Origin of the sequence: Arthrobacter sp. A5 (assembly GCF_051131705.1) — a bacterium.
Classification (GTDB): domain Bacteria; phylum Actinomycetota; class Actinomycetes; order Actinomycetales; family Micrococcaceae; genus Arthrobacter_M.
The window spans coordinates 1775276-2002016 of record NZ_CP180316.1 but is presented as its reverse complement, the minus strand read 5'-3'; the positions used below and the strand labels follow the sequence as shown (position 1 = coordinate 2002016).

The following is a 226741-nucleotide window of genomic DNA, read 5'->3' as shown; positions in this document are numbered from 1 at the left end:
ACGCCCACCGCAACGGCAACAACTTAAATTCAGGAGAAAGAACCCGATGACCGAGTTACCGACTGTTTCGCCATCCGTGGCAGCAGCGAATAAACGCAACATCCTGCTCGTCTTTGCCGGGCTGATGGTGACGATGCTGCTGGCATCATTGGACCAGACAATCTTCAGCACCGCCCTGCCCACCATCGTCGGCGAGCTGAACGGCGTTGACCACATGCTGTGGGTCACGACGGCCTACATCCTGGCGTCGACGATCATGCTGCCGATTTACGGCAAGCTCGGGGATCTCATCGGACGCAAGGGCTTATTCCTCGGGGCCATCGCCCTCTTCATCATCGGTTCAATCGTCGGCGGTCTGTCCCAGGATATGACCTGGCTCATCATCGGGCGCAGCGTCCAGGGCCTCGGTGGCGGCGGTCTGATGATCCTCTCCCAAGCCATCATCGCCGACGTCGTGCCGGCCCGCGAACGCGGCAAGTACATGGGCATCATGGGCGGCGTCTTTGCCCTCTCCTCCGTCGCCGGACCGCTGCTCGGTGGCTGGTTCACCGAAGGAATCGGCTGGCGCTGGGCCTTCTGGATGAACATTCCGCTGGGCCTTCTTGCCATCGCTTCCGCGATGTTCTTCCTCCGCTTGCCCGAGGTTGCGAAAGGGAAGCCGCGCCTGGACGTTGGCGGCATGATGCTTCTGGCGATCGCGTCGACCTGCCTCGTGCTGGTCACCACCTGGGGCGGAACAACCTATGACTGGAATTCTCCGGTCATCATCGCGTTGATCGTCGGCACCGTTCTCACAGCCGTGGCCTTTGTGCTGGTGGAGCGGCGCGCCGCCGAGCCGATCATGCCGCTGCACCTTTTCAAGGACGGAAACTTCAACCTCACCACCGGGGCCGGCCTGATCATCGGAATCGCAATGTTCGGTGCCCTGGCCTACCTGCCGACCTACCTGCAGATGGTGACAGGAGCCAATGCCACCGAGGCCGGTTTCCTGATGATCCCCCTGATGGCGGCGCTGCTGGTCACCTCCCTCATCTCCGGGCAACTGGTGAGTAAGACGGGTCGCTATAAGTGGCTGCCGCTGGTGGGTACGTTCATTGTCGCGGTTGCCCTTGTTCTGCTCTCCACGATGACCTCGACGCTGGCCTTGTGGGTGCTCTGCAGCTACCTGGCCGTGATGGGCGTCGGCCTCGGCATGAGCATGCAGATCCTTATCCTCATCGTGCAGAACTCGTTCCCGATCTCCCAGGTCGGTACGGCAACCGCGTCCAACAACTACTTCCGGCAGATCGGCGCCTCGCTGGGATCCGCCGTTGTCGGAAGCCTCTTCGTTGCCAAGCTGACGCAGCTGCTCAGCGACCGCATGCCCGGTGCGGCGTCCGGTGCGGCAAGCGCCAGCAACTCCTTCACGCCGGCTATTGTCAGGGACCTGCCCGCGGCGGTCCGGGACGTAATTGTCGGCGCGTACAACGATGCGTTGACCCCGGTGTTCCTCTATATGGTCCCGCTCGTTCTCATCGCCGTCGTCCTGCTGTGTTTCGTCAAGGAAATCCCGTTGGCCACCACGATCGAACGTGACATCCTGCCGGAATCGCTGGAAATTGACGGGATGACCAACAACCGCCTGGACGACCCGGCCGAACGGGGTGCAGGACCGGAGGCACTCTCCGGCAGCCACGGCCGCTGAACGGCCTGGCCGGAAGGAACGGACGGGATATTACGCGACCGTGCCGGGGGGGCGCCTGATCCCCATGCCGACCCGACGTCAGCCCGGCTCATCGCCCGGGCGCGGAGCCGGTGTTCACGCGCTCCCGTCGTCGGTCGGCGCAGCGGCGCATGCCTCTCGCCACAATTCGGCCATGATCTGTTCGGCCGGCTCGGCACGGCAGGCGGCGAATCCCACGCCCGCCCAGAGCGCCAGGCCGTCCGCGTCCCCTACCGCCGCCGCGGCCGCACGAAGGGGACGTGTCAACTGGTTGACCTCGGGATACGCCGCGGGCGCCTGGCCATCGTGCGCCCGGATGAAGCGGTTGGTGAGTCCGCGGGCAAAGCGGCCGGAGAAAGCCCGGGTCAGCGTGGTGCCGGTGTACCGTCCGGAGACGAGAGCGTCCTTGTGGGTTTGCTGGGCCCCGGACTCGGGGCTGCGCAGCAGCAGGGTGCCTAGCTGGACGGCCGCCGCCCCCTGTCCCAGCAGTCCGGTGATGTTCGCCGCGGACCGCACACCGCCGGCGGCAATCAGCGGCAAGGTGGTGAGCCGGCGGAGGTCCGTCAGCAGGGCGCCAAGATTGTCGCTGCCCGGCGATTCCTCCGCTGTGTGGGTGCCCCGGTGCCCGCCGCCATCGGGGCCCTGGACGCAGAGGCTGTCCGCCCCGCAACGCACCGCGGCGCGGGCCTCGGCAGCGTCCGTCACCGTCACCGTCACGTGCATCCCCACTCGGTGCAGGCGTTCGACGACATCCGGTTCCGGGGTGCCAAAGGTGAAACTGACCAGGGGTAGCGGGTGCGCGACGACGTAATCGACTTTCGCGGCATAGGCATCGGTGTCCGACGGATCCGGCTCCGGCAGGGAGACGCCGTACCGGTCCGCTTCCTCCTGCAGGATGCGGCGGTAGCCGGCCACGAGCGCGGCCCGATCCGATGAGGAACCGTTGCCAACCGGCCCTGGCGGCGCCGGGACGAAGAGGTTGATTCCTAGCCGGTTGTCCGATAGCCCACGGGTAATTTCGAGCTCCTCTGCCATCGCGGGGACCGTTTTGTAGCCCGCGGCGAGGATGCCGAGGCCCCCCGCCGCGGCGGCCGCTGCAACGAGCCCGGGAGTCGATGGCCCGCCGGCCATGGGGGCGGCGATCAGAGGCATCCGCAGATCGGAGTACATAAACATATGACTTCCTTACGTCGTGGTTTCGGACGGACGAGCACCCTTAGAGCAGGGCCGCCAACCCCAGCCCTCCAGCCCCTGCTGCCACGGCCAGCGCCATTGTGCCCAGTCCGTTGACGACGGCGAACCAGATGCGACCGCCCTGGATCAGCCGCACGGTCTCGAAGCTGGCGGTGCTGAATGTCGTGTATCCGCCCAGGAATCCGGTGCCGGCGATGAGCTGAAAATCCGTTGGCGCCTGATGGCCCAGGACCAGTCCGGCCACCAAGCCCAGGGCCAGCGAACCGGTCAGATTGATGGCGATGGTGCCCATCGGAATGGCGGTACGGAAGCGGGAGCGGATCAGTCCGTCCAGCAGGAACCGGGTGCCGGCGCCGAGGCCACCGGCGAGGGCAAGCAGCACGACCGTCACGTCGGACCGCCGCCCGCGCTCCGGTGCAACAGCGCGCCGGCCCAGATTCCGGCGGTCGTGGCGGCCAGCCCGCCGACCAGGCTCAGGCCCAGATAGAGAGCCGCACCGGAGATCCTGCCGTTGGAGAGCAGCACATTGGCATCCAGGACCAGCGAACTGTAGGTGGTGAAGGCGCCCATGCATCCGGTGCCCACCAGCAGCCGGATGATCCGCAGCGCGCCCTGGTCCGGTCCGCGCCGCACCAGGTTTTCCAGCAGCAGTCCCAGCAATAAGGCACCGCAAAGGTTGATCAGCAGCGTCGGCAGCGGCCACCCCGCCGGCGCCGGAAGCACGGTCCCCAGACCGTACCGTGCCAGTGTCCCACCGATCCCGCCGGCGATTACCAGCAGAATATGGCCAAGGTGCAGATGAACCGGGCGCGCAGGACGCGCCGCAACGGCCTCCGGATCCTCAATCCAAGGCTGCAGCGCCGGAGGCGTATGCGCCGGTTCCGTCACCGCTCTCGCCTCGCCCCGCCGGGCGCCAGCGGAACCACCAGCACCGGGCAATGCTGGCGGTGCGTCAAATGTACGGCCACGGACCCGGTCAGGAGGTCCTCCAGTCGCGCGCCGATGCCGTGCTCCCGGGTGCCGACGACGATCATGGTTGCCTGCAGACTGGCTGCCAGCACGCCCAGTGCCCGTGCCGGGTCCCCGGAAAGCAGCTGCAGTGACCACACGACCGGGCTGGACGCCAGCACCTGGCCCAGGCGATCGGTCAACTCCGCCGGAATTTCCACGCCGCCGTCGTCAATAGTGTCTGGATCGATGGGCCTGACACCGGCCGGTGCTCCCCCGCGGCCGGTCACGGGGTAGGAGGCCACATCCACGTAAGCGCAGACCAATTCAACACCGAGCCGGACGGCAAGTGCCGCAGCGTTAAGGATGACGGCGGCCGGCTGGCCGGGCATCGTGCCCACCAATACCGGCCCGGCCCCTCCGGTGACACCCGACGTGTCGGACAGCTCTGCGGACCGATGGGCCCAATGATGGCGGGGCTGTTGGTCGCTCACACCCACGACTCACCCACCTCTGTTGATCAAGGCAGGAACCATCAGCCAACCGGCGGTTCGAACCGGGCACGCCGGCTCCGGCGGGATCCATCACCGGATCACGACTTTACCGCCAAGCCCCAGCCTGCGCCAGCGCCGGATTTGCGCTGTCAGCGCCAGCACCGGATTTGCGCTGCTGGCGGTGGGCGGGGATCCTGCCCCTTCCCGGCAGCACCGGTGGACGGAGCCCTGCCCGTAGGCATGTTCCCGGCAGCACCGGTGGACGGAGCCCTGCCCGTAGGCATGTTCCCAGCAACACAAGACAGGACTACGCTGGCGCCATGACGGAAAATCCAGACCCCCGCGCCCCGGACGGCAGCGAACAGGAACCCAGCGAGCACGCCCGGGCCCGGGATTCGCCCGCCGTCGACTTCTCCCGATCGATTGATCCGGACATCGTGGAACCTGACGAGGATGCAGCGCCCGACAGCTAAGACCGGGACCCCGACAGCCGATAGAAGTCCGGGGGTCGACACCCCGCGGGCATCCATCCGCAACTGGATAGCTGGGCGAAAAAAATATAGCAAGCACCCTTGCCAATTTGGGGTGCTGCCGGTTTAAGCTAGGAACTGGCAGGTTTCTCTACGGAACCTTTCGCTGCAGCAAGCCATCGGGAGAATTCATGCTGGACTTCCTCACATCCAGGCCGGTGACGGCATGGCGCGCTTTCTCGGGGCCAGTGTTTCGGATGCCCGTGTTCTTGAGGTACGCGCTCGTCAGCTCCGCTGCCCTTCCCGCGTCGAGCGCGGCAGACGTCGTCGTCGTCCTTCATCCACTGGATTGCCAGCAGCACCGGCAAGGCGGCCGAAAATACGCGAACGTTCCCACCGGTACGCCCATCGGCGTCCTCGGCCGCGGACGGGGGCCGGATCTGTTGCGCACAATTCATCAGCACCATCAATGGAAAGCGAGAACATCATGATCAGCACAGAAAATCTCACCGGTCTGGCCGAAAGCGGCGGCGACGTCCTCACCTCCAACGGGGACAAAATTGGATCCATCGGGCAAATCTATGTCGACGACGAAACAGGACAGCCGAACTGGGTCACCGCCAAGACCGGGCTCTTCGGCACTTCCGAATCCTTCGTGCCACTGGACGACGCCTCTGCCCGGGGGAACGACATTGTGGTGCCGTACAGCAAGGACAAGGTCAAGGATGCTCCCCGGGTCGATCCCGACGGACACCTGTCCGAGGAAGAGCAGGACGAGCTGTACAGATATTATGAGCTGGCAGCCGGCGGATCGGGTTACGTCGAGGGGACCGGGACCGGGACCGGCGCCGCTGGACGCGACACATCCGGTCCTAATACGGACGACGCCATGACCCGATCCGAGGAGCAGCTTCGGGTCGGCACGGAACAACGGGAGACCGGCCGCGCCAGGCTCCGCAAGTACATCGTCACCGAAAACGTCACCAAAACCGTGCCCGTCAGCCGTGAAGAGGTCAGGATCGAGAGGGAGCCCATAACCGAGGCCAACCGCGGCGATGCTCTAGGCGGTCCCGACCTTACCGAAGACGAGCATCAGGTCACGTTGCACGAGGAGCGTCCGGTGGTGGAGAAGGAAACAGTCCCCGTCGAACGCGTGCGTCTGGGCACGGAAACCGTCTCCGGCGAAGAGACCGTCAATGAGGAAGTCCGCAAGGAAAAGATCGAGACTGAAGGTGTCGATGATGCGGGCTCGGGCGGCCGGAACCGGCCGTGAGCAGCAGCATCAATGCCGGGGACGAGGCCTCGGACCGCTCCCGCGGTCCGGGGCCGCGGAACCGTCCGTCGGAGGCGGACCGGTCCCAGGCCCGTGGCACCGGCCGGGATGACCGCACGGGCCGGGGCGATCGGCTCGGACGGGACGGCGTCGTCGGCCGGAGCGACGCCGTAAGCCGGGAAGGTGCCGTGGCCCGCGAAAAGGAGCGTTATGGCGGGATCAAGGTCGGATCGGCGTTTTTCGGCTGGCTGACGGCAACCGGAACGGCGGTGTTATTGACGGCGTTGGCCGCCGCAGCGGGCACCGCCGTCGGCGTGGCGACGAATTCCGACGCATCCCAGGCACTCGACAAGGCGTCGAAGAATCCGCAAACCGTCGGGATCGTCGGCATCATCATATTGCTGGCCATCCTATTCGTCGCGTACTACTGCGGCGGCTACGTGGCCGGCCGAATGGCCCGGTTCAACGGCCCAAAGCAGGGACTGATGGTCTGGATCTGGGCGGTGATTATCGCCGTCGTGGTGGCCATCCTGGGACTCGTTGCAGGGAACCAGTTCAATATCCTGGCCAGCCTCAACAGCTTCCCGCGGATCCCGGTTGACGAAGGGCAGCTCACGGGCGCCGGCATTATCGCGCTGGTGGTCGTCGCCGTCGTCAGCCTTGGTGCCGCCATGCTGGGAGGGCTTGCGGGAATGCATTTTCACCGCAAGGTAGACAAGGCCGGCTTCGCCCCGCTGGAACACTAACCAACATAACCCCAACATAACCGCAAAAACGCACACCACCGCAAGAACCTATCGGCTTTTGGAAAGGACGGCTGGCGCATGAGCACTTACCACCCGGAAAAGGACCCGGCGAACCCGGACAAACCGGGAACGGAACATCCGGCCGCGCAGAAGAATGGAGACCCGGGTGCCTCGGCAAACCCCGATCCGGTCAACGGCCATATCACCGGCCTGGAGCCCGGCGGCGGGGTCCCGCCGGGCGAGACGCCGCCGGCGGCAGACCAAATGAGCATGGATCAGGGCCACGACGAATAGAGCGATTCTGCTTCCCCAGGCACACTAGTGCCGCCCTGCCAGCAGCTCCCACCCTGCACGCCGTGTGGGTGGGAGTTGCCGGCAGGAACGGGACGCCGTGGTCCACAGCCGTGGTCTACATCTGCATGTCGATCAGCTCGAATATCTCCAGGCGGTACCTGCCGTTGCCCTCGGCGAGGAACGGATGGTCCTGGGTGAAGTTCTTGGCAGCTTCGAGGCTCTCCGCCTCGACAATGCTGTATCCCGTCACATCAGACGACGGGGCCGCCGTGGAGCCGTCGTCGACGACGGCGGCGCCGTCGGCGAACGGATTTCCGGCGTCCACCAAGGCCGGACCGACGCGGCTCATCCATGCTCCCCAGGCCTCCGTCTGCGCGGCAGACTGTTCCGGGGTGAACTGATCCATGGGTGTGGCCGGACCCTTGTACAGGTAAATGAACTTGCTCATGACATTCCCTTCCGATTGTTTGATTCCAAGGTGGTTGATTCCAAGATGGTCTTGAGTTGCTTCGGGTCCTTCTGCATGGCTAAACGCATCATCAAGGCCAGGAAGGGGGCAAGGATGCGTGAAAACCCCCTCGGCTCCCCCTTATTGCGCAGGGTCATCCGTGTTGTGCGGTCATCCAAGTCCGTCCACGTGTAGGTGGTCCGCATCGGAAAAGGGCCCTGCGCCGTACGCATCACCAGCTTTTCCCCAGGGACCAGCTCGGTGATGCGGTAAACGTAATCCAGGTCCCGGCCCAGGAATCTAGCTGTGAAGGCAACTTCGGAACCCACCTGCAGTTGTTTCGCCGTCCGCCATTGCGCCGAGGCAATGTTCTTGTACCACCGCGGAGCGTTGTCCGGGTCCGCGGCGTAGCCCGCCACCTCGGGGCACGGCCGGTCAATCACGGTTTCGGACTGGACATCAACCACTGCGCGCTCCGTACGAGGCCGAAACCTGCCGGCCGGTGAAGGCGATCAGGCGGTCCAGGCTGGCGGCGGACTCGTCAACGACGGTGGCCTCGGAGAAGCTACCGCTGGCACGCTGCTGGGGGCTGATGGTGATCCGGGCCAGGCCCAGCACATAGTCGGAGAGCACGGGCGCCACGTCGATGGTCTGACCGGTGGCGACGGCCAGGTCCCAGGCGTGAACCAGGAATTCAATGTTCAGGATGCTGGCCACGATAGTCGCGGGCAGCTCGGCGAAGCCCATCTCGATGGTGCCCTGCAGACCACGGCGGGTGAAGGCTTCCAGCGTGACCTGCGCGGCGTCGGCGATCCGCACCTCCGCCGACGACGGCCTGTTGGCTGCTCCTGCCGATGTCCCGTTTGCCGCGGCCGACGACGGCGCTGCTCCTTCAGCGACAGCGGCGCCGAGGGCGCGACCAATGCCGGCGACAGAACCGAACAGATGGTCCACCAGTCCCGCAACCGTAAAGTCGCTGCACGGGGTCGGCTTGGACAGATCCGCCTCCGTCAACGAGTGCAGCGCCCGCTGCACGATGGCCAGCGCTGCCTCGGCGCTATTGAGTTCGTTGAGCGGGTCGGGTGCCGCAGACCACTCGTCCGCGCCGGCGTCGCCGGTGGTTCCGAATGCGACCAGCCGGCCCAGGAAATGGTTCCAGCCCTCGGCATGGTCGGCGGCCTGCTCACCCGTGAGACCGTCATGGACCAGCCTGAGGTTAGTGCCGCCGTCGGCCGCGTCCAGCGTGATCGAGACGGTGGACGCTCCCGGCGGCAGGTCCGCCGAACCCTCCCAGCCCCAGCTGAAGACGATGTGCCGGCCGGGTTCGATCTCCGAGACGTGCCCGCGGCCGAGTGGCCGGGCACGATGGTCCAGCGGTACTCCCCGGCGACCCGCAGGTCCAGACGCGCACTGACCGTCTTCCAGCGGCGGAGGCGTTCCGGCTGGGTGATGAGATCGAAGACGGCGTCGGGGTCCAGGGGCAGGAATACGGTCTTATCGAAGGCCATCGGAATCTCCTTGCAGCGTTTGTTGATGGAAGTGGGCCGCGTCGTCGACGAGCTGGTCGAGCTCGGTGGTCCAGAACTGGTCGATGACACGCCGGAGCCGACTCATCCCGCCCTCCTCCAGCCGGTAGAGCCTGTTGCGGCCGTCCTTTCTGGCCGTCACCAGGCCTGCCTCCGCCAGCAGCAGCAGGTGCTGCGAGATGGCCGAGCGGCTCACGGGAAACGCAGCGCTCAGCTGGGTCACGGTCTGTTCGCCGCGGGCCAGCAGTTGGAGCAATCGTCGTCTGTTCGGTTCGGCTGCCACCTCCAGCAGGTCAAGCATATGGAATAGGTTAGCAGCCACTAACGCATTCGGCAAGGGCGCGCGACTTATCGGCCATTGGCGCTGCGAATGTGCGATGTCTGCGAATGTGCGATGTATTGTTCATTGGGCCGATCGAGTGCACTCTTAATACACCGACTCAGCATCACGCCTCGGCGGCGCCAAGCCGATGCCGCCGGACTCTCTACCAAGAGGAAAAAGGGAAGATATGGCTGGCTCCCAGGAACAGATTGTGTCCCGCCCAGGACAGATGATCGTCGCGAGGTTGGAGCGCCTCGACGTCTGGTCACTGTCCTACCTGTTCATTGGAATCATCGGGCTGGGCTTCCTGTTCACGTTCTACGACATTTTCGATATCAACGTCTCGTTCATCCAGACCTGTATCGCCCTCAGACCCGGCTGCACCCCGCAGAACGCATTGGATGCGTTGCCGCTGCCCGTGGTGCTCAACCTGGCCGGTTACGTGGTGGGAACACTGATCCTTAGCCCCATTGCGGATAAAATCGGGCGGCGCAACATGCTGCTCATCACCACGCTGATTACCGGCCTGGGCTCGCTCTACAACGCCCTGGCACCCGGGTATGTCAATTTCAACGTCGCCCGCATCATCACGGGAATGGGCATCGGTGCGGATCTGGCCATTGTCAACACGTACATCAATGAGGTTGCCCCCGCGACGGGCCAGGGCGAAATTTACGACCATCATCTTCGTCATGTCCTCGTTGGGTGCGCTGCTCGGGATCTGGCTCGGACTGATCCTGACCACGGAGCCTACCGCCTGGCCGCTCGGACTCCCATTCGCGGTGGCCGGGCCCGGCTTCGATAACGGATGGCGCTGGATGTACGGCCTTGGCGCCCTCCTGGCCGTGAATGGAGGAAGCGGACAAAGTTGTCCGGCAGATGGAGCTGAGGGCCGAGCGGCACGGGCCGCTGTCCGAACCCGTCGTCGAGGATGCGGCCCGGAGGATCACGCCGCCCTCAAAGGTGCCGTACCGGGATCTGTTCTCCAGCCCGCTGTACCGGCGCCGGCTGTTGCTGCTCTTCCTTATGTGGTTCATCGGCTACATCACCGTCTACGCCTACGCCTCCGGATTCACGAGCGTCCTGACCTCTCTGGAGTACCCGCCGCCCGAGGCGGGCGTGATCGCCGCCGTGGGCACCTTCGGGTTCGTGGCGGAGGCAGTCATCATGTCATTTTACGTGGAACGGCTCGAACGCCGGTACTGGCTGCCCATTGCTGCGGTGGTGACCCTGATCGGGGCATTCCTCATCGCGCTGGCCGGGACAAGCATTGTGGTCTCGTTCGTTGAGGCGATACTGATTTTCGCCGGCTTCAACCTGTGGGTGTCACCCACTTACGCGTTGACCGCTGAAAGCTTCCCGACCCGGGCACGGACCACGGGCTTCGCTCTGGTGGACGGAGCGGGCCACATCGGCGGCGGAATCGGCGTCCTGGTCATAGCCCCGTTTCTGCCGCATATGTCCATTCTTGCGGCGTTGCTGTTGATTTCCGTGTTCCTGGGTATCGCCGCCATCCTGGTTCAGTTCACTCCTCATACCCGGAACCGTCCGCTGGACCAAATTTCGCCATAGCCCCAGTGCTGACACCGACGCACCCCGCAGGGACTGAATTTAACCACCCAGTGATTCGGCACCGACCTCTTTGGGTACCCCATCCATTCGCTAGGAGCCCGCGGTGCTGACCTTGCGAAGGCCTGCGGCCCCCGGTGTTGGTTAGCCCTGAGCACCGGGCCGTCGCCGACTCCGGTGCTGCCGGCAGGCCCTTCCTGTGGTGGCCCCGACCTTCGTGATGCCCAACTGGGCCGTCGAGGCTCGGCGTTTTGAACGCCGATCTTCAGCCAGTTCGCCAGCTTCCTGGGCAACGCCGCCGAGCGTCTGGACGCCGCCGGCATCGAATACTCCTATCTGGACGGCAAGTATCTGGACGGCAGGATGCGGCGCCGCGGCCAGGTGATCGAGGACTTCAAATCCAGCACGCAGGTGTTCCTGTGCAGCGTCAAGGCCGGCGGCTTCGGGCTAAACCTGACCGAGGCGGACTCCAGGATGTCCGCGGCCTGCTCGACAGCTGATGGCCCAGAATGTCCATGTGGCCTGTTCGACAGCTGAAGTCCGCGTTCCCGCCTTTGTTGCAGACTGCTTTGTGCATATACTGCCGTTTATCCGTCCTGAACGGACGGAGCATCCGTCCCGCGGGCCGGATGCGTATCGGCAGAGGAGGCACGATCGTGCTGCTTCTGGACCAAATCGAGATGGACACTCTCACGCTTGCGCTCGAATTCAATTCCGACTTCGGGACCTCCTGGTGGCTTGACCCCGAGACCGGCGAAATTCTCTTGTACCCCGAGGACGGTGCGGCAGAGGCCGACGAATCCGCGGCCGACCTTGACGAGCGCGGGGCCATCAAGATTGAGGCCGTCAGCTCACGGGAAGGGTACCAGTACATGGAAACGTTCATTTCGGACCTTGACGACGGACGCGCCAAGGACCGCCTGTGGCACGCGATCAACGGCAGCCGGCCCTTCCGGCACTTCAAGGACACGCTGATGGATTTCCCGGCGCTGAGCGAGCAGTGGTACGCCTTCCATGACGAGGCGGTGCGGCGTTACGCCATCGAGTGGCTCGTCGACGTGGGCGCCGTGGACAAATCCGAGGCGGAGAAGGCTCTCAAGGAGTGAGTTTGCCGCAGACTAACCAGCGTGGAAGCTCCTGAACGACCCGGAGGCGGGAGAGATTGACGACGCCACGTCCTCCACCTTCCCCGGTGGCCCCTCTGACCTCAACCATGCCAGTAGTTCCGCTGCCGCGGATTGCGGTCCTTCGGCAATAATCTCCACGGATCCGTCATTCCGGTTCGTGGCCGTACCCGTCAATTCCAGCTCCTCGGCCCGCCTGGCCGTCAGGTACCGGAAACCGACTCCCTGCACCACGCCGCTGACCAGGACTGTCAGACGGACTTCGTCTGGCCGGGATGTGGCATCTCGTTTTCCCATGCTCTTAACTTAGTCTCCCGGCTGCAGCACTACTCACCCGATTGCCCGGCGGCCGCCGAAACGGAGTACCGCCTCACCCTGTCGCCGTGGCCGGACCGAGCGTATCCTGTTACCACCGAGGGGAGATTCTCATGAATTCGAGGGGAACCACAGGGTCGATGAATCCGGGGCTGCCGGGTCAGAATATGGTTATCTCTCCTTGGGCAACGCCACTTGAGAGTCTCGTCCCGGTGTGCCGGGCCTGCACGCATTCCCGAGGCGCGTGATGACGATTCCCCAGCAAACGCAGTTCGTTCCCGGTGGTCAGCGTTCGGTGTTTCTGTCCTATGCGCGCGCGGACAAGGCGGCTTTGCGCGTGCTGACGGAAGGAATCGATGCTCTGCATTACCGCGTCTGGATCGACGGCAAACTCGATGGCGGCCAGGCGTGGTGGGACGAAATCCTGGGAAACATACGGAACTGTGACGTCATGGTCGTTGCGGTTTCCCCCGCACTGCTTGAGTCGGAAGCGGCCGCGAGCGAAAGGGACTATGCGCGGCGGCTTGGCAAACCACTGATACCGGTGATTATCGCTCCGGTGATGAGCGACCTTCTACCGCCGGATATTGCTTCTCTCCAGTTTATTGACTTCACGAACGTCGGACCCATGACAGGCTTTTATCTGGCAAGTGCCCTGTCTGCATTGCGTCCGACGCCCCCGCTGCCCGATCCCCTGCCTCCACCGCCACGCGTACCGGTCACGTATATGGCGGGCATCGCCGACAAACTTCGAGCCGCATCTCTGTCCCTGGACGAGCAGCGCGTCCTAGTTGCCCAGCTGCGGGACTCCCTGGCCAGACCCAGGCAACGTGATGCAGCCGTCGAGTTGCTGCACACACTGGCGGATCGCCACGACCTCTTCCACGCGACCGGACAGGAGATCGACCGCCTGCTTCAGATCGACTGGAGTCGAGCTCAGACAGCGCCGGGGCCTGCCATGGGCACAACCCCCGGGTTCACCATGGGCACCGGTCGCGCGAGCCAGGCGCTTTCGAGCCGGCCCGCGGCCAGGGAGGCGCCTGGCCCGTGGCCGCAAACCTATGCCGCAGCATCCGGGCCAAAAACATTCGAGGCCCAGACGCTCCCGGCTCCGGCGCGCCCTCGTGCGCACTGGCCGCTTTCGATCGTCGCGTTGTTGTTATTCTTCCCCCTTGGCGGGTTTGGGCTCTATTTTTCTTCGCAAGTCACCGGCCGGTGGAACACCGGCAATGCAGCCGGCGCTCGTAGTGCTTCCAAAACTGCCCTCATCGTCGACTGGATCGGGATAGCCATCTGGCTGCTTATTTTGTTCTCGGTTCTAGCAAATACCAGCAGTTCCGGCTACTAAAAGGCCCCCAGCCAGGGACAAGTCCTCCCTGCCAGGGGATTGGGAGACAGGAGGATGCCGTTGATCTTGGTGTTTGCGGGTAACCGGACAGACGGTCCGGGGCGCGTGCCGTCGCGCTTTCCGCTGACCAACTCCGCGTGGGTCGGCCAGCGGCTGGACCGGTTGATGTCGGCACTCCGACCAACGATGGTCGTCGGCTCCGCCGCCGCCGGGGCCGATATTCTGCTCCTTGAGGGAGCGGCAAAGCTCCAGATTCCGGCACATATCGTGCTGCCGTTCCCGGTTCAGACGTTTCGGGAACTGTCGGTGGCGGATCGCGGCTCCGTGTGGGGGGATCGGTTTGACCGGCTGTTAGATGATCTGCCGCCAAACCAGCTGCAGGTGGCTGACGGCGACCCGGAGGATGAACGGGTCTATTCGGACGCAAATCGGACCATCCTGAAAAGTGCAGAAAACATAGCCGCTGGCGACGTCATCGTAGCTGTGGCCGTGCGACCCCGGCTCCGGGACGCAACGTCCAGCGTCACAGATGACTTCATCGCCCGCGCCGAGGCGCTGGGGATCCTGGTACTTGGGCTCGACCCTGGATTGCGCCGCTGTGATATGCGCACCGCGTTTGTCGTCATGCCTTATGGGGTAAAGGCCGATCGGAACGGAAACCAAATCGACTGCGAATCGACGTTCTCGAAGGTCGTGGTTCCGACTTTAGAAAGTGCCGATCTCGATTGGACACGAGCGGACCAGCAACTCGACGCCGGAATTGTCCACGTCGGCATGCTCGACCGCCTCGCGCGGTCCGACGTAGTCGTGGTCGACATGGCCACGGAGAACGCGAACGCCTTCTACGAACTCGGAGCACGACATGTTCTGCGCCCGAAGACCACCCTACTCATCGGACCCGAGGGATCACGCCCGGTCTTTAACGTGAATATGCTGCGCCGGGTGAGCTACCGAATAACCGATTCCAGGGTCATTGATACCGATGCGGTCGATACGATCCGCAGACTTCTCCCGTTACTGCACATGACAATTCAGGAATCCGCTGTGCCGGACAGCCCGGTATATCAACTCTTCGCCGTCAGTCCTCCGGTATTTGAGGACTGCTGTTCGGATGCGTCCCCCGCCGTTGATCTGCATCGTCGAATTGATCTGTCGACCGACGTGGCAGGCCTGGAATCGATTGCCGACGACCTCGACGAAACGGAACTGCCAAGGATTCAGCGGACGGAGCTGATGCTGCGGATCGGGGTCCGCCTCCGCGAACGCGGGGCATACGAGGAATCGGTCCATCGGCTCGAAAATCTTGGCGTATCCCGCGACCAATCGCTGCTGTACGGCTGGTGGTGCCAGCAGCTGGCGCTGACGGAGCGTCGCCTGGGTGAACACCTCCTCCGTCTCGGCAAGTCTCCGGAAGAATATTGGAACCGGGCCGACCGCCGTCTGTCGCAATCCATGGAGTTCCTGGGAGACGATGCCGAAACATGCGGGATCGCAGGGGGCTTGGCAAAGAGACGGGCCCTGCGCATCCTACGGTCGGACAGCACTGAGGTCGGGGCCATCCGGGCCGCAGCATTCCTCGATCGGGCCCTCGACTATTACGGGCGCGGTTTCGACAAGCAGCCCTCCGCCTACTACACGGGGATTAACCTACTCACCGTGGGCCGCATTCGAGCGGCGCAAGGCGTGCCTCCGGCCGGCCGCAACCTGGATACAGTCGCGGCCGTCACAGCGTTCTATTCCGGGCAAGGCAGCGGGGACGATTTCTGGCGGGCAGCCACCGGGGCTGAGCTGAAGCTGGATGAGCACCTTCGTTCGCAGCAGAGCACATCCTTTGCAGCAGTGCTGACCGCTTATGCTGCAGCACTGGCGATTGCGCACGCTGAAGACAACATCGGGCCGATCCGCGATCAGCTGGACCTCATTAGACTGTCAGGTGTTGAAACCGGTGGCGTGGTTGGGGCTGTCCTCGCTCTCCCGGAGTTCAATGCCTGACTAAGCTCCGTGCAGGACCTAGGCTTCGTGCAGGAACCCGGCAAAGTGGGCCCGGCTCACTTGATGCGCCAGCTTCACACCGGTTCGCCGGAGCTCGCCGATGTAGTCGACGGAATCCAGGCGCTGCACATGTTCCGGCCGAATGTCGGACAGCCCCAAGGCGTCCAGCCCCTCTCGGGATACGTCAGCATCGTACCGGAGGTAGGTGAACAGCCGTGGGTCGAGGATCCCGGGACCGGATTGCATATCGCCCAGTTCCCTGTCGAGTGCGGCTCCGTAACGACATCGGCCGAAGATCCTGCACAGCAGGTCCTGCTCAGTTGCCGCCGCGTGCATGAGGGCCCCCGGGATGGATGACACGTTGTAAACGAGGTTCATGTCCCCCGGCTGAAGGTACGCGTTGGCGGCAGACGCCGATCCCGTGCCTATTGAAACGAGCAGCAGGTTCTGCTCTCCGACTTGCCAATCAAGGCGGTACGCCCCGTGCGTCGCCATCAGGAAAAGCTGGAAGGACGGGTTGTTGTACACGGTCAGACCGCCGTCGACGAAGATGAAGTCCTTCGGACCGACGGTGACAACTTCCGGCGGGAAGTAGACGGGCGCGGCGGTGCTGGCGCGAACAAGCTGCCAGAGGGGCAGTTGCAGGTTGTTGTCCGCCCGCATCGGATCATTGTATTTCGCCCGCGGATTGCTGCTCAGCGGCCACGGTGAGTCTGTGGTGGCATTGCGAAGCACCATCATCAAGAGTGTGCGCAGCTGCGCGCCGCCGAGCAGGGTAGTGGCTCCGAATTCCCGCTTTAGCATGGCCGACAACCGGGAGCTGTCGTACTTATACCGGTACCGGTGGACAATGAAAGCTTTGTCAAACATGTCTTTGCCGTTAGTGGCGTATAGTGCGCGCAGCCGCTCAACCGGCCACCCTAAGGCCAGGCCCGCGGCAATTATCGCTCCCGTGCTCGTGCCCGCGATGTAGTCGAAATAGTCCGCCAGCACGAAGTCGTCGTTATGGCCTAATTCTTTCCGCAACATCCGCTCGATCTCGCTGAGCACCTCCAGGGTGATGACTCCGCGGATTCCTCCCCCATCCAAGGCCAACAACTTCTTAGGACCGGGCCCGACAACCGTTTCGCGATAAGACACACCCGTGCCTCCCCTCTGGTGGCCACAGCCTACTCCCGACAGCGGCGCCCGTATACGGACCGAGGGAGACTGCCGTGCACGCCCCAGAGCATTCAAAAAAGTTAAGGCCCGCACTCTCCCAGTCGGCCGGTCGGAGAATGACGGGTACGACAACGGCGTCACCACGGCGATGCCGCTCCAGAGCGCGCCTCAGCTCGACCCGGTCGATGAATTCTGACCCCATGAACTTTGACGTGATAAGGAGCAGAATGAGATCGGCCGAATCCAGTCCTCGGATGATCTCTGGTTTCGAGTAGGCGAACGGGCCAGTCGAGAGGCTCGCCGGCCCGTCCCTGTCTGCTGGTCGGACTCTACTCGAGTCGGCGCAACTGCAGGTAGCGGCCGATTCTTCCCGGACGACAGCGAACGCGCCGGACAACGGCGGGGGTGCGATAACGTATCTGCCGATTCACCACAATGGACGAAATATACTGGACAGCGCCCGATGCTGAGTCCCAGAATAGGACCTCACGACAGTGGGGGGCCCATGACCGCCAGTGTAGATTCGGTACCCTGGGAGGCGCGCCTGCAGCTTCTCGGGCGCTGGAACCTGTCGGTCGTCGATGGCGACCTGGCGGTACCGGCAGAGACCACCCAAAAGCTGATGGCGCTCTTGGCCCTGCGGGGTACCCTGTCCAGATCACAAATTTGGGGAACATTGTGGCCTGATGCCACCACCGTCCACGCCTCCGGCCGGCTCCGGACTGCGATGTGGAGACTCGCCGGTGGCCGATTGCTTTTGCTCAACGAGGATCATGGACAGCTGAATCTGCCGCACGGTGTACGCGTGGATGTATGGGATTTGTACAGTGCCGCCGCCGCGTTGGCCCGCGGTGACAGCTCCGCCGCGGCTCGCCCCGAGATGGCCCTGTTCAGCTCGGATCTGCTGCCGGACTGGGGCGACGATTGGCTTGTCGTTGACCGCGAGCGGATCAGGCAAATGCGGTTGCATTCCCTGGAGTCATTGTCCACGCTGTTGCTGCAGGAACGCCGTTTCGGTGCGGCCGTTGAGGCTGCCTTAGCCGCTGTCAGCGTTGACCCCCTGCGCGAGAGCGCTCACCGGGCCGTTATTTGCGCGCATCTGGCCGAAGGGAACGCTGCCGAGGCGCTGCGCCAGTTCGATATCTGCCGGAGGCTCTATGCGGAGCAGCTGAACGCTGTCCCCAGCCGCGCCCTGTTTTCGTTGGTCTCAGACTTCGCTGGTCTCAGGCCTCACCGCTGGTAGGCCTCAGCAGGACTGACCCGCACCGGTTCGGTCCTTTCGATGAGGCTGCGGATTCTGGCACCCGGCAAAACACCGAGCTCTTGGGCCACCATAGATACATAAGCCTTGTAGATCCGGCGCGCTTCAACGATATTACCCTCGGCCAGATGGGCTTCCACCAGCGCCCGTTGGGCGCTTTCCCGCAATGGGTCAATGTCGACGGCGTCCATGGCGACTTCCACGGCCTCCGCGTACCGCTCCAAGTGGATCAGCTGACAGCAGAGTGCTTCGAGGCCATGGAGCAGGCGCTGGCGGAGGCGTTCGCGCTCAAAGATCACCCAATCGTCGTACCAGCCGGGGAGAAGATCGAGCGCCTCAAGGTTCCATGCGGGTAGCGCCAGGTCCGTGATCTGCGCTGTGCCGCCGATCACGCGGCCTGCCCAATCACGCAGGGCATAGATGTCTATGCTGGTTTCGCCCCGCAATTCGATGAACACCTTGTCCGCCTCCAGTACGACTATGCCAGCTCCCTTCAACCGCCAAAGTGCGGATCTGAGGTTTCCCGACGCGCGGTCATCGGAGACGTAGGGCCACAGCGTTCCGGCCGCGTGACGTCTATCGACGCGCCCGTCATGGAGCGCGACAAAGACAAGAAGCTTTTTGCTGCCTTCCGGCACTGCAATACGCTTCCCTGCCTGGATCACGTAGGGGCCGCCAAGGAGGCAAATTGCGAGTTGATCGAGCCGGGCAGGCTGACTGAGCTGGGTGCTGACCATCGCATCTAGACCCTCCTTATGAGATGAACGGGTAGGAGGACTGTAGTGTGACAAGCGTCACCACAGCGTCACATCGGAATCATTGCCGACTTCGGCGCTACAGGCCCTGGGAGGCCCTAACCCTCGCGCCCCCCATGCCGGTCATACCAACTCTGACCCCCATTGCGTTCGCGCCCCTCACGCCGCTCTTCGCGTTCCTCGCGCTCCTCCCGCCGCTCTTCCCGTTCTTCCCGTTCCTCCCGCCGTTCCTCGCGTTCCTCGCGTTCCTCGCGTTCCTCGCGTTCCTCGCGTTCCTCCCGGGAATCACGGCCCTCATGCCCTTCCTGATGCCCGTGCCTTTCCCCGTCAGCATCACAGGGCCGCTCGTCAGCACAGAGCTTGTCATAGATGACGATGATTTCGTCGACGGTGTTGGATTGCAGCCTGGCGCAATGATCCTGTTCCGCTTTCCGCCGGCAGTCCCGTACGGCCTTCGTTCCGAGCAGTTTCGAAACCGCCCCGCCGCCGTTGGTCCAACACTTCAGGGCGCAGCACAGGCACTCAACAAATTCATTGACATCGCCAAAGCCGTTCCAGACCCGGTTCACGTCGCGCTCCGCCACCAACGCCTGGGCATAGACCATTTTCAGATCCGTTTTAGCCGGATCCTCAAGCAAGGCCGCGTTGATCTTGTCGACGTCGTCCTTGCGGGCCGCCACCCGCAGCTCCAGGGCCGCCGGTTCACCCACGAGAGTCGTGAAGCACTGTTGGGCCGCATCGGTCCGCGCCTGATACTTATCGATCCGCTTTACCAGCTCGTCGTACGGGAGGCCTTGGCAGTCCAGATCAAAGTGGCAGTCGGCCTCTGAACAGCAGCACCCGATCTCCGGCTGACACTTGGTGAGTTGATCCACCACCTGTGCAAATGCCTTGTCTAGGTTCCGGACAACCCGTTCCTGCTCAATCTTGCAGCGGATCCGCTCGGTGAGTTGTTTCACGGCATGCTGCAGATCCTGGACCTTGAGCTGGGCATCGTGTCTTTTTTGGCGGTAGTCCTTGCGCGTCAGATCGTAGTCCATCTTGGCCTTGTCCAGCAGAACCGTGAACGGGCCGTTGTACTCCGCTTGTTTGGCGATCCCCATCATCCTGCACTGCAGATCGTCAATGTGTTTCGGGTCGCAGCCGGCATCCTCGGCCGATGCGATTTCGGAACCGTTCTCTGCCGGCTCCTCCATGTCCTTCTCGGTGTTCATCGTCGGTTTCCTTCATCCCGGTCCACTGGTACGTCGCCAGCCGCGTTCCTAAGTTTCCGGCCGCGGTGTCACCGAGGGGTCACGGCGGCGTTCGGCTTATTCCGGGGGCCACCGGTGCGACGGTCCAGTGACGCCGGACCGGCAATGCTGGGCCCATGGCTGGATATCAGGCCCTCGCTGCCGCCGGTTTGAGCATCGTGGCATTGCTCAACAGGCGCTTCCACGCGGTGCCCGGGGCGGCTGCCTTGGACGCTTTCCTGGCCAGCACCAATGAGCTCAAGACGATGAAGACCAATTCGGGGCAGCTTGTCCATCAGCCGGCCATTTCCGTGTACTGCTACAGGGTCAGCGTGGACCGCGAGACCCGGGCCGGCTGGTCGGCCGTGGGAAGTATCGACGGGATCCCCCGGCTCCCGCTGCGCATGCACTTTCTCATTGCGGCGTGGGCGCCCAACGTCGAGGATGAATTGCGGTTTCTTGGCTTGGCGGCCCAAACGTTGGAGAGCGAGAGCATCCTCACTGGTCCGCTACTCGATTCGAGCGGGGAGTGGGCGGCCGGCGACGCGGTGCAGATAGTCTCCGATGATCTGGCCTTGGACTCCATGAGCGAGGCCTTTCAGGCGCTGAGTACCGATTACCGGTTGTCGCTTCCATACCTCGCGCGCGTGATCTGTATCGAGGGACGGCAGGAGCCCGACGGCGAACGGGTCGCCACAGTCGCGGCGCGCACCAAGGCGGGGATGCCGTGATGATCGACGGCGTGATCGATACCGTAATCGGCAAGGCGACCGTGCTGCACCAGCTGGCGCTGGGCGTCGAGTGCTTCGACGCCATCACCGGGACCTCAATCGCCACAGGGGTCCGGGTTGGCCGCGAGGTGACCGCTCCTAAGCGTCGAATCCATTCCCAGGCGGCATGGCCGTGCTCGGACCTTGACGGGTCCGGGATGGGTCGGTTCAAGCTCCGGTATGGCCCGCTCGTCCCAGCTGCATTTGTGGTCAGGATCGACGATCCGGACCGGCGCTACGCACCCCGCCGGTTTTCGGTCCACCTGTGGCCGCTCGCCGCCGTCGCAGCTGGGGCCGCGGGGCCGTATATTCCTGTCGCCTCGCGGCTGCTTCGCGTGTGGCTCTGGCCGGGTTCCGCCTATGCATTCCCCCGCGGCAGCACGCTCGTCCGCGGCCGGGTGGGCGACAACGGACTCCCAGTCCGTTGGGCGCGCGTCACGGCGACCGGGCTAAACGGTGCGATCGCAGGACGCGCGCACGCCGACGAACGCGGCGAATTCCTGCTGGTCGTATCCAACCCGGACCAAAATCCACTGCAGGACTCCGTGGCCCTTGACCTGGTGGCCTCGGCGCCGAAATCGCCAAGTCCGGCCGACGGAACCGACCGTTGCTCGGACCTCGTCATCGAGGACGTTCCTCGCTCCTGGGCACCGCCACTCCCGCAGGATCTGGATAACTCAGTGCTCCGCGGCGTCAGTCCGCCGCCCGGTTATGTCCCCTCCCGTCAGCCGGCGCAGCACGAGGTACCAATCGGTACCGGGCTCGTCCTGCACGACGATGTCTCATTCAACCCTTAAGCGTGACCTAGGAGGTCAACATGCCTGAATACCTAACGCCTGGTGTATACCTCGAGGAGACCAGCTTCCGGTCCAAATCCATCGAAGGGGTGGCCACATCCACCTTCGGCATGGCCGGACTCACCCGCTACGGCCCCACCCCGTATGACATCACCCCGCCGGGCTCTAACCCAATGGCGATGACGCCGCAGCCCACGCTGGTCACCAGCTACACGGAGTTTGAGCGCGCCTTCGGCGGCCTCGACGGCGTCGGCCTGGCGACCGACCAGCGAAATTACTTGGCCTTTGCCGCCAGGGCGTTCTTCGGCAACGGCGGCCGGCGTCTATACGTGTCCCGCGTGTTTCCTTTCGCGCTGGACGCGAACGAAGCCATTGACCTGACGAAAAACTTCGCCACACTGCCCATCCCAGTCCCGCCCGACGGGCCACCTCCCGTGCCTCCCGCGGGGGCACCGGCAGCAATGTGGCGTACGCGCTGGCCCGGCGGCGCGGGCAACGAGTTCAACATCAGGGTCAGCCTGCAACGCAGCAAAAATGTCCTCATCGGCTCAACCGCAGGGGCCGCCCCGCCAGGGGCTACCCCAAAACCCGGCGTGCTGCAGGGTCTGGGCTCTGACGCCGTCGTGGAAATGTACGCCGGTGACGCTAAGATTCCTCCCGGGACCGACCCCAAGAGCGGCAATCCGAATCCTCCCGCCGCCGGCAGCCTGCGGATCGTCGGCAACGACGGCAAGGGGAACCAGACGCTGATCGACCCCGCAACCGGTGCGTCCACACCCGTCCCCGCTGCCGGCGCGCTGGCCAGCCATCTGACACTCACCGTGACCGTCAACTGGGGACGCCGGACCGATGTGTACCCGGGACTGGAACTGAACCCGGCGCATCCGCGGTCCATCGCCAATATTCTGCAGGCGGCCGACCCCAACGACGAAGCCTGCCTGGTCTGGCTGGACATCCCCGGCAGTCCGGCGGCGGGACCGGGACCAGCGCCGGTGTCCGATCAACTGACTCCCCTGCTGACGGCCCTGCTGACGCTGAGCCAGCCGAAATATCTCACCGGCGGCACGGAAGGAGCGGCCCTGAGCCCGGACGCCATCAAGGGCGAAAAAGCCGACCCGGATAACGTGAACAAGGCCGCCACCGGCCTTGAAGCCCTGCTGGAAGTGGAAGATATTGCCATCGTCGCCTCGCCCAACGCCATCGGCTTTTCGACCGAGGCCGAGCGCAAGACGGCGGTGGATGACCTCATCGCGCACTGCGAATCGCCGCGCGCCTACCGGATCGGCATCATCGATCCGCCGGCAAACGCGTCGCTGTCGGAGGTGCGCACCTTCCGTTCCCAGTTCGATTCCACCTACGCGGCCCTTTACTACCCCTGGGTGGAGATCGTAGATCCGACGGTCAGGGTCGATCCCAGTGCGGCACCGGCACGACTGGACCTGCCGCCGTCGGGCTTCACCGCGGGCATCTACGCCCGCAACGACGTGCAGCGCGGCGTCCACAAGGCGCCCGCCAATGAGGTGATCCTGGGGATCACCAAGTTCGTCCAGAACGTCACCTATGACCGGCAGGCCGTGCTGAATCCCGAGGGCATCAACGCGCTGCGGTTCTTCGAGGGCCGCGCCAACCGGGTCTGGGGGGCGCGGACCATCAGCTCCGACCCGGAGTGGAAGTACGTCAACGTGCGCCGGCTGTTCGTCTACCTGGAGCATTCCATCGATAAGTCCACCCAGTGGGCGGTCTTCGAGCCGAACAACGAACGGCTCTGGGCATCGATCCGGCAGTCCATCGAGGATTTCCTCCTGGTGGTCTGGCGTACCGGCGCGCTAATGGGCACCAAACCGGAGGAAGCGTTCTTTGTGCGCTGCGACCGGACGACCATGGCGCAGAACGACCTGGACAACGGCCGGCTGATCTGCCTCATCGGGGTGGCCCCAACCTATCCCGCAGAATTCGTGATCTTCCGTATCGGTCAGTGGACCGCTGACGCCCAGCAGGCTTGAGGTGAAATGAATCATGGCAATTCGAAATAATCCGTATGGAGCGTTCAACTTCATGGTCAAGCTCGGTGATGCCGGCGGTGAAGAACTGATTGCCGGCGGTTTCTCCGATGTGAGCGGCCTCGGCAACGAAATCAAGTACTCCGAATACCGCAACGGCAATGATGCGGACAACCACGTCCGCAAGGTGCCCAATGTCAACAGTGTCGATGATGTGACCCTCAAGCGCGGAGTGATCGGCGATCTGCGCCTGTTCAGCTGGCTTCAGGCCACCAGCAGGGGTGAAATCCAGCACCGGACTGTCACCATCACGCTGCTGGACGAGCGCCGCACCGCCGTCTGCAGCTGGATCCTGCGCGATGCGCAGCCCAAGAAATGGGTGGGCCCCAGCCTGACCGGCAAGGGAGGCGGTGAGGTAGCCATGGAGGAGCTGCATCTGGTCGCCGAAAGCATTGACTACCAGTCCACATGACCGCCGGACTGCAGCTGGGCCGCCCGGGCATATACCCGTTCGGTGACAGCAACAGCCGCCCGGAGTCGGGCTTCGAACCGGTGCGCCTGGACGAGACCGGCTTCGTGGGCGTCGCCCTCCGAGGTCCCGTGGACAGGCCCATCATGGTGGCGAGCTGGTCTGACTATGTCCGAAACTTCGGCGCCTTCGAACGGGAGTCACAGGCGCCGGACCGGCTGCTGCCCTATGCCGTGCAGGCCTTCTTCGCCCAGGGCGGGGAGCGTGCATGGGTGCTGCGCGTCGCTCCCCCGCCGGATTGGACGGGCGATGACGCCGAAGCGGCGACGGCACGGTTCCGGATCGGTGCGGGGACATCCGACGCAAGCGGGTTGAACTCGGCCGCCCCCGGGCTGACCGCCGCCAGTGAAGGAACATGGGGCACCGGATTGCGGGTCCGCCTCGGCTTCGAGGTGCTGCAGTCCTTTGACGGAAGCCTTGACGACGACGGCGGAATCAAGCTTCCAGCGGGAGCAGTCCTGGCGCCGTGGTCCCTGCTGCGGTTGCTGCCGCTGGACCCGCCGGGTCTCCCCCGTCTGGGCTGGGTGGCCGGCGAACGCCGGACGGACCCGCGCGCCGGCGGGCGGTCCGCCGTGCTGGAGACCCCGATACCTGTTCCCGCCGTTGGGTTTCTTCGAGTGGACGTGGTCACGGCCGTGCTGGACGCCGCCGAATCGGGTGCCGCCCAGCGCGAACGGCTCAGCGGGATGGGCCTGCGACCGGGGCACCCCCGGTTCCTTCCGGACGTCCTTGTCAGCGAGTCAGTGCTCCTGCGGGCCACGGGTGACTGGGGCGGGACCGAGCCGCTGCCGGATCCGCGGCTTGACGACGTCCCGGTGCTGCCGGTTCATCCGGGTAAGGACCGCAGCCCGGGGATAGATTTTCACAGCTTCTACGACGACGGGCCGGCGGACCAGGATCCGCTCGATGAAGCGTGCCATCGGGGTGTGGACGCTTTGGGCCGCGAATCCCGCATCGGCCTGCTGTGCGTGCCTGACCTGTACTGGCGCGCGGCTCCGGCTGCCGAGGTGCCGGCGCCCGCTCCGGTCCGGCACGCCGCCGCCTGCTGCTGCGGCTGCCTGGACCCGCGCGGGACCCCGGGCACCTGCGGCTGCCAGGCTTCCTGTGGTTGCCGGGCCCGCGGCGGCTGCCGGGATACAGTGCAGCAGGACCCCGACTACGCCCCCGCCGCCGACGTGCCGCCGACGCTTGACGCCCGCGACCCCGGGGACCTGGCCGAGATCGTCCGGCGGCAGCTGCGCCTGGTGGAGGTGGCGGAGCTGCGGCACCGCTTCGTGGCGTTGCTGGACGTACCGGCGGGGTTGTCGCAGCGCCAGATCCATGACTGGCGCACCGGGTTCGGCGGCAGCTACGCAGCCGCCTACTTTCCCTGGCTCGGCGTGCCCCGCATCGGGCCGGGACGGCCCGCCATCGTCCAACTGCCGCCGTCGTCCTTTGCAGCGGGCATCATCGCCGCGCGCGAGCGCCGGCTCGGCCTCTCCTGGGGGCCGGCCAACGCCCTGGCGGTCGGCGCCGTGCTCAGCGCCGACGTCGTCAGCGATGCCACGCACGACGTGCTGCATCTGCAGGGCATCAACGTCTACCGCCAGGACCGGGACGGCATCCGGCTCAGCGCCGCCAGCACCCTGTCCACCGATCCGGAATACGTCCAGCTCAGCGTCCGCCGGCTGATGACCATGCTGGCCCTTACCTTGGAACGCCAGGCGCAGTGGCTGGTCTTCGAACCTAACACGCCCCAGCTCCGGACCACGCTGACCCGGATGCTGACGGCGTTCCTCCGGGACCAGCACCGGCGCGGGGCGTTTGCCGGCGGCACCGAGGCCGAGTCCTTCTTTGTGCAGTGCGACGACGGCCTCAACCCGCCTCAGCCTCAGGGCCTGGGGCGGCTGGTCGCCGAAGTCGGCGTGGCCCCCGCGTTCCCGTTGGAGTATCTGGTACTGCGGATTTCGCAGGACGTGGACGGCTCGGTGCTCGTGGCCGGCCCGGGGCAGGAGGGCGGCAATGCCTGAGCTGCTTCAGACCTTCAGGTTCCACGTAACGCTAACGCCCAGCGCGCCGGGTACGAAAGTTCCGGGCATCTGCGTGGACGGTGGCTTCGCCGAATGCAGCGGGCTGGTGCTAGAGGCGGACGTGCGCGAATATCTGGAAGGCGGCCGGAACGACGGCGTGATCCGTCGGGTGGGGCGCGTCAAGCTTTCGCCGCTGGTCCTCAAGCGCGGCATGCTCGCCGGCGGCAGCGGAGAGGTCAACAACGAGTTGTGGCACTGGCTGACGTCCATGGTCAGTGGTGCCCTGCCGGTGGCCCGCTATGACGGCGAAATCAGGGTGGATGATCCGAGCGGCAACCAACCGCTGGCCCGTTGGATCTTCGAACGGGGCCTGCCGCTGAAGGTCGCGGGGCCCACGCTGAACGCCAAGACCGGCGAGATAGCCGTGGAGGAACTTCAGATTGCCCATCAGGGCCTGCGGCTGGGACTGACGCCGTGAGCGCCCAGCTGTCCAAGGCAAGCCTGATCCGGCTGAAGAAAACGGAGGGCAAGGGGCCGAACGCGCACTCCACAGTCGCACCGGAGGATGGAGCGTCTTCCTTTGAAGTGCAGTTCAATCCCACCTCGCTGAAAATCTCGCGGCAGAACAATGTGGACAAGGGCGGCTCCACCACCCGCACTCAGGCGCGGCAGAACCCCTCAACGCAGTCAGCGACCCTGACGTTCGATCTGGAATATGACACGGCCGAGGGCGATGCAGCCGGCCATGCCGTGGACGTCCGCACCAAGACGCTGCAGATCCGCCAGTTCGTGGAACCGAATCCGGATGACCCCAAGCAGCCTCCCCCGCCCATCCGGTTCATCTGGGGCACCTTCCATTTCAGCGGCGTTGTCACCGCGGTCACCGAGGATCTGGACTATTTCTCCCCCGAGGGCCGGCCCCTGCGGGCCAAGGTCTCCGTCACCATCACCGAACAGGACCCCCGGTGGGAGGCCAACTTCACCGGCCCCGGGGTCCGTGACGCCAAGACGGCCACACCCCCCGGGGGCGGCAACGCCGCCACTGGCCCGGGCGCACCGCCGGCGCCGAATCCCACCAGCGCCGCCGTCGCCCAGGGCGGCGAAAGCCTGCAGCAGCTGCTCGCCCGGCAGGGTGCGGACCCGGCCACCTGGCGCGCGGCCATGGAAGGGCTGGACAGCCCACTGTCGCTGGCGGCCGGTGCTCAGATCCAGCTCAGCGCCGGGCTCTCGGTTGGCGCCGGCATTGGCATGTCCGCCGGTTTTGCCGCCGGTGTCCAGCTGGGTGGCACCGCCTCCTTGGGCGCGGCGCTGGGCCTGAGTGCCAGTGCGGGCATCGGAATCGGCGCGTCGGAGGAGACAGCTGCCGGTTTTGCCTTGACTGCTGGCGGCGGCGTGTCCGCATCCTTGAATACCGTCCTATCCGCCCTAACTGCTCTCCAGGTCGCATCAGCCAAGGCGGCATTCGACGTCCCCGGCGTCACGGGGCTGGGGTCGGTCAGCACCTCTTTTTCCGCCGCAACGGGCGTTTCGGCGTCCGCCCGCGTTTCGGCGTCCGCCCGCGTTTCCGCCTCGTCCGGTCCGCGTCCGGTCGATCCCAGGACACAGACCTATGGCACGTCCATCCCGCTGCGCGCCCGTGCAAGCGCCATCACCACCGCGGCTGCAACCGGACTGGCCGGCGGATTGTCCGGCGTCGTCGAAGCCCACACAAGTTTGAGCGAACTGGCCGTGGGCACCACGGCCGGCACCGCCCCCTGGGCACAATTGCCCGGTGCCGCACCGGAACGGTCCTTCGCCGACGGTCAGCAACGCCGCCGTGACGCTGGCGGGGGCACGATGAGGTGGAGACCCGGGAGGTGAGGGGACGTGGGAGTACACATTGGCGAAGTGCATACGGACATCGCCGCCGCATCAGGCTCCGGGGCGCAGGCCACGGCGACCCCGCAGGTTTCCCCCGCTGCGGCGCAGGAGCGCTGGGGCGAACTCAGGCGCACCGCTGAGGTGCTGGGATCGCGCACGGCTTCCGAGGGCTTCGATGACTGATCCGCTGCTGGCCGTAGTCTCCCCTGTGTTTACCGTCAACGGTGAACTGGCGGGAAGTCTCGCCCGCGACTGCGTCAGGCTGGAGGTAGCAGAGGGCTGCGAGGGGTTGCGCACGCTGCAGGCGCACTTTGTCGCCGTCGGGCCTGGGGCTACCGGACCGCCGTCGAACATGCTGTACCTGGACGGTCAGACGGTGGACTTCGGGAAGTCCATTGAGGTCAGTCTGGGACCGTCGAGTGCGCAGCGGACCGTCTTCGAGGGCACCATCTCCTGCATCGAAGCCGCCTATCCGGACAGCGAGCCGCCACGGGTGGTGGTGTACGCGGAAGACGCGCTGATGCGGCTTCGCATGACCCGGCGGATGCGCACCTATAAGGACGTCACGGATGCGGACATCGCCGGGCAGATCGCGACCGAGCACGGGCTCCAGAGCGAGATCGCCGCGGAAGGGCCGCGCTACGACGTGGTCCAGCAGGTCAACCAGAGCGATCTGGCGTTCCTGCGCGAACGTGCCCGCCTGCTGCACGCTGAAGTCTGGTGTACGGGGCGGAAACTGCACTTCACCTCCCGGCCGCGGCGCCAGGGCACGGCGCTGACGCTGGTCCAAGGCAACGAGCTCCTCTCGGTGCGGCTGCGCGCGGATCTCGCCCACCAGCGCAGCGAGGTGGTGGTCACCGGGTACGACGCCTCCACCCGCGCCGTCATCGACGAACGCGCCGGCGTCGACGTCGTCGAGGGCGAAGCGGCCAGCGGTCTGACCGGACCACGGGTTCTGGAGAAAGCCCTTGGGGCCAGCGTTTCCATGCGGGTCCGCGAAACTGCGCTCAACGCCGGTGAGGCCACGGCGTGGGCCAAGGCGGAGATGCTGCGGCGCGGCCGCGGTTTTGTCACCGCCGTCGGCACCACCCGGGGCTCGCCGGACATGGTGGTGGGCAGCAATCTGTCCCTGCAGTCCGTAGGGCCGCCGTTCGACGGGACAGGCTACTACGTGACCTGGGTACACCATATCTTCGAGCACGAGCACGGGCTGCGGACCGGGTTCGAGGCCGAACGCTCAACGGTAAACGAGGTCTCCGCATGACGCTGCCCAACCCCGTGGACGGCTCCGCGCCCGGCTACTACGGTGTCTACCCCGCGCTGGTCACGGACATCGTGGATAAGGAAAAGCTCGGACGCATTGAGATCCGGTTTCCCACCCTCGGCACCCAGGGCGACCGCGACGTCAGGGCTTGGGCCACGCTCTGCACGCCCTACGCGGACAAGAATCAGGGGCTCGCCATCCTGCCGGAAGTCGGCAGCGAGGTGGTGGCCGCCTTCGAGGCGGGCAACTGGCGCCGGCCCTACATTGTCGGCTCCGCCTGGAACGGCCAGGCCGCGCTGCCGCATGCCCCGGAAGCCGCCAACAACATCCGGATGCTCCGCTCCCGCGGGGACAGCAGGCTGGAATTCGATGACACCGCCGGGGCCCTGAAGCTGAGCATCACCATGAGCGCCGGTCACCGGGTGGTGCTCGACGACGGCGCCCAGGAGGTCACGATCCAGCACACCAACGGTTGTCTGCTGCGCATGACGGCGGACGGTTCGATCGAGATCCATGCCAACAACTCGGTGGACATCACCGCCCCCTCCGTCGATGTCACCACACCCACGGCGACATTCAGCCAAAACATCATCTGCCAAAGCCTGCTCGCCCAGGTCTCCGTGGTTTCGCCGATGTACACGGTGGGAGTGGGCAATCTGTTATGAGTGGCCACGATGATTTTGTGCTGCGCGCCCCCTGGTATGTCCGCGAACGCCAGCCGGCTTTCGGTCTGCGTGACCGCAGGGCGCTCCGGCCGCAGATCCAGATGTACGACAATGCGCAATTCGTGAAGAACAGGCTGCTGCCAGACCCACGCGACTCACTTAAGGCGACCCAGGACGACTTCTGGAGCTACCCGGTTCCGAATACCCCGTCCCTGTCGGCGAAGGGGCGAGAACGGCTGGCGACCAGCCGGCTGCTGCACACCAAGCTGCGCAAGCTCTATCAGCCCACGCACGAGCGGTTCTACGCCGTCGTCGTCGAGGTGTTCTGTGATGCCCCCGGCCTGCCGCGCGCCGGCTCGCACACCGACATCGAGGTCCGGATGGTGATGCGCCGCCAGCACACCTCCGTGACCGGCCAGCGCAAGCCGGTGCGCCGGCTGGCCCGCAACCTGCTGGTGGAGATGGCGAAGGCCGAAGATGTCAGCTTCGATGCCGATCAGGAGCCCGACGCCGACTTCCGCGACGTATGGTGGGCCGACGCCGCGTGGCACCGGCGCTTTGAGGAAGACAACGCTGAACTGCTGGCTGAGGTCGGCGGCCATACGGATGCGCAGGCCTGGATGGTCGACGGCGCCGGCAGCGGTCAGTGGCGGACGCTCGGCACACCGCCCGCCAAGGGCCGGTCCCCCGACACGGAGGAAGAGTTCCCGATGTGGCGGCTGCCGCCGCGAGGGGAAAACTGTGCGGAAGCCCGAACCCGCTCCCTCTGGTTCGGCATCATCCCCACGTTCTCGGGAGCCCATTGGGCGGACGAGGACAAGAAGGTTCAGCCCAAGCTGGACGACCACGGAATCTACGAACTGCAGTGCTTCGTCCGGCAGCCCGCGCCGCGGGGCAAGGAACAGTGCCCGCCGAAAATCTGCTGGGGTGAACCCAGCGAACCATTCCGGCTGGCCGCCCCCTTCGACCCCGACGGGACCAAGAATCACGCGGTCTCCATCACCCTCCCGGACCTGCGCCGGCTCGCCGCCCGCGCCGGCCAGCCACAGGGACCCGGCGGCGCCCGCATGATCACCCCGCCGCAGTCGCAGTTCGTCTTCAACCCGTTCAACGGCATCCCGAAGTCCGGAACGGGAAAGATCGGCGCCGGCGGCGGGATCTGCACCTTCGCCTTTGAACTGTTCTTTATGGTTGCTTTCTTCCTCTTCCTGATGTTCCTGCCGATCGTGATCTTTGCGTTCCAGCTGTGGTGGATGCTCGCCTTGCGGTTCTGCATCCCGCCGTCGATCTCCTTCTCCTTGATGGCAACCTTCTTCGCTCAGGGCAAGCTGCTCGCCGCCGTCGAAGCCGATGCCCAACTCTCGCTGAAGTTTGACGCCGCCTTCGGCACGGACAGCGCCGTCCTGGAGTCCGCGGACCAATCGCCGGGCTGGGCGAAGCAGCTCGATGACGTCAAGGCCCCCGTCAGCGGGGCCAAAATCTTCAGCAACGATGCGGCACTGACGGGTGCCATGGTCGCCGCGAACGATCCGGCCGACGCCGTGAAGCCGGCACCGCCACCGGTGGAGACCAAGCCGGACGACCCGCTCTGCCCCTCGCCCTGAAGGCACCGCCATGACAAGCTTCGCCGTGAGCCGACCGCAGGACGCTAAGGAACGGGAAGCTGGGAAGGCAGCCGATCGGTTGCTGCATCCATCCCTCGGAGCGGGATGGGGGGCGGTCGCACCGCAGGAGACTGAAGATCACGCTGCCGCGGCTCGAAACCCGACGGCGCTTGGGAACCTTCAGCTGTCCGCCAGCCAATCGTTGGGCCCCTCCACGCGCGAACTTATGGAGCCCAAGTTCGGCGCGGATTTCCGTGGGGTTCGGGTCCACACCGACCGGAACGCGATCGGTGCAGCCAATGCGTTGGGAGCAAATGCCTTCACTGCAGGGTCGGACATCGGCTTCGCGGCCGGCCGCTACGCCCCGGACTCCCCCACCGGCCGGCGCCTGCTGGCCCACGAGCTGGCCCACGTCGTGCAGAATGCCGGGAATGTGTCCCCGTCGACCGTCTACCGGGACCCGGTCGACCCGGGTGCGCCTTTCGCCGGGGGTGGCGGCGGACATTCCGGAGGCGGCGGCGCGAGCGGATCATTCGATGCACCGGCCACGGGCACGACGGGCTTACCGGCCGGCTCGTCGGCAGGCACCGGACCTCCCGGAGGCACGGTACCGGAGGTCATCGAGCTGAAGGGCAAACCGCTGTTGGCCCCGTCGCCCGAGCTGGCGCAGGCACTCAAGGACAAAGCGGGCGGCGCGCTCCTGGTCCGTGTCCGCTTTGGTGAGCTTGCCGAAGGGTTCCTCCCCATCGTGTGGAGCGATACCGGCTTCCTGACCCCGCCCCCGGCGAAGAATTTCCCGGCATGGGGCATTCCCATGACCCATCCGGCGTTTCCCGTCGCCGGACTGGCGAAACCAACATTGTGGATCGAGGTCCGCGACTCGGTGGTCGGCGGGGCAATGGGCTGGATCACCGCTGCCGCATGGGCTAACGATCCGTCCCAGTTCAAGTCCCATGTGCCGTTGGAAATGCTGTTCGGCGGCCTGTCAGCTTTCACAAACCTGGTCCTGGATGCACCCGTCACGGACACTCTTTGGAACGGCCGCTTCGTCTACGAAGCACCTCATCTCACCTTCGACTCCGGACCTTTCTCCGGCAGCGGCCGGATCAGGGTCGACGACGGGACCTACGGCTTCGACGCCACCATCGAGGTACCGCTGACAGGGCTGCCGAAGGGAGCGAAAGTTCCGGTTAAGCGTCCGTCGGGAAGCCTGGAGAACGTCATCTTCGGCAGCAAGACGTGGCGCTACGAGCGCACGCTGGGCGGGAAGAGCGGCTCGAAAATCTCCGGAGAACTGACCGCCACGCTGGGCAACGGATCGTTCGACGTTCGCGGTACCGCCGGCTACAGCCGCTCGAACCCGCGGATCCGCGGGACGGTGACCATCGTCGTCGGCAGCCTTGAGACGGCCCGGCAGGCGGTCACCGACCGGCTCGGACCTGATGCACCAGCCAGCATTGAACCAGCCGCGCCGGGAGAGGGCATCGCCATCGCGGGTTTCGGCCAACTGGACTTCGAACTCTCCGACTGGATGACCGGCAACGCCGAGGTGATCGTGCACCCGGAGGGCTGGGTCACCGCCCGGGGGGAAATCCTGCCCACGAAGATCATCCCGCTCTTCCGGAAGCAGGCGAAGGAACGCGAGATCCCCGGCGTCGGCGGGTCCTTCACCGACGTCCTCGCGGGCGTACCGCTGATCGGAGACGTTCGGGTCGAAGCCGATGCCCAGCTCTACGCGTACGGTTGGTTCGGCCCCGGAACATTGCATGACATCCGCGTTACCGGGCTGATCTCCAACCATCCCGCCATTGTGAACCGTTTCGAACTGGCCGGAACCATCAGTTCACCGGCGGCCGCCGGACTTCGACTCGAAGCAAACATCGGCCTGTCCGCATATGCCGTCCACCTGAAGAAGGTCGCCGAGGCGAAACTCACCGGGCAGGGCACGCTGGAGCTGCAAATGTACGCCGAGGCGACAGCGGCTGCGGGACGCCGGGCCTCAAAGGCTCATCCGAACGAGGCGGAGCACTACCTGCAGGGAAGCCTGGCCGCCGCCGCGGCACTCATTCTCGATCTCCAGCTCAAACTTCGCGGCGACGTCCTCGGATTCTGGCGACCCAACATCCACCTCATCGACCAGACCTACACACTGGGCCAGGCCGGCGCCAAGTTGAACTTTGAGTACGTTTTCGGGAAGAACCGGGACAGCACAATCGAGGTCAGCTTCGACAAGATCAGCTTCGACGCCGGCTCTTTCGCCGCCGCCGTAGTGCGCGGCGAAACGGTGACCCAGAAGGGGTACGAAGGCAAGACGCCGGTTGCCGCCGACACCACGAGCGACGTGGTCAACCCGGACGCTCCGCCACCGGGCCCGGTGGCCTCCGGTGCGCACACCCCCGCTCAGTTGGAAGAACCCTTCAGCATGTACTGGGCGCCGCATACGCTGCGGCTATCGCTGCTGGAACCCCCGGATCTTCAGATGGAGAGCGCCGGGCCCGAGCGGCTGTTGAACAGGATTTCACGGGCACGAAAGAATGTCCGCCAGGACGCCGCCCTTTCCGTGCTGGAGCGGGACACGCGGCTGTCGGATCTGGACAAGATCGCCGCCCAAGCCCGGCAGGTGTTGGACGCAGCCGAGAAGGTCGAGAAGGGATCCAGGTATCTGACCCCCTCCGTGCCGGGCTTCGCCAATCTTGCGCAGCTCATTGCGGACTACGGCACCCGCTACCGGACGACGGATCTCGCCGCCGGGCTCGCGTCGGTCAGTGTGGATCCGACGAATCCCAAGACGGTGCTGAACAAGTTCCCGAAACTTGCCGACGACGCCCTCATCACCGCGCGCGTCGGGCGGATCCTGGACATGGGCGTCTCCGCCACAGTGTTGCGCAGAATCGTGGACAACCATCCGCCCAGCGCCGAAGGCCAGGTCGTCGACCTGCTTGAATACATCGAGACCATGATCCTTGCCCGGACCGTTAACTGGGAGGCGGTGCTGACAGACCTGAAGACCGGCGGCAACAAGCTCAAGGGGGCCACCTTCGTGCTGCGCTACATTGCCACCTACGGCGACTGGTCGGACCTGACCTTTGAAGCCAAAGACGAGGATGCAGGGCAGCCGGACAACCGCCGCTGGGACACGCTGATGTCCGGCACACTCTACGAGTTCAAGGCCTGGTACGTCTGGAAACCGATCTCCTCACAGACGTTTCTCAAGCAGATCCTGCAGGACTACCTTAACAACGGTGTCGGCGAGACCATGCCGCTCAAATGGGTCTTCGGCCCGTCTCCCCTGAGCCGGGTCGAAATTCTGGCCAACATGGGCGCCGCGTTGGACGAGGTGAAGGCGGACCTCCTCGCTGGCAAATCGTCCCGGGTTCCGGGCTACTACTCGCCGGCCATGTGCGACACGATCAAGAGCCGGCTCAACTCCGTGGTTGTCAAGGTCACCTGACCTCTGGTGGGTGAGCTTGTCGAATCCAGTACAGGAAAGTGATGGGCTCCCACCGAACGCCCAATTCAGCTCTTTGCTAGGCAGTCGGCCCGACTGTTGACGTAATCCGGATCAGCCGGGAGGCGGGACCGAATGTTTGCGGTATGCCGCCGCGCGTGGCGGTGCTCGCCTGCCGATCATCGCCGTCATGCCCGCGGCTTTCATCGCCTCCTCACCAGTCACCGTCATCTTCACCGGCCAGTCCGTTTCCCCGGACGCCCCGAAGAGGGCCAATGCGTTTGCCGATGCTGCGGAGGAAAACCGCGATCCGTAGATCAGGATGTCGGCAGGAAGTGAACGAAGCACGCGTGCCTCCCTCAACCAGCGGCGAGGCTGTTGGGCGGGAGGCCGAGGACGGCGCAGATTTCGTCCGGGGTCGTTGCGCCTTTGATATCGCTGAGGGTTGACGAGTCTGCCAGGGTGGGCAGCTGGAGCCAGCCAAGTTGCTCGGAGCCGCGGAGCATCAGGACGGTGAACTCGCCCGGATCCGCCCGCCGCTGCAGGTAATAGACCGTCGCGCGGGGCAGGGCTTCGGCGATGACCCACGGCACTGATCCCAGCAAGCCGTCGTCAGCTGTTACGACTACGCCGATGAATCCTTGCGCGATGTGGAGCCAGGGCTCGTCCGCCGTCTCCCCCAACGCGGCCAGCACGTCGGCCACCGAAGCTCCTTCGACCACCACGGCGGTGCGTGCCTGCCTTGGGCCCGCCGGTCTCCGCACCTCGAAACCAAGCGACGCTGCCAGGTCAAACGGGTCCCGTTCCTGGTACGAGACCTCATCCCCGTTCATCCATTCGAAAATCGACTGCCGGTCCAGATCGAACCAGAGCGTGTACACCTTCTTTCCCGCAGCAAGTCGGGAGAGCGTTTCAGCGAATGGGCGGTCAGTGCCTTCATTGCCCGGGGAGTCACAGACCAGCGCGTTGTAGTCGCCCCCACCGCGGACCACGTGCCAAGGCGGCGGGTCAACTCGGACATGGGGAAAACGCTGGTTCCATTCAGAAACGATGGCCTGCTGCAGCTCCGCGGCTGAAACCGGTGCCAGCACGGCCCAGCAAAGGGACTGATTGAGCATACTCATGATTCTGGCTCCAGCATCGTCTTGGGCCCGGTCATGGTCGCGGCACCCCCAGCGGGGCTCCGATGGTCCCTGCGGCAGCTTCCTTGATCGCGGCCTCGGACAATGGCACAAACCTTGTGCCGGGAAGACCGTTGGCGTCGAGGATGCGGCGGAGCCGAGCCTGCGCCTCGGCCGGGAGCGCGTCGGTGAATGCGAGGTACGGGACTTGCCCCGTGGCGGCCTTCGCGTTCTGCAGTTGGGTGAGCATGGTGTCAATCTTCTCCACCGCTTCCTTCTGCGCCTCGGTCAATCCCTTTTTGTTCAGCCGCTGGATCCCGGCTTCAAGGGCGTCGGCCCAGGTGTCGGCGCCCCACCCCTTGACCTCGAAGCCGTGCCGCTTCCCGGCCACGACCATGTCGAAATCGATCTCGCTCTTTCCCATCTTCACCTGTCGGCGGACGTTGGTTCCAATTGATTGGGCCACCGGCTCGGCCACCATCTCCGCGCCGGCTCCGCGCGCCGCGGTTCGGAAGGCCTTCATCACTCCTTTGGCGGCCGGGTCAGTGGCCGCTCGCCGGTACAGGTCCCACGGAGTGCGCCGATCGCGGCCGAGGAAATCCAGCGACGAGTCGGTAATGGAGGTTCGGTTCAGCCAGCGCAGGTCCAGGGTTTCCAGGCCTTCGCGCGCCTTCCGGCCGAGGACCAGCAGCGCCTCATCGGACACACCCGGACGGCTGACCAGAGTCTGGACCTCGAGGATGAGCGAATTGGGCAGCCGCGACTGGGCAGCGGCGATCAACAGGTCGGTGAGGGACGCGAGCGAATTGGGGCGGACGGCGACGACCTTCTCGACGGCCTGCAGGAAGGCTGCCCGCGCCTCCGGGCGCAGCTGTGAGGCCCGCTGGGCGATGGCGAACCGGGCGTCCGCCGCACTCTCCGCCCGGCGCGTCGCTGCCTTGGCCTCCGCCGTGTCGGCCGTCTTGCCGGCGGCGGCCGCCGCCTCACCCTCGCTTCGGCTCACCAGGCTTCCCAGCCGGTCCAGTACCCGTTTACCCATGGCCTCCGATGTCGTGCCGGCGAGCTTGCCGAGCAGCTGCTCGGCGGCGACTTGTCCACGGCTGACTCGTAGCATCGCAAAGAAGCCGGGGCCCGTCTCACGGCCGGCGGCCATCATGGCGCCCTCGCGGGTGACCGCCGCCAGGGCTTCGGCCTCCGTGCCGTACCTGACAATCGCGCGGCGCAGCGCCTCGGCCTCGGCGCGCAGCGGCATCACCGCGTCGCGGAGCACCCCGGGCAGCGCCATCACTCGGTCGGCCGCGGACACGAGCTTCGGAATCAGTCCGGAGGTGATCAGACGGGCCAGATCGTGGGCGATCCAGATCGTCATGGTGACGTCGAAAAGCGCCAGGAATGCCCGTCCCTCGGCCGTCTTCTCCAACCCGGACCGGTGTTCGTCCACCAGGGCCATGGCACCGATGAGCACCGAGTTCACGATGGCGGCGCGGCCGACGGCGGTACCGGCGGCCGCCGCGACTCCCTCACCGATCACCGTGGCATCGCCCCCGCTGGCCAGGCCGCGGGCGAGAGCCGGCCCGAAGGCGGTGGCCAAACCGGTGGCTGCCATCAGCCACATGCCGCCCTGCATTTGGGTCTTGATCATCCGGTTGAGAATTTCTTGGTCCGGCAAGTCCAGCAGCCCCACCGCCTCAACCAGGGACACAATCCGGCTCTGCGGGTTGGCGCCGATGGACGTGACCCGCACCAGTTGTGTGGGCAGATACGGCCCCTGCTCGGCACCGTCGTTGACGATCAACTCCTTCATCATGGCCCGGTACATGTTGGCGGCCATGCCGGTCAGCCCGGAACTGCCCAAGCGGAAGATCATGGGCTGAATGTTAGCCACGGTGCGCGTGATCGGACCGGCGGCCTCGCCCGGCGCTGCCCGCTCCTGGCCCCGCCGGACAGCGCCGCCAACGGGGAAATCGGCTGGCGGGAGCAGCCGCGAACCCGCTGTGGCCGTCTTCCGCACTGCCCAGTGGTAGAAGCCGTCGGCGTCAAAGCCGAACTTGAACTCCGGCAGACTCTGCAGATTTTCGCTCGGTACCTGCATGGAGGCAATGGCCTTGACCGTGAAGATCCGCCCGATCATGGCCAGTGCACCGCTCTCCGCCTGCATGTTGATCAGACGGGTCATCGTCCCGTTGCCGGAAAGCCGATGCTCCAGGACCGCAAACTGCTCCGCCGGCGTCGAATACAACACCCGGGCGACCAAGCTCGCGTCGCCGCTGTTCCCCGTGCCGACGGCGAGGCCGAGGACCGTTACCCGCTGATCGAGGGTGAGGAGCGAGAGGACGTCGAAGTCCAGTCCGCGCAGGGAGGTGATTCCAGCGGCCAGCCCTTTAGTGAGGATCTCGGCGCGCTGGCTGGCCTCCGCAGCGGTGCCCTTGCCGAACTCCGGTTGGAAGCTGCCGCCGGGGATGAAGACAGTGCCCGGGTAATGCCACCAGAAGCGTTCAAGCCGGGCATCCTCCGGGCGCCCTGAGGAGACGTAGCCCTCGTTCCAGAACCCCGGAGAGGCAATGGTGTAGCCGTAGAAGCGTCCGTTCCCGCCAGGGATCATCACCCGCGGACCCGTGCGCGGCGAATTGCGCAGCGCTGTTTCCGCGCGCGTCGCCGTCGATTCGTCCAGGATCAGCTCGCCGACCTGGATGCTGCCGATACTGTGCTTCTCGGAAGAGATTCCGGTGCGGTTTTCGCCGCTGAAGTAGCTGTAGCCGCCCACCGCCTTCGGAACCTCCTGATAGGGCGTAGGTGCCGCGGTGATCGGCCCGGTCACCTTGCCGAAGTCGGAGGGTTGGCTCCCCGCTGGATAGGCTGGCCCGGGCCGCGAGGACCGGCGTCCCAGCAGCGGAAGGATCGCCCATTTCTTCTCCTCCGCCTCGGTCACCAGCCATTGCGAGGCCGGCTTCTTCGTGTTGGAGAGCAGACCCCATTCCTCCAGTTGGTGGCTGTCGAGCAAATCGAGATAAGCGTCGAAATAGGAGCGCTTGGTCGCGGCCGTCAGGTCCCCGCGGCTGGCCCAGTCCACGGTGATCTTAAGCAGCTGCCACTCCGCGGCGTCATTGATCAGCCGTTGCTTGAGCAGTCCGACGACGGCGTCCACGTCGGTGCGCAGCCGCGGATCCAAGGCGGCGCGGACCGAGGTGACGACGTCGGCTGCTACGCCGTCGAGGGTCCGCAAGCGAACGTGCTTTTCGCCAATGACATCAAACCCGCCAACATGGTCCGGGTCCCCGAACAGCCGCTGCGCCACCTGCTCCCGGCTCGTTCCGGGCGGCGTCCAAAAGGTCGCCGGATCAAAGGTGTCGATCAGCGGCGTCCAGTCATCCAGTGGTTCCAGCGTGACGTCTTTGGCCGCCGCCGGCGGCGACGGAACAGTAGGATGGTCAGGATCGTCCTCCTGCCGGGCAATCCTGGCATGCGGGGCGGCCCGGAGCGCCGGAGCAGTGCGGCCCGCGGCGAAGGCCGCCGCCACCGACTCCGCTTCACGCTCGGAGGCGTCACCGCGATCACTGAGCTCCCTCGACGGCGCACCGGTACTGCCCCTGGTCTGGAGCACATGGGTGAGTTCGTGCGCCAACAGTTTGCCGCCGTCGCCCGCCGCCGACGGCGACGACGATCCGGCCCCGAAAGAGATGTGCTGACCGGATGAGAATGCCGCAGCGTTCAACCGGGCAGCGGCCTGCGCGCTTCCAGCGTCGGCCTGCACCCGGACGGCACCCAAGTCCTGGCCGAACCACAGTTCGAAGGCGGCACGCTCGGCGGCGCCCAGCCGTTCACCGGCTGAGGGAGCGGGTTCCTGACCCCGTTGTGATGGCATCGCAGTCCTGACGCTTCAACAGTCCCCTGCACCCTACGTCCGGCGCCGTCACGACGTCGTCGCCCACAATCACAAGGGCATAAGGCCACCGTGACGGGGACCGTTGACTATGGCCTTCATGGCTGACATCGCGGGCTTTTGGACCGGACGAGGACCGCACCTCCCGCTGGGGTGCCATCTCCCGCTCGAGCAGCCAGAGCGCCGTCATGAGGTTTGGGAGCGCGGCTAAGTGGGTCCCCGCGTCCGGCATGTAGTACGGGGCACGTCGGAGCAGGAGGCCAGCGACATCGCGTCCCGCCTGCCCGCAGACGCGCGTGCCGGCGCGTTCGAGGAGGTCGCTGGCACCCGTGAGGATCCGTTGACCGACGTCCGTTTGCACCGCGATGCCGGGGCCGCCGGGCTCACGGAAGCGCTCGGTGCCCAGGCCGTCACTTTCGGGGAACGCGTGTACCTCTCACCCCACGCGCCCGCGTCGTACAGCGCATCGGGTCGCCGACTGCTGGTCCACGAGCTTACCCACGTCGTCCAGCAGCGCGCCCACGGACCGCGACTTCAGCCGGTTCGCAACAACCGAGCGGTCCTTGATAGCCAAAGACCTGGCCGCGATGATGATCGTTGTCGAGGCGATCGTAAACGCCAGCAGCGAGGACGACTCGATTCAGATGGGAGCTCTGGTACTACGGTCAGGCGCCCACACTGCGGGGGCGGCACTGCCTGGGAAGCTCAAGTCGGCTGACCCCAAGGGTATGTCGATGCTCACCCTTCGCTACCTGATGACACGTCGCTGCGGACTTCTCGACATGCGCCATTTCATTCAGCTCCTGTACATCTCGTGGTTCGGGAACATGGGCAGCGCCGAGATGGCGAACCGAGGTGCGACCGGGCGCGGCATCGAGCACGAAATGATCGCCGAAGCCGCGTCCCATTTCGGTCCCGAAGACCTCACCTCCAATGCGCTCGGCGCCTGGACCGCGACGCAACTGGCAGGCTTTCCCCAACAGCGTGACCTGATAGCCCGCATCCGGGAGACCCTCATTCGGTGCGAGCCCATCGACTTCGACGCACTTTCACCGGCGAGCCAAAGCAGCCTAGTTACCTTCTATGCTGCACAGAGCGGAGCCGGCGAGCCGTTAAACCAGAACAGGACCGCGGTTGCCCTAAGCCCTTCAGTGCCAGAACTCGCGGGGCAGGACCGGTCTTTCCCATTCCAACTCGACGAGGACGACCCATATCAGGCGACGATCTCCAGCACGGCGTTCGACCGCGGCACGATTGGATTGACCGGCGACACCGAAATCCGGTCCTTCGTCGACGTCCAGCGTGACGAAATCCTCCGCGCAATCCCGGCCTCCGAGCGGGGCCGAATAGGTCAGCGGCTACTTGAGGGATGGGTGTCAGACGAGGACCTAGATGCTTTCGAGAAACTCTTCCGATTAGGGGATGCCGACGGCAAGAAAGTCTTGCGTCGCGCGGCCGCCAGCGCCTCGTTGAATAGCGTGGGTCAGCGAAGCCGCCTCAGAGTTCTGCTCGCGGGGAGTCCCTAACCGCGTTCTGATGCGCAGATGGAATTCACCTACCCGGACCCACGAACTGGGAAACGCGGCCGTGACGCCCCCACCGCACCATAGACCCATGACGGACATCGCGGACCAGTGGACCGGAGTGGGACTTCGCTTCCCGCTGCGCCCCTCACAGGAGACCGGAGGCCTCGAGTACCTCGGCAGCATGGAACTCATCCGCCAGTCCATTGCCACCATCCTGGACACGCAACCCGGCGAGCGCATCATGCTCCCCTCGTTCGGATGTTGGCTGCTGCGGTACCTGATGGAACCGAACACGCTGAGCACCCGCACGTCCATGGAACAGGACATCATCGCGTCGCTCTCGCAGTGGGAGCCGCGGATACGGCTGGTGAACGTTGCGGTGACGCCCGGGGAGGATCCTTCCTTGGTGTGGATAGAAATCGCCTACGTCCGTCTGGCCGATCTGCGGCCGGACAACCTGGTTTACCCGTTCTATTTGAAGTAGCGACCCGATGGCACTGATCAGCCCGATCCTGGACAACCGCTCATACGAGCAGTTGCGCGATGAGCTGATCCGGCGCATCCCGGTCTACGCGCCGGAGTGGACCAACCACAACGAGAGCGATCCGGGCATCGCGCTGGTGGAGCTTTTCGCGTATCTGGGCGAGTCGCTGCTGTACCGGTTCAACCAGATTCCCGACGCCACCCGGATCGAGTTCCTGCGCATGCTGGGTGTGCGGCCGCGCCCGGCGCAAACGGCGTTGACGTTGCTGGCGGTGTCCACGGAGCGTGCGGACGGGGTGCAGATCGTCCGGGGTGCGGAGGCCGCCGCCGGCGCGGTGTCCTTCCAGACGCAGGACGAGGTCTATGCCTGGCCGTTGGATGTCGTGGCGGCGGGCAAGACGCCGCAGGATCCTGCGGACACAAAAGCCGGTCATGACAGCAGCGCGGACGCGCTGTCACGGGCCAGGGCACAGAAGGAGACAGCCCAGTTCTACCGCACGACCCTGGTGTCCGCGGATCCCCTCGCGGCGGATGCCGTTTCGGTGGATGTCAGCGCTCAGGTGGACCGGTCCCTGTGGATCGCGTTGCTGCGCAAGGACACAACGGACGTGGAGAAACTCGCCGGCCGGACCCTTTTCGTCGGGGTCGCGTTCGATGAAGCCCTTACGGCACCGCTACTGCTGGAGGCCCTGAACGACGAAGGCGCCAGGGCCTTCCGCTCGGACGGGCTCACTTCCAGCCCTCCCCCGATGCTCTGGCGCCTCTGGAACGGGCCGACGAAGGCACCCGCGGCGGCCACGGGCGGCGAGGCAAAGCCCGCTTTCCAGGAGCTTGCGGTCCTGGCGGACACCACCAAGGGGCTGGTGACCACCGGCGTCGTAAAGCTGGAAATGCCGCCGGAACTGCCGACCATCACCGGCGCATCGTCGGGCGGCGAGGATAACCCGCCGCCGCTGGACGATGGCAAACTCGCTCAAAACGTGATTGCGTGGATCCAGGTCTGCCGTCCGCAAAACGCCAACGCTAATGATTCCATCCATCGGGTCCGCTGGGTCGGCATCAACGCCGTCCAGGCCATTGCATCGCGAACCGCCGCGGCGGAACTGTTGGGCAACGGGACGGGCGACGACGACCAGCGGCTGCCGTTGAATCATCACCCGGTGGTGCCGGGCAGCATGGTGCTGGAGGTTGAGGAACCCGCCGGCTGGACCGGCTGGCAGGAAGTGGAGAACTTCTCCGGCAGCGGCGCCGGGGACAGGCATTACATCGTGGACAGCGACCACGGCTCGGTGTCCTTCGGACGTGCCCGGGTACCGCAGATCGGGGAGCGCATACGGGTGCTGTCCTACCAGTACGGCGGCGGGTCCGCCGGCAATGTCGCCGCCGGTGCGGTGTCCTCGCTGCCCGGCACGGCGGGCGTGAAGGTCGCCAATCCGCTGCCGGCCGTGGGCGGCGCCGAGGGCGTCGGCATCGCCGAGGCGATGGACGCGATTCCCGCCGAGGTGCACCGCCACGACCGCGCGGTGATTGGGAAGGATTTCCGGGAACTGGCTCTGCAGGTGTCCGGCGTGCAGCGGGCGGAGACACTGCCCCTGCTGCACCCGGACAATCCGACCGTGCCCGCGGCGGGGGTGGTGAGCGTGATGGTCTTCCCGGAATTTGACCTGCGGAACCCGGCGGCGCCGATGCCTGATCTGGGCCTGCTGCGCCGGGTGGCCGGCTATCTGGACGCCCGGCGGCTGGTCACCACGGAACTGTACGTGATTCCGCCGGAGTACGTGCAGATCAGCGTTTCCGTCGGTGTCCAGGTCCGCGCCGGCTACCAGGTGGATGCGGTACGCCGCTGGGTGGAGCTGATCCTGCGCCAATACCTCGCGCCGCTGCCGCCGTTCGGTCCTGATGGCGGCGGTTGGCCGCTGGGCCGGACCATCCGCCGGGCGGAGCTTGAGGCCGTCGCGGTGCAGGTGGAAGGTGTCGAATACCTGGAGGACCTGCTGCTGGCCTCCCCAACCGCCCCGGGCGCGGGACAACCGCGCATTGACCTGAAACCCTGGCAGGTGCCGGAACTGGCGGCCATCACCGTCGTGTCCGGCGCGCCACTGCCCGTGGGCACCGAGTACGCACCCGCGCCGGGACCAAAAGTCCCGGTGCCCCTCCCGCCGGATGTGTGCTGATGTACGGGGACCGTTCGCTCAGTCTGCTGGTCCAACCGGACCAGTGGTCCCGCTGCGCCCACACCAACACGGCGCTGCTGCCCGGTGGCGGCGTCCTCTTGGACTGGAAGGAGGCACCGCGGCAGTCCAAGGATTACTGCCCGCCCGCAGTCCCGGCGACACGGGGCGGCCCATCCGATTGCCGGCAATCCGAGCGAGTACCAGCCGGACCAGCAGCCTGCGAACCAGCAGCAGCCGGACCAGAAGCATCCGAACCAGCAGCAGCCGAACCCGCCGGACTCGCTTTTGACCGCTGGTGTCGTGCCTACCGCTCTTGGCCAGCCAAGGGAAAAGTTGACATCTACGATCCGGACAGGGCACCGGAGCCTTCCGTAGGGGCGGGCGTGCTGGGACACCCTGCGGGTCTGGCCGTGGACCGGGCGCAGCGGCTGTACGTGGCGGAACCTGCCACCCGCTCGGTGCTGGTGGTGGATCTCTGGGCACAGCGGCTGCTGCGGCGGGTACCGCTCGGACGCGGCCGGCCGGTCGATGTTGCACCGGACTGCGGTCGGGTCGCGGTGCTGCAGCACCGGCCGGATGCCCTGGTCTTCCTGGACGGCAGGCGCTCCCCTCGCCCGGGACCGGCCCTGATCAATCCGCACTGTCGCCCTGGCCTGCTTCCGGACAGGCTTGCCGCCGGCCCGCTGGTGCTGTGGCGCGGCGGCGGCTACGGCGTCATAACCTCCCCGGACGGCACGGTGCAGCTGGAGGTGGACGGCGCCGTTGACATCGCCACGACGTCAGACGGGCTGTTGGTGGTCGCCCGGATGCCCGGCCAGCCTTTCCGGCGCTTCCAGCACGACGACGACGGCTGGCTGGAGCTTGAACCGGCCTCGGCTCCGGATTTCGACGGCGGCGCGGTGGCCGTCTCGCCGGCGGGGCGCATCGTCTTTACCACCGCGGCGGGTTTCGCCAGCACCGCAGGTTCTGCGGCGCGGCACGAACCCGAGGGCACCGTGGTGACCTACCGGCTGGACAGCGGCCGGTACCGCACCCGCTGGGGTCGTGTGTTCCTGGATGCCTGCCTGCCAGTCGGCACCGACGTGACCCTGCGCTTTGTGACCAGCGACGCCGAGGACGTGCTTGATCCCCTGGACGCAACGCCACCGGGCCGCGGCGCCCGCACCGTACCCCACCCGGGCCTGACGCCGCCTCTGCCGTCGGAGAGTCTGCTGACTGCGGTGGAACAGGACGCCACGCTTTTCAGGCGGCCGATGGGCCGCGAACAGCCGTGGCAGCAGATCTCCCCTGAGGATGGCTTCGAAACCTACGAATCCCAAGTCAACGCCGCACCGGGCCGGTATTTGTGGCTGCGAATGCACCTGACAGGCACCGCACAGACCAGCCCGAGGATCCGTGCCGTCCGGATCGAACGGCCGGGCCACCAGCTCCTGAGCAGCCTGCCCCGTGCCTGGTCCCGGGACGACGGAGACGCGGACTTCCTCCACCGTTTCCTGGCCCCACTGGAGGGGACCCTGTACGAGCTCGACTGGCGGGCCGCCGAGCGTGCCATCCTGCTGGATCCGCGCACCACCCCGCAGGAGGCCCTGCCCTGGCTGGCCGGCTTCGCCGGGCTGGTCCTGGACCGCCGTTGGCCGGAGCCGGCCCGCCGCACCCTGATTGCCGAGGCCTACCGCCTGTTCGCCCGGCGCGGCACCCGTGCCGCTCTGATTCGGATCCTTGAGCTCTATCTGGGCCGCGCCCCGGTGATCATCGAGGCGTGGCAACTGCGCGGTCTCGGCGGCATGGTGCTGGGCAATCCCCCGGCAGGGCCGGCCGCACCCGCGGTCGGCGGCAACGCCCGGGCTACCGGTACGCTGGGCCGCTTCTCGATCGGCGGGTCCGCTCCGGCGGCATCCACTGGTCCCGCAGCCTCCGCCGGCTCCGCTGCCTTCGCCACTTCCGCCGGCTCCGCTGCCTCGGCCACTTCCGCCGCACCCTCCATCACCTCCGCCGGCACTGTGTCCTCGTCATCCGCACCCGCTGCCCCTCAGGATTCCTTCCAGCTCGCCGCGCACCGCTTCACGCTGCTCATCCCCGGCGACCTTACCCCTGAGCAGCGCCAGGTGGTGCGCGGCATCGTCGATGTCCACCGCCCCGCCCACACAATGTATGAGCTCTGCGTACTCGGGGCCGGCATGCGGGTGGGGCAGCGGCTGCACGTGAGCCTGACCTCCTTCGTCGGTCCGGACGCGGGGTGGGGGCCCGCGGTGCTGGGGCGGTTCCGTGTGGGCGGCGACGGCGTCGTCGGCACGCCCGCCCCGGGCTCACGGCTGGGCGAGACCTCGGTAGCAGGGCAGGTGAGAGTCGGATGACTGAGTTGTTTATCGGCACGCTGAGCGCTACCGCAGCGGCAGAGAACCACGACGGCGACGGCGTCTCCCTTGCGGGCACCGGAAACCTGCCACCGCGGGTGCAGAACATGCTGGCCCATCTCGCGGACCACCGGCTGGAGGAGGTGCTGGCGGCGGCGGAGATTCCCGCTGGCGAGTGGTGTCTGCGCCGTCTGGACCTCCGCCTCGCGCTGAACCCCGAGCGGCCCGGCCCGGCGCTGGAAACCCAGTGGGCCCACGCCGTGGTGCAGGAACTGCGGCAACGGATCGATTCCCCCTCGGATGAGGTGCTGCACTTCCCGCGGATCTCCGACGCGCTCAATGATCTGGCGGCGTCACTGGCCGCTGGCCGGACAGACCACGCCTGGGCCTGGCGGCAGCTCGGGCTGCTGACGCCCGAGGACCCGGATCCGGCCGGTGCGCCGGCGCCGGTGCTCCTGGCTGTGCTCCGGCGTTGGCCGGAACAGGCCTTGGCCTCCATAGTCTCTGCGGTGCAGGCGCACGGTGCCGCACCGCTGCTTCGGCTGCTCGCAGGACCCGACTGGATCGAGCTGGCGGCCATCGTCGCAGCTGCGGCCGGAGCTTCCCGGGCCGCCGTCACGATTGGATCATTTTCCCTCGCCGCGACCCGCACCTCCGGCCAAAACGCCAGCCGCGGAAAGGCACCTGACGGAAACGCAACTCTAGGCAATGGAATCCCGGGAAGTGCCGCCAACGGGAATGGTACTGACTGGCATGACACCAACGGAAATGCCAGCCGCATCAGCGTCGGCGGTCCCGGCCCTGACGACGCCGCTGGCGCAAATCGTCATTCTGACCACGGAGGGGCAGGAGCACCCTCCGCTGCCGGCCATCTGGCTCCGCCCGCGACGCCAGGACCCCTTCATGTGGTGGACGCACAGGTGGTGGACGAACAGATGGCGGGCGTACTGACTCTGGACCTAACCCGCCGTTCGCGGCTGGCCGGGGCGCTTCTCCGCAGCGGGCTCCGCCCCGACGTCTCCACCGCCACTGCTTGGGCACTGCTTGCCGCGGCCGAGGCGGATGCCGGTCTCCTGCGTCGACCGGACGCACCCGGTATCCTCCGGTCACTGGCCTCCCGGTTCCTCGCACTCAATACCTCGGGGGCCAGCCTCCGTGACGCCTCCCGGATGGGTTCCGCGGCCCAGCCCGCCGCCGGATATCCCGGAGCCGGGCCGACCGCCCTCGACGGCACCGACGGCAGGGCCGCCGCCGAAGGAACGCGGGCCTTCGATGCCGGCGATAAAAGGCCGGATGACAGGCACGGCCGTGACGTTCCCGATGCGGAAGCCGACAATGATGGCCTCCCGGCCAACGCCGGTCCGGCCTGCTCCGACGCCCCGGCGTGCGGCATGGAGCCTGCCGGGGCCCCGGAACCAGGTACAGAACCTGCGGAGGGCCCGGCACGCGGTGCAGACCCTGCCGACGCCGGTCAGGATGCAGCACGCGAGGACTCGAAGGGTATCCCGGAGGAAACCGCCGTGCCCACCCTCTGGGCCGGGTTACCGTTCCTGCTCGCAACCGCCGGGGATGCCGGGATCCCTGATCTGCTCCTGACCGATCCCGCCCTGGCCGCCCGGCCGTTGCGATGGATCATTCACCGGCTCGGACAGCTCTTGGTCCCGGTGGCACCGGATGACCCGGCGGTCATGGCACTGGCCGGGCTGTCATCTGCCGCTGAACCGCCGGACGGCGGCAGACCCGCGCCAGGAAACGGCACCACAGCAGACGGCACCGCAGGGAACGGCACCACAGCAGACGGCACCGCAGGGAACGGCACCCCAAGATACGACACCTCAGGAGACAGCACCCCGGAAGAACGGACCGCGCTGGAGCAGCATGCCGCCCGCTGGGCAACAGCCACCGCCGGCAGGCTGGGGCGCCCGCACCTTGAACCCTTCGGCGTCGTTGGGGAGATTGCGTTCCGCCGTGGCGCGGTCCTCGCGCAGACCGGCTGGATCGAAGTGCACCTTAGTCTGCGGGATGTCGACGTGGATGTGCGCCGGGCCGGGCTGGACATTGACCCGGGCTGGGTCCCGTGGCTGGCAGTGGTGGTGCGCTTTGTCTATGAATGAGCTGACCGTGTCACCAGCTGCAGTGGCACCAGCCGCAGTGGCACCAGCTGCCGTGGCACCAGCTGCCGTGGCACCATGGACGGCTGTCAGTGCGGATCTGACCGCACGCACCGCACGGATCGCGCGGGAGGTCGCTGCCGTGCTGGAGCTGCATGGCAGCGCGGGCTCCGGCGCTGCCGAGGCGGCGGATTTCTTCCGCAGCTGGGCGGACGGCACCTCGGCGCGGCAGGACCCGGTGGATGCCCCACTCGATGCTCTCGCTGCACGGTTCGCGCTCACGCCGCCGGAGGTGGACCTGCTGCTCCTGGCGGGCCTGCCGGAGGAACACGAAGGCATTGCTGCAACCTTCCGCGGCCTGCACCCGCAAAGTGAACCCCATCCCACCGCTGGACTGGCGGCCCTCATCCTGAACAACACCTTGGTTGCCGCCGATGCTGTGGATGCCCGGCCAGCGCTGCGCAGACTGCTCGCCAGCGGGAAGGCTGTCCGCCATGGGCTGCTCCGGCTGACCGGCAGCGGTACCCTCTTTGAACGCTCACTCATGGCCGCCGATGGTCTTTGGGAGGCCCTGCACGGCCACGATGCCTGGCCTGAACGTCTGCCGCGCGTCAGCACGGGCACTGTACCGCCCGGACTGGAGGGCTGGCTGGTCGGCAGTGGTGCCCGCCGCGCCGTGACTGCGCTGGAGAGGGACACCGTGTGCAGCATCCTGGTGGCCGGAGGCAATGAAAGCATAGCGATCAGCCGCTGTCTCGCCGTCGCCGGGGCCGCGGGCCGACCGATTGTCGCTGCGAGGGTCCGACCGGGAGACACCACGGGCATCGCCCTGCTGGCCGTGCATGCTGCCCTGCGCGGTGCGGTACCTCTGTTGGTTCTCGCGGCCGTCGAACAACCTGACCAGGACCTGCTGGCCGTCGGGGACATTCCCGGGCCTGTGCTGATCTGTTCCGTCAGCACCACGGTTCGTGCCGCCGGCACCCGTCCGGTGCTGGCGCTGGACGCCGCTCCGGTGGGCGTCCCCGACCAGCGGGCGGCCTGGGCTGCCGCCATGCCGCATCTGTCCAGCCAGGCCGCCGGCGTCGCCGCCCGGCATCCGCTGGACCCGGCGCTGATCGCCGAACTCGCCGTCGACATCCTTGCCCAAGGCGGGGAACCCGGGGTGGCGGACGTCACCGCCCTTATCCGTGCGCGGGCTGGCCTCACTCTGCCGCCGGGGGTGCAGCTGCTCAGCCCCACGGTGCCGTGGAATCATCTGGTGCTGCCCGCGGAAGGGGCGTGGCAGCTCCGTGATGCCGTCTCACGGCTGGATTATCAATCCGTGGTGCTCGATGACTGGGAGCTGCGGGACCGGGCACATGCCACACGCGGAACGCGGATGCTGTTCACGGGACCGCCGGGCACCGGAAAGTCCCTCGCGGCCCACGCCGTGGCCACTGCCGCCGTCACGGATCTGCTGCTCGTGGACGTTTCCCGGCTGGTGTCCAAATGGCTCGGCGAAACCGAAAAGAATCTCGCCGCCGCCTTTGACGCCGCGGAGCGGACACAGGCGGTACTGCTGCTCGATGAGGCGGACGCGCTCTTCGGCACGCGCACCGAGATCTCGGACGCCAATGACCGGTACGCCAATCTGGAGACCGCGTATCTGCTGCAGCGCCTGGACAGTTTTGACGGGCTGGTCATCCTCACCACTAACCTGCGCTCCAATATTGATGCAGCCTTCATCCGCCGGATGGACTTTGTGGTGGAATTCCCGGTCCCGGACGCGGACGGCCGCGCGGACCTGTGGGCCCGGCATCTGCCCACGGCTGCGATGAATGGGGACATCGACCTACTGGCCCTCGCCCGGCTTTACCCGGTGCCCGGGGGCTGGATCCGCAACGCGGCCATCGCCGCCGCATACGTGGCGGCCGCCCGGGCCCATCCGATCAGCCAGGAGCATCTGGTGGCTGCCATGAAGCGGGAATACGCGAAGGCGGCGCTTCGCTTTCCCGGCGAACCTCCGAGGAGACGAAATGATTAAGACAGAGTCCACCCGGACCGACGGCTCCACCTGTGGCTGCGATTCCTGCGCGGGAGCGGAGCTTCCGGCCAATCCCTTCGTTGCCCTGCGCGTTGCATACGGAATGCTGCTGGGCGAAGACGACTTCCATGCTCTGATGGCCAACCCCCGCGGCAAGCTGATGCTGCACCAGGCCTGGCTGCACGGGACCGGCGTGGTCCAGGGCCTCGACGTCCGGCGGGACGGCACCCGGAACCTGAAGATCCTTCCCGGGCTGGCCGTGGACGGCGCCGGCCGCGAGCTGTACCAAGGGTGCACCGCCACCTTGGACGTCCGCCTGCTGCTCGACAGGGCCGGGTTGAAGGATCCCCAAGACTGCTCGACGGAGATCATCGATGCCTATTTGGTCGCGTCCTTCGATGCCTGTCCTTCATCCGCCGTCCCGGTATTGGCGGACCCGTGCGATGTCACCCGCAAACACGACGAGTTTTCCCGGATCAACGAACAAGTGACCTACAGCCTGCGCACCAAGCCAGGTCCCGCGGCGGCGGACGGTTACCATCGGGTCCGGGTGCTGCTTGGCCTGGATCCGGTGAAGCATGACGACGACGCCGGACGTGAGGCGCTCGCCGCCCGGAAGCGGGCCGCAGCCGTGCCGCCGGAGGAACGCGCCGGGGCGTTACTGCGCGAGTTCCGCCGGCTGGCGGCCCAGGATGAAATCGAACTGGAGCCGGCACGGAAGGCCGGTGACAGCTATCCCACCCTTTTCCCCGCGGAGGTGGACGAAGCAGGCGTGGTGCTGGCCGCCGTCGTCGTTAACATCCGCGACACCGGCGGCACAGCTGATATCACCGTGGACGTTCCGGACACGTCCGTGCGCAACGTGCTGCTGCCCTCCAACGCCATCCAGGAACTCGTGTGCGGACTGGCCCCGGCGCTGATCGGCGGCACCGCGGCCGTCGACGGCGGCGGCCCACGCGTCACCGGCGACGCCGAGCTGAGGGACAATGAGCAGGGGCAGGGACGCCGCCTGAGCTTCGCTGTCACCGCCGACGTCCTCCCCGCATCGTTGCGCCGGGCCATCGTCATCACCTCGCTGTCCGAACGCGGCTGGGTTGAGGAGGACATTGACAGCGTCCGATATGAGCCGAAGGAACGCCGCGTCATCGTTGAGCTGGCAGACCGGCCGATCAACGATCTGGTCCGGTTAATTGTCCGCGGTACCGGCCCCACCCCCGTCTATGGAGACGATCCGCGGGTGCCCCTGGCCGGCAGGGCGGGCGATCCGCCCGGCACGGCGGAGAACGGGCACGACGCCGTGCTGACCCTTCGCAATCCACTGGCTAACAGGAGGGCCGGCTCATGACTGGCATGGTTGACGAACCCGGCAGCACGCCCGGGCCCACCGTCCCCGGGGACATCACCCGGCTGAACCCGGTGGACGGGCTGTTCCTGCGCGGTGAGCACCTCGACGCCATTCAGGACTACGCCCGCGAGCTGGTCCGCGCGATTGGAACCGGTGCGGGCAGCGGCGTGGTCTACGGGTACACCGCCACCTTGGACGGAGACAATCTGCGGGTGGGACCGGGCCTGGCGACCGACCCGCAGGGCCGGCCGCTGCGCTCGAACACCGAGGCGGTGCTGCAACTGAAGGACCCCCCGGCCCTGGACAGCAGCGGGAACGGTTTCCTGGTGGTGGAGGTGGGGCCCGCCGAGTGGCCTTCCGGGCACGAGAAGGTCTACGGCGAGGTCTGCGGGGACGGCTGCTCCGGTTCCGGTTCCACGATTCAGCCATGGATCGGCGAGGGCATCACCGTTGAACTGGTGGCGCGCAGCATCGAAGGCCTCAATACGGCCGGCTCGGCCCTGCGGCGCAACCGGCTGGCATCCCTGTATTTCGACCAGGAGCGCAGAAACGGCCACCCCTGGCTCCAGCCGGACGGTGAACAGCCGGTAATCCCGGTCACCGGCTGGAACTGGAACGCCGGGGCGCCTGCGGCGAAGGCAGCTCATGTGCCGATCGCGGCCTTGCTGGCGGTGGACGGCAAATGGGTCCTGGATGTCTGGACCGCCCGGCGGGACGTCGATGGTCCGCCGGCCAAAAACGTCTGGCAAAACCGACTGTCGATGCGGCCGTGGAGCACCTTTATGGCCCAGGTCCTGCAGTTCCAGGCGCAGCTGGCCGCCCACGCGTCCGAGCTGGCCCAGTTGGACTTCGATGCCGAAGCCTTCACATCGTTTGAACCACTGAGGGAACTTTCCCTGCGCCTCAAGCTGACCCGTGCCCAGGAGGCGGCCCTCGGAAAGGACTTCCTGGAAAAGGTGGCCAAGGCCGCCAAGGCCCTCCCGCTGACCCCGGTCAAGACCGGCAAATCCCTGCGCGCCATGGGCTTCGAAGAGCTTCCGCCGGCCGGCTACCTGCCCATCCCCAAGGCGGCTGCCAACGTCGAGTCCGCCGTCCGGCTGTTGTTGGGTAACCGGCTGGACTATCGGTTCCTTTCCTGCAGCGCCGACTACGTGACCCTGTCCGTCGATGAATCCCAGCACCGCGACCGGATCCCGCTGACGGACACCAAACACCAGCCGGAGGTCGATATCCTCATCCCCGGGCCGCCGGCAGATGGGCCGGCCTACGGCTGGGTCGCGTTCGTGCACCGGAGCTGCTGCGAGATCAAGGAAACACCGCCGGCCGCCGAACCCGTGGACGTCTACTTCCGGACGTTCGAGGGTGGTGCAGATGAACTGCAGAAGATTTACGGTGACCAGCCGAAGATCGAAGGCAACCAAGCGGCGGAACTGTTGTACCCGCCGTCGGACTGGTCCTATCCCGGCAACAGTTACAAGGTGGCAGTGGCCTTTACAGACTTCCTGAAGAACGAGGGACTGGAAATGCGGGGCTGCGACGTCTATCTGGTCGGCCTGGCCTCCGAAAGCCGGCTTCCGCTCATCGCCGTGCGGGCGTCCATGCTGGCGGCCTCCCTCGATTCCGGCCTGATGGCCCCGGTATTCAGCTTTTCACCAGCCGCAGGCCAGCGGGAGGCGATCATCATCGCCGTCGAACCTAGGCGTTGACCGCAGTGTACGGTCAGGGACCACCCTTGAAAACGGGGGTGTGCATCGTCCGGGTGGAAACGCAATCAGAGAACCTGCTCATTGCCGTCTCTGCCCGGCGGGACATCGACCGCAGCCTTCACTCCGCGTTCGAGGAGCGGCCACGGTACTTCACGGAACCGGACGACGCTCTGGCGGCCATTACGCAGTTCCTGTATTCCTTTCGGGGAACCGACCCGACGGAGGGAAAGCCCGCTGACAGGCACGTCGGACAGTGAGTTGACCGGCATGTACCGGCCGGACATTTCGGTGGGTAACGGGGGCGCCCGGGCATCCGGGAATTGACAATCCGCAGGCATGGGAAGATAATGGCGCCGTACCTGGCCACCGGCCGAGCCGAGCCAGCGGCAGGCGTTCCCAAGGAGTTCCCATGCCTGTGATCGAAGAGAGCGTATTCATCGCCCGGCCGCAGCAGGAGGTCTTCGACTATATTGCTGCAACCAAAAACATCCCCGTGTGGGACTCCTCCGTCGCTCAAGCGGCCCAGATCGGGAGCGACCCGATGGGCATGGGGGTTCGTTCCAGCGGCACCAGCAAGATCATGGGCCGTTCCTTTGAGTGGACTACCGAAGTGACCGAATTCGAAGCGCCCCGTCGGGTCGTCAACCGGTCCGTTGAAGGTAAACTTTCCTTCACGGTCACCAACTCCTTCGAGGCGGTGGAGGGCGGTACCCGGTTCACCTACCGCATCGACGCGGCGTCGGGCCTGGGTGGGGTCTTCGGTCGGCTGGCAGACCCCTTTGTGCAGCGGGCCCAGGCACGGACCGTCCGGGCAAATCTGGAATCGCTGGCGGAACTGCTGACGGAACATCCCGGGGCATAATGCCCAGCCAGTCATCGTGGGTTCGGGCGGTCACCGTCTGAATCCGCACCGCCGCTTTGCCAGGGCGACGGTACGGGGCGGCCCCTGGCCCGTCGGGGCGCAGCGGCGCAAGTTCGGACAAACGCCACAGCTGCCAAGCGGCACGGATCCGGCGGTCAGCTGTCGGCGGCCCGATCGGCTTGAGCCGTGCCGCCGTCGTCGTTTGACTCGTCCGCCTTCTCTTCAGCCTCCTGCAGGTGGCGCTCGAGCTTTTCCTCGGCGTCATGGCGCCGCTGCGCCACGGCCCGCAATTCCTGCGTGGATAACGAGCGCTGCTCCGTGCCCGCCCGCTCCCCAGAAGCCGTCCGGCGTGGATGTTGTTCTTTGCTCATGCAGCATGTTCCCATAGTCCGGAAGATGAGGAAAGGGTTTTCTGGGGGTTTTGGCGTCAGAAGGGGTTCATGGCTTCCTCGTTGGCCTCGCCGCAACGAATAATTGAACGGGGCGCGGCCGTCGGTTGCCAGCGGTCACCTTCAACTCGTCCCGGGAGGGTTGGCAGTAGAAGTCATCTTCGCCGTCCGGATCCATCGGCGCACAGGCGGGGGCGACCGGATTCATGGGTCTGAAACTGGTGCGTTATGACGACGTCACGAGCCCAAGGGACTGATGCCAGTCCCGCGATGACCAACCAGCGGAGCGGCCGCTGCGCGGTTCGGGAGGGGTCGTCAGCCGTCGGTCTTCAGCGACCGGATGCCTGCGGACACAGCGAACGCCCAACCCAGAATTCCGGCAAGCGCAGTCCGCTCCACAAGTCCGAGAAATGCCGGAGGAAGCGGCCGGTGAGGCCAGTGAGACCACGCCAGGAGCTGTGAGCCCGGCAAATAGGCTGCCCGCCCGGGAAATCCGCCGCAACCTCGGGCGGCGCCGGAGCCATGCCGTCAGCACGGTTATGCCCGCCAGGGCAGCCAGAAAGCCAACCCCCGCCACCACCAGATGCACGCTGCCGCCGCGGGTCACCACCGATATGCCCAAGCCACCGGTTCCCGGGCCGGCTCCGGAATCGGCTGGGTGAGTCCCGGCGGGCGGGATATCAGGGGTCTGGATGTCGGAAGGGAAGAAGGCCGGGACCCCTGAGCATAGTCCGCCTATCCCCAGTAGGACCGCGCCTCAGTCCGGAAGTGGGGCCGGTCCCTAGTTCGGCACGCACCACGCAAAGAGTCGTGGCGGCGCGGCCAAGGCAATTCAGATTCATGGTCCAGCCGAACGGACCTGCCACCAGATTGCTTTCCGCCTCACGGATCTTACTGCAGTGCGGCGGCAGCCGTTGAAGCACGATGTCGACGCCAACATAGGCGGCGCCGCCTGCCACCGCTGCCGTGCAGTACCGTCGCCGTGCGCGAATAGCGGCGTCCGGCTGCAGCGGACGTGAAGCACCTCCATGGGCTCTCGCATTGACACCTCGGGTTGAAACTACGACCGTGGAAAAGGTGCTCCCCACCATACCGTTCCCCAGGGACAACCCTATGGATAACCGGACCCCGACGGTCTCGAGGTCAATGTCGGCCACCGACGCGACCTCCAACCAAGGTGATGCCATCCCACGCGGCAGCCCAAGAATGCCCATGACAGTTTAAGAATGCACGACTGTGGCCCCGCCCCTTGCCTCGCGCACGGAACAGGAGCATCCTGAGTTGACCAACCGGAGGGGGCCCACGATGGCACCAAGATTAATTGAAGTCCGTCAGCCGCGTCAGAATGACCTGATCGGGCAGGAATTCGTGATCGCCGGCTTCGGCACCGGTTTTGAGGCGGTGGTCCTCTGGCGCGTCCTCGACGACAACGGACAGCCGCTCGGCAACGGCAACATCCAGGGCGCCGGTTCCATGGGCGTCATCCACGACTTCGGCAACACGGTCGCGCTGGGAAATACCCCCGCCCGGGGCACACATGTGACACTGCAGGTTTTCGGCGACGACCCATCCGGCATCCACCCGCCCGGACCCGACCTGAATATCATCCCGGTCACGCTGTTCACCTCTCTGCAGGGTTTCAAGCTGTATGAAATCAAGAGCGGCGACAACCTGACTAAGATCGCCCAGCAGGAGGGCCAGAACACCACGGCCGACGACATCTTCGAGGCAAATCGGGACCGCATCACCAACCCAAATCTGATCTTTCCCGGGCAGGTTTTCCGGATCCCGCTGCTCGCCTGAAAGCGGACTTCAGCGCATCATAATTCCTAACACCCGTGGAAGGGGAACCTCATGTTAAGAAATCTGTGCCGCCCATGCTGCAGTATTGCTCCACCGGATCTGCTGGCCCGGCTGGCGATCGAGGGGGACGCGACCCAGCGGGAAGCCGCGGTCCGCGCCTTGGCCACTTCTGCGGCCATCCGCTCGCAGCGGGCGGTGATGGGCCGGCTCAACCGCCAGCTCAACCTGAACATCGGGCAGATGATCGGCTTCAGCATCACGCCGGACCGCCGGCTGACCGTTTACGACAACCAGAAGAACGGCAGGTCGTTTCTCCCGGGTGTCCGGGTACGGGATTGGGGGCAGCCGCCTGTCAAGGACCAGGCGGTGAATCAGGCCTACGATGGCAGCTCGGCAACCTATGAGTTCTACCGCGATGTCCTGCAACGCAATTCCCTGGACGGAGCCGGGATGGAGCTCGTGTCCTCCGTCCACTACGGGGTTGCTTTCGACAACGCGTTCTGGGATGGCGGCCAGATGGTCTATGGTGACGGGAGCGGCCGGATCTTCCAGGTCGGTGGCCTGACCCGTGCTTTGGATGTCATCGCCCACGAACTGACCCATGGAGTCACGGAACTCACCGCCGGGCTCGTCTACAGTAAGCAGTCGGGGGCGCTTAATGAGTCTTTTTCGGACGTCTTCGGCTCGCTCGTCAAGCAGTACAGTTTGAAGCAGACCGCAGCCAACGCCGACTGGCTGATCGGGGAGGGGATCCTGGTCCCCCAGCTCGGCAAGGCACTCCGATCGATGAGCCATCCGGGCACGGCCTATTCAGGCGACCGGCAGCCCGGGCACATGGACGACTACGTGGACCTGCCGGATGACAATGACCCGCGGAACGACAATGGTGGGGTACATATCAACTCGGGAATCCCCAACCACGCCTTTTACCTGGCGGCCACGGCGCTTGGCGGTTCCGCCTGGGAGAAAGCGGGAAAAATCTGGTACACGGCGCTTACCACCCGGCTGCGGCCCAACACACAATTCAACGAGGCTGCACAAGCCACCGTCGACGTCGCTGGCAGCCTGTTCAGTGCTACGGAGCAAACCGCTGTCAGGAATGCCTGGCAGGAGGTCGGGGTCCTTTCATGAAACTGACAGTCCGACGGGGAGGCGGCATCGCCGGTATTACAGCACGGACCGAGCTTGATGCGGACGCGTTGCCGCCCGCCGCTGCGGAGGCCTTCGCGGGCGAGATCAGCCATGCGGGAATGCGGGAGCTGAACGATCCCCCCACCCGTCAACGTCCGGATTCCCAACTCTACGAAATTTCCTTGGAGGAGGCCGGCCAACCCTTCAGCGTCCATTACACCGACGAGTCCTTGCCCGAGGATGTACGCCGGCTCTTGGCTTGGGTCGACGGACGCCCGGAACGCGTTGAATCAATCGAACGGTAGATACGTCAACGGGTTTGACGTGTAACTCTGACGCGCGCGCCAGCAGGAATATCTGCAGACCATGCTGCCGCCAGCTTCTTAGGCCGACAGATTTTCATGCAGGCAGAGAATGTTGCCGTCCGGATCACTGAACCAGGCCGCCTTTTCCGATCCGAGAACACAAACGTGATCGGTGGTTTTCAGATCCGGCAGATCGTAGTCCTCGAACGCCACTCCGCGCGTGCCGAGGTCACGGATTGCGGCGGTAATGTCTTGGACCTCGAAGCTGATAGCCGTGTGCCCGGAAGGCTTCGCGGCAGGATCTTCCAGAAGTGCCAACGTTGCGGATCCTTCCAGTCCGAAATCAGGTTCCCATCGGCGGCTTTCCCGCGAAACTCCAGACCGAGGGATTCCTCGTAATATTTCCGGGCGCGGTCCCCGTCCGCGATCGGAAGGATGGTTGTTGCCGGGCTTGATGAAAGGGACATTGCAGCCACCGCCGTAGGAGGAAAGGAACCATAATTATACGTTTGCCCGCAACAAAAAGGAATCGTGGGACAGGCAAATGCAACAGCGGGCAATGGGGGCTACCCCCGCAGTAACCACTGCCGCCCGAACCATCCCGCGCGTCGTCGTCGGCTTTCTTTTCGCTGCACGGTTGGCAGAAATTCAACGAATGGACCATTGCCGGCACCAGACGTCTTCGGCCAGATGGGCGTTCCCGCGGCGGCATCACCGCCCCCCGTGATTGCCACCCTGGAGTTGGTTGGCGGCGTCGCACTGGTCATCGGCCTGCTGGCCCGTCTGATCGCGGTCCTGCTCACCCTGGACATGATCGGTGCACTGGTGTTGGTGCACGCCGGATCCGGCGTCTTTGCGGCCACCGGCGGCTTTGACCTCGTCCTGCTGTTGGGCGCAGCAGCACTGGGACAATTGCATTGCTGGGCGCCGTGCGTTTCTCCGCTGACCATGCCCTGTTCGCCAGCAGGAGCCGGAAACTCAGCGCTCGCATAATCGTGCCGGTCCTGCGGCGCAGATGTTCGGTGCAGCTGAGGGCGGCTCTTCTCTTTGAGGGAGGGTCCGCCCTCGCTGCGCCGGGTGGTTCAGCTCTCCGGTATCCAGATAGCCGCAGCGACCCCGGCCCCGGTAAGATCACCGCAACGCACCAGTTGGGTACCGATCCTCGTCAGCGGGCAATTCGGGCCAACCAGCGCCGGCGCCGGTCCGGCCGGTGTGCCGGGGTCCAGCTGAGCGGATGCCGGGGCCGGTACGACGGCGGCAAACACCAGGAGGGACAGGGCAAGTCCGGTCCAGCGTGGCGCTTGATGTGAAACATACATGATCGTGCCTTCCATTCGATGTGGTCCTGATATCTCTACGTTCCTCCCGGTGCCGGCACCGGGGCATCGGGAATTCCTCCTCAGAAATTCGCCGAAAACCCTCAAATTCCGAGCGGCACGGCTGTAGCGGTGCGAAACTTATGACGTGACCGAACACGTAGACGCGAAGGGCCCGGATCTCGTTGGGAGGGCGGCGGAGCTGGGTGCAATAGGCGCGTTCCTGGACCGCGCCGCTGCCGGCGCCGCCGGCACCCTCGTCGTCTCCGGCGATGCGGGCGTCGGGAAAACCGCCCTCGTGCAGCACGCCTGCGCGGCCGCCGGAACTGCGGTCCGGACCTTCGCCGGTGCATGCCTGCCCTTGACTTCGATGACGGTCCCGTTTCTGGGGCTGCGGTCGGTTTTCCGCGGCGCACCCCGGATCGAGGGCATCGCGCATCCCGCACTGCGCGTATCCGCCGACGGTCCCTACGATGTTCCGGTCATGATTGACGGCTGGCTCGACGAGCTCTGCCTGCTTCGTCCGGTGGTGCTGGTGATCGACGACCTGCAGTGGGCGGACCAAAGCACCCTGGATGTGCTGATGTACCTCATTGCGGGGCCGGACGACCGGCGCCTGGCAGTCATCGCCACCCTGCGCAGCGGCGAGGTCGGCGAACGCCACCCGCTGCAGCGCTGGCTCGCCGACATCCGGCGCCTGCCCCGGATCGCCTGGCTAACGCTCGGCCCGCTGGACCGGCTGGACACCGAGGCCCAGATCGCGGGTCTGCTGGGCGCTCCCCCGCACCGGTCCCTCGTGCACGACGTCTTCACCCATACGGCAGGCAATGCATACCTCAATCGCCTTGTCGTTGCGGGTCTTCCGCCGAATGCACGCCACCTGCCTCCGAAGCTTCCGCCGGATTTGAAGGCCGCCGCGCTCCGGCCGTGGAGCGGGCTGTCCCCGGAAACACGTGAGCTCACGCAGATCATGGCGGTCGGGGGAAGGCCAATCCGCGCGCAGGACCTTGACGCCGTCGCTCCCCACTTCAGGACGCCCTCCGGCGTCCCGACCTTGCTGCGCGAGGCAGTCGATGCCGGCATCGTGGACATCTCTCCGGAAGGAATCTACTGGTTTCACCATCCGCTGATCGCTGAGGCCCTCGAACAAGGACTACTCCGGGACGAGCGGCAGCGCTGGCATGCGGCCTTTGCCGACCACTACGAGCAGCAGCTGGCGGACGGGGCGGCAGCGGATTTCGAGTCGATGGTGGCGGTAGCGGACCACCACCACTACGCCGGTCAGACGGGCCAGGCCTACCGGTGGGCACTGGAAGCGTCCGCGTCGGCAGGTGCGGTGGGCGGGGCAACCGAGATGCTGCGTTTGCTTCGGCGGGCCGTGGAGTTGCGCGGCAGTCTGCCGGCTGCGGCTGAGAACCCGGAGGACTTGCGGTCCAGGCTGCGGACTGCGGCCGAAGAGACCGGGTCGCATGAGGAAGAATTGGAAGCCGTCGAGGCCTTGCTCTCCGGACTCGACGATGCTGAACAGCCCCTGGCGGCAGCGGAACTGCTCGTGCGGCGCGTGCTCCTGCGCTTTTCCACCGGACGTTCATTCATGGCGGCCGGTGACCTGCGTGAGGCAGTCCGGCTCTCCGCCGTCGAACCCGAAAGCTGGCAGCACGCGCTCGCGCTCGCTGAACTCGCCCACGCCGGCCTATGGCAGAACGATTCCGAGGCGGAAAGCCATGCCGTGCATGCGCTCAGCCTGGCCCGGGCGGCCGGTAACGCGCGGGCGCTGTCCTATGCATTGTCCGCGAACGCCATGGCCGCGGTCATCGGCCAGCGCGCGGAGGAGGGCCGGGTCCTCGCCACGGAGGCGCTGGCGACGGCGGTTCAGGCCCGCGATTACTGGGCCTTCGTCCACGCCACGATGTGGCGCGCAAATGCCCGCGAAACATGGGCGAGCGAGCTGTATGCCAGTGAGTTGCGCGCGGGCAGGCAGCAACTCGCGGCCCTCGGAGCGCCGCACGGGTATATCGCGAAACTGGCAGCCGATGAGGCGGGCTGTTACCTTGTCATCGGCCGTTGGCGGGAGTGTCTGCAGGCGCTTCGGGTAGCGCTGGGCTCCGATCCAGGGACAATGGGCGACGTCGGCGCGCGGCTGACTGCGGCCCGTCTCGCCGCGTGGCAAGGCCGGCAGCCCGAGGCGGAAGCGCACCTCGCGCGCGCTGAGGAGCTGTATGCACAAAATTCCCGGTTCCTTAACCTCGATTTCGACGCCATCCGCGCCGAGGTCTACCTTGCTGCCGGCGACCCGGTGGCGGCTTATGAATCGGCGATGGCAGGGGCTACCTCCACCGGTCTGTCCGTCACCATGTGCGAATGGCTGCTGCCGCTCGCGGCGCGTTCCGTCGCGGACCAGGTCCAGCTGGCCAAAGATGCCGGCAATCCCACCTCTGTGCTCATGGCGCGCGTCGACGATTTGGTGGAACAGTTCCCGGCTGCGCTCCGGGACTCCGGCGGTTGCACCGAACTGTACGATCTGCAGATGGCCGCCTTCAACCTTCTGTACGCCGCCGAGGTGGGCCGCGCCCGTCAGAGTGCTGACAACGGATCCGTCTGGGTCCATACGGCCGACGCCTGCCGGACGGCGTCGCTCCGCTGGGAAGAAGCCTACGCGTGCTGGCGCGCAGCGGAATCATTGCTTCTGCATGGACACGGGCAGCGAGGGCCGGCCACAGCCGTGCTCCGCCGCGGGCTGTCACTCGCCGGCGAACTGCAGGCCGGACCGATCCAGGCACAGCTGAGTGAACTGGCTGCCCGGGCCCGGATTCCTCCCGCGCGGTTGTCCGCCGGAGCCCCGCAGGCCACCAACAACCTGCCGGGGCTGACGCCGCGGGAGCGGGAGATCCTTGAATACGTCATCGCCGGCCGCACCTACGGCGAGATTGCCCGGGCCCTGGTCATCAGCGAGAAGACCGTCAGCTCGCACATCTCGAATCTGCTGCGAAAAACCGGCGCCTCCAACCGCCTGGATCTGTCCCGGCTCGCGACCCAACGGCCAGACGGTTCATAGCTGTCGTTTCAGCGAGACCGACAGAGCCGGCGGCGCCGCGAGTGTCTGGAAGACGACACAGTACCGCTCGGTCAGACGCGTCAGGGCAGCCATCTTCTCCTCGTCGGCATCGGACACCAGATCAAAGCGCAGCCTGATCTCACGGAAACCGACCGGCGCCGTTTTGTCGACTGCCAGCGTGCCGCGGAAATCCAGGTCACCCTCGGCGTGCACCGTCCCCGAGACGTCGATGCCCAATGACGACGCAACTGCGCCGAGAGTCACCCCTGCGCAGGCAACGAGAGCCTGCAGCAGCATGTCCCCGGAGCATATCGACAGGCCGTCGCCGCCGGTCGCCGGGTGCAGGCCTGCTTTCACCAAAGCCTGTCCCGTCTGCACCGAACAACTCACACCCATGCCGAGATCACCGTCGGCCCGGAGAGTCACCAGCGCCGAAGCCGGGTCGGCCCTGTAGCGGTGCTTGAGCGGTTCCTGGACCGTACGCAAATCATTTAATGTCATGACCTCAATCTCTCCTCACACTGTCGGTTGCCGTGCTGCGGGCACAGCAATGAAAGACAATTGGATGCTACCCCGCGGCACGGTCCCACAGCCCGTGATCCAATGCGAAAAGCGTGGCTCCGACGCGGTTTCCCGCGCCGATCTTCAGGTAGATATGTTCGACATGGTTACGGGCCGTTTTCGGCGCAATGTACAGCGTGTCAGCGATTTCACGGTTGTTCAGTCCATGGCAGAGGAGCCTGAGTACCTCCGCCTCGCGGTCGGTCAGGCCGCAAGGCAAGAGCCGCCGTCGTCGTGCCGTCTGCCCTGCGGCAACAAGGACGGCGTCCGCCGCCTGCCCCTCCAGCCGGCCCGCGCCCGCCTCTGCGCGAAGCCGTGTTCCTGCCTCCAGCGGCGTCAGCGCCGGGCGGTGCGGCCGGGGTTCCAGATAGGTCTGATAGGCATCCGCGGCGGCAAGGATCCGCTGGCTCGAATCGAGGTCGGTGCCCCCGCGGCCGCGAGGATAGCCGGAGCCATCGACTCGTTCGCGGTGCGCCCCGGCCACATAGGCGACGCGCCTCATGCCGGGCACACGTCCGAGAATCCGTTCACTCAAATACGGGTACATCTGAAGCCGCTCCCGGTCCACATAGGACAGGGGGGACTTCTTGTCCCAGACACCGTTGGAAACGCCCATCCGGCCCAGATCGTGAACCCAGCCCGCACGGCGGAGAACTTCGATCTCGCCGGCCTGCAGGCCGTACTCCCGCGCCGTGTCAGCTGGCAGGGCGGCCACGGCCCGGGAATGGCCGACCGTAAAGGGGGATTTGAGGTCAGCGAAATCACCGATGGCACGCAGGACCGAGTCCAGCTCCTGCCCGGACAACACCGCGTCATCGGGGGCAGCGGCCAGTGCCGCCGGCCACGGATCAATGTTCAGCAGGTCCGCCGTCAGCTCCCGCGCCTGCGCGCAGAAGAGGTCTGCCAGTTCCGGGTCAAACTGCGTACCGCGGCGTTTCCTGACAGTAGCCACCGCCGCGTCCACGCCGCCGGTCCGCAGAAAGACCTCGGCCGTATCCGCCAGCTGCGTAATACGCATCTCCAGCGGGATTTCGACGCCGGCCCTGCCCGCCGGAAGCCCCCTGCCGTCCCAGCGTTCGAAGGTATTACTGAGGATCCCGGACATACTCTCATCCAAGCCGACCTTGTTGGCCAGCTGGCCGGCCGAGGTGCAATGGGAACGGATCAATGTCCGGACCGCCGTGTTCGCCGTTACCGCGAAGCGGGATCTGCGTCCGGCGCGCTGCAAGGGCGGCAAGCCCGAACCCGTGCGGCGCAGCATCAGGGACAACATCGGCAGCCCGTGGGCATCGATCATGTAATAGTCGGCCCGGAAGCCGATGTCGTCGCTGAAGAGGGCGGCCAACTCAAAGGAGTCAGCGTGGCAGCCGATCCAGGCCAACAGGTTTGCATAGTAGATTCTCCCCCGGGCCGCCGGGCCAACGCCGGCCCGGTCACCGATCCGCAGCCCCAACAAAGACGCCCGCAGCATGTGCTCCATTGGCTGGCCGAGCCCCAGATCGATGGCCAGGGACAACGCCGCCAGTATTTCGGAGCGACGCGGGGCTGCCGCATGGTCCCATGGGACCGATCCCGCGGACCAAGCGGCCTTGAGGCTCCGGCCCTCGCGGCCTGACCCTAACGGTGGTTCCGTCACAGCTCCCAGTATATGACTGGGCCGGCCACGCGGTCCCGCATGCAGGGCCACGAAATCAGCAGGCGACGGCGTCGTTATGTCCGAGAGGTTCGAGCAAGGCGTCGTGGAGGACCTGACTGAGACCGGGCGGGAGGTCCACATCAACGGCCAGTGCCTGCAGCACCCGGCTGAGGTAGTTACGGGCCGCGGCGGCAAGGGCGATGTCAACGATCTCCCTGTCGCCGAAGCCAACGTCGCGCAGGCGCAGACTGTCGGCGTCGGTCATGGCTACGGAGTCGGTGCTGAGTTTCTGGGCGAAGTCCATCATCGCGACTTCGGCCTCGGAAAGACCGGCGTCGCGGTAGTCGCGTGCGATCCGCACCAATTCCTCTTCGCCGATGAATTTCAGCGACTCATTGCCGTGTGCCAGCCGGCAGTGCCTGGATCCGATGCCAAGGGCCGCGGCGAGAGTCACCAGCTCGAAGCGGCGCATGCCCATTGATCCGGCGATGGTGCTCTGCAGGGCCTTCCACGCGGCCAGGGCTTCGGGATGCACGCTCAAAACCCTGGTGTGGCTCGGAACGTAGCCCAGGACTTGCCTGTCCTCTGCGTAAATCTCCGCTGTCCTACCCGTGGCTTCAGCCTCGGTGGAGGTCTGGATGATGCTCATGACGGTCTGCCTTTGCTCTACGAAAACGGTGCACTTTTCACATGACAAGAAAGCGCGGTGGATTGTTCGGGTCAGTAACTAAAGGTGACCGCCGCGTCCTCACCAATCCAGTCCCACAGCTGGACGGTACCGCCGGCCTCGGCATGGGCCATAAAGCCCGACCTGTCCATCTTGCGCGAATCCAGACAGATGGGACAGACCAGATACCTGCCACCGGCCTTTTCGTACCGCTCCATAAGGGCCGTCAGGGGCGGGCATCCATCGCACGCCACGACGTGTGCAAACCCCTGAAGCACCAGCCGCACGGCTTCCTTGGTGAGGAACATCTGAGTCTCCCTGCCCTGTTCGGCAGCCCCCACAGCCACCAAAAACGCGACTGTGACACGCTCTGGATCTTCCAACCCGGTTGTCAGGCTGATCACTGCCTTGTTCATATTGCTATTCATGATGCTCTCTCTTCCGTCTCACATACCGACAGCTGAACCGCGCCGGTGCCGGCCGTCGCCGTGGATGGGAATCTGACGCCAAGGTCGGCGACGAACAGGCCGCGTTGCGGGAGCCAGAAGTCGCCCAGGTGTTCCTGCTGAGGCAAGGGGCCCGGCCTGCCCGCGTCAGCGCCATCAATGGTTGCGGTTGTGGACCGGACGATCCACAACCGCAACGGCTGCGCCTGGAAGGATTGACCATTGGGGACGACACCGGAAAATTTCATTTTCCCTGCATGCAGTAACGGACCCGCCACCAATCCCATACTTCGGAGCACACGCTCGTTCCGCCAGAGCCGTGCGGGTATCCGCTGGGCCAAGGCGCTAACGACACTGGAGGTCCGCGAACCTGCCATCTCGATCCGCCAATCCAGGACGTCGGGAATCCGGATTGTGGCGATACCCGGACTGTTCCAGCTGACCGTGATCTCGGCGGATATCGCCGCGTTGAGGGCGGATCCGAAATACCGGGCGCAGCTCAGATGCGGGGGTACGTCGGCGTAGACCACCCATTGGCCGTCGGGTCTGCGCAGCCAGACCGCGCGGTAGCCCGGGCCGATCGAGCTGGCGGGAAAATGCCGGAAGGCAAGATAGAAGCCGGAGCTAAAGGGCATTCCCAGAACGGCATACCCGGCGAACCGTTCTGCGGTGTCGGCGGGCAATTCTGCACAGGATTCTGCCTTCTCGGCGTATGTCTGCGGCTGCTGTGTAGTCATTTCGTTCTCCTTACGCTGTGCAGAGATCGTATGTCCGCAGTCACACGAACGGCATGGGGCGAATGCCCCATTTTCCGTTGCGGATTTCGGCTGCCGAGTCGGGCCAGGCCCCGCGGCGGGGAATGACTGCCTCTGCACCGTATGGCATCGGCAGTAAGGGTCCCTCGGGTTGGACGGTGCGGCATGCCAGATGAAAGGTGACACTCGTTTCCGGCTCGCGGAAATGGGCGGTTACAGTTGGGCACGAACCGATTGTGGCTACAGTACCAAGACCGGTCGACCGGAGCGTTGTTGATCGGGTGTCCACTCCTGATCGCCGCCGTGGTCGCTATTCGCTCCGAGGTCCCCGTGTCGCGACGGGGTAGACACACGACGGTAGGAGGCAGGCGTCGAATAGCCTGCGCCAGCCTTAGCCTGCCGCTGGATGTTGACTGGACCCGGGAGATTGTGCTTAACAGCGTAGGAGCCCTCAAGAAATCCGAGCTCATGGCCGGGAGCGGGACACACCTCTGGTCCATCATGACAATCCCACGCTCGTCACCCATGGCAATCCGCTTCGACATCCGAGGAGAAGGACATCAGTCCACCCTGGACGGGCTGTGCTTTCCCGTGGATAATCGGGTCTGCTCGTCGTCGAGGACCGCTGCCAATGCCTCCTCCGTGTCCTTGATGAAATTGGGGACCAGGCATCCGCATCGATGTCCCTGGGGACGCGATAACGGTCAGGCCGTGCCGAACGTCCCGCTGTTAGTCGTTCCTGCGCACTCTAGTGTTCCGTGTTAATGGTTTGTTTGCGTTTCATCTTGCCCAGGAGATACTCCGCTGACTTGGTCCAGGTGAATGGTTTGGCGTCCTGGTTGTAGTTCTCGATGTAGCGTTCCATGGTTTCCTCCAGCTCTTTCACGGAGCTGAATGCTCCGCGTTTGAGGCACTGGCGGGTGATGATCCCGAAGAAGATCTCCACCATGTTCAGCCAGGAACAGCTGGTCGGGGTGAAATGCAGGCTCACGCGCGGGTTTTCGGCCAGCCAGTCCTTCACGTTCTGGTGCTTATGGGTCGCATAGTTGTCGCAGATGACATGCAGCTCAACCCCGGGGTGGGCGTGGGCGACCCGGCCCAGGAAATCGACGAACTCGATGTTGGTGTGCTTTGGGTAGAAGGCGTTCGCGCTGAGTTTGCCGGTGAGAACCTCCAAGGCGGCGAACAAGGTGGTGGTGCCGTTGCGCTTGTAGTCGTGCGTCTGCTGCAGCGGGTGGGTCGGGGACAGCGGCTGGTCCGGGCCGGTGCGGGACAGTGCCTGGATTTGGGTCTTCTCATCAATGCTCACCACCACCGCGTTTTCCGGCGGGGACATGTACAGGCCCACCACGTCCCGGAGCTTGGACTCCAGGGCCGGGTCGGTGGAGAATTTAAACGTCTCGATCCGATGCGGCTGGATCTTCCAACGGCGCCAGATTCGGGCCACGGACGAAAAAGAGATTCCGTGGCGTTCGGCCATGATGCGCGCGGACCAGTGCGAGATCCCCAGCTCCGCCGGCGGGTTCCCGTCATTGGTCAGGGTGTCGGCAATCAGGGCGAGTTCGTCGATCTCCCGCTCCCGGCCCGGGCGCTGGACATCGGACAGGGCCTCGATCCCGCCCTCGGCATAGCGGTTGCGCCACTTCAAAACCGTGGGCGCCGAAAACCCGGTGATCTTCTCAATCTGGACATTCGGCATCCCGTCAGCAGCCAACAAAACCGTGCGCGCCCGCAACGCCAACGTCGCAGTGGAAGAATTCCCACGAGTCAACGCTTCCAGGGCGCCACGGTCCCCGTCGCGCAACTGAAGTGCCTCTGCCAGATAAACCATGGATCAAGTCTGACAAACAATCAGACCCAAAGGAATCAACGACACGCTACACTAGTGCCGCCATACCTGCGGACTGCACTGCCCTGCTAGGCCCCGAACTGCCCGGTAAGGCGCTGGTGAAAGGCCAAGCTGTGCTCGTCGAGTCCACGGAAGGCGACCATTGCTCCATGGGCACGGTACTTCGCTTCAATCGAATCGAGGGCCGCAACGGTGGACGCGTCCCAAATCTGCCCGTGCGTGAGATCGACGGTCACATGTGCCGGATCGAGCGCGTAAGAGAACTGATCAACGAGGTCATTGCTGCTACCGAAGAACAGCGGTCCGCGGACCTCGTACGTCACTGACGTCCTGTCGTCGGCCGGAATTCGGTCGACACGAATCACGTGCGCGATTCTGCGCGCAAACAACACCATGGCCAGGACGACGCCCACGAGGACGCCGACAGCGAGGTTGCCGGTCACCACGACGACGATCACCGTCACGCTCATGACGATAGTTTCCGGGACCGGCATGCGTTTTACAGTCGATGGTTTGACACTGTGCCAGTCGACGGTGGTGACGGCGACAATCATCATGACTGCGGCCAGGGCCATCATGGGAATTTGTCCCATGATCGAACTCAGGCCCGTCACGAGGGCCAGCAGGAACAGTCCGGCGACAAGGGATGAAATGCGCGTACGGGCTCGGCCGATCTTCACGTTGACGATCGTCTGACCAATCATCGCGCAGCCGGCCATGCCGCCGTAGAAGCCTGCAGCAATGTTGGCCACTCCCAGGGCCCAGGATTCGCGGCCCTTGTGCGACCGGGTGTCCGTCAAATCGTCGACCAGCTTGGCGGTCAGCAGCGTTTCCATCAGGCCGACAAACGCCACGCTCAGTGCGGTTGGCCAGATAATCTGCAGTGTGTGGAGGTTCAGCGGAACGACGAATGAGGTGAGACCGGGAAGTCCGCCGGTGAGTGGACCTTCATCGGCAACGTTCGGAACGGTGAGGCCGGCGAAGATGACGATCGCTGTGACGGCGACGATCGCGACAAGCGGTGCCGGCACCGCCTTTGTGAACCGCGGCAGCACCAGGATAATCACGACGGTCAGGGCGAACAACGGATAGACCAGCCACGGGACGTCGATCAGATGACGCACCTGCGCCATGAAAATGAGAACACCCAAGGCATTGACGAAGCCGATCATCACCGAGCGCGGAATGAAGCGCATCAGCCGCGCCAATCCCAACGTACCGAACAGGATCTGGACGACGCCGGCGAGGATCACCGCCGGCAAGATGTATTCGACACCGTGCGCCTTCACCAGCGGCGCGACGACGAGAGCGACGGAGCCGGCAGCAGCAGTGATCATCGCCGGCCTGCCGCCCAGGATCGACATGGTGATCGCCAGAACTATCGACGCCATGAGGCTGACGATTGGGTCCACGCCAGCGATGACTGAGAACGAGATGACTTCCGGCACCAGCGCAAGCGTGGTGACGATCCCGGCCAGCACTTCCCTGCTCAGGAGCTCCGGCCTCCGCAGCACTGTGAGGACACTCATAGAGGCTTGTGTGCGTGATACTTGTTCGGCCATGACCGGGATGACTCCGAAGACGGGGCTCTCGTGGGAGAACCGGTGGGCGAGATAGGTGGGCGCCGGTTGCGCGATCAGGACTCCAACATTATCCCAGGGCCGTCCGAGTGGACCCTGCGTCCAGTGGGCTGCTGCACGATAGCGGGGCGGGGCCTCGCAGATATTCAACCCTCGGATGATTTCTGTGTCATCTCTGCGTCATCGGCTTGTTCATCGCGGCCGGACGGGAAACCGTATCTATAGTTCGCGGGCGGTGATGATGGTTCGGGCGAGGTTTCGGGCGTCTTTGAGGTCGTCGAAGTACGTGTTGCGGGTCCAGTTGTTGGCTGTGCCGGCGCGGTATGGCCGCAGGCCGGCGCGGATAACGGCGTTGGGTCCGTAGCGGACGTAGGGGATGCCGTCGATCATGGTTGCTTCGAGGATGCCGGCGTGGAAGAGGGAATGGTCCGCCGGGCACGCTGGTGCCAGATTGATGACGTCGGTGGGGCCACCGTTGGTGAACCAGATTATGTGGTGGATATCACACCAGCTGGGTGGACGATTGCAGCCGGGTCTGATGCAGCCGCCGTCGCGGATCGATACCGCTCGGCGCTGGGCCGGTGAGGCGAGGCGGACCGCCGTGCCGAGGTCCAGGAAGGCGCCCTTGGCGTCCAGGACGGCGCGTTCGAAGGTCGCGCCGCAGACCAGCCGGGCCAACATGCCGGGGGTGATGCTGCCGAGTTGGTCGCACCAGGAGTGTGTGGGATCCAGGGGTGTGTTAGGCCCTCTGCCGCAGGTACAGACTGGACTGGAACCGGGGAGGTAGATTCCGGAGCCGGCCTGTTCCCAGCCGGTCCCGGGGGCAGTCGGGTTACTGTCGGGCCATCCGTTGTTGGTGGTGGTGCTGGCCGGGCCGATGCCGCCGGGCCAGCCGTTGCCGGGATCGGATTCTGCGGATTCCTGCGGCCAGCCGTTGCCTGTAGCGGTGGGATCGGGCCGTTTCCATTCCCGGTCCGTGACCTGGAGCCATTCGCGGGCAGGAGTACCGGTCCCGGTGGCGGGGGTCCGACCCGGTGGTTCCGGTGGTTCCGGTGGTTCCGGTGGTTCCGGTCGTTCCAGTGGTTCCGGTGGTTCCGGCGGTTCCGGCGGTTCCGGTCGTTCCAGTGGTTCCGGTGGTTCCGGCGGTTCCGGTGATTCCGGTGATTCATCATCAGCGACCGGTGGTTCCGGTGGTTTGACGCCCGCGCCGGCGGGTGGGGGCACGTCGACTCTGGCTGGGTTATCTCTGGTTGCGTCGGGTCCGGCTGGGTCGCGTCTGGGTGCGTCATCCCTGAGGGCTGCCACCATATCTTCCGGGTAGCTGCGGAGCTGGTCAAAGGTGGTGGTAATGGTAATCCTGGCCGGACGCCGGCCTGGCCGGAGCCGTGCGGCCCGGCCTGGATTACAGTGGGTGGTGCCGGCAATGGGGGTGAGGCCGAAGAGGTCCCGCGCCTGCGCTGCCGCGGCAGCTTCCCGGTCCTGCTCATCCGACGCCGGGACCACCCAAGCATCCGCCTCGCCCGACTTACCCGCCTCGCCGGTGCCCGCTGTGCCGTTGGGGCCGCCGGCGTCAGCGCTGCCGCCAGTCGGCGGCGGTGGCGGGTCGGCCGGGGAAGCCCAAGTAGGCGGTCGCGGCTCGGGTGATGTCCGTCAACGCGTCGGCCCGGCGCTGATCCGGCGTCCTTTCATCGGTGACGTTGAACGCCCCGTCAGGCGCCTGCTGGTCCGGGGTCGGCGCAGACAAAGGATCCAGCAGGGCCCTGAATTCGGCTCCGGCGGCCGGATCGAGCTGGTACGAGCCGTACACCATGCCGGTGATATCCACAGCCATGGTGAGCCTCCGACGTAGGAACGCCTGGGGATCGTAGTGGTCGTTGATGTTCGTTTCGCAGGTCGTTATCAGGAAGGCGGCGAGCTTACGGAACTGCTCACGTTGATGAGTGGGCGCCTGCCGGGCCAGGAACGCCCCGATCGCGGCGGTGGTCGTCCCAGTCAGCAGCCGGGTGGGAAGATTCTCCAGCACTTTCACGCCGGTGTGGATGTGCGCGGCGGTGATCTCCCCGCTCTCCAGACCTGGGCCCATCGCGGCCAGCGGTCCGGCATTCAGTGTTGCTTCGCGCGTCAGAAGGCTCCGGCCGACGGAACTGGTATGCAGGGCCCGAGCGGCCTCAACATCGGCTTTCGCCCGGCCCGGTTCGATTCCGGCCCCGTGATTGAGGTAGTCCTGCACGTTGCGGGTGCCGAGCCCGGAGAAAGCCGCCGCACCGGTCTGGTCTGCGGCGGCGACGCTGCGCAGGTACACGGCGTCCAAGCGCCGGTGCAGGACCTCAAGCGTATCGAGGATCGGCAGCCAGGACGCGGGCGATACGGCTCGCGGGTCCGTCGCTAAAATCCCCGCGAGCTGCGCATCGATTATACCCAGCCGCACTTCGATACCGCCGGCAGGACCAGCAGGAATGACGACGCCGCCGGGAACGGCTGACCCCGCAATATCGTGTGCCGATCCGGCAGCGTCTGGTTCGGCTGATCCGGCAGTATCTGGTTGCTTGGAATTTTCACCGCTCGCGGGAGATCCGGCCGAGCGGGCACGGCCCGGGTATTTCGCGGCGACGGCGGCCAGCACCTGAGCGACGTTATCTAGACTAATCTCCATCCGCTCCCACCGCCTCTATCCGGGCCGGTCATCCTCACCAGCGAAGACTTCGATTTGTTACTGACTTCAGACTAAGAGACCCCACCGACAAAATAAGAGCGAAGCAGGACAAATACGGCCCCCGGGCAAAAAATCTTCAAAAACTTATTCCGACAGCCCAACAGGACCGAACCGCCGCAGAAACCCAGGCCATGTTGACGTGTTCGGGCCGTGCCCTTTGCACACGAAGAGCGATCTGCCCAGGACGCGGCAGCCTCTCGATACCGGGGAAGCCCGCTGGGCGGCACGACGGCGGCGGACGGCCGCCGCCGTCGGCCGCCTTTCGGCAACCGTGCGCCGTCGTGCTTGGCCTGAAAAGCGGCGCTACTTCGCCAGGACCTTGATAGCTTCCTTCGCCACGTCTTCGGAGGACTGGGGTCTTGATCGGTGATGAGGTTACCGTCGCGGGCGACGAAGGAAACCCAGTCAGTCCCGGTCTCGACGATGACGCTCCGTTCCCTCAAGGCCGTCTCCACGAACTCATCTCGCCCAAACAAATCCATGCCGAGCCCGTGCACATCAGCACCCGCGCACCGATCTGCGTGGACCAGCACCTGGAAAAGACCGGCAAAAACCCGGCAGCCTGCCCGGATCGGCAAACACGCGAAGCGTCTCATGAACGGTCCTTCATGGACGGTGTTTCCAGGCGACGACGCAGGCGAGGAGGCGAATGTCATGGTCGCTGAGACTCGCTTGCTAAGACAGGTTTCCTCCAGCAGAGCAGCGCAGGTCTCGCCGTTTAGAACATCATCAGAATGAACCCTGCTAGGGTGCACACGATCCCGACCGCGGTCAGGATCCATCCAACGGTCATAACGGTGTTATCGTGCCGGTGGGGGACGAGGCCCCACCGGCCCGGGTGGCACGCGTCGAAATGGAGCACGACTTCGCTGCCGGGCTCCAGCCCTCGGGTTTCCTCCGCGGTGTGTAGGGAAAGGTGAGGGGCGTTCTCCCCGTCGGACCACCGGAAACCCTTGTACCCGCCAGCTTCGAAGACCTCAGCGGTAGTGCTGGTCCAGGGGCAGCGGCGTTTGGCCACCACCCAACCGGCGACCAGCAGCGGAATGCCGGGTACGAAGCCCACCCACGTCATCAGTTCCAGGATTGGGCCAAGAGCATCTGCGGGTCCGGGCATGGTTTGATCATATCCGCCGGTCCGCGCTGTTGGCAGAGACTGCAAGCTGGGCCCCCAGCCGAAGCGTGGGTAGGATGGAAGGGTTAGCCGCTGGCGGTCTGCCGGCGGGAGCCGACCGTAGGGAGAAACACCATGGGTTTGGATGACAAGATCGGTAACGCCGCTGAGAAGCTTGGCGGCAAGGGCAAAGAGGCCGCCGGCAAAGCAACAGGTGATGAGAGCCTCAAGGCAGAAGGCCAAGGCGATCAGGCCAAGTCGGATTTGAAGCAGGCGGGCGAGAAGGTCAAGGACGCTTTCAAGAATGACTGACTCCCGAATCTAAGAAAGGGTGCGGCTCCCGCGGAGCCGCACCTTTTTTGTGGCGTTTTCGGAGGAACCCACCGCCCAGGTTAGGGCGCTCGTGGCGTCCTGCACTTCACCGACCAGTTCTTTGCTGATGTCCTCCAGAAGGGCACGCCGGTGGTGTTGCCGTCGTTGGTGAGGATGTACCTGGGATAGCCGTGCTTGGCGACTCCCGGATGGATCTCTGCCGGGGTGGATGACTGCGGCAGGAGCACCATCCCGCCGACGGGAACCTCAACGTCTGTCACGGTTTGACCGTGAACTCGAACGCCGCGGTGAGAGTGCCGCTGGCGTCCGTCAGCATCCCGTCCCGAGTGGACTGTTCCACGATGTTCGCGACGTCATCCAGGTCTGGGCGGCCGTTCGCGTGTGGTTGGGCTAGCCGACACATCCGGGCCGGGGGCGCCCGCGCTGGTCTTCCCCGGCTGGTTTGGTACTTGTAAGCTGTAGATCGGAGAGCCGCGAAGCCTGGTCGGCCCGCGCGCGAAAAGCCCGCGGAACGCCCTTGGCGGTCGCCTTGGGCGTGCGCGCTGCGACCAAGGAACGGAACGACCATGCACACAGGATCACCTCCCGTCATTGAAACCACCCGGCTGGCGAAGAATTTCGGCCGGACCACCGCACTGGCCGGTCTCGATCTCAGCGTCAGGACCGGCGAGGTCCACGGCTTCTTGGGACCCAACGGCGCCGGCAAGTCAACCACTCTCCGGATACTCCTGGGCCTCATTCGTCCCACCTCAGGCACCGCCCGCGTCTTCAACCTGGACCCTTGGATGAACCCTGCCCGGGCGCACCGCGATGTCGCCTATGTTCCCGGCGACGTGAGTCTGTGGCCTAATCTTTCCGGCGGGGAAGTCATCGATCTGCTCACGGGTCTGCGCGGTGGGGCGGATGAACGGCTGCGCCGCGAGCTCGTCGACGAGTTCGATTTCGACCCGCGGCGGACGGCCCGGACCTATTCCAAGGGCAACCGGCAGAAGGCGGCACTCATCGCCGCGTTCGCCCGCCCGGCCCGCCTGTACCTTCTGGATGAACCAAGCGCGGGCCTGGATCCGGTCATGGACTCCGTTTTCCGGCGCCAGGTCCAGCGTGTCAGGCGCGACGGGGCGACGGTGCTGCTCTCCAGCCATATCCTCAGCGAGGTCGAGCAGCTCTGTGACAGGGTCACCATCATCCGCTCCGGGACAGCCGTTGAATCGGGAACCCTGGCCGAGCTCCGGCACCTGACACGGACCCGTTTCCGATTCACGGCCGCGACGGATCCGGCAGTATTGGCGGCGCTGCCTGGCGTGCACGACCTGCACAGCGACGGAACCGAAACCGAGTTCAATGCCGACGCCGCTGACCTAGGCCCCGTCCTGGAAGGTCTCGCGGCGGCCGGCGTCACCGACATTACCGCGGCCCCGCCCTCGCTGGAGGAGTTGTTCATGCGCCATTACACGGAATCGGACCACGGTGTGCCGAACGGGGAGGTACGCTGATGGGCGCCGTGGTCCGGCTGGCCATGGTCCAGGCACGCCGGGACCGCTGGATCCTTGCCGTGTGGATCCTGGGCATCGCCGGGCTGGGCTTTGTCACTTCCATCGCGGTGGCCGGCCAGTTCGGAAACGAGGACGAACGGGCTGCGATCATTTCCGTTGCCGCGGCAAGCCCTGCGTTTCTTTTCCTCCGCGGGCTGCCCGATGGCACCGGTATCGGGGCGGTGGTGTTCTTCCAGGTCTACTCGTCTACCGCGGTCCTGGCCGGTCTGATGAGCACCTTCCTTGTCGTGCGGCACACGCGTGCCGATGAAGAGCTCGGACGCTCCGAACTCATAGGCTCCGCCCCGGTCCCGCGCGTCGCCCCCTTGGCGGCGACGCTCCTGGTCGGTGCCTGCGCGAACCTGGTCCTGGCCGGGTCGGTCACGGCCGGTTTCGCAGCCGCTGGTCTGCCGGCTTCCGGGTCGCTCGTGGCAGGGGCAGCGGTGGGTGCGGTGGGTTTGTTCTTCGTGGCCGCTGCCGCGGTGGTTGCGCAGGTTATGCCGTCCGGGCGCAGCGCGAACGGGGTCGCCGCAGGCCTGATCGGTGCCGCTTATCTTGTCCGGGGCATCGGGGCCGCCCTCGGCACCCCGGATGCTGACCTGATGCACGTCAAAGCGGCGTGGCCATCGCTGTTCTCACCCATTGGCTGGGGCCAACGGTCCCGACCGTTCTCGTCGGCCGATCCCGTGCCGCTTCTGGTTCTGGCCGCGGCCGCGCTGGTTTTGGCCGCGGCAGCGGTACTGGTCAGGAACCGCAGGGATCTTGGCGCCAGCGTCCTGCACGATCGCTATGGGAAGGAGCGGGCCGGCGCCGGAGGCGCCTCGTTCGTGGGCCTTGCGTGGCGTCTTCAACGCTCCACACTGGCCGGCTGGTGCCTCGCCGCCGCAACAATCGGCGCCGTGGCAGGCGGCCTCGCTCCCCTGGTCAGGGACGCGCTGGCAGGCAACCCGTCCCTTAAGGAACTGATTGGCCGCCTCGTGCCGGGCGGCCAGGCCGACGTCGTCGATCTCCTTACCACTGCCCTGCTGGGCATCGCAGGTGTCCTCGCTGCTGCCGCCGGAATCCAGGCGGTGCTTCGACTTCGGGCCGAAGAGGCCGAGGGCCGGGCCGAACTGCTCCTCGCGGTCCCTGCGTCCCGTGCCCGATGGCTGGCGGGGACCCTGGCTATAGCCGCTTTGTCCGTGACAGCGGTGGCTACAACCGCTGGTACTGCGGCGGCCGTCGGGCTGGGTCTGTCGGGGGCAGGCAACAGCCAGGGAGGATTGATCGTGGCCGCCGCGCTGGCGCACGTCCCTGCCGCAGCTGTCTTCCCGGCTGTAACTTCACTGGCCTTCGCTGTCGTTCCCCGGTTGAGCAGCGCGCTGGCTTGGGGATTCCTGGCCGTCGGGCTGATCCTGGGCCAGTTCGGGGAGCTGCTCGGCCTTCCGTTGTGGTTGCAGGATATGAGCCCGTTCCGTCACTCCTCCGCCATGCCAGCTGAACCCTTCGACCCCGACGGAGCCCTGACCCTGACCGTCAGCGCCCTCGCCGGAGCCGCACTTGCGGCTTTCCTGATCCGGCGGCGGGACCTCACCGCATGACGGCAGCCGGTACTGAGCGGTCCGCTACCGACTCAGTTGTTGCGACGACTCCATGAACTCAAGCAGTTCGACCCGAAGCGCTGGTGGTGATGGGTGCGCCACCCTGAATTGTGCATTGATGCTACGGACAGGCCACCTAACCCTGCGATTAGACTGCCATTTCTAGTCAAAGGTCACAGCCCATCGACCGCCGCAGATTTACTATTCCTGCGACATTCTCCGGTCCCTCGTGGGCGCCGGTCATCCGTGGGCGCCGGCCCGCATCCCGTTCCTGGCAGCAACGCGCCGCAGGTACACGAGCCCAGCGAGACCGAAGAGCGCGCCGAGTCCCTCAGCGATGGCGCTGATGGTTTTTTCCAGGTACCAAACCGGTTCATACATGGAGGGTATCGGGCCGATCGGCGGAAGGTCGACGTAGCGGTACAGGAGCACGGCAGCCAATCCGCCCGCTGCTACGACGAGGGCCAGCAAAAATGCGGGCCGGCTTCCCCGGATCAAGACATAGAGCGCCGCCAGGATGGCAGCCGCTGATTCCAGATAAAACAGGTTGCCCTGTCCAATGCCGTCCGGGGCGGCAAGCTGGTATCCCGGTGCCAACCGTACGTGGATCACCGCGTCCACGGCCAGGCCTGCGGCCGTCAGCACCCGAAGGGTCAGACCGACGGCCCTACTGTCGGCCCGGCGGTTGCGGCTCATTTGACGACCAGCGTCCCATGCATATTGCCGTGGTACGTGCAGTGATACTTGTATGTTCCCGGGGCAGTGGGGGCTGTGAAGGTGACGCTTTCCCCGGGTTTCACGGTCACATCGAATGCGGAGCCCTCATCGGCTGTCACAGTATGGGCTGCGCTGTCCATATTCATCACGGTCACCATGGCGCCGGAGGCGACGCTGTCCGGTCCCTGGTAAGCGAAACCTTTGATGTGAATCGTATCGGACGCAGTGGCCGGCGTAGCCGAGGCAGAGGAACCACCGGCTGGGGCGGTTGCCGTGCCGGGCGAAGCGGTCATAGCCATGGACGACGTGCCGCCCGCAGCGCTACTGCTCCCGGTGCCCGTGCCCGCGCTCGTGCCCGCTGATGAGCAGCCGCTCACAGCCAGCAGCAGAGCCGCTGCCGGGACGATGAAGAAACTCCTATTATTAATAGCCATGACATTCCCTCGATTGAATAACAATGGATCGGTTCTGGTTCCGGTTCGGCTCCCGGATGGGCATCCGACTCAGGACCGGGCAAACCCAAGGCTGACACTATGTAGTTCGCTGTGAACGGCAGCACGGATGGTCACAGATTCATGAATCCTTCACTTCCTGCCGAGGCCAGGTCCCGTACTCGATACCGGGCGCCATGGGCAGCGGCAGATTCATTTCAACGACAAGCGAGACGGCAGTGGACTTTTATCCAGCAGAGAAGGCATTCTTCCGCAGAACGGTTGCAAGGTGCCCCGCATGCCGGGCAGCCACGGCGGTGGCCGATGCCACTTTCTCCGGGACTTCCTCAAGACCTTTGAAATCAGTGGTCTGCATTGCTCCACCCACCCAGTACGTCATGCCTTGGGCGGGGATGGCGAAACCGATGTCATTCAGGCCCTGAAACATGTCAGCGCTGACCTTATGGGCGCCGTCCCCATTTCCGACAACGGCCGCCACCGCGGATGTACATCCCAGTCCACGACCCGCAGGACCGAACCGGATACGCCGTGATTCTTAAGGTGCTCAAGGATCTGCCGCGCCAGCAGTTCGCTGCTGGAGGGCTCCGGTGAAGGCGTCAGTGCACAGACGAGGGCAACGGCGCTCAGATTCATCTCATTCATGGCCCCATTGTTCACGACTCCACACTCATGCACCACCCCTCGCGCCGACGGACATTAGGGCCGGGGAAAGGGGTGCCGATGCGGTTCAGCCACGCGGTCTGCAGTCCGGCACGCGTTGCTCCGTGAATATCCCAGGGATGGACGGCGACAAGGATCATTTGCGCTGCGTCGACCCCGCATGCACCCACGGCATAGTCGAACGCACCCCTGACAGGCTTCCAAGCGGGTGCGTCCTCAACGGAGAGAAGCTGTTCGAACTCTTCGCGGATCCCGGCTTGGGTAAGCAATTTCTCGGCGATCAAGGTGGAGCCGTTGGTCAGGGTCACCAGACGGAAACCTGCCGCGGACAGTGCCCGGACACCGGCAACGACATCGGGTGGGGGCGCAGGCCCGCCAACCCCAGCATGATGTGCTCCACCGCGTCCGCCAGGTCCCGGTTCAGTGTGACAACGTGAAGGAGCCCGCGTAGTGCTTCGGCGGCGATCTCGGCGAATGTTGCCTGCCACCGGCCGCCGCGAGGGCAAAACCGTCGCGCAGCAGACTCGCAAACCACGCCTTGGCCAGATATTCCGGGGCGCCGACCTCGCCGAAGCAGACCCCAATGGGTGACATATCAGAAAGGGTTTCGTTAACATCAAAAGCAATTACCGACGCTTTCACTCCCACTGCAGCCTCCATCTATCGATTCCCGCCTATCGTTGCCGGACACCGAACCCGGTATTGATGACGGGGTTGCGCCGAGAGAGCCGGTCCAGCCGAGAGAGCCGGCCCCTTATCCATGGTGCCCCCGGGTTGGCGCCGACAGGGACCCGGGATGCAGAGTGGGTCATTCGTCCTCTGCGGTGCGGTGGAGGTCCCGCCGGGCTTTACGCACACGCAACATAATGAGGGTGGCGACTGCCAAGAGTGCGATGACCAGGGCAATATCCCGGCCCACGGCTTTGGCTACTGCCTCATAAGAGTTCCCGGCCAGGAACCCAAGGAGGACGAACCCGGTTCCCCAGACGAGGCCTCCGGCGGCGTTGAAGGCCAAAAACCGAGGGTAGGGCATTTGCGAGATGCCCGCGAGGGCGGGCATGACCGCGCGGAAAAAGGCGACAAACCGACCCAGGAACACGGCCGCGCCCCCGCGCCGGCGCAGGAAGTCCTGTGCATCGTCGAGGCGGGCGCGGCGTTTGTTGAGGATCCGCAGTTCGAGCAATCGGGGGCCGAGGCGCCTTCCGACCTCATACCCGACGGAGTCCCCGATGATCGCGGCCAGGACCACGAGAACCAAAATCAGCCAGAGTTGGACATGCCCCCGGCTGGCGACCACCCCGCCCAGAACAGCCGCGGTCTCACCCGGCAGGACGAAGCCCACGAACAGTGCGTCTTCGGCGAAGACCAACGAGGACACGATGACGCAGACCAGTACGGCATTGACGTTCACGATGCTGTCTACGATTCCAGCCATAGGAACCTGCCTCTCTGTCCGGACGGACGGTCCAGCTTGAGTGAATGCTTATATTTGCTGCACTCGGGCATAAACTAGGTCAGCATATTCTTCCAACCGGGCGCTGCATTCGCGCAAACGCGCCAACGCATCTACCCCGGCAGGCACAACGAAAACATCGCGTTTCTTCAGATCGTGGTGCCAGCGGCGTAACCTTTCCAGGCTCTGTTCTTCCTCCTCAAGTTCGGCCATGGTGAGTTTGTCCTGGTTAATCTCTTTGCTGATTTCGGTCTCAAATTTCTTGCAATCGGCCAGGAATTCCGACCACTCTTCCTCCCGGGCGGTAGTGAACAGAGCCAGCATCTTCTCGGCATCCGCATCCGACTGCCCCCGGGTGTCCAGCACAATAATTTCGCCCTCACCCTGCGCCACCAGATCCATGACCCGGCTCACCCCGTCCACAAAGGCAGGGACATTTGGCACCGTCCACACGCCTTGGCCGACGGGGACGGCTCCGATCCTGCGCAGCGCGCGCCACACGGCGACGCGATGGCGTGAAGGAGCAGCCGGCACCTTCACGATTAGCACAATCCATGCGCTGCCGGGCCTACTCCTGCTATCCGCTGTCGTCTCAATGCTCATGGTCCGAGCGTAACACTCGTTACATTTAGAGATGTTTTGATTGCGTCCATAGAAGGACAAATTCCGCGGAGAGGTGTCGTTTTTTGTCCGAGTCGACGGCTGTGGAATCATCGTTCCCTGTCGGCACTGGAGCGGGATACCTGTCAGTGGCGCGTTGCTGATTTTTAGAGTTCGGGGTACGGGTTGATCCCCCAGGACGCGGTGTGGCTTTCCCAGGGCTCCAGCGTGATGAGTCCCTCCCCCGAATTGAAGGCATTCGGTGCGCATGTCATAGGTTCAACCCCCAGTCCGGTCCGGCGGCGACCCGGCTCCGGCAGAGTGTCGCCGGTGAAAATTTCCAGGTACGGATAGGACTCATCCACCCATAACTCCACCCCCGCGGCGCGGTCCGGCGCCACAAGCCTGACCCGGGCCCGCCCGTCGGCCCCGCGGTGCAGATCTGTGTAGGCAACATCAATCTCCCGGGCGCCGAGTTCTTCTTCGGTGCGCAGGTCATAATGAGTGCCGTCCACCGGCTTCCGACCCGTCGGAATTCCCAGCTCGTCCACGGGGAGGTAGACCGAACCGGGCGCCTGCGCGGACGCCCCGTCGATGATGGGCGTGCCAACGCTGAGATAGGGGTGGGCACCGGTGCCATACGGGCATGCCGTAGTCCCGACGTTGGTCCCGCTGGTGCGCACCGTTAAACCGTACTCGTCCAGGGAATAGTCCAGCCGGCACCGCAGGACGGAGGGCCAGCCGGGGCACGCATGCAGAACGTAGGTGAAGCTGACCCTAGCCGGCCCGTGATCAGTCACGGTCCAGTTGGCCCAACGGGTCAGACCATGGATCGCGCCATGCTTGTCGGGCTCGGTAAGATCCAGCTGCCGGCTACTGCCGCGCCAGCCGTAATGACCACGGGAAATCCTGTTGGGCCAGGGAATCAGGGATTGCCCGCGGGCGCCCGTGCAGTGCTCATCCTCCGCGTAGTCGTCCAGCACGGAACGCCCTTTTACCGTGTAGGCCCGCAGGGCCGCCCCCACTTCGGTGAGGACTACCGTCTGATCCCCGGAGCGGATCTCGTATTGGCTGCCCGAAGGCGGCACGAGTGTCCGATCGGGGGTGATGTTGTCCGGTGTTTCATGGGTTTTCATCGCGGGGCCTTCCTTACGCGTTCGGCAAAGGTGATTCACACTCTGGCACGGCCACCCCAGGATGGAAAGCATCCGCGGGGCAATCAATCGCGGGTCGGGCGCCCCGTCGCCGAGGGCCCGAATGGCCCGTCAGTGCCCGTCACGGCTGTGCCGCCGCGGCACCCGTCCCGCCGGCTGGGTGGGCCGGGGTCCGGCAGCGGGCGCGTCCGGAATGGGGCAGACCAGCGGTTCACCATTGGTGACCGTCACCGGCTGGCCATGATGCAGGATTTCCATCGGTTTACCGTTCCGCAGAACGTAGGAGGCCGCGAGAGGCGTGATCTCCAGCCGCAGTGTCCGGCCGCCCACCAGCACGCCGAACGCCAGCCGGCTCAGCCCCGGGGGAAGCCGCGGTGCAAAACTGAGTACTGCGCCGCCGTCGGGCATCCCGGTGTCCCGCATGCCGCCGTACCCGGCGGTCAGCGCGGTCCACACTCCGGCCAGGGACGCAATGTGCAGGCCGTTCTCCGTGTTGTGTTCCAGATCATCCAGGTCCATCAGCGCGGTCTCGGCCAGGTAGTCATCGGCCAGGCCGAGCTGCCCGACCTCGGCCGCGAGCACCATCTGCACGCACGCGGACAGGGAAGAATCGCGGACGGTCAGCGCCTCGTAATAGGCGAAGTTGCGCGCCTTCTGCTCCTGGCTGAAGGCATCCGGGCGCAGCTGCATGGCCAGCACCAGATCCGCCTGCTTGACCACCTGTTTGCGGTACAGGTCGAAGTAGGGAAAGTGCAGCAGCAGCGGATACTCGGCATCGGTGGTGGCGGCAAAGTCCCACACCTTGTGCCCGGTGAATCCTTCCGCCTGCGGATGCACGCCCAAGGCATCGTCGTACGGGATGAACATGGCCGCGGCCGCATCGCGCCAGCTGGCGATCTCCTCCGCGTCGACGCCGAGTTTCCCTGCTCCTTCGTGATGCCGGGTCGCGGAGTCCGCGGCGGCGCCGAGGTTTTGCTGCGCCATCAGATTGGTGTAGACGTTGTTGTCCGCCACGGCGCTGTATTCGTCCGGGCCGGTCACTCCGTCAATCCGGAACCGGCCGCGCCCGTCGTGGTGGCCCAGCGAACGCCACAACCGTGCGGTGTGCACGAGCAGGTCCAGCCCCACGGTCCGCTCAAACGCAAGGTCGCCGGTGGCACGGACATAACGGACGACGGCGGCGGCAATGTCGGCATTGATGTGGAAGGCCGCTGCCCCGGCCGGCCAATACGCCGAACATTCCTCGCCGCGGATGGTGCGCCACGGAAACGCGGCCCCCTGCAGTCCCAGCTGTTCGGCCCGGTCCAGCGCGAGCGGCAACGTGGTGTGCCGCCAGCGCAGTGCATGCGCGGCGGCGTCCGGAGAGGTGTAGGTCAGCACCGGCAGCACAAAGGTCTCCGTGTCCCAGAAGGTGTGTCCGTCATAGCCGGGCCCGGTCAGGCCCTTAGCCGGAATCGCCCGTCCCTCAACCCGGGCCCCGGCCTGCAGAACCTGGAACAGGGCAAAGCGGGCCGCCTGCTGAATCCGGGTATCGCCGTCGAGCTCCACATCCGCGCACGCCCAAAACTTATCCAAAAACGCCCGCTGTTCCGCGCACAGCTCGTCCCAGCCGGTATGCATTGCCCCCGCGAGCGCCGCGTCCGCCTGGTCCCAGACCGCCGGCAGGGAGCGTGAGCCGGACCAGCCGTAGCCCACCATCTTGATCAGCCGCAGTCGTTGACCGGGCTCAAGCGTAACGGTGATGGTGGTGCGCCCCAGGTCCGGAAAGCTTACCGCCTCCACGCTGGTCCCGGGCGGCCCGTCCACCACATGATCCATCACCGCGGCAACGATCTGCGCGGACCCCGCCACGGTGTGCACCAGACCCGCGCCGGCCCCATGGGCAGCATTCTCGGCGTGGACCAGCGGGGATTCCAGCACTGCGGCGACCCGCGGATCCCCGCTCGGCCGAGGAAGCTGCTCATTGGCGATGATCTCAGACTGAACAACTATCCGAACCGGTCCGCTCAGAGGCTCCACCTCATAACAGATCGCGGCGATGGAGCGCTGGACCAGTGAGACCATCCGTGTGGAGGTGACCCGCACGTCCCGGCCGGCCGGTGAGACCCATTCCGCCGTGCGGTGCAGCAGTCCGGTGCGGAAGTCCAGGCGACGCTCATGCGAGGTCAGCTCCCCGTAGCGGACATCGAACGGCTCATCATCGACCAGCAGCCGGATCGGTTTGCCGTTGGTGACGTTGATGACCGTCTGCCCCGATTCCGGATAGCCGTAGCCCGCCTCCGCATAGGGCAGCGGACGCAGCTCAAAGACCCCGTTCAGATAGGAACCAGGCAGAGCGTGCGGTTCCCCCTCGTCCAGATTGGCCCGCCAGCCGATGTGCCCGTTGGACAGCGCAAAGACGGACTCCGTCTGCGCCAGCCGGTTCAGGTCCAAGGCCGTTTCGCGCAGGCACCACGGCTCGGTGGGAAAGTTGGGGTGTTCGATCATGGCTGCTCCCTCACGACGCGGTCCAGCAGGTCAGCAGGATCGGAAACGACGACGTCGGCACCCGAGTCCCCCAGTGCCTGCGCCTGCCCGGCGCGGTCCACGCCCACGACCCGCGCGAAGCCGCCGGCCCGGCCGGCCGCGACGCCGGCGAGTGCATCCTCGAAAACGGCGCACTGCTCCGGCTCCATTCCCAGCGCGCGGGCGGCGGCCAGGAACATGTCCGGCGCCGGTTTTCCCTTCAGCTTCTGCGCCTGGGCCGTGATGCCGTCCACGCGTTCATCGAAAAGACTCTGTATTCCCGCCGCGGCCAGCACCGTTTGGCAGTTCGCGCTGGAGGACACCACGGCGCAGCGCAGCCCCGCGGATCGGACGGCGTGCACGTACCGCAGCGAGCCGTCATAGACCTCTACGCCGTTTTCCTTCATCAGGCCCAGCACAATGCGGTTCTTGCGGTCGCCGAGGCTCTCGACGGTTTCAGAGCCGCCGACGCTGCTCTCCCGCGCGGCCGCGGCGCTGTCCACGGAGCCGCCGGCGCTGCTCTCCCCTTTTTCCTCCTCCCATTGCCCTTCGGTCTCATCCTTCGGGCTGCCTTCCGGCAGGACGATGCCGCGGGCGGCCAGGAAGGCGCGGGTGCCGTCGGCCCGGGACTTCCCGTCCACATATTGGTCGTAGTCCACCACCGGATCGAAAGGCACAAACGCCGTACCCCCGCGCGCGGCCGAGGCGCGCAGGTAGCCGTCGAACATCTCCTTCCAGGCCGCGGCGTGGACCAGGGCCGTCTTGGTGAGCACGCCGTCCAGGTCGAACAGGCACGCCCGGACGCCGTCCGGTAAGCCCACCGAAGCGGCGCCGGTGCGGACTGAGTCCTTGTTCATATCCATGGTCCTCTCGGGAGTCGTGCGGTCGGCGAGTTGGCTGGCCTTAGCCGCGCATTACCTTGGCCAGCACGGCGGCCTCGCTGATGTCGGCGTTCTTGGTGGCGGTGAGCAAGGTCAGGCGCTGCTCGGTCGCCATCCCTTTCAGATGTTCCAGCGCGTCATCCCGCGGCGGCTCCTCGAGCTCCTTCCGGTAACGTCTGGCGAATTCGTCGAACTTGTCCGGGTCATGGGCGTACCACGTGCGCAGCTCAGTAGAGGGCGAGATGTCCTTGCACCACTCGTCCAGTTCGGCCCTGCCCTTGGACACCCCGCGCGGCCAGATACGGTCCACCAAGACCCGGGCACCGTCGTCGTCCTTGGCTTCCTCGTAAATCCTGCGGACCTGCACGTCCCGCTTGGCCGCCATGTCCGTGCCTCCTTCGCGCGTAGCCTTCAGCTTGGTCTCATTATGCTCCCCAGACAACGAACGTCCACGGCAGCGATATGCGGGACGGGCAGCGATCTCCATATCGGCGGCATCCGGCAGTCCACGAACTTCGGAGCCAGGTGCCCTCGCGGCGGGTACGTACGGCTGAGCCTGCGCGGCCATTGACACCGATAAGGGGCGGTCGAATACTGGGATTACGGTCGGCGGGATTACGGCCGGCGGGATCGGGTCCCGCGAAAACCCGTGACGGTCCGTTCTCGTCGTGGCCGCCGCTGAAGTAACGGGCGGCTCGTCCCGTCGCTGCCGCGGATGCTTTTTTCGAAGTAACGTCGGGAACGCGAGGAGACTGACATGAGCATACGGTTGCGCGACGCCTGGGGAGGGCAGCTCGGAGAACTGCGGCACGAGCCCGTAGCCAAACGAGTGCGCGCCCGGTTGGCGGGCGGGACCGTCGTCGACAGCAACCGCGCGGTGCTGGTGTGGGAGCCCCGCCGCGTCGTTCCCACCTATGCAGTGCCGGTGGAGGATATCGCGGCACAGCTGGTCGGCTCGGCCGCGGACCCGGTCAAGGAAACGGGCGCTGCGGTGGGCTTCGCGGTCCCGGACGTAACGGATCTGCCGGTGCTCGATCCGAGAATTCCCTTCGGTGTGCGCAGCATCGCGGGGCAGTCCGTAGAAATCCGGGTACCGGGGAGTGGGCGCTCGGCGCTAGGCTTCCGCCCCAGTGATGAGGACCTGTCCGGTTACGTGATCCTCGATTTCGCCGGATTCGATCGGTGGCTCGAGGAGGACGACGAAATCATCAGCCATCCACACGATCCCTTTCACCGGATCGACATCCGCAGTTCGTCGCGGCATGTGCAGGTCATGCTCGGCGGCGAGGTCCTCGCCGATACCGTGCGCCCCCTATTGCTCTTCGAGACCATGCTGCCGGTGCGGTATTACATTCCGCGGGACGAGGTCACTGCGGCTCTGGAACCTAGCCGGACGACGACCTACTGCGCATATAAGGGAGAAGCAGCGTATTGGTCGGTGCGCGCCGGCGGGGATATCGTGGCAGATCTGATCTGGCATTACGAGAACCCGCTGCTGGATGCCCAACCCGTGCGGGGACATCTCGCGTTTTTCGACGAAAAGACCGACCTGGTGATTGACGGCACACCCCGACCCCGCCCGATCACGCCGTGGTCCTGACCGAGGGCGCAGAAACTGATGAACTGCTGCTCGGCGATCTCACCAATAATGCGCGACGTCGATCACCAGCCTTGAGGCGCCACCGGGGCCGTCAAGGGTGAAGACCTCGAACGGCAGCCGTGCACGCACGCCCAGTCCGAAGGTGGTGCGGTTCTCCAGGCTGCCCGCATAGACCACCTCGCGGAACGTCTGGTAGCCGGCGACAGTCACCACGTCGTTCCCGACTATGCCGGAACCAGGCGCAGCTGCCGTCACACTGAGAAACGCGCCCCCCTTCAGCGGAACAACCCGGCCGGAGCCCTGCGCGTAAACCGCGTCAACATAGCGCACGTTGTAGCCGGCGCCCTTACCCCCGATGTCGATGACCAGACGATCGTAGCAGTCGTGCTGACCGGCCCGGACAGCAGCGATTGGCGCGCTCGTCATCAGGGAGTTGGACTTGTCAAGCGAGCCCCAGGTAATCCCGCAGTAGGGGGCGGCCGTCGCGGGGCCCGGTACCACGAGCCCCAACCCGGCCGCCAGCACGATCGCCGCCAGCCAGGCATAAATTTTTTGCATGTTGCATCGCCTTCTCGATTGCATAATGAGTAAAAGTATGATAATCCCGGTTTGCCCGTCGGTCCATGCTCCCGTGCGTGACTGTCGAACCTGCCGCATAATATAGGAGACGACAGCGCAGGTGACGCGGCTCACATCAATCCGAACTGGCCTCCGGCGTTGCCACCGCGTGGAATGGACCACCCACCAATCAACCCAAGGAGCATTTCCATGAATACCAAACTCAATCCGTACCTTGGCTTTCGTGACACGGCCAGGCAGGCGATGGAATTTTACCAATCGGTATTCGGCGGCGAACTGACACTGAGCACGTTCGGCGATTCCCATGCCAGCGAAGATCCGGCCGAGCAGGACAAGATTATGCACGGGATGCTGGTCACTGAAAGCGGCCTGACACTCATGGGCGCCGACACCCCCGGCAGTATGAGCTACACGCCAGGAGACAACTATTCCGTTTCCCTCAGCGGCGACGACGAAGCCGAACTGCGTCGCTTCTGGGAAGGCCTTTCGGCCGGGGGGACGGTCACGATGCAACTCGAGGCCGCGCCCTGGGGAGATATCTTCGGCATGTGCACCGACAAGTTCGGCGTCAGCTGGCTGATCAACATCGCGGGCAGCACGCCCTAAGACATCCGCCACCCGGAAGCCGGCGACCGGCTTGGCCGAACGACTCTCAGCTGCGTTTTATTGTCGATATACAAACAAATTCCTGCAGATCCGTGGCTCGAAAGCCGACAGATCAACGGAGGAGACGAGCACTTGAACCGATCCGCGGTCCACGACCCCCGCTCGGTGCGGTCCTGGATCTCCGTCAAGTCCAAGGGGTTGCCGTCAGGGTGAGGCAGGCGGCGGCACCCAGTAGTTTCTTGCCTGTGTCGGTCAGTGGGACGGTGGGTGGACTGTCGTTGTCCCGGGTGCCGGTGCGCCAATCCACGGTATTGGCCAGTTGCTCCTGGCCGGCGATCCGGCCGTAGAGTTCGCTGTTCCACTGCCACCGGACGCCGGGCAGCCCGTCGCTATCGCGTGGCCCAACGTCCAGGATCAGTGTGTCCTCCCAATCCCCAACCTGTTCCAGATGGTCCCAGAACCCGAGGATGCCGCCGTTCTCGTCCAGCGAAGTCACGCTGATATCCAACGCGTAACGGCACCCTTTGGCCGCCTCTGGCTCCAGAAAGAGCGTGACCAGCGGCACCGGAGAATCCGGCGTGGAAAGCTGCTTGGCCTCGGCATTGATGTCGACGGGACAGTAATGCGCAGCGGTCTGTTCGTGCAACAGCACCGGGATGCCGCGCACCGCCAGCCGCACATCGGCCTGCCAGACGCGGTCCTCCAGGTCCGCCGGTACCAGGCCGCGCAGCCCGACTTCCAGCCGCAGGCCGCCGAAGAAGAAGCACTTCAAATTCTGATAGGTTTCCTCGGAATTGACCAGGCCGTACCGGCCGCTGTGCGAACGGTGAACGTAGGCACGGGCCGAACCGACGACATAGGCGTTACGGATGGCCACCAGACCGTCGCTTTGTACTCCCATGACCGCCGAGGAGAGTCCATTGGCGACGGCATAATCCCCCGCATCCGTTCCGACGATGCTCAGCACCCGCGCCGCCGGGAATGGACCCACCATCCGTCGGGGGTCCCACTGCCCGGTGCGCGGATCGACGCCATCATCTTCTCCGGCACCCGCCGGCAGCATGTATTCGCGCATATGATCGGGGCTGAAAATGTTCGATCCGTCGGGCCCGAATTTATCCATCAACCAGCCGCCAACTCCGCCGCCGAGTTGTGGATCGATCCCGCCATGCGGGGTGCCGGCGGTGCACAGTTTGGATACGATCTGTTGCGGGTCCGCCATCAGCCGCTGAAGCGCCGTCCGGCAGATCAGGCCACCCATCGAATGCGCCACGAGGTTGACCCGGGGGTACCCCTGCGTCTTGGACCGCACCAAGGAGATGAAGGCCACCAGTCCCTGTGCCGAGGTTCCGATGTCGTACGGTTTGGGGTCATTGCCGAACGATCCGGATTCCTCGTCGTAGAACCGGTAGATCCACACCGAATCCGGGGGAAGTTCGCCCGGGCCCGTGGAGAGCAGAACCTGCTGCTGGCTGCCGGCAACCCAGACGTGATAGCCCTGCTCATTGAGCAACCGCAGCAGCGGCCCTTCGAACTGATACAACCGGGGCTTGCCCTCCGCTCCGACGCGGATATGCGTCGAGCCCTCATTGAATCCGTAAAACGGGTCGTCCACCGCGACGTCGATGGCGCCCTGGCCCCCCGCGAAGCCACGCACAAAAATGATGGGAAGCCGCTCGTTCAACTGTACTCACCGTCCCGCATCGCCCTCACGTTACGTCATCAGTGTGGCACCGGGCGGCGAAAACGTATAGCAGTTCATGCCTATCCGGCTAGCTCAGCCGGTGCCAACGATTATGGGCACCGTTGAAGTTTGACCATTGTCAGCCGGAGTCCCTGCCGAAACTCGGCGTGTCTCCTAAACGTTTGCCTAACCGGGTAGGCATGCAACAGTTTATGGACTTCCAAACGTTTCCCACTGCGGGTCGTTGACAACCGCCCGGCGGCGGGCCAGCATGGGCGCACACGGGCAGGATGTCCGGAACGGCACGAGGCGGGGTGGGTGGGAGTCATGACGATTCAGGTGCAGGGAACCTCTGCGCGGCTGGTCTACCAATGGGACGACACCATTAACGGCTCCCAGCAGCGCGCGGCAGCCCTGCAAAGTTCCTGTGAGCAGGACTTGACAAGGCTCGAGGAGCTGTTCGACGAGCACAATGGATTCGACTCGGGCAACCGGGCGACGATTTTGGTTGGGGATCCGGGCGGCGGTCTTGCATCTAATTTTGGCTACCACAATGACGGCAGCACCCTCATTACGATTACGGCGTGGTCCGGAGTGAATCCTGCAGCGACGGCCGACACCGGCGTCCGGTTGGAATTCGTGGCCGAGATGTGCGAGGTTATGATGTCCCTGCGCAATTCCCGCAAGGGCGCCAGCTGGAACCCGGGCGGTTCGAACGGTGAGGGACTCTCGCAGTACCTGGCCGAGTTGTTTTACCGGGCCGGCTACTATGACAGCCAGCTGCGGCACGGACCGGGCCGGGTCACCGCCTGGCTTAACGATCCGACTAGGCCGGATTGGGTTACCAGGACCGATCCCGAAGACCAGCAGGCCGGACGATACGGCTGCGCCTTCCTTTTCCTGCACTTCCTGCACACGCAGAAGGGATTCGCCGTCAAGGACATCATCACCAAGGGCGGCCCCACCCTCGAAGACACCTACCGGAACCTCACGGGATCATCGGGCGGCTGGAACGAATTCAGCAATCTGGTCAACCGGTTCTTCCCACCCTTCTTCCCGGCGACCGGTCCAAGCCGAAGACAGATCACCTACGCGCCGAAACGGTGCAATCTGTTTCCCTTGTTCGACGATTACCGCCGCACGTCCCCCATCGGCACCGAGGAGATTGCCGGGTTTGAATCCTCGTCCGCTGGCGGTGTCGTTGTCATCACTCCTGGTTTGCTGTGCCCAAAGGCTGAGTACTCCTGGAACTGGGTTGATCCGAACTCGTATCTGGTGTGCACCGTGCGGCCGACGGGCTTCGGCAATCCCGTCGTTTCGTGGGTGATCGACGGTACGGACGTTGCCGGCGGCGGATCTTTGACCGTTTCCGGACCGGTTGACCTCGACCGGGCGGACCTGCCGGGCCAGCCGGACAGGTCCGTCGGGACCATGACCTTCTCTACTTCGGTCTCCGACGTTTCCGACTTTACGGGTGCGGCGCTGCGGCTCACGCTGTATCAAACCAATCATCCCGGCACCGAGCAGCTGACGGTCGAGACGCGCATCAGCGAACAATACGCCCCCGATGTCCCGCAGTTCGGCAGCGTCAGCTGGACCACCCTGCACAGTCATGGCGTCCGCTACGAGCCGCGGTTCTACGCGGACCGCGATGCCTGCAGAAAGCGTTGGGACGACTTCACCAAAAAGTACATACGGGTCAGGGACATAAACATCCTGCTCACGCTCCCCGACCCCGGACCGGACGAACTCCGCCGGGCAGCCTATATTATTCAGGAGCTGCAGGGCGAGCTCCGCCGCCTGCAGGACGAAGACGCGGAAATGGCCGGTAAGCTCGGCGCCGAGCTGGCGCGCATACTCAATGTCCCGCCGTCGACCCTGCAGGTGCGTGAGGTACCTGAGGTGCGGGAGCAGAACCGCCCGACTGAATAACGCGGCGTCAGGTGGAACTGTGAATGACGTTCCCTTGCGTGCACCTGAAATGCGTGCAGCTGAAGTGCGTGCAGCTGAATCAGATGTTCTACAGGGCGGTTGACGAACACGTATTTTCCGCCGGTCCGCCATCGGTTCTCGCCGCCTACTGGCCGGGCAAAGGTCCGTCACCGCCGGCAGTCGCCGTAGGTATGCGCAAGCTGAAGCGGCACCCGTCCCCCGCGTTTTCCACCTCAATGGCGCCGTGATGAGCCCGAACTATCCCGGCCACCAGGCTGAGCCCCACGCCCGCCCCGCTGAAGGAGTTCCTGCCGCGGCCGCTGCACCTTCGCCATCCTGTGGTGAACAGTTTCGGCAGGTCCTCAGCGGGGATCCCGCCGCATGCGTCCTCCACCACCACCGTGGCCCAGCCGGGCTCCGTGTTCACCGCGATGTACACCGTGCTGCCATGCCTGGTGTACATCAAGGCATTCATCATCACGTTCCGCACGGCCCGACCCAGCGAGGCACCATCGACCGCAGCGAGAGTGGACTGCACGCCGTCCCCGTTGACTTCGATGTTCCGCCGTTCAGCCAGCGGCGCCAGATCCGCGATGGCGTCACTGACCAAGTCGTACAGATCCATGGTCTCCCTCGTGACCACCATTGTTCCCGCTTGGAACTTGGAGAGCTCCAGCAGATCGTTGACCAGCACCGCCATTTCGTCCACCTGGGCAATGATTTTGTGGTGATAAGCGGAAACGTCGGTCGCCATGCCGTCCTCCAGAGCCTCCGCCATGGCGCGCATGCTGGCCAGCGGTGTGCGCAGGTCGTGCGAGACCCAGGCGACCAGTTCCCGGCGCGCGGCTTCGGCGGCTGTTACCCGGCGGCGGGATTCCTCCAGCTTTTCGCTGGTGGATTTCATCTCCGAGGCCAGGGCGGTCAGCTCGGAGCTGACGTTACGCGTTGGCGCCACGGTTTCGCCGCGTCCGATGCTCCGGGCGGCGCTGACCAGTGATCGGGTGTTGCGGGCAACCCCCAGTCCCAGAACGACGGCGACCGCGACGGCCGCGACCGACGCGATGCCCACGATGTACCACATCACCTCAAGGTCGTGGGCGGAAATAAACATCGCGTTAAATGCACCGATCATTCCCGCCACCATGATGCCTACGGCGGACACCACCACCAGACAGATCTGGACAACGATGGAGGAGCGGCGCAACAACCATTGAAGGAACACCGTGACGGCACCGATTGTGACTGCCCACAGCACAACCAGACGCACAATGGTCACCAGATCGTCAGCTGACATCAGGGGCACTCGCTGCCGCCGTGGAGGGGTCAGCCACGCCGGCGTCGAACCGGTACCCGACTCCCCATACTGTTTTGAGCAACTCCGGTTTTGTTGGGTCTCTTTCGATTTTCTCACGGACCCTGCGCACGTGCACTGTCACCGTGGAGAGGTCCCCAAAATCCCAGCCCCAGACTCCGCGGATCAGCTGTTCCCTGCTGAAAACCTGATGGGGACGGCGCAGGAAAAATGCCAGCAGATCGAATTCCCGCACCGTCAGAACCAACGGCCGGCCGTCAGAGGTGATGATTCGGGCCGACGGATTCAGGGCGAAACCGGCCAGTTCCACCGGCGGCTCCGGGCTGAATTCCTTGATGCTTCGCCGCATTACGGACTTGACCCTCAGGACGAGCTCGCGTGGTGAGAAGGGCTTGGTGACGTAATCGTCGGCCCCCATTTCGAGGCCCAGAATGCGGTCATCCTCCGTCGCCAGCGCGGTGAGCAGAATGATGGGCGTGTCCATGGTTTCGCGGATTCGTCTGCAGACTTCCGCCCCGTCCAAGCCGGGTAGCATCCTGTCGAGAATGATCAGGTCGGGGGAATGCGTCTTGGCCAGATGCAGCGCCGTGAAGCCGTCCGCCGCTATGTCCACCAGAAAGCCGGCCTGAGCCAAATAACCGCGGACCACACTGGCGATCATCTCCTCATCCTCCACCAGGAGAATACGGCGCCCGCCAAGATCGCCCGGGGTGGCGGAATACTGTGTGGTGTTCACTCGTCCAGCATATGTTCGCGGACCCTTGCTGAGCTGGGTCCAGGAGCCTGTACCCGGATTCGTCCCGGTTTCGTAAGGAATTCGATGGGCACCGGGACCGAGCATTCTTCTAGGGTCAAGGGGTGAGCAACTTGTTGATTCCGCCGGTCGCTGCCGGCTCCCCGGGGACCGCGACCGTTCCGGCGGTTCGGGCATGAAGCTCACCGTTGCCGTGATCGCCAAAGCGTGTGTCCCCGGCAAAGTCAAGACCAGGCTGACGCCGCCGCTGGCGGCCGGGCAGGCCGCCGTGCTGGCGCAGATCAGTCTCAGCCAGACGCTGCATACCGTGCGGGGCGTGCCCGCCGGACGCCGTCTGTTGGTCATGGACGGGACGCCGCTGAGCCACGACGCTGCCGGCTTCGACGTCGTTGCGCAGGGCTCCGGCGGACTGGATGAACGGCTCGCGGCCATCTGCGACATGGCCGACGGCCCGCTGCTGATTCTGGGCATGGACACGCCGCAATTGACGCTGGCTCTGCTGTCGCCGCTGCTCGAAGACTGGAGCCGGGCCCGGCCCCACCATCACGCCTGGCTGGGACCGGCGAATGATGGCGGCTTCTGGGCCCTGGCCTTGTACGTTCCCGTCGGTAATCTGATCCGGGGCGTGCAAATGTCCACCCGCCACACCGGCCGGGACCAGCTGGCCCGGCTGCGCCACGCCGGCCTCGACGTGGGCCAGTTGTGCGCCCTGAGCGATGTCGACACCTTTCCCACCGCCCTCGAAGCCGCGGCGGATTGTCCCGGGACTCCGTTTGCCGCCGCCGTGCTGGACGCGGCGGGCGCGGTCCTTCGGGATCACCGAATTTTCCCGCGTGATGATGCTTTCCGGGAGGACATAGCATGAACGCAGTCACCAGCCGGGCCGGAACTTCCGCCCAATACCGTAACCGGCAACTTTTCGGCCAGGGTGCCCACGAACCGTATGCCTGGGCGCTGCGCCACGGGCTGGGCACGCTGACGTTGCGCCCGCAGATGGAAGGCTCAGGCATCGGGCCCGTCCATTTCAAGGTGCAGGACTGGTGCGCGCCGGCCAGCAGCGGCGAAGTGGCGCTGCTCCGTGCCTCCCGCGGGCCCGTCCTTGACGCGGGCTGTGGCCCGGGGCGGATGCTGGCGGCTGCCTCTGCCCTCGGCCTGATAGCCGTGGGTGTGGATACCAGTATCGAGGCCGTCACTCGGGCCCGGTCCCGGGGCGCCGTGGCACTCAACCTCTCTATCTTCGATCCGTTGCCGTACGAGGGCTTCTGGGGCACGGCATTACTGCTGGATGGAAACATCGGGATTGGCGGCGACGTTCCTTCCCTGCTGCGGCGGGTGGCGCAACTGGTGCGCGCCGACGGCAGCGTCCTGGTCGAGGTCGATCCACTGGAGACCCTGGATATCAGCTATCCGGCCGTACTGCACGGAGCCGGCAGTCGCCCCAGCGATGCCTTCCCGTGGTCGCGCGTCGGTTCAACGGCCTTGGCGTGCCACGCGGCCGCGGCTGGCTGGCGAATCGTGAAGATTAGCGTCATTGATTCGACCAGCCGCCCTGGCGCAAACGTCAGCTGTCCAACCGGCAGGAAAGCCTCAACCGGTAGCGCCGGTGCACCCACCACCGTGGTTGAGGACCGGCTGGTGTGCCGGTTGGTGCGCCGGGCATAACGGTCGACGGCGGCAGCCGGCTGCAGCCGTCAGCACCTCGAGCGCCGGCAACGGCTCAGTGGCAGCGTTGCCGCCTCGGCAACGCTGCACGTCGTATTGGAAGGCCCTAATCGTTGATCAGGTGAGCGGAGCCGGTGACCGGCTCACAGCCGATGTGAAACTGCGCACCCAACAATTTCGGCAGACGGGACCGCAGGCCAAACCTGTTCAAACTGGAAAATCCGCTATTCGATGCCGTGGGACGGGTAATCTGGCGCATTGACGCCGCTACGTCACCGGAGGGTCCGCCGTCTGCCAGCTGATGTAGCTGACCTGTGCGACCGTCGCGGCGCCGTAGCGGCACCGTCGTCGGTGAAATGATAGGGCGGTGGAGCAAACAACCCTGTTGAATCTCGGCCCGGTGAGCTGGATCCTGCTGGCAGTACTGCTGGTTTGCGCCGCAGCCATCTGGCGCTTTGCCCTGCACCGGCAGTTCCATGACGTGCTGCTGGCCGGGCTCAGAGCCTTGCTGCAGCTTGCTGTGGTGGCGCTGCTGATCTCCCAGTTGTCCAGACAACCGGCCCTCGCGCTCCTGTTCGTTGCGCTGATGTTCCTGGTGGCTGCGTGGACGTCCGGGCATCGAATCGCGCCCGCAGGGCGTTGGTGGCTTGCCTGCATACCCATTGCCGCCGGCGTGCTGCCAACGGGAGCCCTCATGGTCCTTTCCGGAGTGCTGCCGTGGAATGCGTTGGCGCTGATAGCCGTGTTCGGACAGCAGATCGGTGGGGCCATGTCCACCACGACGCTGGCAGGCCGCAGGATCGAAGCCGAGTTGACGGGCCGCCGCGGTGAGGTCGAAGCCGCTGTGGCCCTTGGCTTCACGTGGCCCGCGGCCAGGCTGCTGATGGCCCAGCCGATCGCCGGTGAGGCCGTCGTGCCCAGCCTGGATCAGACTCGGACGGCGGGGGCGGTCACCCTTCCCGGCGCCTTTGTTGGCCTCATCCTCGGTGGTGCCAACCCCCTCGACGCCGGACTGATCCAACTTCTGGTGCTTATTTCGCTGCTCGCCGTGAACACGTCGGCGGCATGGCTCACGCTCGCCCTGAGCAGCCGAGGAGCCTGGCATCCGGAACCGTCCGAGCCTCTCGGGGCGGGCGTGGGTGCTGAATCGTGAGTGCCGACGCTAAAGGACCTGCGTCCGGTTGGCTACGGTTTTGCCCGGGCGAAACGAATGTGCGCGACGGATTCGGACCCGACGAACTCGACGCATTCATAGCCCCTAGGGCCGCCGTCGAGGTTTTCAAACAACCTCTCGCCGCTGCCCAGGAGAAGGGGCACCAGGACCAGATGCATTTCGTCGATCAGGGCGGCACGCAGGTACTCCTGAACGGTGGCAGCGCCGCCGCCGAGTCTTACGTCCCCACCATTGGCGGAGTTACACGCCCTCTCAAGCACCGCTTCGATTCCGTCGTCAACGAAGTGAAACACCGTCCCGCCCCGCATGTCGATTGATGGGCGCGGATGATGCGTGAGGACAAATACCGGGTGGTGGTACGGCGGCTCGTCCCCCCACCAGCCGGTCCACTCATTGCTGTTCCAGGAGCCACAATCATGGGACCGAACATGTTCCGTCCCATGATTGTGGCACCGATTCCCTTATCACCTTCTGCCAGGAACCCGTCGTCGATGCCCGTGGTACCGCCGTCGAGGCCCTGCATTTGACGGCCGTAGCGGGTTGCGAACACCCACTCATGCAGCCCGGCACCACCCGCACCCAAGGGATTCTCCAGGTCTTGAGCCGGGCCGGCAGCATACCCGTCCAGCGAGATGGCAAAGTTATGCACACGCAGTTTCGGTACAGTGCCTCCCCTATCCACAGTGCCTCCCCTATCCATGGCGACCACCGCCGGCTGACCCCGGCGCGGAGGATTGATCGGTTCCTACAGGAGGACCCTACGCCCGGCGCGGGCCAATCTACAGGGCCTGGACCAAAAACAAGCGGCTTAACCCGCGGAACGGTCCACATCCTTGCGGGTAAGCGCGAGGTATCCGACCAGGACGAGGATCACCGCCGACAAGCCAAGACTCACAGGTCCGGCACCCCAGTTGAGCCCACCCCGCTGCTGCGATACGGCCATCCAATCCGCAAAGGAAGCGCCGAGCGGTCGGGTCACGATGTAGGCGGACCAAAAGGCCAGGATGGGATTCAGCCGGAATCGACGGTGCGCCACGGCGGGGACCGCGATCACGATGGTGAACATCATCCCCGAGCCGAGGTACCCGAGGTTCAGCGACATCGCGGTCATGTCCCCCACGGCGGTGCCCAGCGCGAAGGTGATCAGAATGGACGCCCAGTAGTAGCCTTCGCGGCGTCGGGTGTGGATGCTGTGGATCGAGAGCGTCTTCTCGCTGCGGTGCCAGAGCAGGAAGACAGCCAGCAGCGCGATCGAAAAGAAAACGGTGGAGGCAACGTAGGGAATGTCCAACCCGATGTGCAGGACATCGGCAGCCATGGTGCCGAAAACGCTGACCATGACGACTGCGGGCCAGTAGATCCACGCGACATAGCGCCGCACCGCGAACTGCAGGACCAGTGCGGCGGCAAACGCGGCGCCTCCGATGGCCACCGCCGCCAGGGGTGGAAGCTGGTGCACCAGGTAATCCGATGTCGTCTCCCCCATGCCCGTCGTCAGGACTTTGATCAGCCAGAAGTAGACTGTCACGTCCGGTACTTTGCTGGCGGCCCGTCGATATTTGGGTTCACATGAGACCGCGGTGGCCTCCGTCTGTCCCCGTAGCAGCGATTCACCCATGTGCGGGTCCTTCCGGTCTGGCGTAGGCGGCGTCAGTTCGGCCGCAGGGAGTTCCCTTCGGATCTTCCAGCATTGCAGTATTGTCCTGAGGCCATCCTGAGAGACCGTTTGTGCATTTGCCGCCCCTATGCACATTCTTGAGTCATGAATCCGTCCCGCTCCGCGCGCTTTTCCGGTTTCCGCGCGGGCGGCACGAGGTGGGGCGTGCGGAAACGCGCGACGGCGGCGGCCGTCGTCGCCGTCGCCCTGGCCTTGCTTGTCGGCGGGATCACGCTGCTGGTGCTGCTGCAGACATCGCTGATCGCCTCCACCGAAGCCGCCTCCCGGAGCACGGCCGCAGACCTGACAGCGCGGATCAGGGACAACGGCCTGCGCGACGCTGTGCAGTCGCTCCCCGAGCTGGCGCGCAGCGGCGAATATGTGCAGATCATCGGTCCCTCCGATACCGTCGTCGGCTCTTCGGAGACCGCCTCCAGCACCATACCGCTGACCTCCCTGCGTCCGGCAGCCGGCCAGACGCTGACCCAGGACGTCTCCAGTCTGCAAAGCCTGGGGGACCCGGATGATTTCCTGCTGGTCGCGACCGGCGTCCGGCTGAGCGGCGGCGTGTACACCATAGTAGTGGCGGCCACGGTCCAGGTGCAGGTGGACACGGTGACCACGGTCGGCTGGTTTATGCTCGGCGCAACACCGCTGTTGCTGATCATCGTCGGCGTTTCCGTCTGGGTTTTGGTGGGCCGTTCCCTGCGCCAGGTCGAACGGATCCGCGGCCAGGTGGCACTCATCGACGGGCGCCGGCTCGATGAGCGGCTGGACGTTCCGCCGACCAACGACGAGATCCAGGCACTGGCTACGACGATGAACACGATGCTTGATCGGCTGCAGACCTCGGACCGGAAACAGCGCCGGTTCGTTTCCGACGCCAGTCACGAACTGCGCAGTCCGCTGGCCACGCTCAGCGCCAGCGTCGAAATAGCCTCGGCGGATCCCTCCGGCTCTGCCTGGCTGCAGATGCAGGATGTGTTATCCGGAGAGACGGCGCGGATGCGCTACCTGGTGGACGATTTACTGACGCTGGCCAAGGCCGACGACGGCGGACTCCGGACCGCCGCCGAAGACGTGGATCTCGATGACATTCTCGACACCGAGGTCCGCCGCCTGCGCTCCACCAGCGGCCATCACATCATCGTCGACGCAGTGCCGGCCCGAATCACCGGCGACGCGCAGCGGCTCGGGCAAGTGCTGCGCAATGTCTTGGACAATGCGGACCGGCATGCCCGCGCCGGCATCAGCATCAAGCTGATCACCACGCCGGACGCGACGGTTGTGCAGATCGACAACGACGGCGATCCGGTGCCGGCGGCAGACCGGCTGCGGATCTTTGAACGGTTCGTTCGTCTGGATGAAAGCCGGTCCCGCGAAAGCGGAGGCAGCGGGCTGGGGCTGGCCATTGCGGCCGGGATCATGGCCGCCCATCACGGCACGATTACCGCCAAGGAAACCAACACCGGGCACTGCCGGTTTGAACTGGTTCTTCCGCCGCCAGCTCTGCCGTAGCCGCGCTTCCCGCAGGCGCGCGCGGTCCAGAATCCAAGCCGCCGGTCTTCTCAGCCTTTACTCAGCCCGGATCCCTCACACTGTCAGTAAGTGGAACGCCGCGCCGTCACTTCCACCCGTGAGGTGCATCTCTCCTCGTGCCGGGCATGTCTCCACGCGACCGGCATGTCAACGCGCGACCGGCATTTCAACGTGCGACCGGCATTTCAACGTACGACACAGTCAGGAAACTACACATGCATGGCTCCCCGCACCGCGCCTACCCGCTGACACCCCGCTTCCGGTCCTGGTGGTGGCTGGTCCTTGCCGCCGCCGTCGCCGTTCTGACGCTGATCGCCGGACTGATCGCCAAATCCTATGGAAGGACGACTCCGGAAATCGGCGTCGACGTCGCGCTCAGCCACGGCCGCAACGGTGCCCTGACCGGACTCAGCCAGGACATCAATGTCGGGATCGGACCGGTCGGGGCTGTCATCCTGCTGGTCGCCATCTGTCTGCTGCTGCTGATTCTGCGGCGCCGACTGTGGCCGGCCGTGGCCTTCGGTTTGATCGTCAGCGTTGGATGGCTGAGCACGGAGATCGGCAAAATCATGGTGGGCCGGCTCCGGCCACCGGTTGATCTGGTGCATTCACTGGCCCCCGAAACGGGATCCGACAGCTTCCCTTCCGGTCACACAGCCTTTGCCGTTGCACTCGTCTGGGCCTTCGTCGTCGTCGTCGGGCGGACGCAGACGCAAAAGGCCGCGATGCTGGCAGCGGGAATCATATTCGTTGCGCTGGTGGCCTTTTCCCGCCTCTACCTCGGCGTCCACTACCTCAGTGACGTGATTGGATCGGTGTTCATCAGCAGCGCTGCGATTCTCGCCCTGTTGACCCTGTGGACCAACCTTTTGATGCCCCGGAAGACCGCTGCCGCCGAACGCGGTGCGCTGGCTGCCGCACCGGACTGAAGCCTACGGAACGGTCGACCCGCGCCCCGCGGCCAACATTTTGTTCCCATCCCGACCTCTGGAAGTTCCGTCCCGAGGGTGGTAATTTCGGAGCTAAGGAACCAACTGCAGATGGGTTCCACCCGGGATCGGCGTCCCGACGCCGCGCTGCAGGCTGTACCCGATCCGCGTCCGGCGGACGATCAGTTCTTTAGCGAATGATTGAGGGATCCCGATGTTGCTGAGCATGCAAGAGCGCGAGCGGCTGATGATCTATACCGCCGCGAAACTGGCCATGGAGCGCAAGGACCGGGGTCTGAGGCTCAATCTCCCCGAGGCCACCGCGATCATCACCTCCTATTTGCTCGAGGGCGCCCGAAACGGGGACACCGTCGCCGACCTGATGGAGTCCGGCCGCAATGTGCTGCGTCGGAACGAGGTAATGGAGGGGATTCCGGAAATGCTGGGGCAGGTCCAGGTGGAGGCGACCTTTCCCGATGGCACCAAACTGGTGACAGTGACGGGCCCGATCCCGTGAAAAACCCTCAGAACCCCTTCGGTCGGCCAAGCAACCGCCCCGAGCCTGAAGAACAGAACCCGGCCCATCCCAGCGACGACCCCGGCTATGAAAGCAGCACTGCGGGCCTGGACGAAAAAAATAAGCATCCCCATTCGGGGGCAGGCGGTCCCAGCCAGCCGCGGAGGCCCGGCACCGGAGAGCGGCAGGCCCAGCGGCGCAGCGCGGAAGAGAGAATCAGCGCCTACGAACCGGTGGTGCCCGGTGAGGTGCTCTACCAGGAGGAGCCGGTGGAAATCAACGCCGGAGCGGAGGTCACCGTGCTGCGGGTGGAGAACACCGCAGACCGTCCGGTGCAGGTCGGTTCGCACTACCACTTCGCGGAAGTCAACGCCGGCCTGACCTTTGACAGGAAGGCCGCCTGGGGAAAGCGGCTGAACGTTCTGTCCGGCGGTTCAATGCGCTTTGAACCCGGGGCAGCGGAAGAAGTTGAGCTGATTCCCATCGGCGGCAAGCGCATCGTGCTCGGGCTGCGCGGGCTGTGTGGAGGGAAACTCGATGACTAAGATCCCCCGCTCCGAATATGTCGCTTCCTTCGGGCCCACCACCGGAGACCGCATCCGGCTGGCCGACACCAACATTTTCATCGAAGTGGAAGAAGACCGCTGCGTCGGCGGGGATGAGGTGGTATTTGGCGGCGGCAAGTCGGTACGCGAGTCCATGGGGCAGTCCGCCGCCACCCGTGCCGAAGGCACACCGGACCTGGTCATCACGGGCGTCGTCGTGCTGGATCACTGGGGTGTAATTAAGGCCGACGTCGGCGTGCGGGACGGGCGCATTGTGGCCCTGGGCAAGGCCGGCAATCCGGACACCATGGACGGCGTGCACCCCGATCTGGTGATCGGGCCGTCCACCGAGATCACGTCGGGCAATGGCATGATCCTGACCGCCGGCACCATTGACACGCATGTGCACTTTGTTGGTCCCGACATGTTCGCCGTAGCGCTGCAGTCGGGCACCACCACTGTCGTCGGCGGCGGCACCGGACCCACGGAGGGTTCCAAAGCCACACTCGCCACTCCCGGAGCCTGGTGGCTGCAGCGCATGCTGGAGAGCATGGATCCGTGGCCGGTAAATGTGCTTTTTCTTGCCCGCGGGAACACCATGTCCCACGAGGCGATGTGGGAGCAGCTGCGCGGGGGTGCCGGCGGGTTCAAGGTGCACGAGGACTGGGGCGCCACGCCGGCCGTCATCGATGCGGCCCTGCAGGTGGCTGACGCGGCGGGCGTTCAGGTTGCGGTGCACAGCGACACGCTCAACGAGGCTGGTTTCGTGGAGGATCTGCTCAAGGCTGTCAACGGCCGCACCTTCCATTCGTTCCATACCGAAGGAGCCGGCGGCGGGCACGCCCCGGACATTATCCGCATTGCCAGCGAGCCTTACGTCCTACCGGCGTCGACCAACCCGACGCGGCCGTTCACCCGCAATACCATCGACGAACACCTGGATATGGTCATGGTGGCCCACCACCTAAACCCGCAAGTTCCCAACGATCTGGCGTTCGCCGAAAGCCGCATCCGAGCGGGGACCATCGCGGCCGAGGACGTTCTGCAGGATATGGGTGCCCTGTCCATCATGTCCTCGGATGCGCAGGCCATGGGCAGGATCGGCGAAGTTGTGATCCGCACTTGGCAGACAGCCCACCGGATGAAACAGCTGCGCGGATCCTTGCCGGGAGACGGCCGCTCGGACAACCACCGGGCTCGGCGGTACGTCGCCAAATACACCATTTGTCCTGCCATCGCCCATGGGCTTGAGAAGGAAATCGGTTCCATCGAACCCGGCAAAATGGCCGATTTGGTTTTGTGGCAGCCGGCCCTGTTCGGTATCCGCCCCACCATTGTCTTCAAAGGCGGGATGGCTGCAGCTGCCGCGCTGGGCGATCCGAACGCCTCCATCCCCACCCCGCAACCGGTGATGGAGCGGCTGGGTTTCAACGCCTTCTCACCGGCAGCCGCGTCGACCTCCATCGCCTTCGTCGCACCGGCAGCGATCGAGGACGGCCTGGCCGGCCGACTTTCCATCCGCCGTCGGCTGGTGGCGGTGGAGAACGTGCGCGGACGGAAGAAAACAGACCTGCCCGAAAACACGGCCATGCCGCGCATTGAAGTGAACCCGAACACCTACGCCGTGAAGGTGGACGGCGAGCTCATTGAGCACGAACCGGCAATGGAGCTACCCATGACCCAGAAATATTTCCTCTTTTGACCGGCCAGCAGACGGTTTCTGTCTCCGCCTACGGCGCGGCCGAGGGCTCTCTTTCCGCCCTGCTGCTGCTGGCCGACGGCCGATTCCCCACCGGAGGACACGCGCACTCGGGGGGCTTCGAACCAGCTGCAGGAGTGGACGGCCTGAACGACGTCGCCTCCTTGGAGGCCTTTCTGCGCGGGCGGTTGGGTACGGTCGGGCTGGTGTCCGCAGCGTTCTCGGCCGCCTCCTGCCGCATTTTTGGAGCCGAAGTCGTCCCCGTGGTGGATCCGAACTCCGACGGCAGCACCGCCGCCCAGCTGGCCCGTCTTGATGCCGAATATGACGCCCGCACCCCCTCCCCTGTGCTGCGGACGGCCTCACGGCGGCTCGGCCGATCGCTGCTGCGCGCCGGCCGGTCCGTGTGGCCACATCCTGGCCTGGACCGGATGGTTTCGCTGCCCGGCAAGGGCCCGCACCAGCCGATCGCCTTTGGCGCCGTCGCCGCTGCGGCGGGCCAGCCGCCGCGACACGCAGCCTTGGCCGCTGCCCACGAGGCGGTGGCCGGCCCCGCTACCGCCGCCATCCGCCTGCTGGGCTTGGATCCCTTTGATGTCAACGCGGCGCTGGCACGGCTGGCCCCCGCCGTCGCCGATGTGGCCGGCCAGGCCGCCTCCTGCGCCCATGCTCCGCCGGCCGATCTACCCGCCACTGCCGGCTACCTTCTTGATATTTTCGCCGAACTGCACGCCACCTGGGAGGTGCGTCTCTTTGCCAGCTGATGAATCCACCGGCCACCATCACGGACACAACGGACACGGACGCGATTATGATCACGGACCTGATTACGCGCACGGCCACGGACCCGATCAGGCCGGCGGTCCTCATCGCGGCCACGGGCCTGGTACCGGATTGGAAGACAGCCGGGAAGGGGCCACGACGCTGCGAGCCACTCCGGAGCACATCCACGTCGATGAAGAGGAACCTCTTTCGCGCCACGCGCATCCCCGGCGCGGGCTGCGGATCGGCATCGGCGGACCAGTCGGGTCGGGCAAGACGGCGCTCGTGGCGGCGCTCTGCCGGACCCTGAGCTCCGAGTTGGAGCTGGCGGTCGTCACCAACGACATCTACACCACCGAAGACGCGGATTTCCTGCTGCGCAACGGCGTGCTGCCGGCCGAAAGAGTCACCGCCGTCGAAACGGGCGCCTGCCCGCACACCGCCATCCGGGACGATATTTCGACCAACCTCGAGGCGATCGAAGAACTGGAGGATAAACTGCCCCCGCTGGATCTGATCCTGGTCGAAAGCGGTGGCGACAACCTCACCGCCACGTTCAGCCGGGGCCTGGTCCACTACCAGATCTTTGTCATTGACGTCGCCGGCGGAGACAAAGTTCCGCGCAAGGGCGGTCCTGGAGTCAGCACGTCGGATCTGTTGGTGATCAATAAGACCGATCTAGCCTCAAGGGTGGGAGCCGACCTTAGCGTCATGAACCGGGATGCGCGGGCCAAACGGGGAGATCTGCCCGTCCTTTTCACGTCTCTGACGGAGGATCCGACCGCCCGGACGGTGGCTGACTGGGTCCGGGACCGGCTCGCGGAACACCGGGATTAGTGCGTGCCCACGCCGCTGTGGCGGCAGAGCGCGTCTATACTGCTGAGGGCATGGCGCGCACGCGGCTGGTCAGGTTGCGTTCCCAGGCTCCCCTATCCCTGCACCCAAATCTCCTGGCGCTGCCCCTCCGGCTGCGGCATTGGCTCCGGGATCCGCGCTCCGGTGTGAGCGTGAGCCTTGCGGCCGGTGCCGCCGGACCGCTGGGCGGGGACCGGCTGCGACTTGATATCGACGTGGCGGAGGGTGCAACCCTGATGCTCAGTGCCGTTGCGGCGACGGTTTTGCTCCCCGGTCCACACGCTGAGGAGTCGCGCAGCATCGTCAACATCCGCGTCGCCGCCGGAGCTGCGCTGCTGTGGTTTCCCGGTATGCAGATTGCTGCCGAAGGCTGCCGCCATAGCACCGTCACCCGGGTGGAGCTCGCACCGGACGCCCGACTACATATGAGGGAAGGGCTGATTCTGGGCCGGCACGGGGAACGGCCCGGCGAATTCCGGCAGCGCCTGCGGATCACTCAAGGTGACGTCCCGCTTTATGACCAAGAACTTGCCGTCGGGGCAGGTACCCCCGGCTGGGAAGGATCCGCCGTAACGGGGGGACGCCGGGCCCTAGGGGCCGTGATCACGGTGGACCGCGACGAAGACCGGATGACATCCTTCGGCACCGCGGTGTCTCCCGCATTCCCCGACACTGCCGTGCTCCGGGTCAGCGAACGTTGTGTCGTCATCACCAGCGTGGCCCCGGACGCCCTTGCACTGCGCCAGCGGCTGGATGCGGCCCTTTGGCAGACAGACAACTGCGCCCGCACTGCCCAGGACGAACGGAACGAGACCGCAGTTGCGGCGCCCGTCGGATAGCGGCTTTCCCACCTGCCCGGCGCTGGTAGCCGGATGGCGCCGTCGTCCGACACCACATGGTCCCAAGGATTCGTGAGACCATGCTGAAATAGAAGCATGCGTACTGAAATCAGGCGAACGGATGCCTCGGCCCGCGACTACTACCGGCTCCTGACCGCATTGGTCGTGCCGCGACCCATTGCCTGGGTTTCCTCCACCTCGGCGGAGGGCATCGACAACATCGCCCCCCATTCGTTCTACACGGTTGCCTCCGTCGAGCCGCCGGTAATCCAGTTCACCTCGGTCGGCGCCAAAGATACGCTGCGGAACGTCGAAGAGATCGGTGAGTTCGTCGTTCATCTGGCCTCGGAGGACCTGTTCGAGCAAGTGAACGCTACCGGCACCAACTTTCCTCCCGAGATCAGCGAATTCGACGCCGTCGGCCTGACCAGAGAGCCGAGCCTGACCGTGCGGCCGCCGAGAATCCGCGAAGCGGCGGCCGCCCTGGAATGCAGGCTGCACCGGATCATCCCGGTGGGCGACTGCCATCTCATTCTGGGCGAGGTCATGCATGCCGCCATTGCGCCCGGCATGTTGGACGGGAGCCATCCGGTCTTGGCGCGGCTCAAGCCCTTGTCCCGTCTGGGCCTGAATGAGTGGGGCACCACCGGCCAGGTACTGAACCGGAAGCGGATCCGGTGGCAGGACTGGCCGGGGGATTTTGCCGGCGACGCCACTGCCAATCCTGGCCGGTGACGCCGGCACTGTTGGTCCAGCGGCAGCGTTGGTCCAGCACAGCGTTGGTCCAGCAGCAGTGTCGGTCCAGCGGCGGCGTTGGTCCAGCGGCGGCGTTGGTTCAACAGCAGTGTCGGTCCAGCAGCTCAGCGGCCGCTGACCGGCGTCGGGCTGAAGTTGTCTTCCCAGATGGCCCGGGAACCCGCCTCCCCGATCAGCGCCGGATCCGCCACGACGAAAAGCGCCACCACCCAGGGCAGAAGCGTGCCGGCGAGGTCCGCGTCTGCCCGAATCAGCACCGTCCACAGGGCGGACAGCGGCACAAGAACCACCACGGCATGGTCGAGCAAAATATGCACCGGCAGGCCGTTGATTTCATAATCCATTTCCGCCGCTCCTTCGTGTGGGCGCAGCACGGCGGGCCGCCGGGCGGCCCTCCGGCACGGCCTCCCGTCCGCGGCTGCGGGCTTGACCGCCCGGCACCGCGGTGACGCGGGACCGTCAACAGGACGCTGCTAGCCCTCGAAACGGAATAGCGGTGTAATTGGTTCACACCCCAAATGAACCGCGGGGGCGCCGGCATCGTCATCAGGGCAGGAGGTTGTGATGCCCGCGGAACCGTCGGAACTGTTGCACTCATTGCATGATGCGCACGCGCCTGCGCTCTGGCGCTTCGTCGTGCACCTGACCAATGACCGGGCCTTGGCCGACGACGTCGTGCAGGAAACCCTGCTGCGCGCCTGGCAGCGGCCCGAGGTGATGGCGCGGCCGGAGCCCGCGCTGCGGGCCTGGCTTTTCACGGTGGCCCGGCATCTGGTCATTGATGACCGGCGCAGCGCCCGGCAACGGCATGAATTCGGAATGGACCGGCCGCCGGAAACAGGAATGGCCGATCAGACGGACAAGGTGCTGGACGCCTGGCTGATCGCCGATGCGCTGGCCGGGCTGTCCAAGGAACATCGGGAGGTCCTGCTGCACTCGTATTATCAGCGCGAATCGACGGCCGAGATGGCCCTGAAACTGCAGATTCCCGAAGGGACGGTTAAGTCCAGGCTGCACTACGCCCTGCGCGCCATGCGGCTTTCCCTGCAGGAGAGCGGGGTGACCCGGTGATCCCCGTCGAGCCCGACAAATACCGCGAATGGGACGCCGCCTACGTCCTGGGCTCCCTGGTTCCCGCCGAGCGGGCGGCATACGAACGCCATCTGGCGGGGTGCACCCAGTGCCGCACGGCCGTCGCCGAACTCGCCGGGCTGCCCGGGCTGCTGGCCGAAGTGGCACCGGCGGACGCGCTGGCCAGCGTGCCGCGGGAGGGTGCGGAGGTTCCGCAGAACTTATTGACCGGTCTGGCCGGAAAAATACGACGGCGGCGCTTCCGGACAAGGGTGGGCATGGCAGCGCTGGCGGTCGGCATCAGCACCGCCTCGGTGGGCGTGACACTGGCCGTCACCCCGCCGCCGTCGGCCGTGGTGGTGCAGACCCAGGCTGCCGCCGTCACGCTTGACTTTGCGTCCGTCGTCGCCGGCCCGATCAACGCCGTGGGTACACTCACCTCCCAACCGTGGGGAACCCGCCTCGACTGGACCTGCACCTACTCGCTTGCATCCGGGCCCACGTCCAGGCACTATGCGTCACCGTCCGGGCTATCGAAAGCGTCCGGGCTCCCCGAACCGTCCGGGCTCCCGGACGCCGTCGCCCCGGTTTATGGATATACCCTGATGGTGATCGACCGCCGTGGAGCCGAAGTTCAGGTGGCCAGCTGGACTGCGGGCCCGGGCACCCGGGTCACGCCCACGGCGACCACCAGCATCGTGGCCGCGGACATTGCCCGGGTGGAGATCCGTTCGGCCGGCGGGGAAATCCTGCTCGCAGCCGAGCCGTAGCCTAGCGCCCCCGCCAGCGCGAGGTCGTGCCGGGCTCATCCGGGCCCGGCACGCCCCGTGCGGCTCAGTACCCGGATGACCCGGTCTGCGCCGGCGCCACCTTCGACCCCTCCGGTGTCACCGCCCACCAGATTCCGCCGACGCCCTGACCCTTCACATCGCCGGCAGCGCTGTCTTCGGCGTAGGTGTAGACCGGCAACCCGTTGATGGTCACCTGCAAAGTCCCGTCGCTGCGGGTGATGGTGCCGACCTTCCCCTGCACACCGGTGACCACCGGGGCCGCCGAAGCTGCCGATACCGCCGGCCACGCGGCGAGGCAGCCGGCGCTGCAGGCACTCTTGCCGGTGTTAGGCGTGTCCTTGTCAAAGAAATAGACGGTCATGCCTTTCCCATCCACGACAACGGTGCCAAGGGACGTGCTTGCGGTCTTAAGGTCAGAGGCTGTGGACACTCCCGCCGACGACGACGGCGGCATGCTGGCGCTTGCTCCGGCACTGGTTTCTGCGGATGGCGCAGCGATGGACTGGCTGGTGGACGGCGACCCGGCAGGCGGGGACGACGTCGCCCCGCACCCGGTCAGCGCGGCCAGCCCTACGGCAGCGACAACACACACCAATCCTGTTTTCCTGTACATGACCGATTCCTGACTCCTCGTGGCCCGTGACCGGGATTTACCGGTCACGCCTTCCACGTTGCAGGGTGCTGAGAGGTTCATTCCCCCGGCCGTGTCACTCCTACCACCGACCCGCGGCCCCCCATCCAGTCGGCTCCTCGCCGGATGGATTTGTCAACGCTACGAAGAGCGCCTGTAACGTGACGCGTTCACTGCCCCGTCCTGGCAGCCCTGCAGGCCTACGGCAGACCGACCGTGGCGTATTGCATGTTGTGGTCGGAGGGGAAGACGCCGATATAGTTGCCGTTCGTGTCGATATTGGCCACGTTTTCGTATCTTTGAACCCGCATTTTTGAAGTGAAGATGTAGTCGATGTACGTTCCAAGCTGACCTGTGGGGAAGGCCCGGGCCAAGCGCTGGTAACCGTTCCAGCTGTTGATGTTGGCGTTGATCACCGTTTCCGCCGTCGCGTCGCCGCTGGGGTAGAAGCTCTTGTACGTGTTGCCGAGCGGGTCTATCAGACCGGTGCCGACAAAGACGTCATAGGCGGAATTGGTGGGTTCAAGCCATTTGCTGGAATTCATGTCGCCGACCATGATGACCGGCAGGTTCGCCGCGTTCTGCTCGTGGATGACGTCCATGATGGCCTGGGCCTGTTGCGCCCGCAGTTCGTTGTAGCCGTCGGCCTTGGTCACTTCCAGGTGGGTAGTGCCATAGAAGAAATGCTTGCCGGAAGAAAGCTGAATGACCTCAGCCCATGCCACATATCTCTCATTTTTTGCCGGATCCAGGAAGGGCAGCTGCTGGGACCCGGACCGGACGATTTTCACTTTATTCGGGTTGTAGAAGATGCGATCCCCTTGGGAGGCGCCCTGGTCCATGTACACGCAATCGGTAGGTGTTTGGGGATCCACGCAGTTATTGCGCTTGTCATTGGTCAGCTCATACGGCGCCCCCGCCGCGTTCAGCCTCTGCTTCAGGTCCTCGAACTGGGAAAGACCGCCAGGAGGGGAGTCTGCGAGCCATCCCTGGGATGCCTCCTGAATGCCGATGATGTCGGGCATCTTCGATGTGATGGTCGCCACCACAGCGTCCCTGCGGACCACCCATGGGTTGACGTCGGGGTTTAGTTCGTTATCGCCGATGCAGTTCGCGCACATGATGTTGTATGAGGCCACGGTCAGCGGGTTGTTCACTGCCGCCAGGACAGGGGCAAGACCGGTTGTCACCTTGAGGATCGGTGAGTACGAGGTAATCGTGCTTCCGTCCAAGTTAATGGCCCGCACCTGGACGTAATAGGTGGAGGCCGCGCTCAGTCCCCGGACTTCAGCAGACGTCACGGTGTAGCGGGTGTAGGCGGCGGAACTCATATCAGCGCTCTTGCTGAAAGACAGGCGGTACTCGGGAGCGTTCGGGACAGCGCCCCACGTAAACGAAAGGGTCGTGGGGCTTTGCTTGGTGACCTTTAGACCAACCGGAGGTGCAGGCGGTGCCACGGCTGTTTTAGCCGACACCGCAGGGGAGTAATCAGTGATTCCGTCGCCGTTGGCGTTTGTCGCGCGGATCTGGACGTAATACGTCGTTTCGGGTGTTAGCCCGCCAAAGCTTCCCGTGAGACTGCCGGTGATATTCCGGTATGAAGGAGTACTCATATCGGTATGCGACGAGTACATCAACCGGTACCCGGCGGCGCCTGTCACCGCGTTCCAGGCCATCGTCAGCGAAGTGGGATACTGCGCTGAAGAGGCCAGGCCCGTGGGCGGCAGTGGTTGAATCGGGCCCGTTTTAGCGCTGACAGCGTCCGCGTACCCCGTAAGGTTGGCGCCGTCCGCGGTCAGCGCACGGACCTTGACGTAGTACACCGCCTGAGCGGCCAGCCCACCGATGGAGACACTTGGCCCCGTGGACCGCTTGAACACGGCGTTACTCATATCCGCGTTCGTGGAGTAATACAGACGGTAACCCCCAGCCCCAGCGACGGCATCCCAGGAAACATCGATCCCGTTATACACCTGCCCCGTCGCCTTCAGGCCCGTGGGCGGCAGTGGTTGAATCGGGCCCGTTTTAGCGCTGACAGCGTCCGCGTACCCCGTAAGGTTGGCGCCGTCCGCGGTCAGCGCACGGACCTTGACGTAGTACACCGCCTGAGCGGCCAGCCCACCGATGGAGACACTTGGCCCCGTGGACCGCTTGAACACGGCGTTACTCATATCCGCGTTCGTAGAGTAATACAGACGGTAACCCCCAGCCCCCGCCACGGCATCCCAGGAAACATCGATCCCGTTATACACCTGCCCCGTCGCCTTCAGGCCCGTGGGCGGCAGTGGTTGAATCGGGCCCGTTTTAGCGCTGACAGCGTCCGCGTACCCCGTAAGGTTGGCGCCGTCCGCGGTCAGCGCACGGACCTTGACGTAGTACACCGCCTGAGCGGCCAGCCCACCGATGGAGACACTTGGCCCCGTGGACCGCTTGAACACGGCGTTACTCATATCCGCGTTCGTGGAGTAATACAGACGGTAACCCCCAGCCCCAGCGACGGCATCCCAGGAAACATCGATCCCGTTATACACCTGCCCCGTCGCCTTCAGGCCCGTGGGCGGGGGTGTGCTGACGGTGGTCACCGGTACATTCGCCGCCGACGCGGTTGCTGTCGCCGCCCCGGCACTGGGACCGGTGATCCCCAGGACCAATGAGAGCACGGCGAGCACGACCACTACGGTCCTGTTGCCTGCTCGGCGAGACTTTAGACACTTTGACATATGAGACCCTCGCTTGCCATCGACCGTCAGCCATACCGCATCACTTGCTCAGCAATGGCAGGGAGCTGATTTTTAGGTGCCCAGTACCGAAAGCGCTGACGTTTCCGCTCCCGACAGCTCCAGACATCACCAATCGCGGTTGGAGCCCCCGACCCCATCAACCCCTGCATAGTTACCATCGGCACCATTCGTCCATCCGTTAGCAATGGGAGGGTCCCTTTTCCGGACACAGCGTCGAATAGGATCGGAGCAGTGCCCCTCGCGAAAGGCGGAGTCAGAGATTGAGCGTTCACATTGGTACTTCGGGCTGGAGCTACGACCATTGGAACAACGTTCTCTACCCGCCCGGGACCGCCGCGCGTGACCGGCTCGGATACTACTTCGGGAGGTTCGGAACGGTCGAACTGAACGCCAGCTTCTACCGCTGGCCCCGGGAATCAACCTTCGCTGGCTGGCGCCGCCGCTTGCCGGAAGGGTTTCTACTTTCGGTCAAAGCTCCCCGCGGCCTGACGCACGGCAAAAAGCTCTATGCCCCGGAGGTCTGGATTGACCGGATCGCCCGGTCGTGGCACGAGCTGGGCGATAAGCGAGCCGTCCTGCTGGTCCAACTGCCGCCGGACTTGGAGCGCGATGATGCGCGGCTGGGCTACTTTCTGACCCTGCTCCCGACCTGGGTCCAGGTCGCCGTCGAATTCCGCCACCACAGCTGGAACGACGACGCGGTCTACGCCCTTCTCGAACACCATCAGGCAGCTTATTGCGTCATGAGCGGGGCGAATCTCCCCTGCGTTCTGCAGGCCACGGCACCTTTCGTTTATGTCCGGATGCACGGTCCCGACACCGACTACCTCTACGGTGGTTCTTACTCAGAGCAGGACCTGCGGTGGTGGGCCGAGAGAATCCGACAATGGCAGGGCGCTGGAAAGGACGTGTACGTCTACTTCAATAACGACGGCGGCGGGAACGCGGTCCGCAACGCTGACACGCTCCGAGCCATTCTCGGTGAGGGCTAAAAAAGCCACCGACGGTGAGCCCATGCCGGAGGTCCCGCGCCCGGCGCAGCCCTGTTGCCTCACGTCAATACCTCCGGCAAGCCGGCCGCTGGATTCCCGGTCAACGCCGGCCTACGATTGAACAACTTCATCGTTACTCCGCCTCGGCGGTCCAGCGTTCGGGCACCAACGATCCTCCCCTGGAGGTCTACCAACAAGCGACTACATCCGTCCCTCTCGCAGAGCCTGAAGCAGCAAGAAGAGGGTCGCACGGAGGACTTCGAAGCCACCTTCCGCCAGATGGTCCTTTTCGACTTGGCCAGCGACATGGAGTTCGGCTTTTTCCTGGCCTATTACCGGAATTTCGCCATTCCTTCCGGCGCGCGGACGCTCGTGGCCAACGGGGAAATTCCGGCCCACCCGATGAAACGCTCCATCGACACCGGCGTCGTCATCTACGAACTCATCGCCGGCGGGCTGGACAGTGACCGCGGCCGGCAGATGACGGCACTGCTCAACCGCGTCCACGAGCATGTTCCCGCCAGCGGCGAGGACTTCCTCTACGTGCTCCTTTCCCTCCTCATTGTTCCGATCCGCTGGACTCAAAACCACGGCTGGCGGCCACCGACACAGCTGGAAATAGCCGCAGCCACGCGCTTTTTTGGCGACCTAGGTGCGCGCATGCACATCCCTGACTTCCCTCCCACCTTCGAGGCGGCCGCGGCATTCTTCGATGACTACGAACAACGGAGGGTCGGCCCGAGCGCAGCCGGCAGGACCCTCATCAACGCAACCGTGCAGGTTCTGCAAGGCACCCAACCCCGCTTCCTTCACCCGCTGACGCGTCGGATGATCGCCACCATGCTCGACGACGACAGGATCAACAACGCCCTCGGCTTGCCCTGCAGCCGATGGTGGTCCCGGGCCGCGCTCAATACAGGTCTGGCAGCCCGCAATGCTATCCACCGCCGCCGTCCTGCTGGACCGAGCCCGCGCTTCACCCCCGGCCAGCCCATGGGCGAGATCCACCCCAACGGATATGTCCTGGCCAACATCGGACCGGAAATAGTCATGGAGGCGGGGGCCCGGACCCGGCCTCCAGACGCCGAACTGCACTGATCCGGCTAATTCCCGCCATGATGACGGCGCCGATGCCGACCTGAATAGTGGCCACCACCACGGCGGGCAGGCCGCGTGGTGAGACAAATCGCCGGAGGTAGACGAAAGCCGTGCCGTAACGGGCAGTGGCAAGCACACAGGCCCCTTGTGCGCGAAGCGAGCCGCCGCCGAGGCCGCACCACGGTCCCATCACCACCATCACCCCGACAAAACCGAGAATCAAGCCGCCGATCCGCAAAGTGCGATTGCTGATGCCCGCGGACTGCGGCTTTGGCAGTGCCGCCAACCTGTGCTCCCACTTCCGGCGCAAACGCCGCGAACGACGCCGCCACATCCCCGATTCAACGTCGCTCTATTATGGCAATCATGAAGAAGTTCATCCGGCAGCATCCCTACCTGTATGTGCTGTTTTCCCTGGTCCTGTTATGGGTGGTTGCGTCACTGCTCTTGAGGCTTTTTGGCAGTGAGTGGTCCGAAGCTCTCTCACGGCCCGCTGGCTGGATGATCGTGTACGTCATTTTCTCCGCAACGACGATACGCCAGAGGCAAAGGAGGGATGCCAAACTCAAAGCTGAGGGCAAGACGCTGGCTTACATTCGATACCCGAATGCACTGCTTGGATCATTGAGCAGCACGTGGAACCGGGGAACAGCCGTCCTCAAGCCCGGAAAGATAGAATTCCAAGCAGCAGTCTACGAGTCGCTGGAACCATCTGGGCGACCCACCACGTTCACCGTCATGGACGCAGTCACGGAGACTAAGAAACTACAACTGCGTCAGGCCAAATACATCACCGAAACCGGCCTTCAGACAATGACCTTGAAGACCACCACCACGGACATCGAGATAGCCGCATACCCCAAAACCATTCAGGAAATTCTTCAGGTAGTCCTCGACGGGGCCGAAGAATCCTCCTAGCTGGATGAGAACGCATCCAGTAAACCGGCCACGGCCACTGTGATCATTAAGGCAGGGATGCCGGCTGAGTTCCGGTGTTGTGTTCGCTCATGATGTGGAACGCGGAGACCCGGTCCCTTGCTTCCAGGGCGTAGGCCATGCGGACGTAAAGGTCCATGCGCTCCTCGAGCAAGTCCATTGTGGGTTGGTTGGTTGACGGTCGCAACGCAACGGCGTGCTGTTCCAGAATGTCCAGCAGGCTGAGGAAGACCGTGCGCAGCATGGCATTCGGTGAAACATGGGCCACGCAAGCCTGAAAGCGCCAATTTCCACGCAGGAGTCCGCGCACAACACCGGCCTTCATGGCTGCCCGCATCCGCGCGATCTCTTCACGCATTTTCGCGATATCGGCTGCCGACGAAAACATCACGGCGTCCTCAATCGTCAATGGATCCAACGCGCTGCGCATACGCAACGCGCCGGCGACAACACTTTCCTTTCCGTCCAGCGCCAGCATCTGGTTTCCCAGCCGCACCAAGGGGATTGCCCGGCCGCAAAAATACCCCCGGAACGACGCGCCGCAGAACCGGGGCAGCTTCGTCATCACGTTCTGCATGGCCGGTGTTCCCCTTGGTGGCACCCTCGCTGCCGTCTTCGGAATCTTCCTGATGCCGTTGCGGGGATGGCGATCCATGTTCTGGCTCCCAGCTCTTCCAGGGGCGGGGCTGGATCCTTGTCATCTTCGTCGCACTCGGCGCCGTCACCAACATGGTGACCTGGCTCGGCCTCAATGTTTGGCTGGTGGAGTCCATGAGAACCCTGGGCTTCAGTCTCACCCAGGCACTGATCTTCGCCTTTGTGCTGACTGGTACGGCAGTGGTCTACGCGAAGACCGGTGTCGGCACGCGGATCGGGGAAGGCAAACCGCACGAGACTTTCGACGGCGAACTGTACGTCCGGGAACGCACCATTGTCGCGGACCTGGCGCTGGTGCATGCCCACACGGCTGACTCGGACGGCCACCTTATCTACCGTTACACCGCTCGAAACTTCAACCCCGTCGTCGCCACCGCCGGGCACGTGAGCATCGCTCAAGCCGAGATGATCGTCGCGTCCGGACACCTGGACCCGAACCACATCGTGACACCCGGGGTGTATGTGAAGCGGCTGGTGCACGCCGGCAACCGCCTCAAAGACATCGAACAGCGCACCGTCCGGCCCCGCGCCCCCATCGGCGTTTGATTCCACTTTAGGAGAAGAACTCATGCCCTAGACACGCGACCAAATGGCGGCCATCGCCGCTACTGAACCAAATCACGGCGACTGCGTCAATCTCTGCATCGGAATCCCCACGTTGGTGACGAACAACCTGCCCATCGGTGTGCGGGTCACCCTGCAAAGCGAAAACGGCCTCTTGGGCATGGGCCCGTTTCCGTACGAAGGTGACGAGGACGCGGACCTGATCAATGCGGGAAAGCAGACCGTAACCATCCTACCGGACGGCTCAATCTTCGACTCAGCCACCAGCTGCGCCATGATCCGCGGCGGTCACGTGTTCTGGCCGGCAAACGGCATAGTGGAAGACGGGTCTGGGCCACCTGTTGTTGCCTTAGGATGCGACGGTGTCGATCCGCTCCTGCCGGACCTCTTCATTGATGGTCCGTTCGCCGGTGATGATCTGTTTGCGGATTCTTATCCGCTCGACGGGAACGGTTTCCAGGTGGATCACCGGGCGCTCGGCGTACAGAACCACCTCGTAGTCCTCCTCGCTCAGAACGACACCGTCGACTCTCTGATCGCGGTTTGCGTCGACGATGGGTTCACGCTCAAGACGGAATTCTTCGTGGCTGACCGGCACGGTCAGAGTGACCTCTTCGGTGACGATGTATTTACGCAGCCAAACCTTTTCGGTTTCGTGTGTTTGCGTGCGGACACGCAATTGCTCTTCGGAGCGGGTCGTGGCGCCATCGGGGGTCGGCGAAAATATCTTCTGCTCGTCGGTGGTCACTGGCGGTGTGCCTGCGGCACGGTGGCTGGAATACGTGGCGCTGGGGTTGTATTAGCTGTAGAGCCGGGCCTGTTCCTCCGGGCTGATGCCGCCCTCTGCGTCCATGGGCGGTGCGTCCTTGACCTGGTCTTTGCTGTAGGGCACATGCAGGTCATTGCCTTCCATGGTCGCCTCCACGAGGGGGACGAAGGATTCCGATGTGATCGAGATGCCTGTGCTGACTCGCACCAGGGACGGTTCCCCGGTCTTATCGTCGAGATAGACCTGTCGCACGGAGCCAATTTCGTCTCCGTTGGTTGAATACATGACGCCGCCGCCAACGATGATGGTCTCAATGTCCTGCGTAGTGATCATGGAGCCCTCCTCACGATGGATCCTTCCCTATTGGACCACGGTGCCGGTGGAGTGCACGACGGTTCCGGTGCTTTGCGTGCGCCCGCTGATGTCGATCTGCACTCTGCTGCGCTGCAGTGGTGCCTCCAACGCGCTGGACAGGTCCGGCAAAGTGGACGTCTCGAAGCGTCGGATGAGGTCCCGGACGTCGGCCCTGTCGTTGACCGTCACCTTCAGGGTCAGGTCGGCAGCTTTGGCCGTTCCTCGCAGTAGAGCGGAGGAAGTGACGACGCCGGGTAGGGTATTGACGTGGTTTTCCACGGCCGTGGCCAGCACGGACGGTTCACAGACGGTGAAACCTTCACCGCCGTCATCATGCAGGCGGTAGGCGCCTGCGGTGTTCTTCCTTGGGATCTGGGCGATGACCCACAACAGCCCCAACACACCGATGATGACACCGACGACCAGCATGATGACCACCACCCAGGACGCTGCAAAGACCGCATGCAGATCACCGGTCACGACACGGTCTCCGGACGGAGCCGTGTTGGCGAGGACATGCATTTGTCCGCTGGACTGCAGGAGCAGGGCGACCCCCGCAGCTAGGGCAAGGATGCCCAGAATCGTCAGCCAAATGCGGTTCAGGGTTCCAGCTGTCTGTCTCATCGGAAGCCTTCCTTCAAGGGAGGGGAGATAGTAGCGGACACAATGTCAGCCCTTGGATCGGATCGTGGCGGTCACGCGCGGGACCGGATTCAGCCCCGTTGCTTCCAGTCGGTTCCGGACACTGTCTGTGACCCTGCTGCGCAGATCGCCGGTATCGTGCAGCGGGGTTTGGACGCTCAGATGCACACGCTTGGTGGTCGCCGTCGCCGACGCGCTGCCGACGCCGTCGATCTGCCGGCACTGCGCTTTGGCCAGATGCGCCACCGCGCGGCGGGTCATCACGATTTCCTGCTCCTGCACCCGCCCGGCTTTTTCTTCCCGGCTACCGCCTGCGTCGTTGAGCATCAAGGCGCTGAAACCGCCCGGGACGATGGCGCACAGCAACAGAATCACCCCTATCACCACCGCGGCTATCCCGATCCACCACGCACCCGAGCCGTTCCACGCCAGGGAGGTGAGCCAGTCACGTGGTCCCTGCAGGACATTGGGCCACGTGCCATTGACCAGCCGTGCAACGGTCAGCCACACCAGCGCGACTTCAGCGACCAACAGCAGGATGCCCACGATCAGCGCCGGAACGGCCCTGCTGGGCCGGTGCCGTAGACGTGTTGAACGTCCATCATGGCGGCTCATAGCAGTCTCCTTCGCCCGTTGGTCTCAGCGCCGGTGGTCAGCCACGAAACCTTGATATCGACCTGGCGCACTTCAACCCCGGTCAGCTCCGTCACCGCCCTAATCCGCTGGCGCAGCGCCTCGGTGGCCTGGCGCAACGGAACCGGATACAGCATCCCCACTTCCACGCTCAGAGTGGCGATGTTGCCGGTAAGTTCCACGGACGCTTTGGGCCGGGCTGACAAGTCCGCATGGGCGCCGATTCCGAAAAACCCTCCAGAGGAACCGCCAGCAGATGACGCGTCACCGGCGACCTGGCCGGCGATTTTTTCAATCACCTTGTCCGCCACCACGGTGTGCCCCCTCGAACCCATCTCCACATCGCCCCCACTGCCATCGCTGCCGCCAACGTCACGGCCGCCAGGCCGGTCAAACGGCAGTTTGTGGGCGCCCTGGGGGTTCATCGGCTCGATGCTTTACCGAACAGGGCCGCCATATCGAGTTTCCCCTCCGCGACCCGCCCGACAATCAGACCGATGAAGCCAAGAACCACCGCGGCCACCAGCGCCCACCAGCCGCCGAACCCCAAAACGATTCCCAGTACCAGACCTATCGTCAGGCACCAACGTGTAGTAGACATAGCCATCCTCTTCTCACCGGCCTTTTCCTCACCGGGCGGGGAATCCCGCCCGACGTCATTACTGAAGATCGGTCTTTTGATCCTTCTGGTCCTGCTGGTCATCATCGGGCAGGTGCACATCGGTGACGTTGACGTTCACTTCCAGCACCTCCAAACCGGTGGCGTGTTCCACCGACTGGATGACGTTACGGCGGATCCCCTGGCTGACGTCCACTATCGAGATCCCGTACTCCACAACGATGGAGACGTCAATGGCCGTCTGGCGTTCGCCCTTTTCCACGCTGACGCCGCCGCTGACATTGGTTTGCGAACCGGGAATCCGTTCGGTCAGGGCGCTGAATGCACGCCGACCTGCACTTCCCATGGCGTAAACGCCGGGAACCTCACGCGTGGCCATGCCGGCGAGCTTCTGGACTACCGTTTCCTCGATCGTGGTGTCCCCGCGGTCCGTATGCAGTGCGTCGTTCTTTTTCGGCTGCTCCTGAGGAGCGCTGTGCTTCTGCTCCTCGGGGGTGACCATAACGCCGCTGGAGCTTCCGGGGATCTTCGCTGCCTCTGACATGGGAAACGTCTCCTTCTCGGGAATAGTAATCGTGCTTACAGATATAAAGACGAAGCCCACCGGCAAACGTCATGCAGCAATGCAGACTTTCTGAAATCTTTGCCGGAATCGCCCGGATCAGATCCAGCCTGCGGCCGGGTTATGACATATTGGGGGCTAGCGCCGGTACGTCGCCGGACGGAACGGACAGCCCATGGAGGATCGCGGAACCGGCTTCGAATCGGAACCGGAACTGGATGAGGGAAGCATCGTTGCCCGCGCCCAAGACGGCGATCTGGCCGCCTTCGAGCAGTTGGTGGTCGTCTACCAGGACAGGCTCTTCCGTTTGGCATACCGGATGCTCAGCGACCGCGGCGAAGCCGAAGACGTGGTGCAGGACGCCCTGACGGCGACCTGGCGGGGGCTGCCGATGCTCCAGGACGTCCGGGCCTTCGGCGGCTGGGCCTACCGGTTGGCAACCAACAGATGTCTGGACCTGCTCCGCAAACGCTCCGCTCATCCCGAGACGATCACCGATTTGGAGGATCTTCGTTCCGCCACAGAATTTCGTGCCACGTATGGACCTGCGGGATCAGACCCGGCATACGAAGCCGAAACGGCCGCTCGGCAGGACAGTCTGACCACACTCCTGAACACCCTGCCCCCCGAACAGCGTGCCTGCTGGCTGCTGCGGGAAATGCACGGACGCAGTTATGCCGAAATCGGTGCCACACTGAAGATAAGCCAGTCCGCGGTTCGCGGCCGGCTTGCCCGGGCACGGCACGAGATAGCGGAGGGGATGAGCGAATGGCGGTAGAAGACGTCCCCCGTCTGGGCTGCGGACGCAGCATCGACCGGATCTGGGCCACAATTGACCAGCCACCCGATCCGCACGAAGAAAAGTGTGAACAATGCCAATCGGCCAGGGTAAGACTGAAAAAGCTCAATGAGGCTACCCGTTCCCTGCGGGAAAGCGACCTTCACAACACCTCACTAAAACCGCGCCTCAGTGTCAAAAACGCCATCATGAATGTTGCCCGCGCAGAGATCCGCCGCAGCAGGAGAATTGCCCTGCACGGCAAAGAGAACGGAACAACTGAGATCAGCGAACAGGCGCTGAGTTCCGTCATCCGGTTCGCAGCGACGGCGATCCCCGGCATTCATGCACGACGCTGCCACATCGAAATACGCTCCGGCGGCAACGACCCCTCCGGCGAGGATCGCCCCTCCGGAAACACGGCTACCGCGGCTAACGAGGGTGCCCACCTCATTATCAATCTTCGGGTTGCTGCCGCCCCGAGCGTCGAAATCCCCCGAACCGTCGACTCCCTACGGCAGAGAATCAGCAACGCCATCACGGCATGTGTCGGCATCAGCGCCGGAACCATCAACATCACAGTGGAGGATCTCTACGATGTCTGAACAACCCGTGCAGGGCCAAGTCATCACCAGTCAACTGATCGCCTCTTTGGCTGCCCGGACCGCACTGGAAACGCCCGGCGTGCTCAGGCTCGAACCCACCATCCAAGGGTTTCTGGCCAGGCTCGGTCCCGCCGCCCTTCAAAACCTCCGCAACCCCGGCAGCCAAAACGGTACCTACCGGCACGACGGGGTGACGGCTACCATCAGCGACGGAACTGCCCGCGTCCATCTCGACATCGCCACCGACATCGCCTACACGGCGCTCAACGTCGCCGAAATAGTACAGCACCGCGTCCGCGAGAGCATTAGCCACACCGGCCTGACCCCAGGCAGGGTCGACATCAGCATCCTTGCGATAGAACCACAACCACGAACAAAACTAAGCTAGCGCGGGTGCCAAGTTCTGAATAGGTAAGACCGCCTTAATATGCAAGCGCTACAACTTCGCGCTGCACAGCGGTCAACGCACCCATACACTTGCCCACCGCTTCCACTTCGAGCCGCCCACTGATGGTCTCAACAACCTCGTCGAATTCCATACGGGGGCTCATTGCACCGTGATGTGACTCGCGGTTTTTCGCACCTTGAGACTGCGTGGCTTTGTCCACTGCTCGTCTGTGCGTCAACATCAACAGCCACGCCAAGGGGCTGCCAGCCACCGGATCGAAGTTACTAGACGACTGCCAAACCTGCAGTTACACCTCCTGCATGATGTCTTCGCTTAATTCCGGGTCCCGAATCACCCGCCTCGCTATGCCATACGCGCGCCCGCTCGTGAGGGCATAAAACTGTCCAAATGCAGACTCGTCCCCCTGCGCAATCATGTGGAGCAGCGTTGACAGTTGGTCGCGCTCTCCCGTCACAGAAGAGGCAATTCTCGCCCCGCCTTGCTCGCTCGCAAAGTCATCAAGAGTCGTCTTGGAGGTGTCCATTAAGGCTAAGCATAAAGTGCTGAAGTCTGAACGCGAATTGATCCCCTAGCCACACCTACTAATCTTGTTGGGATTGCAATCTTGTTGGGATGGCAAAAAGTGCCGATCGTTCCCCCTTTGGACTCACTGTCGGCTTCCGAGCGATTACCGGTCAGGAGGCGGAAATGCAGGAGGCCTCGTAGTTACCAAAATCCTCATGAGGTGCCCTTCCAGCAGGTGACACCCAGTGCTAGGCGAATTTTGACTGCCTTCTGCTGACTCGAATTTCCTGCAGTGATTCGTCCTGGAGGCTGCGTTGAAGGTTCGTGAGGACGCGGGACAGCAGGCGGGACACCTGCATTTGCGTCATTGCCAGATGTTTGCCGATCTCTTCCTGGGTTTCTTCCTGAAAGTACCGCCGATACAGCAGCTGCTGTTCCTGTGCAGGGAGCCTGCGGATGGCACCACGGAGCATTAGAATTTCCTCGATCCTGTCGGGCCGGCTGTCTTTGGCCGTAATGATCTCTGACAAGGTGACCGCGGTCTCGTCCATCGGCGCCTCCAGAGATTCCGGGTGGAGACTGCTTTGACAGTTCAGGGCTTCGGCAATGTCCTGCTCGTCATAGCCGAGTTCGATTGCGAGTTCGCACAGGGTTGGTTCCCTGCCGAGCTGCTGGGCCAATGCCGGCTGTGTTTTGGAAACGGTAGTGCGCAGGTCCTGTAGATGCCGGGGCGGCCGCACCATCCAACTGCTGTCGCGCAGATAGCGCTTCAACTCCCCTCTGACCGTCGGCACGGCGTAGGCCAGAAAACTCGTTCCCCTGTCCGGATCGAAGCCGCGCACCGCCTTAATAAGACCCAGCGAAGCAATCTGCTTCAGATCATCCAGATCCCGTCCCGCTATGACATACGCACGGGCCGCCGTGTCGGCGATGTCCAGGTGGCCAAGAACCAGCTCATCCTCGATGGCCCGCCGCAGTGAGCCCTCGGACCGTCGTGCCTTGCGGAAAGACTCCAGGGCTTGGCGGTGGCCCATGACTGGGGACATGATGATCTCCGCTCCATTTAGTGGACGGCCGCTTGGGCTTCCTCCCAGAGAATCAGAAGCATGCTTCCAATACAACAGGTTTCCAAAAAACTCGTGCGGTAAACTTCTACTCCCGCGAAGCAGAAGGTACAAGCCGGTCTCCCCGAAGATGTTTGGTGGCCAAATCCCTGATGTGTCAGCGCTCCGGGAAATTATCAAGCATACTTATCATAAGATAGGGCCATGATCCGCGGCCCTTAGGTCAGGAGAGCAGCCATGAAGTTTCCCTCAGCCCGCGGCCCGGTCAGCATTTTCCTGTTTGACCTCCTCCACGCCGGGCCGGAAGGTACCGCCGACCAGACGCACGTCTTACGGACGCTGGCGGCACGGAGTGTGGCGTCGACGGAGAATGTCATCAACGATGAGGATCTTCAGCTGGCCATGTTCTGCCTGTACGAGCTTCACTACGGTGGGCTGGCCGGGGCGGATGAGCGGTGGGAATGGAATCCCGGTCTTATCGCCGTCCGGCAGGAGATCGAGGAGGGTTTTGAGCGCGCCCTGCGCGCCGCCGTCGAACTTCCTGCTCTCGATGCTGCAGACGGCGACAGCGTGGCCAGCGTCCTCTTCGGCCTTGCAGCCGCGGATAACGGCCCGTCCATGTCGCGCTACGTCGCCAAGGAAGCGTCCCTGGAACAGCTGCGGGAGTTCCTGATCCACAAATCCATCTACCAGCTCAAGGAAGCCGATCCGCACACGTGGGCGATTCCCAGGCTGAGCGGCCGCCCTAAGGCTGCGATGGTTGAAATCCAGGCCGACGAGTACGGCGGAGGGCGCCCGCAGCGCATGCATTCCGCCCTTTTCGCCCGGACCATGCGCGGACTCGAACTCGACGATGTCTATGGCGAATACGTCGACGCCGTACCGGCACTCACCCTCGCATCCACCAACATGATGTCCATGTTCGGGTTGAACCGACGGCTGCGCGGCGCCATCGTGGGGCATCTGGCGGCCTACGAGATGACGTCGTCCCAGCCCAACCGGCTATACGGCAACGGATTCCGCCGCCATGGCTTCAACGAAGATGTCACCTGGTACTTCGACGAGCATGTCGAAGCCGACGCCGTACACGAGCAGATCGCCGGCCGGGACCTGGCCGGGGGACTCGTCGAGGCCGAGCCTGCGCTCCTGGAAGACGTGTACTTTGGCGCCGCCGCGGCCTTGGCCGTCGACGCGTTGCTGTCCGCCCAGACCATGGCGGCATGGAAAACCGGGACGTCCTCGCTGCGGATTCCGCTGCCGGCCGGCGCGTAACCGGGGGTGGAGTCCGCCGGCCTGTTACAGGGTGCGAGCTACATTCTGCCGCTGCGCTGGGACGCGGATGAGGGGCTGGAAGAACTGGCCGGATACCTGCTGCGGCTCAGCGGCTGGCTGTCGGTGATCGTGGTGGACGGTTCGCCCGACGCACTGTTCTCCTGCCATGCACTGGCGTTTCCGCCTAAGGTCCGTCATGTTGCCCCGCAGCCGCGGCAGGGCGCGAACGGCAAGGTGGCCGGTATCATGACGGGAATTGCGCTGGCCGAGGACGAGCTGCTGGTGCTGGCCGACGACGACGTCAGGTACGACCGCGCGACGCTGCAGCAGGTGCTCGGCCTGCTCGAGGACGCAGACGTGGTCCGCCCGCAGAATTACTTTCTGGCACTACCGTGGCACGCCCGATGGGATACCGCCAGAACACTCGTGAACCGGGCCTTCTCGGCGGACTACCCCGGCACGCTGGCGGTCCGACGGTCGGCGCTGCTGGCCACCGGAGGCTATGACGGCGACGTCTTGTTTGAAAACCTCGAACTCCTGCGGACCATCCGGGCGGCCGGCGGACGGGAGCTGCGTGCCAAGGATGTATTTGTGGGACGGATTCCTCCGCGGACCGGACACTTCCTGCGCCAACGCGTCCGGCAGGCCTACGACGACTTTGCCCAACCGGCTCGCCTGGCCGTTGAGCTGTCGGTATTGCCGCTGATCCTGGCCACCGGCTACCAGGCGGTCCGCCGCGGGTCGGCCCATCACGGGGCTGGCCACTACCTGGCCGCCCACCACAGGGCCGGCACCCGCCGTCGTCCCGTGGCAGCTCTGACGATCCTCGCCGCGGTTGCCGTCGCCGCGGCCGAAACCGGACGCAGGAAAGACGGCGGCCAGCACTTTTTTGGTCCATCCGCCGCGCTCTGGGCCCCGCTGTGGCTGCTGGAGCGCTCCGTCTGCATTTGGGCCGCCGTCGCCCTTCGCTGTACGGGAGGTGTCCGGTACGCCGGGACCCGTCTTCGCCTCGCCGCCAGCTCCCCGGCAACACTGCGTGAACGGCACGCCGGAAAAATCAGCACATCGCGAACAGAAAAGAGTGACCATGTCTGACGAATTGTCCCCCCTACACCGGGACCGGGAACCGAAGGATGCTATCGTCGTCTGCCCGGACGGACCACTGCTGGTGCGTGGAGACTTCGAGATCGTCTCCACCACGGGCGAAAAGCTCCCCCGCCAGCGCAGGACCGTCGCCTTGTGCCGGTGTGGTGCTTCCGGCATCAAGCCATACTGTGATGGCACCCATAAGCTGATCGGCTTCCGCACCGATTTCCCGGACCGCAAGGCAACGTAGCGTTCGCCGGCCGTCGGCAGGACATCCATCTACTGTCGACGGGATTCCCGCTGTCTGATGGTGAAACATCCCCTACGTGCTGCCGTGAAAGGCGTCACTGCCGGTCTTCGCCGGCGCCGCCGGGGAAGTCGATGCCCAGCACGCCGGCTTCATCGCCGTGCTTCGTCGACTGGACACTCGTAGGCTTCCCATCGTTTTGCTCCAGCTGCCGGGCGTTGATCCAAATACCGGTCTGGTCACCCTCGCCGTCGGCGGCATTGACGCCGACTCCAACGATGTCTTCGCCGCTTGTGCACCCGATCCGACGTCCGTCGCATGCACAGATGCCCTGAACGTGAGCCAGGCGCGGATAGTCGAACTGCCCGCGAAACTCCTGAGGACCTACGCCGCGGTGGCGGTCGCAGTGCCCCGCGCCCGTATCGCGATGCTCGGCTACCCACGTCTTTTCAACGCGGGAAACCCCTTTGGCGGCAAGATCAACCAAGGCACAGATGTCCTTAATCAAGTCATCTCCGGTGCTGTAGCCACTGCCGCAGCCACGAACAGTCCCAGAATCCGCTTCGTTGATGTCAGTCAGGAATTCCTGAACCACGGCTTCGGCGCTGCCGTCCCCTACATCAACTACAACCCGGCAGACCCGATGGCACCGGCCAACTTCCACCCCAACGCCTTGGGTAACCTGCTCGGCTACTACCAGGCTCTGCGCAACGACGACGTGCTTGCCGGCCACCCGCTCGTGCACTCCACCCTCTAACCCAACCCGTCCGGTCGGACACAGCAGGCAACAGCGGTCAGCAACGTCCAGCGACGTCCGGCAACTTGTGAGGCTGCAGGAGACGGTCATCGCTTCAATGCCGCATACCGTTCCTGCCGATGGCAGCCGCAACGGCGGCGGAGCGGGATTCCACGTCCAGCTTCGCGTAAATGTGGGCCAGATGAGTCTTTACCGTGGCTTCGCTGATCAGCAGACGCTTACTCAGTTCCCGGTTGCTGAGCCCCTGGGTCAGCAGTGCCAGGAGTTCCGCCTCGCGCGCGGTCAGCGTCTCCTCGGGGTGCTGCATCTGATGGAACAGTCGGGACGCAACCGGCGGTGACATCACACTGAGGCCGGCCACCGCGCCCCGGATAGCAGCGAAGATTTCCTCCGGCACCGAGTCTTTGAGCAAATAGCCCATGGCTCCGGCATCCACGGCGCGCACCAGGTCAGAGTCCGAGTCGTAGGTGGTGAATACCAGCACCGCTTGCGCCGGCCGCACCCGGCGGATCTGCGCGATCGCGGCAATCCCGTCCATCCCGGCGCCCAGGGCCAGATCCATCATCACCACATCGGGCCCATGCAGCTGCGCCGCCTCGACGCCGAGCTCCCCGGTTGCAGCCTCTGCAACGACCCGCAGATCGGGCTGGGAGTCCAGCAGCGACTTCAGACCCGCCCGAACCACCAAGTGATCGTCGACCAGCAGCACCGAAATCATGGCATCACGTCTCTGCTTGGATCGTCCGCTGCGCCAATGCCGCGGCGGAAGCTGGGCCGCGATAATGCAGCCTTCGCCCGGTGTGCTTTCCACGAACAGCACACCGCCCAATTGCTCCACCCGCTGACGCATCGCGCGCAGGCCGTAACCCCCGGCGGCCGTGGGCTCCGGGACTGCCGCCGGGTCGAAGCCGGCGCCGTCGTCGAAAATGTCAAGCGATACAGAGTCCGGCAGATAGCTAACGGTCACGCTGACCGTCAGTGCATGTGCATGGAGCTTGATGTTCGCTGCGGCGCTTTGAGCGACGCGCAGCAGAACGTGCCGGATATCGGGCGGCAACGGCCGCGGCGTTCCATTACTGAAGAACCGGGCGTCCGGAAGATACAGCAGGACCGCTTGCTGCAGTGCCTCCCCGAGCGGCAGCGCGTCCGCCGGAGAGGACAGAGTGTGTACCAGGTTCCGGGTTTCGGACAAATTGCTGCGCAGCAGAACGGTCGCCGCCGCCAGATTTCTGCGCGCTACCCCGTCAGGCTGTTCCCAGGACTGCTCCGCTGCTTCCAGATGCAGCAGGCTGCTGGTCAATCCCTGCGTCACGGTATCGTGGAGCTCACCCGCCAGCCGCTCCCGCTCGGCGATGATTTTCGCGTCGTGCTCATGCCCGGCCAGCTGAGCCTGAGCCGCAGACACCTCATGCAGTAGCCGAGTGCGGGTTCTGGCATCGCGCTCGATCCGTTCGTAGACCAGCAACAGCAGGACGCCGGCGGCCAGCGGCCCGAGCAGCATCGCGTAGTCCGTTCCACCACCGAGCAGAAACAGCCCCAGGGCCGCGGGAACGACGACTCCTGCCACGCCCACGTATCCGGCCCGGCCGGAGAGCGTACTGCGGCAGACGAAAAACAGGGAAAAAGCACACCATGCGAAACTCGGGGCGTTCAGGACCAGCCCGGCCCACAACAGCACCAGCAGCCACACCCAGCCCGCGGTTTTGTCGTGCCGCGGAGCCGCGGCAATAACCCCATAGACCCCGGCCAGCGCGAGGCTGAGCACCAGCACCAGCTGCCAGCGCTGATCCAGTCCATGATGGGTCAGATAGCGGACCGCCGAAGCACCGAGCAGGAGCAGGAAACTCAGATGCACCACCAGCCCTGCGCGCCCCGGAAGCCCGGCCAAGTCCGCAGGCATGGCGGGTTTCTTACCCGGCGCCGCTGTGTTCATATCGCCTGTCCGTCCACCGAAAATCGTCCCGCCAGTTTATCCGACCAGCGGTCCGGGCAGCTCATCCCATTGGCGCAGGCTCCGCGGCAAAAGGATGAGCTACCCGGGAACCAACGGTCGATGCGCAGCGGGACAGACGCTGCCAGCATGGAAGTGCGGGACGCTGACCACTGGCATGCGTTCCGTTCGCTCCGGACGGAACCGTCCCGCAGCGTTCCGTCAAATAAGGAAGTCCCATGAAAATCACCCGCCCGATACTTTTCTCCGCCGTTCTGGCGTCCGGCGCGCTGGCCCTGTCCGCGTGCGGCGCCCCGCAGTCCGCACCGTCCTCGCCTCCCTCGGAGGGAATTGCGTTAGCCGCGGCCGTGGGCGCCGTCAACGGCCAGCCCGTCGGCGGTCAGACCATCGGCACCGTACCCGTTGAGAACACCGTGCAGCAGAACAGGATTTCTGACGAAAAGTCCGCCGCAGCCGTGCTGGCCGCACTGCAACAGTGCAAGTCGGACCAACTGCCGTTCGTGTCTGTTGCCCTGGTGGACCGCTTCGGCACCGTGCAGGCCCTGCTGCACGGTGACAACGCAGCCCAGCACACCATCGAGTCCGCTAAGCAGAAGGCCTACACCGCGGCTGCCTTCGGGTCCCCCACCAGCGAACTCGCCAAGCGGATCAGCGGCAACGGCCCGGGAATCGACGATCTGCCCGGAACGCTGTTCCTGGCCGGCGGCGTCCCCCTGAAGGTCGACGGGGTGTCCGTAGCAGGCATCGGCGTCGGCGGCGCGCCCGATGGAGCCCTGGATGAGAAATGCGCCGCGGCCGGAGCCACCGCTCTCAGCCAAGCCGTGGCCAAGTAGAGCCCGACGGCGGGATCAGGAGGGAACGCAGCGTGCCCACCGGCTCAGCAGATGCCCGTGCAAAAATATGGACAGGCGCCCTGACAGGGGCGCTGATGGCCCTCGCTTTGGTGTCCTGCGCAACGCCGTGGCCCGCCGGAGCTCCGGTCGTCGGCACCGGAGCCTCCGCCTCATCACCTGGCCCTGCTGCACCCAGCGTGGTGCCGCCGTCGTCGTCCCCAACCACGTCCCTTCCAGCCGTCACACCGCCCGGCATCCCATCCGGCGCCGCGCTTGGCACTCCCCGCCCGGCCGGGGAGCTGGCCGGGCTCAATGCGCGCCTGCTGCAGGCATCCGCCGCCAACGATGCCGCCGAAGTCACAGCTCTGCTGGACCGCGGGGCGGAGCTGGAGGTCCGCAATGCGGACGGCCGGACACCTCTGATCGCCGCCACCAAAACCAACGGTGTGGGCGCCGCCCGTGTACTGATCGCCGCTGGGGCCGATGTCAATGCCAAGGACGTGATGGCCGACTCAGCGTTTCTCTACGCAGGCGGCGAGGGGCTCGATAAGATTCTGCAATTGACCCTCAGCCATGGCGCGGACGTGGCCAGTATCAACCGCTACGGCGGAACCGCACTGATCCCGGCCAGTGAACACGCCCACGTACGGACCGTGCAGATCCTGATCACGGCGGGAGTGCCGGTAAACCACGTGAACAATCTCGGTTACACCGCTCTGCTGGAGGCCGTCATGTTCGGCACCGGCAGCACCGATTACCAAGCGACCATCGGGCAGTTGATCGCTGCCGGAGCGGAAGTTGACCGGGCGGACAACGCCGGCGTGACAGCGCTCCGGCACGCCGAGCTTTTACGGCAGAGCGGCGTTGCCCGGATCCTGCGCGACGCCGGGGCACGCTGACGGCCGGTCCATCGTCATGCCAGCAGACGGCCTCAGCGCGGGTCGAGACCGGCCGCTCCGGTCATGGCCAGGCACTGCCACAACGTGACGGCAACCGAGTCGAGCACGGCGGCATCCGATTGTTGCTCCACCTGCTGCACCACGGGTGCTCCATAGAGGTTGGTGCAAAGGTAGATCAACGCTTGCGGCCGGCTGTTCCCCGACCCGTCCGCCAACTCGGCCGAAGGTGCCAGAAGCTCTGAAGGTTCCACCCGGGCGAAGGATTCGTTGATGCTAAGACCAAGATGGCGTTCTCCGGTGATCGTCATTCCTTCGGTGCGGTAGCTGCGGATGATGGCGTCGTTCACGTCTTGGGTATACGGGCTGACTAAACCGACCCGCGAGATCCCGAAGGCTTTGAAGGCGTCCAGGTAGGCCAGCGTCGAGGTCGTGGCCGGGATTCCGGTCGCCGCAGTGATCTGGCTGACCATGTCCCGGTCGTGATCGGCTCCAAGCCAGGAACCCGCGGTGCCGTTCTAGTTCAGCAATCGCAGAGTGCCCTCGACCGTCACGACACCGAGGCGGCAAATGCGGCCAATGCGGCGTTCCACGACGAGATCATCGACTTTTCCGGGAATCTGGCACTCCGACACCCCTCATGGGCCGGCTGCACTGGCTCTTCGGCCAGATTTCGGATTTCGATCAAGTGTGCCGGGAGCATGCCGTCCTGTGTGCCGCGATCGAATCCGGTGACCCCGTGCTGGCGGCTAAGGAAGCCCAGAAGCACGTACTTTCATACCGAAAACAGACCCTTTAGTACCTTTTCGAGAAAACTACCTAGTCCCGCGGGACAAGGGGTGTGACTCTACGCAGGAATCCCCGCCGGCGTACGTCACCGGCGGGGATTCTTTGCTGCTTGTGGTGGCCTGCCGGCGTGCATCGCCGGCGGGGCGCCGTGCTACTTGGTGCCTCCGGCCCACAGATCGTCGAAGGCGACGGTCAGTGGGGTCGGTGTGCCGGTGGTGCTGAGGTAGCTGTACAGGCCGATCGCGCCGGCTGCCTGCAGACCGGCGGTGGAGTCGGTGGTGGTCAGCTGCCAGTTCGCCGGTTCGGCGGTGCCGACCTTCCAGACCTTGGCCTGGACGGTGGTCGGTGAGGTCCCGGTCACCTGCAGCCGGAGCTGGAGCTTGTCGCCGGAGTTGAAAGTCAACCCGGAGATCGTGGCGGCCTTCAGGATCGTATCGGTGTTGCGCTGCAGGTTCAGTTGTACCGATCCGGTGGAACTGACCACGACGCGGGCACCATAGCTGGCAGTACCGACGCGGCGCCCGATCAGACCCGCATAGATGCTGCTCGCCGTCGGCCGGTTGAAGCCGATACTTGCCCGCACCTCCGTATCACTGGAGGAGACGCCGTTGAGGTAGGCGTAACGGTTGGATTTGGCCGGGCTGGCGACGGTGGCGGCGCTGCCGTTGACCGCGAAATCGGCGACGGCGCCGGAGATCGTCCAGGCCCCGCCGGTTTCGGTCGTTCCCAGGCCGCCGCCGACCGTGCGGGTGAATGTGTCCTGCGCCAAGGCTGTCCCGGCTGGCGGCGTTGTACTGGTCACGGTGACTGGATGATTCACCGTTCCCGTGGCGCCGCCGTTGTCCGTCACGGTCAGGGTGACCGTGTAGGTTCCGGCGGTGGCATAGGTGTGATTCGCGCTCACGCCGGTTCCCGTACCGCCGTCTCCGAAGTTCCAGGCGTACGACGATATCGTGCCGTCGGGGTCCTTGGAACCCGAGGCGTTCACGCTCGCCGCCAACCCGTTCACACTGCTCGTAAACGCGGCCGTCGGAGCCACATTCGGCGGCGGGGTTGTGCTGACGGTGACCGGATGGTTCACCGTTCCCGTGGCGCCGCCGTTGTCCGTCGCGGTCAGGGTGACCGTGTAGGTTCCGGCGGTGGCATAGGTGTGATTCGCGCTCGCGCCGGTTCCCGTGCCACCGTCTCCGAAGTTCCACGCGTACGACGAGATCGTGCCGTCCGGGTCCTTGGAACCCGAGGCGTCCACGCTCGCCGCCAACCCGTTCACACTGCTCGTAAACGCGGCCGTCGGCGCCACGTTCGGCGGCGGCGTCGTGTCGACGGTGTTCGTCAGACCGGGTGTGCCGCCCGTCGTCGACGTCGCCCTCCAGTTCGCCGCCACGGCATTGTCCGCCGTCGGCGATACCAGCTCGAGCGACGGCCCCGTGCCGTCAGCTGCAGCCGGCCACGGCGCCTGGTTTGTGTACGTCACCGAGTCGACCACCCCGCTGGTGTTGCGGAGCACAACCGCCTCACCGGCGTCGTCGAGGGACCCGGTGAACTGGCCTCCCACCAGCCGGTTTGCGCCGGTGTAGGCCTGCCGGAATGCCTTGTCGTTCGCCACAAACACGACCCGGCCACCGGCCGGGATCACCGTACCGGCCTGGATCGTCAAGCCAACGGCGTCGATCGTCCAGCCGGAGATGTCCACCGCGGTGCTGCCGGGGTTCGACAGCTCAATGTATTCCCCGCCGGCACCGGCCGGATGGTACTGAATCTCGTTGATGACGACGCTCGCGTCCGCCGCCTGCGTGGTCGGCACCGGCTTCCCGGCACCAGTGTTGTTGTTGATAGCGTTGCGGCGGTCCGTCAGTCCGTTGACGAAGGCGCTCCGGGCGTAGGCGGGCGTGTAGCCGCGCCACTTCGCATAATTCAGGTTCCAATCGGGCGTTGTCTTGGCCGAGATGGCGTCCCACTGCGCCTCGAACTGGCCGGCCGGCAGGAACTGGTCAGCAAGCGTGCGCAGCCGGCGGTAGAACATTTCCTTGATCTCGGGGTAGGCGAGCATGGCCTGCGTGAAGTGGTTCGATGTGTCCGGAGTCAGGAAGAGTCCCTTGCCGTCAGAGGCCGCGGTCGTGAAGATCCAGTTGAGATCCCACTGCCACATTTCCCAGCGACCGGTTCCGTCGGTGTCTCGTGACAGCCACCAGTTGTACCAGCCGCTGTCCTGATGCCGGATGATCGAGTTGATCGCCATGTAGTTGACGAGTTCCGGAACGTTCACGTTCTGATAGATCCAGGCCTGCTGCGCGGCCGACGGCGCCGCGTCGACCGTGTTGGACAAGGTCCAGACGTCGCTGAAATCCTCGGTCTTTCGGGTCTTCTTCTCGAGCCAGCCCGACGCAGCGAGGGTGGTCGCCGACGTCGACTTGCCGACGCTGCCGCCGGCGCCCTTGTAGATCGCCCAATCCTTCACGCCCTGGTCGGCCCGCCAGGAACCGTCCTCGGTCTCCATGATGCGGCCGAGGCTCCAAAAGTCCGCGTTGCGCTGCGTGCGCACCGGAACAATGTTCAGCGCCCGGTTGCCGGCGGCCTTCACGGTCGCCCAGCCAACATCCGCGAAGTTGTCAGAGTAGTTCTGTAGCGCGAATTCGTCGAGGGGGTAGGGCAGCTGGCCGCCGAGGTCGAAGGTGTAGCCCTTAGGGAGCTCGACCTTCCAGTTCACCTTCGCGTCGGTGCGGGAGGAGTTGCCGCGGACACTCATCAGGGCGCCGTCGATGACCTGGCCGTTGTAGGACCACACAGCCGCACCTTGGACGTCGTCCTGGCGGTGATTGGCGAGGATGTCATTGAAGACGGCGTCGTCCATGAACCACTCGATGACCGGAAGCTGGCTGCCGACAGCGGTGTTCACCACGACCACGCCCCGGTAACGCACGGAATCGCCCGCCGCGGGCTCGGAGTATGTTGTGCCGCCGGACGTCGCATCGACCCGATAGCGGATCAGCTTGCCCGCACTCTGGCCGGGAATCGAACCGGAATACACGCCGTCGCCCGCGCCGCCCGGGCTGGCTGCGTCGTCGAGGAACGGCACCACAGCGTCCGCGCCGAACATTACCTTGTACGTAAGCTGAGCGGTGGAGCCGGGCTGAAGCCGGGCCGAGACCACCATCGCCTCATTGACGGCGGGACGGGCTGGATTCGCCGCCAGGCTTCCGACGACCGGGGCGCCCCCAGCGCCGTCGATCGAGTTCCTCGCGCCGGGCGTGCCACCGGCGGCCAGGCTGGCACCCCAACTGCCGGGCAGCGTCTTGTCGGACATGAGGTCACGGAGTTCCAGCGAGGGACCCGTTCCGTCGGGCGTCGTCGGCCAGGGGGCGACGTCGGCGTAGGTGACAGTGTCGATCGTGGCGAGCGCGCCATCGACCACCGTGACGGTCTCGCCGCCGTTGCTGAGGTTCCCGCCATAGACAGCGTTCGGCGCGAAACCGTAGGTGATCTGGAACTGGGCCGCGTCCTTTGCGACCACAAAGTAGCCATGGGCAGAAACGACGGTGCCGGCGGCGAACGTTCCCGTTACGCCGGCACTGAACGACCATCCCGAGATGTCGAGTGGAGCGGCCGACGTGTTCGTCAGCTCCAGGAAATCATCCGCGTCGAGGTCTGACCCCGCGTGGTAGTTCAGCTCCGAGATCACGAGGCCGCCCGCCGCTGCGCTCGCCGGCCCCGCCGCGGAAACCACCAACATCCCGGCCATCATCGATGTTAACGCAACAGCTGATGCTGCGTGCCATGCTCTTCCAACTGTCATTGCAGGGTCCCCTCAACGAAGATTTGGGCGCCCGAGGTGCGAAGCCGGTCGCCCACGCCGCACTGTCATGCGGTGTCATGCGGTGTCATGCGGTGTCACGCATGAGTATGGATGACAGCCCGGTAATTGTCGACGCGTATTGCAGACGGTTTTTGCGGGTACACGCCAGGTGCGCCAGCGGCCGGCAGCGATGCGCGTTCGCGGCCCGACGTCCGAACCCAAAGGGTTCCGGTATGAAAAGTCTTCCAACCGCCGTTGCCGATCCTGCCAGACGTTCCCGCCGCGGGCGGATGGTCCACCAGTCCCCCGCGGGGTATGACGGAACGGCCGCCACCCGGTGGTGGATGGTGGCGATGTCCAGCGTTCCACTGTGGATCTTCTGGCCGGTAACTTCCGCCCCCTGCTGGGATACACCGGCAATAGCCTGGTTCCAGACCACAGGCCGAGCGCCGTTGGCACCAGCTGACTCGAAGTGTCAGACGGTTCCTGGCGACATGAGGGTCACGTTGGAGCGGGCGATGATCCTCTCCGCCCTCTGCCAGGCAGCGTCCGCGGCGAAACGCCGACTTAGCGACATGGAGCAGGGGTCTGAGGAGGATCGGTACGGAAATTCACGTTTAGGGCGCATCGGTGTTGATTTCGGCGTTGGATAACGAAATTTTTCGGATCACTAAACGGTGGTGTCGCCGGCGCGTTTGATGGCGCGGTAGGCGGTTGAACGGGCTACAGCGAAGAGTTCGGGAAGTTCCACCGTCGCGTGCGTCCCTGCTCGGTGAACGGAGACCAGGTGCGCTTACTGTGTTTTTGGGAAAGCTTTGGCTGTTTCCCTCGGAGGCGGACCTTTGCCTTTGCGACCGCCATGCCGTCACGAGTCCGCGCTCGGATCAGGTCAGCTTCGAATTCGGCGACCACGGCCAGGACGTTGAAGAGAAGCCTGCCTACGGGATCGGTTGGATCGTGGAGGGAGCCGGCGATGCTGAGCTTGACTTCGCGGCCAGTGAGTTCGTCGACAATGTCCTTTGCATCGCGCAGTGGCCGGGCCGGTCGGTCGAGTTTTGTCACGACCGGGGTGTCCCCGGCCCGGCAGGCTGGCAGCGCTTCCCTGAGTCCCGGTCGTGCCCGGTTGGTGGCGGTGAGGCCTTGGTCTGTGAATGTCTTCTTCGCGTCACCCCAAGAGTGACCAGGGCGTTTTTCTGAGCGGTGAGGTTTTGGTCGTTGGTGGATACGCGCGTATCCGATGAGGAGTCCGGTCATGGTTCTGAATGTACCGTTTAGCCTCCGCCGTCACCGGGCAGGCAGCCACCCAGGTTGATCCGGTGCCCGGCAAGGGCGGTTTCGGTCAATCAGGTGCCTCCGATTGACGCCTCCGGGAGATCGACCCGTTATCGAACGTCACTGGACCGGCCGTGCCCCTGTAAACGCTTTCGGCGGCATCTCAGCGCCCGGTCACTCCCGGGGTGGTTATGTCCGAGCCGGTGGCATTCCTCAGGGCGGCCGCAAGCCGGGCGACGATGTGTAATGGTGCGGTGGGGGCGAGTCCGGCTGTGAGATCGAGCATGCGCCGTACCTGGGCGACGTACCCATTGCAGTGGTGGCAGGCTGCTAGGTGTTCCTGGACGCGGTCTCGCAGCCCGGTGTCGAGCGTGCCCTCAAGGTAATCGTTCACCAGCTCGACGAGCTGGCGGCATACCACTGGTTCACGGGAGCCGGGACGAGCCGGGCGTCGTTGCACCGCTGGCTCGCTCATCCGTGCCCTGCTCGGTTCCGCCGCTGCCGGGTCCGGTCGGCCGGTGCTTGTCGCTGCGTAGTGTTCGACGGCGGCCCGGACCTTGCTCCGGCCCCGGTGCAGAAGTACCCGCTGATTGCCGTCGCCGAGCATGTACAGGGTGCCAACCTCTTCTCCGGAGAGTCCCAGCACGTCCCGGGCGATCATGACGGCCCGTTGCCGCTGGGGAAGCGCGGTCAGGGCGGTGTCGATGACGGTTCGCAGCTCAGCGGCGGTCAACTGTTCCTCTGGCAGCAGGTCCCAGCGCAATGGTGACGACACCCAGTGACCGGTCTGCGGATGAAACCGCCCTGGGGCGACCGCCGGATCCCACTCGTCCCCACGGTCGGCCCACCCGGTTGCCGAGAATGGAAGGGTGCGGTGCTCGCGCGCTCCGGCGCGGCGGGCAGTGTTGATGACGATCCCCATCACCCATGTACGAAGCGTGCTGCGGCCCTCGAAGCGCTCGATCCCGGTGAGCACCGTGACCCAGGCGTCTTGGACGGCGTCCTCGGCGGTGGCGTCACTGACAGTGTGTGCGCGTGCCAATCGCAGCATGCCGGGAGTCCACGCCGCCACCAGCTGCCTGACCCTGGCCTCGTCGCGAGACCGCAGGGCGGCGATGGCGGCGGGGTCATCGAATGCGACGTCCACCGGGTCAGTCTAACCGATGCCGCGAGGTTTGCGGGCACTACGCAGGTTCGGGCAGCGGCGGCATGAACTACACCACCGAATCGTGTAACGAACGCGGCGCTGGCGGGACTAACCCCTGATGAAGCGATCCTGGTGCCGCTCGGTACCCGTCGGATGAATCCGTTTCTTGAGGAGCAGCAGCATGCGTACCACGTCGATCCCGGTCCTTCTCACCGCAGCCGGTGCCAGCGTTGGGCATCTCCCTGACAACGCAGGCAGTGGCTGCGCCCGTCAGCGCGCCTGCGGCACACGCTCACCAAGCCCATCCTCGGGTCGTGACGCGTCACGGATCACCCCTGTCGCCCTAAACGAGGGTGCTCAGGCAGGGACACGAGCATGAAAACACGACACGACGCCACCCATGCTCTTCAGTCGATCGGAACCTCGACTCTGCGCTCCGCGCTGGCGATGAACCTCCTATGGATCGGTGCACTGAAGTTTGAGGACTACGAGGTGGAGAACATCCACCCCCTGGTCTCCTCGAGCCCGCTGTTTGCTCCGGTCCTCAAGAAGCTCGGCGAGAAGAAGACGGCAAGGATCGTGGGGATGACCGAGATCGCGTTGGCATCATTGATCGCCGCGAGGCCACTCGCGCCCCGGCTCTCCGTGCTCGGCGGGCTTGGAGCAGTCGGGATGTTCGCCACAACCCTGAGTTTTCTGTTCACGACACCAGGAGCCTGGCAGGAGGGCCACGGCGCCCCGAAGCTATCCATGGTGGGGCAGTTCTTGGTCAAGGACAGCGTGTTTCTCGGCGCTTCTCTCCTGGTCACCGCCGAGTCGTTGCGCGCCGCGCGGCGACGTTGATGGAGGTTCCGGCCCGCGGAGGCCGCCAACGTTCGACGTCCCGCGTGGCGAGCCAGGGTCCGCGACACGGGAGGCGATCGTGAGGACCGAGATCCGGCGTCTGCCGAGTATCGCTTCGTTTGCCGCTCTCGGTCATCGTCGGGGGTGGGCGGGTGAGTGACGTCCCCCTCGGTGAGCACGCCCTGCTGTCTGACTGCGGCACGGGTGCGTTGGTGACGGCCGGGGGTTCAGTGGACTGGTTGTGCCTTCCCCGTTTCGACAGCCCGCCGGTGCTGGGGCGGCTGCTTGATGCGCAAGCGGGGCATTTCCTGCTGGCGCCGGCCGCACGGGGCTTCGTGGCCACCTGGCGGTACCGGTCGCCGGGACTCGTGCTGGAGACCACCTGATCCAGGCCTGGGGGTGAGTTGGTGGTGCTCGACGCGTTGGCGTTGGGCGCGGGTGAGCGGGGCCATGATCTGGGCCGGTCTGCACCGGGCGTCCTACTGCGCCTGGCGAGGTGCACCCGCGGGACGGTGCCGGTGCGGGTGGAGTACGCGCCCCGCCCTGAGTACGGGTTGGTTCATCCCCGGCTGGCCCGCACCGGCGGGTCGATCGTCTCCCGCGGCGGTGCCACGGTCTCGGTGCTCAGCACCGAGGTGGACATGGACCTCGCGGACGCGACGGCGTCGGCCACCGTTTCACTGGCCGAGGGTGAGGAGCTAGCGTTCGCGGTAGCGCAGTGCGACCCATGGGGACAGATACCGCCACCGTGGAGCAGGCACCAAGTCCGCCGCAGATTGAAGGCCACCGAGGCGGGCTGGCGCAGCTGGTCGGCGCTGCATCAGCACTACGACGGGCCGCTGCGCGAGCTGGTGCACCACAGTGGGGTTGTGCTCCAAGGTCTGACCTACGCACGCAGCGGTGCTCTCATCGCCGCGCCCACCACGAGTCTGCCCGAAGGAGTCGGCAGCGGCCGTACCTGGGACTACCGCTTCACCTGGCTACGGGATGCGAGCATGACGATGCAGGGCTTGTTCATTGCCGCCTGCCCCGAGGAAGCCGGACGCTTCTTCTCCTTCCTGTCCCGGGCTGCGGGCACCCAACTGGACCGCGGCCTGGATCTGCAGATCGTGTTCGGCGTCGGTGGCGAGCGGGACCTCAGCGAGCGAGAAATCCCACGCCTGTCGGGGTGGCGGGACAGCGGTCCCGTGCGGGTGGGCAACCAGGCATGGGAACAGCGGCAGCTCGACGTGTACGGCGCCGTCCTGGACGCCGCGTACACCTTCCGCGCCCATCTGGCGGACATGTCCGAGGGGACGCGGGTGTTTCTGATCGCCGCTGTCGAGGCGGCGTTCACCCGCTGGCGCCAGGATGACCAGGGAATCTGGGAGGTACGCGGGCAACCGCGGCCCTATCTGCACAGCAAGCTGATGTGCTGGGTGGCCCTGGACCGAGGTATAGCCATGGCCGAGCTGCTCCACGCCAGTGACCGCGCCGCCCGGTGGTCCGCCGAGCGCACGGAACTGCGAGAGACCATTCTGCGTCGCGGTTGGAACGCCGACGTTGGAGCGTTCACCCAGTACTTCGGGTCTGACACCCTGGATGCGTCAATCCTGCTGATGGCGACCGTAGGATTCCTCCCACCCGTCGAGCCCCGCCTCCTGGCCACCATCGACGCCATCGAAGCGGGCCTGGCAGACCAGAGCGGGCTGCTGTACCGCTATCGCGGAGGCGACGGGCTCAAGGGCGGGGAAGGCAGCTTCCTGCTGTGCACCTTCTGGTTGGCCCACGCCCTGGCCGTCACCGGTCAGGTAGGGCGCGCCCGGAAGGCTCTGGAACGCGCCGCCGGGTTCGCCAGCAACCTCGGGCTGTTCTCCGAACAGATCGACACCACCAGCGGCGAGCTGTTGGGCAACTTCCCCCAGGCCTTTAGCCATCTTGGTCTGGTCACCGCCGCCCAGGCACTCGCCGACGCTGAGCGTGCCCAATTCACCAATAGCCACACCGTCACGACGTCATCCTGACGAGGATCGGACTCCGTCATGACGGCTCATCGCAATTGACGGGGCTGAGGCGCCCGCCAGGTGTCGGATAGTCGTCCCAACCTAGGATGGGGTCAGGCTGGCCAGGTTCTCCTGCACCACGCCCATCCGGTCCGCGCCAGGCAGAGCTCGCAGCCGGGCGATCATCGCGTCGCTGGCTTCGATGCCATCCACGGACACCCAGGCACGGGCCAGCGGAATGGCCAGCCGCCGGCGCCCAGTACGGACCTCCCAGCTTCGCCTCGGCACTGCCCTGGTCAGTCCAAGCGGTGCCGCGGGCCAGAAATGCCGACAAATCCGCAACCTCGTCTAGCCCTCGGGGAAGAGATGGGTCGAAAGCGTGACGGTGCCACCGGCGCGCAGGGCGGCTGTGACCATCAGCACATTGCTAACCACGGGAAGTACACCTCGAGGTGACGCTGGAGCCCAAGACGACACCCGCAGCAGCATGCCAACGGGCGATGCGTCCTTCCCGATATTAGGCTGGGTATGGCATCCTGAAATGCCCCCTCGGGGGGTAACGGGGGTCGAACCGCGAAAGGCGACCCGATCGGACGAATGGTTGGGACCAGCGAACGCACGGGGTGAAGGTACCGGACCGGATCCAGAATCGCTCCGGGACAGCCTCAGGCGGCTCCCCGGGCCGGGTATTCGCTCTTCTGGGCAAACTGCAGGCGGCGAGCACGTCGTCGATAGCTGGCCGACCGAACGGCATCGAGGACACGCTGCTCCAGAACAGGGTTCCATCGGCGTCCAGGACGAACATTCCAGGCTCGTTGAACACCGGGTCCTCGCCGTCCTTGATCGCAGTGGAAATGAACGAGCCCCACTCCCGCGCGGAGGCCTCGGTGAGGCCACATGCCACCGGCAGGTTTCGCAGGTGCCACTGCTCGACCAGTTGAGCGCTGCGCTCGGGTGTCTCCATGCTGACTGCAAGAACCCGGCCCACGCCGGCGTCGTTCAGGTCAACGAGACGTCGATCGAGTTCACCGAGCTGCTTACGGCATACCGGACAGTGCAGCCCTCGGAAGAACACCACGAGGGAGAACCGTCCGTCGGCACCACTTCCCAACGCCAGTTCATCGGTGCTCCCGCCTCCAGTGAGCGGTAGCGACAGGGTGGGTGCGGTCTGGGTGGGATGGAGAGTCATGACGGATTCAACAAAGACCCCACCAAAAAGTATTCCGGATCGGTGGTTGATCGTAACAAGCGGACCGTCCGCGCAGCCCAGCCGCAATTTAAACCATGGCAATGCGGCCAAGAGGAAAAACGCGAGCTTCTGTTGCGCACCCCAACAGTGTCTCCGAGGTCGTTCTAGGCGCCATCGGCGAATACCTCCATGCCAGCTGACGAGTTCCAGCCCGCCGTTCCCCTGCCGGGACGGCGGGCTGGAACGAATTCTCTGAACTTGAGAGCGGCTCTGGAGAAGCGACTGACTTAGTCAATTCGTTTCGTTTCGGGCAGTCAGTATCGTGCAATTAGGTGTTCGCGGCCTGGCGGAGGTTCGTATGGCTCGGGCCAGAATGCGGTGAAAGCGCCGCTGCGTCGTGGTCCACGAGGAAGAACGTCAGCGCGGGAACGGTGTCGGCAAGGGTCGATCCGAACCGGGGCCAATCGCGGTCTTCCAAGCTGTCCCAGAACTCTCTGAAGATGGTCATTGGCCCAGACTATAGAAGTCGCACGCGCTCTTTGGATGAAACTCCGACAGCACCGGGGGTCGTAAGCAGCGGGCACCCCTCTGCGTCGCGTTTTCCCGTGCATTGAAGTATGGGCTTTGGCTTTTCGCCACCTGCGAGGACGGCCCAGGACGCACCCGAGGAAGAGAGCTCGACAAAGTGCTTGCCCGACAGCCGGATATGGGAGTCGGTCCGTTCGGCGTTCACCATACGGACTGAAGTTCTGTACCAGCGGGCAGCAGGCGGACAGTTCAAATGCGTCCGTTGCACATCCGCTTAAGTGTGCCAACAACGAGTGGAATGGCATCGAATGAGCGAACGAGAGGCGTGATGCCTCTGTTACCAACATCCGCGAGAGGATTCACCACATGTGTTTCGGTGCCGGACAAATCATGGCTGTCCAGAACGTGCATGGACCCTGTAGCGTTTGGACGTACATCCGATGCTGACAGGAGTACTGACATGCATGCGACAAGCATCATGGCGAACCTTAGAGTGGCTAACGTCGAGGCAGCGAAGGGGTTCTATACCGACTTCCTCGGGCTCAGTACCGAGGAGTTCAACATGGGCTGGGTGGCCCGCTACACCTCGCCCGCCACACCAGCGAACGTCCAGCTCGTCGTTCGGGACGCAACCGCACCCGAAGACGCGGTCATCTCCGTTTTGACGGATGACATCGAGGGGGCTTATGCACAAGCGCAGCAGCTCGGCTACGAGATCGTGCATCCGCTAACGACAGAGCCATGGGGCCACCGCCGCTTCTTTGTCCGAGCGCCGGACGGAAACGTACTCAACGTCGGCTACCACCGGGACTGAAACAACGGCGGGCGGCAAACAACCAACCGCGATTCTGACGGACGCGGCTTTCACGGCGGCCGATGGCCGATGGCCGATCGGCTCGAGAGCGATTTGAACCGCCCTGCAACCAGTGGCAACGGGCAGCCCCGCGCGAACCCGTGAGCCTGCCGCCTCGGTGACCCGGGAAGTGCCGGCCTCGTATCGGCATTCACGAAAAGTCGCGCCCCTGGCAGCGAAACGGAAAGCCCATTTCATACTTTGTCCGAGTACTTGGGCCTTGACAACGCCACGAGGCGCGGATAGGCAGCCGATCCAGATTCTGGCCGACGTAAAACAGGTGCTCGCGGGAGTGGAACCACATCCTGCAGGACCAGCTATTGGTCAGTGACGACGAATACTGGGTATGCGTCGACGGCGGCATGCGTCGACGGCGGCGTCCGTCCGGAGCGCGGGGCCGACCAGCTCCGGCCCCAGCCGTTCCTTTGGCGCTGATCTGGCAACTGACGCGCGCCGTTGGCTTGGACGAGCAGGTCGTTGCTGGGTTGACGAAGGAGCAAGCCGTCCAGGCTAGCAACGACTACTGGAAGTCCCAGGCGGAGAGCCCTGTCCGGTCAACAGCCGGTCAGTAGCGGCATCGGGCAGGCCCTCAAAGTATTGGTTCAGAACTTGTTGGAACACCGGTTCTTCCGGCGCTGCCCGCAGGAACAACGTCACGGAAGAGTGCAGCTTCTGCGCGTCAATTCCGCCCATGATCTGCTGGGCCGTTCGGCCCTTAATCTCGGCAACGGTATGGGCGCTTTTCCTCAGCCGCGGGCCAAGCACGCGGTGGTCCAGATAAGCCCGTGCCTCCGCCAAGGAGCGGATGGCGTACATCTTTGATGTTGGGCTGTGGCCCAGTCCGGCGACCTGCGGGAAAACAAACCACATCCAGTGACTCATTTTCCGCCCGGCACGAAGCTCGCTGATGGCACCGAGATACGTGCCGCTGCTGTCCTGGGCAGTGACGAAGCGCTGCAGTTCGTAGGGATCTTCCATATCGTCCTCCCGGGATGCCTCCGCTCGCCCATCAGACTATCGGTCGCCCCGGTACGGCGCGCCTTGGCCGGCCTATCCCCCACCAGGCCGGCCGCCGTCGTCGTACCGAACGTCCCTGAAACCCGCCATGAAAATGTTGACCGGCGCTTCGTTGGCGTCACCCGCCGTTCACTGCGGCGACGAGGTCCGGCAGCAATTCCGCGGCATTCGGGGTCCCAAGCCCGGTTACCGGATCCCAGCCGGTAGTAGCCGGATAACCGGCGATCGACGGGTCAGCGGTGTTGTTGCCGGTGGTCACGTCGTACAGATCGGCCGCGTACTGCGTGGGATCCGAAGCAAGCCGGTACAGCGCGGGGTTGATAAGGCCGAGGCCACCGCCGTTTATCTGGCCGGCAATGGCGATCAGCCCGGCCCATTGCGGACAGGATAGAGAGGTGCCGCCGATGTCGTACCACCCCGTACTGCAGGGCGCGGACGAACCGTCCGGCTGCCCGCACTCCAGGCCGCTCAAGCCGTCCGGCGGGAGCGAGAGGTAGATGAGCGCACCGGTGCCCGCACTCGCCTGTAAACCGATGTCCGGGACACCGCGCATCGACCCGATCGGGGTACTCCCGGCCGGCAGCGTGGCCTGATAGTCCGGCCGCGGGAACACATGGCTGAAGCCGCCACCGGAGAACGTCCACCCGACCTCGGCGACGCCGGGGTTGGCCTGGCACTTGGCCGGCGGGCTCGTGCTGTCCACGGTGCGCTGGGACGTCGCGTTGGGGTCGGTGCATAGGTACGTGCCGCCGACCCCGGTGACGAGCGGATCAGACGCAGGCCACTCCACCTTCGGGTAAGGGAAGAGCTTCCCCGCGTTCGGGCCACCCACCGGAGCCTTGCCGGCGTTCGCGGTGCCGCCGTCGCCGGAGGACCCCAGCACGGTGACCCCATTCTGCGCCGCCGAAACGAACGCGTGGCGCAGGTTCTGCAGTGCATGCGGACTGCCAAAGGCATCCTCAGCGGAGGCGAAGCTCTGCGAGATGACCTGCGCCAGGTGATGGTCCACGACGTACTGCTCCGCCGCCATCATCTGGGGGAAGCCTTGGACTCCCAGGGTTTCAGCGGTCGGAGTGGTCACCAAGAGAATATTGGCCCCGGGGGCCATGGCGTGCGCGGACTCGACGTCGAGTGCGACTTCCAGCGCCCACGCGGATTTGTTTTCCTGCCCGGTGCCCTTGCTCTTGGCCGGCGGAGCCTTCGTGGCCGGGGAGCCCTGCAGCTGCAGCTGGCTGAATGTCGGCATCCCGGCTGTGCAGGTTACCGCCTCCTCACCGCACATGGGAGCAAGCCCGAAGGCCTGGTTATAGACGTGCAGGTCGTGGGCCATGGTGTCGCTGCCGTAGGAATCGACTATGGCGATGGTGATCCCGTGTCCGTCCAGCCCGGCCGCATAAAGCGGACCGACGTTGTAGGCGGCGCGCGTTGACTGCGGTGTGAAGCAGCGGCGGCCCACCGAGGCGCACTGCGCCTGGGTGGGTGGCGTCGCAGAACTTGTCAGCTGGACGAAATCTGACACCGACGGGTGGACCGCGGGCAATTGGGCCGCAGGTGGGGATGCGGACACCGTGCCGGTCAGGCACGTGGACGCTGTGAGCGCCACTCCACCCGCCAACACCAGGAGCCGGACTCCGAGATGAGATGACATATTGACCTCCAGGCTGCGCGGTTACTAAACCCTCGCAGCCGGGTCGCTTCCCGGCCTGGCTGCCTCAATCCGACTGAGGGCTGCCCTTGGTCTACGCGCAGCCGCTCCTCCTGTCAAGTGGCCGTGCGGACGCGACAGGCCGCATGGGGCGGCATTTCTACACCTCGATAGCTCACACAGCTGCTCGTTCACTTGGGAGAACAGGCCGCGTCCCGGGTCAACCCTCCCCGCGGACGCGGAGCCTGCCGAGCAGCGCCGCTGTCACCAGGCCCGCGGTGAGCTCCAGTCCCACGATGCCCAGCATCGCCGACATGCCCGGCTGCGGACCGGCCCGGGTGGGCATCCCCGCGCCCGTCCCCAGGTGGACGTGACCGCCCGTGGAACGGGAGAATAGCAGCGCCGCGTGCACAGCCGCCATGGCCAGGGCGGTCCCCATCAGCATCCGGGCCGCCGACGCGCTGCCTCGCCGCGCTGGTTGGTTTCCTGATCGTGGGCTGGCTTGGGGTCAACAAGGTCGATCTCTCGGTCAAAGCCGTTGCCCTGCTGGTGGGCTGAAATTTTTGGCGCCGCACTGGCTTTCAGCATCGGGGCCTTCATGGGAGTTGAATCGGCTGCGATCTACAGCGAGGAGGCCAAGGACCCGAAACGCTCCGCCGCATTGGGCCTGGTCCTGCTGCTGGTGCTGAATTCCCTGGCAGTGATTGGATGCTTCTGCAAACACACCGGCGAGTACGGCGTGTGGACGCGGCTGGTCGCCCCGGCGGTTTCGGCCGTCTCGCTGGGACTGATCGTCATCCTGATCCTGACGAATTTCAATGTCCTGATCGGCAGCGAGGGCGCCTCCCCCCTGTCTTGGATTCTACCCGTCATCGCACTGCTCCGGGCGTGCTGGGCACGCTCGGGGGTCTGCGGCTGAAGGCCAAACGACCGGAGGTTTACCGCTGGATCGGGTTCGGCGGTAATCAGGGCTGAGCCGGTCAGGCGGTCCACCGCAAGAGACAACGGGCGACGGCGGCACTCACCCGAGTGCCGCCGTCGCCCTTCGGTCCGCCGTCGTCCCTGCTGCAAACCGTCGTTAATCCGTACCCGATCCCGGCTGCGGGGACTCCAGCCCGCTCCCGAATTCCACGCTCACGTTTTCCTGCCGGCCGTCTGCCTGCCCGGCCCACGGTTGCGTCTCGTCCAGGCGCATGGTGAAGGTGCCGGACGGACCCGATGCCGGGAAACAGGCGGGACGGCAATCCTGCACGCCCGGTTCCGGCCCGAGGCCGCTTCGAGTCGCGGATCCAAGTGGAGGACCACCGGCGCCTGGGCCCATGCCCGCCGCCGGCCGGTACAGCCACGTCCGGGGAGCTGCCGGCTGGTGCCAGGAAATCGTCGGGGCGGACGCATGGAATCCCATGAGCTGTCCCAGACTGATCAACGTTTCCGGTCGGCCGCGCCGCCCCGTGCCGAAGCGGGTCTCCTCGCCCACCAGCACCGCGCAGGCGTGCAGGGCCTTAACTATCCGGTTAACTCAGCTTATGTGAGGATTCTGGCTCGTCCTGATTTTCCGCTGTCGATTGCGGAGTTTCGGCACCCATTCCGCAACGGGCAGGACCGGAACGCGGTCACGGGATCGCTTGGGGATGTTGTCAAAGTTTGACCATGTTTGGCGGCCAAATCTGGGCGAGTTTGGAGACACGCCGCCTTTTCGCCAGCGAAACTGCCTGAATGTGTCAAACCTTGACGGTGCCCGTATGAACCTGTCCCAATTGTGCAAGCAGCCTGCAGAAGTTGACCTTTGCGGGGTACTGGTGATCGCGGCTGGACCGCCCACTCCACAGAGCTGAGTTAACCGGATCGGCGTGGTGCAGGGCTTTGTCGTGTTCCGTCGCCCTGTGTTCCATTGCACTGTGCTCGATTGCCAATTGTTCGACTCTAGGACACATCGTGCTGACGTTCAGCTTTCGCGTCTTTGATGGAGCTTTTGCAAGCCTTTTTTGTGACCTGTGCCATGGTGCAGGCCAATGTGGGGTGTATTGCCGAACAAATCCGGGCACTGAAATCCGGTCACAGTGCTGGAACGGGTCAGTCCCGTGGCCATGGGGCGTTCGAGGCAAACTCGGTCATCGCCTGCGCCCGGTCCGTTAAACGGAAATCCTTGGGCCAGATCATTTTGACCGACAGCGGATTAACGGCTGGGTTCAACGTTTTGGCAATCAGGCCAAGACCCTCATAGGTGGTGTCCGTCGCTGGCCGCTGGATCAGAATTGAATACCCCAGGTTGCGCCCCACCAGGGAGCGTGTGACTTCGAAATCGGTGGTCCGGTGCCGGACGTTGGGTTCGACACCTGCCTGCTCGAACAGCGACATGGTGTGTCGGCTGCTGGGCGGAGCATCCAGCAAGACCATTGGATCCTCGGCCAGCTCCGCCAGCGAGACGTCCCCCTGCTGCGCCAGCCGGTGGCCTTCCGGCAGCAGCACGTACGCCGGCGCCTGATAGAGCTCAACGCCCGCAAGTCCGGGCAGCAGGTCGGTGTCATAGACGACGACGAGGTCCAGACCGCCCGCGAACAGGCGTTCCTGCAGCCCATCCTGGCTTCCCTCGACGAACTCCAGCCGGACCTGCGGGTGGAGAGCCGCGAACCCGCTCAGCAACAGCGGCAGAACTGTCGGTGCAAGAGTCAGATAACAACCGATGACCAGGGGCCCTGCCAGCTCGCGTCCACCGCTGGCGGCACTCAGCTCCAGTTCTTCCGCTTCGGCAAGGAGGACGATGGCGCGCGAATAGAGATGCTTCCCTGCCGGTGTCAGGGTCACGCCGTGCGCCTTTCGGCGCACCATCAGCTGGATCCGGAATATCCGCTCCAGCTCCGACACCGCTGCGGCAACGGCTCCCTGGGAAAGGTGAACCTTTTGCGCGGCCGCGGAGATCGCTCCGGATTCCGCCACCGCCACGAAGTGAGCGAGTTGCCGCAGAGTGTACCTCGCCATGAATTTGATCATCCTCAATATTTTTACGGTTATTGCAGACTTTTCTGCACTTTACCTAAGGATATGGCGCGTGGCACATTGGAGGGAATCCAGCCACCGACATGCGGAGCCAAAGATGACACCTCCAAGCACCAGCACCAGCACCGCCCGCGAAGCCCCTACCGCCGATTGGGTCGCCCTCGCCGATCTGCACCGGAATCCCTTTCCGATCTACCGGCAGATGCGCGAGGAGGCACCCGTCCACTGGGTGCCGTCCGTCAACCGGTACATGGTCACCAGCTATGAGGCCTGCCACCTCATCGAAAACGATCAGGAAACCTTTTCGGCGAACGAAACCGGTTCGCTGATGAAACGGGCCATGGGTCATTCGATGCTGCGCAAGGACGACCGGGCGCACGATGTTGACCGCAAATCCTATGGCTCGGTGCTTCGCCCAAAGGCGATCAAGGAGACGTGGAACCAGATCTTCGAACAGAACAGCCGAACGTACCTCGACCGGTTCAAAGCTGCGGGCCCCGGCGCGGATCTGATCCGGGAGTACGCGGCCCCATACGCCGCGGAAAATTTGCGTCTTATCATGGGCTTCCACAATGCCAGTCAGGAAGATATGCAGCGCTGGTCCCAGACCATGATCAACGGAACCGGCAACTATGCCGATAATCCGGAGGTCTGGGCCGCATCGGAGAAGTCGTACAACGAAGTGGACGACGCCATCGACGAGGTCCTGCCCTACCTGCGCAGGAACCCGGACACCAGCCTGCTCTCCGGTATGACGGCAATGCCCATTCCACTCGAAGCCATCCGCGCCAACATGAAAATGACCATCGGCGGCGGGCTGAACGAGCCCCGGGACGTGCTCGGAGTCGCGGTCTGGGCTCTGCTCACTCATCCGCAGCAGCTGGCTGCGGTCCTGTCCGATCCGGCGCTGTTTCCCCTGGTCTTTGAAGAGGCCGTGCGCTGGGTTGCCCCGATCGGCATGTACCCCCGCGAAACCACGAAGGCCACGGTATTGGAAGGCATTCAACTGCCCCGGGGGGCGCGCCTGGGCGTCGTCATCGGCGCAGCAAACCGGGACCCCAGGGTTTTTGCAGATCCCGAATCCTTCAATATCAACCGGGAGAAGAAGCCCCATCTGGCCTTCGGGGGCGGCAACCATTTTTGCGCCGGCACCTGGGTCGCCCGGGCATCCGTGGCCGGCGTCGCCCTGCCTGGCGTGTTCAGGGAACTGCCGGCTCTCCGTCTCGATCCCGGCCGCGCGGCCGTCGATGCCGGCTGGGTCTTCCGCGGCATGACGGACCTTCCGGTGACGTGGGCGGCCCCGACCTCGACCTCGACCTCGACCAACCAGACTTTCTAAGGATTCATCATTATGGCAAAACTCAGTTTTCACCACACGGACGGCGCCGTGGATGTCCTCGAGGTGGACACCGGAACGTCGGTTATGCGGGCCGCCGTAACCAATGGCGTCCGCGGTATTGTCGGCGAATGCGGTGGCCAGGCCATGTGCGCAACCTGCCATGTGTATGTCCGGCCCGGCTACCTTGACGACCTCCCTGGAATCGGTGACGACGAGGAGGAAATGCTTGACTGCACTGCGGATCCGCGTGACGCGGACCGTAGCCGCCTTGGCTGCCAGCTAAAACTCGGTTCCGGGCTTGATGAGCTCGAAGTCGATATTCCGGGCAGCCAGGTCTAGGCGCCGTGGGCAACCCGATGAGCAGCTCCATGAACAGCCCCCTTAGCCGCATCGTCGTCGTCGGCAACGGCCAGGCCGGAATCCAGCTTGTCGATTCGCTGCGCGCCGAGGGCCACACCGGCGGGATTACCGTTCTGGGTGATGAAACGCATCTCCCCTACCAACGGCCTCCACTGTCCAAGGACTACATGGTCGACGGAAGTGCAGCCCAAGCGCTGCCGCTGCGGGCGGAGAAATTCTTTACCGAAAACGACATCGATTCCCGGCTTGGGGTCCGGGTGACGGCTATCGACCGTGCTGCACGGACGGTAACCGTCGACGACGGTACCAAGGTGCCGTACGCAACGCTGGTGCTCGCCACCGGCGCGGCCAACCGCGGCCTCAGTGTCCCTGGGAGCAATCTGGCGGGCATCTACGGGCTGCGGACCCTCTCCGACGCCGAGGCTATTCACGCCCGACTGGGCGATGTCGGAGCCGTCGTCGTTATTGGCGCCGGCTTCATCGGTCTTGAGTTCGCCGCCGCGGCCCGGCAGCGCGGCATCGATGTGACGGTACTGGAATTTGCGGACCGCCCGATGGGCCGCGCCCTGTCCCCCGCCCTGTCCCGGTATTTCGTCGGCGCGCATGAGCGCATGGGTGTCACCCTGCGCCTCGGTGAGGGCATTGCTTCCTTTACCGGGAGCGCCGGCCGGGTGACGAGTGTCGAGAGCACCACCGGTGCGTCCTACCCGGCCGATCTGGTGCTGGTGGGGATCGGCGTGGTCCCACGGGCGGACCTGGCCGCCGCCTCCGGGCTGGCCGTTGAGAACGGGATCACGGTGGACAGCAGCCTGCGGACCGCGGACCCGAATGTCTTCGCCATCGGTGATTGTGCAAACTACCCCAGCCACCATGCCGGTACCCGAACGCGGCTGGAGTCCGTGCAGAACGCCACGGACCAGGCCCGGCACGCTGCCAAAGCTATTGTGGGCCGCAGCGGGAGCTACGCGCAACTACCCTGGTTCTGGTCCCAGCAGGGTCCGCTGAAGCTGCAGATCGCGGGTTTGGTGCAGCAGAGTGACACAACGGTGCTGCGCGGAGATCCGGCGACGGATAAGTTCTCGCTCTTCAGCTTCCGCGGAGGCCATCTCGCCGCCGTCGAATCCGTCAACAGACCCGGCGATCACATGGCGGCACGCCGGCTTCTGGAGCAGGGCCGTTCGGCGTCCCCGGAGCAGGCCGCAGACCTCGAGTTCGACGTCAAGTCCTACTCCAAGGCCCGGTAGGCGGAGACCCGCGTCACAGAGTGACATGACCTGCGTCATATTTGCACCTGGTGATCGTATATGATTTCATACATCATCAGCGGTTGCCGACAACGTTCGCCTCCGGCCACGGTGACGTGGCCACAATACTAAGGAAAACCAATGAGCACCCTGCCCCTCGCGCAGCGCAGACCGGCCCGGGAAAACCGCCGGGTAGCGTTCGCCACCATCGTCGGGACCACGATCGAGTGGTACGACTTTTTCATCTACGCCAACGCCGCCGGTTTGGTCTTCGCCAAGCTCTTCTTTGAGCCGGCGGGAAGTGACATAGGAATCCTGATCTCCTTCGCCTCAGTCGGCCTGAGCTTCCTGTTCCGTCCGCTGGGCGCGTTCCTCGCCGGACATTTCGGTGACAGGATCGGACGGCGGGCCATGTTGGTGATCACCCTGATCATGATGGGCGCGGCCACGACATTGATCGGCGTGCTCCCCACCTATGAATCAGCCGGAATCGTCGCCCCGATCCTCCTGCTGATGCTTCGCATCCTGCAGGGTATTTCCGCCGGGGGCGAGTGGGGCGGTGCCGTCCTGATGGCCGTCGAGCACGCTCCCCGGACCAGGCGCGGTCTGTTCGGTTCGTTCCCACAGCTGGGTGTTCCGCTGGGCATGCTGCTCGCCTCCGGCGTCCTGGCGCTTATGTCCGGAGTCATCTCCCCCGGCCAGGCCTTCATTGAGTGGGGCTGGCGCGTTCCGTTCCTGCTGAGCTTCGTTCTGATCATCGTCGGATACATCGTGCGGCGCAGCGTTGACGAGAGCCCGGTCTTCGAGGAAATCGCCAGGAAGAAGAAACAGACACGTGTGCCGATCGTTGAGCTGTTCAAGAAGCATTGGCTGCTGGTCATCATTGCCGCCCTGGTTTTCGCGGGAAACAACGCCGCCGGCTACATGACGACCGGCGGGTACATCCTGAATTACTCCACCCACCCCAAGGGTCTGCACATGGACCGCACCGAGGTCCTCCTTGCCGTCACCGGCTCTGCCGTTCTCTGGTTCATTTTCACCCTCGTGTCGGGATACCTCGCTGACTGGATCGGCCGTAAGAAGACCTACCTGATCGGCTACTCCTGCCTGGTGGTTACCGTCTTCCCGCTCTTCTGGCTGGTCAATACGGGCAACATCTGGTCACTCTTCCTGGGACTCGCCATGTTCACCGTGGGCCTTGGACTCACCTATGGTCCGCAGGCCGCCCTGTACAGCGAACTGTTCCCGGCATCCATCCGCTTCTCCGGAGTTGCGATCTCCTATGCCCTCGGCGCCATACTCGGCGGTGCCTTTGCGCCGACCATCGCCACTGCGCTGGTCCAGGCCACCGGAACCACCGTTTCGGTATCCGTTTACCTGCTGATCCTTGCGCTGATCTCCACGGGTGCCGTCCTGCTCGTCCGTGAACGCAAGGGTATTGACCTGAGCATCGATAACCAGGCAGAGCAGGAAGTTGGCGGCCTCGTGCTCGACCAGCGGCGCGGCGTTTCGACCGACGATGCCGTCAGGACAACGGCCTAGTGGGCATTTTCGTCAGTTCGTCGGGGGTTCGGATCCAAGCGGTTGGGTCAGCGCGGTAGTGCCCGCATGCGGTTGCGAGGGCGTCTTCTGCGCTACCGGCGGTATCACCGGGGGCAGGTAGGGATCCTGGTAGCCCTGGTGGCTGGCCCGGGGCGATGCTGCCGCGCGGTGCCGACGCTCAAGGTGACGCGCAATATGAGACCGGAACGTGGCCGGATATGTGCGGACCCTGACGATGCCGCACCCGTTATGGACCGGCACATGGGGTCTAGCAGCTGCGCTGATTTTTGCTGGTGCGCCCGGAGCCACCGAATGCTGAATCGGGTGCGCTGGTCCAGAACGGGTGCCGTCGCGATGACCGGGTGCCGCAGCGGGGCCCTGGTCCAGCACGGGCCGGGCTTCGCGTCCGCTGAAGCGCACCATGCCACGTATTGCCGGCCAAATGGAAGGATGCCGTGGAAATTTCCACGGCAACCGTCCATTTAACCGGCATGTTGAGTAACCGGCATGTTGAGTAACTGGCATGTTGAGTAACTGGCAAGTTGAGTAGCCGGCAATTGGGTAACCGGCAATGGAGCGGCTGAACCGGGCATCTGCCCCACCACGGCAAGGAACCTCCGGAGCAGGCGCCGGCTACGTCCGCACGGGCAGAGCCGCCGGCCGGAAGGCCGACCGCGTCGCTTCGAAACGCGGTGATGTCCGCTTCGTGGCGCAGCGTCAGCCCGATATCACCCAGGCCCTCCAGCAACCGCCAGCGCGTGCAGTCGTCGATGGCAAACCACGCAGTCACGGAACCGCAGTGCGCGGTCCTGGAAATACACCCGCAGGGACCTCAACAACAACCTGCAACGCATAAGCAAACACGAACAAGGACCGCAGCATAACCCCCGCCGAACCAACGAAAGTACCCACTAGCCCACAGCAATATGGGGCCGCGCCTGGATCCCGTCGGCTTGGCCAATCGCAAGACGACCGCCGCGACGCTCGACAATACGAGTGGTGATGCCGGGGAACTGTGAGAGTTGGGCGGCGGTGATCATGCCCGCCGGTCCCGAGCCGACAATGAGCACGTCCACCTCGTCGGGAAGCTCCTCGGGGCGGTCAATGCCGGTCCCCGCCGCCGATTGAATGCGCGGATCACCGGATACGCATCCGTGGTGGTGGAACTGCACAAGATCTCCTCACGACACTGTTGGCGGCTCGTTCACCACCATTATCCAACGTTCATTATTTGCGCATACAGTTCGAATAGTGCACAATACGCGTAGATATGCACATCGTCACGCGCAACTCTGCGACGAAGCTCATGGAACCTCCTGCTCAGACTGATTCTCGATGCCCCAGTCGATGCCCTTGCCGTCGCGGATCACGGACACGGCCCCGATGGTCAGCAGAGTCAACACCAGCACGTAGACATTGGGGCCAATCACCTCAACGGCCTTTGCCACGTACCCGGTGATTCCGGCGGTGGTGTGCAGTATGTGCGTGGCGATGACGTCGTTGGGATCCGGGGAGGCCCCCTGTTGGTCATGACGCTCATCGGTCTGGCCGCGGTCATCATCCTCCGCGACCGTCCCGGGATCGACCTCAGCGTCAACAACCAGGCGGAACAGGAAGTTGGCGCCACCATCTTCGACCACCGCCTGCCCGCCGCTGCCGGCGACTTGACCCGCGCGTTACCTCGTTCTTTACGCGCACGACACCGGGACCCGATTTTGGGGGGTGCCGCCGTCGTCCGTTTCACCCCGTTGAGGGGGCACTCAACCACGCCTTGACGGCCGCGAAGGGTGGTTGAGTGCCCCCTCAAGGGTGAGTCCACCGAGTCATTCCGCACCGCAAGTACGCGCCCGGCGCATCACCCATGCCGCCAGCACGGCGACCCCCAGCTCAAGGGCAATGACCCCCAACATGGCCGCCGAGTGGGAATTCGAACCCATCATTGGCATGGACATGGAAGTCGTTCCCCCGTGCTGGTGACCGGCCATGGAGACCGGCGCCAAAAGCAGGGCCGCATGCACAGCGACCATGATCAAGGCCATGGCGAAGAGGACCTGCACGCCCCTGTCATGCGTGTTGCGCCACACGGCCAATGCACAGGGGAGGCAGCCGGCGGCCATGAGCAGCATCAGCCCGCTTTCCCACGGCATCGACCGGCGCTCCCAGCCCATCCACAGGTGCGCGATGACCGAGGCAAGCGCGACGGCGGCGCACAGGCGCACGCGAAGCCTGCCTCGGACGCCGACCCCTACTTCGGGACGGGTGTCAGCAACGGCAGTGGTCGTCACCGTCGGGTCCGCTCTCATGCCGGGCCGGGCCGCTGGCAGGCACGTCAAGCACCGGGCTGCGGTCAAAGAACCCTTCCGGTCGCAGTTTGAAGCCGACGGAGTCAACGGGCATGATCGGCCAGTCCTCCACCCGCGGGAAATGTGTCAGCCCGAACGTGTGCCAGAGAACGATGTCCTGGCCGTCAATGTCGCGGTCTGCGGCGATGTAGGCGGGCAGACCGGCCCCACCACTGTGCTGGTTGACGAAGTCGCCGGTCGGGTAGCGCTCACCCTCCGCGAACCGGGTCACCCAAAGATCCTTCGTCGCAAACGCGGCCCGCTTGGCCACCGACGACTCCGGGTCCGCCAACAGCATGGGCTGGCCCTGGGGATGAAGCTTATAGGCCACCGCGTCCCCGAGCCGGTTCAGCGACGTCGGGTTGGATATCACCCACATCCGGCCGCTGCGTATTTCCGCCTCCCGGACGGCCTGGGACTCCGTGGCCAGCACCGTGCGCTTGCGGCTGAAGGCGTTGCCGCGTTCATTTCCCTCGCCCATGGGCACGCGCACCACGTCCTCCTCCTCCACCCGGTTCGCCAGTCCATCTACGGCCATGTCGAGGCGCGCCCCGAACAGGTGCTGGTGGTACGGCGCGCCAAGCCCGGGCGCCAGCTCGGAAGCGTACGGGTAACCCTTCCCGGGGTAGGCGCTGGTGAAGACGATCCCGGTGGCCTTGGCCTCGAACTCGATGGTTCCGTCCAGGTAGAGGTACCAGTAGAAGCCGTAGTCATAGTTCCCGATGGTGGTGAAGAAGGAGATCACCAGTCGGCGGTTGCGGCGGGTGTAGTCGATCCCGCTCCACAGGTCCGAGTGCTTGGACAGGATCGACCAGTCCTCTTCATGCATGCAGATGCCGTTGTGGATCTCGCGGGGGTTGCCGAAGGCGTCGCTTATCACCGGGCTCAGGTAGGTGATCTCACCCAGGCAGTCGCACCCGAGCTCCAGGGAATTTGCGTACTGGCCGACCAGGTATTCACCCGTGTCGAAGTAGTTTTGCCAGGACCGCACCGGAGACGGGTCGCCATAGGGGACAACCATTTCAGCAATGGAGGCGCGATTGATGATGGAGCGTTTCCGGCCGCCGTCGGCAAACGAAAGGTTGTGCAGGATGACGCCTTCGCGGGCGTCGAAGCCGACGTCCAGGCTCCATTTCTCCCATTCGACGTGGTTGCCGCCGGTGACGGTAAAGCTGGGACCCTCCGGCTGGGTGATGTTGATTGGCTTTTGTGTCTCCCGCACCGGGCCCGTCAGCCCGCGGTCGGTGTAGTTGCCGTGCTCCGCAGGAACAGGAACCACGCCATAGTCCAGCACCGCATCAACCGACTTGTTGACGACGTCGACGTACGCGACGAGGCCGTCGACGGGGTGGGCCCAGGCACTGTCCTGCGGAAAGTCCTGAACAAAGGCGAGCCCGCGCAGGATGCGCCGGCCCTTTTCCGCCGGGTATTCAAAGACGCCTGCGGACAGCGGCGCCACGCGCACCTTGGCAACGTCCAGGTTACGGGCCGCGAGCGCCTTGAGCCATTCGGGGTTGGTCGAGAGTATCGCCTCGACCACCTCGAATTCCTCTTCCAGGACCGGAAGCTCCCCCATCACCGCGGTGTCAACCTCGACGGCGGATTCGACGGCGCCCCGGGCCACCGAGACCACCACGTCCTTGGTTGCGGCCCCGGCAACGTCATGCAGGAACGCGCGGTACCGGCGGTCAAACGGAGCCGCCGCGGAGTGTCCCCGCGGCGGATCGAGCAGTCCCAGGTAGGCAAATCGCACCGCGTCTCCCAGCAGGCCGGCGGTGAGCAGAATGTCCCGAACTGCGGTGATTTCGGCGGCGGAGACCAGTGAATAGGCGGAGACTTCGACGTCCGTGGCGGCAGTCATGGCTACCCTTTCTGTGGGTCCGCGGCCAGGGCAGGCCTTGGAAAGTTTTATTCTATGAATGTAGAGAATACCCACACGTAAGATGCACCACAAGGGGTCAGCCCACAATAGTTCGCCGCTTCGGCCTGTCAGGAGAATCTGAGTGCCAAAGATTGTCAACCACGACCAGCGTCGACTGGAGCTGGCGGATGCCACATGGCGCATCATTGCCCGGCATGGGATCGAGGGCGCAACCATGCGTGAGATCGCCACCGAGGCCGGCTTTGCCAACGGGGCCCTGAAGCCGTATTTCCCCACCAAGGACGACCTCATCACATTTGCGTTCGGGCACGTGTTCAACAGAACGAATGAGCGCATTGCTGACATGTCGGCCGGCCTGGTCGGGTTGGCGGCCCTGCGCGCGTTTTGCCAAGAGGTCCTGCCCCTGGACGAGGACCGCATCAACGAAGCCCGCATCGTCATCCCGTTCTGGCAAAAGGCCCTGACGGACCCAGCCAAGGCCCGACTGCATGAAACGTCAATGAACCAGTGGCGCTCCGCGCTGGAGGAACATCTGCGCCTGGCACGGGATCGAGGCGAGGTCACCGTGGCGACATCCGATGACGACATTGTCAACCAACTGATGAGCATGCTGCTGGGGGCCCAGATCGTCGCCGCCATGTCACCGGACGAACACCTGCCGGCCCAATTGAGCGCACAGCTGGACGCCTACCTCCTGCTGTTGGACCCCGCGGATGCATCAGCTACTCGGTAAAAAGCTAGTTTTTATTCGCCGATCGTCGAAAATAAGTGACAATGGCCACACAAGTCACTAGAGTGATGGAAAAGTGTTGTCCGCCACAGTTCCGCCAGGATGCCGCCCCGGCGTTGGGCACCGGCGGCCAGCACATTCCCGCCCCAAGGGCACTCGCACCACTAGGGGATTTTCGAATGACCGCCGCTCTCGAAACCGCCGACGCCGTCCAAACCGCCGTCGCCCATTCCTTCTCCGCGTGGCATGACTTAATCTCCAAATCCTTCGTGCCGCTGCATGTCCGCTCCAGCGACCCCGACCATTTTCAAGGCCGGCTGCGCTCCCGGCTCCTGGATGAGCTGTCCATCATCGAGGTCACGGCCACTGGCCACAGCGTGCACCGCACCCCGTCGCTCATTGCCCGTTCGGACCGTCTCTATTTCAAGCTCAACCTGCAGCTGGCCGGCACCGGTATCCTGGTCCAGGACAACCGCGAGGCCGTCCTCCACCCCGGCGACCTGGCCGTGTATGACACCCACCGCCCCTACACATTGGCTTACGAGTCCGACTTCCGCACGCTGGTGCTCATGTTCCCCCACGATGCCCTTGACCTGCCGGCCGGTTCAGTCGGCCGGCTGACGGCCACGCGGATGGCCGCCGACAAGGGGCTCGGTCGGATGATCAGCCCCTTCATGACCCAGCTGGCGGAAAATCTCGACGTATTCTCGGGCCCCAGCGGGCATCGGCTGGCGCACAACGCCGTGGACCTGCTCAGCACCATGTTCGCGGCGGAGCTGGACCAGGCAGTGGACGGCCCCGAGCGCCCGCACGACGAGCTCCTGGGCAGGATCCGCCGTTTCATCGAGGCAAACCTGGCCGATCCGGAGCTGTCCCCGGCCAGCATCGCCGCCGCGCATTTCATCTCCACGCGGCACCTGCACAATGTTTTCCAGGAGGCGGGAACCACGGTGGCCCACTGGATCCGCACACGGCGGCTGGAGAATTGCCGGCGCGAGCTGCGCGACCCGCTGCTGGCGCACCGGCCGGTCAGTGGCATTGCCGCCCGGTGGGGCCTCGTCGACGCGGCACATTTCAGCCGCATCTTCCGATCCGCCTTCGGCGAGCCACCCAGCGCCTACCGGCGCCCCGCTGGCCGCGCCGCAGCCTGAAGGCGTGGCCGCCGCCGTTAAATAGACCCCTAAAATCCGCCCTGTTCCTTCCGAAGTCAACACACTCGCGACAATGTTTGTTCGCCTTGGGTCAACAGCCCTTCGCGGATCGGCAAGACAGAAGCTGGGTGACCAACAACACTTGACGTATCGCGGCATCGCCCCACCGGGACTTGCACCTACCGACTTGAAGTGGAGTATTCATGGAAACGCACACTGACCTCCTAACGGCCATTACACCAATCTCCGGCAACACCCGAACCCTGCTGGACCCCGCCACGGGGGAAGCTGTGGGCGAGGCACCGGTTCACGATGTTGAGGATCTGGAGCGTGCCGTGGCTGCCGCCGCTGCCGCCCAGCCAGCGTGGGCTGCGCTCGGCCATGAGGCGCGAAGCGAAGCACTGCTCAAGGCAGCCGACGCCGTCGGGCGCTCCGCTGAAGAACTCGCCCGGCTGCTCTCCCGCGAGCAGGGCAAGCCGCTGAACGGCCCCAACGCGCGCTTCGAGGTCGGCGCCTGTTCCGCATGGCTGCGCGCCGCCGCCGCAACCGAGCTGACTGCGGAGACCGTGGTCGACGACGGCGAGACGCATGCCGAAATCCACTACCGAGCCATCGGCGTCGTCGGCGCGATCGGCCCGTGGAACTGGCCCATGATGATCGCGGTCTGGCAGATCGCCCCGGCCCTGCGCATGGGCAATGCCGTGGTCGTCAAGCCGTCCGAGTACACCCCTCTTAGCGTCCTCGCACTGGTCCAGGTGCTGAACCAGGAGCTTCCCGAGGGCCTGCTCTCGGTAGTCTGCGGCGGCAGGGAGGTCGGCGCCCGTTTGGCCGAACACCCCGCGATCGGCAAGATCATGTTCACCGGTTCCACGGCAACGGGGAAGGCCATCATCAAATCCTCGGCCGACACCGTCAAGCGCCTGACCCTTGAACTCGGCGGCAACGACGCCGGGATCGTTCTCCCCGACGCCGATCCGCAAGCCATCGCTGAAGACCTGTTCTGGGGTGCGTTCATCAACACCGGCCAGACCTGTGCGGCCCTGAAGCGCCTCTATGTGCACGAGGACATCTATGACGAGGTCTGCGAAGCACTTACGGCCGTCGCCGCCGCAGTGCCGATGGGCGTGGGGCTGGACGAGGCGAACGTGCTCGGACCGCTGCAGAACAAGCAGCAATACGACATCGTGTCCCGGCTCGTGGAAGCTGCCAGGGACTCCGGCGCCCGGGTGCTGCTGGGCGGGAACCCGGACCTGGAGCAGCCCGGCTACTTCTACCCGACCACACTCGTGGCGGACATCGACAACAACAACCCGCTGGTGGCCGAGGAACAATTCGGGCCAGCCCTGCCCATCATCCGGTACAGCACCGTCGACGAGGCGGTGGCCATGGCCAACGGCCTTGACGTCGGACTCGGGGCCTCCGTCTGGTCGTCCGACCCGGCCAAGGCCCGCAGCGTGGCGGCGCGCATCCAGGCCGGCACCGTGTGGATCAACAAACACGGCGCCGTGGACCCCCGCATTCCGTTCGGCGGGGCCAAGCAGTCCGGCTACGGGCTCGAATTCGGGATTGAGGGACTGAAATCCCTCGGCGTCCCGCAAGTGATCAACGGTTAAGGTCTGCAGCGGACCAATCCCCCAACGAGGGGCCGTCGTCACGTCATGTGGCGGCGGCCCCTCGCGTTGTCATACCAAAACCTGCCGACCTACGGCACCACGGAAGTCCTGCACCGTAAGTCAACGACGGTGCCGCGAACAACAAACCATACAGTGTGACAGGTGCCACACTCAAATCATCCTTATTCTCCCAATGGAGGTTTTAATGTCACCCGAACAAACCATGCCGATGACGGGCCTGTCGGCCGGCACCGGATCGAGCAAGGGCCTGAGCAAGCGCACGCTCGGCGTGCCTGCCCTCGTCTTCATGATCATTGCAGCCTCCGCCCCCTTGACGGTGGTGGCAGGCGGAATTCCCAGCAACTTTGCCGTCACGGAAAATGTCGGCATCCCCCTGTCGTTCATCGTGCTCGGCGTCTGCCTCGTGCTCTTCGCTGTTGGATATGCGGCCATGAGCGCGCACATCCGCAATGCGGGCGCATTTTATGCCTATATTGCCCAAGGCATCGGGCGCGCCACCGGGGTGGGCGCCGCATGGGTGGCGTTGATCTCCTACAACGCGATGCAGATCGGGATCTACGGCCTTTTCGGATTTGCCTCCGCGTCCTTCGTCAACGGCAAGTTTGGCCTCAATGTCCCGTGGTGGGTGACGGCCTTGGTTGGCTTCGTCATCGTTGGCTGGTTGGGGATCAATAAGGTTGACTTGTCGGCTAAGATCATCGGCGTGCTCGTGGCGCTCGAATTCGTTGCGGTCATCGTTTTCGACGTTGTGTCCTTCGCCGTCAGCCCGGAAGGTATGAGCGGTGCGGGATTGGCGCCGTCGAGCTTGTTCACCGCCGGTGTCGGGGCGGCCCTGGCATTCAGCATGGCTGCATTCATGGGCTTCGAATCGGCCGCGATTTACAGCGAAGAGGCCAAGGATCCGACCCGCTCCATCGCCCGTGCGACATATATCGCCGTCGGCGTCATTTCGCTCTTCTACGCCTTCTCCGGCTGGGCCATGACCGTCGGCACGGGCCCCGGCCAGATCGTCGCGGAGTCGCAGAAATTTGGCCCGGACCTGCTGTTCGTTTTCCTCTCCGGACACGGCGCGGCCATCGTTTCCGACATCGCCCAGGTTCTGTTCATCACCAGTCTCCTGGCAGCCTTGATTGCCTTCCACAACGCGGTGGCCCGGTATGTCTTCTCGCTGGGGCGAGAAAGCGTGCTGCCCCGCGGGTTCGCCCGCGTCAACGCCCGGCATGCACCGGTTGCCGGATCCCTGACCCAGTCCACGCTGGCCCTGGTCATGCTCGCGGTGTTCGCCGTCGCCGGAATCAGTTCCGCCATGGGAGAGCTGTACCCCGTGCTGACCTTCTTCACCTGGCTGACCAACACGGCAGCCTTTGGCCTGGTGTTGCTCCTGGTCTTGATTTCCGTGGCAGTCATCGGCTACTTCCGCAAGCACAGTGCGGGGTATTCGCTGTGGACACGGCTGATCGCACCGGGGCTGGCCACGCTCACGCTTGGCACCGTTTTCGTGCTGATCGTGGTCAACTTCAATGTGTTGATCGGCTCGGACGGGTTCTCTCCCCTGTCCTGGATCCTGCCCGCACTGGTGGTTGTTCCGGGCATAGCTGGACTGTTGTGGGGCCTGCGGCTGAAGAAGAACCGGCCCGAAATTTACCGGGGCATTGGCTTTGGCGGGGCGCCGGATCCGGCCAGCATCGACTGAGAGCCTCACCAACACGACTCTTGAGTTCCCAACACTCGCAAGCTCGACGCCGACACTCCCCTTGGGCGTGAAGGTCACCAACGCGTAGGCGGATGAAGAATACGCCTGTGATGGAAAAATTTAACCGTTCAAGGGTTTGACGTGACGGAAGTTACAGGGCAGAGTAGATCGTATACGATTTTGTACTTGATAACGGCAGCCAGTCACCAAGGCCGCAGCAAGCCAACCATTTTCAGCCCAGGAGAGTTCCGTGGAACAAGTCACCGCAGCCACCGTCAAGCAGGCCGGCAAGGTCGTTGCCGTCCATCTGGCGTACCAGTCGCGGGCCGACCAGCGCGGGCGCACCCCGGCCAAGCCGTCCTACTTCCTCAAGGCGTCGTCGTCACTGAGCCTGACCGGTTCCGAGATCGAGCGCCCCGCCGGTTGTGAACTCCTCGCCTACGAAGGCGAGATCGCCCTGGTGATCGGCACGGCCGCCCGCCGCGTCAGCCCCGAGGCCGCCTGGACGCACGTCGGGCACGTCACCGCCAGCAACGACCTCGGCGTCTACGACCTCAAGTACGCGGACAAGGGCTCCAACGTCCGCTCCAAGTCCGGGGACGGCTTCACCCCCTTCGGCCCCGGACTGATTCCCGCGGCCGACGTCGACCCGACCGCCCTGCGCGTGCGCACCTGGGTTAACGGCGAACCCGTCCAGGACGACACCACGGCCGCACTGATCTTCCCGTTCAGCCAGATCGTCGCGGACCTGTCCCAGCTCATGACGCTGGAACCGGGCGACGTCATCCTCACCGGGACCCCGGCCGGCTCCTCAGTTGCCGTGCCCGGCGACGTCATCGAGGTGGAAGTCAGCTCCCCCGCCCCAGGATTGAGCACTGCAGGATCGAACACGGCAGGATTGAGCACCGGGCGGCTGCGCACCGTCGTCATCCAAGGCGAAGCGCCATTCGCCGACTTTGGCAACGGGCCCAAGGCCGCCGATGCCGACCGCGAGGACGCCTACGGCTCCGCCGAAGCTGCCGGCCTGAAACCGAAGGGCCTCAGCGCCGAGCTCAAGCGAAAGCTGACCAGCGTCGGCACCGCCACGCTGAGCGCCCAGCTGCGCAAGCGCGGGCTGAACAACGTCAGCATCGACGGCCTGAAATCCACCCGCCCCGAGCTGCGGATCGCGGGCATGGCCCGCACCCTGCGCTACGTGCCCAACCGCGAGGACCTGTTCAAGGCGCACGGCGGCGGCTACAACGCCCAGAAGCGCATCATCAACACGCTCAACGACGGCGACGTGCTGGTCATGGAGGCCCGCGGCGAGCCCGGCACAGGCACCGTGGGCGACATCCTGGCCCTGCGCGCCCAGGTCAAGGGCGCCGCGGCCATCGTGACCGACGGCGGTGTCCGCGACGTTGCCGCCGTGGCCGCCCTGGACATGCCGACCTTCTTCACCGGCGCCCACCCCGCGGTCCTCGGCCGCAAGCACATCCCCTGGGACACGGACCTGACCATCTCCTGCGGCGGAGCCACCGTTCAGCCCGGCGACATCATCGTCGGCGACGCTGACGGAGTGCTGGTGATCCCGCCGTCGCTGGCGGAAGAAGTGGCCGACGACGCCATCGCCCAGGAGCATGAGGAAACCTATATCGCCGAAATGGTCGCCGAAGGCAACAGCGTGGAGGGACTTTACCCGATGAACGCAGCGTGGAAGGCCAGGTTCGCCGAATGGGCCGCCACGCATCCGAACCCGGCAGCACAACCGTGAGCAGCTCAGCACCATACAGCACAGCACCTGGCAACGAAACCAGCAGCAAGTCCGAGCGGGCCTACGCCGCCATCAAGGAAAAGATCCTCGGCGGCGAATACAATCCCGGCTACCGGCTGGTGCTGGCCAAGCTGGCCGACGACCTCGGCTTCAGCGTGGTGCCGGTACGCGAGGCCATCCGCCGGCTGGAGGCCGAAAACTTCGTCACCTTTGAGCGCAATGTCGGCGCCACGGTGGCCGGGATCGACCCCACCGAGTACCTGTACACCATGCAGACCCTGAGCATCGTGGAGGGTGCCGCCACCGCACTGTCCGCCCCCTTGATCACGGCGTCCGACATTGCGCGGGCCCGGGCCGTCAACGCCGCAATGCGCGAATGCCTGGCACATTTTGACCCCATCAGCTTCACGGCGCTGAACCTGGAATTCCACAGCGTCCTGTTTGAAAACTGCCCCAACCCGCACATCCTGGACCTGGTCCACCGCGGCTGGAACCGATTGCAGGCCCTGCGTTCCTCCACGTTCAACTACGTCCCGGGCCGGGCCAGCGAATCAGTCGCCGAGCACGAGGCGCTGCTGCAGCTGCTGGAAAGCGGGGCCGGGGCCGACGACGTCGAACGCGCCGCCCGCGCCCACCGCGCCGCCACCCTGGACGCCTACCTTGCCCGCAGTGCCCCAGAAGAGCCGGCTCACGCTCCTTTGACCCCCTCCTACTAGACAAGCCCACCGAGCAAACCGAAGAAAAGGACAAACTCAATGGCTGAGCACTACCTCCCGGAGAACCTCCCCACCCACATCCAGCACTACATCGACGGCAAGAAAGTCGATTCCGTCGGCGGGGCGACCTTCGACGTGCTGGATCCCGTCTCCAACACCAACTATGCAACGGCCGCCGCCGGCCAAAAAGAGGACATCGACCTCGCCGTGGCCGCCGCCACCAAGGCCTTCAACGAGGGCCCCTGGCCGCGCATGAAGCCGCGCGAGCGGGCCCGCATCCTGAACAAGATCGCCGACGCCGTCGAGGCCCAGGAGGCGCGGCTCGCCGAGTTGGAAACCTTTGACTCCGGCCTGCCCATCACCCAGTCCCGCGGCCAGGCGCTGCGGGCGGCGGAGAACTTCCGCTTCTTCGCCGATTTGATCGTGGCCCAGTTCGACGACGCCATGAAGGTCCCCGGCGCCCAAATCAACTACGTCAACCGCAAGCCGATCGGCGTCGCCGGGCTCATCACGCCCTGGAACACGCCGTTCATGCTGGAATCCTGGAAGCTGGCGCCCGCGCTGGCTTCCGGCTGCACCGTGGTGCTCAAGCCGGCCGAGTTCACGCCGTTGTCCGCCTCCCTCTGGGCCACCATCTTTGAGGAAGCCGGCCTCCCGCACGGCGTGTTCAACTTGGTCAACGGGCTCGGCGAGGACGCCGGCGACGCGCTGGTCAAGCACCCGGACGTGCCGCTGATCTCCTTCACGGGAGAGACCACCACGGGCCAGACCATCTTCCGCAACGCCGCCACCAACCTCAAGGGCCTGTCCATGGAACTGGGCGGCAAGAGCCCCTGCGTTGTCTTCGCCGACGCCAACCTCGATGCAGCGATCGACTCCGCCCTGTTCGGCGTCTTCTCACTCAACGGCGAGCGCTGCACGGCCGGCTCCCGCATCCTGGTGGAGCGGGCCATCTACGACGAATTCTGCGAAAAGTACGCGGCCCGGGCCAAGAACATCGTGGTGGGCGACCCCCACGACCCCAAGACCGAGGTGGGTGCGCTGGTCCACCCGGAGCACTACAACAAGGTCATGTCCTACGTGGAAATCGGCAAGTCCGAGGGCCGCCTGCTCGCCGGCGGCGGCCGCCCCGAGGGCTTGGACACCGGCAACTATGTGGCCCCCACCGTCTTCGCGGACGTGAAGCCGGAGGCCCGGATCTTCCAGGAGGAAATCTTCGGCCCCGTTGTGGCCATCACCCCTTTTGAGAACGACGACGAGGCGCTGGCCCTGGCGAACGGCGTCAAGTACGGCCTGGCCGCCTACATCTGGACGCAAAACCTGACCCGGGCCCACAATTTCGCCCAGAACGTCGAGGCCGGCATGGTGTGGCTGAACAGCCACAACGTCCGCGACCTGCGTACCCCGTTCGGTGGAGTCAAGGCCTCGGGCCTGGGCCACGAGGGCGGCTTCCGCTCCATCGACTTCTACACCGACCAGCAGGCCGTGCACATCACGCTCGGCACCGTCCACACCCCGAAATTCGGCGCCTCCGCCACGAACTGACCACCGCGCATACTAGCTCACTGAGGAGTTCCCCATGACCGACTTCATCCCCACCCCCACCGTCCCGGCCCCGGACATTGTCCGCTGCGCCTACATGGAACTGGTGGTCACCGACCTGTCCAAATCCCGCGAATTCTACGTGGACGTGCTGGGCCTGCACGTCACCGAAGAGGACGAGAACACCATCTACCTGCGCTCCCTGGAGGAGTTCATCCACCACAACCTGGTGCTGCGCAAGGGCCCCGTGGCCGCCGTCGCCGTTGCCGCATTCCGAGTGAAGTCCACGGCCGAGGTGGATGCCGCCGAGGCCTACTACAAGGAACTGGGCTGCCGCACCGAACGCCGCAGGGACGGCTTCGTCAAGGGCATCGGCGACGCCGTTCGCGTGGAGGACCCGCTGGGCTTCCCCTACGAGTTCTTCTTTGAGACCGAGCACGTGGAGCGGCTCACCCAGCGCTACGACCTCTACACGGCCGGCGAGCTGGTCCGTCTGGACCACTTCAACCAGGTCACCCCCGACGTCCCCCGCGGCCGCAAGTACCTCGAGGACCTGGGCTTCCGCGTCTCCGAGGACATCAAGGACTCCGACGGCGTCAGCTACGCGGTATGGATGCACCGCAAGCAGACCGTCCACGACACCGCCCTGACCGGCGGCGACGGCCCCCGCATGCACCACCTCGCCTTCGCCACGCACGAGAAGCACAACATCATCCAGATCTGCGACAAGATGGGCGCCCTGCGCATTTCCGACCGGATCGAACGCGGCCCCGGGCGCCACGGCGTCTCCAACGCCTTCTACCTGTACATCCTGGACCCGGACGACCACCGTGTGGAAATCTACACGCAGGACTACTACACCGGCGACCCCGACAACCCCGTCGTCACCTGGGACGTCCACGACAACCAGCGCCGCGACTGGTGGGGCAACCCCGTGGTCCCTTCCTGGTACACCGAGGCTTCCCTGGTCCTGGACCTGGACGGCAATCCGCAGCCCGTCATCAAGCGCACCGACTCGTCCGAGATGGCCGTCACCGTCGGCGCCGACGGCTTCTCCTACACCCGCGAACCGGGCGAGGAACGCGGCTTCAAGATGGGCAACCAGCTCTAAGGGAGACAGAACATGCTTGATGATGACACCATTGCGCGCATTGCCGACGAACTGGTGGAGGCCGGCCGGAGCCGGGTTCCGGCGCCACGGTTGACGCAGCGGTACCCGGAGATGACGGTGGAGGACTCCTACCGTGTGCAGAGCCTGTGGCGGCAGCGCGGCGAGGCTGCCGGACGGGTGCTGGGCGGGCACAAGATTGGCCTGACGTCCAAGGCCATGCAGTACGCCACGGGCATCACGGAGCCGGACTACGGGATCATCTTCAAGGACATGATCCTGGAGAACGGCTGCACGGTGCAGTGGAACCAGTACTCGCACCCCCGCATTGAAGTTGAGCTGGCCTTCCTGCTCAAGGAGGACGTCGCCGGCCCGGACGCTACCATTTTCGATGTCCTGCGCGCCACCGAGTACGTGGTGCCCGCGCTGGAGATCCTCGATTCCCGGATCGAAATGGAGGGCCGAACCATCGTGGACACCATCAGCGACAACGCCGCCATGGGCGCCATGGTGGTGGGCGGGACCCCGGTGAAGCCCGACGACGTCGACCTCCGCTGGGTCTCCGCCATCCTGTACAAGAACCAGACCGTGGAAGAAACCGGGGTGGCGGCCGGCGTGCTGAACCACCCGGCGTCGGGCGTGTCCTGGCTGGCGAACAAGATCGCCCCGCACGGTGACGTGCTCAAGGCCGGGGAGCTCATCCTTGCCGGCTCGTTCACCCGCCCCATGTGGGTCCATGCCGGGGACACCGTCTTCGCCGACTACGGAAAGCTGGGCACCATCACATGCCGCTTCGAATAAAGCCCGCTCCGTCGTTCAAGGACGCGCTGGCCGCCGCGGACCGTCCGCTGGCCGGCATGTGGGTGTGTTCCGGCAGCCCGCTGGTCGCGGAAATCTGCGCCGGGGCCGGGCTGGACTGGCTGCTGGTCGACGCCGAGCACAGCCCCAACGGCCTTGAATCCATCCTGGCCCAGCTGCAGGCCGTGAACGGCTACCCGGTCACGGCCGTGGTACGCCCGCCGGTCAACGACGCCGTGGTGATCAAGCAGTACCTGGACCTGGGCGCGCAGTCGCTGCTGATCCCCATGGTCCACACGGCCGACGACGCTGCTGCCGCGGTGGCCGCCGCCCGCTACCCGCCGCACGGCGTCCGCGGCGTCGGTTCCGCCCTGGCCCGGTCCGCACGGTGGAACCGCATCCCGGACTACCTTGCAACGGCAGCGGAAACCATCACCCTTATGGTGCAGATCGAATCCACCCAGGCCGTGGAAAACGCGGCCGGGATTGTGGCCGCGGACGGAATCGACGCCGTGTTCATCGGGCCGTCGGACCTGGCCGCGTCCATGGGCGTGCTGGGACAGCAGGAACATCCCGACGTCGTCGCCGCCGTCGAACACTGCATCAAGGTGGCCAAGGCGGCCGGCAAGCCGGTGGGCGTGAACGCCTTCGCCCAGGAAACCGCCCGCCGCTACCTCGATGCAGGCGTCGACTTCATTCTGGTCGGCGCCGATGTGGCCCTGCTGGCCCGCGGCAGCGAAGCCCTCGCCAACACGTACGTCCCGGCGTCCGACGCCGGGCCAACCACCAGCTACTAATCCCCACGCCCTCCCCCCGCTCGCAAGCTCGCGGCGGGTCCCTCGGGCGCGTGGGCCCAAAAGGAGTTTTTCATGACAACTACAGTTGACCGCGAAGCGAACCTGCTTGCCACCGTCCCCACCGGGCTCCTCATCAACGGCCAGTGGCGCCAGGCGTCCGGCGGCAAGACGCTGGACGTCCACGACCCCGCCACCGGCCAGGTGCTGGCGTCCATTGCGGACGGCACCAGCGTGGACGCCTTGGCGGCGCTGGACGCAGCGTCCGCAGCACAGGCTGGCTGGGCCCGGACGGCACCGCGGGTGCGCGCCGAAATCCTGCGCATGGCGTTCGAGCTCATCACGGCACGGGCCGAGGACTTCGCCCTGCTGATGACGCTGGAAATGGGCAAGCCGCTGGCGGAGGCCCGCGGCGAGGTGGCCTACGGTGCCGAGTTCCTGCGCTGGTATTCGGAAGAGACCGCGCGCGACTACGGCCGCTATGTGACCTCGCCGGAAGGCAAAAACAAGATCCTGGTCCAGCACAAGCCGGTGGGCCCGTGCCTGTTGATCACGCCGTGGAACTTCCCGCTGGCGATGGCCACGCGCAAGGTGGGTCCGGCCGTTGCGGCGGGCTGCACCATGGTGCTCAAGCCCGCAAAGCTGACCCCGTTGACGGCGCAGCTGTTCGCCCAGGTCATGCAGGAAGCCGGCCTGCCCGACGGCGTCCTGAACGTCGTCTGCAGCTCCAGCGCCTCCTCCATCTCCGGGCCACTGCTAAAGGATTCGCGGCTGCGCAAGATCTCCTTCACCGGTTCCACCGCGGTGGGCAAGCAGCTGATGGCCGCGGCCACCGAAAACGTACTGCGCACGTCAATGGAACTCGGCGGCAACGCCCCGTTCATCGTCTTCGCCGACGCGGACCTGGACGACGCCGTTGACGGCGCCATGGCCGCCAAGATGCGCAACATGGGCGAAGCCTGCACGGCCGCCAACCGCTTCCTCGTCCACACGTCGGTGGCCGAAGAGTTCACGGCGAAGCTGGCCGGGCGCATCGGCGCGCTGACCGAGGGGCGCGGCACCGAGGCCGGCACGGACATCGGCCCCCTGATCGAGGAAAAGGCGGACCGGCATCCACGCCCTGGTCACCGAGGCCGTGGCCGCAGGTGCCACGGTCCTGGCGGGGGGCAGCGCCGTGGATGGTGACGGCTACTTCTACCGGCCCACGGTGCTGGGCAATGTGCCCAACGATGCAGCGATCCTCCAGCAGGAAATCTTCGGCCCCGTGGCCCCTGTGACAACGTTCACGGACGAGGACGACGCCATCCGCATCGCGAACTCGACCGAATACGGCCTGGCCGCCTACCTGTACACCAAGGACTTCTCCCGGCTGCTGCGCGTGAGCGAACAGCTGGAATTCGGCATGGTCGGCTTCAACGCCGGCGTCATCTCCAACGCGGCCGCCCCCTTCGGCGGGGTCAAGCACTCCGGCCTGGGCCGTGAAGGCGGCTCCGAGGGCATTGCCGAATATACCGCAACCCAATATATCGGCATCGCGGATCCGTACGCGTCAGTAGCAGGCAGCTTATAAGGTGGGCGGCCCCCGGCTTGATTGCCGGGGGGCGCCTGCTGTGGCGTGCCGTGCGGTAGCGTGGAAGGACAGGCGGCCGGTGGATCCGGACCCGGAAGGAGTATCGTGTCCATCGTTGTCATTAACGCACTCAAGGTCCCCGTTGAGGCCGGGTCCGAACTGGAGGCCCGCTTTGCTGCCCGCAAGCACTCCGTGGACGGTTCCCCGGGCTTCGAGAAGTTCCAGCTCCTGCGCCCGGTCGCCGGGGAGGACCGTTACTTCGTCTACACGCAGTGGGCCACCCGGGCGGACTTTGAGAATTGGCGGGCCCAGCGGCCCGGCCACGACAACTCCGCGCAGGCCCCGGTGGCCAGCGGCATGGACCTGCTCGAGTTCCAGGTTGTGGACTTGGGGTAAGCAGCGGCACGCATCTGACGACCGTCCGGGCATCTGACGACCGTCCGGGCATCCGTCGGTGCGGATCCGGTGGGCGGGTCTTGGGTCAGGCCCTCTTGGCCTTGCTCCCCGACAGTACGGGAGCGAAGAACTCGGCCAGTTCAGCGGTCGCGGTCAGCGGCAGGATGTTCGCCACGTACTGGTCCGGGCGTACGACGACGACCACGCCGTCGCGGGACAGCCCGCGCGCCTCGAAGATGTCATCGCCGTCGACGACGCCGTAAACCTTCTCTAGATCGGTGAGCTGGTACGGGCCAACCTCGGGCCTGAACACGTCGGGCACGGCGTTGATGTCGATGTCCTGGTGCTTTTGCTGGTAGATGACCTTTACGTCGAACCAGGCGTCGGCGTCGAGCCCCTGGGGGGTGGCGGCCAGCGGTGATTCCGGAGCGTTCGCGAGCCACTGTGCCAGGTCGGTGGTGGGCGAGGCGGCACCGGGCTTCGCCGCATCGGCGAAGACGTAGATGCGCCAGCGGCCGTCGGCGGTGGCCTGGTGGCCGAGGTGCAGGGTGTTGGTGTCGCAGACGCGGGAGACGCGGGCGGACTTGAAGCGCTTGCCAAGCGGGAACCCCGTGGCCAGGTCCTGGTGGGCGCCCCCGGAGGTGAGCATCGAGCGCGTGTACTGCGTCATGAACCCTGCCGGGAACTCGGCAGTGCGAACGTAGAAGTCCTCCAGCTCCGTGGGGTCGGCGAATTCCTCGGGCTTCTTGGCCATCATAGTCGACCATTCCTTGTCGAAGTCGATGAGGTTCTTCGCAACGACCTGGCGCTCGGTGGAGTAGGTGTCCAGCAGCGACTCGGGGCTGCGGCCTTCGAGCACGTGGCCGAGCTTCCAGCCGAGGTTGAAGCCGTCCTGCATGGAGACGTTCATGCCCTGGCCGGCCTTGGCGCTGTGCGTGTGGCAGGCGTCGCCGGTGATGAAGACGCGCGGGCTGCGGGTGCCGCGGTCCTGCGCGAGGACGTCGTCGAACCGGTCGGTGAGGCGGTGGCCAACCTCGTAGACGCTGTGCCAGGCAACGCTGCGCACGTCCACGGTGTACGGGTGCATGATCTCGTTCGCCTTGGCAATGATCTGCTCGATGCTGGTCTTGCGCACGGTGCCGTGGTCGTCCTCGGGCACCTCACCCAAGTCCACGTACATCCGGAAGAGATGGCCGCCCTCGCGCGGGATCAGCAAGATGGATCCGCCGTCGTGCGACTGGATGGCGCACTTGGTGCGGATGTCGGGGAAGTCAGTCTTGGCCAGCACGTCCATGACGCCCCAGGCGTGGTTGGCCGCGTCCCCAGCGAGGGTGCAGCCGATCGAGGCGCGGACCTTACTGCGCGCGCCGTCGCAGCCGACGACGTACTTGGCGTGGACGATGCGCTCGGTGCCCTCATTCGGTTCGGCGCTGCGGACCAGCGTGACCTTCACGGGGTACTCGCCCTCGTCGGTGACCTCGAGGGTGCTGAAGTCCCAGCCGTAGTCGGGCACCAGGCGGGTGGGGGCGTTGGCCGCAACCTCGGCGAAGTAGTCAAGCACGCGGGCCTGGTTGACGATGAGGTGCGGGAACTCGCTGATGCCCATCTCGTCGTCGACTGCGCGGCCGCCACGGACGATGTTCTGGGGGTCCTCGTCGCCCGGGCGCCAGAAGTTCATCTCTGTGAGCCAGTAGGCCTCCGAGGTGATCTGCCCGGCGAAGCCGAACGCCTGGAAGGTTTCGACGCTGCGGGCCTGAATGCCGTCGGCCTGGCCGAGCTCCAGCCGGCCGCCGCGGCGCTCCACGAGGCGCGTGGTGATGTCGGGGAACTGGGCAAGCTGGGCTGCGGTCAGCATGCCTGCCGGGCCCGAACCCACGATGAGCACGTCCACCTCGGCGGGAAGTTCCTCGGGGCGGTCGATGCCGACGCCGGCGGCCGGCTGGACCCTCGGGTCACCGGAAACGTATCCATGGTGGTGGAACTGCACAAGAATCTCCTCATTGCACGGTGGCGGCGCGTTCACCACCATTGAATTTAATTCACTATTTGAATAGACAGTTCTAATAGTGCACACTAAGCATAATTGTGTGCGCCATCTCACGCAAGCCTGTGAGCTGGGCCGCCCTGGACGGCTGAGTTATATTCCGCCCCCGTTTCCGCAGGGTCGGTAGAATTCCAGCATGTTTCGCTACACCCTGCGGCAGGTGCTCCACTTTGTCGCCATCGCCGACCATGGCTCGATCCGGGCCGCTGCCGAGGCCACCCACGTCTCCCAGGCCGGGTTGTCGCTGGCCCTGACGGAACTGGAAAAGGCCCTCGGCGTCCAGCTGGCGGTACGGCAAAAGGCGAAGGGCATCACCCTGACCAGCGCGGGGCACAGGTTCCTCGCCGACGCCCGCATGCTGTTGCGCCGGGCGGACGATCTCCAGGCGACCACCGCGGAATCACCGGACGCCCTGGCGGGCCCCTTGGACCTCGGCTGCTACAGCACGCTGGCCGACTTCTGGGTTCCGCCCATCACGGCAGGTTTTGCCGCCGCCAACCCGCACTTGTCACTGACCATAACCGAGGGCCCACCGCTGCAGCTCCAACTCGACATGCTCGAGGGCAGGCTTGACGCCGTCCTCACCCATACCCGGCACGTGGTCGACGGCGCCGAATACCAGGTCATCAGGGAGGGCCGGCCCTACGTGCTGGTGGGTGCCATGCACCGCCTGGCGGGGCGCAGCGGCGTCCGGCTGGCCGAACTGGCTGACGACGACATGGTCCTGCTCAATATTCCCACCGTTCGCGACAACCAACTGCCCAATCTGCGCGCGTCCGGCCTGGACCCGAAAATTGCATGGCGGTCCACCAGCTTTGAGGCCGTGCGCGGCATGGTGGCCCGCGGCCTGGGCTACACGGTCCTGGTCCAGCGCCCGCCCCTGGACGTCAGCTACGAGGGCCTTCCGGTGGTCCCTCTGCCCATCGAGGGCCCCATCGGGCACAGCGACATCTGCTTCGCCTACCCCGCCCGGCAAAAGCTCAGCCGCAAGTTGCAGGCGCTCGTCGACTACTGTGCCGCGTATTCCCCACCAGTTGGCCCGTAAAACGCCGGCGCGCCTGGGAGACGGCAAACGGACGACGGCGGCCGGCCGCCGTCGTACTTTGGTGAAAACGTCAGCGCATGTCCCCAGTAAGGTCCGCGCCGCGGCCCTCCTTGGTGGCCATCACACAGACGGCGGCCACCACGAAGGCGAGCGTCCAGGCCAGGCCGACCAACCACAGCGATCCACCGGCCAGCAGGACCAAGCTGCTGGCGATCAGCGGTGTGAAGCCGGCGCCGAGGGTGGAGGCGGACTGGTAGGTCAGGGAGGCTCCGGTGTAGCGGATGCGGGTGGGGAAAAGCTCGGCCATGTAGGCGCCGAACGGGCCAAAGATGACGCCCTGGATGATGCCGTTGGCAAGGAAAAGGCCGATCGCAAAGCCGAGCAGCGTGTTGGTCTGCAGGAGCCAGAGGATCGGGTAGGCCAGCACTGCGCCGGCGATCATGCCAGCCAGCATGACGGGCCGGCGGCCGTACTTGTCGCTGAGCCGGGCGGCAAACCAGATGCCGACGATTGTCAGGGTGGCGCCGATTGCCTTGACGTTCAGCACGCCGGTCTGGTTGACGCCGTGGTCCACTGCGTAGGAGATGGCCCACACCGTCATCAGGCCCTGCACGGTGTAGGAGCTCATGCCGGCGAGCGTGCCCAGGATCAGGTTTTTGGGGTACTTGGTGAAGACCTCCAGCAGCGGCACCCGCTTCTTCTCCGCCTTTTCCTCCAGTTCCAGGAACAGCGGGGTTTCGGCAACCTTCAGGCGGATCACCAGGCCCACCGCAACGAGCGCGAGGCTGAGCAGGAACGGCACGCGCCAGCCCCAGGCAAGGAATTGGGCCTTGGACATGATGCTGACGGCTGACACCATGAGCGTGGCCATGACGGCGCCGGCGGGACCACCCATGTTGGCAAAGCTGGCGGCAAAGCCGCGCCGCTTGGCCGGGGAGTGTTCCAGTGCCACCAGCATGGCGCCGCCCCATTCGCCGCCGACGGCGATGCCCTGCAGCAGCCGCAGCACCACCAGCAGGACGGGGGCAACCAGGCCTATCTGCGCCGTCGTGGGCAACAGCCCGATGGCCGTGGTGCCCAGGCCCATCATCACCATAGAGACAATCAGGCAGCCCTTGCGGCCAAGCCGGTCGCCGAAGTGCCCGAAGATGGCACCACCCAGCGGGCGGGCGGCATACCCCACCGCCAGCGTGCCGAAGGAAGCGAACAAGCCCACGGCCGGCGGGACGTTGGCGAAGAACACCTTGTTGAACACCAGGCTGGCTGCCGTCGCGTAGAGTACAAAGTCGTAAAACTCGATGGCGCTGCCAATGAAGCTGGAGGCCAAGATCCGCCGCATGGCGGTGGTGTTCAGGCTGTCTTCCTTGACAGGGCGTCCCGCACGGGGGCGGGTGTTTTTACTCGTCATAGTCATCTCGAAGACACCATTTCTTCAATCCTGCGCGCAGCAGCTGTAGTTTGGCCAAAGGGAATCGAATCAAGGTCGTCCGGGACGTAGTAGTCCCCGGCAAAGTCGGCGCCAGCCGCTTCCCAGACGGATACCGGGGTTGTCCCCGGCACCAGGTGGTGTAACGCCAGCGCTTTTGCGCTGGCCCGGGTGGCCAGTTCCACGGCCTCGGTGGCGCTGGTGTGGGATTTGCGGTGGTGGTCTCCGGAGGCACGGCCGGTGCCATCGGCTGATCCTCCATAGGTCCGGTTGACCCAGTCGAAGTCGATGGCCTCGTGCAGCAGCAGGTCGGTGCCCCCGGCCAGCCGGACCAGGTTCTCGCACGGGGCGGTGTCGCCGGAGATCGTGACCGAACCGTCGGCCGTGTCGAAGCGGAACGCGAAGGCCGGTGCGATGGGCGGGTGCTGGACGAGGGTTGCGGTCACGGTGACAAGTTCGTCGGAGTAGATTTCAAACGGCTCCATGTCCGCCGGAGTGGGGTTGGTGTTCGGCGAGTAGCCGGTGCCCGCCGGGATGGTGATGTCCTGCGGGACAAAGTAGTCATAGGGGGACGGGCGCAGACTGTCCAGGATCCTGTCGTTGAGGTCGGTGGCGTAGGCCGCCATCAGGTGGCTGAACATGGCGGTGATGCCCGGAGTCGGGTTCTCCGGGAAAACGGGGGTCGGCGGCACCGCGGCGCGTGGGGAGACGGGAGGGAGTTCGCCTCGGTCGCCGGGGCCGATCAGGTGGATCTTGTGCTGGTCGGGGCCGAAGGTGAACATCCCGAAGATGGCCAAAGAGCCTAGGTCGATGGTGTGGTCCGAGTGCAGGTGGCTGACGAAGATGCCGCGAAGGGAGTTGATGGGCAACCCGGCCAGCATCATCTGCCGGCCCACCCCATGCCCGGCGTCCACGAGATAGGTGACGTCCCCGACTACGACGGCGGTCGCGATGCCCGAGCGCTTGCCCGCGTTTTCGCCCGTCCACCAGCGGGGGCCACCGGCGGTGCCGAGGGTGACCACCCTTGGTGTGAGATCTAAGGCTTGCCGGTTCATGCTCTACTCCTGTTACTGCAGGCCATGCGACTGCAACTATGCTGTGGATCACTTCCAGCAACCATCGTGCTCCCGATCAGAGTTTTTGGAAAACGGTAATTACTGGCCATGAAAACTGGTATTGCTCATGTATGGGCCAACCAACCAACCCTGGACCCGAAAAGCTCTCACGGCTTCGGCTGAGGAAATAACAACCTGGCTGACGTCGCTGGAATACTCGGCAGCGGAATGGGCGCCTGCCCGGAGGTCATAAATACGTGCCGGAGGAGGCAGCCCGCCAAACCGAGGAAAGGCGGCGGCACGGTCAGTGCGACGAAGTCAGGGCACCCGGGCCGTGAGTCGCTGAACCCAACGCGCCGCTATCCCCTCAACGCCCGGAGCCAGCCCACTCCAACAGCCGGCCCAACGACCACGTCGTGACCACCCGGTCTGCCGGCACCTCGTTTAGCACCGCCCGCTCGGCACCGTATTGGAGGAAGTCGAGCTGGCCGGGGGCATGCGCGTCGCTGTCGATGCTGAAGAGGCAACCGGCCTCGATGGCCAGTTGGATGAGGTTGTCGGGCGGGTCCTGCCGCTCCGGCCTCGAGTTGATCTCAACGGCGACGTCGTGCTCCGCACACGCTGCGAACACACGCTCGGCATCGAAGTCTGAGGGAGGACGTTGTCCCCGCGATCCTTGTACGAGCCGGCCTGTGCAGTGACCGAGAACGTTGGTATGCGGATCGCTGACCGCCTTGAGCATTCTTTGGGTCATGGTCCGCGCGTCGGAGCGAAGCTTCGAGTGCACGCTCGCGACGACGATGTCCAACCGGTCCAGCATTTCCGGTGTCTGATCCAAGTCACCGTTCTCGAGGATGTCGACTTCAATACCGGCCAGGAGGCGGAAGTCCTTGTCACCGTTGTTGCCCTGGGCTGTGTCGACGTGCGCTATGTCATTCTGCGCTACATCACTATTGGTCTGCGCCACGACGTCGAGCTGTTGGGCGAGACGCTCCGCGCTCAGCCCGTTGGCGATTTTAAGGTTGGGTGAGTGATCGGTCAGGGCAAGGTACTGGCGGCCCAGCAGCCGGGCGGCCTCGACCATGAGCCCGATGGGCGACCCGCCGTCTGACCAGTTGCTGTGGCTGTGCAGGTCACCGCGAAGCTCCGCATGCAGGGCAGCGCCGCCTTCCGCGAGCGGATGTCTTCCGCGTTGCCGCAACCCGTCGAGATAGTCAGGCACGCCGCCGTCGACAGCCTCACTGATCACCTCAAACGTCCTGGCCCCAATCCCCTTCATCCGCTTGAGCCGCCCGTCGCGCGCGCGCTCCACCAGCTCCTCAGGAGCCAAACCGCTGACGGCTTCGGCCGCGTTCCGAAACGCCTGCACCTTGAACGTGGGAGCGAGTTCCCGCTCGAGCCAGAACGCGATTTCATTGAGTGCGTCTACAGCATCCATCTGTCCATCTTCCCGTGGTGCAGCTATTGCGCGCGCCTTGCTTGAGGCCGACGGCGGCGGGTGTCGACGCCGTCGGATGCCGTCGCCGGTCCACTTGAGTGTCCTACTCGATCGAGATCCTGTCTACGCAGCCCTCCGGCGCCACCTCGGTCATTAGGCAAACCCCTGGACCAACCGCGCCGGAAACCGCGTCGGAACCCGCTCCCTCACGCACCATTGGACCTGGCCTCCGTGCACGATCAGCCGCCGGGCCGTAAGCTCTTGGCATGGCGAGATACTACGACGTTCACCCCGAAGATCCCCAACCACGGGCGATCGCTCAGATTGTCGAGCTCGTGCGGGCGGGCGGACTAATCGCCTATCCGACAGACTCGTGTTACGCGCTCGGGGCACAGTTCGGCAACAAGGACGCGCTGGATCGGATCCGCGCGATCCGCCGGCTCGACAACAAGCACCACTTCACGCTGGTCTGCCGGGACTTCGCCCAGCTGGGGCAGTTCGTGAACATCGGCAATGATGTCTTCCGCAGCATCAAATCCGTCACGCCGGGCAGCTACACATTCATCCTGCCTGCCACGAAGGAGGTTCCGCGCCGGCTGCTGCACCCCAAGAAAAAGACGGTTGGGGTGCGCATCCCCGACAATAACGTTGTCCAGGCGCTGCTGGCCGAGCTCGGTGAACCGCTCCTTTCCAGCACGCTCCTGCTGCCCGACCAGGAGGACCCGCTGACCCAGGGCTGGGAAATCAAGGAGCGGCTCGACCACGAGGTGGACGCCGTGCTTGATTCCGGCGACTGCGGCGCCCAGCCAACGACCGTCGTTGACTTCTCCAGCGGCACGGCGGAAATCCTGCGGCGCGGAATGGGCGATCCTTCCCGGTTCGAGTAGGAGTCGGGCGCGGGGGACGGGGTGGGACGGGGTATTTCCGCGACGCACCATCGTGCGGGCCGTTCCTTGCGCAGGACCAGCCTACGGCCACCGTGTGCGCGGACGCCCTGCTTGCCAGCGCGGCGCCGCTGGCCGAACTGTCCGCCGGGCTCAAGCGATCTCCAGTGTTGAAGATTGACCACCTTTGGTGAAGTTGCGTCGCGTTTCCCGGCGTGTCTCCACGACACGCCTACGACGGCGGTCGAAACGAACTCGCTCAGTTCCGACGAGTAGACGCTGGGAAGGTCCAGACCCATCATCTCCAGCACATTATCGATGCCGTTGGTTTTAATCGTTGCCGTGTCAGCCTTTTCGGCGAAGAAGCAGATACTCTTGTTGACTGGCTCAACCATCTCCCCGGAGCCTGCCTCCTCGCCGGTGGCGGGGTCCGGGATGTAGTTTCCGCAGATGCCATGGACTGGCCGGTTCGCTGCCGTCAATGCAAATGACGACGACGGGCACACCCTGGTGCATATAGTGGCGGCCGTCAACCGAGAATGTTGTCTGCAGCATAGGGGGCTTCTTCGATCGTGCGTGGCTTTCCGCCCGGGAGGGCGAGTGACCACGCAGGTGGTGTTTGCAGTGCCTCAAGCTTCGGCAAACACCGGTTTCCGTAGAAGCCCCCAAAATGCTATGCGGGCTATCGGCCCAGACTATGGCCCGCGGCAGCTGACTCCCGCGGCCGCTGTGCCAGCCGCTTCCCGACGTCGCCCGCACCAAGTCGACCCGGTCAATGGACGCTAGAGCAATCCTGGTGCTGCATCGACCACCGCAACCCCCGCGCGAGCCATTTCTGCGACCAGGCTTCCGGACTCAGCCGTGGACACGCAATCGAGCATCAATTTGCGAAAGGCGTCCCTGCGTTCGCGGCTGGTGCCGGTGGCGGCCAACACTCCCCGCCACAATTCATCCACGGTACCGCAGATAATAGTCCGACCTTTCGCTCCGGATACGAGCCACGAGTCCCCGGTGGCAGTTACTTTTGGCGCGCCAGGCAAAGTACCCGACATAGCTGTCACTGCCTGTGCCACTAAAAGCTGTTGTCTGGCAGTGCGTACCCGGCCCAGGACTGGGTCGGCTGCGATGATCCTCCCACAGGCTCCGCACATGTCAAGCTCCTTTCTTAGGGCATGACGTCGCCTCTTAGGGCATGACGTCGCCGGAATTGGGGCCGAGCGTTTGGCCGACAAAGAGGTTACCCCCGGGGTCGTTGGCCAGCAGCAGCGCTGTTGGAGCAACTTCGGCGGGCGTGCCGAAGCGGCCAAGGGGCAGCTCGGCGCGTTTGGCAACCTTCCATGTGTCGGAAATGCCGTCCACAAGCGGCGTTTCGATAGGCCCCGGGGCAATGCAGTTGATGAGGACGTTGTCCGCCGCCGTTTCCAAAGCCAGAGACTTAGTCATGCCGATGACGCCGGCCTTTGCAGCGCTATAGTGGCTCAGACCGACGCCCCCCTTGATGGCAAGCTGTGAAGCAATGTTGATGATTCGCCCCCATTTTTGCCGTCGCATCCCGCCCACGACTTCGCGGCAGCACAGGAACACGCCTGACAGATCTACAGCGATCGTTTCGTTCCACAACGCGAGCGGCATCTGTTCAAGCGGCGACTCCGTCAACAGGCCCGCACTGTTGACGAGTACATCGATCGGCCCCAAGTGTGCCCGGGCCGCAGCAAACCCATTCCTGACGCTGTCCTCGTCGGCGACGTCAACGGCGATGACGCCGTCGCCGCCGGCCCGGTCCAGGACCGCTACTCGGTCGCCGGCGGCTCTAAAAGCTTCCGCAATCGCTTGACCTATCCCGCTGGCGCCGCCGGTGACGACGACGGCGCGCCCGTCCGGGAATCTGTCATGATCTTGTGTGTTCATGTTCTCCTTCGGCGTTTAGGCCCTCATCTTGATGGTGAGCCCGCCATCAACGATGAGGGACTGTCCAGTCACGTATCGGGCGTCGTCGGACGTCAGGAACGCGATGACGCTGGCCACTTCCTCGGGCTGGCCCACCCGACCCCACGGAATGTCCAGTCCCGCCCGTTCAAGGCCTTCGGGGCCTAACGAGTTGACGGAGTCAAGTGACTGGGGCGTCTCGATGAGTCCCGGGATAACCACGTTGGCCCTGATTCCCACCGGCCCGAGTTCGGCCGCAACGCTACGGATCAGACCCAGTACACCGGCCTTGGCGGCGGCATAGTGGGCGTGCCCCTCCCAGCCGTAGACGCCGCCGGCGATTGATGAGACGGCAACCATCGCGCCGCCGTCGGCCATTCTTGCCGCCCCTGCACGCAGCGTGCGCAACACGCCGGTCAGGTCGACATCCAGCATTGCGGCCCAGCGTTCGTCGGTGAGGTCCTGAAGACGGGAATTGCGGAGGATGCCGGCGTTAGCGACAGCAATATCAAGCCGCCCGAATTCGTCCACGGCCCGCTGGGCGAAGGCGTCGACCGACGAGGTGCTCCGCACGTCAACCTCATGGACGACAGCACTGCCGCCGGCGTCCTGCACCAAGCGCAGTGTTTGTTCCGGATCATGCGGATCGTCGGGAAATGTTCCAATGACGGAGCGAACGTTGCGCGTCGCGTAGTGGGCCGCGAGTGCGCGGCCGATTCCACTGGCCGCCCCTGTGATGATGGCTACTTGCGGTTCAGGCATGGGGGTCCTCCGCTTTAGCTTCGGCTACTGGTTTGGCGGCGATCATGAGGACGCCCGAGAGCAGTGTTCCCATGGCGCCAATCCAGACAGCCGCAGTACCGGTGCCCGCTCCGGCGGCTACCGCGGTGAATAGTGCGCCGCCGATGATCGTGCCCGGCTGGCTCATGGCCCCGATGAACGCCGTTCCGGTGGCGCGGCAGCTGACGGGGTAGCACTCGGCCATGAAGTACTGTATGGCCGCGTACGGACCGACAAGGAAGAAGAGGCCGCCGCCGTAGGTAAGAATGATCATGAAGGGGCTGGTGGTCAGAGGGCTCAGCATGAAGATGAAGCAGATTCCGGAGATAATCCAGCCGCCGATGATGGTCCATTTCCGGCCAATCTTGTCGCCAAGCCAGCCGTGGAAGACATAGCCGAAGTAGGCGAGAAGGTTGATGACGATCAGGTACCAGAACGCTTGCGAAAGTTCGATTCCCTTGGCGTTTTTCAGCACCGAGCTTCCCAGGACGCTGAAGATTGTGATGCCGAAGAAGTTAATGATCCATGCCAAGGAGAAAACGATCGTGTTCCGGCGCAGATGTGGCTCCCAGATGCGTTTCAGCGGCGCGTCGGAGGAGTGCTCCACGCTGTAGGAGCGGGCCAGCGCGTGCGCCTCTTCGGTTTTTCCGGCCTTCTCAAGATGCGTCAGTTCGTGGTGCAGCTCGAATTGCGGGGTTTCCTTCAGCTTGCGTGATATGACCCAGACGATAATTGCCGCGGGTACTGTGGCCATCAGGTAAAGGGCACGCCAGCCCAGCGAGGGCAGGAAGGCCAAGCTCAGCGCACTGGCCAGCAGGAATCCCAGTGGCCATCCGCCCTGGATAAAGGAGTAGTGGAATCCGGGCCGCCTGCGCTTCTTCTCGTCTTCGGTAACCTGGTAAACCTCGTTCATGTAAGTGGCGTTGACGGCCTGCTCGGAAAACCCAAGTCCGCCAAAGGAGCGCACAACGACAAGCAGACCGCTGCTGATGAAACCCAGTCCCACCGGTATCAGGGACGTCAGGCCGGAAACGATCGCCGTCCCACCGATGGTGGTCATCATGCCCTTGCGCCGGCCCAGGCGGTCAATGACCGGACCGATGCCGAAGCACACCACGGCCGTGCCGACGGCGATCCATGTGTTGATGGCATACGCCTCCGGCGCGGTCCACCCGAAGGACTCCTGCATGGCGGGCAGGAGGGTGCCAAAGAGCCCGTAGTCGAAAACTGCAACGGTCCAGGCGAGCAGGGCAAGGACTGTGGCGATGCTGGTGTTCCGTTTGGAGAAGACGGGGAATCGGCGCCGTTCGTTCCCCGAGGGTGCCGACAGATCGACGGTGTCGGATGGCGTGCTCATGAGTTACTGTCCTTTCGGGGGCTGCGGGCGATGAATGAATCGGCGATCTGGTCGAACGTGTGCCAGCTGACGCCGTCGTGGCCGCTGATGTACTCGATCAGCCGCTCAAGCATGAGGAGGACCTGCGGGCGGCCAGACACGTCGGGGTGAATCGTCATAGTGAAAACAGCTTGATCCATCTCCCGGAAAACCCAGTCGAACTGGTCACGCCACATCTGTTCGATGTCGCGGGGGTTGACGAAGCCGTGGGAATTCGGCGACGCCTTGATGAACATCATGGGCGGCAAATCATCCAGGTACCAGTTGGCCGCGATCTCGACCAAGTCGGTTTCCCGGCCGCGTACCAAGGGTTCCATCCAGGTTTCGGCCGGTTTGGTGTAGTCGATTTTCTTCCAGGTGTCCCCAACCCGGACGTAGTACGGTTCAAAGTCCCTGTGCATGAGGGAGTGGTCGTATTTGATGCCTCGCTCAAGAAGGATTTCGTTGGTGACGGGCGAAAATTCCCACCAAGGCGCCACATAGCCGGTTGGACGACGGCCGGACACCTTTTCGATCAGCTCGATCGACCGGTCAAGGATGGCCGTCTCCTGCTGACGGGTCATGGCAATCGGGTTTTCGTGGGAGTACCCATGGACGCCAATCTCATGTCCGGCCTCCACGATCATCCGGGTCAGGTCCGGGAAGGTTTCGATCGAGTGACCGGGCACGAACCAGGTGGACGGGAGGGAGTACTTGCCGAACAGGCGAAGGAGACGCGGACCGCCGACTTCGCCGCTGAAGAGGCCCCGCGAAATGTCGCACGGAGAGTCTTCGCCCCCGTAGGAGCCGAGCATGCCGGCGACGGCGTCGACGTCAACGCCGAATGCGACCTGAATATCCTTCGTCATGATGTGCCTTTCAGATGGTTGGTAGATGCGACGGGAACGTCTTGAGGGGCCGGGGCGGAGCCGCGTCTGGCGAACTGCCCGGCGATGTCCTGCCGCGTCCACCCCAGCCGCAGCAGCAGGGCCAGCAGAATCAGCGACTGTGAGGGACGGAGCAGTCCCGACGGTATGGCGCCCGCGGCCAGAAGGTCACGTCCGCCTCCACCAGCGCCGTACACCGCCTTGACGGGACCGGCCTGCACTCGGGTGCTGGTCACGACCACGACGCCGGCCGCGGTGGCCTCGGCGACTACTTCGACCAAGGGAACGTTGACATTGCCGATTCCCGTGGCCTGCAGCACGACGCCCTTCGCCCCGGCCGTGAGGGACGCGCGAAGGTGGGTTTCATCGGCGCCGGGATAGGCGGCAACCAGGTCAACGCGCACCTGTCCGCGCTCGTCCGGCAGCGGCAGCGGGGCCATCCGAGAACGTGCCTCGCGCAGCAGGACGCCCTCGGCCTGGGAAACAGTGCCGATCGGGCCAAGATCCGGGTCCCCGAAGGCTCTGAGGTCGGAGGTGTGGATCTTGCGAAGTCCGCAGGCGTTGTAGATCTCCCCGGCAAAGCACACGAGGACTCCATGCCCGGCCGCGGACGGCGCTGAGGCTACGGCGATGGCCCCGGCCAGGTTGTCCGGACCATCCGGATCGTCCGCGTCTGCTGACCTTTGGGCTCCGGTGAAGACAACCGGGCGGGAGTCGTTGTGGGTGAGGTCGGCGAGAAATGCCGTCTCTTCCATGGTGTCGGTACCGTGCGTGACGACGACGCCAACCACCAGGGGGTCGTTGAGGACCTCCCGGATTTTTACACAGATGTCGTACATGTCCTCAAAGGTCAGTAAGTACGATCCCTTACGGAAGACGTCAATTACCCGGACCGGGTACATCAGCGAGCCTGCCAAGACTGCTAAAACCTGCTCGCCGGTGTCGGAGGCGACTGTGGCACCCCCGCCGCCGTTCGATGCACGGGAGGATATGGTGCCCCCTGTCGCCAGCAGCACCACATGCGGGCTGGCGGGGTCGATCGGTGTCATCTGAGCTCCAATATGCACTGTACCCAATCGATTGGGTTTCGGACGTCACGAAACTTGGATTCCAGGTACCTGTGAAGACCCGGCGCTTCATGTGGAGGTTTTCGCGGCATAGGCCCCACACCCAATCGTTTGGGTTGTGGCGTAAGCAACTCTAGAATGGGTTTCATGGCACGTCAAGGATTTTCTTCGTCCAACTTGTCGAGGGTTTCGTGCCACTCGACGGATTACCCGAAGCGGGGCTCGAATGAGTGACGCAAGCATGGGCGCCAGGGCGGTGACCTTGAAAGACCTGGCCGCCAGCTTGGGCGTTCACCCGTCCACGGTGTCTCGAATTCTGCACTCGGACAGCGACGTGGCGAAGGGCGCCGCATCGGCCGCCACGGCCCAACGCGTTCGTGACCTGGCTGAAAAGCTTGGCTACTCCCCCGACCCGCAGGCCACCAGCCTGCGGACAAGGCGGACTCGGATGGTGGGCGTCATTGTTCCCCGGCTCTCGGACCTTGTCCTGGCCGTCATGTACGAGGGCATTGACGAAGCGGCAGCCGGCATCAGCTATTCCACCTTTGTCATGAACTCCCGTGACGATCCGGTAAGGCAACGCCAAAAAATCGAAACAATGCTGGCCCGGCGGGTGGACGGTCTCATCATTGGCGATGCGCACCTCGATGACAATCTGCTCGCGGGGCTCACTACTCGAGGAGTCCCATTTGTACTGGTGAGCCGCCGAGTACCGGGTTACCCGTCGGCAACCTGTGACGATATCGTCGGCGGTCAACTCGTCGCGGAGCACCTGTGGGCCAAGGGGCACCGCGACGTGGCCATCATTGCCGGCGAATCTTATGCGAGCACTGCCGTCGACAGGACAAGCGGTTTCGTCACCCGTTGGAAGGAACTGGGCGGCACCATTCCCGACAGTGCAGTTGTCTGGTCCCGATTCGACACGGCCGGAGGACGCGAAGCGGCAGAAGCCATCCTGCAAAACCGCGGCCTCCTCCCCACTGCGGTTTTTGCCGTCAACGATTTCGCCGCCATCGGCGCCATGGGCGCCCTGCGATCCCACGGCCTGCAGGTGGGTCGGGACGTGGCCGTCGTCGGATTCAATGACACTTCGCTCGCGGCCGAACTGCCGGTTCCGCTGTCGTCGGTCCACTCCCCGATGCTTGACATAGGCAAAACGGCCGTCAACATGCTGCAACGCATCCTCAAGGGTGAGTCCGTCACATCCACCCGGCTGGCGCCGTCACTGTTCGTCCGGGAAAGCAGCGCCGCACACAGCACACGACGACGAGCTCCGGCTCGCTAGAGGATACTCCCCCAGAGTTTGCTGCACGCCGCCCTGTAGTCGGCGCGGGCGGCGAGTGCGTCCTCAATGGTGACGACCCGGAACCGGGTTTTTGTTCCCGGGGCGCTGCGCGCCAGCAAATCCATGTCGGCGCTAATGACTGTTGCGACCATGGCGTAGCCGCCACCGGACACCGCGTCCCGGTGCAGTGCGATGGGTTCTTTGCCGCCCGGTATCTGGATGGATCCCACCGCATAACCGGCGTCGACGATGTTTGACGGGTCTGAACCCGCACCGAAAGGCTGTTCACGCGGCCTCCATTCAATGACGGGTCCTGAGTACCGCAAGCCCGTCCTGTCCGCGACCGGAGTGAGGGTCCAAGTGGCGGAGAGCAGCGTTTCCATGCCGGCTTCGGTCAGCCGGTGGTCGTAGAGTCCGCGCACCACACGGATGCTTTGTTCCCGGGCAAATGTCGGCCGCTGTTCGGCGCCGATCCCGTCGAGCCCTTGGTTTCCTGCGGCTGTCCCGGGACCAACATGAAGGACATCCCCGGCTTGGAGCTTGCGGCCTTTGAAACCGCCGAGCGACCCGAGGGTGTAGGTTGACCGGCTGCCCAGTACGACGGGGACATCGATGCCGCCACGGACGGCGATGTAGAACCGTGTACCGGCCGTTAAAAAGCCGAATGACAGTTCATCCCCGGCTGACAGCTCCAATCGGGTCCATTGCTCACGGCTTTCGCCGTTGACTTTCACGTCCACGGGCGCGCCGGTGATGGCGACTACGGCGGAATCTGTTGTCCGAAACCGCGGCCCCAGGTACGTACATTCCAGAACCGCCTCCTCGGCGGTGTTGCCGACCACCGCGTTGGCCATCTCGGCTGACAGCTGGTCCATGGATCCACCCTGTGGAATGCCAACGTTGTAGTAGCCGAGCCGGCCGCGGTCCTGAACCGTGGTGGATAGTCCGGGTTCGTCTATTTCAAATGCCATTGAGCCGCTCCAGAATCTCATTGTTGTAGCGCACCGGATTCTCCAACGCTTCCGCCAGGTTGAACGTCACAGAAGCCTGCCGATACACGAAGGTACCGTCCTCAACCTGCTCTTGAATCCGCTCGTATTCGGTTTTGTCCACAGGGCGGAACTTGACGATGTCACCGGGCTTGAAAAAGATCATGAAGCTTTTGAAGTCCGGCAACTTTTGCGCCGGATCAAAGATCGGGGCCGCCGCGACACCGAACATCTGGTAGCCGCCCGCTCCCCGCACCGAATAGATACAGGCGAAACAGCCTCCATGGCCGACCGTCAGCGCAGGAGTATCCGTGCGGGGACTTAGGTATTTGGGCACCTCAAGCTGCTGATCCCGGGGAACCATCTGGAACATAAACGGCAAACCGGCAACGAATCCGACCATGGAAACCAGCCAGGGATTGCTGTGGTGCCTGCGAATGAACTCAGCAGCGGAGGTCAGGTGGTTCGCTTCTGCGGCGAAGCCCAGGTCCGTGCCGTTCGGGCGTTGGTGGCCGGCTCTGAATCGTGCACCTGTCTCGCGGGTGAACGGGTCGTCATACCAGACAGGAATCTCAATGATCCGGGTTTCCAAGGTACGGTTCGTCGAACCGTCAACTTCCAGCTCGATGGCCCTGACCTCGGCTTCGAGCCCAGCCGGCGCCAACTTATCCGGATCAAAGCGAATCAACAGGGAAGCGTTGGCGGGACAGACGTCTGAGATCCCGGGCAGCGCCCTGGCGGCGAGCACGGACGCCATCGAATTGGCCTTGAAATTTGCCACAAGGCTCATCGATTCGTCGATCTCGACGAACAAGAACTCGTCGCCGCCCCAGGTGTACCGGGCCGTTCCCTGCAAATCTTTGGTGTCACCGTCGTTGTTGCTCATGCCAGGGACTCCAGCAGGTCAGTGGCCGTCTCGATGAACCTGGAGTGGTGTTCCACCTCGCGCAGTTCGGGAAGGAGGATCAAGGCCTTGAGCATGGGGACCGTGGTGGTGACGCCCTCGATGTTTACTTCCCCCAGCGCATGGCCGGATCGGACGATCGCCCGATGCCTGTCCTCATTCCAGACCACCAGCTTCGCAAGGAGCGAGTCGTAGAAAGGAGCCACCGTGGAACCCGCCACGAAGCCGGAATCCACTCGAATACCCGGTCCGCCGGGCCAATCGAGCCGGGTCAGCACGCCGGGGCTGGGCATGAAGCCATTCTTCGGGTCCTCGGCATTGATGCGGAATTCGAAGGCGTGTCCCCGAAAGACAACGTCTTCCTGACGGAGCTGCAACGAACCACCGGATGCCACCAAGAGTTGTTCCCTGACCAAGTCCAGTCCCGTGATCATTTCGGTAATCGGATGTTCCACCTGCAAACGGGTGTTCATTTCAATGAACGCGACCTCGTGGTTAATAGGGTCGTAGAGAAACTCGACAGTACCCAACCCTGAGTAGCCGCATTTCTGGCCCAGATGGACGGAGGACTCGAGCATCCGCGCGCGAACCTGCTCAGGCAGATTCGGCGCCGGAGCTTCCTCCATGACCTTCTGCTGCCGCCGCTGCATGGAACAGTCGCGGTCCCCCAGGTGGATGACATTTTTGCCGTCACCCAGGATCTGAACCTCCACATGCCGGGCACGCTCGACAAATCGTTCCAGGTAGACGGAGGAGCTGCCGAAGGCCGCAGCGGCTTCTGCCTGGGCGACTTCCACTGTGGACAACAGGTCCCCCTCGGCAACAACGAGGCGAATGCCTCGTCCACCCCCCCCGGCGGCTGCTTTGACCACCAGTGGATAGCCTATATCGCGGGCAATACTAACAAGGTCCGCGTTGGCAGGCGCCGCGCCGTCGGTCCCGCGAAGGGTTGGCACGCCGGCATCCTTCGCCGCCTGCCTGGCCTGGGCTTTATCACCCATCATCTCGATTGACTCAGGCGCAGGACCCACCCAAGTCAGTCCAGCGGCAATGACAGCCTTGGCGAACCTCGCGTTCTCGGACAGGAAACCATAGCCGGGATGGACGGCATCGCAATCAAAGTCCATTGCGGCTTTCAGGACGGCCTCGTGATCGAGGTAACTGCGGCTGGCCGGGGCCGGCCCAATGACGGCACACTCGTCGGCCAACTGAGCCGCAAAGGATTGAGCATCAGGTTCGCTGGCCACGACAACCGTTGCAATGCCGAGCTCCCGTGCGGATCGGATAATGCGGACTGCAATTTCGCCTCGATTAGCGATCAGGAGTTTCTTCACGGTGCCACCTCTACCACAGCGATCACGTCACCGGGATTGACGGCGCCATTGTCTTCGACCTCGAAGCTCGTGAGCACGCCTTGGACGTCGGAGCGGATTTCACTGAACTGTTTCATGATTTCGATGACGCCAATTGTTTGACCAATTTCAATGCGGTCACCTTCGGAGGCATAGGCGTCTTTTCCTGGGCCGGGCTTCCGGTAAAACAGCCCGGGGAGGGGGGACACGATGGCATGGGACATGAGGAACCTTTCGGGGTGATAACGGGAGGATTGGCCGCCATAGGTCATGCGGTAGAGAGCGCCTGCTTTACGGCTTTGGCGACGGCTGGGGAATTCGGCGCGTCGGAGTGAACGCAGATGCTGCTGAAATCAATGGTGATGAGTGACCCGTCCGACGCTTCGACAACGTCATCGCGCAGCACTCTACGCACTCGTCCGGCAGCCGCGGCCGGGTCAGTTGGTTCGGGGCGACGCTGGATGAGCAGCTCCCCCGCGGAACCATAATTCAAGTCGACGTAGAGTTCGCCAACGAACGGAACACCCATTTCGTCGCAGACCCTTTGGTGCGCGGTGCCGGCCAGCCCATAAATGGGGACGTCGTACAGTTTGGCTACGGCTGCGGCGCCTCTCATCAGGTCTTCATCCCGGGCAAGCATTCCGTAGAGCGAGCCGTGGGGTTTGATGTGGTGCAGTTCTACACCGGCTTTTTTGAGGAATCCGCAAAGCGCGCCTACCTGATACAAAATCAGCGACTCAACTTCGCCAGGAGTCAGCTTCATTTCCCGGCGGCCAAAGCCGACGATGTCCGGCAAGCCCGGATGCGCGCCAATCTTCACCCCGTGGTTCTTGGCTGCCATAACGGTGGCTTCCATGGTGTCAGGATCGCCGGAGTGGAAACCACACGCGACGTTTGCGACGTCGATGCTTTCCATCAGTTCGAGGTCGTTCCCAAATGAATGTAGGCCCAGAGCCTCGCCCAAGTCCGAATTGACTTCAATTGCAGCTGTGACCCTTTTCGCGTTCTCTTCTCGCATGGGAAAAACCATACGGAAGACAGCGAGCGCAACCTAGTGGGCAGTTGCACAGTAAAGTCGTGTAGGACTAAACACGTCGCACAGGTGCCCCATCTGTGGTCGTTCAAGGAGACTTATGAAAGTTTCGGACCTGCTGGCCGAGGACGCGCTCCAATTGCGTCTGCACACAGCCTCGACGGCGGCACGGCTGGCCCGCTCCATCAGCTTTTGTGCCCCGGCCGAGTTCCTGGACCCCACACCCTTTCTGAGCCCGAACTGCCTTCTCATCACGAATGGCATCGGATTCAATATTTCTGACGACCGCACTTGGGACGCCTACGTGGAGAGGTTGGCCGGGGTACCTGTGGCCGCAATTGCGTTCGTCACGGGGACAGCCCACCGGCTGATTCCGTCCGGCTTGGTCAGGGCGGCCTCGAACCATGATGTTCCGCTCCTCGAGGTTCCCCGCGTTGTCCCGGCGCTTCAAGTTCACCGTCTTGTGACGGGCATACTTGAAGCGGAACGCTTCGCCTTGACCAAACAATCTTGGGCGTTAGCCGACCGTTGCGCAAAAATTGTCGGCGGGGGCGGCACAATGAACCGTTTGCTGGCCGAGGTTTCTGAGGCCGCCCAAAGTCAGCTGGCAATCCTCGATGCCACGGGGTCCGTGGTCGCCTATTGGCCGCAAGGATCACATTGGGGTCCGGAAGATCTCAGTCCAGGACGGACCGGGGATGAGGCCGTTTCCTTTGAACTCCCCATGGGCGGGACGGATACGTATCATCTGGTAGCCCGCGGCCGGCTGTCCCGAGAACCGCTGGCGACGTTACTGGGACCCGTCTCATCCATCCTCGCCATCCAACTCACCAACGCGCTCAGGGTCGCCGGGTCGAGACAGGGAAAGTTGGAAACCCTATTGGCACAATTTGGGGACTGGCAGGGCGTTGCGCTGGAAGAGCTCACACGGACTTTCAGCGCCAGCGGATTTAATCCGCTAGAGGCCACGTTTCTCGTTGTCGCCCGGCTGGATCCTGCCGATTTGTCCCCCGCGTGGAAGATTCGGCTGGCAATTCAGGAGATCTTCACGAGCAGTCAACTTCTGACGGCTCAGAACAGTCTTTACGTATTCGCCCAATCACCACAATCAACGACGTCATCCGCGGCTGAGGTCACCCGACAGATTCTGGCGTCATGCCGTCTGGTGGCGGGGAATCTTCCCATCGTCATCAAAGACGCGGCGGACAGCGTGGACGAGTTGCGGCTGGGCCTCGCCGACGCGCTCCACGGCGTGCGTCACGTTTCAGAACCGGTCATCGCTGCCCCTTTGGAGATACAAGCCCTCATCGCCGCGGCGGCCGGCGGAGGCGCCCGGGCCGCGGCCCGGAAACTGCTGGCACCCGTGATCAGCTACGACCAGAATCATGGCAGCGAGCTGCTCAAGACGCTCGAAACCTACCTAAAGTGCAACGGGCAGTCCTCCCCCACCTCCCAAGCGCTCTACATCCATCGCAACACGCTGAGCAACCGGCTGCGGTTGTTGGCGAATCTGCTGCGGCTGAAACTGGACACTCTGGACGGCCAGGCAACGTGTCTCATGGCGCTCAGGATCACGGCCGTCTAGACTCCTGGACCCAACGTTCAACGGATCTTCAAGATCGTCCTGTGCCAGCCCTTCCGTGCAGCGCCTGCCAGCCGCTTCCCGCGCCGGTCGGCCGGACCCAAACGGCCGCTGTCGGGCTTGAACGGAAACGAAAACGGCCTGACCCGGCGCGGACGACGACGGCCCTCAGTTGACGGTGGCAACGGCGCCGAGGTCAAAGGTCACATCAGGGGTCGCGTGGTAGTTCAGGTGGGTCTCCACAGCGATGGTGTTGATCCCGTCGACCAGCAGGGAAAGGGCCACGTTGACGGTCACCGGGCTCATCGCGGCTTTAGCCGTGCGGAATCCCGTCGCCGCGTAGGTCCCGAAGGTGATCGGTCCGGTGGGCATGCCGCTCCGGACCACTTCCGTACCATTGACATAAACCACCACGCCATCGTCGGCTATCGTCTGCAGCGACAACTTCGATACCCTTGAGGCCGTCGCAACGTTGAACTGACTGATGAAATAGGCTGCCAGGGGACGGCTGCTGGCCGGACCGGACACGTCGATGTTCGTGCCCAGCCCCGTCGTGCCGAAGCCCAATGTCCCCGGCCCTACGTTCCACGATGACGCGTCAAAGCCCCGGTTCTTCCAGGCTGAGTCCGGAGCGGTCGAGGCAAAGCGCCAGCTCCAGGACGACTTTGTAGGCACGACGACGACGTCGACCGGACCCGTTGCCGCAGCCACCGTCACGGGAGCGGACATAACACCCGTGCCGCCCTGGTTATCCGTCACGGTCAGGGTCACGGAGTAGGTGCCGGCCGCCGCGTAGGTGTGTGCCGCCGTCGCCCCGGTCCCCGTCGTTTGATCGCCGTAGTCCCAGGCGTAGGAGGCGACGGACCCGTCCGGGTCCGAGGACGCCGAACCATCTACTGACGCATCAAGGCCGGACACGCTGCTGCTGAACGTCGCCACCGGCGACTGGTTGGGTGCCGGCCCGCCCCCGCCCCCGGCAGTAGTGGCGGTCGCCGTCAGGTCAAAGCTGATGTTCGCCGTCGCGTGATAGTTCAGGTGCGTCTCAGCGGCGACGGTATTGGTCCCATTCACCAGCAGCGACACGGGGACCTCAAACACCACCGGATTTGCCGTGGCAACCGAAGTGTTGGTGGTCGAGGAGGCATAGGTATTGAACGTCACGGGCCCGGCCGGCATATTGCTGCGGCCCACTTCCGTGCCGTTGACGAAGACGACGACGCCGTCATCGGCAACCGTCCTCAGTGACAGTTTGGTCACCGCGGAAGCGGTGTCCACGGTGAATTTTTTGATGAAGTAGCCAGCCAAGGGCCGCGTGCTGGCGCCCCCGGTGACGTCGATGTTTGTGCCGAGCCCGGCGGTTCCAAACCCGAGGGCGCCGGCTCCCGATTTCCACGCCGACGCGTCATAGCCGGGATTTTTCCAGGCCGCGTCAGGGGCCGTGGGAGCGAACCGCCAGCTCCACGCCGCCTTCGCCGGCACGACGACGGTATCCACGGCGGGGGCGGGGGCGGCGGCGGTCACCGTCACGGAACCGGTCGTTGATGCCGTCGCGCCCTGATTGTCGGTCACTTTCAGGTTCGCCGCATAGGTACCGGCCGCGGCATACGTGTGCGAGGGTGAGACGCCCGTGCCGGAGGATCCGTCCCCGAAGGTCCACGCGTATCCTGCCAGGCCGCCGGCACCCGTGGATCCGGAGGCGTCGAATGTCGCGGAAAGCGCGTTGGTGGTGGAGGTAAAGGACGCCACGGGCGCCACTGCGGTCCCGAAGGGGACGCGTTGAATCTGAAGAACGTCCGCCGTGCTGACGACCGTCACCTTCAGCCATTCGGCCACCGTGGGTCCGCCCTGGATGGTGATTCTGGACAGGTTGGGGACCGGGGTGGAAATGCCGTAGTAGGACAACCATGTTGAGGAGGCCAAGGGCTTGTCGCTGACGAAGGTGTGGGTATCTCCGTTGAACAAGAACACCGGCTTGCCATACGCCGAGGCCTCCGCGGCGATTGCCTTCACCAACGGGCCAAAAGCGGTGCGGTTCGGCGAACCGGTAAACATGTCGGCCTGCGTAATCAGGGCCACGGCCCTGCTGTTATTGGTCTTCGCGGTGGAAAAGGCGCTGCGGATGAGCGAGATATCCGCGGTGTTCCGAGCGTCCACTTCCGCCTTCTGCTCAGCCGTGACCGCTGTGTTGCCCTTCCACCAGGCCAAATCGTTTTCCGATCCGACGATGTGGACCAGGCCAAACGTGATGCCTTCCTGATCCAGCAGCACGTTCTCCGGATAGCCCGACTGGGCAGTGACGGCCACCGGGTTCTGGCCAAGACTTTGGCCCGGTTGGGGGAAAAATACCTGGCGCACCGCCGCCAGACGGTTCAGCGGATTGGCCGCGCCCACGGAAGCGCTGGAGCAATCGGCCCACTCATTGTCGCCGGGTGTATAGAGGAGCGGATCCACGAATTGGTCGAAGTCCGACTTGATGGTGGAATAGTACGAATCGGAGCAGTTGGGCGGGCCGCCGATATCGCCCAGATGGCTCACCAGCTGCACGTCGGTATCGGCATTGATCTGGGCTATGCGCTGCGGAAACATGGACAGCTGCGTGGAGCCGTAGGGGATGTCGCCAATCACGGCAAAGCTGAACGGCGCAGCAGCCGAGCCTGCTGCTGCCAGCACCGGCGTGAGAGCCACGGAAAATATGGCCCCGGCAAGGATCGAAGCAAGCCTGCGCTTCACGCTGTCTCCTACTGCTGGTGGGCTAACCTGGGAGACCTGCTTGCCGCGGACTGATTCTCAGCCGGCCGTGCCACAACCCCCCACCCAAGGTTCTTGCCGACAGCACACCGGTAGTCGAACGCTACAATCCACCCGGGGGCCTGTCCAGACGGGGGTCTGACTGACGGCGCGGTGACTGACAATTCGACTCCGCCCCGATCCTGCCTCTTCGATGATGTGTTGTCATGGCTGTACTGGATACCGGAGCGATGATGAAGGAGCCGCCCTTCCGCTTCACGCTCCAGAGACAGACTGAGCCATTTTCGCTCCGCGCGGCAACTGTGTGCTTGATCTGAAGAACGTCCACGTCTTCCGGGTATTCGCAGCCCGTTCGCAGGGTGAACTCGGCGGCGAACCTCAGGTTGACGAGCGTCGAGAGTCTTTTGAGCGCTCTAAGGGACAGGAACGTCCACGCCCACACCAGAACCCACGGGCCGAGCACCACCACCGGGCCCCACTCGTGCAGCCACGGCTTGACCAGAAAGGCAGCGGCGAAGAATAACAGCGAGGCCGCCACTGAGACAACTTTCAGTCGCACTTCCCTGTGCCAGAGCTTTCGAATCTCAGGGAAGTTCAGCATGATCGGAGCGGGGTCGTCCATGCCGCCTCCAATCTCAGCGCCGCACATCCTGGCGGTTGTCGCTTGGTTCACAATGTCGCAGCAAGTGCGGGAAGCGTCAATGCGTAGAGGGAAGTGGCTTCCCTGGGTCAGCACGGTGGTTCAGTAGTCGCAAACGATCCCGGAGCGGACACCGCGTGGGCGGAGCAGACACCGCATTCGTCGAAAACCTCCAGGATGGGATTCCAGCGGCGCCGTATGGATCCACGGTTATCGGTGACGCCGTTGCAGGACTGCCCGGTCCAGCCGCCGCCGCCGAAGAAACACCAGAGCCTGCATGGACCGGCGGATGAGCGGAGCGGCCAGCCGACCCCGGGCATCGGCGATGGCGGCGTTCCACACCCCGTCGGAGTAGGTCGGATAGGCGTGCGTGATCCCGGCGATATCGGAGGTCGTGAGGTTCTTTTGCACCGCCAGGGTCAGTTCGGCCAGGGATTCCCCGGCCCGCGGGTTGACGATGGTCCCGCCCCAAATCCTGCCCCGCCGGTCCGATCAACCGGGTGAACCCGGCGGTGGACCCGTCGGTCACGGCCCGGTCAATATGGGCATGTCTGACGGTCCGGGCCAGGGTGCGGCCGTTACTCCCGGTTTCGGTCAGTCCGACGGCGGCCAGCTCCGGAGAGGTGTACGTGACCCTCGGGATCGTGGTGCTGATGCGTCGGCTGAGGCCGAGAACGGCGTTGGAGGCTGCGACGCTGGCATGCACGCGGTGTCCGGCCGGGGGCCAGCAGGACCGTGTCCGCCTCAACGAACGTTCCATCCACCAGGTGGATGCGCGAGGCGCCTTGCGCATCGGTGGCCCGCTGAACGCTGACGTGGTCGAGAATGCGGACGCCGTCGGCTTCAAGGCTTTCCCGCACGACGGCGGCAGCCTCCGGATCTTCCTTGGCCAGGACCCGGGAACGGACGATCATGGTCACCTCCGAGCCGAGGCGGGCAAAAAGCCTGTCCCAGTTCACAGCCGACCGGACCGCCGCCGACGATGGCCAGCCGGGCCGGGAGATCGGATGGGTTACAGATCGTTTCCGACGTCACTGTCGCGGACACGTTCAGACCCGGAATCGTAGGGCTGACCGGTTCAGCGCCGGTGGCGATGAGGGCCTGCCGGAACCGGATGGTCCTGCCATCGACGTCGACCACGCCCGGCGCGACGAATCTGGCGGCACCCTTGACGACCTCCACCCTGCTGCTTCCAGCGCTGCGGGGGAATCGACTGGTTCGATTGTGTGGATCGTCCGGAAAATCCTTTCCCGAACGGCGGCAAAGTCAGGCGCACGCCCCGTTAAAGCCCGCTCGGTCGTTGCGCGTTCGGCCGCCGAAAGGATGGTTTTGGAAGGGACACACCCGGTCCACAAACAGTCCCCTCCGGTGTGCTCACGCTCCACAGGGACCGTCCGGGCTCCGAAGCCCGAGGCCGTCTTGGCTCCAATGATGCCCGCCGTGCCACGCCCGATGACCAGAAAATCGACAATCCCGGCACAGTTCGTCACCAGGCACCCCTTCGTATTGAAATATGTTTCCCCTACGGCTACCGTACCGCCCGAAAATGACGCCGCCACCGTGGCAGGCCGCGCCCGATAGGAGAACACCATCCGCGACAAATACGCCGTCGTCACCCCGTTCTACGACATCCTTCAGCCGAGTACCCGGTCTACCGTGCAGGCCGGCTGCGTGGCATCGACGCCCTGGACCCTTCGCCGGTGCAGCAGATCCTGGACGTCGGTTGCGGCACAGGGTTGAACTTCAGCCTCCTCCAGCGGCGGATCGGCCCCACCTGAATCATCGTCGGCATCGACCGAAGCCCACAAATGCTGTACCGGGCCCGCCGGCGTGCCGCAGCCCATGGCTGGGACAACGTCATCCTCATCCAGGCAGACATGACCACGCTCGACCCGTCCATAATCGGCGCCCACATCCGCGACAGCGGCGGTTCCGCTGCCTCCGAGGCAGCTTTGGCGACTTACTCGTTGTCTCTGATGCCTCATTGGAGGACAGCATGGAAAAACATGACGACGCTGCTGCGCGGGGATGCCCGGGTCTGCGTCGTGGACATGCAATACCCTATCGGCCGGGCAAGGTGGCTGGCCCCGCTGGCACGGCTTGCCTGCGCTCTGGGAGGGGCGGACATCACCGCCCATCCCTGGCAGGCAGTGGAGGAAACGTGTACCGACGTCACCAGCGCATCAACACGGGGAGGCCACCTGCAGATCCGCGCCGGCCGGCTAGGCCGCCCCACGACGTAGCCGTCTTCCCCGCAAAGGGGCGGCGCTGAACGGGGTAAGGCGCGGTGGTGTCGTGGCCCGATCATCGATTCCATGTTGGCTATATTCTGGGCGGACCGTTTGATTTTCTCGATCAGACTCCCATGATCAAAGCCGGGCTCAGGGACGGCCTCGGAATTCTTCATCATCGCGGTGCCGGTGCTGCGCGATCGCAGCACCGGCGGCGGTCGCGGCCTTCAGAACCAGCAGGAATATGCCCAGGTTCAGGGCATAGGGCATGGCCAGTGCGGTGGGGGTTGCGGTTGCGGTGCGGTGAATATCAGTGGCAGGACCACGAGCGATACCGCCGCGCCGACGGTTCACCATTGACGTCCAAGGCAACCAGCGTTAACTCGTCCCAGGCATACTCACGCGGTACCGGTGCCACGGTGACTTGTTTACGTCCACCCGGGATCCATGGCGGCGGCATGGATCTTCGCTTCGGAAGCGGTGCGGTTCACCGGTAAGGCACTGGGTCCCTATCCCGGGCAGCACGGAGCAGGCGACAAAAAGGCAATGGATGCCCGCTCCACCGCACTCTTGACGCCCGTAACCACCGGCCGGCTGAAAAGCTTCGGGTCAACCGTCCACAGCTTCGCCAATAACAGCGGAATGCAGGCGATACCTGTGGCCACATGCGTGCCCTGACTCAGCCGGTACAGCCAGCCGGGACGGGTCAACACCGGCTGCCACGGTAATGGCTCCTGCAAAAAATGCGAATACAGCCCGGCGACGAAACACGTCACTCATGCCAGACCCAGCAACCGGCCCACCAGACCGGCGCGCGTTCCGAGGTCAAAATCCTTCCGGCGCACGAACGGATTACAACCGCCACACCGACGGATTACAAGAGTCGGAGCCACACGAACCGGCCCTCTCGGCTGGCTCCCGGATGCCCAAGGGGTGGCTTATGGACCGGGAAATTCAACTGCACCGGGAAATTCATCGAGCCGTCCGAAGCGGCAGGACGTAAAAACGGTTCCGGTGGTTTTCCCGGGGCGGCCGTCGCCCCGGGAATACCACCGTCTCAATGGGCCTGCTGGTGTCTGGGCCTAGTCACCGTCCCCGTCGTTGTCACCGCTCGTGTTGATCACGCCGTTCACCCCGGCCGGGAAGAACCCGCCCGAGCGGACCGCTTCAGAGTTCAGGTACGCGATGTTCAGTACCTGGGCCGCGCTGCGGCTGAATGCAAGACCGTTCGCGTCCGCCGGTACAATATTTGCCGCGGTGCTGGTCCCGATGCCCTGGTCGAGGTCTGTGGGGCCGTCCAGGCTGTCCCGGGCGTCGGAAATCTTTTGCACGGTGGGATAGATGATGGACGGTGCACCAACGCCGAGTGTGTACAGCGTGGTCCTGATGAGGCCGGCATGATAAGCCTCCACCGCCAGGATGCCGGCGGCGGCTTCCAGATAGGTCTTATTGCTGATCAGCGGGGCCGCCCCTTTATAAGCGGTCACCCCCACATCCTCGAAGATGAACGCAGCGAACAGGAAGTTCAATTCGTTCGCATACGCGTCGAACGTCTGGTAATTCCCGATGATGCCCGCCGCCCTGGCGGCCGCCGTGAAGCTGGCATCCAGGCTGATCCGTGGCCTGGACACTGCCGCTCCACCCAAGGCACTGCGCAGGAAGGTCACATGTGCCTTTTCGTCGGCGGCAATCTCCTGCGCGAATCTTTTAATGAAGGGCGTGACAAATGGGACCGCCCGGCCTCCATCGACCGGGCCCCGGGTGCCGGTTCCGGTCGTCATGTTGTCGGGCAGTCCGACCCCGGTGACGGCCCGGAGATAAAACTCGGCCTCAAGGTATTCAAGATTCAGCGCGAAATTCAGGATCGCGGAATCGCTGGGCGCCTGCGCATCGGCCGTGGCTGCGCCGGCCGCAGCGCTGGAGGCCATGATGGCAGCCCCCGCACCGAAACCGGCAATCCCGGCGGCTCTGAAAAAGCGGCGCCGGTCCACGGAATTTTCCGCGCTCCGGCCGATGGCGTCGATAATGAAACGTTGGTCGAACATCTTAGGTTCTCCTGCCATTTTCGGTAAATGGCGGGGGCAGGATTCCCCAGCACGCATCCTCCATATGCGACTGCCCTCGTCGCCGCAGCCCTCATGACCGTGACAGAAGTCACCATACCTGACCCTGCCAGCCGTGGGAAGCTTCCGCGTTGACTCAGCAAAGATGCCCGCGCGCGTACGTAAGGGGAATCCTTTGACAATGTCCGCGCAACAGGTCCGACCACCGCCCGTTTGAGCCGTCTCCCTGTCCGAGGAAAGGCCGGATGGCCGCGCGGCTATCGGAGCATGTCGGTCATGATCGGCGCGTTGCTGTCGTTGCCCGTCAGTGGTGCCAGGCCCCACGAGCTTTCTATCGTATGCAGCAGGGAATAGTGACTGTAGGCCACATCGGAGGTGTACACCTTTTTGGCGGCAGGCCCCGCGAAAATCGTCGACACCTTATTATTGGCCCCGCTGCCCTCGTCCCAGGTGATCACCAGGAGCGAATTCTGCGTCGTAAAGGCCGGTGAGGCCAGGATCTGTGGCACCTGCTGCGACAGCCAGGTGTCCCCGGTCTGCACCGAACAGTCATGCATGTCATTGCACATATCCGGGCTGATGAACGCATAGTCAGGCAAAGTTGAGGCGCCCTTAAGGTCGGCCCCGAGCTGCGAGAACGGCACGTCGTGCGCGGCGCAGGTGGCCTTGTTGTCTGTGACGCTGGGATAGTACATAAACGGGTTGTGTTTCACCGCGTAAGACCCCGAGTTGTTCGGGGTGCAGGGAGCGGGCATGCCCTCCGCATACATCTTCCAGATCCGGCCGGATTGCTGAATTTCACCGGTGAGGGCGGGCACCCTTGCTGTGCAGTCGCCGCCCGGCGGGTTGCAGTCGTTCGTAATACCGGCGTTTGTACCGCTGGTCAGGGCGAGGTAGTTGGGCAGGCTCGGGTGCGTCACCGCCTGGTAGTTGGTGGCCAGCGAATAACCGGCGGCGAGCTTGTTGATAAACGGGGCCGCCGCATTGCCGATGATGTTGGAGGAAGGCTTGTTCTCCTCAACAATGATCACCACATGTTTTAGCCCGCGGGATGCCGTCCCGGTGGTGGGCGCGCCGGTCCCTTGCTGGTTCTGCGCGGCGTCCCGGGACGACAAGGGCGACGGCGGCCCGGCAGTCGGGCTTTCAGCTACACAGCCCGTGGCCAGCACGAGCGTGAGGACGCTGAGAAATAACACACCATTGCGTCCATTTTTTAGCCTCATGCCTCGATGGTAGTTCAGGCTGCGAACCCGTTCGCGCATCTGCAAAAAAATAACTTGCCGGACAAAGAACGCGCCTCTCCTGCCTCAACTGACGGGCAACTCCGTGACCGCGGCCGCTGCTATGGCTTCCCGGATGCGCCGCAGCCCGGCATCGGCGGCCGAGTTGAACGTTGCAGTCGGTCGCCTCGGCAACAGCTTTCGGACACCGGAAGCGTCCGGCATGGCGTCAGAACTCGTTCTCTGGACCTTCGTAAACAAGCAGGTCCACGCCAAACCACTGCCTCAGATAAACTCGCAGATTCCGCATGTAAGAACGATATCTTTCACATGTGACAGTCCGCTGAACGCATTCTTAACGTTGACCTAACGGCATCAGCTGACCTGACTGCACGGACTGGGTGCCCGCTGGACGCCAAGCCCGCGAATCGGCTCACCAGTACCGGGCTCATCATTGCCCTTCCCGTCCTCGGCACCACCATGTATTCCCAACTGACCGGTCCCGGCACCGGGCCCGCGGTGCGGACAGCTCCCGCCCCGTCCTCACTTTTATCGCCCTGTGGGTGCTTGTCTTCCTCTCGGCCGCCTAACCGCTGGCGGCTCGGCCCTGGCCCTGATGCTGCTCCTCCGGTGGCGTTAAAGTCCGAATAAACGCGCTTCGTTTTGTTGGCAGGCTGCCGGGATGCCCAACATGTGCCCGCATGGACAGGTGCCCGGACCGCGCCGTGGTCAGGGGGACCTGCGTCGACGCCGGGCTGTCCACGCGAGGTAGGTGCCGAGGCTGCCCACAGCCCCCAGTCCGGAACCTATCAACGGCCCTTGCCACTTCTGCCAGCGCAGGCTGTCACCGGTACTGATTTCTCCCACACCACGGATAAGCGCTGCGGCGATCATGGCGACTACGACCCGATTGCCCATTCGTTCCAGACGTGCGACGAGCGGTTCGAGTTCAGCGGCCCGGAGGTGGACCTCGACACCGGTTCGATCCACCAGCGAAAAAAACCGGCGAAGCTGTTGAGGCAGCTCAAGGCCGAGCTGGACTGCCTCGGAGCCTGCCATGCCCAGGCGCCGGGCAAGCGCAGCCGGGGAGAATCGCTCGAGAGCCAAACGCTGTATGTGCGGTTCCAGCGCCTCTGCCAACTTAAACCCGGGATCAAGTAGTACGCCCATACCCTCAGTCATAACGATCATTTTCATCAGCAGGGCCATCTCCCGCGGTAACTGGAGGTGGTGCCTGCGCAGGATGGCGAGTGCTTCGGTGATCACGCGGCCGACGGGAATTTCTGCCAAGCCGCAGTCGGCGTAGAGCCTTATCACGGGAATAAGGTCTGCCTTCAGCAGGGCCGGATCCGTTGCTGACCTCCTCGCGGTCATCGCCTGCAGGGCATTGGCAACTTTGTCCGCGTCTTTTGAAACGAGTGCCTCCAGGAGATTCCCCAGCTGCTCACGCAGTTCGGCATCCACGTTTCCAACCATTCCGAAATCGATCAGCCCGATCGTCCCACCGGGGCGGATGAAGAGGTTTCCCGGGTGCGGATCGGCATGGAAGAAACCATCGTCAAAAATCATCTTCGCGGCTGTTCCGGCCGCCCGGGTAGCGAGTTCACGCCGGTCGATGCCGGCGGCGTCCAACGCCGGCAGGTCATTGACCTTGATGCCGCGGATACGTTCCATGGTCAGCACCCGGGTCGTCGTCGTGTCCCAGAAGATGGCGGGGATGTTGATACCCGCATCGTCAGCGAAGTTCCTGGCGAAGCGCTCCGCGTTGCGTCCTTCCTGCAGATAGTCCAGTTCAGCGCGCAGGGTTTGTGCGAATTCGGAGGCAATCCCTGGAAGGTCATAGTCCGCGGCAGCTTCCCAGTGCCGGCCCGCTTGCACCGCAAGGTTCTGGAGGATTTCCAGGTCTTCCTCGACCTGTACGACGACGCCTGGGCGGCGGACCTTGACCACCAGTTCGGAGCCGTCGGCTAAGGATGCGGCATGGGCCTGTCCGATGGAGGCCGAGGCCAAAGGGACCCGGTCAAACACCGCGAAAAGTTCTGCGGTGCCCTTGCCCAATTCCTGCCGGATAAGGTCTTCAATGACGTCAGCGGAAACGGCAGGCGCAGAGTCCTGCAACTTGGCCAGTTCCAGTTGGTAGGCCGGGGGCACAAGGTCGGGTCGGGTCGAAAGGGTCTGGCCCAGTTTAACAAAAACGGGTCCCAGCTCTTCAAGGGCCAACCGTACATGTTCAGGCGGCGTGACCCGTGCAGTCAATTCCGGTGCGTTTTCAGGGGTGGTCGGAAGCCATTTCTGAATTCCGCTGACGCCAAGCAGGAACGCCAACCCGTGGCGTGAAAAAGTCTCCGCAATGAAGCGATACCGATTCAAATGGTTGCTCACTCGAAAATCCTTCCGTCCGGTAGTAGGGTGCTCCAGCGCCCTGAGTCTATTCGTTTCCGGATGACAGAGGACACGAAACCAGACTGCGCCTTGAACCCCCCCTGTCGTCGCCTGCAGACCGACGGCTACAACGGGGATGACGGCTACAACGAGGATATCGTGCAGGTACGGAGCGGCCGCTTCCCGCGGCTGCCCGGCATTTCTGGTTACCACCCGTTCAAGGCGCCCGTCGGGCGCACCTTGGCGCCGCCGTCGCACTTCACCGTTCGTCGCAGCCCGCCGCTGCAGACTCGTCAGACGGAGCTCAGCAGGGGTGTATCCATCCGGGCCGCCAGCTCCTCAAATGACATGCCGTAGGTCTCCCGGACGCGCACGCCGTCGGGTCCGATCAGGAAAACCGCCTCGTTGGTGTAGACGCGGGTCACGCAGCCCACTCCCGTGAGCGGATAGCTGCACTCGGGGACGAGCTTGGATTTTCCGTCCTTGGTAAACAGGGACATCATCACGTAGACCTCCTTGGCTCCGGTGGCCAGATCCATGGCGCCGCCCACGGCGGGAATTGCGTCGGGCGCGCCGGTGTGCCAGTTCGCCAGATCGCCGGTCGCGGAGACCTGGAAGGCGCCCAGGACACAGACGTCCAGGTGGCCGCCGCGCATGATGGCGAAGGAGTCGGCGTGGTGGAAGTACGATGCGCCGGGGAGCTCCGTGACGGGGATCTTGCCGGCATTGATCAGGTCCTCATCGATCTCGTCCCCCACTGCCACCGGTCCCATGCCGAGCATGCCGTTTTCCGTGTGCAGGGTGATGTTTTGCTCCGCCGTGAGGTAGTTGGACACCAGTGTGGGCTGCCCGATGCCGAGGTTCACATACGATCCGGCCGCAATGTCGCCGGCCACCAATTGGGCGAGCTGTTCCTTGCTGAGTTTGGTGCTCACTGGTTACCCTGTTCTTTCACGGCTTTGGCCGGGGCGGCAATCTCGACGACGGTGTTGACATAAATGCCGGGAGTGACGACGGCCTCGGGGTCCAGCTGGCCGGTCGGCACAATGCCGGTAACCTGAACGATGGTCCGTTTGGCCGCCGCCGCCATGATCGGCCCGAAGTTGCGGGCCGTTTTGCGGTATACAAGGTTGCCGGACCTGTCCGCGGTGAGCGCCTTGATCAGTGCAATGTCCCCATGAATGGGCGTTTCGAAGACATACCCCCGGCCGTCGATGAGACGGGTCTCCTTGCCCTCGGCCAGCATGGTGCCGTAACCGGTGGGTGTGAAAAACCCGCCGATGCCGGCCCCGGCTGCGCGGATGCGTTCGGCCAGGTTGCCCTGCGGCACCAACTCCAGCTCGGTCTCCCCGGAGCGGTAGGCGGCATCAAAATGCCACGAGTCGGATTGCCGGGGGAAGGAACAGATGATCTTCGACACCCGCCGCTCCTTGATCAGCAGCGCGAGCCCGGCATCCGCCTGGCCGGCATTGTTGTTGACCACCGTGAGTTGGGTGGCGCCGCCGTCAAGCAACGCGTCGATCAATTCCATCGGCTGCCCGGCGTTACCAAATCCGCCGATCAGTACGGTTGAACCATCCCGGATGCCAGCCACGGCTTCGGCCGCCGAGTCCACAAAATTGAGCATCGGCCCAATCTCCTTAAGTTCAGTAGTGCCCGAATTCCGCCGTGGACTAGTTTGTTGTTGCGGCGACGTTTTCCAGCACGACGGCGAGCCCCTGCCCCACGCCGATGCAGATCGCCGCCACGCCCCAGCGCTGTCCGGAGAGCTGCAGCCGGCGGCCCAGGGTGCCCAGGATCCTGACGCCGGAGGCGCCGAGTGGATGGCCGATCGCCAATGCCCCGCCCCAGGCGTTCACCATTCCCTCGTCGATCCCCCAGGCGTCGATGCACGCGAGCGATTGTGCGGCAAACGCTTCGTTAAGTTCGACGGCGGCCACGTCGGCCCAGGTGATTCCGGCCCGTTGCAGTGCCTGGTTGGCCGCCGCCACGGGGGCGAAGCCGAAGAATTGCGGCTCCAGGGCGGCGGCTCCCCGGCCGGCTATACGGGCCAACGGCGGCAAGCCCAGCAGTTCACCACCGGCTTCGCTGCCAATCCATGCCGCGGAGGCGCCGTCGTTCAACGGGGACGCATTGCCGGCCGTCACCGTCCCCCCTTCGGGTCCGTCGGCGACCGGCCGGAAGACCGTCTTCAGCCCTGCCAGCACCTCGGATGTGCTGGCAGGGCGGATGCTTTCATCCCGGGTGAGCGTGGAGCCCTGTACGGGCACCACCAGGGTGTCATAGTGTCCGTCGCGCCATGCCTTGTCCGCCAACGTGTGCGAGGCGGCGGCAAAGGCGTCCTGCCGTTCCCGGGTAATGCCGTGCCGCTGCCGCAGCTGCTCGGTGGCCTCTCCCAGGCTGACCGTCCAAACGGCCGGCATCTGCGGGTTCACCAGACGCCAGCCCAGGGTCGTGGACGCCAGGGCCAGGTCCCCTGCCGGGTAAGGGCGCTCCGTTTTCGGCAGCACCCAGGGAGCCCGGCTCATGGATTCGACGCCGCCGACCAGGAGCAGGTCCGCCTCGTCCGTGTTGATCTGCCGCGAGCCGATCATCGCCGCGTCCAGGCTGGAACCGCAGAGCCGGTTGACGGTGGTTCCCGGAACGGAGGTGGGCAGACCCGCCAACAGGGTGGCCATCCGTGCCACGTTCCGGTTCTCTTCCCCGGCCCCGTTGGCGTTGCCGAAGATCACCTCGTCGATGCGTCCGGGCTCCAGCCCGGGAGCGCGTTCGACGACGGCCCGCACCACCGAGGCGGCAAGGTCGTCCGGCCGGACGGTGGCCAGACCCCCGCCGAACTTGCCGAACGGCGTTCGGATGGCGTCGTAAATGAATGCCTGCTTCACGGTACTCCTCTGTGAATTGGGGGCGCTTTTCTGGCGTTCCAGTGTTCTCGATCGTTTCAGGGTTTTCGGTCGTTTCAGGGTTCTCGATCGTTTCGGGGTCCGCTGCGGGTCTCTCCGTCGATGACGGCGAACACTTCCTGCGCCACCTTAAAGCCTACGTTGGCCGACGGTACGCCGCAGTAAATGGCGGACTGGAGGATGACTTCCTTGATTTCGTCCCGGGTCATGCCGTTGGTCAGGGCGGCGCGCACATGCATGGCGAATTCGTCCCAATGGCCGTGGGCAATCATGGCCGTCAGGGTAATGGCGCTGCGGGTGGTGCGGGGCAGCCCGGGTCGTGTCCAGATGCTGCCCCAGGCGTAGCGGGTGATCAGGCTCTGAAAGTCCTCGGTGAAGTCGTCCATGCTGGCACCGGCACGGTCTACGTGGGCATCGCCGAGGACTTCCCGCCGCACCGCCATGCCCTCGTCGAACACGTCCTGTTGGGTGCGGGAAAGGTCGGCACTCGCGGGTCCAGAGCTCAGTTCGGCTGGCATTGACGACTCCTCATGGTTGGCACTGTGCATTTCCTGGTGAATCGGACGCGGCTCATGGTCCCGCGAAGAAAGCGGACAATAGTCCGGCCGTCTCCTGCGGCGCTTCGAGCGGGGCTTGGTGGGCGGCGGATTCGACGACCTCGGCGCGGCCGTGACGGACAGCGCCAGCGAGGGCTTTCACCATGGCGGGCGGGCAGACGGTGTCCTGCCCTCCGGCAATGGCAACCAAAGGAACCTCGATCCGGTCCAGGCTGTCCGTGATGTCGAATCCCGCCAGGGCTTCACAGCAGCGGGCATAACTGAACCTGTCGGCGTCCTGAAGGCTGTGAAGCAGCCTGGCGGACGCCTGGGGATGGTGTTCAACGAAGCCGGGGGCAAACCAGCGCTCAGCCGATCCGACGATTTGGGTGGGCGTGCCTTGGGCCTGCACGGTGTGGGCCCGGTCCAGCCAGCCCTGCGGCTCCCCCAGCTTGGATCCGGTGCAGATCGCGCCGAGGCCGGAGAACAGTTTCGGGAAGTCCACACCCAGCTGCAACGCCACACCGCCGGCCAGGGAAACGCCGGCGTAGTAGACCCTGCCCTGGGCAGGGATGTCCCCAGCTGCGCGAAGCGTGGACACGACGCCTGCCACTGCGGCGGCAAGCTCCGCCACGGAAAACGCTCCTGCCGACGCCGGGCTGGCCCCGTGCCCCGGCAAGTCGATGCCAATGACCTGGAATTCCGGCAGGAACGGCACGGCATCGCTCCACAGCGCTAGGGCGCCGGTGCCCAGGCCGGCACCGGCCAACAGCACGTGCTTGCCCGGGCCCGCGGACAGCAATGTTGGTGTTATCTCCGGAAGGCTCATGCTTGTGCCCATTTCGAATATCGTCTGTCGATCCTGTCAATGAGGGTATCGTTTTGCCCCAAATAGCCCGACGGATCAAGCAGGGCAGCGAGGTCCTGGTCGCTCAGCACGTCCCGGGGCACGGCATCGCGCAGCAGGTCAATCAACGCCGGAGCGCCGTCCGCGAGAGCCGAGCTGACCATTGCCTGGATCCGTTTGCGGCCCGCACCGGCAGTGCCGTCGTCCAGCAGGGGTGCCACCTGGAGCATGATCCGCTCACTGAGCAGCAGTTCGCCGCCGAGCAGCAGATTGGTCCCGAGCGCTGCGGTGTGGATCCGGAGTCCGTCGGCAAGTTCGGCCAGCTTGGCGGCGGCGCCTCCGGCCAGGCGCAGCAGCTGCCGCAATGCCTGCCATTCAACATGCCACGAACCGTCGGGGCGTTCATCAATAGCAGCGCCCGCCGCGGCCTGCAGCTGTGCAAGGTGTCCCGGGGCGGCCAGCGCGGCGCTGCGGATCAGCACCGAGAGCACCGGATTCTGCTTCTGCGGCATGGCCGAGGAGACGCCGCGGCTGGCCGAGAGCGGCTCGGACACTTCCGCAATTTCCGGCCGGCTCAGCAGCAGCACGTCATTGGCGATCTTGCCCGCTGCAGCCAGGACGTCGGACAATGCGTGGCCCAAGGCCGTCACCGGAAGACGGTTGGTCTGCCAGGGCGCCAGCGGATCGGCCAGGCCGAGCTCGGCGGCCAGCGCCGAGGTCCACGTCAGCGGGCCGCCGTCGACCCTTTCCTGTTTGTCAGCCAGCGCAGCCCGTGTGTCAGCCGGCGCAGCCTGTGCGTCAGCCGGCGCAGCGCATGAGTCAGCCGGCGCCGTCCGTTGGTCAGCCAGCGCCGTCAGCGCCGCCATGGTTCCGGCCGCGCCGCCCCACTGCAACGGCAGCGCAGCGGTCACATCGTCAAGCTTTTCACCGCTTTCCCCCACCGCCGCCAGCCACTGTGCCGCCTTGAGTCCAAAGGTGGACGGCAGGGAATGCTGCGTGAGCGTTCGCGCGGCCATCAGCGTCCGGCGGTGCTCCGACGCCATCCGTGCCAACGCCCGTGCGGCGTTCCGAAGGTCCGTTTCGATGACAGCGATGGCCCGCTGCGACATCAGCAGCAGAGCCGTGTCAACAATGTCCTGGCTGGTGGCTCCCCGATGGATCGCGGCGGCAGCTTCCGGGGACTCGCCGGCAACGGCGGCCCTCAGATCGGCCAGCAGCGGAATCAGGGGGTTCCCCCCTTGTTGGGCACGCTCGGCAAGGGAGGCCGCGTCATAGTTGCCGGCCAAGGCGGCCCGGGCCACCATTTCCACCAGTGCAGCCGGGACAAGTCCCACCCGGGCCTGAATGCGCACCCAGGCAAGTTCAACATCGAGCATCGCCTGGAGGAAGGCCTGGTCGCCGGTCAGCGCCGCAACCTGGGTCCCAGCCCAGGCCGGGGACAGCAGGCCGAAATCGCCGCCGTCGTGCAGCTGCCCTGCATCGGCCATGGCCCTAGGCTCCCGGGAAACTGAGGAACACCGTCTCGCGGTCACCCTGCAGACGGACGTCCCAGCGGAGGTCTCCGTTGGCTTCGCGGGTGGCGATCAGGGTGTTGCGGCGGTCCTCGGGCAGGGCCGCCAGCACCGGATCCTTGGCCAAGGCTTCGGTGTCCTCGGGCAGATAAATGCGGGTGTGCAGCTTGTTCTGCAGCCCGCGCGCGAAGACGACGACGGCGATGAAAGGCGCGCTGCCGGGTGCCGTGCCCCCGGGGTTGACAGTGGTGAACGCGTAGCAGCCGACGTTATCCACTGATTCGCGGCCCCAGCCGGTGAAGGTGTAACCGTCCCGGCGCAGGGAGCCGGTCCCTTGCACGATCGTGCCGTCCTCGTCGGCCTGCCAGATTTCCAGCAGGGCATCCGGAATGGGGTCGCCCTGGCCGTCGTAAACGGTCCCGTGCAGCCGGAGCGCGCCCGGCCGGGCTTGGCTGACGAGCTCGCCATCTTTCGCATACGGCAAGGCATACTCGAAAAACGGCCCAATGGTCTGCCCGGGGGTGGCGGGAAGGTTCGTGGTCGCCGGCGTTTGTTCGGTGTCTGATGGTTCAATCATTATTCGCCGTCCTCATCTTCCATCCAGGTACGGTTGCTGCCGCTGAGCACAATGTCCCAGTTGTACCCGGTGGCCCACTCGTGCGTGGTGATGTCGTGATCGTAGCGCGCCACGAGCAGGTCCCGGGCCTTCTGGTCCGTGATGGACTGGTAGATCGGATCCAGCGCAAACAACGGGTCCCCCGGGAAGTACATCTGGGTGATCATGCGCTGGGTGAAGTCCGTGCCAAAGAGCGAGAAGTGGATGTGCGCCGGCCGCCAGGCGTTGTAGTGGTTCTTCCAAGGGTACGGTCCGGGTTTGATCGTGGTGAACTCATAGCTGCCGTCCGCGCCCGTGATGCACCGGCCAACACCGGTGAAGTTGGGGTCGATCGGCGCCGGATGCTGGTCGCGCTTGTGGATGTATCGGCCGGCCGAGTTGGCCTGCCAGATCTCCACCAGTTGGCCGCACACCGGTCGGCCATCGCCGTCGAGCACCCGCCCTCGAACCTTCATCCGCTCCCCCAGGGGCTCCCCGTTGTGCTGAATCGTCAGGTCGCTTTCCAGCTCATGGACATCGCGCTGACCGAACGCGGGGCTCCAGAGTTCGATGGTCTCCGGATCCGCGTGATGCAGGTCCTTGGTGGGGTGGCGCAAAATGGAGCTGCGGTAGGGCGCAAAATCGATACGCGGCTGGGTCTCCTCGGCCGCCCCCGCCGCAACTGCGTCCCGGTAGCTGCGGTGGATGGCCTGAATTTCGGCGCTCAGCGAGGCCTGGGTGTCGGCCGCCGCGTCGGAACTGACGACGACGTGGCTGTCGTCAAAGGTTTCATCTGGCATGACGTGGACTCCTGTTCGTGGATTGAGTGGGGGTCTAAGCGGAAGGCCAGCCGGTATAAGCCTCGGCCAGGTACTGCTGGCCGTACCGGGACGTAGCGACGCTGTTGAGCTCACCGAGGATTCGCTTGCGCTCGAAGGAGCTTTGGTCCTCCCGGGTGTGCAGCATGCTGGTCATCCAAAAGGAGAAGTTCTGCGCCTTCCAGACCCGCTCCAGCGTCGTGTCGCTATAGCCCTCCAACAGTTCCCGGGATCCGGCGGCATAGAAGGAATCAATGGCCTCAAAGAGGACCTTCACGTCGGCCAGCGCCAGGTTCAGCCCCTTGGCGCCGGTGGGCGGGACGGTGTGGCCGGCATCCCCGGCCAGAAACAGATTGCCGTAGCGCATCGGTTCACAGACATAGGATCTGAACGGCAGCACCATCTGCTCGAAGATCCGTCCGCGCTTGAGCGTATAGCCGTCAGGTCCGTCGACGCGCTTCTGCAGCTCATCCCAGATTTGGTCCTCGGTCCAGACCGACGCGTCCTCGTTCGGGTCGCACTGGAAGTACATGCGCTGGACACGTTCACTGCGCTGGCTGATCAGGGCGAAGCCGTGCTCGGAGTTGGCGTAGATCAGTTCCGGTGCACTGGGCGGGGCTTCCGTGAGGATGCCAAACCAGGCAAACGGGTAGGCAATGAAATGGTCGGTGCGCTCGTCTGCGGGGATCGCCCGCTTGCAGATCCCCTGGGATCCGTCGGCGCCGGCGATGATGTCGCAGTGCACCTCGAACCGCTGGCTGTCCGCATCTGTAAAACGCATCTTGGGGACGTCGGTGGTCAGGTCCAAGACGTCGGAGTCCGTGACGGAAAAACGGACATCTCCGCCGTCTCGTTTTCGTGCCACGGCCAGATCCACGAAGACCTCATTCTGCGGGTAGAGCCACACGGACTCCCCCACCAGGTCCTGAAAGTCCAAGCGGTGGCTGACCCCGTTGAATCGGAGGTCAATGCCATCGTGGCGGTGCCCCTCTGTCAACACCCGGCCATCGACGCCGGTGTCGGTCAGCATTTTCACCGACCCCGCTTCAAGGATGCCGGCGCGGTGTGTATTGCGGATGGTCTCGTGGTCGCGCTTCTCGATCACGATGTTGTCAATGCCCGCCCGCGAGAGCAGGTGGGAAAGCATGAGTCCGGCGGGACCGCCGCCAACAATACCGACTTTTGTCCTGATGATCTGCGCGGAACTCAAATGGTCTCCTTTGACGGTGCCAAACTGTAGCCTCACCCAGTGTGACCCAGCAGATAGGGACGCCACCGCTGCGTTCTTATTGAATGGGAATGCTGGCCTGCTCCGGCTTCGGAACCACACCCATAGACCGTGAAATTCCGCGTGAGCCGGCCATCAGCACCGGGAGGATCGAATGCAGGTTGTCCCCCAGAAGGGGCACCACAACGCTCAGCGCCGCAATGGCAAGGTTCCGGGCCCCCAGCACGGGAACGGCCACCCCCGATGTCTCGGTGTCGACCAGCCCATCCAGGGCAGCGTATCCCTGCTGCCGGACACGGGCGAGAAGCTGGCGGAGGTCAATGGAGACCGAATCGAGCGGGACCGCCGCGTGCGGATGGCAGGTCAGGTAGGCCTCCTGCATATGGCCGGGCGCATAGGCCAACAAGACAACGCCCGACGACGTCCTGTGCACCGGCAGACGGCCGGCCACCCGGGCCGGATTGACCACCGATTCCCGGCTGGAAAGCCGCTCGATGAACAGCACCTCGTCGTCCCGCAGGACGGCAAGCTGGGTATGCTGGCGCACCACGGACTGAATGTCTTCCATGAACGGCCTGGCTGCTTCGCGCAGATCCACCGCCGGTGAACTGCGGCTGGCGAGCTCCCACAGACGCAGGCCCAGGGAGACCTGGCCTCCATCGGAACGGGACAGCAAGTCTCGCCGGACAAGCTTATCAACGAGCCGGTAGGCCGTGGCCGGTGGAATGTCGGCCAGACGGGCCAGTGCCGAGACGGTCATGGAATTACGCGAACCGTCAAAAGCACTCAGGATGCGCACAAAGCGGTCCAACATCGAGTCCCCGGACTTGGAATTAGCCATCCCGCTATGCTCGCACGCTCCGGCGGCGATGTCCCTTCCGCCCAGGTGACATTCGGTGTTGCCAGGAACTGCTTGACCAAAACAACAAGGCACGACGGCGACGCACAGGAGCAAGCGGGCCGGGCGTCACATCCGGTTTTTGGTCCTGGCCGTCGCGGGCGCCGTCCACGGATCCTCCGGCCAGGGATGCTTCGGATAGCGGCCCCGCATCTGAGCCCGGACCTGCGCATAGGGTCCGGACCAAAAGGAAGCCAGGTCGTCCGTCACGGCCAACGGCCGTCCGGCCGGAGAGAGCAGGTGGAACAGCACCGGGACTCTTCCGTCCACCAGCCGCGGCGTCTGTGCCCAGCCGAAGCACTCCTGCAGCTTGACCGCCACCACCGGCCGGCCGGCGTCGTCCGCCACGTCCGGGTAGCCAATCCGCACCCGCGACCCGCTCGGCACCTCAAGCCGCTCCGGGGCCAGCCCGCCCAACCGGGCCGCGTCGGGCCACGGCAGCAGCCGCCGCAACGGGTCGGCCAGGTCGATCCCGGCCGTGGCGGTCCCGCTGGCCAAGGCCTCAAGCTCCGGCGCCAGCCACTCGTCCAGCCGGGCCAGCAATGCCCGCTCGGAAACGTCCGGCCAGGGATCACCCAGCTCCCGGTGCAGCAGGGCGAGGCGGCGGCGCAACCCGTCCGCCGCCGTCGACCAGCCGACCATGCCCAGCCCCTCCGTCTCCATCGCCCGGGCCACCGCCGCGCGTCCCTCCTCCGCGGGTGGCCGGACCGGCGTGGAAGACAGCACGATCGCTCCCAGCCGGCGTTCGCGCCGGGCAGTGACCCGGCCCAGGCTGAACACCGCCTCCACCGTCTCACTGAGCAGATGGCCGGCGGCGGCCTCCGCCGTGTCCGCGGTCAGCGCGGCGGCGGACCGGATGACGGCTCCCGTCCCGGCCGCGTCGCGTCCCTGTGCGCGCGAGACCTCGGCCACGGCCAGCCATTCGTGCCCGGACAGCGCACTGCCGGCCGGCAGGCCCGCCCGGGTCCCGGACGACAGCAGGTACTGCTGGGGCCCCGCGACCGGGACGCGGTGCGCCACCCGGTCCGGGAACGCCAGGGCGACGACGAAACCCACCGACTCCGCGGCGGTCACCGGCACAGCGGGTGAGAACGGCGCGGCGGACTCCTCCTGGCGTGCGATCGCCGCCATCCGCCGGACATCCTCCACCCATCGCCGGGCTTCCGGTGTCCTGTCCGTCCGCAGCGTGGTCAACAGCCGGGTGAGGTCAGCGCCGGGAGCGCGCAGATCCCCGGACACGAGAGCGACGGTTTCTGCCGCAGTGCGTTGCCCGACGACGGCGGTGCCGTCCAGCAGGGCGCGGGCCAGCCGCGGATCGGCGGGGATCCTGGCCAGGGTCTTGCCCAGGTCGGTGGCCAGGCCGTCCGGGCCCACCGCGCCCAGCTCGCTCAGCACCTCAATGGCCTCATTCATGGCGGCCTGGGGCGGGGCATCCGGAAGGGTCAGTCCCCTGCCGCTGGGCGCTCCCCAACAGGCCAGAACCAGGGCGGCGCCCGTCAAATCCGCCGCCGCAATCTCCGGGGTCCGGTGCGCCGGCGCGGCGCCAAAGGTCTTCTGGTCGTAGCAGCGGACCACCAGCCCGGGTCCCTGCCGGGCCGCCCGTCCGGCGCGCTGATCGGCCGAGGCCCGGGAGCACGACCCGGTCACCAGGCCGGACATGCCGCGCGTGCTGTCCCGCCGCGGTTCGCGTGACAGCCCCGAATCGACGACCAGCCGGACGCCGGGAACCGTCAGGGACGATTCTGCCAGTGCCGTGGAAACGATGATCCGCGGGAGCCCACCGGGAACCCGTCCGGAGACGGCCCGGTCCTGCGCCGCCGGACCGATCCGGCCGTGCAGCTCCAGTACCTCGACGCGCGGCCCGGCCCGCTCGCGCAGCCGGGCCGCGACGTACTGCACCTCCCATGCACCCGGGAGAAACACCAGGGCGTCGATGTCAGGGTCCACCGTATGCGCTTCGGCCTGCGCCGCCACGGCCGTGTCCGCCACATGGTCCAGGAATGCGCGCGTCACTCCCCGATCATCCAGCCGCGGCGCCGCGCCAGGCACCCAACGCACTTCCAGCGGCTGCAGCGCGGACGGACAGTCGACGACGGGAGCCGGGCCGCCGCCGTCGTACGCCCCGATCAGGGCAGCGAACCGGGGCGCGTCCAGGGTGGCGGACATGGCAACGAGGGTGAGGTCACCGCGCAGCTGGCGGACCTCGGTGAGCATGCCGAGCAGGAGGTCGGTCTCCAGCCCGCGTTCGTGCACCTCGTCGAGGATGACGGCGGAGGTCGTCTCCAGGCCGGGATCCGCGAGCAGACGGCGGAGCAGGATCCCCGGGGTGACGAATTCGATCAGGGTTTCCGGGCCCGCCTTCCGTTCCCCACGGACCGTGTACCCGACGCGGTCCCCGAGCCGGCTGCCGTCCAGGGCGGCAAGGCGCCGGGCCGCCGAGCGCGCGGCAACGCGGCGTGGCTGACTCACGACGACGCGTGGCCGGGGTCCGTTCGCCTGTGCGGCCAGGTCGGCGGCGCCGGCGGCTAGGTTGGCGGGATTGGCACCGGCGGCGAGGTTGATGGCGAGGTTGGCGAGCAGTGGTGGCACCAGCGTGGTTTTGCCCGTCCCCGGAGGCGCCTGCACCACGGCGGTTCCGGCCGGACCTCCCGCACGCAGGGCTTCGGCGAGCTCCCCCAGTGCGTCCGCGAAGACCAGCCCGGTCCCGATGGCGTCCAGATCGAAGCGGGCACCAGCGGGGTCCGATACGGTCAGCCGAGTAGTCACGCCTCCATTGTGCCCGAAAACCATCCCCCCGGGCCGCTGCCTGGCCAGGCCGGTGCCAGCGGCCATCGGATCCCCATCTAGCCTGTGAGGGAAGTAGCCAGAACCAACCACTCCGACCAACTGCGGCCTGCGTCCCGTTGCTCAGCTTCGGCAGGCATTCCACTCCTGGGCTCGGCTGTTGTTGGAACGGGCGCCGTCAGCCTTTCTGCAGGTCTTCGTGGTGCACGGCGACAACGTTCGGGTGGGCCCGCAACCGGTAGCGAAGGGCGTTATCCCCGTAGGTCTCCAGAATCGGGCTGTTCGTCGGGTCAACCGACAGGCCGCGGGCCCTGGCTTGAAACTCCGGGCTCACCGCGAGCTGCGGCATTGTCGCGTCCAGCGCCGGATTGTAGAAGAACGGAAGGGAGACCCTGTCGGTGCCGCGAAGCGGCGAGATCACGCGGTGCAGGGTCGCCTTCAGGTAGCCGTTAGTGGCCAGCTCGAGCATCTCGCCGATGTTAACCACGAATGTTCCAGGCACCTGTGGTGCGTCGATCCACTGCCCCCGGTACTCGACCTGGAGGCCGCCCTTCCCGGGCTCCACCAACAGGAGCGTCAGCACACCGCCGTCGCGGTGGGAGCCGACACCCTGCTGGGGTTCCGGGTCGGACTCCCCCGGATACCGCACAATCTTGAGCAGGGGGAAAGCCCGTGCGGCGAATGCCTCGTCGAAGGTGTCCTCGGGCGCTCCGAGGGACACCGCCAGGGCGCGCAGGAGAGTCAGTGAGATGATGCTCAGCCGCTCCGTCCACTCCGAGACAATTTCCCGCATCTCGGGCAGCGCATCCGGCCACAGGTTGGGCCCCTCGAGGCGCCAATAGTCAGCGACGCCCGGGCCCGGTTCCACCGCATCCCGCTCGACGCCGATGTCGATCTGCTCGCGCCAGTCGACTGCACCGTCCGTGAGCTCGCCGCCGACCCGGGTGTAGCCCCGGAACTGTGGACTGTGGACATTCTCGACCGCGAGCTTCTGTTCGTCGGCCAGCTCGAAGAAGCGCCGGGATACGTCCAGGATCGCGTCCGTGAGCTCCTGCGGGATGCCATGGCCGGCCAGGTAAAGGAATCCGACCTCGTGCATGGCGTTGCGCAGTTCGTCACGAAACCGGGACGCCTCCTCCGGTCCCGCATTCAATCGGGAGAAGTCGAGTACGGGCAATGTTTCGAGTGGCAACGTCCTTAGTCCTTTTCAGCGAACTTGGCAAGCGAGAACCTGTATCTGCTGTAATGTTACGGCCCGGGCTCCGCCGAGATACATTTACGTGTCGAAATATGACATCTGAACGTGTCCTCCTACTGCCGGAAAGCTGCTTCCGGCGTCGGGCCGCCCAACCGGGCCAGCAAGGCCTGCTCGGTGGATGCACTCGGCTACGTCACGGCAGCACGGCCCCCGGTCTGACAGAAGTCCTCGGTCGGCAGAAGGAGCGGCCGGCTCAGTCCGTTGCGCCGAGCGCGCGTAAAGCGCGGTCGAGCGAGCGTCCGAGGCCCCACTTCTCGGACAGCATGTGCAGCGCGTTGAGACGATCGGCATCAAGCGGATGGATACGTGCATCTACCTCACCGAGATCGAGGTCGCGCACGACTTCGACGACACGGGGTGCCACCTTAAGGTAGGCCGAGGAAGCGATGACCTTCGATCGCACCGACGCCGACAGTGGCGTCGCCTGATCCTGAGCAGCTTCGATGATCCCTCCGAGACCGCCGAACTGCGCCAGCAGGCCGGCGGCCGTCTTCTCCCCGATGCCGGGAACTCCGGGGAGCCCGTCGGAGGGGTCTCCGCGCATGACAGCGAAGTCTGCATACTGGCCCGGAAGGACCCCGTACTTCGACACGACGACGGAGTCGGTGACGAACTCGAGCTTGCTCATCCCGCGGGCCGTGTAGATCACGCGGACACCGGACTCGTCGTCGACGAGCTGGAACAGGTCGCGGTCACCTGTGACGATGTCGACAGGAAGCTGCGCTCGGGTCGCGAGCGTGCCGATCACGTCGTCGGCCTCATTGTCGTCCGCGCCGATGATCGGTATGCCGAGTGCGCCGAGCAGCTCCCGGATGATCGGGAGCTGCGGGACGAGGAGTTCCGGCGTCTCCTCCACGTCATTGCCGCTGGGCACCAGTTCGGCGACGCGGTGTGACTTGTAACCGGGAATCAGCGCAACACGCCAGTGCGGGCGCCAATTGTCATCCCAACAGGCGACCAGTTCGCTCGGCTCGAAGTCGGTGACCAGCCGGGCAATGATGTCCAGCAGCCCGCGAACAGCGTTGACGGGCGAACCGTCGGGGGCGCGAATGGTGTCGGGCAGCCCATGGAAGGCGCGGAAGTACAGCGAAGCGGTGTCGAGAAGCATCAATCGTCCGGTCACATCACCGATCATGGCACGGCCAGCTTCAAGCCTCATCGATGACCGCCGTCGTCGTAATCGTGTCCTGCAACCCGGCCGATGTCGATACGACCGGATCCGCGAAAAATTACTCCCTCTGTCCTGTGACATTCGAAAAAACGCTGTAGATGATTGCCGGGCGCAAGATCCATTTTGCGAATTGGGACGTGAACCGGCCGTGGCCCCGGCGGACGCTCCTCTGGCTGCGGTGGGCAGCGCGCGCGAGCGCCTCCCCGTGCACCGCCAGCGGAAACCGTAGCCCTGGCCGACGACGCCATGCCGCTCGGCACACGCGCCGGGGCGCGGACTCGGGAACCAGGTCAGGCATTGCCGAAGCGCCCATCGATATTGTTCGACGGTCCTACTTGTAGCCGACGGTCCTACTTGTAGAGGAAGGCGACCTCGGTTTAATATCTCCACAATCGATGCGCAAAGCACCGGTTGACCAAGTCACACGGCTGACTCGCTCCCGTGTGGCCGCAACGGAAAGGAGACGGCGATGGCCGCCATTGTGAACTACTTCGAGGTCGGCTCGGCTAACCCGGATACCGCCCAAAAATTCTACGGCTCATTATTCGACTGGACCTTCGGTGAGCCCTCGCCGGTCGGCTACCGCATGGTCAACGGCGATAAGGGAGGGCTGTGGGACACCACGTCGATGGGCGCAGCTTCCTGGGCGATTTTCTATGTGCAGGTCGACGACGTCAAGGCCGCAATCGCCCGAGCCGAGTCCCTCGGCGCGAGCGTCGCTGTCCCGTTCGTCGACAACGGCGCCATCGAGTTCGCGCACCTCCTAGACCCGCAGGGCAACCGCTTCGGCGTATGGCGGCCTAAACCATCGGACTAAACCCAAAAACGTCTGCAGAAGTCGCAACGATCGCACGGCACCGGGCTTGCCGGCAAAATCAGCGGATTGATCGGATGGCCATGATATGAATTGCCCATAGCGACGAATGAGCGGCTCTACTTTCAGCTGGAGGAACGATCATGTCTGGACCTGAAGATGCCTCCGGAGCACCGGATGCTTCGGCGTCAAAATTCCGCGCAGGAGAAACGGCAATTTGGGCCGATAACCTCGGCAGGGCCAGCATCCGATCGGTGCAGGTGCTTCTGGTCACCGCTCTGGTCGGGGTGATCGTATGGGCGGCGACGCGGGTCCCGCTGGTCCTCACTCCTGTTCTGATCGCCCTCATTCTCGCCTCCGCCATATCCCCCTCGTGCGTTGGCTGACCGCTAAACGCTGGCCGCGCGCACTGGCCGTCGCCACGTCACTCGTGGCCATTCTGGCGGTCTTCGGCGCGGTCGTCACCGGCGTCGTCGACCTTATCCGGCACCAATCGAAGGAACTCGCCACCCGAGCAGTGGCTGGCATTGATCAACTCCACGCCTCCTTGAACGCTGGCCCCTTTCCGCTCAGCGATGCCCAAATCAACTCCGGCCGCGACCAGATCCAAAAGTTCTTCACCAGCGGCTCATTCGGCACCGAAGCACTCTCGGGGCTGCGGGTTGCGGCAGAAACCGCGGCCGGTACGGTCCTGATGGCCGTCATACTGTTCTTCTTCCTCAAGGACGGCGCGAAGATCCGCGCCTTTTTGTTCGGGTTTCTTCCAGAACAGCACGAAGCCAAGGCCCACATCGCTGCCGAACACAGTGCCATCGTACTGGGCGGGTATGTACGGGGTACCGCAATCATTGCGGCCATCGACGGGTTGATCGTCGGCATCGCCCTGGCCATCCTTCAGGTTCCCCTGGCCCTGCCGTTGGCCGTGTTCGTCTTCATTGGAGGATTCATCCCCATCATCGGTGCGACCGCGGCCGGAAGCCTTGCCGTCCTCGTCGCCCTGGTATCGAACGGGCCAGTGTCCGCGCTGATCGTTTTGACCGTTTTGATCGGGGCGAATCAATTCGAGCACCACATACTTCAGCCGGTCCTGATGGGCAAGGTTCTCCACATACATGGTCTGGTGATCCTGCTGGCCCTCGCCGCGGGAGCCATGCTCGCCGGAGTCCTGGGCGCCTTGCTGGCCGTCCCGCTGACAGCGGTCGGCTGGACGGTCATTAAGACCTGGTCCGGTCGGGATGATCCCGGCCAGGAGGTTCCCGGTCCGCACCCTATCGGTTCCAACGCGGAGGGAACAGCCATTTGAAACGATGGACTAACCCAGTTAAGTAACACAGCCACAGAGGAGGCCGCAGAATGACCACCTGGTTGCTCCCGGAGCTGGGCGCCGCCAGCTACCCGACCCTCAGGCATTTCCTGGAGGACGGCTTTGTTGACCCGGTCATTCAGTCACTGAATACTTGAACCGGTCCACGGCCGCTTGACGACGACAATCAATCGAGGCCAAGAAGCGGCCAGGGTCGCCGAAAGCTGGGCGGCCGTGGCAGCGGCGAGGGCGGTATGGCTTTGGCCATCATCAGTATTGGGGCCTCCACAACCTCCGGGTACTCCAGGGTCGTGACCTTCTCCTGGCCTCCGCATTTTTCTGGCTGACCATCGGAATCTGGAGCATCCGCCCCTGCAAGCGACGCATCTCACGAATCGAAGGCCACACCGACCAAACTCGGCGGCACAACGGCGTCGCCCGACAGCCGCGTCGTCGATCTCCGGAGCCGGAAAAAACGGGGCGAACGCTTCAAATCCGGCACCGCATATGCAAAGCTAAGTGTCCTTACGCTTTTGACTTTCCGGAGGTTTTGTCCATGATTGAGAAGCTTCACGACGCGGGCATCAAGAGCGAGTACGCCTACATGGGTGGATTTGCCTCCATTGGCTCGTCCCTGGCTTCATGGCTGGTGAGCCGGGCCAAGTCGTCGCACTCCAAGGCGCACTCCGACTGGTTGTGCAACAGCCAGGTCAGGTAAACGCCGGCGACGAAGGAAATTTGAGTGCACTCATGATGTCGTCCTTGCCCCTGTGGCTCCTGATCGTGATCTTCCTTGGCGCTTCGGTGGTCATCTGGTTCGCAGGCATTCAACTGTCCAACAAGACAAACATCCTGGATCAGCGCTTCCACCTCGGCTCGGCCCTCGGCGGGCTGATCCTGCTGGCTGTAGCAACGAACCTTCCCGAGCTCGCGATCACGATCAGCGCCGCCATCTCCGGAAACCTCGAAGTCGCCGTGGGCAATATTCTCGGCGGCATTGCCCTGCAGACCGTCGTCCTGGTAGTGCTGGATGTCTTCGGGATCAAAGGAAAACACCCACTGACCTATAAGGCCGCGTCGCTGACACTCGTCATTGAAGCCGTGACCGTCGTCGCGATCCTCGGCGTCGTCATTGCCGGCAGCCAAATGCCACCGGGGCTTGTCATCGCCCGCCTGACACCCGACGTCGTTCTCATCACAGCCATTTGGGTCGTCGGGCTGCTGCTGGTCCAACGCGCGCAAAAACACCTTCCATGGCAGGAACAGGGCGAGGCCCCGGAAAGCCAACCCGAACCCAAGGGCCACAGTAAGGCGAAAGCCCAGCACGACTCAAGCAAGACAAAAAGCACCGGCGCCTCCGTCGCAGTTTTCGCCGCCGCCGCCCTCGCGACACTCATTGCCGGCGTGATTCTGGAACAAAGCGGCAGCGCAGCCGCAGACCACATCGGACTCTCCGGAGTCCTATTCGGAGCCACAGTCCTGGCACTGGCAACGTCCCTACCGGAGATTTCCACCGGCTTGGCCTCGGTACGGCAGGGTGATTACAAACTAGCGGTCAGCGACATCTTCGGAGGCAATGCGTTTCTTCCGGTTCTTTTCCTGCTGGCCGTGCTCATCTCGGGCAAGGCAGTCCTCCCCCAAGCCCAGGCCACAGACATCTACCTCACCGCCCTGGCGATCATCCTCACCTTGGTTTACCTGCTCGGCCTGCTCTTTCGGCCCCAACGACGGATCGCGCGGATGGGAACCGACTCCCTGATCGTGCTCGTGCTTTACGCTGTCGGCATCGCCGGGCTTTTCGTCGTCGCTGGAGGGTAGCCCATCGCAACAACCCGAGACCCGCCCTGGCCACGTAGAAAGAGACCTGGGGCCGGCGCCGGCTTGACCCTCCACCGAATCCTGATCCCTCCTCGCGATCAGTGGCGGCGGCGGCGGCGGCACAGGTTCCGGTTCAGTGCGGCCGGCCGGCAACGCGGCTGCGAGCAGACACCGGAATCCCCGCTCAACGCCGATCAGTGGACGGCCAGGACTCCTGTCGCACTATCCGTTTCGATAACGGGGGAAACGTCGGGTTTGGACTGGCCGTACAACCAGTTCGGTTGTGGTGGTCGGCGCCGGCGCCATGGCATGGAAATCGCCTCGGGCTGCCTCTCAGCTATGGGCGACGTGCCGAACACCAACTGGCCGTCGACCAGCGGGCTCCTCGTCAACGGTCGGCTTGAGGTCGATACCCGCGGCCGAGTCCGTCCTGACATCGTCGCTGCCGGAGACGTGGCCGCCTTCCCCACCGCGCGCGGCATCGGCCGGATCCCACTCCGGACCAGCGCCATCGAGCAGAGCAAGGTCGCGGCCCTCGCGCCTTAACCAGGGTCGGGTGTTCTGCGTTTCCTGATGGTCAGGTAGAGGCGGTGGGCTGTAATGACCAAGGCAAGCCACGCGGCGCCCAATGCCCAGGCGGAGAGAACATCGGTGAACCAGTGGTGGCCGAGGTAGACCCTGCTCAGTCCCATTGTGAGGGCAAAGAGCGCGGCGACAGCAACCGTCAGGACGCGGCCACGGCGCGTTCGTTGGCGCAGGACGATCAGGTACGCGACGATGCCGGCGATGACGAACGAGTTCAGGGCATGTCCGCTGGGGAAAGCCGCTGAGTGCTCATAGGGCGGGATTGCGTCGCTCAAGGAAGGGCGTGCCCGCCCGAACAGCGGCTTGCCTGCGATGGTCATCAGCAGGGACCCGGCGGCAGCGGTAAGGATCAGGATGACGGGCGTCCAGGACCGTCTCCTCAAGGCGAGGGTGACGGTGGCGATCATGCCCAGGATGGGCATTCCGATGGTTCCGCCGACGTTGGTGTAAGCGGTCATGACGATGTCGAAGCCCGGCGAGCGGATGCTTTTGGCTGCAGCCAGGAGCGGATGGTCGAGACCTGCGACGCCGTCGGCTTCTGTCACGGAGTCGTAGACCTGGGCGAATACGGCGGTCATGATGATCGCTATCAGCGCCCCGATGGCCAACGTGAGGATCAGGGCAGCGTTCGGGCCAAGCCGGGCAGCCACGCGCTGGGCGAGGTTCGCCAGGAAGCGGCCGGGCGGGCTCTTCCACCGGGTCAGGTCCTGCCCGCCAACGAAGCGGTCGTGGCGTAGTTCCCCCTGCACCCCCGGGTCCGTCGGTGGTTGAACTTCGTTAGAGGCCATTATCAAGTCCCATCTCGACGGCGTCGGCTTCCGACCTTATGGTAAGCAAGCGTACTGTGCCAGCCAGGTCCCGAAACCGAAATGAGGGGTTACGCCCACAAGTCCCAGCACTGTCATCGGCGTTGTGCCCGCGATGAGGCCGATGGCCACTGCCATCAGGCTGGCCGCGGCGATAGCCGAGCGAACGGCGGAACGTCTCCATGATTCTTTGACGGCGAACTCTTCATCCTCTGGTCGCCGGCCAAAGGTCAGCCGGCTAAGTCACACGGATCCACGACAGTTGCCGTTGCGTTGAGGATGGCGCTGGTTTGTTGGAACTGGCGCGCCGGAGTAACAATGAGAACTGCCAGCGCCAGCAGTGCCCCGATCATCACGACATCCAGGACCGACGATACCCCTCTCGACACGGCTTGCCCGGAGAAGAGAACCACGACCCCCGGACCTGACATCGAACGTGCTTCACTTCGTCGCCTGTCCGGCCCACCGTGATTCCGATCCGTTGTGGCTGGACCATGGGACTTATTATCTGACTGCCGTAGACGAGTCCGACAATGAGGATGCCGAGCCATCCCCGATACCCAGGTCCGTCAAGCCGTCTGCCCTCGCGGCACCGTGTGTCGGGCCCAATATCTTCATCGGCTCCACTCCGTAATCCAAGCATGCGCGACGGTTGGCGCGCCGGTAGCGCACCGTCGAGAAGCCTTGAATAGCTAAACTCGGGTGACGGATGGTACCAATAGGAGCATCCAAACCGTGGCAGTCCCCAAGGACCTCCCCGCCTCGGCTGAACTCCTATACTCCTATTCTCGGGGCGGCGGGGCGAGGTGAGGTAAGCGTTCGGGACTAATTCGCGGGCAGCCGGGGTTTACTGATGGGAGACCACACGCGGGTCTGCCCATGAAGCGCATTTGTACGCCGACCGAAACGGGATGATGTGACGACTACGACTGCCCAGGGAATCGGTTTCCGCTCTGAACGCGGGCCCATCCTCATCGCCCTGATGCTCTCGACCGGGCTCGTTGCCATCGACTCAACGATCGTCGCAACAGCCGTGCCATCGATCGTGCACGACGTCGGCGGGTTTTCGTCGTTCCCGTGGCTCTTTTCCGCCTATCTGTTGGCGCAGGCAGTCTCCGTGCCCGTCTACGCGAAGCTCTCCGACCTAGTCGGCCGCAAGCCGATCATCCTTACCGGCATTGGCCTCTTCCTGCTCGGATCGATCCTCTGCGGAGTTGCCTGGAGCATGCCGGCCCTCATCGCGTTCCGCGTGCTGCAGGGCCTCGGCGCCGGGGCAGTCCAGCCGATGGCCATCACCATCGCCGGCGATATCTATTCGCTGGCAGAGCGCGCTAAGGTCCAGGGCTACCTAGCCAGCGTGTGGGCGATCTCCTCGGTCGTCGGTCCGACGCTCGGCGGCGTGTTCTCTTCCTTAGGGATCTGGCGTGGGATCTTCCTGGTGAACGTCCCGCTGTGCCTGCTGGCCGGCTGGATGATCATCCGGACATTCCACGAGAACATCGAGTGCACCCGGCACCGTGTCGACTACCTCGGTGCCGGCCTACTCACCGTCTCCCTCAGCCTGATGATCCTTGGGGCTCTGGAGGGCGGCCAGGCGTGGGCGTGGAACTCCCCCGTCAGCATCGCGGTCTTCGCGGTCGGCTCCGTCGTGTTCGCCGTGTTCCTCCTCGTCGAACGGCGGGCGGCCGAGCCTGTGCTGCCGCCATGGGTTGTGTCACGGCGGCTGCTGACGACGACGGCCCTGGTCGCCTTCGGTGTCGGCGCGGTTCTGCTCGGCCTCTCCTCCTACGTTCCCACCTTCCTCGAAGGGGCACTGTCGACCTCCCCGATCCTGGCCGGTCTGGCGCTCGCAGCCCTGACCCTGGGCTGGCCGATCAGTGCCTCCCAATCCGGGCGGCTCTATCTTCGGATCGGATTCCGGACCACCGGCCTGATCGGCATCTCGGTCTCGGTCGTTGGCACCGCTGTTCTTGCCCTCACCGCCTCCGCTCCCAATGTCCTGATGGTCGCCGGCAGCTGCTTCATCATCGGGCTCGGACTCGGTCTCGTTGCGACTCCGACTCTCATCGCCGCCCAGTCGAGCGTCGAATGGAATGAACGCGGAGTGGTCACCGGCACCAATCTCTTTGCCCGATCGATCGGCAGCGCCCTCGGCGTCGCCGTCTTCGGCGCAGTAGCGAACGCGATCTACGCGGGCACCCCTAACGGCGACACGAACCCGCACACGATCGTTGCTGCCTCCGCCGCCGTGTTCCTGGCCGTACTGATCGCTGCTGTGCTTACCGTCGTCGCCGTTTTAGCGATGCCGGCCGTGCACCGCGGGGCCACCGTCCGTACATCCCCGGCCCAAACGCAGGAGGAGCCCTCCAAGGGGTCCAAAGCGTGACCGTGCAGCGTTGGCGAGAATTGGGAATCTCAGGAAGCCAATGTGGAGCTGACCTGCGCTTACATTGTGGCCGAGGTGGGACTCGAACCGGAGTCTGACCCGCGCATTGGGCTGACTGACTTCCTGGATTGTCAGTCCCTCCTTTGTGAGGACCCTGCTCAGCTCCGTGCCATCGTCGTCGACCGTTCTTGTGTTGCCCGCGAAATGCCTTCCAGCGTCGCGGCGATATCGTCGAGCGACGTCTGCATCCAGAGCAGGGCAGCCTGGTTGTCCAGCCTGTCGTCTTCGCAGCCTGCCTGCTCTGAGCAAAGACGCACCTGGCCTGTCAACCTGGCATTCAGCACGGCAAGCAGGCTAAGGATGTCCGCCGTCAATTGCTTATGCCGCGGTTCGAAGGGCAGATTGGATGCGGAATCGTTTCCGCGGGTCCGTGCCTCGGTTGAGCAGGCGTTGGCATCTATGACCGACAGCCTTCGTCCTTCAGCGATCCGAGCCGTCTTTGCTTTCCCTGCCTGCATCCGTGCTTTCACCTTCGGTTCCATAGCCCTCTCCTGCCGCTGGGAAAACGCAAGGCCTATTCGTACGTCCCAAACCGTCCGGGCCAATCCGGTCCATCACTTGCCCGAAGGCCATCCCTGCATTTCATATCACTATGTAACGTAATGCTATGCTCCTACGGGCCAACAGTCAATGGTCGCAAGGGGCGTCTTTCTGCACTCCGCA

General features: G+C 64.8%; 214 protein-coding genes, 15 pseudogenes and 1 riboswitch. Of the genes and pseudogenes, 109 read left to right on the top strand and 120 right to left on the bottom strand.

Annotated elements, in window-relative coordinates; translation table 11 throughout:
- The first annotated feature begins 46 nt into the window (after positions 1 to 46).
- A complete protein-coding gene (locus tag ACLLJI_RS09335) occupies positions 47 to 1684 on the top strand; it encodes an MDR family MFS transporter (RefSeq protein ID WP_434620647.1) in 1638 nt (545 codons plus the stop codon).
- 114 nt (positions 1685 to 1798) lie between these two features.
- Here the strand turns inward: ACLLJI_RS09335 and ACLLJI_RS09330 are convergent, their stop codons facing one another.
- Genes ACLLJI_RS09330 through ACLLJI_RS09315 form a run of 4 tightly spaced genes read right to left on the bottom strand, consistent with a single transcriptional unit; the run spans position 1799 to position 4338 of the window.
- The gene (locus tag ACLLJI_RS09330) at positions 1799 to 2878 is read right to left on the bottom strand and encodes a nitronate monooxygenase (protein WP_434620644.1); all 1080 of its coding nucleotides are present in this window, start codon (positions 2876 to 2878) and stop codon (positions 1799 to 1801) included.
- 40 nt (positions 2879 to 2918) lie between these two features.
- Positions 2919 to 3287 carry a fluoride efflux transporter CrcB gene (gene crcB / locus ACLLJI_RS09325; RefSeq protein WP_434620641.1) on the bottom strand — a complete coding sequence of 123 codons (369 nt, stop codon included), beginning with the start codon at positions 3285 to 3287 and terminating at the stop codon, positions 2919 to 2921.
- Positions 3284 to 3784: a fluoride efflux transporter FluC gene (locus ACLLJI_RS09320; RefSeq protein ID WP_434620638.1), complete on the bottom strand. Its 501-nt coding sequence runs from the start codon at positions 3782 to 3784 to the stop codon at positions 3284 to 3286. Before ACLLJI_RS09320 ends, crcB begins: the two co-directional genes overlap by 4 nt.
- Complete coding sequence (locus ACLLJI_RS09315; protein WP_434620635.1) at positions 3781 to 4338, bottom strand: universal stress protein; 558 nt, start codon at positions 4336 to 4338, stop codon at positions 3781 to 3783. The genes ACLLJI_RS09320 and ACLLJI_RS09315 overlap by 4 nt, the downstream gene beginning before the upstream one ends.
- Before the next feature lie 25 nt (positions 4339 to 4363).
- A riboswitch (Fluoride riboswitch) is annotated at positions 4364 to 4442 on the bottom strand.
- A gap of 216 nt (positions 4443 to 4658) precedes the next feature.
- Between ACLLJI_RS09315 and ACLLJI_RS09310 the strand changes: the two genes are divergently transcribed.
- The 4 genes from ACLLJI_RS09310 to ACLLJI_RS09295 all read left to right on the top strand — a co-directional run bounded on the left by ACLLJI_RS09310 (position 4659) and on the right by ACLLJI_RS09295 (position 7121).
- Entirely contained in the window at positions 4659 to 4811 is a 153-nt protein-coding gene (locus ACLLJI_RS09310; RefSeq protein ID WP_434620632.1) for a hypothetical protein, read from the top strand.
- A 484-nt stretch (positions 4812 to 5295) separates the two neighbouring features.
- Positions 5296 to 6081, top strand: coding sequence for a DUF2382 domain-containing protein (locus tag ACLLJI_RS09305; RefSeq protein ID WP_434620629.1), 786 nt, complete (start codon positions 5296 to 5298; stop codon positions 6079 to 6081).
- Positions 6078 to 6827: a hypothetical protein gene (locus tag ACLLJI_RS09300; protein WP_434620626.1), complete on the top strand. Its 750-nt coding sequence runs from the start codon at positions 6078 to 6080 to the stop codon at positions 6825 to 6827. Before ACLLJI_RS09305 ends, ACLLJI_RS09300 begins: the two co-directional genes overlap by 4 nt.
- A 78-nt stretch (positions 6828 to 6905) precedes the next feature.
- Positions 6906 to 7121 carry a DUF6480 family protein gene (locus tag ACLLJI_RS09295; protein ID WP_283559174.1) on the top strand — a complete coding sequence of 72 codons (216 nt, stop codon included), beginning with the start codon at positions 6906 to 6908 and terminating at the stop codon, positions 7119 to 7121.
- Positions 7122 to 7236: 115 nt separating this feature from the next.
- Here ACLLJI_RS09295 and ACLLJI_RS09290 read toward each other — a convergent pair whose 3' ends face one another.
- From ACLLJI_RS09290 to ACLLJI_RS09265, 6 genes and pseudogenes are all read right to left on the bottom strand, one after another.
- Complete coding sequence (locus tag ACLLJI_RS09290) at positions 7237 to 7569, bottom strand: YciI family protein (protein WP_434620623.1); 333 nt, start codon at positions 7567 to 7569, stop codon at positions 7237 to 7239.
- Complete coding sequence (locus ACLLJI_RS09285) at positions 7566 to 8036, bottom strand: SRPBCC family protein (protein ID WP_434620620.1); 471 nt, start codon at positions 8034 to 8036, stop codon at positions 7566 to 7568. The genes ACLLJI_RS09290 and ACLLJI_RS09285 overlap by 4 nt, the downstream gene beginning before the upstream one ends.
- Positions 8029 to 8604 carry a TIGR03086 family metal-binding protein gene (locus ACLLJI_RS09280; RefSeq protein WP_434620617.1) on the bottom strand — a complete coding sequence of 192 codons (576 nt, stop codon included), beginning with the start codon at positions 8602 to 8604 and terminating at the stop codon, positions 8029 to 8031. Before ACLLJI_RS09280 ends, ACLLJI_RS09285 begins: the two co-directional genes overlap by 8 nt.
- A 153-nt stretch (positions 8605 to 8757) precedes the next feature.
- Positions 8758 to 8880 (bottom strand): annotated as a pseudogene (locus ACLLJI_RS09275) (SRPBCC family protein); the annotation flags it as partial.
- 107 nt (positions 8881 to 8987) lie between these two features.
- Positions 8988 to 9077: pseudogene (locus ACLLJI_RS09270) on the bottom strand (hypothetical protein); the annotation flags it as partial.
- Complete coding sequence (locus tag ACLLJI_RS09265; protein WP_434620614.1) at positions 9064 to 9396, bottom strand: ArsR/SmtB family transcription factor; 333 nt, start codon at positions 9394 to 9396, stop codon at positions 9064 to 9066. The gene ACLLJI_RS09265 and the pseudogene ACLLJI_RS09270, both read right to left, overlap by 14 nt.
- Before the next feature lie 208 nt (positions 9397 to 9604).
- On the opposite strand from ACLLJI_RS09265, the gene ACLLJI_RS09260 reads away from it, so the two are divergent.
- The 4 genes and pseudogenes from ACLLJI_RS09260 to ACLLJI_RS09245 all read left to right on the top strand — a co-directional run bounded on the left by ACLLJI_RS09260 (position 9605) and on the right by ACLLJI_RS09245 (position 12092).
- On the top strand, positions 9605 to 10222 hold the full coding sequence (locus tag ACLLJI_RS09260; protein WP_434620611.1) for an MFS transporter: 618 nt from the start codon (positions 9605 to 9607) through the stop codon (positions 10220 to 10222).
- A 44-nt stretch (positions 10223 to 10266) separates the two neighbouring features.
- Positions 10267 to 10989, top strand: a complete 723-nt coding sequence (locus ACLLJI_RS09255; RefSeq protein WP_434620608.1) for an MFS transporter — start codon at positions 10267 to 10269, stop codon at positions 10987 to 10989.
- Between the two features lie 258 nt (positions 10990 to 11247).
- A pseudogene (locus ACLLJI_RS09250) lies at positions 11248 to 11454 on the top strand (helicase-related protein); the annotation flags it as partial.
- Positions 11455 to 11642: 188 nt separating this feature from the next.
- Entirely contained in the window at positions 11643 to 12092 is a 450-nt protein-coding gene (locus tag ACLLJI_RS09245; protein ID WP_434620605.1) for a UPF0158 family protein, read from the top strand.
- Positions 12093 to 12104: 12 nt separating this feature from the next.
- Here the strand turns inward: ACLLJI_RS09245 and ACLLJI_RS09240 are convergent, their stop codons facing one another.
- Positions 12105 to 12407 (bottom strand): acylphosphatase, encoded by a 303-nt coding sequence (locus ACLLJI_RS09240; RefSeq protein ID WP_434620602.1) that lies wholly within the window; start codon positions 12405 to 12407, stop codon positions 12105 to 12107.
- A 265-nt stretch (positions 12408 to 12672) separates the two neighbouring features.
- Here ACLLJI_RS09240 and ACLLJI_RS09235 point away from each other — a divergent pair, with 265 nt between their 5' ends.
- Positions 12673 to 13773 carry a TIR domain-containing protein gene (locus ACLLJI_RS09235; RefSeq protein ID WP_434620599.1) on the top strand — a complete coding sequence of 367 codons (1101 nt, stop codon included), beginning with the start codon at positions 12673 to 12675 and terminating at the stop codon, positions 13771 to 13773.
- 54 nt (positions 13774 to 13827) lie between these two features.
- Entirely contained in the window at positions 13828 to 15765 is a 1938-nt protein-coding gene (locus ACLLJI_RS09230) for a tetratricopeptide repeat-containing protein (protein WP_434620596.1), read from the top strand.
- Positions 15766 to 15783: 18 nt separating this feature from the next.
- Here the strand turns inward: ACLLJI_RS09230 and ACLLJI_RS09225 are convergent, their stop codons facing one another.
- Positions 15784 to 16905 carry a patatin-like phospholipase family protein gene (locus ACLLJI_RS09225; RefSeq protein ID WP_434620593.1) on the bottom strand — a complete coding sequence of 374 codons (1122 nt, stop codon included), beginning with the start codon at positions 16903 to 16905 and terminating at the stop codon, positions 15784 to 15786.
- Between the two features lie 526 nt (positions 16906 to 17431).
- Here ACLLJI_RS09225 and ACLLJI_RS09220 point away from each other — a divergent pair.
- The gene (locus tag ACLLJI_RS09220; protein ID WP_434620590.1) at positions 17432 to 18169 is read left to right on the top strand and encodes an AfsR/SARP family transcriptional regulator; all 738 of its coding nucleotides are present in this window, start codon (positions 17432 to 17434) and stop codon (positions 18167 to 18169) included.
- On the opposite strand, the gene ACLLJI_RS09215 is transcribed toward ACLLJI_RS09220, so the two are convergent.
- Together ACLLJI_RS09215 and ACLLJI_RS09210 are read right to left on the bottom strand one after the other, a co-directional pair.
- Positions 18157 to 18924, bottom strand: coding sequence for an AfsR/SARP family transcriptional regulator (locus ACLLJI_RS09215; protein WP_434620587.1), 768 nt, complete (start codon positions 18922 to 18924; stop codon positions 18157 to 18159). The two genes, ACLLJI_RS09220 and ACLLJI_RS09215, sit on opposite strands and share 13 nt — an antisense overlap.
- Positions 18925 to 19040: 116 nt before the next feature.
- Positions 19041 to 20156: a hypothetical protein gene (locus ACLLJI_RS09210; RefSeq protein WP_434620584.1), complete on the bottom strand. Its 1116-nt coding sequence runs from the start codon at positions 20154 to 20156 to the stop codon at positions 19041 to 19043.
- 155 nt (positions 20157 to 20311) lie between these two features.
- Between ACLLJI_RS09210 and ACLLJI_RS09205 the strand changes: the two genes are divergently transcribed.
- From ACLLJI_RS09205 to ACLLJI_RS09150, 12 genes are read left to right on the top strand one after another with little or no spacing between them, the layout of a single operon-like run.
- On the top strand, positions 20312 to 20905 hold the full coding sequence (locus tag ACLLJI_RS09205; RefSeq protein ID WP_434620581.1) for a DUF4255 domain-containing protein: 594 nt from the start codon (positions 20312 to 20314) through the stop codon (positions 20903 to 20905).
- Positions 20902 to 21741, top strand: coding sequence for a hypothetical protein (locus ACLLJI_RS09200; protein WP_434620578.1), 840 nt, complete (start codon positions 20902 to 20904; stop codon positions 21739 to 21741). The genes ACLLJI_RS09205 and ACLLJI_RS09200 overlap by 4 nt, the downstream gene beginning before the upstream one ends.
- Positions 21742 to 21761: 20 nt before the next feature.
- On the top strand, positions 21762 to 23744 hold the full coding sequence (locus ACLLJI_RS09195) for a phage tail sheath family protein (RefSeq protein ID WP_434620575.1): 1983 nt from the start codon (positions 21762 to 21764) through the stop codon (positions 23742 to 23744).
- Between the two features lie 13 nt (positions 23745 to 23757).
- On the top strand, positions 23758 to 24213 hold the full coding sequence (locus ACLLJI_RS09190; protein ID WP_283559158.1) for a phage tail protein: 456 nt from the start codon (positions 23758 to 23760) through the stop codon (positions 24211 to 24213).
- Complete coding sequence (locus ACLLJI_RS09185) at positions 24210 to 26279, top strand: phage tail sheath family protein (RefSeq protein ID WP_434620571.1); 2070 nt, start codon at positions 24210 to 24212, stop codon at positions 26277 to 26279. The genes ACLLJI_RS09190 and ACLLJI_RS09185 overlap by 4 nt, the downstream gene beginning before the upstream one ends.
- Positions 26272 to 26757: a phage tail protein gene (locus ACLLJI_RS09180; protein ID WP_434620568.1), complete on the top strand. Its 486-nt coding sequence runs from the start codon at positions 26272 to 26274 to the stop codon at positions 26755 to 26757. The genes ACLLJI_RS09185 and ACLLJI_RS09180 overlap by 8 nt, the downstream gene beginning before the upstream one ends.
- Positions 26754 to 28139 carry a hypothetical protein gene (locus ACLLJI_RS09175; protein ID WP_283559155.1) on the top strand — a complete coding sequence of 462 codons (1386 nt, stop codon included), beginning with the start codon at positions 26754 to 26756 and terminating at the stop codon, positions 28137 to 28139. Before ACLLJI_RS09180 ends, ACLLJI_RS09175 begins: the two co-directional genes overlap by 4 nt.
- Before the next feature lie 6 nt (positions 28140 to 28145).
- Complete coding sequence (locus ACLLJI_RS09170; RefSeq protein WP_434620565.1) at positions 28146 to 28322, top strand: hypothetical protein; 177 nt, start codon at positions 28146 to 28148, stop codon at positions 28320 to 28322.
- Positions 28315 to 29403, top strand: a complete 1089-nt coding sequence (locus ACLLJI_RS09165; RefSeq protein WP_434620562.1) for a phage late control D family protein — start codon at positions 28315 to 28317, stop codon at positions 29401 to 29403. Before ACLLJI_RS09170 ends, ACLLJI_RS09165 begins: the two co-directional genes overlap by 8 nt.
- Complete coding sequence (locus ACLLJI_RS09160) at positions 29400 to 30068, top strand: phage baseplate assembly protein V (protein WP_434620559.1); 669 nt, start codon at positions 29400 to 29402, stop codon at positions 30066 to 30068. The genes ACLLJI_RS09165 and ACLLJI_RS09160 overlap by 4 nt, the downstream gene beginning before the upstream one ends.
- A complete protein-coding gene (locus ACLLJI_RS09155) occupies positions 30065 to 31672 on the top strand; it encodes a hypothetical protein (RefSeq protein WP_434620556.1) in 1608 nt (535 codons plus the stop codon). The genes ACLLJI_RS09160 and ACLLJI_RS09155 overlap by 4 nt, the downstream gene beginning before the upstream one ends.
- Before the next feature lie 10 nt (positions 31673 to 31682).
- Positions 31683 to 35123, top strand: a complete 3441-nt coding sequence (locus tag ACLLJI_RS09150; protein ID WP_434620553.1) for an eCIS core domain-containing protein — start codon at positions 31683 to 31685, stop codon at positions 35121 to 35123.
- A 111-nt stretch (positions 35124 to 35234) separates the two neighbouring features.
- Here the strand turns inward: ACLLJI_RS09150 and ACLLJI_RS09145 are convergent, their stop codons facing one another.
- Genes ACLLJI_RS09145 through ACLLJI_RS09135 form a run of 3 tightly spaced genes read right to left on the bottom strand, consistent with a single transcriptional unit; the run spans position 35235 to position 40103 of the window.
- Entirely contained in the window at positions 35235 to 35468 is a 234-nt protein-coding gene (locus ACLLJI_RS09145; protein WP_283559149.1) for a hypothetical protein, read from the bottom strand.
- A gap of 11 nt (positions 35469 to 35479) precedes the next feature.
- Positions 35480 to 36244, bottom strand: coding sequence for a hypothetical protein (locus ACLLJI_RS09140; RefSeq protein WP_434620550.1), 765 nt, complete (start codon positions 36242 to 36244; stop codon positions 35480 to 35482).
- 31 nt (positions 36245 to 36275) lie between these two features.
- A complete protein-coding gene (locus ACLLJI_RS09135) occupies positions 36276 to 40103 on the bottom strand; it encodes an eCIS core domain-containing protein (RefSeq protein WP_434620547.1) in 3828 nt (1275 codons plus the stop codon).
- Between the two features lie 229 nt (positions 40104 to 40332).
- Between ACLLJI_RS09135 and ACLLJI_RS09130 the strand changes: the two are divergent.
- The 11 genes and pseudogenes from ACLLJI_RS09130 to ACLLJI_RS09080 all read left to right on the top strand — a co-directional run.
- Positions 40333 to 40632, top strand: a pseudogene (locus ACLLJI_RS09130) (eCIS core domain-containing protein); the annotation flags it as partial.
- Between the two features lie 52 nt (positions 40633 to 40684).
- On the top strand, positions 40685 to 41647 hold the full coding sequence (locus ACLLJI_RS09125; RefSeq protein WP_434621804.1) for a hypothetical protein: 963 nt from the start codon (positions 40685 to 40687) through the stop codon (positions 41645 to 41647).
- 88 nt (positions 41648 to 41735) lie between these two features.
- Positions 41736 to 42131 carry a GPW/gp25 family protein gene (locus tag ACLLJI_RS09120; RefSeq protein ID WP_434620544.1) on the top strand — a complete coding sequence of 132 codons (396 nt, stop codon included), beginning with the start codon at positions 41736 to 41738 and terminating at the stop codon, positions 42129 to 42131.
- Positions 42132 to 42138: 7 nt separating this feature from the next.
- A complete protein-coding gene (locus tag ACLLJI_RS09115) occupies positions 42139 to 44304 on the top strand; it encodes a putative baseplate assembly protein (protein ID WP_434620541.1) in 2166 nt (721 codons plus the stop codon).
- A complete protein-coding gene (locus tag ACLLJI_RS09110; protein ID WP_434621376.1) occupies positions 44304 to 46658 on the top strand; it encodes a phage tail protein in 2355 nt (784 codons plus the stop codon). Before ACLLJI_RS09115 ends, ACLLJI_RS09110 begins: the two co-directional genes overlap by 1 nt.
- On the top strand, positions 46655 to 48772 hold the full coding sequence (locus tag ACLLJI_RS09105; protein WP_434620538.1) for a hypothetical protein: 2118 nt from the start codon (positions 46655 to 46657) through the stop codon (positions 48770 to 48772). The genes ACLLJI_RS09110 and ACLLJI_RS09105 overlap by 4 nt, the downstream gene beginning before the upstream one ends.
- A 7-nt stretch (positions 48773 to 48779) precedes the next feature.
- Positions 48780 to 50792, top strand: coding sequence for an ATP-binding protein (locus tag ACLLJI_RS09100; RefSeq protein WP_434620535.1), 2013 nt, complete (start codon positions 48780 to 48782; stop codon positions 50790 to 50792).
- Positions 50785 to 52137, top strand: coding sequence for a hypothetical protein (locus tag ACLLJI_RS09095; protein WP_434620532.1), 1353 nt, complete (start codon positions 50785 to 50787; stop codon positions 52135 to 52137). Before ACLLJI_RS09100 ends, ACLLJI_RS09095 begins: the two co-directional genes overlap by 8 nt.
- Entirely contained in the window at positions 52134 to 53843 is a 1710-nt protein-coding gene (locus ACLLJI_RS09090) for a hypothetical protein (protein WP_434620529.1), read from the top strand. The genes ACLLJI_RS09095 and ACLLJI_RS09090 overlap by 4 nt, the downstream gene beginning before the upstream one ends.
- Positions 53844 to 53896: 53 nt before the next feature.
- The gene (locus tag ACLLJI_RS09085; protein ID WP_283559139.1) at positions 53897 to 54100 is read left to right on the top strand and encodes a hypothetical protein; all 204 of its coding nucleotides are present in this window, start codon (positions 53897 to 53899) and stop codon (positions 54098 to 54100) included.
- Between the two features lie 152 nt (positions 54101 to 54252).
- Positions 54253 to 54705 carry an SRPBCC family protein gene (locus ACLLJI_RS09080; RefSeq protein ID WP_434620525.1) on the top strand — a complete coding sequence of 151 codons (453 nt, stop codon included), beginning with the start codon at positions 54253 to 54255 and terminating at the stop codon, positions 54703 to 54705.
- A 155-nt stretch (positions 54706 to 54860) separates the two neighbouring features.
- Here ACLLJI_RS09080 and ACLLJI_RS09075 read toward each other — a convergent pair whose 3' ends face one another.
- A complete protein-coding gene (locus ACLLJI_RS09075; protein WP_434620518.1) occupies positions 54861 to 55076 on the bottom strand; it encodes a hypothetical protein in 216 nt (71 codons plus the stop codon).
- Between the two features lie 1323 nt (positions 55077 to 56399).
- Here ACLLJI_RS09075 and ACLLJI_RS09070 point away from each other — a divergent pair.
- From ACLLJI_RS09070 to ACLLJI_RS09060, 3 genes are read left to right on the top strand one after another with little or no spacing between them, the layout of a single operon-like run.
- Complete coding sequence (locus tag ACLLJI_RS09070; protein ID WP_434620515.1) at positions 56400 to 56897, top strand: Gmad2 immunoglobulin-like domain-containing protein; 498 nt, start codon at positions 56400 to 56402, stop codon at positions 56895 to 56897.
- Between the two features lie 51 nt (positions 56898 to 56948).
- Entirely contained in the window at positions 56949 to 58028 is a 1080-nt protein-coding gene (locus ACLLJI_RS09065; protein ID WP_434620512.1) for a M4 family metallopeptidase, read from the top strand.
- Positions 58025 to 58333, top strand: coding sequence for a protealysin inhibitor emfourin (locus ACLLJI_RS09060; RefSeq protein WP_434620509.1), 309 nt, complete (start codon positions 58025 to 58027; stop codon positions 58331 to 58333). Before ACLLJI_RS09065 ends, ACLLJI_RS09060 begins: the two co-directional genes overlap by 4 nt.
- A gap of 78 nt (positions 58334 to 58411) precedes the next feature.
- On the opposite strand, the gene ACLLJI_RS09055 is transcribed toward ACLLJI_RS09060, so the two are convergent.
- The gene (locus ACLLJI_RS09055) at positions 58412 to 58651 is read right to left on the bottom strand and encodes a hypothetical protein (protein WP_434620506.1); all 240 of its coding nucleotides are present in this window, start codon (positions 58649 to 58651) and stop codon (positions 58412 to 58414) included.
- Between the two features lie 241 nt (positions 58652 to 58892).
- Between ACLLJI_RS09055 and ACLLJI_RS09050 the strand changes: the two are divergent.
- Positions 58893 to 59316 (top strand): annotated as a pseudogene (locus ACLLJI_RS09050) (DoxX family protein); the annotation flags it as partial.
- Positions 59317 to 59415: 99 nt separating this feature from the next.
- Here ACLLJI_RS09050 and ACLLJI_RS09045 read toward each other — a convergent pair.
- The gene (locus ACLLJI_RS09045; protein WP_434621373.1) at positions 59416 to 59667 is read right to left on the bottom strand and encodes a hypothetical protein; all 252 of its coding nucleotides are present in this window, start codon (positions 59665 to 59667) and stop codon (positions 59416 to 59418) included.
- Between the two features lie 130 nt (positions 59668 to 59797).
- Between ACLLJI_RS09045 and ACLLJI_RS09040 the strand changes: the two genes are divergently transcribed.
- Entirely contained in the window at positions 59798 to 62704 is a 2907-nt protein-coding gene (locus tag ACLLJI_RS09040; RefSeq protein ID WP_434620503.1) for a helix-turn-helix transcriptional regulator, read from the top strand.
- Here ACLLJI_RS09040 and ACLLJI_RS09035 read toward each other — a convergent pair.
- The 10 genes from ACLLJI_RS09035 to ACLLJI_RS08990 all read right to left on the bottom strand — a co-directional run bounded on the left by ACLLJI_RS09035 (position 62699) and on the right by ACLLJI_RS08990 (position 74025).
- Positions 62699 to 63205 carry an OsmC family protein gene (locus ACLLJI_RS09035; protein WP_434620500.1) on the bottom strand — a complete coding sequence of 169 codons (507 nt, stop codon included), beginning with the start codon at positions 63203 to 63205 and terminating at the stop codon, positions 62699 to 62701. The two genes, ACLLJI_RS09040 and ACLLJI_RS09035, sit on opposite strands and share 6 nt — an antisense overlap.
- A 67-nt stretch (positions 63206 to 63272) precedes the next feature.
- Positions 63273 to 64901, bottom strand: coding sequence for an HD domain-containing phosphohydrolase (locus tag ACLLJI_RS09030; protein ID WP_434620497.1), 1629 nt, complete (start codon positions 64899 to 64901; stop codon positions 63273 to 63275).
- Positions 64902 to 64956: 55 nt separating this feature from the next.
- Positions 64957 to 65550, bottom strand: coding sequence for a peroxidase-related enzyme (locus ACLLJI_RS09025; RefSeq protein ID WP_434620494.1), 594 nt, complete (start codon positions 65548 to 65550; stop codon positions 64957 to 64959).
- Positions 65551 to 65621: 71 nt separating this feature from the next.
- Positions 65622 to 65984, bottom strand: coding sequence for a DsrE family protein (locus tag ACLLJI_RS09020; protein WP_434620491.1), 363 nt, complete (start codon positions 65982 to 65984; stop codon positions 65622 to 65624).
- A gap of 8 nt (positions 65985 to 65992) precedes the next feature.
- Complete coding sequence (locus tag ACLLJI_RS09015; protein WP_434620488.1) at positions 65993 to 66751, bottom strand: hypothetical protein; 759 nt, start codon at positions 66749 to 66751, stop codon at positions 65993 to 65995.
- 766 nt (positions 66752 to 67517) lie between these two features.
- Positions 67518 to 68600, bottom strand: a complete 1083-nt coding sequence (locus tag ACLLJI_RS09010; RefSeq protein WP_434620485.1) for an IS630 family transposase — start codon at positions 68598 to 68600, stop codon at positions 67518 to 67520.
- A gap of 86 nt (positions 68601 to 68686) precedes the next feature.
- Positions 68687 to 70147 carry a SulP family inorganic anion transporter gene (locus tag ACLLJI_RS09005; RefSeq protein WP_434620482.1) on the bottom strand — a complete coding sequence of 487 codons (1461 nt, stop codon included), beginning with the start codon at positions 70145 to 70147 and terminating at the stop codon, positions 68687 to 68689.
- Positions 70148 to 70417: 270 nt separating this feature from the next.
- A complete protein-coding gene (locus ACLLJI_RS09000; RefSeq protein ID WP_434620479.1) occupies positions 70418 to 71701 on the bottom strand; it encodes an HNH endonuclease signature motif containing protein in 1284 nt (427 codons plus the stop codon).
- Between the two features lie 67 nt (positions 71702 to 71768).
- Positions 71769 to 72851, bottom strand: a complete 1083-nt coding sequence (locus ACLLJI_RS08995) for a DUF222 domain-containing protein (RefSeq protein ID WP_434620476.1) — start codon at positions 72849 to 72851, stop codon at positions 71769 to 71771.
- 778 nt (positions 72852 to 73629) lie between these two features.
- Positions 73630 to 74025 (bottom strand): hypothetical protein, encoded by a 396-nt coding sequence (locus ACLLJI_RS08990; protein WP_434620473.1) that lies wholly within the window; start codon positions 74023 to 74025, stop codon positions 73630 to 73632.
- Positions 74026 to 74157: 132 nt separating this feature from the next.
- Here ACLLJI_RS08990 and ACLLJI_RS08985 point away from each other — a divergent pair, with 132 nt between their 5' ends.
- Positions 74158 to 74334, top strand: coding sequence for a CsbD family protein (locus tag ACLLJI_RS08985; protein WP_283559123.1), 177 nt, complete (start codon positions 74158 to 74160; stop codon positions 74332 to 74334).
- A gap of 80 nt (positions 74335 to 74414) precedes the next feature.
- On the opposite strand, the gene ACLLJI_RS08980 is transcribed toward ACLLJI_RS08985, so the two are convergent.
- A complete protein-coding gene (locus ACLLJI_RS08980) occupies positions 74415 to 74615 on the bottom strand; it encodes a hypothetical protein (RefSeq protein ID WP_434620470.1) in 201 nt (66 codons plus the stop codon).
- Positions 74616 to 74921: 306 nt separating this feature from the next.
- On the opposite strand from ACLLJI_RS08980, the gene ACLLJI_RS08975 reads away from it, so the two are divergent.
- Both ACLLJI_RS08975 and ACLLJI_RS08970 read left to right on the top strand, forming a co-directional pair.
- Complete coding sequence (locus ACLLJI_RS08975) at positions 74922 to 75848, top strand: ABC transporter ATP-binding protein (protein ID WP_434620467.1); 927 nt, start codon at positions 74922 to 74924, stop codon at positions 75846 to 75848.
- The gene (locus tag ACLLJI_RS08970; protein WP_434620464.1) at positions 75848 to 77467 is read left to right on the top strand and encodes an ABC transporter permease; all 1620 of its coding nucleotides are present in this window, start codon (positions 75848 to 75850) and stop codon (positions 77465 to 77467) included. Before ACLLJI_RS08975 ends, ACLLJI_RS08970 begins: the two co-directional genes overlap by 1 nt.
- A 240-nt stretch (positions 77468 to 77707) precedes the next feature.
- On the opposite strand, the gene ACLLJI_RS08965 is transcribed toward ACLLJI_RS08970, so the two are convergent.
- The 11 genes from ACLLJI_RS08965 to ACLLJI_RS08915 form a co-directional block, all read right to left on the bottom strand.
- The gene (locus ACLLJI_RS08965; RefSeq protein WP_434620461.1) at positions 77708 to 78163 is read right to left on the bottom strand and encodes a hypothetical protein; all 456 of its coding nucleotides are present in this window, start codon (positions 78161 to 78163) and stop codon (positions 77708 to 77710) included.
- Positions 78160 to 78618, bottom strand: a complete 459-nt coding sequence (locus tag ACLLJI_RS08960) for a cupredoxin domain-containing protein (protein ID WP_434620458.1) — start codon at positions 78616 to 78618, stop codon at positions 78160 to 78162. Before ACLLJI_RS08960 ends, ACLLJI_RS08965 begins: the two co-directional genes overlap by 4 nt.
- A gap of 244 nt (positions 78619 to 78862) precedes the next feature.
- On the bottom strand, positions 78863 to 79114 hold the full coding sequence (locus ACLLJI_RS08955; RefSeq protein ID WP_434620455.1) for a hypothetical protein: 252 nt from the start codon (positions 79112 to 79114) through the stop codon (positions 78863 to 78865).
- A 175-nt stretch (positions 79115 to 79289) separates the two neighbouring features.
- Entirely contained in the window at positions 79290 to 79604 is a 315-nt protein-coding gene (locus ACLLJI_RS08950) for an HAD hydrolase-like protein (protein WP_434620452.1), read from the bottom strand.
- Between the two features lie 112 nt (positions 79605 to 79716).
- Positions 79717 to 79956 (bottom strand): hypothetical protein, encoded by a 240-nt coding sequence (locus ACLLJI_RS08945; RefSeq protein ID WP_434620449.1) that lies wholly within the window; start codon positions 79954 to 79956, stop codon positions 79717 to 79719.
- Positions 79957 to 80104: 148 nt separating this feature from the next.
- Positions 80105 to 80731 carry a DedA family protein gene (locus ACLLJI_RS08940; protein ID WP_434620446.1) on the bottom strand — a complete coding sequence of 209 codons (627 nt, stop codon included), beginning with the start codon at positions 80729 to 80731 and terminating at the stop codon, positions 80105 to 80107.
- 48 nt (positions 80732 to 80779) lie between these two features.
- Positions 80780 to 81289, bottom strand: coding sequence for a Chromate resistance protein ChrB (locus ACLLJI_RS08935; protein WP_434620443.1), 510 nt, complete (start codon positions 81287 to 81289; stop codon positions 80780 to 80782).
- Positions 81290 to 81516: 227 nt separating this feature from the next.
- A complete protein-coding gene (locus ACLLJI_RS08930) occupies positions 81517 to 82485 on the bottom strand; it encodes an aldose 1-epimerase family protein (RefSeq protein ID WP_434620440.1) in 969 nt (322 codons plus the stop codon).
- 129 nt (positions 82486 to 82614) lie between these two features.
- Positions 82615 to 84990: a glycoside hydrolase family 65 protein gene (locus ACLLJI_RS08925; protein ID WP_434620437.1), complete on the bottom strand. Its 2376-nt coding sequence runs from the start codon at positions 84988 to 84990 to the stop codon at positions 82615 to 82617.
- Positions 84987 to 85865: an HAD family hydrolase gene (locus ACLLJI_RS08920; protein ID WP_434620434.1), complete on the bottom strand. Its 879-nt coding sequence runs from the start codon at positions 85863 to 85865 to the stop codon at positions 84987 to 84989. Before ACLLJI_RS08920 ends, ACLLJI_RS08925 begins: the two co-directional genes overlap by 4 nt.
- 46 nt (positions 85866 to 85911) lie before the next feature.
- A complete protein-coding gene (locus ACLLJI_RS08915; protein ID WP_283559110.1) occupies positions 85912 to 86274 on the bottom strand; it encodes a DUF488 domain-containing protein in 363 nt (120 codons plus the stop codon).
- A gap of 372 nt (positions 86275 to 86646) precedes the next feature.
- On the opposite strand from ACLLJI_RS08915, the gene ACLLJI_RS08910 reads away from it, so the two are divergent.
- Positions 86647 to 87489 carry a DUF427 domain-containing protein gene (locus tag ACLLJI_RS08910; protein WP_434620430.1) on the top strand — a complete coding sequence of 281 codons (843 nt, stop codon included), beginning with the start codon at positions 86647 to 86649 and terminating at the stop codon, positions 87487 to 87489.
- A gap of 39 nt (positions 87490 to 87528) precedes the next feature.
- Here the strand turns inward: ACLLJI_RS08910 and ACLLJI_RS08905 are convergent, their stop codons facing one another.
- Positions 87529 to 88047 carry an AMIN-like domain-containing (lipo)protein gene (locus ACLLJI_RS08905; protein WP_434620427.1) on the bottom strand — a complete coding sequence of 173 codons (519 nt, stop codon included), beginning with the start codon at positions 88045 to 88047 and terminating at the stop codon, positions 87529 to 87531.
- A gap of 210 nt (positions 88048 to 88257) precedes the next feature.
- Here ACLLJI_RS08905 and ACLLJI_RS08900 point away from each other — a divergent pair, with 210 nt between their 5' ends.
- The gene (locus ACLLJI_RS08900) at positions 88258 to 88674 is read left to right on the top strand and encodes a VOC family protein (RefSeq protein WP_434620424.1); all 417 of its coding nucleotides are present in this window, start codon (positions 88258 to 88260) and stop codon (positions 88672 to 88674) included.
- 184 nt (positions 88675 to 88858) lie between these two features.
- Here ACLLJI_RS08900 and ACLLJI_RS08895 read toward each other — a convergent pair whose 3' ends face one another.
- Positions 88859 to 90358 (bottom strand): esterase/lipase family protein, encoded by a 1500-nt coding sequence (locus ACLLJI_RS08895; protein WP_434620421.1) that lies wholly within the window; start codon positions 90356 to 90358, stop codon positions 88859 to 88861.
- A gap of 327 nt (positions 90359 to 90685) precedes the next feature.
- Here ACLLJI_RS08895 and ACLLJI_RS08890 point away from each other — a divergent pair, with 327 nt between their 5' ends.
- Positions 90686 to 92290 carry a hypothetical protein gene (locus ACLLJI_RS08890; protein ID WP_434620418.1) on the top strand — a complete coding sequence of 535 codons (1605 nt, stop codon included), beginning with the start codon at positions 90686 to 90688 and terminating at the stop codon, positions 92288 to 92290.
- 145 nt (positions 92291 to 92435) lie between these two features.
- Here the strand turns inward: ACLLJI_RS08890 and ACLLJI_RS08885 are convergent, their stop codons facing one another.
- Together ACLLJI_RS08885 and ACLLJI_RS08880 are read right to left on the bottom strand one after the other, a co-directional pair.
- Positions 92436 to 93584, bottom strand: coding sequence for a sensor histidine kinase (locus ACLLJI_RS08885; protein ID WP_434620415.1), 1149 nt, complete (start codon positions 93582 to 93584; stop codon positions 92436 to 92438).
- Positions 93574 to 94338, bottom strand: coding sequence for a response regulator transcription factor (locus ACLLJI_RS08880; RefSeq protein ID WP_434620412.1), 765 nt, complete (start codon positions 94336 to 94338; stop codon positions 93574 to 93576). The genes ACLLJI_RS08885 and ACLLJI_RS08880 overlap by 11 nt, the downstream gene beginning before the upstream one ends.
- A 193-nt stretch (positions 94339 to 94531) precedes the next feature.
- Here ACLLJI_RS08880 and ACLLJI_RS08875 point away from each other — a divergent pair, with 193 nt between their 5' ends.
- The 3 genes from ACLLJI_RS08875 (at position 94532) to ACLLJI_RS08865 (ending at position 97171) form a co-directional block, all read left to right on the top strand.
- Positions 94532 to 95221 carry a TIGR04282 family arsenosugar biosynthesis glycosyltransferase gene (locus tag ACLLJI_RS08875; protein WP_434620409.1) on the top strand — a complete coding sequence of 230 codons (690 nt, stop codon included), beginning with the start codon at positions 94532 to 94534 and terminating at the stop codon, positions 95219 to 95221.
- Positions 95218 to 96018, top strand: a complete 801-nt coding sequence (locus ACLLJI_RS08870; RefSeq protein WP_434620406.1) for a class I SAM-dependent methyltransferase — start codon at positions 95218 to 95220, stop codon at positions 96016 to 96018. Before ACLLJI_RS08875 ends, ACLLJI_RS08870 begins: the two co-directional genes overlap by 4 nt.
- 367 nt (positions 96019 to 96385) lie before the next feature.
- On the top strand, positions 96386 to 97171 hold the full coding sequence (locus tag ACLLJI_RS08865) for an ABC transporter permease (RefSeq protein WP_434620403.1): 786 nt from the start codon (positions 96386 to 96388) through the stop codon (positions 97169 to 97171).
- A gap of 32 nt (positions 97172 to 97203) precedes the next feature.
- On the opposite strand, the pseudogene ACLLJI_RS08860 reads toward ACLLJI_RS08865, so the two are convergent.
- Both ACLLJI_RS08860 and ACLLJI_RS08855 read right to left on the bottom strand, forming a co-directional pair.
- Positions 97204 to 97533: pseudogene (locus tag ACLLJI_RS08860) on the bottom strand (dihydrofolate reductase family protein); the annotation flags it as partial.
- A gap of 467 nt (positions 97534 to 98000) precedes the next feature.
- Positions 98001 to 98810 (bottom strand): COG4705 family protein, encoded by an 810-nt coding sequence (locus ACLLJI_RS08855; protein ID WP_434620400.1) that lies wholly within the window; start codon positions 98808 to 98810, stop codon positions 98001 to 98003.
- 144 nt (positions 98811 to 98954) lie between these two features.
- Here ACLLJI_RS08855 and ACLLJI_RS08850 point away from each other — a divergent pair, with 144 nt between their 5' ends.
- The 9 genes from ACLLJI_RS08850 (at position 98955) to ACLLJI_RS08810 (ending at position 107269) form a co-directional block, all read left to right on the top strand.
- Positions 98955 to 100367: a sensor histidine kinase gene (locus tag ACLLJI_RS08850; RefSeq protein ID WP_434620397.1), complete on the top strand. Its 1413-nt coding sequence runs from the start codon at positions 98955 to 98957 to the stop codon at positions 100365 to 100367.
- A 236-nt stretch (positions 100368 to 100603) separates the two neighbouring features.
- A complete protein-coding gene (locus ACLLJI_RS08845; RefSeq protein ID WP_434620394.1) occupies positions 100604 to 101317 on the top strand; it encodes a phosphatase PAP2 family protein in 714 nt (237 codons plus the stop codon).
- Between the two features lie 214 nt (positions 101318 to 101531).
- A complete protein-coding gene (locus tag ACLLJI_RS08840) occupies positions 101532 to 101834 on the top strand; it encodes an urease subunit gamma (RefSeq protein WP_283559093.1) in 303 nt (100 codons plus the stop codon).
- On the top strand, positions 101831 to 102379 hold the full coding sequence (locus ACLLJI_RS08835) for an urease subunit beta (protein ID WP_434620390.1): 549 nt from the start codon (positions 101831 to 101833) through the stop codon (positions 102377 to 102379). The genes ACLLJI_RS08840 and ACLLJI_RS08835 overlap by 4 nt, the downstream gene beginning before the upstream one ends.
- Entirely contained in the window at positions 102372 to 104081 is a 1710-nt protein-coding gene (locus ACLLJI_RS08830; protein ID WP_434620387.1) for an urease subunit alpha, read from the top strand. The genes ACLLJI_RS08835 and ACLLJI_RS08830 overlap by 8 nt, the downstream gene beginning before the upstream one ends.
- Positions 104078 to 104842 carry an urease accessory protein UreF gene (locus ACLLJI_RS08825; RefSeq protein ID WP_434620384.1) on the top strand — a complete coding sequence of 255 codons (765 nt, stop codon included), beginning with the start codon at positions 104078 to 104080 and terminating at the stop codon, positions 104840 to 104842. The genes ACLLJI_RS08830 and ACLLJI_RS08825 overlap by 4 nt, the downstream gene beginning before the upstream one ends.
- Positions 104832 to 105677 (top strand): urease accessory protein UreG, encoded by an 846-nt coding sequence (ureG, locus tag ACLLJI_RS08820; protein WP_434620381.1) that lies wholly within the window; start codon positions 104832 to 104834, stop codon positions 105675 to 105677. Before ACLLJI_RS08825 ends, ureG begins: the two co-directional genes overlap by 11 nt.
- Positions 105677 to 106534: an urease accessory protein UreD gene (locus ACLLJI_RS08815; protein WP_434620378.1), complete on the top strand. Its 858-nt coding sequence runs from the start codon at positions 105677 to 105679 to the stop codon at positions 106532 to 106534. The genes ureG and ACLLJI_RS08815 overlap by 1 nt, the downstream gene beginning before the upstream one ends.
- A gap of 96 nt (positions 106535 to 106630) precedes the next feature.
- Entirely contained in the window at positions 106631 to 107269 is a 639-nt protein-coding gene (locus tag ACLLJI_RS08810) for a flavin reductase family protein (protein ID WP_434620375.1), read from the top strand.
- Positions 107270 to 107394: 125 nt separating this feature from the next.
- On the opposite strand, the gene ACLLJI_RS08805 is transcribed toward ACLLJI_RS08810, so the two are convergent.
- Positions 107395 to 107634, bottom strand: a complete 240-nt coding sequence (locus ACLLJI_RS08805; RefSeq protein ID WP_434620372.1) for a hypothetical protein — start codon at positions 107632 to 107634, stop codon at positions 107395 to 107397.
- Between the two features lie 220 nt (positions 107635 to 107854).
- Here ACLLJI_RS08805 and ACLLJI_RS08800 point away from each other — a divergent pair, with 220 nt between their 5' ends.
- A complete protein-coding gene (locus tag ACLLJI_RS08800) occupies positions 107855 to 108361 on the top strand; it encodes a sigma-70 family RNA polymerase sigma factor (protein WP_434620369.1) in 507 nt (168 codons plus the stop codon).
- Positions 108358 to 109131, top strand: coding sequence for an anti-sigma factor family protein (locus ACLLJI_RS08795; protein ID WP_434620366.1), 774 nt, complete (start codon positions 108358 to 108360; stop codon positions 109129 to 109131). Before ACLLJI_RS08800 ends, ACLLJI_RS08795 begins: the two co-directional genes overlap by 4 nt.
- A gap of 64 nt (positions 109132 to 109195) precedes the next feature.
- Here the strand turns inward: ACLLJI_RS08795 and ACLLJI_RS08790 are convergent, their stop codons facing one another.
- Positions 109196 to 109582, bottom strand: a complete 387-nt coding sequence (locus ACLLJI_RS08790) for a COG4315 family predicted lipoprotein (RefSeq protein ID WP_434620363.1) — start codon at positions 109580 to 109582, stop codon at positions 109196 to 109198.
- On the opposite strand from ACLLJI_RS08790, the gene ACLLJI_RS08785 reads away from it, so the two are divergent.
- Positions 109575 to 109778 (top strand): hypothetical protein, encoded by a 204-nt coding sequence (locus ACLLJI_RS08785; protein ID WP_434620360.1) that lies wholly within the window; start codon positions 109575 to 109577, stop codon positions 109776 to 109778. The genes ACLLJI_RS08790 and ACLLJI_RS08785 overlap by 8 nt on opposite strands.
- A gap of 205 nt (positions 109779 to 109983) precedes the next feature.
- On the opposite strand, the gene ACLLJI_RS08780 is transcribed toward ACLLJI_RS08785, so the two are convergent.
- The gene (locus ACLLJI_RS08780) at positions 109984 to 112458 is read right to left on the bottom strand and encodes a fibronectin type III domain-containing protein (RefSeq protein ID WP_434620357.1); all 2475 of its coding nucleotides are present in this window, start codon (positions 112456 to 112458) and stop codon (positions 109984 to 109986) included.
- A 326-nt stretch (positions 112459 to 112784) separates the two neighbouring features.
- Here ACLLJI_RS08780 and ACLLJI_RS08775 point away from each other — a divergent pair, with 326 nt between their 5' ends.
- The 3 genes from ACLLJI_RS08775 (at position 112785) to ACLLJI_RS08765 (ending at position 115532) form a co-directional block, all read left to right on the top strand.
- Complete coding sequence (locus ACLLJI_RS08775) at positions 112785 to 113516, top strand: DUF72 domain-containing protein (protein ID WP_434620354.1); 732 nt, start codon at positions 112785 to 112787, stop codon at positions 113514 to 113516.
- Positions 113517 to 113795: 279 nt separating this feature from the next.
- Positions 113796 to 114614 (top strand): oxygenase MpaB family protein, encoded by an 819-nt coding sequence (locus ACLLJI_RS08770; protein ID WP_434620351.1) that lies wholly within the window; start codon positions 113796 to 113798, stop codon positions 114612 to 114614.
- A 366-nt stretch (positions 114615 to 114980) separates the two neighbouring features.
- Positions 114981 to 115532: a hypothetical protein gene (locus ACLLJI_RS08765; RefSeq protein ID WP_434620348.1), complete on the top strand. Its 552-nt coding sequence runs from the start codon at positions 114981 to 114983 to the stop codon at positions 115530 to 115532.
- Between the two features lie 46 nt (positions 115533 to 115578).
- Here ACLLJI_RS08765 and ACLLJI_RS08760 read toward each other — a convergent pair whose 3' ends face one another.
- On the bottom strand, positions 115579 to 116028 hold the full coding sequence (locus tag ACLLJI_RS08760) for an FCD domain-containing protein (protein ID WP_434620345.1): 450 nt from the start codon (positions 116026 to 116028) through the stop codon (positions 115579 to 115581).
- 365 nt (positions 116029 to 116393) lie between these two features.
- Here ACLLJI_RS08760 and ACLLJI_RS08755 point away from each other — a divergent pair.
- Both ACLLJI_RS08755 and ACLLJI_RS08750 read left to right on the top strand, forming a co-directional pair.
- A pseudogene (locus ACLLJI_RS08755) lies at positions 116394 to 116753 on the top strand (CoA transferase subunit A); the annotation flags it as partial.
- A 43-nt stretch (positions 116754 to 116796) separates the two neighbouring features.
- A pseudogene (locus tag ACLLJI_RS08750) lies at positions 116797 to 117066 on the top strand (CoA-transferase); the annotation flags it as partial.
- Positions 117067 to 117120: 54 nt separating this feature from the next.
- Here the strand turns inward: ACLLJI_RS08750 and ACLLJI_RS08745 are convergent.
- Genes ACLLJI_RS08745 through ACLLJI_RS08715 form a run of 7 tightly spaced genes read right to left on the bottom strand, consistent with a single transcriptional unit; the run spans position 117121 to position 120332 of the window.
- Positions 117121 to 117519, bottom strand: coding sequence for a YsnF/AvaK domain-containing protein (locus ACLLJI_RS08745; protein ID WP_434620342.1), 399 nt, complete (start codon positions 117517 to 117519; stop codon positions 117121 to 117123).
- Positions 117520 to 117570: 51 nt separating this feature from the next.
- Positions 117571 to 117873 (bottom strand): PRC-barrel domain-containing protein, encoded by a 303-nt coding sequence (locus ACLLJI_RS08740; RefSeq protein ID WP_434620339.1) that lies wholly within the window; start codon positions 117871 to 117873, stop codon positions 117571 to 117573.
- 27 nt (positions 117874 to 117900) lie between these two features.
- Positions 117901 to 118518, bottom strand: a complete 618-nt coding sequence (locus ACLLJI_RS08735; RefSeq protein WP_434620336.1) for a hypothetical protein — start codon at positions 118516 to 118518, stop codon at positions 117901 to 117903.
- A gap of 45 nt (positions 118519 to 118563) precedes the next feature.
- A complete protein-coding gene (locus ACLLJI_RS08730; RefSeq protein WP_434620333.1) occupies positions 118564 to 119151 on the bottom strand; it encodes a DUF6286 domain-containing protein in 588 nt (195 codons plus the stop codon).
- Complete coding sequence (locus ACLLJI_RS08725; RefSeq protein ID WP_434620330.1) at positions 119148 to 119594, bottom strand: Asp23/Gls24 family envelope stress response protein; 447 nt, start codon at positions 119592 to 119594, stop codon at positions 119148 to 119150. The genes ACLLJI_RS08730 and ACLLJI_RS08725 overlap by 4 nt, the downstream gene beginning before the upstream one ends.
- Entirely contained in the window at positions 119591 to 119770 is a 180-nt protein-coding gene (locus tag ACLLJI_RS08720) for a hypothetical protein (RefSeq protein ID WP_196395186.1), read from the bottom strand. The genes ACLLJI_RS08725 and ACLLJI_RS08720 overlap by 4 nt, the downstream gene beginning before the upstream one ends.
- Positions 119771 to 119828: 58 nt before the next feature.
- On the bottom strand, positions 119829 to 120332 hold the full coding sequence (locus ACLLJI_RS08715) for an Asp23/Gls24 family envelope stress response protein (protein WP_434620326.1): 504 nt from the start codon (positions 120330 to 120332) through the stop codon (positions 119829 to 119831).
- Between the two features lie 193 nt (positions 120333 to 120525).
- Here ACLLJI_RS08715 and ACLLJI_RS08710 point away from each other — a divergent pair, with 193 nt between their 5' ends.
- From ACLLJI_RS08710 to ACLLJI_RS08700, 3 genes are read left to right on the top strand one after another with little or no spacing between them, the layout of a single operon-like run.
- Positions 120526 to 121128, top strand: a complete 603-nt coding sequence (locus ACLLJI_RS08710; protein ID WP_434620323.1) for an RNA polymerase sigma factor — start codon at positions 120526 to 120528, stop codon at positions 121126 to 121128.
- Complete coding sequence (locus ACLLJI_RS08705; RefSeq protein WP_434620320.1) at positions 121119 to 121733, top strand: Asp23/Gls24 family envelope stress response protein; 615 nt, start codon at positions 121119 to 121121, stop codon at positions 121731 to 121733. Before ACLLJI_RS08710 ends, ACLLJI_RS08705 begins: the two co-directional genes overlap by 10 nt.
- Positions 121726 to 122121 carry an Asp23/Gls24 family envelope stress response protein gene (locus ACLLJI_RS08700; RefSeq protein ID WP_434620317.1) on the top strand — a complete coding sequence of 132 codons (396 nt, stop codon included), beginning with the start codon at positions 121726 to 121728 and terminating at the stop codon, positions 122119 to 122121. Before ACLLJI_RS08705 ends, ACLLJI_RS08700 begins: the two co-directional genes overlap by 8 nt.
- Before the next feature lie 34 nt (positions 122122 to 122155).
- Here ACLLJI_RS08700 and ACLLJI_RS08695 read toward each other — a convergent pair whose 3' ends face one another.
- The 3 genes from ACLLJI_RS08695 to ACLLJI_RS08685 form a co-directional block, all read right to left on the bottom strand.
- On the bottom strand, positions 122156 to 122284 hold the full coding sequence (locus tag ACLLJI_RS08695; protein WP_434620314.1) for a hypothetical protein: 129 nt from the start codon (positions 122282 to 122284) through the stop codon (positions 122156 to 122158).
- Positions 122285 to 122428: 144 nt separating this feature from the next.
- The gene (locus ACLLJI_RS08690) at positions 122429 to 122665 is read right to left on the bottom strand and encodes a hypothetical protein (protein WP_434620311.1); all 237 of its coding nucleotides are present in this window, start codon (positions 122663 to 122665) and stop codon (positions 122429 to 122431) included.
- Between the two features lie 229 nt (positions 122666 to 122894).
- Positions 122895 to 123692, bottom strand: coding sequence for a sigma-70 family RNA polymerase sigma factor (locus ACLLJI_RS08685; RefSeq protein WP_434620308.1), 798 nt, complete (start codon positions 123690 to 123692; stop codon positions 122895 to 122897).
- Positions 123693 to 123947: 255 nt separating this feature from the next.
- Here ACLLJI_RS08685 and ACLLJI_RS08680 point away from each other — a divergent pair, with 255 nt between their 5' ends.
- From ACLLJI_RS08680 to ACLLJI_RS08665, 4 genes are all read left to right on the top strand, one after another.
- Positions 123948 to 124982 (top strand): iron-containing redox enzyme family protein, encoded by a 1035-nt coding sequence (locus ACLLJI_RS08680; protein WP_434620305.1) that lies wholly within the window; start codon positions 123948 to 123950, stop codon positions 124980 to 124982.
- Between the two features lie 6 nt (positions 124983 to 124988).
- Positions 124989 to 126077: a glycosyltransferase gene (locus ACLLJI_RS08675; protein ID WP_434620302.1), complete on the top strand. Its 1089-nt coding sequence runs from the start codon at positions 124989 to 124991 to the stop codon at positions 126075 to 126077.
- Positions 126070 to 126318 (top strand): CDGSH iron-sulfur domain-containing protein, encoded by a 249-nt coding sequence (locus ACLLJI_RS08670; RefSeq protein WP_283561653.1) that lies wholly within the window; start codon positions 126070 to 126072, stop codon positions 126316 to 126318. Before ACLLJI_RS08675 ends, ACLLJI_RS08670 begins: the two co-directional genes overlap by 8 nt.
- A gap of 157 nt (positions 126319 to 126475) precedes the next feature.
- On the top strand, positions 126476 to 127072 hold the full coding sequence (locus ACLLJI_RS08665; RefSeq protein WP_434620298.1) for a hypothetical protein: 597 nt from the start codon (positions 126476 to 126478) through the stop codon (positions 127070 to 127072).
- 94 nt (positions 127073 to 127166) lie between these two features.
- On the opposite strand, the gene ACLLJI_RS08660 is transcribed toward ACLLJI_RS08665, so the two are convergent.
- A complete protein-coding gene (locus ACLLJI_RS08660; protein ID WP_434621370.1) occupies positions 127167 to 127790 on the bottom strand; it encodes a response regulator in 624 nt (207 codons plus the stop codon).
- Positions 127791 to 127844: 54 nt separating this feature from the next.
- A pseudogene (locus ACLLJI_RS08655) lies at positions 127845 to 128573 on the bottom strand (sensor histidine kinase); the annotation flags it as partial.
- Between the two features lie 668 nt (positions 128574 to 129241).
- On the opposite strand from ACLLJI_RS08655, the gene ACLLJI_RS08650 reads away from it, so the two are divergent.
- Together ACLLJI_RS08650 and ACLLJI_RS08645 are read left to right on the top strand one after the other, a co-directional pair.
- Positions 129242 to 129856 (top strand): GlcG/HbpS family heme-binding protein, encoded by a 615-nt coding sequence (locus ACLLJI_RS08650; RefSeq protein WP_434620295.1) that lies wholly within the window; start codon positions 129242 to 129244, stop codon positions 129854 to 129856.
- A gap of 32 nt (positions 129857 to 129888) precedes the next feature.
- On the top strand, positions 129889 to 130755 hold the full coding sequence (locus ACLLJI_RS08645; protein ID WP_434620292.1) for an ankyrin repeat domain-containing protein: 867 nt from the start codon (positions 129889 to 129891) through the stop codon (positions 130753 to 130755).
- Between the two features lie 32 nt (positions 130756 to 130787).
- On the opposite strand, the pseudogene ACLLJI_RS08640 reads toward ACLLJI_RS08645, so the two are convergent.
- Positions 130788 to 131240 (bottom strand): annotated as a pseudogene (locus ACLLJI_RS08640) (maleate cis-trans isomerase family protein); the annotation flags it as partial.
- A gap of 152 nt (positions 131241 to 131392) precedes the next feature.
- Here ACLLJI_RS08640 and ACLLJI_RS08635 point away from each other — a divergent pair.
- Positions 131393 to 131551: a hypothetical protein gene (locus tag ACLLJI_RS08635; RefSeq protein WP_434620289.1), complete on the top strand. Its 159-nt coding sequence runs from the start codon at positions 131393 to 131395 to the stop codon at positions 131549 to 131551.
- A 141-nt stretch (positions 131552 to 131692) separates the two neighbouring features.
- Here ACLLJI_RS08635 and ACLLJI_RS08630 read toward each other — a convergent pair whose 3' ends face one another.
- The 4 genes from ACLLJI_RS08630 to ACLLJI_RS08615 form a co-directional block, all read right to left on the bottom strand.
- Positions 131693 to 135271 carry a PKD domain-containing protein gene (locus ACLLJI_RS08630; protein ID WP_434620286.1) on the bottom strand — a complete coding sequence of 1193 codons (3579 nt, stop codon included), beginning with the start codon at positions 135269 to 135271 and terminating at the stop codon, positions 131693 to 131695.
- Between the two features lie 148 nt (positions 135272 to 135419).
- Positions 135420 to 135773 carry a hypothetical protein gene (locus ACLLJI_RS08625; protein ID WP_434620283.1) on the bottom strand — a complete coding sequence of 118 codons (354 nt, stop codon included), beginning with the start codon at positions 135771 to 135773 and terminating at the stop codon, positions 135420 to 135422.
- Positions 135774 to 136057: 284 nt separating this feature from the next.
- The gene (locus tag ACLLJI_RS08620) at positions 136058 to 136588 is read right to left on the bottom strand and encodes a recombinase family protein (RefSeq protein ID WP_434620280.1); all 531 of its coding nucleotides are present in this window, start codon (positions 136586 to 136588) and stop codon (positions 136058 to 136060) included.
- Between the two features lie 181 nt (positions 136589 to 136769).
- Positions 136770 to 137753, bottom strand: a complete 984-nt coding sequence (locus ACLLJI_RS08615) for a sigma-70 family RNA polymerase sigma factor (protein ID WP_434620277.1) — start codon at positions 137751 to 137753, stop codon at positions 136770 to 136772.
- 375 nt (positions 137754 to 138128) lie between these two features.
- On the opposite strand from ACLLJI_RS08615, the gene ACLLJI_RS08610 reads away from it, so the two are divergent.
- The 3 genes from ACLLJI_RS08610 to ACLLJI_RS08600 all read left to right on the top strand — a co-directional run bounded on the left by ACLLJI_RS08610 (position 138129) and on the right by ACLLJI_RS08600 (position 140599).
- Positions 138129 to 138596 (top strand): YkgB family protein, encoded by a 468-nt coding sequence (locus ACLLJI_RS08610; protein ID WP_434620274.1) that lies wholly within the window; start codon positions 138129 to 138131, stop codon positions 138594 to 138596.
- A gap of 152 nt (positions 138597 to 138748) precedes the next feature.
- Positions 138749 to 138982, top strand: coding sequence for a trehalase-like domain-containing protein (locus tag ACLLJI_RS08605; RefSeq protein ID WP_434620271.1), 234 nt, complete (start codon positions 138749 to 138751; stop codon positions 138980 to 138982).
- Positions 138983 to 139003: 21 nt separating this feature from the next.
- Entirely contained in the window at positions 139004 to 140599 is a 1596-nt protein-coding gene (locus ACLLJI_RS08600; RefSeq protein ID WP_434620268.1) for a glycoside hydrolase family 15 protein, read from the top strand.
- A gap of 81 nt (positions 140600 to 140680) precedes the next feature.
- Here ACLLJI_RS08600 and ACLLJI_RS08595 read toward each other — a convergent pair whose 3' ends face one another.
- From ACLLJI_RS08595 to ACLLJI_RS08585, 3 genes are all read right to left on the bottom strand, one after another.
- Positions 140681 to 140866, bottom strand: a complete 186-nt coding sequence (locus ACLLJI_RS08595; RefSeq protein WP_434620265.1) for a hypothetical protein — start codon at positions 140864 to 140866, stop codon at positions 140681 to 140683.
- A 229-nt stretch (positions 140867 to 141095) separates the two neighbouring features.
- Positions 141096 to 141767: a redoxin domain-containing protein gene (locus ACLLJI_RS08590; protein WP_434620262.1), complete on the bottom strand. Its 672-nt coding sequence runs from the start codon at positions 141765 to 141767 to the stop codon at positions 141096 to 141098.
- 328 nt (positions 141768 to 142095) lie between these two features.
- A complete protein-coding gene (locus ACLLJI_RS08585) occupies positions 142096 to 142275 on the bottom strand; it encodes a hypothetical protein (protein WP_434620259.1) in 180 nt (59 codons plus the stop codon).
- A gap of 480 nt (positions 142276 to 142755) precedes the next feature.
- Between ACLLJI_RS08585 and ACLLJI_RS08580 the strand changes: the two genes are divergently transcribed.
- Positions 142756 to 143109, top strand: coding sequence for a VOC family protein (locus ACLLJI_RS08580; RefSeq protein WP_283561667.1), 354 nt, complete (start codon positions 142756 to 142758; stop codon positions 143107 to 143109).
- A gap of 549 nt (positions 143110 to 143658) precedes the next feature.
- Here ACLLJI_RS08580 and ACLLJI_RS08575 read toward each other — a convergent pair.
- The 3 genes from ACLLJI_RS08575 to ACLLJI_RS08565 all read right to left on the bottom strand — a co-directional run bounded on the left by ACLLJI_RS08575 (position 143659) and on the right by ACLLJI_RS08565 (position 146255).
- Entirely contained in the window at positions 143659 to 144126 is a 468-nt protein-coding gene (locus ACLLJI_RS08575) for a DUF1810 domain-containing protein (RefSeq protein ID WP_434620256.1), read from the bottom strand.
- Between the two features lie 157 nt (positions 144127 to 144283).
- The gene (locus ACLLJI_RS08570) at positions 144284 to 145813 is read right to left on the bottom strand and encodes a S53 family peptidase (protein WP_434620253.1); all 1530 of its coding nucleotides are present in this window, start codon (positions 145811 to 145813) and stop codon (positions 144284 to 144286) included.
- Between the two features lie 217 nt (positions 145814 to 146030).
- Positions 146031 to 146255, bottom strand: coding sequence for a hypothetical protein (locus ACLLJI_RS08565; protein ID WP_434620250.1), 225 nt, complete (start codon positions 146253 to 146255; stop codon positions 146031 to 146033).
- Between the two features lie 153 nt (positions 146256 to 146408).
- Here ACLLJI_RS08565 and ACLLJI_RS08560 point away from each other — a divergent pair, with 153 nt between their 5' ends.
- The gene (locus ACLLJI_RS08560) at positions 146409 to 146729 is read left to right on the top strand and encodes a hypothetical protein (protein ID WP_434620247.1); all 321 of its coding nucleotides are present in this window, start codon (positions 146409 to 146411) and stop codon (positions 146727 to 146729) included.
- 1154 nt (positions 146730 to 147883) lie between these two features.
- On the opposite strand, the gene ACLLJI_RS08555 is transcribed toward ACLLJI_RS08560, so the two are convergent.
- Entirely contained in the window at positions 147884 to 148789 is a 906-nt protein-coding gene (locus ACLLJI_RS08555) for a LysR family transcriptional regulator (protein ID WP_434620244.1), read from the bottom strand.
- A 115-nt stretch (positions 148790 to 148904) separates the two neighbouring features.
- Between ACLLJI_RS08555 and ACLLJI_RS08550 the strand changes: the two genes are divergently transcribed.
- The 4 genes from ACLLJI_RS08550 to ACLLJI_RS08535 all read left to right on the top strand — a co-directional run bounded on the left by ACLLJI_RS08550 (position 148905) and on the right by ACLLJI_RS08535 (position 153292).
- Positions 148905 to 150146, top strand: a complete 1242-nt coding sequence (locus ACLLJI_RS08550; RefSeq protein WP_434620241.1) for a cytochrome P450 — start codon at positions 148905 to 148907, stop codon at positions 150144 to 150146.
- Positions 150147 to 150158: 12 nt separating this feature from the next.
- Positions 150159 to 150485: a 2Fe-2S iron-sulfur cluster-binding protein gene (locus ACLLJI_RS08545; RefSeq protein ID WP_434620238.1), complete on the top strand. Its 327-nt coding sequence runs from the start codon at positions 150159 to 150161 to the stop codon at positions 150483 to 150485.
- Between the two features lie 29 nt (positions 150486 to 150514).
- Positions 150515 to 151750 carry an NAD(P)/FAD-dependent oxidoreductase gene (locus tag ACLLJI_RS08540; protein ID WP_434620235.1) on the top strand — a complete coding sequence of 412 codons (1236 nt, stop codon included), beginning with the start codon at positions 150515 to 150517 and terminating at the stop codon, positions 151748 to 151750.
- A 141-nt stretch (positions 151751 to 151891) separates the two neighbouring features.
- The gene (locus ACLLJI_RS08535; RefSeq protein ID WP_434620232.1) at positions 151892 to 153292 is read left to right on the top strand and encodes an MFS transporter; all 1401 of its coding nucleotides are present in this window, start codon (positions 151892 to 151894) and stop codon (positions 153290 to 153292) included.
- A 633-nt stretch (positions 153293 to 153925) separates the two neighbouring features.
- Here ACLLJI_RS08535 and ACLLJI_RS08530 read toward each other — a convergent pair.
- From ACLLJI_RS08530 to ACLLJI_RS08510, 5 genes and pseudogenes are all read right to left on the bottom strand, one after another.
- Positions 153926 to 154109, bottom strand: a pseudogene (locus ACLLJI_RS08530) (3-isopropylmalate dehydratase small subunit); the annotation flags it as partial.
- 115 nt (positions 154110 to 154224) lie between these two features.
- Positions 154225 to 154464, bottom strand: a pseudogene (locus tag ACLLJI_RS08525) (FAD-dependent monooxygenase); the annotation flags it as partial.
- Positions 154465 to 154596: 132 nt separating this feature from the next.
- A complete protein-coding gene (locus ACLLJI_RS08520; protein WP_434620229.1) occupies positions 154597 to 154932 on the bottom strand; it encodes a hypothetical protein in 336 nt (111 codons plus the stop codon).
- 183 nt (positions 154933 to 155115) lie between these two features.
- Positions 155116 to 155577 carry a hypothetical protein gene (locus ACLLJI_RS08515; RefSeq protein WP_434620227.1) on the bottom strand — a complete coding sequence of 154 codons (462 nt, stop codon included), beginning with the start codon at positions 155575 to 155577 and terminating at the stop codon, positions 155116 to 155118.
- The gene (locus tag ACLLJI_RS08510; RefSeq protein WP_434620224.1) at positions 155555 to 157495 is read right to left on the bottom strand and encodes a primary-amine oxidase; all 1941 of its coding nucleotides are present in this window, start codon (positions 157493 to 157495) and stop codon (positions 155555 to 155557) included. The genes ACLLJI_RS08515 and ACLLJI_RS08510 overlap by 23 nt, the downstream gene beginning before the upstream one ends.
- A gap of 142 nt (positions 157496 to 157637) precedes the next feature.
- On the opposite strand from ACLLJI_RS08510, the gene ACLLJI_RS08505 reads away from it, so the two are divergent.
- The 12 genes and pseudogenes from ACLLJI_RS08505 to ACLLJI_RS08450 all read left to right on the top strand — a co-directional run bounded on the left by ACLLJI_RS08505 (position 157638) and on the right by ACLLJI_RS08450 (position 171401).
- Complete coding sequence (locus ACLLJI_RS08505; RefSeq protein ID WP_434620221.1) at positions 157638 to 158249, top strand: TetR/AcrR family transcriptional regulator; 612 nt, start codon at positions 157638 to 157640, stop codon at positions 158247 to 158249.
- A gap of 176 nt (positions 158250 to 158425) precedes the next feature.
- Positions 158426 to 159397 (top strand): helix-turn-helix domain-containing protein, encoded by a 972-nt coding sequence (locus ACLLJI_RS08500; protein WP_434620218.1) that lies wholly within the window; start codon positions 158426 to 158428, stop codon positions 159395 to 159397.
- A 203-nt stretch (positions 159398 to 159600) separates the two neighbouring features.
- On the top strand, positions 159601 to 161010 hold the full coding sequence (locus ACLLJI_RS08495) for an aldehyde dehydrogenase family protein (RefSeq protein ID WP_434620215.1): 1410 nt from the start codon (positions 159601 to 159603) through the stop codon (positions 161008 to 161010).
- A 205-nt stretch (positions 161011 to 161215) separates the two neighbouring features.
- Positions 161216 to 162724, top strand: coding sequence for an APC family permease (locus ACLLJI_RS08490; protein ID WP_434620212.1), 1509 nt, complete (start codon positions 161216 to 161218; stop codon positions 162722 to 162724).
- 250 nt (positions 162725 to 162974) lie between these two features.
- Positions 162975 to 164477, top strand: coding sequence for a fumarylacetoacetate hydrolase family protein (locus tag ACLLJI_RS08485; RefSeq protein WP_434620209.1), 1503 nt, complete (start codon positions 162975 to 162977; stop codon positions 164475 to 164477).
- Complete coding sequence (locus tag ACLLJI_RS08480; RefSeq protein ID WP_434620206.1) at positions 164474 to 165193, top strand: GntR family transcriptional regulator; 720 nt, start codon at positions 164474 to 164476, stop codon at positions 165191 to 165193. The genes ACLLJI_RS08485 and ACLLJI_RS08480 overlap by 4 nt, the downstream gene beginning before the upstream one ends.
- A 39-nt stretch (positions 165194 to 165232) precedes the next feature.
- Complete coding sequence (gene hpaE, locus ACLLJI_RS08475; protein WP_434620203.1) at positions 165233 to 166738, top strand: 5-carboxymethyl-2-hydroxymuconate semialdehyde dehydrogenase; 1506 nt, start codon at positions 165233 to 165235, stop codon at positions 166736 to 166738.
- 34 nt (positions 166739 to 166772) lie between these two features.
- Positions 166773 to 167846 carry a 3,4-dihydroxyphenylacetate 2,3-dioxygenase gene (gene hpaD / locus ACLLJI_RS08470; protein ID WP_434620200.1) on the top strand — a complete coding sequence of 358 codons (1074 nt, stop codon included), beginning with the start codon at positions 166773 to 166775 and terminating at the stop codon, positions 167844 to 167846.
- A gap of 12 nt (positions 167847 to 167858) precedes the next feature.
- A complete protein-coding gene (gene hpaH / locus ACLLJI_RS08465; RefSeq protein ID WP_434620197.1) occupies positions 167859 to 168644 on the top strand; it encodes a 2-oxo-hept-4-ene-1,7-dioate hydratase in 786 nt (261 codons plus the stop codon).
- Positions 168629 to 169438: an HpcH/HpaI aldolase family protein gene (locus ACLLJI_RS08460; RefSeq protein ID WP_434620194.1), complete on the top strand. Its 810-nt coding sequence runs from the start codon at positions 168629 to 168631 to the stop codon at positions 169436 to 169438. Before hpaH ends, ACLLJI_RS08460 begins: the two co-directional genes overlap by 16 nt.
- Positions 169439 to 169510: 72 nt before the next feature.
- Positions 169511 to 171005, top strand: a pseudogene (locus ACLLJI_RS08455) (NAD-dependent succinate-semialdehyde dehydrogenase).
- Between the two features lie 105 nt (positions 171006 to 171110).
- Complete coding sequence (locus ACLLJI_RS08450) at positions 171111 to 171401, top strand: antibiotic biosynthesis monooxygenase family protein (RefSeq protein WP_434620191.1); 291 nt, start codon at positions 171111 to 171113, stop codon at positions 171399 to 171401.
- An 85-nt stretch (positions 171402 to 171486) separates the two neighbouring features.
- Here the strand turns inward: ACLLJI_RS08450 and ACLLJI_RS08445 are convergent, their stop codons facing one another.
- On the bottom strand, positions 171487 to 173388 hold the full coding sequence (locus tag ACLLJI_RS08445; RefSeq protein WP_434620188.1) for an FAD-binding monooxygenase: 1902 nt from the start codon (positions 173386 to 173388) through the stop codon (positions 171487 to 171489).
- A 193-nt stretch (positions 173389 to 173581) separates the two neighbouring features.
- Between ACLLJI_RS08445 and ACLLJI_RS08440 the strand changes: the two genes are divergently transcribed.
- The gene (locus ACLLJI_RS08440; protein WP_434620185.1) at positions 173582 to 174490 is read left to right on the top strand and encodes a LysR family transcriptional regulator; all 909 of its coding nucleotides are present in this window, start codon (positions 173582 to 173584) and stop codon (positions 174488 to 174490) included.
- 70 nt (positions 174491 to 174560) lie between these two features.
- Here ACLLJI_RS08440 and ACLLJI_RS08435 read toward each other — a convergent pair whose 3' ends face one another.
- The 3 genes from ACLLJI_RS08435 to ACLLJI_RS08425 form a co-directional block, all read right to left on the bottom strand.
- The gene (locus ACLLJI_RS08435) at positions 174561 to 175904 is read right to left on the bottom strand and encodes an MFS transporter (RefSeq protein WP_434620182.1); all 1344 of its coding nucleotides are present in this window, start codon (positions 175902 to 175904) and stop codon (positions 174561 to 174563) included.
- Positions 175901 to 176971, bottom strand: coding sequence for an MBL fold metallo-hydrolase (locus ACLLJI_RS08430; protein ID WP_434620179.1), 1071 nt, complete (start codon positions 176969 to 176971; stop codon positions 175901 to 175903). The genes ACLLJI_RS08435 and ACLLJI_RS08430 overlap by 4 nt, the downstream gene beginning before the upstream one ends.
- A 367-nt stretch (positions 176972 to 177338) precedes the next feature.
- The gene (locus ACLLJI_RS08425; RefSeq protein ID WP_434620176.1) at positions 177339 to 178409 is read right to left on the bottom strand and encodes a PHP domain-containing protein; all 1071 of its coding nucleotides are present in this window, start codon (positions 178407 to 178409) and stop codon (positions 177339 to 177341) included.
- Between the two features lie 266 nt (positions 178410 to 178675).
- Here ACLLJI_RS08425 and ACLLJI_RS08420 point away from each other — a divergent pair, with 266 nt between their 5' ends.
- Positions 178676 to 179296 (top strand): L-threonylcarbamoyladenylate synthase, encoded by a 621-nt coding sequence (locus tag ACLLJI_RS08420; RefSeq protein ID WP_434620173.1) that lies wholly within the window; start codon positions 178676 to 178678, stop codon positions 179294 to 179296.
- A 1182-nt stretch (positions 179297 to 180478) separates the two neighbouring features.
- Here the strand turns inward: ACLLJI_RS08420 and ACLLJI_RS08415 are convergent.
- Genes ACLLJI_RS08415 through ACLLJI_RS08395 form a run of 5 tightly spaced genes read right to left on the bottom strand, consistent with a single transcriptional unit; the run spans position 180479 to position 185310 of the window.
- A complete protein-coding gene (locus tag ACLLJI_RS08415; RefSeq protein ID WP_283560659.1) occupies positions 180479 to 181201 on the bottom strand; it encodes an SDR family NAD(P)-dependent oxidoreductase in 723 nt (240 codons plus the stop codon).
- A gap of 15 nt (positions 181202 to 181216) precedes the next feature.
- Positions 181217 to 181981 carry an SDR family NAD(P)-dependent oxidoreductase gene (locus tag ACLLJI_RS08410; RefSeq protein WP_434620169.1) on the bottom strand — a complete coding sequence of 255 codons (765 nt, stop codon included), beginning with the start codon at positions 181979 to 181981 and terminating at the stop codon, positions 181217 to 181219.
- Positions 181974 to 183356 (bottom strand): MFS transporter, encoded by a 1383-nt coding sequence (locus tag ACLLJI_RS08405; RefSeq protein WP_283560661.1) that lies wholly within the window; start codon positions 183354 to 183356, stop codon positions 181974 to 181976. Before ACLLJI_RS08405 ends, ACLLJI_RS08410 begins: the two co-directional genes overlap by 8 nt.
- Entirely contained in the window at positions 183353 to 184243 is an 891-nt protein-coding gene (locus ACLLJI_RS08400; protein ID WP_434620165.1) for a polysaccharide deacetylase family protein, read from the bottom strand. Before ACLLJI_RS08400 ends, ACLLJI_RS08405 begins: the two co-directional genes overlap by 4 nt.
- Entirely contained in the window at positions 184240 to 185310 is a 1071-nt protein-coding gene (locus ACLLJI_RS08395; protein ID WP_434620162.1) for an asparaginase, read from the bottom strand. The genes ACLLJI_RS08400 and ACLLJI_RS08395 overlap by 4 nt, the downstream gene beginning before the upstream one ends.
- Positions 185311 to 185554: 244 nt before the next feature.
- On the opposite strand from ACLLJI_RS08395, the gene ACLLJI_RS08390 reads away from it, so the two are divergent.
- Entirely contained in the window at positions 185555 to 186613 is a 1059-nt protein-coding gene (locus tag ACLLJI_RS08390) for a LacI family DNA-binding transcriptional regulator (RefSeq protein ID WP_434620159.1), read from the top strand.
- Here ACLLJI_RS08390 and ACLLJI_RS08385 read toward each other — a convergent pair.
- Genes ACLLJI_RS08385 through pxpA form a run of 5 tightly spaced genes read right to left on the bottom strand, consistent with a single transcriptional unit; the run spans position 186610 to position 190876 of the window.
- A complete protein-coding gene (locus ACLLJI_RS08385) occupies positions 186610 to 187584 on the bottom strand; it encodes a biotin-dependent carboxyltransferase family protein (protein ID WP_434620156.1) in 975 nt (324 codons plus the stop codon). The genes ACLLJI_RS08390 and ACLLJI_RS08385 overlap by 4 nt on opposite strands.
- The gene (locus ACLLJI_RS08380; RefSeq protein WP_434620153.1) at positions 187574 to 188488 is read right to left on the bottom strand and encodes a 5-oxoprolinase subunit B family protein; all 915 of its coding nucleotides are present in this window, start codon (positions 188486 to 188488) and stop codon (positions 187574 to 187576) included. The genes ACLLJI_RS08385 and ACLLJI_RS08380 overlap by 11 nt, the downstream gene beginning before the upstream one ends.
- Positions 188485 to 189840: an acetyl-CoA carboxylase biotin carboxylase subunit gene (locus ACLLJI_RS08375; RefSeq protein ID WP_434620150.1), complete on the bottom strand. Its 1356-nt coding sequence runs from the start codon at positions 189838 to 189840 to the stop codon at positions 188485 to 188487. The genes ACLLJI_RS08380 and ACLLJI_RS08375 overlap by 4 nt, the downstream gene beginning before the upstream one ends.
- The gene (locus tag ACLLJI_RS08370) at positions 189837 to 190130 is read right to left on the bottom strand and encodes an acetyl-CoA carboxylase (protein ID WP_434620147.1); all 294 of its coding nucleotides are present in this window, start codon (positions 190128 to 190130) and stop codon (positions 189837 to 189839) included. The genes ACLLJI_RS08375 and ACLLJI_RS08370 overlap by 4 nt, the downstream gene beginning before the upstream one ends.
- Positions 190127 to 190876, bottom strand: a complete 750-nt coding sequence (pxpA, locus tag ACLLJI_RS08365; RefSeq protein WP_434620144.1) for a 5-oxoprolinase subunit PxpA — start codon at positions 190874 to 190876, stop codon at positions 190127 to 190129. The genes ACLLJI_RS08370 and pxpA overlap by 4 nt, the downstream gene beginning before the upstream one ends.
- A gap of 115 nt (positions 190877 to 190991) precedes the next feature.
- On the opposite strand from pxpA, the gene ACLLJI_RS08360 reads away from it, so the two are divergent.
- The gene (locus ACLLJI_RS08360) at positions 190992 to 192476 is read left to right on the top strand and encodes a helix-turn-helix domain-containing protein (RefSeq protein ID WP_434620141.1); all 1485 of its coding nucleotides are present in this window, start codon (positions 190992 to 190994) and stop codon (positions 192474 to 192476) included.
- A gap of 165 nt (positions 192477 to 192641) precedes the next feature.
- On the opposite strand, the gene ACLLJI_RS08355 is transcribed toward ACLLJI_RS08360, so the two are convergent.
- The 6 genes and pseudogenes from ACLLJI_RS08355 to ACLLJI_RS08330 all read right to left on the bottom strand — a co-directional run.
- Positions 192642 to 195203 carry a PKD domain-containing protein gene (locus ACLLJI_RS08355; protein ID WP_434620138.1) on the bottom strand — a complete coding sequence of 854 codons (2562 nt, stop codon included), beginning with the start codon at positions 195201 to 195203 and terminating at the stop codon, positions 192642 to 192644.
- A 121-nt stretch (positions 195204 to 195324) separates the two neighbouring features.
- On the bottom strand, positions 195325 to 195843 hold the full coding sequence (locus ACLLJI_RS08350; RefSeq protein ID WP_434620135.1) for a hypothetical protein: 519 nt from the start codon (positions 195841 to 195843) through the stop codon (positions 195325 to 195327).
- A 228-nt stretch (positions 195844 to 196071) separates the two neighbouring features.
- Positions 196072 to 196335 (bottom strand): hypothetical protein, encoded by a 264-nt coding sequence (locus tag ACLLJI_RS08345; RefSeq protein WP_434621367.1) that lies wholly within the window; start codon positions 196333 to 196335, stop codon positions 196072 to 196074.
- A gap of 104 nt (positions 196336 to 196439) precedes the next feature.
- Positions 196440 to 196820, bottom strand: a complete 381-nt coding sequence (locus ACLLJI_RS08340; RefSeq protein ID WP_434620132.1) for an FAD-dependent oxidoreductase — start codon at positions 196818 to 196820, stop codon at positions 196440 to 196442.
- Positions 196705 to 197049, bottom strand: a pseudogene (locus ACLLJI_RS08335) (FAD-dependent oxidoreductase); the annotation flags it as partial. The gene ACLLJI_RS08340 and the pseudogene ACLLJI_RS08335, both read right to left, overlap by 116 nt.
- 92 nt (positions 197050 to 197141) lie before the next feature.
- Positions 197142 to 197453 (bottom strand): annotated as a pseudogene (locus ACLLJI_RS08330) (FAD-dependent oxidoreductase); the annotation flags it as partial.
- A gap of 216 nt (positions 197454 to 197669) precedes the next feature.
- Here ACLLJI_RS08330 and ACLLJI_RS08325 point away from each other — a divergent pair.
- The gene (locus tag ACLLJI_RS08325) at positions 197670 to 198104 is read left to right on the top strand and encodes a hypothetical protein (RefSeq protein ID WP_434620130.1); all 435 of its coding nucleotides are present in this window, start codon (positions 197670 to 197672) and stop codon (positions 198102 to 198104) included.
- Positions 198105 to 198242: 138 nt separating this feature from the next.
- On the opposite strand, the gene ACLLJI_RS08320 is transcribed toward ACLLJI_RS08325, so the two are convergent.
- The 17 genes from ACLLJI_RS08320 to ACLLJI_RS08240 all read right to left on the bottom strand — a co-directional run bounded on the left by ACLLJI_RS08320 (position 198243) and on the right by ACLLJI_RS08240 (position 218294).
- Positions 198243 to 198449 carry a hypothetical protein gene (locus ACLLJI_RS08320; protein ID WP_434620127.1) on the bottom strand — a complete coding sequence of 69 codons (207 nt, stop codon included), beginning with the start codon at positions 198447 to 198449 and terminating at the stop codon, positions 198243 to 198245.
- Between the two features lie 725 nt (positions 198450 to 199174).
- Complete coding sequence (locus ACLLJI_RS08315) at positions 199175 to 200137, bottom strand: ferritin-like domain-containing protein (RefSeq protein ID WP_283560675.1); 963 nt, start codon at positions 200135 to 200137, stop codon at positions 199175 to 199177.
- Positions 200138 to 200412: 275 nt separating this feature from the next.
- The gene (locus ACLLJI_RS08310; RefSeq protein ID WP_434620124.1) at positions 200413 to 201351 is read right to left on the bottom strand and encodes an alkaline phosphatase family protein; all 939 of its coding nucleotides are present in this window, start codon (positions 201349 to 201351) and stop codon (positions 200413 to 200415) included.
- Between the two features lie 753 nt (positions 201352 to 202104).
- A complete protein-coding gene (locus ACLLJI_RS08305) occupies positions 202105 to 203757 on the bottom strand; it encodes an ABC1 kinase family protein (protein WP_434620121.1) in 1653 nt (550 codons plus the stop codon).
- A 293-nt stretch (positions 203758 to 204050) separates the two neighbouring features.
- Positions 204051 to 204692 (bottom strand): 3-oxoacid CoA-transferase subunit B, encoded by a 642-nt coding sequence (locus ACLLJI_RS08300; protein ID WP_434620118.1) that lies wholly within the window; start codon positions 204690 to 204692, stop codon positions 204051 to 204053.
- Positions 204689 to 205384, bottom strand: a complete 696-nt coding sequence (locus ACLLJI_RS08295; RefSeq protein ID WP_434620115.1) for a 3-oxoacid CoA-transferase subunit A — start codon at positions 205382 to 205384, stop codon at positions 204689 to 204691. Before ACLLJI_RS08295 ends, ACLLJI_RS08300 begins: the two co-directional genes overlap by 4 nt.
- A gap of 46 nt (positions 205385 to 205430) precedes the next feature.
- Entirely contained in the window at positions 205431 to 206642 is a 1212-nt protein-coding gene (locus ACLLJI_RS08290) for a thiolase family protein (RefSeq protein WP_434620111.1), read from the bottom strand.
- A gap of 74 nt (positions 206643 to 206716) precedes the next feature.
- A complete protein-coding gene (gene pcaC / locus ACLLJI_RS08285; RefSeq protein WP_283560681.1) occupies positions 206717 to 207178 on the bottom strand; it encodes a 4-carboxymuconolactone decarboxylase in 462 nt (153 codons plus the stop codon).
- A gap of 52 nt (positions 207179 to 207230) precedes the next feature.
- The gene (locus ACLLJI_RS08280) at positions 207231 to 208037 is read right to left on the bottom strand and encodes an alpha/beta fold hydrolase (RefSeq protein WP_434620108.1); all 807 of its coding nucleotides are present in this window, start codon (positions 208035 to 208037) and stop codon (positions 207231 to 207233) included.
- Positions 208022 to 209530, bottom strand: a complete 1509-nt coding sequence (locus ACLLJI_RS08275) for a lyase family protein (RefSeq protein WP_434620105.1) — start codon at positions 209528 to 209530, stop codon at positions 208022 to 208024. The genes ACLLJI_RS08280 and ACLLJI_RS08275 overlap by 16 nt, the downstream gene beginning before the upstream one ends.
- Before the next feature lie 4 nt (positions 209531 to 209534).
- A complete protein-coding gene (gene pcaG / locus ACLLJI_RS08270) occupies positions 209535 to 210131 on the bottom strand; it encodes a protocatechuate 3,4-dioxygenase subunit alpha (RefSeq protein WP_434620102.1) in 597 nt (198 codons plus the stop codon).
- On the bottom strand, positions 210131 to 210949 hold the full coding sequence (gene pcaH / locus ACLLJI_RS08265; RefSeq protein WP_283560685.1) for a protocatechuate 3,4-dioxygenase subunit beta: 819 nt from the start codon (positions 210947 to 210949) through the stop codon (positions 210131 to 210133). The genes pcaG and pcaH overlap by 1 nt, the downstream gene beginning before the upstream one ends.
- 34 nt (positions 210950 to 210983) lie before the next feature.
- Positions 210984 to 212177, bottom strand: coding sequence for a 4-hydroxybenzoate 3-monooxygenase (locus ACLLJI_RS08260; RefSeq protein WP_434620098.1), 1194 nt, complete (start codon positions 212175 to 212177; stop codon positions 210984 to 210986).
- Positions 212178 to 212253: 76 nt separating this feature from the next.
- On the bottom strand, positions 212254 to 213036 hold the full coding sequence (locus tag ACLLJI_RS08255) for an IclR family transcriptional regulator (protein WP_434620095.1): 783 nt from the start codon (positions 213034 to 213036) through the stop codon (positions 212254 to 212256).
- Between the two features lie 126 nt (positions 213037 to 213162).
- The gene (gene hrpB / locus ACLLJI_RS08250) at positions 213163 to 215883 is read right to left on the bottom strand and encodes an ATP-dependent helicase HrpB (protein WP_434621364.1); all 2721 of its coding nucleotides are present in this window, start codon (positions 215881 to 215883) and stop codon (positions 213163 to 213165) included.
- Between the two features lie 172 nt (positions 215884 to 216055).
- A complete protein-coding gene (locus tag ACLLJI_RS08245; protein ID WP_434620091.1) occupies positions 216056 to 217069 on the bottom strand; it encodes an isopenicillin N synthase family dioxygenase in 1014 nt (337 codons plus the stop codon).
- A 259-nt stretch (positions 217070 to 217328) separates the two neighbouring features.
- Positions 217329 to 218294 (bottom strand): 5'-3' exonuclease, encoded by a 966-nt coding sequence (locus ACLLJI_RS08240; protein WP_434620088.1) that lies wholly within the window; start codon positions 218292 to 218294, stop codon positions 217329 to 217331.
- Positions 218295 to 218775: 481 nt separating this feature from the next.
- Between ACLLJI_RS08240 and ACLLJI_RS08235 the strand changes: the two genes are divergently transcribed.
- The 6 genes from ACLLJI_RS08235 to ACLLJI_RS08210 all read left to right on the top strand — a co-directional run bounded on the left by ACLLJI_RS08235 (position 218776) and on the right by ACLLJI_RS08210 (position 222787).
- Entirely contained in the window at positions 218776 to 219123 is a 348-nt protein-coding gene (locus ACLLJI_RS08235) for a VOC family protein (protein ID WP_434620085.1), read from the top strand.
- 140 nt (positions 219124 to 219263) lie between these two features.
- On the top strand, positions 219264 to 219506 hold the full coding sequence (locus ACLLJI_RS08230; protein WP_434620082.1) for a hypothetical protein: 243 nt from the start codon (positions 219264 to 219266) through the stop codon (positions 219504 to 219506).
- Entirely contained in the window at positions 219494 to 220423 is a 930-nt protein-coding gene (locus tag ACLLJI_RS08225; protein ID WP_434620079.1) for an AI-2E family transporter, read from the top strand. Before ACLLJI_RS08230 ends, ACLLJI_RS08225 begins: the two co-directional genes overlap by 13 nt.
- A 556-nt stretch (positions 220424 to 220979) precedes the next feature.
- Positions 220980 to 221141, top strand: a complete 162-nt coding sequence (locus tag ACLLJI_RS08220; protein ID WP_283560696.1) for a hypothetical protein — start codon at positions 220980 to 220982, stop codon at positions 221139 to 221141.
- Positions 221142 to 221161: 20 nt separating this feature from the next.
- Entirely contained in the window at positions 221162 to 222241 is a 1080-nt protein-coding gene (locus ACLLJI_RS08215) for a sodium:calcium antiporter (protein WP_434620075.1), read from the top strand.
- A gap of 309 nt (positions 222242 to 222550) precedes the next feature.
- Entirely contained in the window at positions 222551 to 222787 is a 237-nt protein-coding gene (locus tag ACLLJI_RS08210; RefSeq protein WP_434620072.1) for an FAD-dependent oxidoreductase, read from the top strand.
- Here ACLLJI_RS08210 and ACLLJI_RS08205 read toward each other — a convergent pair.
- Positions 222784 to 223614 carry a phosphatase PAP2 family protein gene (locus ACLLJI_RS08205; protein ID WP_434620069.1) on the bottom strand — a complete coding sequence of 277 codons (831 nt, stop codon included), beginning with the start codon at positions 223612 to 223614 and terminating at the stop codon, positions 222784 to 222786. The genes ACLLJI_RS08210 and ACLLJI_RS08205 overlap by 4 nt on opposite strands.
- A gap of 934 nt (positions 223615 to 224548) precedes the next feature.
- Here ACLLJI_RS08205 and ACLLJI_RS08200 point away from each other — a divergent pair.
- Positions 224549 to 226018 (top strand): MFS transporter, encoded by a 1470-nt coding sequence (locus ACLLJI_RS08200; RefSeq protein WP_434620066.1) that lies wholly within the window; start codon positions 224549 to 224551, stop codon positions 226016 to 226018.
- Positions 226019 to 226176: 158 nt separating this feature from the next.
- Here the strand turns inward: ACLLJI_RS08200 and ACLLJI_RS08195 are convergent, their stop codons facing one another.
- Positions 226177 to 226560 carry a hypothetical protein gene (locus ACLLJI_RS08195; RefSeq protein WP_434620063.1) on the bottom strand — a complete coding sequence of 128 codons (384 nt, stop codon included), beginning with the start codon at positions 226558 to 226560 and terminating at the stop codon, positions 226177 to 226179.
- Between the last annotated feature and the right edge of the window lie 181 nt (positions 226561 to 226741).

What these genes read in the sequence shown, in the direction of transcription:
- ACLLJI_RS08960 (WP_434620458.1), bottom strand. Translation starts at nt 78,618, where the DNA reads ATGGCTATTAATAATAGGAGTTTCTTCATCGTCCCGGCAGCGGCTCTG.
- ACLLJI_RS09240 (WP_434620602.1), bottom strand. Translation starts at nt 12,407, where the DNA reads ATGGGAAAACGAGATGCCACATCCCGGCCAGACGAAGTCCGTCTGACA.
- ACLLJI_RS09260 (WP_434620611.1), top strand. Translation starts at nt 9,605, where the DNA reads ATGGCTGGCTCCCAGGAACAGATTGTGTCCCGCCCAGGACAGATGATC.
- ACLLJI_RS08685 (WP_434620308.1), bottom strand. Translation starts at nt 123,692, where the DNA reads ATGTCCCCAGTCATGGGCCACCGCCAAGCCCTGGAGTCTTTCCGCAAG.
- ACLLJI_RS08630 (WP_434620286.1), bottom strand. Translation starts at nt 135,271, where the DNA reads ATGTTGGTGGTTTCCGCGGCGGGGCCGGCGAGCGCAGCGGCGGGCGGC.
- ACLLJI_RS08850 (WP_434620397.1), top strand. Translation starts at nt 98,955, where the DNA reads ATGAATCCGTCCCGCTCCGCGCGCTTTTCCGGTTTCCGCGCGGGCGGC.
- ACLLJI_RS08735 (WP_434620336.1), bottom strand. Translation starts at nt 118,518, where the DNA reads ATGAGACAGACAGCTGGAACCCTGAACCGCATTTGGCTGACGATTCTG.
- ACLLJI_RS09080 (WP_434620525.1), top strand. Translation starts at nt 54,253, where the DNA reads ATGCCTGTGATCGAAGAGAGCGTATTCATCGCCCGGCCGCAGCAGGAG.
- ACLLJI_RS08580 (WP_283561667.1), top strand. Translation starts at nt 142,756, where the DNA reads ATGCATGCGACAAGCATCATGGCGAACCTTAGAGTGGCTAACGTCGAG.
- ACLLJI_RS08990 (WP_434620473.1), bottom strand. Translation starts at nt 74,025, where the DNA reads ATGCCCGGACCCGCAGATGCTCTTGGCCCAATCCTGGAACTGATGACG.
- ACLLJI_RS08650 (WP_434620295.1), top strand. Translation starts at nt 129,242, where the DNA reads ATGAAAATCACCCGCCCGATACTTTTCTCCGCCGTTCTGGCGTCCGGC.
- ACLLJI_RS09290 (WP_434620623.1), bottom strand. Translation starts at nt 7,569, where the DNA reads ATGAGCAAGTTCATTTACCTGTACAAGGGTCCGGCCACACCCATGGAT.
- ACLLJI_RS08730 (WP_434620333.1), bottom strand. Translation starts at nt 119,151, where the DNA reads ATGAGCCGCCATGATGGACGTTCAACACGTCTACGGCACCGGCCCAGC.
- ACLLJI_RS08680 (WP_434620305.1), top strand. Translation starts at nt 123,948, where the DNA reads ATGAAGTTTCCCTCAGCCCGCGGCCCGGTCAGCATTTTCCTGTTTGAC.
- pxpA (WP_434620144.1), bottom strand. Translation starts at nt 190,876, where the DNA reads ATGCGAGAAGAGAACGCGAAAAGGGTCACAGCTGCAATTGAAGTCAAT.
- ACLLJI_RS08350 (WP_434620135.1), bottom strand. Translation starts at nt 195,843, where the DNA reads ATGGACGACCCCGCTCCGATCATGCTGAACTTCCCTGAGATTCGAAAG.
- ACLLJI_RS08635 (WP_434620289.1), top strand. Translation starts at nt 131,393, where the DNA reads ATGGGCCGGCTGCACTGGCTCTTCGGCCAGATTTCGGATTTCGATCAA.
- ACLLJI_RS08540 (WP_434620235.1), top strand. Translation starts at nt 150,515, where the DNA reads ATGAACAGCCCCCTTAGCCGCATCGTCGTCGTCGGCAACGGCCAGGCC.
- ACLLJI_RS09120 (WP_434620544.1), top strand. Translation starts at nt 41,736, where the DNA reads ATGACGGACATCGCGGACCAGTGGACCGGAGTGGGACTTCGCTTCCCG.
- ACLLJI_RS08945 (WP_434620449.1), bottom strand. Translation starts at nt 79,956, where the DNA reads ATGGAGGCTGCAGTGGGAGTGAAAGCGTCGGTAATTGCTTTTGATGTT.
- ACLLJI_RS08560 (WP_434620247.1), top strand. Translation starts at nt 146,409, where the DNA reads ATGGGAGTTGAATCGGCTGCGATCTACAGCGAGGAGGCCAAGGACCCG.
- ACLLJI_RS08885 (WP_434620415.1), bottom strand. Translation starts at nt 93,584, where the DNA reads ATGTCAGCTGACGATCTGGTGACCATTGTGCGTCTGGTTGTGCTGTGG.
- ACLLJI_RS08870 (WP_434620406.1), top strand. Translation starts at nt 95,218, where the DNA reads ATGAACGCAGTCACCAGCCGGGCCGGAACTTCCGCCCAATACCGTAAC.
- ACLLJI_RS09010 (WP_434620485.1), bottom strand. Translation starts at nt 68,600, where the DNA reads ATGGTTTATCTGGCAGAGGCACTTCAGTTGCGCGACGGGGACCGTGGC.
- ACLLJI_RS09110 (WP_434621376.1), top strand. Translation starts at nt 44,304, where the DNA reads ATGTACGGGGACCGTTCGCTCAGTCTGCTGGTCCAACCGGACCAGTGG.
- ACLLJI_RS08380 (WP_434620153.1), bottom strand. Translation starts at nt 188,488, where the DNA reads ATGAGCAACAACGACGGTGACACCAAAGATTTGCAGGGAACGGCCCGG.
- ACLLJI_RS08920 (WP_434620434.1), bottom strand. Translation starts at nt 85,865, where the DNA reads ATGAACAAGGACTCAGTCCGCACCGGCGCCGCTTCGGTGGGCTTACCG.
- ACLLJI_RS08840 (WP_283559093.1), top strand. Translation starts at nt 101,532, where the DNA reads ATGTTGCTGAGCATGCAAGAGCGCGAGCGGCTGATGATCTATACCGCC.
- ACLLJI_RS09070 (WP_434620515.1), top strand. Translation starts at nt 56,400, where the DNA reads ATGGCACCAAGATTAATTGAAGTCCGTCAGCCGCGTCAGAATGACCTG.
- ACLLJI_RS09335 (WP_434620647.1), top strand. Translation starts at nt 47, where the DNA reads ATGACCGAGTTACCGACTGTTTCGCCATCCGTGGCAGCAGCGAATAAA.
- ACLLJI_RS08555 (WP_434620244.1), bottom strand. Translation starts at nt 148,789, where the DNA reads ATGGCGAGGTACACTCTGCGGCAACTCGCTCACTTCGTGGCGGTGGCG.
- ACLLJI_RS09165 (WP_434620562.1), top strand. Translation starts at nt 28,315, where the DNA reads ATGACTGATCCGCTGCTGGCCGTAGTCTCCCCTGTGTTTACCGTCAAC.
- ACLLJI_RS09210 (WP_434620584.1), bottom strand. Translation starts at nt 20,156, where the DNA reads ATGAACACCGAGAAGGACATGGAGGAGCCGGCAGAGAACGGTTCCGAA.
- ACLLJI_RS08915 (WP_283559110.1), bottom strand. Translation starts at nt 86,274, where the DNA reads ATGGCGGCCAAGCGGGACGTGCAGGTCCGCAGGATTTACGAGGAAGCC.
- ACLLJI_RS08550 (WP_434620241.1), top strand. Translation starts at nt 148,905, where the DNA reads ATGACACCTCCAAGCACCAGCACCAGCACCGCCCGCGAAGCCCCTACC.
- ACLLJI_RS08575 (WP_434620256.1), bottom strand. Translation starts at nt 144,126, where the DNA reads ATGGAAGATCCCTACGAACTGCAGCGCTTCGTCACTGCCCAGGACAGC.
- ACLLJI_RS08590 (WP_434620262.1), bottom strand. Translation starts at nt 141,767, where the DNA reads ATGACTCTCCATCCCACCCAGACCGCACCCACCCTGTCGCTACCGCTC.
- ACLLJI_RS08280 (WP_434620108.1), bottom strand. Translation starts at nt 208,037, where the DNA reads ATGGGCACAAGCATGAGCCTTCCGGAGATAACACCAACATTGCTGTCC.
- ACLLJI_RS09025 (WP_434620494.1), bottom strand. Translation starts at nt 65,550, where the DNA reads ATGAGCATCATCCAGACCTCCACCGAGGCTGAAGCCACGGGTAGGACA.
- ACLLJI_RS08975 (WP_434620467.1), top strand. Translation starts at nt 74,922, where the DNA reads ATGCACACAGGATCACCTCCCGTCATTGAAACCACCCGGCTGGCGAAG.
- pcaH (WP_283560685.1), bottom strand. Translation starts at nt 210,949, where the DNA reads ATGCCAGATGAAACCTTTGACGACAGCCACGTCGTCGTCAGTTCCGAC.
- ACLLJI_RS09205 (WP_434620581.1), top strand. Translation starts at nt 20,312, where the DNA reads ATGGCTGGATATCAGGCCCTCGCTGCCGCCGGTTTGAGCATCGTGGCA.
- ACLLJI_RS09185 (WP_434620571.1), top strand. Translation starts at nt 24,210, where the DNA reads ATGACCGCCGGACTGCAGCTGGGCCGCCCGGGCATATACCCGTTCGGT.
- ACLLJI_RS08205 (WP_434620069.1), bottom strand. Translation starts at nt 223,614, where the DNA reads ATGGCCTCTAACGAAGTTCAACCACCGACGGACCCGGGGGTGCAGGGG.
- ACLLJI_RS08395 (WP_434620162.1), bottom strand. Translation starts at nt 185,310, where the DNA reads ATGACACCGATCGACCCCGCCAGCCCGCATGTGGTGCTGCTGGCGACA.
- ACLLJI_RS08800 (WP_434620369.1), top strand. Translation starts at nt 107,855, where the DNA reads ATGCCCGCGGAACCGTCGGAACTGTTGCACTCATTGCATGATGCGCAC.
- ACLLJI_RS09150 (WP_434620553.1), top strand. Translation starts at nt 31,683, where the DNA reads ATGACAAGCTTCGCCGTGAGCCGACCGCAGGACGCTAAGGAACGGGAA.
- ACLLJI_RS09235 (WP_434620599.1), top strand. Translation starts at nt 12,673, where the DNA reads ATGACGATTCCCCAGCAAACGCAGTTCGTTCCCGGTGGTCAGCGTTCG.
- ACLLJI_RS09060 (WP_434620509.1), top strand. Translation starts at nt 58,025, where the DNA reads ATGAAACTGACAGTCCGACGGGGAGGCGGCATCGCCGGTATTACAGCA.
- ACLLJI_RS09190 (WP_283559158.1), top strand. Translation starts at nt 23,758, where the DNA reads ATGGCAATTCGAAATAATCCGTATGGAGCGTTCAACTTCATGGTCAAG.
- ACLLJI_RS08970 (WP_434620464.1), top strand. Translation starts at nt 75,848, where the DNA reads ATGGGCGCCGTGGTCCGGCTGGCCATGGTCCAGGCACGCCGGGACCGC.
- ACLLJI_RS08610 (WP_434620274.1), top strand. Translation starts at nt 138,129, where the DNA reads ATGAAAACACGACACGACGCCACCCATGCTCTTCAGTCGATCGGAACC.
- ACLLJI_RS08425 (WP_434620176.1), bottom strand. Translation starts at nt 178,409, where the DNA reads ATGGATGCTGTAGACGCACTCAATGAAATCGCGTTCTGGCTCGAGCGG.
- ACLLJI_RS08220 (WP_283560696.1), top strand. Translation starts at nt 220,980, where the DNA reads ATGATTGAGAAGCTTCACGACGCGGGCATCAAGAGCGAGTACGCCTAC.
- ACLLJI_RS08565 (WP_434620250.1), bottom strand. Translation starts at nt 146,255, where the DNA reads ATGCTGATGGGGACCGCCCTGGCCATGGCGGCTGTGCACGCGGCGCTG.
- ACLLJI_RS08620 (WP_434620280.1), bottom strand. Translation starts at nt 136,588, where the DNA reads ATGACCGGACTCCTCATCGGATACGCGCGTATCCACCAACGACCAAAA.
- ACLLJI_RS08965 (WP_434620461.1), bottom strand. Translation starts at nt 78,163, where the DNA reads ATGAGCCGCAACCGCCGGGCCGACAGTAGGGCCGTCGGTCTGACCCTT.
- ACLLJI_RS08830 (WP_434620387.1), top strand. Translation starts at nt 102,372, where the DNA reads ATGACTAAGATCCCCCGCTCCGAATATGTCGCTTCCTTCGGGCCCACC.
- ACLLJI_RS08740 (WP_434620339.1), bottom strand. Translation starts at nt 117,873, where the DNA reads ATGATCACTACGCAGGACATTGAGACCATCATCGTTGGCGGCGGCGTC.
- ACLLJI_RS08315 (WP_283560675.1), bottom strand. Translation starts at nt 200,137, where the DNA reads ATGTTCGACCAACGTTTCATTATCGACGCCATCGGCCGGAGCGCGGAA.
- ACLLJI_RS08700 (WP_434620317.1), top strand. Translation starts at nt 121,726, where the DNA reads ATGTCTGAACAACCCGTGCAGGGCCAAGTCATCACCAGTCAACTGATC.
- ACLLJI_RS08235 (WP_434620085.1), top strand. Translation starts at nt 218,776, where the DNA reads ATGGCCGCCATTGTGAACTACTTCGAGGTCGGCTCGGCTAACCCGGAT.
- ACLLJI_RS08670 (WP_283561653.1), top strand. Translation starts at nt 126,070, where the DNA reads ATGTCTGACGAATTGTCCCCCCTACACCGGGACCGGGAACCGAAGGAT.
- ACLLJI_RS08400 (WP_434620165.1), bottom strand. Translation starts at nt 184,243, where the DNA reads ATGACGAAGGATATTCAGGTCGCATTCGGCGTTGACGTCGACGCCGTC.
- ACLLJI_RS08325 (WP_434620130.1), top strand. Translation starts at nt 197,670, where the DNA reads ATGCTGTACCGGGCCCGCCGGCGTGCCGCAGCCCATGGCTGGGACAAC.
- ACLLJI_RS08430 (WP_434620179.1), bottom strand. Translation starts at nt 176,971, where the DNA reads ATGAACCGGCAAGCCTTAGATCTCACACCAAGGGTGGTCACCCTCGGC.
- hpaE (WP_434620203.1), top strand. Translation starts at nt 165,233, where the DNA reads ATGGCTGAGCACTACCTCCCGGAGAACCTCCCCACCCACATCCAGCAC.
- ACLLJI_RS09255 (WP_434620608.1), top strand. Translation starts at nt 10,267, where the DNA reads ATGGAGGAAGCGGACAAAGTTGTCCGGCAGATGGAGCTGAGGGCCGAG.
- ACLLJI_RS09090 (WP_434620529.1), top strand. Translation starts at nt 52,134, where the DNA reads ATGACTGGCATGGTTGACGAACCCGGCAGCACGCCCGGGCCCACCGTC.
- ACLLJI_RS09115 (WP_434620541.1), top strand. Translation starts at nt 42,139, where the DNA reads ATGGCACTGATCAGCCCGATCCTGGACAACCGCTCATACGAGCAGTTG.
- ACLLJI_RS08195 (WP_434620063.1), bottom strand. Translation starts at nt 226,560, where the DNA reads ATGGAACCGAAGGTGAAAGCACGGATGCAGGCAGGGAAAGCAAAGACG.
- ACLLJI_RS08210 (WP_434620072.1), top strand. Translation starts at nt 222,551, where the DNA reads ATGGAAATCGCCTCGGGCTGCCTCTCAGCTATGGGCGACGTGCCGAAC.
- ACLLJI_RS08420 (WP_434620173.1), top strand. Translation starts at nt 178,676, where the DNA reads ATGGCGAGATACTACGACGTTCACCCCGAAGATCCCCAACCACGGGCG.
- ACLLJI_RS08925 (WP_434620437.1), bottom strand. Translation starts at nt 84,990, where the DNA reads ATGATCGAACACCCCAACTTTCCCACCGAGCCGTGGTGCCTGCGCGAA.
- ACLLJI_RS08710 (WP_434620323.1), top strand. Translation starts at nt 120,526, where the DNA reads ATGGAGGATCGCGGAACCGGCTTCGAATCGGAACCGGAACTGGATGAG.
- ACLLJI_RS08660 (WP_434621370.1), bottom strand. Translation starts at nt 127,790, where the DNA reads ATGATTTCGGTGCTGCTGGTCGACGATCACTTGGTGGTTCGGGCGGGT.
- ACLLJI_RS08490 (WP_434620212.1), top strand. Translation starts at nt 161,216, where the DNA reads ATGTCACCCGAACAAACCATGCCGATGACGGGCCTGTCGGCCGGCACC.
- ACLLJI_RS08585 (WP_434620259.1), bottom strand. Translation starts at nt 142,275, where the DNA reads ATGACCATCTTCAGAGAGTTCTGGGACAGCTTGGAAGACCGCGATTGG.
- ACLLJI_RS08905 (WP_434620427.1), bottom strand. Translation starts at nt 88,047, where the DNA reads ATGCAAAAAATTTATGCCTGGCTGGCGGCGATCGTGCTGGCGGCCGGG.
- ACLLJI_RS09015 (WP_434620488.1), bottom strand. Translation starts at nt 66,751, where the DNA reads ATGACTACACAGCAGCCGCAGACATACGCCGAGAAGGCAGAATCCTGT.
- ACLLJI_RS09005 (WP_434620482.1), bottom strand. Translation starts at nt 70,147, where the DNA reads ATGAGTGTCCTCACAGTGCTGCGGAGGCCGGAGCTCCTGAGCAGGGAA.
- ACLLJI_RS08760 (WP_434620345.1), bottom strand. Translation starts at nt 116,028, where the DNA reads ATGCTGGCGCTGGACGGAAAGGAAAGTGTTGTCGCCGGCGCGTTGCGT.
- ACLLJI_RS08255 (WP_434620095.1), bottom strand. Translation starts at nt 213,036, where the DNA reads ATGGCTAATTCCAAGTCCGGGGACTCGATGTTGGACCGCTTTGTGCGC.
- ACLLJI_RS08805 (WP_434620372.1), bottom strand. Translation starts at nt 107,634, where the DNA reads ATGGATTATGAAATCAACGGCCTGCCGGTGCATATTTTGCTCGACCAT.
- ACLLJI_RS08765 (WP_434620348.1), top strand. Translation starts at nt 114,981, where the DNA reads ATGAAGAAGTTCATCCGGCAGCATCCCTACCTGTATGTGCTGTTTTCC.
- ACLLJI_RS08240 (WP_434620088.1), bottom strand. Translation starts at nt 218,294, where the DNA reads ATGAGGCTTGAAGCTGGCCGTGCCATGATCGGTGATGTGACCGGACGA.
- ACLLJI_RS08435 (WP_434620182.1), bottom strand. Translation starts at nt 175,904, where the DNA reads ATGACTATGACGAGTAAAAACACCCGCCCCCGTGCGGGACGCCCTGTC.
- ACLLJI_RS08545 (WP_434620238.1), top strand. Translation starts at nt 150,159, where the DNA reads ATGGCAAAACTCAGTTTTCACCACACGGACGGCGCCGTGGATGTCCTC.
- ACLLJI_RS08725 (WP_434620330.1), bottom strand. Translation starts at nt 119,594, where the DNA reads ATGAACCCCCAGGGCGCCCACAAACTGCCGTTTGACCGGCCTGGCGGC.
- ACLLJI_RS08405 (WP_283560661.1), bottom strand. Translation starts at nt 183,356, where the DNA reads ATGAGCACGCCATCCGACACCGTCGATCTGTCGGCACCCTCGGGGAAC.
- ACLLJI_RS08715 (WP_434620326.1), bottom strand. Translation starts at nt 120,332, where the DNA reads ATGTCAGAGGCAGCGAAGATCCCCGGAAGCTCCAGCGGCGTTATGGTC.
- ACLLJI_RS08390 (WP_434620159.1), top strand. Translation starts at nt 185,555, where the DNA reads ATGAGTGACGCAAGCATGGGCGCCAGGGCGGTGACCTTGAAAGACCTG.
- ACLLJI_RS08810 (WP_434620375.1), top strand. Translation starts at nt 106,631, where the DNA reads ATGCGTACTGAAATCAGGCGAACGGATGCCTCGGCCCGCGACTACTAC.
- ACLLJI_RS08940 (WP_434620446.1), bottom strand. Translation starts at nt 80,731, where the DNA reads ATGGCTGGAATCGTAGACAGCATCGTGAACGTCAATGCCGTACTGGTC.
- ACLLJI_RS08495 (WP_434620215.1), top strand. Translation starts at nt 159,601, where the DNA reads ATGGAAACGCACACTGACCTCCTAACGGCCATTACACCAATCTCCGGC.
- ACLLJI_RS09105 (WP_434620538.1), top strand. Translation starts at nt 46,655, where the DNA reads ATGACTGAGTTGTTTATCGGCACGCTGAGCGCTACCGCAGCGGCAGAG.
- hrpB (WP_434621364.1), bottom strand. Translation starts at nt 215,883, where the DNA reads ATGGTTTTCGGGCACAATGGAGGCGTGACTACTCGGCTGACCGTATCG.
- ACLLJI_RS08410 (WP_434620169.1), bottom strand. Translation starts at nt 181,981, where the DNA reads ATGCCTGAACCGCAAGTAGCCATCATCACAGGGGCGGCCAGTGGAATC.
- ACLLJI_RS09180 (WP_434620568.1), top strand. Translation starts at nt 26,272, where the DNA reads ATGCCTGAGCTGCTTCAGACCTTCAGGTTCCACGTAACGCTAACGCCC.
- ACLLJI_RS08770 (WP_434620351.1), top strand. Translation starts at nt 113,796, where the DNA reads ATGGTCCTTTTCGACTTGGCCAGCGACATGGAGTTCGGCTTTTTCCTG.
- ACLLJI_RS09045 (WP_434621373.1), bottom strand. Translation starts at nt 59,667, where the DNA reads ATGGAAGGCACGATCATGTATGTTTCACATCAAGCGCCACGCTGGACC.
- ACLLJI_RS08275 (WP_434620105.1), bottom strand. Translation starts at nt 209,530, where the DNA reads ATGGCCGATGCAGGGCAGCTGCACGACGGCGGCGATTTCGGCCTGCTG.
- ACLLJI_RS09195 (WP_434620575.1), top strand. Translation starts at nt 21,762, where the DNA reads ATGCCTGAATACCTAACGCCTGGTGTATACCTCGAGGAGACCAGCTTC.
- ACLLJI_RS08360 (WP_434620141.1), top strand. Translation starts at nt 190,992, where the DNA reads ATGAAAGTTTCGGACCTGCTGGCCGAGGACGCGCTCCAATTGCGTCTG.
- ACLLJI_RS08415 (WP_283560659.1), bottom strand. Translation starts at nt 181,201, where the DNA reads ATGAACACACAAGATCATGACAGATTCCCGGACGGGCGCGCCGTCGTC.
- ACLLJI_RS09095 (WP_434620532.1), top strand. Translation starts at nt 50,785, where the DNA reads ATGATTAAGACAGAGTCCACCCGGACCGACGGCTCCACCTGTGGCTGC.
- ACLLJI_RS08720 (WP_196395186.1), bottom strand. Translation starts at nt 119,770, where the DNA reads ATGTCTACTACACGTTGGTGCCTGACGATAGGTCTGGTACTGGGAATC.
- ACLLJI_RS09020 (WP_434620491.1), bottom strand. Translation starts at nt 65,984, where the DNA reads ATGAACAAGGCAGTGATCAGCCTGACAACCGGGTTGGAAGATCCAGAG.
- pcaC (WP_283560681.1), bottom strand. Translation starts at nt 207,178, where the DNA reads ATGCCAGCCGAACTGAGCTCTGGACCCGCGAGTGCCGACCTTTCCCGC.
- ACLLJI_RS09075 (WP_434620518.1), bottom strand. Translation starts at nt 55,076, where the DNA reads ATGAGCAAAGAACAACATCCACGCCGGACGGCTTCTGGGGAGCGGGCG.
- ACLLJI_RS08695 (WP_434620314.1), bottom strand. Translation starts at nt 122,284, where the DNA reads ATGAGCCCCCGTATGGAATTCGACGAGGTTGTTGAGACCATCAGTGGG.
- ACLLJI_RS09330 (WP_434620644.1), bottom strand. Translation starts at nt 2,878, where the DNA reads ATGTTTATGTACTCCGATCTGCGGATGCCTCTGATCGCCGCCCCCATG.
- ACLLJI_RS08690 (WP_434620311.1), bottom strand. Translation starts at nt 122,665, where the DNA reads ATGGACACCTCCAAGACGACTCTTGATGACTTTGCGAGCGAGCAAGGC.
- ACLLJI_RS09295 (WP_283559174.1), top strand. Translation starts at nt 6,906, where the DNA reads ATGAGCACTTACCACCCGGAAAAGGACCCGGCGAACCCGGACAAACCG.
- ACLLJI_RS08875 (WP_434620409.1), top strand. Translation starts at nt 94,532, where the DNA reads ATGAAGCTCACCGTTGCCGTGATCGCCAAAGCGTGTGTCCCCGGCAAA.
- ACLLJI_RS08440 (WP_434620185.1), top strand. Translation starts at nt 173,582, where the DNA reads ATGTTTCGCTACACCCTGCGGCAGGTGCTCCACTTTGTCGCCATCGCC.
- pcaG (WP_434620102.1), bottom strand. Translation starts at nt 210,131, where the DNA reads ATGATTGAACCATCAGACACCGAACAAACGCCGGCGACCACGAACCTT.
- ACLLJI_RS09220 (WP_434620590.1), top strand. Translation starts at nt 17,432, where the DNA reads ATGACCGCCAGTGTAGATTCGGTACCCTGGGAGGCGCGCCTGCAGCTT.
- ACLLJI_RS09160 (WP_434620559.1), top strand. Translation starts at nt 29,400, where the DNA reads ATGACGCTGCCCAACCCCGTGGACGGCTCCGCGCCCGGCTACTACGGT.
- ACLLJI_RS09140 (WP_434620550.1), bottom strand. Translation starts at nt 36,244, where the DNA reads ATGAGTATGCTCAATCAGTCCCTTTGCTGGGCCGTGCTGGCACCGGTT.
- ACLLJI_RS09265 (WP_434620614.1), bottom strand. Translation starts at nt 9,396, where the DNA reads ATGCTTGACCTGCTGGAGGTGGCAGCCGAACCGAACAGACGACGATTG.
- ACLLJI_RS08295 (WP_434620115.1), bottom strand. Translation starts at nt 205,384, where the DNA reads ATGCTCAATTTTGTGGACTCGGCGGCCGAAGCCGTGGCTGGCATCCGG.
- ACLLJI_RS08890 (WP_434620418.1), top strand. Translation starts at nt 90,686, where the DNA reads ATGACGATTCAGGTGCAGGGAACCTCTGCGCGGCTGGTCTACCAATGG.
- ACLLJI_RS08460 (WP_434620194.1), top strand. Translation starts at nt 168,629, where the DNA reads ATGCCGCTTCGAATAAAGCCCGCTCCGTCGTTCAAGGACGCGCTGGCC.
- ACLLJI_RS08930 (WP_434620440.1), bottom strand. Translation starts at nt 82,485, where the DNA reads ATGAAAACCCATGAAACACCGGACAACATCACCCCCGATCGGACACTC.
- ACLLJI_RS08320 (WP_434620127.1), bottom strand. Translation starts at nt 198,449, where the DNA reads ATGGTGAACCGTCGGCGCGGCGGTATCGCTCGTGGTCCTGCCACTGAT.
- ACLLJI_RS08855 (WP_434620400.1), bottom strand. Translation starts at nt 98,810, where the DNA reads ATGGGTGAATCGCTGCTACGGGGACAGACGGAGGCCACCGCGGTCTCA.
- ACLLJI_RS08230 (WP_434620082.1), top strand. Translation starts at nt 219,264, where the DNA reads ATGTCTGGACCTGAAGATGCCTCCGGAGCACCGGATGCTTCGGCGTCA.
- ACLLJI_RS09135 (WP_434620547.1), bottom strand. Translation starts at nt 40,103, where the DNA reads ATGCCATCACAACGGGGTCAGGAACCCGCTCCCTCAGCCGGTGAACGG.
- ACLLJI_RS08985 (WP_283559123.1), top strand. Translation starts at nt 74,158, where the DNA reads ATGGGTTTGGATGACAAGATCGGTAACGCCGCTGAGAAGCTTGGCGGC.
- ACLLJI_RS09155 (WP_434620556.1), top strand. Translation starts at nt 30,065, where the DNA reads ATGAGTGGCCACGATGATTTTGTGCTGCGCGCCCCCTGGTATGTCCGC.
- ACLLJI_RS09065 (WP_434620512.1), top strand. Translation starts at nt 56,949, where the DNA reads ATGTTAAGAAATCTGTGCCGCCCATGCTGCAGTATTGCTCCACCGGAT.
- ACLLJI_RS08535 (WP_434620232.1), top strand. Translation starts at nt 151,892, where the DNA reads ATGAGCACCCTGCCCCTCGCGCAGCGCAGACCGGCCCGGGAAAACCGC.
- ACLLJI_RS08900 (WP_434620424.1), top strand. Translation starts at nt 88,258, where the DNA reads ATGAATACCAAACTCAATCCGTACCTTGGCTTTCGTGACACGGCCAGG.
- hpaH (WP_434620197.1), top strand. Translation starts at nt 167,859, where the DNA reads ATGCTTGATGATGACACCATTGCGCGCATTGCCGACGAACTGGTGGAG.
- ACLLJI_RS08705 (WP_434620320.1), top strand. Translation starts at nt 121,119, where the DNA reads ATGGCGGTAGAAGACGTCCCCCGTCTGGGCTGCGGACGCAGCATCGAC.
- ACLLJI_RS08385 (WP_434620156.1), bottom strand. Translation starts at nt 187,584, where the DNA reads ATGGCATTTGAAATAGACGAACCCGGACTATCCACCACGGTTCAGGAC.
- ACLLJI_RS09230 (WP_434620596.1), top strand. Translation starts at nt 13,828, where the DNA reads ATGCCGTTGATCTTGGTGTTTGCGGGTAACCGGACAGACGGTCCGGGG.
- ACLLJI_RS09305 (WP_434620629.1), top strand. Translation starts at nt 5,296, where the DNA reads ATGATCAGCACAGAAAATCTCACCGGTCTGGCCGAAAGCGGCGGCGAC.
- hpaD (WP_434620200.1), top strand. Translation starts at nt 166,773, where the DNA reads ATGACCGACTTCATCCCCACCCCCACCGTCCCGGCCCCGGACATTGTC.
- ACLLJI_RS08910 (WP_434620430.1), top strand. Translation starts at nt 86,647, where the DNA reads ATGAGCATACGGTTGCGCGACGCCTGGGGAGGGCAGCTCGGAGAACTG.
- ACLLJI_RS08845 (WP_434620394.1), top strand. Translation starts at nt 100,604, where the DNA reads ATGCATGGCTCCCCGCACCGCGCCTACCCGCTGACACCCCGCTTCCGG.
- ACLLJI_RS08510 (WP_434620224.1), bottom strand. Translation starts at nt 157,495, where the DNA reads ATGACTGCCGCCACGGACGTCGAAGTCTCCGCCTATTCACTGGTCTCC.
- ACLLJI_RS08500 (WP_434620218.1), top strand. Translation starts at nt 158,426, where the DNA reads ATGACCGCCGCTCTCGAAACCGCCGACGCCGTCCAAACCGCCGTCGCC.
- ACLLJI_RS09310 (WP_434620632.1), top strand. Translation starts at nt 4,659, where the DNA reads ATGACGGAAAATCCAGACCCCCGCGCCCCGGACGGCAGCGAACAGGAA.
- ACLLJI_RS08370 (WP_434620147.1), bottom strand. Translation starts at nt 190,130, where the DNA reads ATGACCTATGGCGGCCAATCCTCCCGTTATCACCCCGAAAGGTTCCTC.
- ACLLJI_RS08995 (WP_434620476.1), bottom strand. Translation starts at nt 72,851, where the DNA reads ATGGAGATTAGTCTAGATAACGTCGCTCAGGTGCTGGCCGCCGTCGCC.
- ACLLJI_RS09215 (WP_434620587.1), bottom strand. Translation starts at nt 18,924, where the DNA reads ATGGTCAGCACCCAGCTCAGTCAGCCTGCCCGGCTCGATCAACTCGCA.
- ACLLJI_RS09035 (WP_434620500.1), bottom strand. Translation starts at nt 63,205, where the DNA reads ATGACATTAAATGATTTGCGTACGGTCCAGGAACCGCTCAAGCACCGC.
- ACLLJI_RS08570 (WP_434620253.1), bottom strand. Translation starts at nt 145,813, where the DNA reads ATGTCATCTCATCTCGGAGTCCGGCTCCTGGTGTTGGCGGGTGGAGTG.